205 protein-coding genes, 1 tRNA gene and 1 pseudogene (1 of these 207 only partly in view) are annotated in these 224896 nt (G+C 64.8%); 86 read left to right on the top strand and 121 right to left on the bottom strand.

Annotated elements, in window-relative coordinates; all coding sequences use genetic code 11:
- Both LSQ66_RS18605 and LSQ66_RS18610 read left to right on the top strand, forming a co-directional pair.
- Window positions 1-1276: the 3' portion of an MHYT domain-containing protein gene (locus LSQ66_RS18605; protein ID WP_231766677.1), read on the top strand. Its footprint begins 2090 nt before the window's first position; 1276 of the gene's 3366 nt are visible here — the last part of the coding sequence; its start codon lies off the left edge, out of view; the stop codon is at window positions 1274-1276.
- The gene (locus LSQ66_RS18610) at window positions 1276-2268 is read left to right on the top strand and encodes an HD-GYP domain-containing protein (RefSeq protein WP_231766678.1); all 993 of its coding nucleotides are present in this window, start codon (window positions 1276-1278) and stop codon (window positions 2266-2268) included. Before LSQ66_RS18605 ends, LSQ66_RS18610 begins: the two co-directional genes overlap by 1 nt.
- On the opposite strand, the gene LSQ66_RS18615 is transcribed toward LSQ66_RS18610, so the two are convergent.
- The 6 genes from LSQ66_RS18615 to LSQ66_RS18640 form a co-directional block, all read right to left on the bottom strand.
- Complete coding sequence (locus tag LSQ66_RS18615) at window positions 2265-3380, bottom strand: glycosyltransferase family 4 protein (RefSeq protein ID WP_231766679.1); 1116 nt, start codon at window positions 3378-3380, stop codon at window positions 2265-2267. The genes LSQ66_RS18610 and LSQ66_RS18615 overlap by 4 nt on opposite strands.
- 5 nt (window positions 3381-3385) lie before the next feature.
- Entirely contained in the window at window positions 3386-4510 is a 1125-nt protein-coding gene (locus LSQ66_RS18620) for a glycosyltransferase family 4 protein (RefSeq protein ID WP_231766680.1), read from the bottom strand.
- On the bottom strand, window positions 4507-5439 hold the full coding sequence (locus LSQ66_RS18625) for an NAD-dependent epimerase/dehydratase family protein (protein WP_231766681.1): 933 nt from the start codon (window positions 5437-5439) through the stop codon (window positions 4507-4509). Before LSQ66_RS18625 ends, LSQ66_RS18620 begins: the two co-directional genes overlap by 4 nt.
- A 2-nt stretch (window positions 5440-5441) precedes the next feature.
- Window positions 5442-6485, bottom strand: coding sequence for a GDP-mannose 4,6-dehydratase (gmd, locus tag LSQ66_RS18630; protein ID WP_231766682.1), 1044 nt, complete (start codon window positions 6483-6485; stop codon window positions 5442-5444).
- A 121-nt stretch (window positions 6486-6606) separates the two neighbouring features.
- On the bottom strand, window positions 6607-7062 hold the full coding sequence (locus tag LSQ66_RS18635) for a DUF2214 family protein (protein WP_231766683.1): 456 nt from the start codon (window positions 7060-7062) through the stop codon (window positions 6607-6609).
- 5 nt (window positions 7063-7067) lie between these two features.
- Window positions 7068-9383 carry an NADP-dependent malic enzyme gene (locus LSQ66_RS18640; protein ID WP_269449101.1) on the bottom strand — a complete coding sequence of 772 codons (2316 nt, stop codon included), beginning with the start codon at window positions 9381-9383 and terminating at the stop codon, window positions 7068-7070.
- A 170-nt stretch (window positions 9384-9553) separates the two neighbouring features.
- Here LSQ66_RS18640 and LSQ66_RS18645 point away from each other — a divergent pair, with 170 nt between their 5' ends.
- From LSQ66_RS18645 to thiL, 3 genes are read left to right on the top strand one after another with little or no spacing between them, the layout of a single operon-like run.
- Window positions 9554-10021: a rubrerythrin family protein gene (locus tag LSQ66_RS18645; protein WP_231766684.1), complete on the top strand. Its 468-nt coding sequence runs from the start codon at window positions 9554-9556 to the stop codon at window positions 10019-10021.
- A 1-nt stretch (window position 10022) separates the two neighbouring features.
- A complete protein-coding gene (locus LSQ66_RS18650) occupies window positions 10023-10187 on the top strand; it encodes a rubredoxin (protein ID WP_231766685.1) in 165 nt (54 codons plus the stop codon).
- A 2-nt stretch (window positions 10188-10189) separates the two neighbouring features.
- Window positions 10190-11155, top strand: a complete 966-nt coding sequence (gene thiL / locus LSQ66_RS18655) for a thiamine-phosphate kinase (RefSeq protein ID WP_231766686.1) — start codon at window positions 10190-10192, stop codon at window positions 11153-11155.
- Here thiL and LSQ66_RS18660 read toward each other — a convergent pair whose 3' ends face one another.
- Genes LSQ66_RS18660 through LSQ66_RS18670 form a run of 3 tightly spaced genes read right to left on the bottom strand, consistent with a single transcriptional unit; the run spans window position 11156 to window position 16238 of the window.
- Window positions 11156-13735 carry an EAL domain-containing protein gene (locus LSQ66_RS18660; RefSeq protein WP_231766687.1) on the bottom strand — a complete coding sequence of 860 codons (2580 nt, stop codon included), beginning with the start codon at window positions 13733-13735 and terminating at the stop codon, window positions 11156-11158.
- Window positions 13732-15726: an ATP-binding protein gene (locus LSQ66_RS18665; protein WP_231766688.1), complete on the bottom strand. Its 1995-nt coding sequence runs from the start codon at window positions 15724-15726 to the stop codon at window positions 13732-13734. Before LSQ66_RS18665 ends, LSQ66_RS18660 begins: the two co-directional genes overlap by 4 nt.
- Window positions 15723-16238: a YfiR family protein gene (locus LSQ66_RS18670; RefSeq protein WP_231766689.1), complete on the bottom strand. Its 516-nt coding sequence runs from the start codon at window positions 16236-16238 to the stop codon at window positions 15723-15725. The genes LSQ66_RS18665 and LSQ66_RS18670 overlap by 4 nt, the downstream gene beginning before the upstream one ends.
- Before the next feature lie 195 nt (window positions 16239-16433).
- Between LSQ66_RS18670 and LSQ66_RS18675 the strand changes: the two genes are divergently transcribed.
- The 6 genes from LSQ66_RS18675 to LSQ66_RS18700 all read left to right on the top strand — a co-directional run bounded on the left by LSQ66_RS18675 (window position 16434) and on the right by LSQ66_RS18700 (window position 20558).
- Window positions 16434-16952 carry a CinA family protein gene (locus LSQ66_RS18675; RefSeq protein WP_407659536.1) on the top strand — a complete coding sequence of 173 codons (519 nt, stop codon included), beginning with the start codon at window positions 16434-16436 and terminating at the stop codon, window positions 16950-16952.
- 1 nt (window position 16953) lies between these two features.
- Window positions 16954-17838 carry a metallophosphoesterase family protein gene (locus LSQ66_RS18680; protein ID WP_231766691.1) on the top strand — a complete coding sequence of 295 codons (885 nt, stop codon included), beginning with the start codon at window positions 16954-16956 and terminating at the stop codon, window positions 17836-17838.
- Window positions 17839-17865: 27 nt separating this feature from the next.
- Window positions 17866-18594 carry a P-loop NTPase family protein gene (locus LSQ66_RS18685; protein ID WP_231766692.1) on the top strand — a complete coding sequence of 243 codons (729 nt, stop codon included), beginning with the start codon at window positions 17866-17868 and terminating at the stop codon, window positions 18592-18594.
- Between the two features lie 5 nt (window positions 18595-18599).
- Window positions 18600-19145 carry a hypothetical protein gene (locus tag LSQ66_RS18690; RefSeq protein ID WP_231766693.1) on the top strand — a complete coding sequence of 182 codons (546 nt, stop codon included), beginning with the start codon at window positions 18600-18602 and terminating at the stop codon, window positions 19143-19145.
- A 115-nt stretch (window positions 19146-19260) separates the two neighbouring features.
- On the top strand, window positions 19261-19569 hold the full coding sequence (locus LSQ66_RS18695) for an ArsR/SmtB family transcription factor (RefSeq protein WP_231766694.1): 309 nt from the start codon (window positions 19261-19263) through the stop codon (window positions 19567-19569).
- Window positions 19566-20558 (top strand): cation diffusion facilitator family transporter, encoded by a 993-nt coding sequence (locus LSQ66_RS18700; RefSeq protein WP_231766695.1) that lies wholly within the window; start codon window positions 19566-19568, stop codon window positions 20556-20558. Before LSQ66_RS18695 ends, LSQ66_RS18700 begins: the two co-directional genes overlap by 4 nt.
- On the opposite strand, the gene cysK is transcribed toward LSQ66_RS18700, so the two are convergent.
- Genes cysK through LSQ66_RS18715 form a run of 3 tightly spaced genes read right to left on the bottom strand, consistent with a single transcriptional unit; the run spans window position 20552 to window position 22494 of the window.
- On the bottom strand, window positions 20552-21487 hold the full coding sequence (gene cysK / locus LSQ66_RS18705) for a cysteine synthase A (RefSeq protein WP_231766696.1): 936 nt from the start codon (window positions 21485-21487) through the stop codon (window positions 20552-20554). The genes LSQ66_RS18700 and cysK overlap by 7 nt on opposite strands.
- Before the next feature lie 41 nt (window positions 21488-21528).
- Window positions 21529-22020 (bottom strand): FKBP-type peptidyl-prolyl cis-trans isomerase, encoded by a 492-nt coding sequence (locus LSQ66_RS18710; protein WP_231766697.1) that lies wholly within the window; start codon window positions 22018-22020, stop codon window positions 21529-21531.
- A gap of 9 nt (window positions 22021-22029) precedes the next feature.
- Window positions 22030-22494 (bottom strand): FKBP-type peptidyl-prolyl cis-trans isomerase, encoded by a 465-nt coding sequence (locus LSQ66_RS18715; RefSeq protein ID WP_231766698.1) that lies wholly within the window; start codon window positions 22492-22494, stop codon window positions 22030-22032.
- A gap of 32 nt (window positions 22495-22526) precedes the next feature.
- Here LSQ66_RS18715 and thpR point away from each other — a divergent pair, with 32 nt between their 5' ends.
- A complete protein-coding gene (thpR, locus tag LSQ66_RS18720) occupies window positions 22527-23033 on the top strand; it encodes an RNA 2',3'-cyclic phosphodiesterase (RefSeq protein ID WP_231766699.1) in 507 nt (168 codons plus the stop codon).
- Here thpR and tcdA read toward each other — a convergent pair.
- The gene (gene tcdA / locus LSQ66_RS18725) at window positions 22993-23847 is read right to left on the bottom strand and encodes a tRNA cyclic N6-threonylcarbamoyladenosine(37) synthase TcdA (RefSeq protein WP_231766700.1); all 855 of its coding nucleotides are present in this window, start codon (window positions 23845-23847) and stop codon (window positions 22993-22995) included. The two genes, thpR and tcdA, sit on opposite strands and share 41 nt — an antisense overlap.
- A gap of 76 nt (window positions 23848-23923) precedes the next feature.
- Between tcdA and pdxH the strand changes: the two genes are divergently transcribed.
- The gene (gene pdxH, locus LSQ66_RS18730) at window positions 23924-25114 is read left to right on the top strand and encodes a pyridoxamine 5'-phosphate oxidase (protein ID WP_231766701.1); all 1191 of its coding nucleotides are present in this window, start codon (window positions 23924-23926) and stop codon (window positions 25112-25114) included.
- Between the two features lie 56 nt (window positions 25115-25170).
- Window positions 25171-26373: an SAM-dependent methyltransferase gene (locus LSQ66_RS18735; protein WP_231766702.1), complete on the top strand. Its 1203-nt coding sequence runs from the start codon at window positions 25171-25173 to the stop codon at window positions 26371-26373.
- A 3-nt stretch (window positions 26374-26376) separates the two neighbouring features.
- Here the strand turns inward: LSQ66_RS18735 and msrA are convergent, their stop codons facing one another.
- Window positions 26377-26916 (bottom strand): peptide-methionine (S)-S-oxide reductase MsrA, encoded by a 540-nt coding sequence (gene msrA / locus LSQ66_RS18740; protein WP_231766703.1) that lies wholly within the window; start codon window positions 26914-26916, stop codon window positions 26377-26379.
- Window positions 26917-26971: 55 nt separating this feature from the next.
- Window positions 26972-27895 carry a LysR substrate-binding domain-containing protein gene (locus LSQ66_RS18745; protein ID WP_231766704.1) on the bottom strand — a complete coding sequence of 308 codons (924 nt, stop codon included), beginning with the start codon at window positions 27893-27895 and terminating at the stop codon, window positions 26972-26974.
- 109 nt (window positions 27896-28004) lie between these two features.
- Here LSQ66_RS18745 and LSQ66_RS24740 point away from each other — a divergent pair, with 109 nt between their 5' ends.
- The 3 genes from LSQ66_RS24740 (at window position 28005) to LSQ66_RS18755 (ending at window position 29946) form a co-directional block, all read left to right on the top strand.
- Window positions 28005-28127, top strand: a complete 123-nt coding sequence (locus LSQ66_RS24740; RefSeq protein ID WP_269449102.1) for a hypothetical protein — start codon at window positions 28005-28007, stop codon at window positions 28125-28127.
- A 34-nt stretch (window positions 28128-28161) separates the two neighbouring features.
- Entirely contained in the window at window positions 28162-28665 is a 504-nt protein-coding gene (locus LSQ66_RS18750) for a flavin reductase family protein (RefSeq protein ID WP_231766705.1), read from the top strand.
- A 96-nt stretch (window positions 28666-28761) separates the two neighbouring features.
- Window positions 28762-29946: an acyl-CoA dehydrogenase gene (locus tag LSQ66_RS18755; RefSeq protein ID WP_231766706.1), complete on the top strand. Its 1185-nt coding sequence runs from the start codon at window positions 28762-28764 to the stop codon at window positions 29944-29946.
- A 59-nt stretch (window positions 29947-30005) separates the two neighbouring features.
- Here LSQ66_RS18755 and LSQ66_RS18760 read toward each other — a convergent pair whose 3' ends face one another.
- From LSQ66_RS18760 to LSQ66_RS18810, 11 genes are all read right to left on the bottom strand, one after another.
- Window positions 30006-30686 (bottom strand): OmpW/AlkL family protein, encoded by a 681-nt coding sequence (locus tag LSQ66_RS18760; RefSeq protein WP_231766707.1) that lies wholly within the window; start codon window positions 30684-30686, stop codon window positions 30006-30008.
- Window positions 30687-30719: 33 nt separating this feature from the next.
- Window positions 30720-32102: an SGNH/GDSL hydrolase family protein gene (locus LSQ66_RS18765; protein ID WP_231766708.1), complete on the bottom strand. Its 1383-nt coding sequence runs from the start codon at window positions 32100-32102 to the stop codon at window positions 30720-30722.
- Between the two features lie 143 nt (window positions 32103-32245).
- Window positions 32246-33733: an alpha/beta hydrolase family protein gene (locus LSQ66_RS18770; protein ID WP_231766709.1), complete on the bottom strand. Its 1488-nt coding sequence runs from the start codon at window positions 33731-33733 to the stop codon at window positions 32246-32248.
- A 140-nt stretch (window positions 33734-33873) separates the two neighbouring features.
- On the bottom strand, window positions 33874-34947 hold the full coding sequence (locus tag LSQ66_RS18775) for an L-threonylcarbamoyladenylate synthase (RefSeq protein ID WP_231766710.1): 1074 nt from the start codon (window positions 34945-34947) through the stop codon (window positions 33874-33876).
- A 3-nt stretch (window positions 34948-34950) separates the two neighbouring features.
- Complete coding sequence (locus LSQ66_RS18780; RefSeq protein WP_231766711.1) at window positions 34951-35832, bottom strand: phosphoribosylaminoimidazolesuccinocarboxamide synthase; 882 nt, start codon at window positions 35830-35832, stop codon at window positions 34951-34953.
- 5 nt (window positions 35833-35837) lie between these two features.
- Window positions 35838-36221 (bottom strand): GFA family protein, encoded by a 384-nt coding sequence (locus LSQ66_RS18785; protein ID WP_456085727.1) that lies wholly within the window; start codon window positions 36219-36221, stop codon window positions 35838-35840.
- Window position 36222: 1 nt separating this feature from the next.
- Window positions 36223-37287: a class II fructose-bisphosphate aldolase gene (fba, locus tag LSQ66_RS18790; RefSeq protein ID WP_231766713.1), complete on the bottom strand. Its 1065-nt coding sequence runs from the start codon at window positions 37285-37287 to the stop codon at window positions 36223-36225.
- 84 nt (window positions 37288-37371) lie between these two features.
- Window positions 37372-38820 carry a pyruvate kinase gene (gene pyk, locus LSQ66_RS18795; RefSeq protein ID WP_231766714.1) on the bottom strand — a complete coding sequence of 483 codons (1449 nt, stop codon included), beginning with the start codon at window positions 38818-38820 and terminating at the stop codon, window positions 37372-37374.
- A 67-nt stretch (window positions 38821-38887) separates the two neighbouring features.
- Window positions 38888-40093, bottom strand: a complete 1206-nt coding sequence (locus LSQ66_RS18800) for a phosphoglycerate kinase (protein ID WP_269449103.1) — start codon at window positions 40091-40093, stop codon at window positions 38888-38890.
- A gap of 69 nt (window positions 40094-40162) precedes the next feature.
- The gene (locus tag LSQ66_RS18805) at window positions 40163-40492 is read right to left on the bottom strand and encodes an AzlD domain-containing protein (protein ID WP_231766715.1); all 330 of its coding nucleotides are present in this window, start codon (window positions 40490-40492) and stop codon (window positions 40163-40165) included.
- Window positions 40485-41219, bottom strand: a complete 735-nt coding sequence (locus LSQ66_RS18810; RefSeq protein WP_231766716.1) for an AzlC family ABC transporter permease — start codon at window positions 41217-41219, stop codon at window positions 40485-40487. The genes LSQ66_RS18805 and LSQ66_RS18810 overlap by 8 nt, the downstream gene beginning before the upstream one ends.
- A gap of 134 nt (window positions 41220-41353) precedes the next feature.
- On the opposite strand from LSQ66_RS18810, the gene LSQ66_RS18815 reads away from it, so the two are divergent.
- From LSQ66_RS18815 to LSQ66_RS18830, 4 genes are read left to right on the top strand one after another with little or no spacing between them, the layout of a single operon-like run.
- Entirely contained in the window at window positions 41354-41545 is a 192-nt protein-coding gene (locus tag LSQ66_RS18815; RefSeq protein WP_231766717.1) for a zinc-finger domain-containing protein, read from the top strand.
- A 3-nt stretch (window positions 41546-41548) separates the two neighbouring features.
- Window positions 41549-41968 carry a YybH family protein gene (locus LSQ66_RS18820; protein WP_231766718.1) on the top strand — a complete coding sequence of 140 codons (420 nt, stop codon included), beginning with the start codon at window positions 41549-41551 and terminating at the stop codon, window positions 41966-41968.
- A gap of 31 nt (window positions 41969-41999) precedes the next feature.
- Window positions 42000-42980, top strand: coding sequence for a YheT family hydrolase (locus LSQ66_RS18825; protein ID WP_231766719.1), 981 nt, complete (start codon window positions 42000-42002; stop codon window positions 42978-42980).
- Between the two features lie 3 nt (window positions 42981-42983).
- Window positions 42984-43559 (top strand): DUF2946 family protein, encoded by a 576-nt coding sequence (locus LSQ66_RS18830; RefSeq protein ID WP_231766720.1) that lies wholly within the window; start codon window positions 42984-42986, stop codon window positions 43557-43559.
- A gap of 2 nt (window positions 43560-43561) precedes the next feature.
- Here the strand turns inward: LSQ66_RS18830 and LSQ66_RS18835 are convergent, their stop codons facing one another.
- Entirely contained in the window at window positions 43562-45133 is a 1572-nt protein-coding gene (locus tag LSQ66_RS18835; protein WP_231766721.1) for a M48 family metalloprotease, read from the bottom strand.
- Between the two features lie 53 nt (window positions 45134-45186).
- Here LSQ66_RS18835 and moaC point away from each other — a divergent pair, with 53 nt between their 5' ends.
- Entirely contained in the window at window positions 45187-45666 is a 480-nt protein-coding gene (moaC, locus tag LSQ66_RS18840) for a cyclic pyranopterin monophosphate synthase MoaC (protein ID WP_231766722.1), read from the top strand.
- A 266-nt stretch (window positions 45667-45932) separates the two neighbouring features.
- On the opposite strand, the gene LSQ66_RS18845 is transcribed toward moaC, so the two are convergent.
- Together LSQ66_RS18845 and LSQ66_RS18850 are read right to left on the bottom strand one after the other, a co-directional pair.
- Entirely contained in the window at window positions 45933-47714 is a 1782-nt protein-coding gene (locus tag LSQ66_RS18845) for a retron Ec67 family RNA-directed DNA polymerase/endonuclease (protein ID WP_231766723.1), read from the bottom strand.
- A gap of 457 nt (window positions 47715-48171) precedes the next feature.
- A complete protein-coding gene (locus LSQ66_RS18850; RefSeq protein WP_231766724.1) occupies window positions 48172-48537 on the bottom strand; it encodes a YbaN family protein in 366 nt (121 codons plus the stop codon).
- A 107-nt stretch (window positions 48538-48644) separates the two neighbouring features.
- Between LSQ66_RS18850 and LSQ66_RS18855 the strand changes: the two genes are divergently transcribed.
- The 3 genes from LSQ66_RS18855 to LSQ66_RS18865 are packed head-to-tail and all read left to right on the top strand — an operon-like array spanning window position 48645 to window position 51010.
- The gene (locus LSQ66_RS18855) at window positions 48645-49211 is read left to right on the top strand and encodes a PAAR domain-containing protein (RefSeq protein WP_231766725.1); all 567 of its coding nucleotides are present in this window, start codon (window positions 48645-48647) and stop codon (window positions 49209-49211) included.
- Window positions 49212-49229: 18 nt separating this feature from the next.
- Complete coding sequence (locus LSQ66_RS18860; RefSeq protein ID WP_231766726.1) at window positions 49230-50273, top strand: DUF2515 family protein; 1044 nt, start codon at window positions 49230-49232, stop codon at window positions 50271-50273.
- Complete coding sequence (locus tag LSQ66_RS18865; RefSeq protein WP_231766727.1) at window positions 50270-51010, top strand: hypothetical protein; 741 nt, start codon at window positions 50270-50272, stop codon at window positions 51008-51010. Before LSQ66_RS18860 ends, LSQ66_RS18865 begins: the two co-directional genes overlap by 4 nt.
- Window positions 51011-51064: 54 nt before the next feature.
- On the opposite strand, the gene LSQ66_RS18870 is transcribed toward LSQ66_RS18865, so the two are convergent.
- Window positions 51065-51523, bottom strand: coding sequence for a pilin (locus tag LSQ66_RS18870; protein ID WP_269449104.1), 459 nt, complete (start codon window positions 51521-51523; stop codon window positions 51065-51067).
- Between the two features lie 295 nt (window positions 51524-51818).
- Between LSQ66_RS18870 and LSQ66_RS18880 the strand changes: the two genes are divergently transcribed.
- The gene (locus tag LSQ66_RS18880; RefSeq protein WP_231766728.1) at window positions 51819-54527 is read left to right on the top strand and encodes a PAS domain-containing hybrid sensor histidine kinase/response regulator; all 2709 of its coding nucleotides are present in this window, start codon (window positions 51819-51821) and stop codon (window positions 54525-54527) included.
- Window positions 54528-54536: 9 nt separating this feature from the next.
- Here the strand turns inward: LSQ66_RS18880 and LSQ66_RS18885 are convergent, their stop codons facing one another.
- From LSQ66_RS18885 to recA, 7 genes and pseudogenes are all read right to left on the bottom strand, one after another.
- Window positions 54537-55103, bottom strand: a complete 567-nt coding sequence (locus LSQ66_RS18885; RefSeq protein WP_231766729.1) for an FHA domain-containing protein — start codon at window positions 55101-55103, stop codon at window positions 54537-54539.
- Window positions 55104-55168: 65 nt separating this feature from the next.
- Entirely contained in the window at window positions 55169-56050 is an 882-nt protein-coding gene (gene sucD, locus LSQ66_RS18890) for a succinate--CoA ligase subunit alpha (protein ID WP_179674182.1), read from the bottom strand.
- A gap of 13 nt (window positions 56051-56063) precedes the next feature.
- Entirely contained in the window at window positions 56064-57230 is a 1167-nt protein-coding gene (gene sucC / locus LSQ66_RS18895) for an ADP-forming succinate--CoA ligase subunit beta (protein WP_231766730.1), read from the bottom strand.
- Window positions 57231-57301: 71 nt separating this feature from the next.
- Entirely contained in the window at window positions 57302-57874 is a 573-nt protein-coding gene (locus LSQ66_RS18900) for a DUF2889 domain-containing protein (RefSeq protein ID WP_231766731.1), read from the bottom strand.
- A 195-nt stretch (window positions 57875-58069) separates the two neighbouring features.
- Window positions 58070-59016: pseudogene (locus tag LSQ66_RS18905) on the bottom strand (IS110 family RNA-guided transposase).
- Between the two features lie 292 nt (window positions 59017-59308).
- Complete coding sequence (gene recX, locus LSQ66_RS18910; RefSeq protein ID WP_231766732.1) at window positions 59309-59767, bottom strand: recombination regulator RecX; 459 nt, start codon at window positions 59765-59767, stop codon at window positions 59309-59311.
- A gap of 69 nt (window positions 59768-59836) precedes the next feature.
- On the bottom strand, window positions 59837-60907 hold the full coding sequence (recA, locus tag LSQ66_RS18915) for a recombinase RecA (protein ID WP_231766733.1): 1071 nt from the start codon (window positions 60905-60907) through the stop codon (window positions 59837-59839).
- A 99-nt stretch (window positions 60908-61006) separates the two neighbouring features.
- Between recA and LSQ66_RS18920 the strand changes: the two genes are divergently transcribed.
- The 9 genes from LSQ66_RS18920 (at window position 61007) to LSQ66_RS18960 (ending at window position 73653) form a co-directional block, all read left to right on the top strand.
- Window positions 61007-61699, top strand: a complete 693-nt coding sequence (locus tag LSQ66_RS18920; protein ID WP_231766734.1) for a response regulator — start codon at window positions 61007-61009, stop codon at window positions 61697-61699.
- Window positions 61696-63192: a sensor histidine kinase gene (locus tag LSQ66_RS18925; RefSeq protein WP_231766735.1), complete on the top strand. Its 1497-nt coding sequence runs from the start codon at window positions 61696-61698 to the stop codon at window positions 63190-63192. Before LSQ66_RS18920 ends, LSQ66_RS18925 begins: the two co-directional genes overlap by 4 nt.
- Window positions 63185-63436, top strand: a complete 252-nt coding sequence (locus LSQ66_RS18930; protein ID WP_231766736.1) for a DUF4212 domain-containing protein — start codon at window positions 63185-63187, stop codon at window positions 63434-63436. Before LSQ66_RS18925 ends, LSQ66_RS18930 begins: the two co-directional genes overlap by 8 nt.
- Window positions 63433-65478 (top strand): sodium:solute symporter family protein, encoded by a 2046-nt coding sequence (locus tag LSQ66_RS18935; protein ID WP_231766737.1) that lies wholly within the window; start codon window positions 63433-63435, stop codon window positions 65476-65478. The genes LSQ66_RS18930 and LSQ66_RS18935 overlap by 4 nt, the downstream gene beginning before the upstream one ends.
- A gap of 75 nt (window positions 65479-65553) precedes the next feature.
- On the top strand, window positions 65554-66024 hold the full coding sequence (locus tag LSQ66_RS18940; protein ID WP_231766738.1) for a (2Fe-2S)-binding protein: 471 nt from the start codon (window positions 65554-65556) through the stop codon (window positions 66022-66024).
- Window positions 66021-68216, top strand: a complete 2196-nt coding sequence (locus LSQ66_RS18945; RefSeq protein ID WP_231766739.1) for a xanthine dehydrogenase family protein molybdopterin-binding subunit — start codon at window positions 66021-66023, stop codon at window positions 68214-68216. The genes LSQ66_RS18940 and LSQ66_RS18945 overlap by 4 nt, the downstream gene beginning before the upstream one ends.
- A gap of 78 nt (window positions 68217-68294) precedes the next feature.
- Window positions 68295-70304, top strand: coding sequence for an alpha/beta hydrolase family protein (locus tag LSQ66_RS18950; protein ID WP_231766740.1), 2010 nt, complete (start codon window positions 68295-68297; stop codon window positions 70302-70304).
- Window positions 70305-70382: 78 nt separating this feature from the next.
- Entirely contained in the window at window positions 70383-72398 is a 2016-nt protein-coding gene (locus LSQ66_RS18955) for an alpha/beta hydrolase family protein (protein WP_231766741.1), read from the top strand.
- Window positions 72399-72438: 40 nt separating this feature from the next.
- Window positions 72439-73653, top strand: coding sequence for a 6-phosphofructokinase (locus tag LSQ66_RS18960; protein WP_231766742.1), 1215 nt, complete (start codon window positions 72439-72441; stop codon window positions 73651-73653).
- Between the two features lie 58 nt (window positions 73654-73711).
- Here the strand turns inward: LSQ66_RS18960 and purM are convergent, their stop codons facing one another.
- Window positions 73712-74755 (bottom strand): phosphoribosylformylglycinamidine cyclo-ligase, encoded by a 1044-nt coding sequence (purM, locus tag LSQ66_RS18965; protein WP_231766743.1) that lies wholly within the window; start codon window positions 74753-74755, stop codon window positions 73712-73714.
- Between the two features lie 139 nt (window positions 74756-74894).
- On the opposite strand from purM, the gene LSQ66_RS18970 reads away from it, so the two are divergent.
- From LSQ66_RS18970 to panB, 7 genes are read left to right on the top strand one after another with little or no spacing between them, the layout of a single operon-like run.
- Complete coding sequence (locus LSQ66_RS18970; RefSeq protein WP_231766744.1) at window positions 74895-75977, top strand: AI-2E family transporter; 1083 nt, start codon at window positions 74895-74897, stop codon at window positions 75975-75977.
- A gap of 42 nt (window positions 75978-76019) precedes the next feature.
- Window positions 76020-76691 carry a DnaA regulatory inactivator Hda gene (gene hda / locus LSQ66_RS18975; RefSeq protein WP_231766745.1) on the top strand — a complete coding sequence of 224 codons (672 nt, stop codon included), beginning with the start codon at window positions 76020-76022 and terminating at the stop codon, window positions 76689-76691.
- The gene (locus LSQ66_RS18980; RefSeq protein ID WP_231766746.1) at window positions 76688-77359 is read left to right on the top strand and encodes a histidinol-phosphatase; all 672 of its coding nucleotides are present in this window, start codon (window positions 76688-76690) and stop codon (window positions 77357-77359) included. Before hda ends, LSQ66_RS18980 begins: the two co-directional genes overlap by 4 nt.
- Window positions 77352-78872, top strand: a complete 1521-nt coding sequence (gene pcnB, locus LSQ66_RS18985) for a polynucleotide adenylyltransferase PcnB (protein WP_231766747.1) — start codon at window positions 77352-77354, stop codon at window positions 78870-78872. The genes LSQ66_RS18980 and pcnB overlap by 8 nt, the downstream gene beginning before the upstream one ends.
- The gene (gene folK / locus LSQ66_RS18990; protein ID WP_231766748.1) at window positions 78869-79348 is read left to right on the top strand and encodes a 2-amino-4-hydroxy-6-hydroxymethyldihydropteridine diphosphokinase; all 480 of its coding nucleotides are present in this window, start codon (window positions 78869-78871) and stop codon (window positions 79346-79348) included. The genes pcnB and folK overlap by 4 nt, the downstream gene beginning before the upstream one ends.
- Window position 79349: 1 nt before the next feature.
- Window positions 79350-79685, top strand: a complete 336-nt coding sequence (locus LSQ66_RS18995) for a DMT family protein (protein ID WP_231766749.1) — start codon at window positions 79350-79352, stop codon at window positions 79683-79685.
- 52 nt (window positions 79686-79737) lie between these two features.
- Window positions 79738-80601, top strand: coding sequence for a 3-methyl-2-oxobutanoate hydroxymethyltransferase (gene panB / locus LSQ66_RS19000; protein WP_231766750.1), 864 nt, complete (start codon window positions 79738-79740; stop codon window positions 80599-80601).
- Here the strand turns inward: panB and LSQ66_RS19005 are convergent.
- Complete coding sequence (locus LSQ66_RS19005) at window positions 80598-82082, bottom strand: aldehyde dehydrogenase (RefSeq protein ID WP_231766751.1); 1485 nt, start codon at window positions 82080-82082, stop codon at window positions 80598-80600. The two genes, panB and LSQ66_RS19005, sit on opposite strands and share 4 nt — an antisense overlap.
- A gap of 119 nt (window positions 82083-82201) precedes the next feature.
- Between LSQ66_RS19005 and LSQ66_RS19010 the strand changes: the two genes are divergently transcribed.
- On the top strand, window positions 82202-83662 hold the full coding sequence (locus LSQ66_RS19010) for a sodium:solute symporter family protein (protein WP_231766752.1): 1461 nt from the start codon (window positions 82202-82204) through the stop codon (window positions 83660-83662).
- A gap of 1 nt (window position 83663) precedes the next feature.
- On the opposite strand, the gene LSQ66_RS19015 is transcribed toward LSQ66_RS19010, so the two are convergent.
- The 3 genes from LSQ66_RS19015 to LSQ66_RS19025 form a co-directional block, all read right to left on the bottom strand.
- Window positions 83664-85073, bottom strand: coding sequence for an aspartate aminotransferase family protein (locus tag LSQ66_RS19015; protein ID WP_231766753.1), 1410 nt, complete (start codon window positions 85071-85073; stop codon window positions 83664-83666).
- Between the two features lie 12 nt (window positions 85074-85085).
- Window positions 85086-86456, bottom strand: a complete 1371-nt coding sequence (locus LSQ66_RS19020) for a glutamine synthetase family protein (RefSeq protein ID WP_231766754.1) — start codon at window positions 86454-86456, stop codon at window positions 85086-85088.
- Window positions 86457-86574: 118 nt separating this feature from the next.
- On the bottom strand, window positions 86575-87336 hold the full coding sequence (locus LSQ66_RS19025) for a gamma-glutamyl-gamma-aminobutyrate hydrolase family protein (RefSeq protein WP_231766755.1): 762 nt from the start codon (window positions 87334-87336) through the stop codon (window positions 86575-86577).
- A gap of 457 nt (window positions 87337-87793) precedes the next feature.
- On the opposite strand from LSQ66_RS19025, the gene infA reads away from it, so the two are divergent.
- Window positions 87794-88057 (top strand): translation initiation factor IF-1, encoded by a 264-nt coding sequence (gene infA, locus LSQ66_RS19030; RefSeq protein ID WP_231766756.1) that lies wholly within the window; start codon window positions 87794-87796, stop codon window positions 88055-88057.
- Window position 88058: 1 nt separating this feature from the next.
- On the opposite strand, the gene LSQ66_RS19035 is transcribed toward infA, so the two are convergent.
- From LSQ66_RS19035 to LSQ66_RS19090, 12 genes are all read right to left on the bottom strand, one after another.
- The gene (locus LSQ66_RS19035) at window positions 88059-90743 is read right to left on the bottom strand and encodes a nitrate reductase (protein ID WP_231766757.1); all 2685 of its coding nucleotides are present in this window, start codon (window positions 90741-90743) and stop codon (window positions 88059-88061) included.
- Window positions 90740-91939, bottom strand: a complete 1200-nt coding sequence (locus LSQ66_RS19040) for an NAD(P)/FAD-dependent oxidoreductase (protein WP_231766758.1) — start codon at window positions 91937-91939, stop codon at window positions 90740-90742. Before LSQ66_RS19040 ends, LSQ66_RS19035 begins: the two co-directional genes overlap by 4 nt.
- Window positions 91936-92286, bottom strand: coding sequence for a nitrite reductase small subunit NirD (gene nirD / locus LSQ66_RS19045; protein WP_231766759.1), 351 nt, complete (start codon window positions 92284-92286; stop codon window positions 91936-91938). Before nirD ends, LSQ66_RS19040 begins: the two co-directional genes overlap by 4 nt.
- 10 nt (window positions 92287-92296) lie before the next feature.
- The gene (gene nirB, locus LSQ66_RS19050; protein ID WP_231766760.1) at window positions 92297-94819 is read right to left on the bottom strand and encodes a nitrite reductase large subunit NirB; all 2523 of its coding nucleotides are present in this window, start codon (window positions 94817-94819) and stop codon (window positions 92297-92299) included.
- An 11-nt stretch (window positions 94820-94830) separates the two neighbouring features.
- On the bottom strand, window positions 94831-96135 hold the full coding sequence (locus LSQ66_RS19055) for an MFS transporter (protein WP_231766761.1): 1305 nt from the start codon (window positions 96133-96135) through the stop codon (window positions 94831-94833).
- Window positions 96136-96391: 256 nt separating this feature from the next.
- The gene (locus LSQ66_RS19060; RefSeq protein ID WP_231766762.1) at window positions 96392-97036 is read right to left on the bottom strand and encodes a methyl-accepting chemotaxis protein; all 645 of its coding nucleotides are present in this window, start codon (window positions 97034-97036) and stop codon (window positions 96392-96394) included.
- Window positions 97037-97843, bottom strand: a complete 807-nt coding sequence (locus LSQ66_RS19065; RefSeq protein ID WP_231766763.1) for an ABC transporter ATP-binding protein — start codon at window positions 97841-97843, stop codon at window positions 97037-97039.
- Window positions 97844-97852: 9 nt separating this feature from the next.
- Entirely contained in the window at window positions 97853-98650 is a 798-nt protein-coding gene (gene ntrB / locus LSQ66_RS19070) for a nitrate ABC transporter permease (RefSeq protein WP_407659645.1), read from the bottom strand.
- A 71-nt stretch (window positions 98651-98721) separates the two neighbouring features.
- On the bottom strand, window positions 98722-99981 hold the full coding sequence (locus tag LSQ66_RS19075) for a CmpA/NrtA family ABC transporter substrate-binding protein (protein WP_231766765.1): 1260 nt from the start codon (window positions 99979-99981) through the stop codon (window positions 98722-98724).
- Between the two features lie 271 nt (window positions 99982-100252).
- Window positions 100253-100876, bottom strand: coding sequence for an ANTAR domain-containing response regulator (locus LSQ66_RS19080; protein ID WP_231766766.1), 624 nt, complete (start codon window positions 100874-100876; stop codon window positions 100253-100255).
- A gap of 71 nt (window positions 100877-100947) precedes the next feature.
- Complete coding sequence (locus tag LSQ66_RS19085) at window positions 100948-102390, bottom strand: UdgX family uracil-DNA binding protein (RefSeq protein ID WP_231766767.1); 1443 nt, start codon at window positions 102388-102390, stop codon at window positions 100948-100950.
- Window positions 102390-103619 carry a putative DNA modification/repair radical SAM protein gene (locus LSQ66_RS19090; RefSeq protein WP_231766768.1) on the bottom strand — a complete coding sequence of 410 codons (1230 nt, stop codon included), beginning with the start codon at window positions 103617-103619 and terminating at the stop codon, window positions 102390-102392. Before LSQ66_RS19090 ends, LSQ66_RS19085 begins: the two co-directional genes overlap by 1 nt.
- A 117-nt stretch (window positions 103620-103736) precedes the next feature.
- On the opposite strand from LSQ66_RS19090, the gene xth reads away from it, so the two are divergent.
- The gene (xth, locus tag LSQ66_RS19095; protein ID WP_231766769.1) at window positions 103737-104513 is read left to right on the top strand and encodes an exodeoxyribonuclease III; all 777 of its coding nucleotides are present in this window, start codon (window positions 103737-103739) and stop codon (window positions 104511-104513) included.
- 5 nt (window positions 104514-104518) lie between these two features.
- Here the strand turns inward: xth and LSQ66_RS19100 are convergent, their stop codons facing one another.
- Window positions 104519-105766 (bottom strand): extracellular catalytic domain type 1 short-chain-length polyhydroxyalkanoate depolymerase, encoded by a 1248-nt coding sequence (locus tag LSQ66_RS19100; protein ID WP_231766770.1) that lies wholly within the window; start codon window positions 105764-105766, stop codon window positions 104519-104521.
- A gap of 31 nt (window positions 105767-105797) precedes the next feature.
- Window positions 105798-106205 carry a CopG family transcriptional regulator gene (locus LSQ66_RS19105; RefSeq protein ID WP_231766771.1) on the bottom strand — a complete coding sequence of 136 codons (408 nt, stop codon included), beginning with the start codon at window positions 106203-106205 and terminating at the stop codon, window positions 105798-105800.
- A gap of 256 nt (window positions 106206-106461) precedes the next feature.
- Between LSQ66_RS19105 and LSQ66_RS19110 the strand changes: the two genes are divergently transcribed.
- Complete coding sequence (locus LSQ66_RS19110; RefSeq protein WP_231766772.1) at window positions 106462-107247, top strand: hypothetical protein; 786 nt, start codon at window positions 106462-106464, stop codon at window positions 107245-107247.
- A 35-nt stretch (window positions 107248-107282) separates the two neighbouring features.
- Here the strand turns inward: LSQ66_RS19110 and LSQ66_RS19115 are convergent, their stop codons facing one another.
- On the bottom strand, window positions 107283-108452 hold the full coding sequence (locus tag LSQ66_RS19115) for a sensor histidine kinase (RefSeq protein WP_231766773.1): 1170 nt from the start codon (window positions 108450-108452) through the stop codon (window positions 107283-107285).
- A gap of 180 nt (window positions 108453-108632) precedes the next feature.
- On the opposite strand from LSQ66_RS19115, the gene LSQ66_RS19120 reads away from it, so the two are divergent.
- Entirely contained in the window at window positions 108633-109919 is a 1287-nt protein-coding gene (locus LSQ66_RS19120) for a cation:proton antiporter (RefSeq protein ID WP_231766774.1), read from the top strand.
- A gap of 224 nt (window positions 109920-110143) precedes the next feature.
- Window positions 110144-111412 (top strand): dipeptidase, encoded by a 1269-nt coding sequence (locus LSQ66_RS19125; protein ID WP_231766775.1) that lies wholly within the window; start codon window positions 110144-110146, stop codon window positions 111410-111412.
- On the opposite strand, the gene can is transcribed toward LSQ66_RS19125, so the two are convergent.
- The 7 genes from can to LSQ66_RS19160 all read right to left on the bottom strand — a co-directional run bounded on the left by can (window position 111397) and on the right by LSQ66_RS19160 (window position 120173).
- Window positions 111397-112053, bottom strand: a complete 657-nt coding sequence (gene can / locus LSQ66_RS19130; RefSeq protein ID WP_231766776.1) for a carbonate dehydratase — start codon at window positions 112051-112053, stop codon at window positions 111397-111399. The two genes, LSQ66_RS19125 and can, sit on opposite strands and share 16 nt — an antisense overlap.
- A gap of 85 nt (window positions 112054-112138) precedes the next feature.
- Window positions 112139-113257, bottom strand: a complete 1119-nt coding sequence (gene dnaJ, locus LSQ66_RS19135; RefSeq protein ID WP_231766777.1) for a molecular chaperone DnaJ — start codon at window positions 113255-113257, stop codon at window positions 112139-112141.
- 94 nt (window positions 113258-113351) lie between these two features.
- Complete coding sequence (gene dnaK, locus LSQ66_RS19140) at window positions 113352-115301, bottom strand: molecular chaperone DnaK (RefSeq protein WP_231766778.1); 1950 nt, start codon at window positions 115299-115301, stop codon at window positions 113352-113354.
- A 95-nt stretch (window positions 115302-115396) separates the two neighbouring features.
- Window positions 115397-115942 carry a nucleotide exchange factor GrpE gene (gene grpE / locus LSQ66_RS19145; RefSeq protein ID WP_231766779.1) on the bottom strand — a complete coding sequence of 182 codons (546 nt, stop codon included), beginning with the start codon at window positions 115940-115942 and terminating at the stop codon, window positions 115397-115399.
- A gap of 362 nt (window positions 115943-116304) precedes the next feature.
- Window positions 116305-117414, bottom strand: a complete 1110-nt coding sequence (gene hemH / locus LSQ66_RS19150; RefSeq protein WP_231766780.1) for a ferrochelatase — start codon at window positions 117412-117414, stop codon at window positions 116305-116307.
- A 197-nt stretch (window positions 117415-117611) separates the two neighbouring features.
- A complete protein-coding gene (gene recN, locus LSQ66_RS19155; RefSeq protein WP_231766781.1) occupies window positions 117612-119264 on the bottom strand; it encodes a DNA repair protein RecN in 1653 nt (550 codons plus the stop codon).
- 9 nt (window positions 119265-119273) lie between these two features.
- Window positions 119274-120173: an NAD kinase gene (locus LSQ66_RS19160; protein ID WP_231766782.1), complete on the bottom strand. Its 900-nt coding sequence runs from the start codon at window positions 120171-120173 to the stop codon at window positions 119274-119276.
- A gap of 168 nt (window positions 120174-120341) precedes the next feature.
- Between LSQ66_RS19160 and LSQ66_RS19165 the strand changes: the two genes are divergently transcribed.
- The gene (locus LSQ66_RS19165; RefSeq protein ID WP_231766783.1) at window positions 120342-120707 is read left to right on the top strand and encodes a VOC family protein; all 366 of its coding nucleotides are present in this window, start codon (window positions 120342-120344) and stop codon (window positions 120705-120707) included.
- A gap of 6 nt (window positions 120708-120713) precedes the next feature.
- Here LSQ66_RS19165 and LSQ66_RS19170 read toward each other — a convergent pair whose 3' ends face one another.
- Window positions 120714-121616, bottom strand: coding sequence for a DUF3667 domain-containing protein (locus LSQ66_RS19170; RefSeq protein WP_231766784.1), 903 nt, complete (start codon window positions 121614-121616; stop codon window positions 120714-120716).
- Window positions 121617-121770: 154 nt separating this feature from the next.
- On the opposite strand from LSQ66_RS19170, the gene LSQ66_RS19175 reads away from it, so the two are divergent.
- The 3 genes from LSQ66_RS19175 to gloA are packed head-to-tail and all read left to right on the top strand — an operon-like array spanning window position 121771 to window position 123807.
- The gene (locus LSQ66_RS19175; RefSeq protein ID WP_231766785.1) at window positions 121771-122031 is read left to right on the top strand and encodes a hypothetical protein; all 261 of its coding nucleotides are present in this window, start codon (window positions 121771-121773) and stop codon (window positions 122029-122031) included.
- A 9-nt stretch (window positions 122032-122040) separates the two neighbouring features.
- Window positions 122041-123354: a PQQ-dependent sugar dehydrogenase gene (locus LSQ66_RS19180; RefSeq protein ID WP_231766786.1), complete on the top strand. Its 1314-nt coding sequence runs from the start codon at window positions 122041-122043 to the stop codon at window positions 123352-123354.
- 42 nt (window positions 123355-123396) lie between these two features.
- Complete coding sequence (gloA, locus tag LSQ66_RS19185; RefSeq protein WP_231766787.1) at window positions 123397-123807, top strand: lactoylglutathione lyase; 411 nt, start codon at window positions 123397-123399, stop codon at window positions 123805-123807.
- 48 nt (window positions 123808-123855) lie between these two features.
- On the opposite strand, the gene LSQ66_RS19190 is transcribed toward gloA, so the two are convergent.
- The 5 genes from LSQ66_RS19190 to LSQ66_RS19210 all read right to left on the bottom strand — a co-directional run bounded on the left by LSQ66_RS19190 (window position 123856) and on the right by LSQ66_RS19210 (window position 127807).
- Window positions 123856-124599, bottom strand: a complete 744-nt coding sequence (locus LSQ66_RS19190) for a hypothetical protein (protein ID WP_231766788.1) — start codon at window positions 124597-124599, stop codon at window positions 123856-123858.
- Between the two features lie 32 nt (window positions 124600-124631).
- Window positions 124632-125975 carry a TolC family outer membrane protein gene (locus tag LSQ66_RS19195; RefSeq protein ID WP_231766789.1) on the bottom strand — a complete coding sequence of 448 codons (1344 nt, stop codon included), beginning with the start codon at window positions 125973-125975 and terminating at the stop codon, window positions 124632-124634.
- 66 nt (window positions 125976-126041) lie between these two features.
- A complete protein-coding gene (locus LSQ66_RS19200) occupies window positions 126042-126365 on the bottom strand; it encodes a rhodanese-like domain-containing protein (RefSeq protein ID WP_231766790.1) in 324 nt (107 codons plus the stop codon).
- 11 nt (window positions 126366-126376) lie between these two features.
- Window positions 126377-127030 carry a protein-L-isoaspartate O-methyltransferase family protein gene (locus LSQ66_RS19205; RefSeq protein WP_231766791.1) on the bottom strand — a complete coding sequence of 218 codons (654 nt, stop codon included), beginning with the start codon at window positions 127028-127030 and terminating at the stop codon, window positions 126377-126379.
- A 141-nt stretch (window positions 127031-127171) separates the two neighbouring features.
- Window positions 127172-127807: a TetR/AcrR family transcriptional regulator gene (locus tag LSQ66_RS19210; RefSeq protein ID WP_231766792.1), complete on the bottom strand. Its 636-nt coding sequence runs from the start codon at window positions 127805-127807 to the stop codon at window positions 127172-127174.
- A 282-nt stretch (window positions 127808-128089) separates the two neighbouring features.
- On the opposite strand from LSQ66_RS19210, the gene LSQ66_RS19215 reads away from it, so the two are divergent.
- Window positions 128090-129742, top strand: coding sequence for a methyl-accepting chemotaxis protein (locus tag LSQ66_RS19215; protein ID WP_269449105.1), 1653 nt, complete (start codon window positions 128090-128092; stop codon window positions 129740-129742).
- Here the strand turns inward: LSQ66_RS19215 and LSQ66_RS19220 are convergent.
- The 3 genes from LSQ66_RS19220 to LSQ66_RS19230 form a co-directional block, all read right to left on the bottom strand.
- Window positions 129735-130130, bottom strand: a complete 396-nt coding sequence (locus LSQ66_RS19220) for a VOC family protein (RefSeq protein ID WP_231766793.1) — start codon at window positions 130128-130130, stop codon at window positions 129735-129737. The two genes, LSQ66_RS19215 and LSQ66_RS19220, sit on opposite strands and share 8 nt — an antisense overlap.
- Before the next feature lie 173 nt (window positions 130131-130303).
- The gene (locus tag LSQ66_RS19225) at window positions 130304-131203 is read right to left on the bottom strand and encodes a hypothetical protein (protein ID WP_231766794.1); all 900 of its coding nucleotides are present in this window, start codon (window positions 131201-131203) and stop codon (window positions 130304-130306) included.
- 11 nt (window positions 131204-131214) lie between these two features.
- Window positions 131215-132060: a glycoside hydrolase family 25 protein gene (locus tag LSQ66_RS19230; protein ID WP_231766795.1), complete on the bottom strand. Its 846-nt coding sequence runs from the start codon at window positions 132058-132060 to the stop codon at window positions 131215-131217.
- A 125-nt stretch (window positions 132061-132185) separates the two neighbouring features.
- Here LSQ66_RS19230 and LSQ66_RS19235 point away from each other — a divergent pair, with 125 nt between their 5' ends.
- On the top strand, window positions 132186-132701 hold the full coding sequence (locus tag LSQ66_RS19235) for a hypothetical protein (RefSeq protein WP_231766796.1): 516 nt from the start codon (window positions 132186-132188) through the stop codon (window positions 132699-132701).
- Here LSQ66_RS19235 and LSQ66_RS19240 read toward each other — a convergent pair.
- Both LSQ66_RS19240 and LSQ66_RS19245 read right to left on the bottom strand, forming a co-directional pair.
- A complete protein-coding gene (locus LSQ66_RS19240; RefSeq protein ID WP_231766797.1) occupies window positions 132686-133561 on the bottom strand; it encodes a PhzF family phenazine biosynthesis protein in 876 nt (291 codons plus the stop codon). The two genes, LSQ66_RS19235 and LSQ66_RS19240, sit on opposite strands and share 16 nt — an antisense overlap.
- A 93-nt stretch (window positions 133562-133654) precedes the next feature.
- Complete coding sequence (locus LSQ66_RS19245; RefSeq protein ID WP_231766798.1) at window positions 133655-134539, bottom strand: LysR family transcriptional regulator; 885 nt, start codon at window positions 134537-134539, stop codon at window positions 133655-133657.
- Between the two features lie 96 nt (window positions 134540-134635).
- On the opposite strand from LSQ66_RS19245, the gene LSQ66_RS19250 reads away from it, so the two are divergent.
- Complete coding sequence (locus LSQ66_RS19250) at window positions 134636-135436, top strand: alpha/beta fold hydrolase (protein ID WP_231766799.1); 801 nt, start codon at window positions 134636-134638, stop codon at window positions 135434-135436.
- Between the two features lie 92 nt (window positions 135437-135528).
- On the top strand, window positions 135529-136650 hold the full coding sequence (locus tag LSQ66_RS19255; RefSeq protein ID WP_307730228.1) for an NADH:flavin oxidoreductase: 1122 nt from the start codon (window positions 135529-135531) through the stop codon (window positions 136648-136650).
- On the opposite strand, the gene LSQ66_RS19260 is transcribed toward LSQ66_RS19255, so the two are convergent.
- From LSQ66_RS19260 to LSQ66_RS19275, 4 genes are read right to left on the bottom strand one after another with little or no spacing between them, the layout of a single operon-like run.
- On the bottom strand, window positions 136623-139325 hold the full coding sequence (locus LSQ66_RS19260) for a type II secretion system protein GspD (RefSeq protein ID WP_231766800.1): 2703 nt from the start codon (window positions 139323-139325) through the stop codon (window positions 136623-136625). The genes LSQ66_RS19255 and LSQ66_RS19260 overlap by 28 nt on opposite strands.
- Before the next feature lie 3 nt (window positions 139326-139328).
- Window positions 139329-140987 carry a hypothetical protein gene (locus LSQ66_RS19265; RefSeq protein WP_231766801.1) on the bottom strand — a complete coding sequence of 553 codons (1659 nt, stop codon included), beginning with the start codon at window positions 140985-140987 and terminating at the stop codon, window positions 139329-139331.
- A 21-nt stretch (window positions 140988-141008) separates the two neighbouring features.
- Window positions 141009-142016: a hypothetical protein gene (locus LSQ66_RS19270; protein ID WP_231766802.1), complete on the bottom strand. Its 1008-nt coding sequence runs from the start codon at window positions 142014-142016 to the stop codon at window positions 141009-141011.
- Between the two features lie 12 nt (window positions 142017-142028).
- Window positions 142029-142772 carry a DsbA family protein gene (locus LSQ66_RS19275; protein WP_231766803.1) on the bottom strand — a complete coding sequence of 248 codons (744 nt, stop codon included), beginning with the start codon at window positions 142770-142772 and terminating at the stop codon, window positions 142029-142031.
- Between the two features lie 110 nt (window positions 142773-142882).
- On the opposite strand from LSQ66_RS19275, the gene LSQ66_RS19280 reads away from it, so the two are divergent.
- Window positions 142883-143554: a response regulator gene (locus tag LSQ66_RS19280; RefSeq protein ID WP_231766804.1), complete on the top strand. Its 672-nt coding sequence runs from the start codon at window positions 142883-142885 to the stop codon at window positions 143552-143554.
- Window positions 143555-143556: 2 nt separating this feature from the next.
- Entirely contained in the window at window positions 143557-145494 is a 1938-nt protein-coding gene (locus LSQ66_RS19285; RefSeq protein WP_231766805.1) for a sensor histidine kinase, read from the top strand.
- On the opposite strand, the gene LSQ66_RS19290 is transcribed toward LSQ66_RS19285, so the two are convergent.
- Window positions 145491-147092 (bottom strand): glycoside hydrolase family 43 protein, encoded by a 1602-nt coding sequence (locus LSQ66_RS19290; RefSeq protein ID WP_231766806.1) that lies wholly within the window; start codon window positions 147090-147092, stop codon window positions 145491-145493. The genes LSQ66_RS19285 and LSQ66_RS19290 overlap by 4 nt on opposite strands.
- A gap of 125 nt (window positions 147093-147217) precedes the next feature.
- Between LSQ66_RS19290 and LSQ66_RS19295 the strand changes: the two genes are divergently transcribed.
- From LSQ66_RS19295 to LSQ66_RS19315, 5 genes are all read left to right on the top strand, one after another.
- A complete protein-coding gene (locus LSQ66_RS19295; RefSeq protein ID WP_231766807.1) occupies window positions 147218-148156 on the top strand; it encodes an aspartyl protease family protein in 939 nt (312 codons plus the stop codon).
- An 83-nt stretch (window positions 148157-148239) separates the two neighbouring features.
- Window positions 148240-149478, top strand: a complete 1239-nt coding sequence (locus LSQ66_RS19300) for a DUF445 domain-containing protein (protein WP_231766808.1) — start codon at window positions 148240-148242, stop codon at window positions 149476-149478.
- Window positions 149479-149487: 9 nt separating this feature from the next.
- Window positions 149488-149748: a YkgJ family cysteine cluster protein gene (locus tag LSQ66_RS19305; protein ID WP_231766809.1), complete on the top strand. Its 261-nt coding sequence runs from the start codon at window positions 149488-149490 to the stop codon at window positions 149746-149748.
- 31 nt (window positions 149749-149779) lie between these two features.
- Entirely contained in the window at window positions 149780-151567 is a 1788-nt protein-coding gene (locus LSQ66_RS19310) for a hypothetical protein (protein ID WP_231766810.1), read from the top strand.
- Between the two features lie 25 nt (window positions 151568-151592).
- Window positions 151593-152045: a nuclear transport factor 2 family protein gene (locus tag LSQ66_RS19315; protein WP_231766811.1), complete on the top strand. Its 453-nt coding sequence runs from the start codon at window positions 151593-151595 to the stop codon at window positions 152043-152045.
- On the opposite strand, the gene LSQ66_RS19320 is transcribed toward LSQ66_RS19315, so the two are convergent.
- The 7 genes from LSQ66_RS19320 to LSQ66_RS19350 form a co-directional block, all read right to left on the bottom strand.
- Window positions 152035-152487: a GNAT family N-acetyltransferase gene (locus LSQ66_RS19320; RefSeq protein ID WP_231766812.1), complete on the bottom strand. Its 453-nt coding sequence runs from the start codon at window positions 152485-152487 to the stop codon at window positions 152035-152037. The two genes, LSQ66_RS19315 and LSQ66_RS19320, sit on opposite strands and share 11 nt — an antisense overlap.
- The gene (locus LSQ66_RS19325) at window positions 152484-153284 is read right to left on the bottom strand and encodes a hypothetical protein (RefSeq protein WP_231766813.1); all 801 of its coding nucleotides are present in this window, start codon (window positions 153282-153284) and stop codon (window positions 152484-152486) included. Before LSQ66_RS19325 ends, LSQ66_RS19320 begins: the two co-directional genes overlap by 4 nt.
- 85 nt (window positions 153285-153369) lie before the next feature.
- Window positions 153370-154413: a LacI family DNA-binding transcriptional regulator gene (locus tag LSQ66_RS19330; RefSeq protein WP_231766814.1), complete on the bottom strand. Its 1044-nt coding sequence runs from the start codon at window positions 154411-154413 to the stop codon at window positions 153370-153372.
- A gap of 14 nt (window positions 154414-154427) precedes the next feature.
- Window positions 154428-155753, bottom strand: a complete 1326-nt coding sequence (gene gudD, locus LSQ66_RS19335; protein ID WP_231766815.1) for a glucarate dehydratase — start codon at window positions 155751-155753, stop codon at window positions 154428-154430.
- The gene (locus LSQ66_RS19340; RefSeq protein WP_231766816.1) at window positions 155750-157969 is read right to left on the bottom strand and encodes a glycoside hydrolase family 3 N-terminal domain-containing protein; all 2220 of its coding nucleotides are present in this window, start codon (window positions 157967-157969) and stop codon (window positions 155750-155752) included. The genes gudD and LSQ66_RS19340 overlap by 4 nt, the downstream gene beginning before the upstream one ends.
- Window positions 157966-159801, bottom strand: a complete 1836-nt coding sequence (locus tag LSQ66_RS19345; RefSeq protein ID WP_231766817.1) for a glycoside hydrolase family 2 protein — start codon at window positions 159799-159801, stop codon at window positions 157966-157968. The genes LSQ66_RS19340 and LSQ66_RS19345 overlap by 4 nt, the downstream gene beginning before the upstream one ends.
- Before the next feature lie 91 nt (window positions 159802-159892).
- Window positions 159893-162283, bottom strand: a complete 2391-nt coding sequence (locus LSQ66_RS19350) for a TonB-dependent receptor (RefSeq protein WP_231766818.1) — start codon at window positions 162281-162283, stop codon at window positions 159893-159895.
- Between the two features lie 236 nt (window positions 162284-162519).
- Between LSQ66_RS19350 and LSQ66_RS19355 the strand changes: the two genes are divergently transcribed.
- From LSQ66_RS19355 to recQ, 5 genes are all read left to right on the top strand, one after another.
- Window positions 162520-163341 (top strand): NAD-dependent epimerase/dehydratase family protein, encoded by an 822-nt coding sequence (locus LSQ66_RS19355; RefSeq protein ID WP_231766819.1) that lies wholly within the window; start codon window positions 162520-162522, stop codon window positions 163339-163341.
- 120 nt (window positions 163342-163461) lie between these two features.
- Window positions 163462-165642 (top strand): glycoside hydrolase family 88 protein, encoded by a 2181-nt coding sequence (locus LSQ66_RS19360; protein ID WP_231766820.1) that lies wholly within the window; start codon window positions 163462-163464, stop codon window positions 165640-165642.
- Between the two features lie 87 nt (window positions 165643-165729).
- The gene (locus tag LSQ66_RS19365; RefSeq protein WP_231766821.1) at window positions 165730-168114 is read left to right on the top strand and encodes a TonB-dependent receptor; all 2385 of its coding nucleotides are present in this window, start codon (window positions 165730-165732) and stop codon (window positions 168112-168114) included.
- A gap of 208 nt (window positions 168115-168322) precedes the next feature.
- Window positions 168323-169156 carry an undecaprenyl-diphosphate phosphatase gene (locus tag LSQ66_RS19370; protein ID WP_231766822.1) on the top strand — a complete coding sequence of 278 codons (834 nt, stop codon included), beginning with the start codon at window positions 168323-168325 and terminating at the stop codon, window positions 169154-169156.
- 5 nt (window positions 169157-169161) lie between these two features.
- Entirely contained in the window at window positions 169162-170976 is a 1815-nt protein-coding gene (recQ, locus tag LSQ66_RS19375) for a DNA helicase RecQ (protein WP_231766823.1), read from the top strand.
- Here recQ and LSQ66_RS19380 read toward each other — a convergent pair.
- The gene (locus LSQ66_RS19380; RefSeq protein WP_407659537.1) at window positions 170934-171926 is read right to left on the bottom strand and encodes an AraC family transcriptional regulator; all 993 of its coding nucleotides are present in this window, start codon (window positions 171924-171926) and stop codon (window positions 170934-170936) included. The genes recQ and LSQ66_RS19380 overlap by 43 nt on opposite strands.
- A 101-nt stretch (window positions 171927-172027) precedes the next feature.
- Between LSQ66_RS19380 and LSQ66_RS19385 the strand changes: the two genes are divergently transcribed.
- Entirely contained in the window at window positions 172028-172924 is an 897-nt protein-coding gene (locus LSQ66_RS19385) for a DMT family transporter (protein ID WP_231766824.1), read from the top strand.
- Here LSQ66_RS19385 and LSQ66_RS19390 read toward each other — a convergent pair.
- Entirely contained in the window at window positions 172850-173932 is a 1083-nt protein-coding gene (locus tag LSQ66_RS19390) for a hypothetical protein (RefSeq protein WP_231766825.1), read from the bottom strand. The two genes, LSQ66_RS19385 and LSQ66_RS19390, sit on opposite strands and share 75 nt — an antisense overlap.
- A 135-nt stretch (window positions 173933-174067) precedes the next feature.
- On the opposite strand from LSQ66_RS19390, the gene LSQ66_RS19395 reads away from it, so the two are divergent.
- A complete protein-coding gene (locus tag LSQ66_RS19395; protein WP_231766826.1) occupies window positions 174068-175819 on the top strand; it encodes an amidohydrolase in 1752 nt (583 codons plus the stop codon).
- On the opposite strand, the gene trmB is transcribed toward LSQ66_RS19395, so the two are convergent.
- Window positions 175820-176500, bottom strand: coding sequence for a tRNA (guanosine(46)-N7)-methyltransferase TrmB (trmB, locus tag LSQ66_RS19400; protein ID WP_231770155.1), 681 nt, complete (start codon window positions 176498-176500; stop codon window positions 175820-175822).
- Window positions 176501-176632: 132 nt separating this feature from the next.
- On the opposite strand from trmB, the gene LSQ66_RS19405 reads away from it, so the two are divergent.
- Complete coding sequence (locus LSQ66_RS19405) at window positions 176633-177136, top strand: hypothetical protein (RefSeq protein ID WP_231766827.1); 504 nt, start codon at window positions 176633-176635, stop codon at window positions 177134-177136.
- Here LSQ66_RS19405 and LSQ66_RS19410 read toward each other — a convergent pair.
- The 3 genes from LSQ66_RS19410 to LSQ66_RS19420 all read right to left on the bottom strand — a co-directional run bounded on the left by LSQ66_RS19410 (window position 177103) and on the right by LSQ66_RS19420 (window position 177838).
- Entirely contained in the window at window positions 177103-177402 is a 300-nt protein-coding gene (locus LSQ66_RS19410) for a hypothetical protein (protein ID WP_231766828.1), read from the bottom strand. The genes LSQ66_RS19405 and LSQ66_RS19410 overlap by 34 nt on opposite strands.
- A gap of 93 nt (window positions 177403-177495) precedes the next feature.
- On the bottom strand, window positions 177496-177672 hold the full coding sequence (locus LSQ66_RS19415) for a DUF3606 domain-containing protein (RefSeq protein WP_231766829.1): 177 nt from the start codon (window positions 177670-177672) through the stop codon (window positions 177496-177498).
- Window positions 177673-177764: 92 nt separating this feature from the next.
- Window positions 177765-177838, bottom strand: a tRNA-Gly gene (locus LSQ66_RS19420).
- Between the two features lie 117 nt (window positions 177839-177955).
- Here LSQ66_RS19420 and LSQ66_RS19425 point away from each other — a divergent pair.
- The gene (locus LSQ66_RS19425; protein WP_231766830.1) at window positions 177956-178837 is read left to right on the top strand and encodes a pirin family protein; all 882 of its coding nucleotides are present in this window, start codon (window positions 177956-177958) and stop codon (window positions 178835-178837) included.
- 83 nt (window positions 178838-178920) lie between these two features.
- Window positions 178921-179562 (top strand): hydrolase, encoded by a 642-nt coding sequence (locus LSQ66_RS19430; protein ID WP_231766831.1) that lies wholly within the window; start codon window positions 178921-178923, stop codon window positions 179560-179562.
- Window positions 179563-179572: 10 nt separating this feature from the next.
- Here LSQ66_RS19430 and LSQ66_RS19435 read toward each other — a convergent pair whose 3' ends face one another.
- The gene (locus LSQ66_RS19435; protein WP_231766832.1) at window positions 179573-180565 is read right to left on the bottom strand and encodes a TraB/GumN family protein; all 993 of its coding nucleotides are present in this window, start codon (window positions 180563-180565) and stop codon (window positions 179573-179575) included.
- Window positions 180566-180614: 49 nt separating this feature from the next.
- On the opposite strand from LSQ66_RS19435, the gene LSQ66_RS19440 reads away from it, so the two are divergent.
- On the top strand, window positions 180615-181757 hold the full coding sequence (locus LSQ66_RS19440) for a dienelactone hydrolase family protein (RefSeq protein ID WP_231766833.1): 1143 nt from the start codon (window positions 180615-180617) through the stop codon (window positions 181755-181757).
- On the opposite strand, the gene LSQ66_RS19445 is transcribed toward LSQ66_RS19440, so the two are convergent.
- From LSQ66_RS19445 to leuS, 11 genes are all read right to left on the bottom strand, one after another.
- On the bottom strand, window positions 181754-182578 hold the full coding sequence (locus LSQ66_RS19445) for a flagellin N-terminal helical domain-containing protein (RefSeq protein ID WP_231766834.1): 825 nt from the start codon (window positions 182576-182578) through the stop codon (window positions 181754-181756). The genes LSQ66_RS19440 and LSQ66_RS19445 overlap by 4 nt on opposite strands.
- A gap of 220 nt (window positions 182579-182798) precedes the next feature.
- Window positions 182799-184325, bottom strand: coding sequence for a tetratricopeptide repeat protein (locus tag LSQ66_RS19450; protein ID WP_231766835.1), 1527 nt, complete (start codon window positions 184323-184325; stop codon window positions 182799-182801).
- Between the two features lie 3 nt (window positions 184326-184328).
- On the bottom strand, window positions 184329-186515 hold the full coding sequence (locus tag LSQ66_RS19455) for an EAL domain-containing response regulator (protein ID WP_231766836.1): 2187 nt from the start codon (window positions 186513-186515) through the stop codon (window positions 184329-184331).
- Entirely contained in the window at window positions 186512-188665 is a 2154-nt protein-coding gene (locus tag LSQ66_RS19460; RefSeq protein ID WP_231766837.1) for an HDOD domain-containing protein, read from the bottom strand. Before LSQ66_RS19460 ends, LSQ66_RS19455 begins: the two co-directional genes overlap by 4 nt.
- A gap of 103 nt (window positions 188666-188768) precedes the next feature.
- The gene (locus tag LSQ66_RS19465) at window positions 188769-190082 is read right to left on the bottom strand and encodes a multidrug effflux MFS transporter (RefSeq protein ID WP_231766838.1); all 1314 of its coding nucleotides are present in this window, start codon (window positions 190080-190082) and stop codon (window positions 188769-188771) included.
- Complete coding sequence (locus LSQ66_RS19470) at window positions 190083-191285, bottom strand: THUMP domain-containing class I SAM-dependent RNA methyltransferase (protein WP_407659538.1); 1203 nt, start codon at window positions 191283-191285, stop codon at window positions 190083-190085.
- 89 nt (window positions 191286-191374) lie between these two features.
- Window positions 191375-191806, bottom strand: coding sequence for a CopD family protein (locus LSQ66_RS19475; protein WP_231766839.1), 432 nt, complete (start codon window positions 191804-191806; stop codon window positions 191375-191377).
- A gap of 9 nt (window positions 191807-191815) precedes the next feature.
- Entirely contained in the window at window positions 191816-193111 is a 1296-nt protein-coding gene (locus LSQ66_RS19480; RefSeq protein WP_231766840.1) for a glutamate-5-semialdehyde dehydrogenase, read from the bottom strand.
- Complete coding sequence (gene holA / locus LSQ66_RS19485) at window positions 193108-194130, bottom strand: DNA polymerase III subunit delta (protein WP_231766841.1); 1023 nt, start codon at window positions 194128-194130, stop codon at window positions 193108-193110. Before holA ends, LSQ66_RS19480 begins: the two co-directional genes overlap by 4 nt.
- Before the next feature lie 8 nt (window positions 194131-194138).
- Complete coding sequence (locus tag LSQ66_RS19490) at window positions 194139-194699, bottom strand: LPS-assembly lipoprotein LptE (protein ID WP_231766842.1); 561 nt, start codon at window positions 194697-194699, stop codon at window positions 194139-194141.
- 2 nt (window positions 194700-194701) lie between these two features.
- Window positions 194702-197335, bottom strand: coding sequence for a leucine--tRNA ligase (leuS, locus tag LSQ66_RS19495; RefSeq protein WP_231766843.1), 2634 nt, complete (start codon window positions 197333-197335; stop codon window positions 194702-194704).
- Between the two features lie 54 nt (window positions 197336-197389).
- Here leuS and LSQ66_RS19500 point away from each other — a divergent pair, with 54 nt between their 5' ends.
- From LSQ66_RS19500 to map, 5 genes are all read left to right on the top strand, one after another.
- A complete protein-coding gene (locus LSQ66_RS19500) occupies window positions 197390-198190 on the top strand; it encodes a helix-turn-helix domain-containing protein (RefSeq protein WP_231766844.1) in 801 nt (266 codons plus the stop codon).
- 194 nt (window positions 198191-198384) lie between these two features.
- Entirely contained in the window at window positions 198385-198990 is a 606-nt protein-coding gene (locus LSQ66_RS19505; protein ID WP_231766845.1) for a hypothetical protein, read from the top strand.
- A 74-nt stretch (window positions 198991-199064) separates the two neighbouring features.
- On the top strand, window positions 199065-199430 hold the full coding sequence (locus LSQ66_RS19510; protein WP_231766846.1) for a VOC family protein: 366 nt from the start codon (window positions 199065-199067) through the stop codon (window positions 199428-199430).
- Between the two features lie 54 nt (window positions 199431-199484).
- Window positions 199485-199721, top strand: coding sequence for a ParD-like family protein (locus LSQ66_RS19515; RefSeq protein ID WP_231766847.1), 237 nt, complete (start codon window positions 199485-199487; stop codon window positions 199719-199721).
- Window positions 199714-200505, top strand: coding sequence for a type I methionyl aminopeptidase (map, locus tag LSQ66_RS19520; RefSeq protein ID WP_231766848.1), 792 nt, complete (start codon window positions 199714-199716; stop codon window positions 200503-200505). Before LSQ66_RS19515 ends, map begins: the two co-directional genes overlap by 8 nt.
- Here map and LSQ66_RS19525 read toward each other — a convergent pair.
- The 5 genes from LSQ66_RS19525 to LSQ66_RS19545 are packed head-to-tail and all read right to left on the bottom strand — an operon-like array spanning window position 200502 to window position 203300.
- On the bottom strand, window positions 200502-200825 hold the full coding sequence (locus tag LSQ66_RS19525; RefSeq protein ID WP_231766849.1) for a barstar family protein: 324 nt from the start codon (window positions 200823-200825) through the stop codon (window positions 200502-200504). The genes map and LSQ66_RS19525 overlap by 4 nt on opposite strands.
- Window positions 200825-201244, bottom strand: coding sequence for an ExbD/TolR family protein (locus LSQ66_RS19530; RefSeq protein ID WP_231766850.1), 420 nt, complete (start codon window positions 201242-201244; stop codon window positions 200825-200827). Before LSQ66_RS19530 ends, LSQ66_RS19525 begins: the two co-directional genes overlap by 1 nt.
- A gap of 3 nt (window positions 201245-201247) precedes the next feature.
- On the bottom strand, window positions 201248-201922 hold the full coding sequence (locus LSQ66_RS19535) for a MotA/TolQ/ExbB proton channel family protein (RefSeq protein WP_407659646.1): 675 nt from the start codon (window positions 201920-201922) through the stop codon (window positions 201248-201250).
- Window positions 201919-202725 carry a 4-hydroxy-tetrahydrodipicolinate reductase gene (gene dapB, locus LSQ66_RS19540; RefSeq protein ID WP_231766852.1) on the bottom strand — a complete coding sequence of 269 codons (807 nt, stop codon included), beginning with the start codon at window positions 202723-202725 and terminating at the stop codon, window positions 201919-201921. The genes LSQ66_RS19535 and dapB overlap by 4 nt, the downstream gene beginning before the upstream one ends.
- An 8-nt stretch (window positions 202726-202733) precedes the next feature.
- Window positions 202734-203300: an outer membrane protein assembly factor BamE gene (locus LSQ66_RS19545; RefSeq protein ID WP_231766853.1), complete on the bottom strand. Its 567-nt coding sequence runs from the start codon at window positions 203298-203300 to the stop codon at window positions 202734-202736.
- Between the two features lie 79 nt (window positions 203301-203379).
- Between LSQ66_RS19545 and fur the strand changes: the two genes are divergently transcribed.
- A complete protein-coding gene (fur, locus tag LSQ66_RS19550) occupies window positions 203380-203808 on the top strand; it encodes a ferric iron uptake transcriptional regulator (RefSeq protein WP_231766854.1) in 429 nt (142 codons plus the stop codon).
- A 115-nt stretch (window positions 203809-203923) separates the two neighbouring features.
- Here the strand turns inward: fur and hrcA are convergent, their stop codons facing one another.
- Complete coding sequence (gene hrcA / locus LSQ66_RS19555; protein WP_231766855.1) at window positions 203924-204934, bottom strand: heat-inducible transcriptional repressor HrcA; 1011 nt, start codon at window positions 204932-204934, stop codon at window positions 203924-203926.
- 25 nt (window positions 204935-204959) lie between these two features.
- Entirely contained in the window at window positions 204960-205670 is a 711-nt protein-coding gene (locus LSQ66_RS19560; protein WP_231766856.1) for an HAD family hydrolase, read from the bottom strand.
- A 120-nt stretch (window positions 205671-205790) separates the two neighbouring features.
- Here LSQ66_RS19560 and LSQ66_RS19565 point away from each other — a divergent pair, with 120 nt between their 5' ends.
- Entirely contained in the window at window positions 205791-206378 is a 588-nt protein-coding gene (locus tag LSQ66_RS19565; RefSeq protein WP_231766857.1) for a hypothetical protein, read from the top strand.
- A 20-nt stretch (window positions 206379-206398) separates the two neighbouring features.
- A complete protein-coding gene (locus LSQ66_RS19570; protein WP_231766858.1) occupies window positions 206399-207013 on the top strand; it encodes a hypothetical protein in 615 nt (204 codons plus the stop codon).
- A gap of 212 nt (window positions 207014-207225) precedes the next feature.
- On the opposite strand, the gene rsmA is transcribed toward LSQ66_RS19570, so the two are convergent.
- The 4 genes from rsmA to LSQ66_RS19590 are packed head-to-tail and all read right to left on the bottom strand — an operon-like array spanning window position 207226 to window position 212797.
- Window positions 207226-207993, bottom strand: coding sequence for a 16S rRNA (adenine(1518)-N(6)/adenine(1519)-N(6))-dimethyltransferase RsmA (gene rsmA, locus LSQ66_RS19575; protein WP_231766859.1), 768 nt, complete (start codon window positions 207991-207993; stop codon window positions 207226-207228).
- Window positions 207990-209084 carry a 4-hydroxythreonine-4-phosphate dehydrogenase PdxA gene (gene pdxA, locus LSQ66_RS19580; protein ID WP_231766860.1) on the bottom strand — a complete coding sequence of 365 codons (1095 nt, stop codon included), beginning with the start codon at window positions 209082-209084 and terminating at the stop codon, window positions 207990-207992. The genes rsmA and pdxA overlap by 4 nt, the downstream gene beginning before the upstream one ends.
- Before the next feature lie 16 nt (window positions 209085-209100).
- The gene (locus LSQ66_RS19585) at window positions 209101-210486 is read right to left on the bottom strand and encodes a peptidylprolyl isomerase (RefSeq protein ID WP_231766861.1); all 1386 of its coding nucleotides are present in this window, start codon (window positions 210484-210486) and stop codon (window positions 209101-209103) included.
- A 55-nt stretch (window positions 210487-210541) separates the two neighbouring features.
- Window positions 210542-212797 carry an LPS-assembly protein LptD gene (locus tag LSQ66_RS19590; RefSeq protein WP_231766862.1) on the bottom strand — a complete coding sequence of 752 codons (2256 nt, stop codon included), beginning with the start codon at window positions 212795-212797 and terminating at the stop codon, window positions 210542-210544.
- 99 nt (window positions 212798-212896) lie between these two features.
- Between LSQ66_RS19590 and LSQ66_RS19595 the strand changes: the two genes are divergently transcribed.
- The 4 genes from LSQ66_RS19595 to LSQ66_RS19610 are packed head-to-tail and all read left to right on the top strand — an operon-like array spanning window position 212897 to window position 217119.
- Window positions 212897-213949 (top strand): aminoglycoside phosphotransferase family protein, encoded by a 1053-nt coding sequence (locus tag LSQ66_RS19595; RefSeq protein ID WP_231766863.1) that lies wholly within the window; start codon window positions 212897-212899, stop codon window positions 213947-213949.
- A gap of 10 nt (window positions 213950-213959) precedes the next feature.
- Window positions 213960-214667: an N-acetylmuramate alpha-1-phosphate uridylyltransferase MurU gene (gene murU, locus LSQ66_RS19600; RefSeq protein WP_231766864.1), complete on the top strand. Its 708-nt coding sequence runs from the start codon at window positions 213960-213962 to the stop codon at window positions 214665-214667.
- Window positions 214664-215995 carry a Xaa-Pro aminopeptidase gene (gene pepP / locus LSQ66_RS19605; RefSeq protein WP_231766865.1) on the top strand — a complete coding sequence of 444 codons (1332 nt, stop codon included), beginning with the start codon at window positions 214664-214666 and terminating at the stop codon, window positions 215993-215995. The genes murU and pepP overlap by 4 nt, the downstream gene beginning before the upstream one ends.
- On the top strand, window positions 215992-217119 hold the full coding sequence (locus LSQ66_RS19610; protein WP_231766866.1) for an FAD-dependent monooxygenase: 1128 nt from the start codon (window positions 215992-215994) through the stop codon (window positions 217117-217119). The genes pepP and LSQ66_RS19610 overlap by 4 nt, the downstream gene beginning before the upstream one ends.
- A gap of 88 nt (window positions 217120-217207) precedes the next feature.
- Here LSQ66_RS19610 and fucP read toward each other — a convergent pair whose 3' ends face one another.
- The 5 genes from fucP to LSQ66_RS19635 all read right to left on the bottom strand — a co-directional run bounded on the left by fucP (window position 217208) and on the right by LSQ66_RS19635 (window position 224892).
- Window positions 217208-218494 carry an L-fucose:H+ symporter permease gene (gene fucP, locus LSQ66_RS19615; protein WP_231766867.1) on the bottom strand — a complete coding sequence of 429 codons (1287 nt, stop codon included), beginning with the start codon at window positions 218492-218494 and terminating at the stop codon, window positions 217208-217210.
- A gap of 17 nt (window positions 218495-218511) precedes the next feature.
- Complete coding sequence (locus tag LSQ66_RS19620; RefSeq protein WP_231766868.1) at window positions 218512-221013, bottom strand: glycoside hydrolase family 3 protein; 2502 nt, start codon at window positions 221011-221013, stop codon at window positions 218512-218514.
- Between the two features lie 150 nt (window positions 221014-221163).
- The gene (locus tag LSQ66_RS19625) at window positions 221164-222519 is read right to left on the bottom strand and encodes a GH1 family beta-glucosidase (protein WP_231766869.1); all 1356 of its coding nucleotides are present in this window, start codon (window positions 222517-222519) and stop codon (window positions 221164-221166) included.
- Window positions 222506-223804 (bottom strand): glycoside hydrolase family 5 protein, encoded by a 1299-nt coding sequence (locus LSQ66_RS19630; RefSeq protein WP_231766870.1) that lies wholly within the window; start codon window positions 223802-223804, stop codon window positions 222506-222508. The genes LSQ66_RS19625 and LSQ66_RS19630 overlap by 14 nt, the downstream gene beginning before the upstream one ends.
- A 74-nt stretch (window positions 223805-223878) precedes the next feature.
- Window positions 223879-224892: a LacI family DNA-binding transcriptional regulator gene (locus tag LSQ66_RS19635; RefSeq protein WP_231766871.1), complete on the bottom strand. Its 1014-nt coding sequence runs from the start codon at window positions 224890-224892 to the stop codon at window positions 223879-223881.
- Window positions 224893-224896: the final 4 nt, after the last annotated feature.

Here is a 224896-nt window from a genome sequence, read left to right on the forward strand (position 1 = left end):
TGCGCCGGACCGCCTGGCGGCCATCTTCGAACCGTTCACGCAGGCCGACGCCTCGATGACGCGCCGCTTCGGCGGCACCGGCCTGGGCACCACCATCAGCAAGCAGCTCGTGGAGCTGATGGGCGGCCGCATCTGGGCCGAGAGCGCGCCGGGCGAAGGCACCACCTTCCACATCGAGCTGCCGCTCAAGCCCGCGCTCGCGCCGCGCCAGGCCCACCTGCCGCGCCAGCGCCAGCGCATCGCCTTCGACCTGCCGCCGCTGCGCGTGCTGGCGGCGGACGATGTGGCGCAGAACCTTGAGCTGCTGTCGCTCCTCTTCGGCAAGCATGGCCACACCATGGTGATGGGCCACGATGGCGCCCACGCCGCCGAACTGGCGGCGCAGCAGGACTTCGACGTGATCCTGATGGACGTGCAGATGCCCCATGTGGACGGCCTGGCCGCCACCCGCATGATCCGCGCCGAGGCCGAACGCAGCGGCCGCGCGCGCGTGCCCATCGTCGCCATGACGGCCAGCGTGCTCGATGCGCACCGCCGCGCCAGCGCCGCCGCAGGCATGGACGGCTTCGTGTCGAAGCCGGTGGACTGGTACGCCTTGTCGCACGAGATCGCCCGCGTGCTGGGCCTCGAAGCCGTGGGCCCGGTCAGCGCTCCCGCTGCCGACCGCGGCCCCCAGGTACTGAACCAGAAAGCGGGCCTGCTGCGCTGGGGCGGCAACGCCCTGCCCTATCAGCAGGCGCTGTGCCGCTTCGAAGAGGAATACGGCAGCTGCGCCGAGGCGATGGAAGCCTTGCACCAGCGCGCCGGCTACGCAGCCTTGCAAGCCCTGGCCCACCGCGTGCGGGGCGTCGCCGCCAATCTCGGTTTCGAACAGCTGGCGCCGGCCCTGGCCGAGATCGAGCAGCACGGCGCCTGCCAGGACAGCGACGCGCTGCCTGCCGCGCTGGCCCGGCTGTCGACGCACTTGGCCGATGCGCGCCATGCCCTCGCCGCGCTCGACTGCGCCGAGCAGCTGCCGCCCGCGCCGCCTGCCCTGCCGCAACTGGACGTCTCCGAGTTGAGCGCCGTATCGCGTACGCTGGAGCAGTCGCTGGCGCGCGGCGCGCTGGACGATGCGGCCCTGACCCGCCTTTCCGCCATGCTGCAAGGCCATGTGGCGCCTGCCGCCATGGCCCAGCTGCACCTCGCATTGGACGATTTCGATTTCGCGCTGGCCCGCCAGCGCCTGCAGGCGCTTACCGCGAGCCTGCTCGCCCCCGTACCGGAACCACAGTAATGACAACATTCCAGCAACTGCCGCTTATCCTCGCGGTGGATGACGAAGCCAGCAACCTCCAGCTCCTGCGCCAGATCCTGCAAGACCATTACCGCCTGCTGTTCGCCAAGGACGCCGCGCGCGCTCTCGAACTGGCACGCCAGGAGCAGCCCAACCTGATCCTGCTGGACGTGATGATGCCCGGCATGAGCGGGCACGAGGCCTGCCGCATCCTGAAGGCGGACGAGGCGACTGCCGCCATTCCCGTCATCTTCGTCACGGCCCTGAGCGACCAGGACGACGAGGTGCGCGGCTTCGAAGCCGGCGCCGTGGACTACATCACCAAGCCCGTGAGCCCGCCCATCGTGCGCGCCCGCGTGCGCACCCATCTCTCGCTGGTGCGGCTGGACGAACTGAAGGAAACGCGCCTGCAGATCGTGCAGCGCCTCGGGCTGGCCGCCGAGTACAAGGACAACGAAACGGGAATGCACGTGATCCGCATGAGCCACTACGCGCGCCTGCTGGGCGTGGCCGCGGGCCTGAGCGAGGCGGAGGCGGACGACCTGCTGCACGCGGCGCCCATGCACGACGTGGGCAAGATCGGCATTCCGGACAGGATCCTGCAAAAGCCCGGCAAGCTCGATGCCGAGGAATGGGAAGTGATGCAGCGCCACGCCACCATCGGCGGCGACATCATCGGCGAGCATCCGCACGGCATGCTGCGCCTGGCGCGCAATATCGCGCTGGCCCACCACGAGAAGTATGACGGAACGGGCTACCCGAAAGGGCTGGCAGGTTCGGAGATTCCGCTGGAGGGCCGCATCGTGGCCATTGCGGACGTATTCGACGCGCTCACCTCGGCCCGCCCCTACAAGCCGGCCTGGCCGCTGGAAAAGGCCATCGGCTATCTGGAAGAGCAGCGCGGACGCCACTTCGATCCCGCGCTGGTCGATCTCTTCCTGGCCCAGATGCCCGCCATCCGCGACATCATGGAGCGCTGGGCCGAACGCTAATTCCGGCCGGTGAGCTCGCGGTACAGCGCCGTGTAGTTCTCCGCCATCTGGCGCGCCGTGAACAGCTCCCAGTAGCGCACTTCCGCGCGGCGGCCCATCTCGGCCGCCATCTCAGGCTTGTCCCACAGCTTGCGCATGGCGTCGCCGAAAGCCTCGGAATCGTCCGGCGGCACCACCAGGCCGGTCTCTCCGTCCACATTGATGTAGGTGGTCCCGGTGCCGATCTCGCTCGATATCATCGCCTTGCCGTACATGGCGCCTTCCAGCAGCGATATGCCGAAGGCTTCCGAGCGCAGGTGCGACGGGAACACCATGGCATAGCACAGTTCCAGCAGCGCCACCTTGTCGTGCTCGTCGACCGCGCCCACGAACTGCACATGAGTCAGGCCAAGGCGCCGCGCGTGCTCCTTCAGCTCCTGCTCGATGGGGCCCGCGCCCACGATCACTACCGGATAGTCCAGCTTCGCCATCGCATCCAGAAGGATATGCAGGCCCTTGTAGTAGCGCAGCACACCCACAAAGAGGAAGAAGCGCTCGCCGCAGCGCTCGCGCCACTGCTGCAGCAGCTCCGGGCGCGCCACGGGATAAGTAGATTTGTCCAGGCCAATGGGGATGGAGCGCACCTTGCCGTTATAGCGCTTCAGCACTTCGGACGAGGCGAAGTAGTTGGGCGAGGTGGCCACGATGGCGTCCACACTGCCGAGGAAACGGTGCATCAGGGGCGCGTAGAAGACCATCAGCTTCTTCTGGCGCACGATGTCGGAGTGATAGGTCACCACGCTCGGCTTCTTCACGCGCGCGATGAAGTGCGCCATGTCCATGAAGGGCCAGGGGAAGTGGTAGTGGATGATGTCTGCCTCCTCCGCCAGGCGCGCGAGCTTGCCCAGGGAAGCCCAGGAAAAGGCATTGGATGCAATCTCGAAGTTGTGGGACGCGCGGTGTACCGTGTGCCCTTCGATCACCATTTCCTCCGGGCCGCCGTTGCGCGTGAGGGTCAGCACCTCGTTATGCACGCCAAGGCTGGACGTGCCCACGCACATCTGGCGGATCACCTGTTCGACGCCACCCCAGGAGTCGGGATAGTAGGTCTTGTAGAAATGGAGGACGCGCATGATGCTTACTTCAGAAGTTGCTGGTAGACGGCGGCAGTCCTGCGCGCCGTTTCGCGCCAGGTCAGGTCCACGGCGCGCACTTTCCCCGCCGCGATGCAGCGCTTGCGCAGTGCATCGTCGCGCGCCATTTCCAGCATGGCGGCGCCCAGTTCTGGCGTGGAAAGCGGATCGATTTCGAGAGCCGCGCCGCGCGACACTTCCGGCAGCGAGGTGGTATTGGCCGCAATGACGGGCACGCCGGAGGCGAAGGCCTCCACCACCGGAATGCCGAAGCCTTCGTACAGCGAAGGGAAGACGAACACGCCCGCCCCCGCGTAGAGGTGGCGCAGCTGCTCATGGCTGGTGAGGCTGCTCAGCCACACCACGTTCTCGCCGTTCTGCTGCGCGGCCTTGATGCGCGCCACCGTGCCCTCGGAACGCGCCCCGGCGGCGCCCACGACCAGGAGCTGGCGCTGGGCGCGGATGCTGGCGGGCAGCGCAAGATAGGCTTCCAGCAGGCGGTCCACATTCTTGCGCGGCTGGATGGTGCCTACGAAGAAGAAATAACCGGGCCGCAGTTTGTACTCGGCCAGGGCGGCGGCCACCGCTTCCGGCGCGGGCGCTTCCAGCCATTCATCGTCCACGCCGCAGGGAACGACGCTGATGCGGCTCTCGTCCACGCCGAAGGCCGTCACCAGCTCGGGAATCGTGTAATGCGTGTGCGCGATCACGCGGTCCGCCTTGCGCGCGGCCCTGGCCTGCAGCCAGTTCTTCAGGCCGCGCAGGCGAGGGTTGCACCACTCGGGATGCACGATGGGCAGCGCGTCGTGCAGGGTGGCCACCACGGGCCTGTCCATGCGCACGATGCGGTAGTCGGTGGCGTGGAAGAGATCCACATCCATGTGCTGGCGCCCCGGTGTGACCAGGTCGCGCAGGGTGGCAAGCGGGAAGGACGAAGGCATCGGCTTGCCGACCGTGAGGCTGGCGGCGGGACCGAAGGAGTAAGGCTGTACCGCGCATCCCACCTGCGGCAGGTAGCGCAGCAGCGCGCGGCTGTAGACGCCGATTCCATCGAGGCGGCCGCCGGTCAGCCCGGGTTCAGTCGTCGTCGTGGAAAGGCCGATGCGCGGAATGGCTGCGGCCTGGCTCACGCCTCGTACATCCAGCGCAAAGTTTGTTCGAGCGGCGGCGGCTCGATGGCGCCTACCACGGAGGCCAGGCGGCGGTTGTCGCCCGTCAGGCGCGCCACCTCGTTTGCGCGCACGAAGGCCGGGTTCACGAAGACATCGATCCTGTAGCCCGCGATGCGCTCCATCATTTCCAGCGCCTCGCCAAGGGACCAGGCCTTGCCGGAGCTGATATTGAACACGCGGCCAATGGCCTCGGGAGCTGCCAGCAGGTGGCGGTAGGCGGCGGACACGACGCGCACGTCCGAGAAATCGCGCCATACGTGCAGGTTGCCCAGCTCGATGCGCGCTTCCTTGCGGCGGAAATGGGCAACGATCTTCGGCAGCAGGAAGTTCTCGTGCTGGCCCACGCCCGTGTAGTTGAAAGGCCGCACCATGATGATGGGCAGCTTGTCCATCCACAGCTTCGCCATGTATTCCATGGAGAGTTTGCTCACGGCGTAGTCGTTGGCCGGGGCGGCGGGAACATCCTCGTGGATATTTTCGACGTCCGTATTGCCGTAGATATTGGCGCTCGATGCGAGCAGCACGGCGGAAGGCTTCTTCGGCAGGACCGCCAGCGCTTCCAGCAGGTTGCGGGTGCCCACCACGTTGACGCGGTAGATCTGCTCGATGTCCGAGTGGGCAACGAAGGCGATGGCGGCGAGGTGCACCACCACGTCCGGCTGCACCTGCTGCACGGCAGCCGCCACGGCGGCGCGGTCGGTGAGGTCGACCGCGATCATGTTTTCCGCGTGCGCATGGCCAGGCACCGAAGTGCCGAAGACTTCGTAGCCCGCCAGGCGCAGCTCCCGCGCCACGTAGTCGCCGGTGAAGCCGGCCAGGCCGGTCACGAGGGCGCGTTTGCCTGCGCCTTCACGCGCCGGGGAGAGCAGCTCCAGGCGGCGCGTCATGGTCAGAAGGAGAAGCCTGCGGTGTTGCGGCGGATATCGGCTTCCACCATCATCTGGCACAACTCTTCCAGCGAGGTGTTCGGCTTCCAGCCCAGTTCCTTCATGGCCTTCGAGGGATCGCCGATCAGCAGGTCCACTTCCGCCGGACGGTAGAATTTCGGGCTGATGCGCACCAGCACCTTGCCGCTCTGGGCGTCATGGCCGGTCTCGTTCTCGCCGCTGCCCTGCCACTCGATGGCGATGCCCGCGGCCTTGAAGGCCATGGTCACGAAATCGCGCACGGTCTCGGTGCGGTTGGTGGCCAGCACATAGGTGTCCGGCTTGTCGGCCTGCAGGATGCGCCACATGCCTTCCACGTATTCCTTGGCGAAGCCCCAGTCGCGCTTGGCGTCCAGATTGCCCAGCTCCAGCACGTCCAGCTTGCCCAGCTTGATCTTGGCGACGGAGTCGGTGATCTTGCGGGTCACGAATTCGCGGCCGCGCAGCGGGGACTCGTGGTTGAACAGGATGCCCGAGCTGCCGAAGATGCCGTAGGACTCGCGGTAGTTCACCGTCATCCAGTGGGCGTACAGCTTGGCCACGCCGTAAGGGCTGCGCGGGTAGAAAGGCGTGTCTTCCTTTTGCGGAATGGCCTGCACCTTGCCGAACATCTCGGAAGTGGAGGCCTGGTAGAAGCGGATCTTCGGATTGACGATGCGGATGGCTTCCAGCAGGTTCACCACGCCCACGCCCGTGATTTCGGCGGTGGTTACGGGCTGTTCGAAGGACACGCCCACGAAGCTCTGCGCGGCCAGGTTGTAGATCTCGTCGAAGTTCCCCTGCTGCAGCAGGCGGATGGAGGTGCCAAGGTCGGTCAGGTCGAATTCGACCAGCTTCAGCTTCGGATGGTTCTGGATGCCCAGTTCCTCGATGCGCCAGAAGTTGACGGAGCTGGTGCGGCGGAAGGTGCCGCTGACTTCATAGCCCTTTTCGAGCAGCAGCTGTGCGAGATAGGCGCCATCCTGGCCGGTAATGCCCGTGATCAGGGCGCGCTTGGTCGTTTGCATAGATTCGGTATCCAATGGAACTTTTGACAATATAGCCCGACATTGTAACAGAGGCATCCCGCCCGTTTCACCGTGGCGGGAGGGCATTACAAGAGTTACATCTTGTTACCGGCAGCCCGTGTCAGCCGAGGCCCACGCCCCGCGCCATCATGGCGGCGGCGATGGGGATGAAGGCCGCGATATGGATCTCGATCATGACGAAGCGGCGAACCTGCTGCAGCTCCGCGGCGGGCGGCTGCCAGCCCGCATCGGCCTTCAGGCGCTTCTGCCAGCGCAGGATGCGCACGGTCGGCACGATGGACAGGAGGCCCACCGCCGCGAACAGCGCGATCTTGGTCCAGAAGACGGGATTCTGCAGATAGAACTCCGATCCCTTCGCGCCGTGGAAGACCCGCGCGAAGCCGACGATGATGAGCGCCACGGCCACCAGGCCATACACCGCATCGATCACGCCGAGGCGGCGCAGAGCCACCGGGTTCACCGCGTAGCGCACGAGCATGAGCTCCGCGGTGAGCACGGCGAACAGCCCGAAGGCCAGCAGGTGGTGGACGCTTGCGAGAACCAGGTCGGCCGTCATCCCGCTCAGCCCTTGCGCTGGGCGACGATATCCACCACGCACAGCGCCGTCATGTTGACGATGCGGCGCACGGTGGCCGATGGCGTCAGGATATGCACCGGCGCGGCGCAGCCCAGGAGGATGGGGCCGACCGCGATGCCGTTGCCCGCCGTTTTCACCAGGTTGTAGGCGATGTTGGCCGCCTCGATGTTCGGCATCACCAGCAGGTTGGCGTCGCGCTCCAGGTCGGAGTCCGGCATCAGCTTGCGGCGCAGCTTGGAGTCCAGCGCCGTATCGCCGTGCATTTCGCCGTCCACTTCCAGTTCCGGCGCGCGTTCGCGCACCAGGGCCAGGGCGGCGCGCATCTTCTGCGCCGACTCGCTGTTGGAGGAGCCGAAGTTCGAGTGCGACAGCAGGGCCGCGCTCGGGTGCAGGCCGAAGCGGCGCATCTCCTCGGCCGCCATGATGGTGATCTCGGCCAGCTGGTCCGCCGTCGGATTCTCGTTGACGTGGGTGTCCACCATGGCCACCTGGCGCTCAGGCAGCACCAGCACGTTCATCGCCGCATACACGTTGGCGCCCGCGCGCTTGCCCAGCACCTGGTCGATGTAGTGCAGGTGCAGCTGGGTGGTGCCGAAGGTGCCGCAGATCATGCCGTCCGCGTCGCCCTTCTTGATCATCATGGCGCCGATCAGGCTATGGCGGCGGCGCATTTCCAGCTTCGCATATTCCTCGACCACGCCCTTGCGCTTGGTGAGCTCGTAGTAGGAGGTCCAGTAGTCGCGGTAGCGGTCGTCGTAGTCCGGGTTGATGACGTCGAAGTCCACGCCCTGCTTCAGGCGCAGGCCGAACTTCTGGATGCGGCTTTCCAGCACGGGCGGACGGCCCACGAGGATAGGACGGGCCAGGCGCTCGTCCACCACCACCTGCACGGCGCGCAGCACGCGCTCTTCTTCGCCTTCCGCGTACACAATGCGCTTCAGGTCCGGATGCTGGGCCTTGGCCACCGAGAACAGGGGCTTCATGAAGGAGCCGGAGCGGTACACGAATTCCTGCAGGCTGTCGGCGTAGGCTTCCAGGTTGTTGATCGGGCGCGATGCCACGCCCGATTCCTCGGCCGCCTTGGCCACGGCCGGGGCGATCTTGATCAGCAGGCGCGGGTCGAATGGCATCGGGATCAGGTATTCCGGGCCGAAAGCCAGGTTGGTGAAGCCGTAGGTGGTGGCCACGATGTCCGACTGCTCGGCGTGCGCCAGTTCGGCGATGGCGTGCACCACCGCGATTTCCATTTCGCGCGTGATGGTGGTGGCGCCGCAATCGAGGGCGCCGCGGAAGATGTAGGGGAAGCACAGCACGTTGTTGACCTGGTTCGGATAGTCCGAACGGCCGGTGCAGATCACGGCGTCGCCGCGCACGGCCTTCACTTCTTCCGGCAGGATCTCGGGCGTGGGATTGGCCAGCGCCAGGATCAGCGGGTTCGGGGCCATCTGCTTGACCATGTCCTGCTTCAGCACACCGCCGGCGGAAAGACCGAGGAAGATGTCGGCATCGGCGATCACCTCGCCCAAGGTGCGGGCCGGGGTGTCGCGCGCGAAGCGCTCCTTGTCCGGGTCCATGAGCTCCTTGCGGCCCTTGTAGACCACGCCGGCCAGGTCGGTGACGTAGATGTTCTCGAGCGGGAAGCCCAGGTCCACGATCAGGTCCAGGCAGGCCAGCGCCGCGGCGCCCGCGCCGGAGACCACCAGCTTGCATTCCTTGATGTTCTTGCCCACCAGCTGGATGCCGTTCAGGATGGCGGCGCCCACGATGATGGCGGTGCCGTGCTGGTCGTCGTGGAAGACGGGAATCTTCATCTTCTCGCGCAGCTTGCGCTCGATGTAGAAGCACTCGGGGGCCTTGATGTCTTCCAGGTTCACGCCGCCGAAGGTGGGCTCCAGGGCCGCGATGATGTCGATCAGCTTGTCCGGGTCCTGCTCGTTGATCTCGATGTCGAAGACGTCGATGCCGGCGAACTTCTTGAACAGCACGCCCTTGCCTTCCATGACGGGCTTGGACGCCAGGGCGCCGATATTGCCCAGGCCGAGGACGGCGGTGCCGTTGGAGATGACCGCGACCAGGTTGCCCCGTGCGGTATATTTGTAGGCATTGGCAGGGTCGGCAACGATTTCTTCGCAGGGCGCGGCCACACCGGGAGAATAAGCCAGCGCCAGGTCGCGCTGGTTGGTCAGCTGCTTGGTCGGCGTCACGCTGATCTTGCCGGGACGCGGGCACTCATGATATTCCAGTGCGGCCAGGCGCAGCTGCTGTCTCAGTTCTTCTTTCTTCTCGGGGGAGGAATCCATTACCGTACTGCCTTCCGTGTGTGCTGTCTGAAATCCTTCGATTCTAGCAGAGGGGCGTTATCCACAAAACTAGGTATTTTCACCAAGGGTAACAGCCGAATTAAATTTCTATTAAAATCAACAAAATAATAAAAAATTGCAATAGTTCCTGAAAACGACGGAGTCAGCCGATGTCATCGCCAACCCTGAAGAACCTCGAAGCCGCATTTGCGGGTGAAGCCATGGCGCACGTGAAGTACCGCTATTTCGCCAAACTGGCGCGGGCGGCGGGCGCCCCCGAGGTGGCCCAGCTCTTCGAGGAGACGGCTGAACAGGAGGTGCTGCACGCTTTCGGCCACCTGGACCTGCTCTATCCGCGCGACCGCACCACGCCCGCGCGCGCCCTGGAAATCGCCATCGAGGGCGAAACCTACGAGTTCAGCGAGATGTATCCCCAGTTCCGCCACCTGGCGCTGGAGGAAGGCGAACAGGCGGCGGCCGAGGAGTTCCAGGAGCAGATCGGCGAATCGCAGGAGCATGCCGCGGCCTTCCGCCGCATGCTGGAGGTGGCGGCCAAGCGCTTCGGCGCCCTGTCCAATGTGGAAGAGCGCCACGCAAAGAACTACCGCGCGGCCCTCGCCAAACTGTCGGGAGAATGACGTGAAGACCTTCCAGTGCGTGGTGTGCGGCTTCATCTACGACGAGGCGGCCGGGCTGCCGGACGAAGGCATCGCCCCCGGCACCGCGTGGGCCGACATTCCCGAGGACTGGTCCTGCCCCGACTGCGGCGTGGCCAAGCGCGATTTCGAGATGGTGCAGATCTGACCATGCTCTCCGAATTCGGCCTGATACGGCAGTATTTCGAACGTGCGAAGCCGCAGCGCGCGGTGCTGGGCATCGGCGACGACTGCGCGCTGCTGGCGCCCACGCCGGGCATGCTGACGGCCATCTCCTCGGACATGCTGGTGGAAGGCCGCCACTTCTTCGCGGGCGAGGATCCGCGCCGCCTGGGCCACAAAAGCCTGGCCGTGAATCTCTCCGACCTGGCGGCCATGGGCGCGCGCCCCGTGGCCTTCACGCTGGCCCTGGCCCTGCCGGAGGCGAATCGCGAATGGCTGGAAGGCTTTTCCGCTGGCCTGTTCGAACTGGCCGACCTGCACGGCTGCGAACTGATAGGCGGCGACACCACCAAGGGCCCGCTCAATATCTGCGTCACCGTGTTCGGCGAACTGGAGCCGGGCCGCGCCCTGCGGCGCGACGCGGCGCGGGCCGGTGACGATATCTGGATCTCGGGCACCCTGGGCGACGCGCGGCTTGCACTGGCGGGCTACCGGGGCGAATACGCACTGGACGCGGCGCAGCAGCAGGCGGCTGGCCGGCGCATGCACCTGCCCACGCCGCGCGTGCAGCTCGGCATGGCGCTCGCGCAGCAGGGCATCGCCCACGCCGCCATCGACATCTCGGACGGCCTGGTGGGAGACCTGGGCCACATACTGGAGCGCTCGGGCATGGGAGCCACGCTGGATGTGGACGCCCTGCCCGCCGGGCCGGTGCTCGCCACCCGCGACATGGCCATGCGGCGCGCCTTCACGGCAGCGGGCGGCGACGATTATGAACTGTGCTTCACGGCGCCAGCTTCGGCGCGCGATGCCGTGCTGGCCGCGGGACTGGCCACGGATACGGCCGTGACCCGCGTGGGCCGCATCGAGGCCGAAGCGGGACTGCGCCTGGTGGATGCACAAGGCTCCCCCCTCGACCTGGCGCTCGCCAGCTTCGACCACTTCGCTTCCTGATCAATTTGCCGTTTCGGCATCGCCCGCGCGGCGTTCGCTGCCGTGCATCAGCCAGTAGTGGTTGAAGGCCTGGCGGATATTGTCGCGCAGCTGGGTGTCGTCCCAGGGCTTCGTGTAGAAGCGGTAGATGGCGCCGCGGTTGATGGAATCCAGCATCGCTTCCAGGGCCGTGTAGCCGGAGAGGATGATGCGTATCGTATCCGGATACATGTCCTTCACCTTGCTCAGGAACTCGGTGCCGCTGGTGGTGGGCATGCGCTGGTCGCACATGATCACCTGCACCGGATAAAGCGCCAGCAGCTCGAAGGCCTCGTTGGGCGTGGAGGCGGTGAGAATGCGGTAGCCGTCGCGCCGGAACAGGCGGTGCAGCGAGGAGAGCACGTTCACATCGTCATCGACCAGCAGCAGGGTCTGCGGCGCTTCCTCCGCCTCGGCCGGGTCGGGAGGCAGCCCCGTTCCCGCCTCCACCAGCGCGCCCATGTCCGCCCCGCTGAGGGGACGGCTGAAGTAGTAACCCTGGATCTCGTCGCAGCGGTTGCGCCGCAGGTATTCGAGCTGGGGCCGCGTTTCCACGCCTTCGGCGATCACGCGCAGCTTCAGGCTGTGCGCCATGCTGATGATGGCCAGGGAGATGGCGGCGTCGTTCGGATTGGTGATGATGTCGCGCACGAAGGCGATGTCGATCTTCAGCTTGTCGATGGGGAAGCGCTGCAGGTAAGCCAGCGAGGAATAGCCGGTGCCGAAATCGTCGATCGCGACCTGGATGCCGATCTCCTTCATGCTCTTCAGCACAGCAATGGTGCGGTCGGCATTCGACATCAGGGCGCTTTCCGTCAGCTCCAGCTCCAGCAGCTCCGGCGGCACCCGGTGGCGGGCGAGCGCCTCCTTCACTTCCTTCTCCAGGTCGCCCTCCACCATCTGGCGGCTGGCGACGTTGATGGCCACCTTCACCTGGCCGACGGGTGAGCTGATCCAGGCGGCGATCTGGCGGCAGGCGGCGTCGATGATCCAGGAGCCCACGCGCACGATCAGCCCCGTATCCTCCAGAACACCCACGAATTCGACCGGCATCACGATGCCGTGGCCTGGGCGGTTCCAGCGCAGCAGCGCCTCGGCCCCGCTCACACGGCCGGTATGCAGGTTCACCTTGGGCTGGAAATAGAGTTCGAGCTCGTCCTGCTCCAGGGCGCGGCGCAGGGCGATCTCCATGTCCAGGCGCGCCAGCACCTGGGCATTCATGCCCGCCGTGAAGAAGCGGTAGCAGTCGCGGCCCGCCTCCTTGGCGCGGCCCATCGCCGTGTCGGCGTACTTCACCAGGGTTTCGGGATCGGTGGCGTCGTCCGGATACATGGCGATGCCGATGCTGGCCGTCAGCGTGGCGGGATGGCCGTCCAGGTCGAAGGGCACGCGCAGGGCCTCGCGCACTTCGGTGGCCATGTCCACCGCCTCCTGCTGCCCGCGCGTGATGGCGAGGATCAGGCCGAACTCGTCGCCGCCCAGGCGGCCCACGGTGTCGCGGATGCGGGCGCACTGCACCAGGCGGTTGCTGAACTCGCGCAGCAGTTCGTCGCCCATGGCGCCGCCCAGCGAATCGTTGACGCTCTTGAAGCGGTCCAGCGCAATGAACAGCACCACGATGCGCCACTCCTTGTCGCGCGCCAGGTCCATGGCGTCGGCCAGGGTGCGGTAGAACAGTGTGCGGTTGGGCAGGCCGGTGAGGCTGTCGTAATGGGCCATGTGCAGCAGCTGCTCCTCGGCCACGCGGCGCTCGGTGATGTCGCGCGCCACGCAGATCAGGGTGGGCCGGGCCGCATCGCCGTCCTGCTGCATCTGCCAGTACAGCTCGACCGGCACCAGCGATTCGTCGCGCCGCCGCAGTTCCGCTTCCACCAGCTCGGGGCTGCGCGCCTTGTGCTCCTCATGCCTGTGCGCGCCCGCATAGCGCTGCAGGGCCTCGCCGCTGCCCAGGCCCAGCGCCTCGGGCTGCGCGCCAAGCAGCTCGGAGCGCCGGTAGCCCAGCATGCGGCAGGCTCCGTCGTTCACGTCCACGATGGCCAGGCTGCTGCTGTCGAACAGGAAGATGGCGTCGGCCGTCGCGTCCATCGCGCTGCGGAAGCGCTGCAGCTCGGCCGTGCGTTCGCGCACCGTGTGCTCCAGCAGGGTGTTGTAGTCGCGCGCCTGGCGCTGCATGAGCCGTACTTCCAGCAGGTTGCGGATGCGGGTCAGCACTTCCACCGGATCGAAAGGCTTGCTGACGAAATCGCGCGCGCCCGCGTCCAGGGCGGCCTGCTTCTGGTCCGGCTGGGCCGTCACCACCAGCACCGGCAGATAGCCTTCCGGCTCCAGGGGGCGCAGCGCCTTCATCACTTCGAAGCCGTTCATGCCGGGCATGTGCAAGTCGAGAATGATGATGTCGTAGTTGTGCTGCGCGTGCCAGTCCGCCACCACGCGCGGGTCGTTGGTGGCGCTCACCTGCTGGTAGCCCGAGGAAGACAACAGGTATTCCAGCAGCTGCACGTTGACCTGCTGGTCGTCGACGATCAGGATACGGGCATTCAGCAGGTCTGCCTTCTCGATCATGACGTTTCCTTTCCTTGCTTGCGGGAGGCCAGCCAGGACATGGTGCTGTTGATGGCCTCCGTGAATTCATCGATGTTGATCGGCTTGATCAGGTATCGGAAGAATCCTGCCGCAAGTCCGCGTTCGACGTCGCGCGGCATGGCGTTGGCCGTGAGGGCGATCACGGGAATATGGGCTGTGCGCGAATCGGCGCGCAGCACGCGCAGCGCCTCCAGGCCGCTCATGCCCGGAAGGTTCACGTCCATGAGAATGATGTCGGGCTCGTGGGCGCGCGCCATTTCGAGCCCCAACTGAGCGTCCGGCGCGGTGAGCAGGCGCAGGCCGGGCCGGTAGCTGATGATCTGCTCCACCAGCTTGAGGTTGGCGGGATTGTCCTCCACATAGAGCACAGTGGTGCTGTCCGCGTCGTGCACGGCGGGCATGGCGGGCGGAGGCTCGCTGCCCAGGTGCGCGGCGACGGGGGTGGTGCTCTTCATCTCGATCCAGAACATGCTGCCCACGCCCACGCTGCTGGAGACGCCGATGCTGCCGCCCATCAGCTCGACCAGTCGCTTGGTCACCACCAGGCCGATGCCCGTGCCCTCTTCCGCCCCTGTTTCCTGGCCCAGGCGGTTGAATGGCTGGAACAACATGTTGAGCTGCTCGGGCTTCAGGCCCATGCCGGTGTCCTGCACGGAGAGGCGCAGGCTGCCGGACGAAGGCTCGCTGCAGTCCACCACCACCGCCCCGCCCTCGCGGTTGTATTTAATGGCGTTGGACAGGAGATTCAGCAGGATCTGCTTCAGGCGTGTGCGGTCGGCCTGCACGGCGGTCTGGCAGTGCTCAGGGAAGAGGATGCGGATGCCGCGCTGGGCCGCCAGCGGCTCCATCATGGTGCGGCATTCGGCCAGGATGTCCTGCATCTCCACCGGCTCCATCGACAGCGCCACCGTGCCCGACTCGATCTTGGCCAGGTCGAGGATCTCGTTGATCAGCGCCAGCAGGTGGCGGCCGGACTTGAGGATATGTCCCGCGAACTCCTTCTTCTGCTCCAGTGTGGAGGGCAGCTTGTCCGAGGTAAGGATCTGGGCGAAACCGAGGATGGCGTTGAGGGGCGTGCGCAGCTCGTGGCTCATCGACGAGAGGAAGGCGGACTTGGCCTGGTTGGCGCTGCGGGCCTCCTCCATCGCCATGGCCAGCTCGCCGTTGGCCAGCTCGAGCTGCATGGTCCTTTCGTGCACGCGCTGCTCGAGCTCCGCGTTCAGGCGCAGCACTTCCTGCTGCGCACGCGCCTGTTCCGCATTGGACGATTCCAGCTCGCTGGTGCGGCTCTGGATCTCGGACAACATCTTGTTGAAGGCTTCCGCCAGGTCCGCGATTTCGTCCTTGCCGATGCGGTCCGCGCGGCGCGAGAAGTCGCCCGTCGCCACCACCTCGCGCGCCACGCTGGCCACGCCCATCAGCGGCTGCGTGATGACGTGGCTCAGGCGGCGCAGCACCAGGTACGCCGTGCCCACCGCCAGCACGGCGCCCAGCACGCCGATCACCAGGTAATCGAAGAAGCGGCTCAGCATCTCGTACTCCGCGTCGAGATAAACCGTGCCAAGCAGCTCGCCGTTGTCGTAGATGCGCTTGTACAGCACCAGGCGCCGGCCCGCGAAACTGAAGCCCTCTTCGCTGGCCTGCTGCGGAATGGCCGCCGCGCGTCCCGCCACCACGTAGCTGGCGAAGAGCGCGCCGCGCGCATTGTAGATGGCGCCCGCATACATCTTCGGCCGCAGGCGCAGCAGGCCAAGGTTCTCGCGCGCCAGGCGGGGATCGTCGAAGGCCAGGGCGGGCGAGCTCATATGGCCCAGGAGTTCGGCCTGGGTCTCCATGTCCGCGCGGATGCTCTGGTGGTAGGCATGCAGGTCGTAGGCGATGGTCACGCCGATGGACACGAACAGCGCGGCCAGCGTGGCCACCATTACAATGGCCAGCAGCTTATGGTGGACTGAACGCAAACGTATCATGCGCCCTCCTGCTGCACGCGGTAGGCGACGGCCAGCATGCGCGCGCTCACGCGCAGGCCCGCCGACGCCGCGGCCTTGAGCGAGACTTCGAAGCGCAGGCGCTCCTCGGCCACCACGAAGTTGATCACGCTGCCCATGCCGAACACTTCTTCCCGGTCCGATACGGTGAGCACCGGCTGGCCCTTGTACTGGGCCAGCATGTCCTGGGCCACGGCGCGGTCGGCGCCCAGGAAGAGAATGTGCAGCGGCGCGCGGGGCTCGCCCTTCTTCAGGCGCTGCACCTGGACGGGGCGGCCGTTGATGCTGCGTCCCGCCACCGTGCGTTCCAGCTGTTCGGCCAGGGCGTCGTCGCCCGCGATGCCGATCACCAGGGGGCTGTCGGGGCGGGCGAAGCTGCCCTCGGGCCACTCGATGAAGCCGCTGAACTTGTAGAGATAGGCGGCCTTGACCTGGCGCTCCAGGCCGCCGGACTGCGCAGGGGCGAGCGCCGGCACGATCGCAAGGACCAGCAAAAGCCATGCCCAACGCAAGGGCCGCAAGCAGCTGTGTGCAGTCACCATACCTCGCCAGTCAGCGGCCGGGTGGCGCCACCCGGACCTGGAAAGCATTGTATCGTCCAGCTCGAATCGGGCGCGCGACATTGCGCCCTGCCGGACCCGCAACTTTTTTGCCGTGCGCGTGGCCGCTTGGCGGGCGGGCGCGCTAGAATGGCTCCATCGCAGTCTTTGCCAAAGGAGCCACACGTGAGTACGGACATCAACGAACTGGCGGCCCAGGTGGGCCGCGCCTTGCAGGAAAAAGGCATGCTGCTGGTGACCGCCGAATCGTGCACCGGCGGGGGCGTTGCGCAGGCCATTACAGAAATCGCCGGCTCCACCGGCTGGTTCGACTGTGGCTTCATCACCTATTCCAACGCCTCCAAGACTGAGCTGCTGGATGTCCCTGCTGCCATGATGGCACAATTTGGCAGCGTGAGCGAGGAAGTTGCGGCCGTCATGGCCCAGGGCGCGCTGGGGAACAGCAATGGCCATGTGGCGGTATCCACCACCGGCATCGCCGGTCCAAGCGGCGCGGTGCCTGGCAAACCTGTAGGCACGGTGTGCTTCGGCTGGGCCAATGGCGACACCGTGCACACCGAGCGCCTGGTCTTCTCGGGCGACCGCCATGCGGTGCGCGAGCAGACCGTGATCCACGCCCTGCAAGGCCTGCTCCGCTTCATCAACTGACTTGGGCAGCCGCCTGCGCGCCGCCGCAATCGCCGTCCTGGCGCTGGCCGGCCGCGCGGGAGCGGCGCCCCTGGTGGTGTACGCCGCGGGCGACATCGCCGACTGCCGTTTCAGCCGCCCCGCCCACTCCGGCGCCGCCGCCACGGCGGCCCTCATCGGGCCCGACGCCCAACTGGTGCTCACGCTGGGCGACACCACCTATCCCAATGGCCTGGAGGCCGAATTCCGCGACTGCTACCACCCGTCATGGGGGCGCTTCAAGGCCATCACCCGTCCCGTTCCCGGCAACCACGAGTACTACAGCGGCAAGGCGGACGCCTACTACGCGTATTTTGGTGCGGCGGCCGGTCCGCGCGGGCGCGGATATTACAGTTTCGACCAGGGCGGCTGGCACTTCGTCGCCCTGAACAGCCACCTGCAGAGGGCAGAGGAGGAGGCCCAGCTCCTGTGGCTAAAAGACGACCTGGCGCGCCATCCCGCGCGCTGCACGCTCGCCTATTGGCACGCTCCGCTGTATAGTTCCGGCGGGCACCCGCCAAACCCGCGCATGCGCGAGGCCTGGCGCCTGCTGCATGCGGCGGGGGCGGAACTGGTGCTGTCCGGCCATGACCACGACTACGAGCGCTTTCCGCCCATGGATGCGGACGGCCGGGAAGACGCGGGCGGACCGCGCCAGTTCGTGGCAGGTACGGGCGGCGCCTTCCTCACCCCTTTCCGCCTCGTGCGGCCGCGCAGCGAGGCGCGCAGCAACAGCCATCTCGGGGTATTGCGGCTGGAGCTGAGGGAAGATGGTTACGACTGGGAGTTCCGGACCGTGCCTGCGCGGGGCAATCCGGATGTCCCGGAACAGGAAGCGGGCGATCGCGGCTCGGCCTCCTGTCACTGACAATAAGCGATTCGGGAGTCTTATTCGATGCAAAACACGGTTCACTTCATCCTCCAGGGCAAAGGCGGCATTGGCAAGACGCTGGTCTCCACCATCCTGGCGCAATGGCTCAAGACCCGGGACGGGAGCCCGCTGCGCTGCTACGACACAGACCAGGAAAACCCCACCTTCTCGCGTTACAAATCCCTGAACGTGAAGCACGTGCCGGTGATGACCGAATCGCGCACCATCGATCCCAAGCGCTTCGACTCGCTGATGATCGACATTTTGGAAGAAGACGGCAACTGCGTCATCGACAACGGCGCGAACACCTTCTCGCCGCTGGTGGCCTACCTGATCGAGAACGACTGCTTCTCGCTGCTGGAAGAATCGGGCCGCAAGGTCTACATCCACACCATCGTGGGCGGCGGCGACACCCTGCACGACACGGCCATGGGCTTCGTCTCCACGGCCAAGTCCACCAATGTGCCGCTGGTGCTGTGGCAGAACGAGCATTTCGGCCTGCTGCAATCGGCCTCCGGCAAAGCCTTCCTCGATTCGCAGACCTATGCGGAGAACTCCGGCCGGGTGAAAGGCCACGTGGTGCTCGCCCAGCGCAATGCCGACACCTTCGGCGCGGACCTCAAGAAAATGAACACGGCGCGCCTGACGCTGGACGAAGTGAAGGCCAGCGACAAGTTCAACGTCATGGAAAAGCAGCGCATCAAGGTCATTTTCAAGGACCTGTTCGAGCAGCTGGACAAGGTGGACTGGTAATGGCCATGGACCAGCACAAACTGCGCAGCCTCGTCTTCGAAAAGACCGGCGTCAAGGTCGACGTCGACGATCCCATCTTCGCGCTGGTGGCGCTGAACGAAGCGGTGCTGGCCGACGCGGTCGAGCGCCACATCGCCCAGATCGACGCCGCCTCCCAGGAGCTGACGGCGCTCGCGCGCCAGGCGGGCGGCCTGCCGCAGCCGGGGCGCGGCAGTTCCGAATTCGAAGAAAGCGAGCCGGCGCGTCCGGCAGGCTTCCATCCCGCGCCAGCGGCGACGGTGAAGCCCATCGCCACCCAGCACCCCCTGTTCACGCCGCGCGAGCTGCGGCTGATGGCGGTATCGGCCGGACTCTCGCTGCTGGCCGCCCTGCTGGTGGTCGGCCTGCAGGCCATGTTCTCCAAGCCCGCCCCGGCGCCGGTGGTGCAAACCACGGCCCTGAGCTCCGAGCAGATCGCCGCCATCGCCACGGGCGAAAAATACAACAAGATCCTCCCCCGCCTCGACCCCAAGACCCGCGCCGCCCTCCAGGCCGAAATGGCCAAGCCCTGAATTTCTTAAAGGGGACAGACCCCTTTAAGCAACACCCTGAGTTTCCTAAAGGGGTCTGTCCCCTTTAAGAAATGTGCTAACATTTGAATAGGTATTCAAATGTTGAAGATGAGTTATGTCTCCCGATAACGCCTCGGTCGCCCAGCTGGCCGATCTGTTCCACCTGCTTGGCGACCCGACCCGCCTGCGCATCGTCCTGGCCTGCGTGGCGGCGCCGATTGCGGTGGGGGATATCGCCGCCGCCCTGGATCTGAGCCCTTCCCTCGTCAGCCACCACCTGCGCCTGCTGCGCGCGGCCCGCATCGTGAAGTCGGAGCGCCAGGGCAAGCAGGTGTTTTATTCCGCCGCCGATGCGCATATCAGCGGCGTCCTCCACGATATGCTGGAACATATCGCCGAACCCTCCACCGGAAGCGAAGCATGAGCGGCCATCACCATCATCACGGACATGGCCACGACCATGGACATCACCACCACGGCGATCCCGCCGACCATGGCCGCGCCTTCGCCATCGCCATCACGCTGAACGCGATTTTCGTGGCCGTGGAATTCGGCTATGGCTTCGTCGCCAATTCGACCGCGCTCATGGCCGATGCGGGCCACAACCTCTCCGACGTTCTGGGCCTGATGCTGGCCTGGGGCGCAGCCATCCTCGGCAAGCGCCAGCCCACGGGCCGCTATACCTACGGCCTGCGCGGCAGCTCGATGCTGGCCGCACTCTTCAACAGTATGCTGCTGATGCTGGCCTGCGGCGCCATCGCGTGGGAGGCCGTGCAGCTGCTGCTCGACCCGGCGCCAGTGCAGGGCGCCACGGTGTCCATCGTGGCCGCCGTGGGCATCGCCGTGAACGGCATCTCGGCCTGGCTGTTCATGGCGGGCAGCAAGCATGACCTCAATATCCGCGGCGCCTACCTGCACCTGGCCGCCGATGCGGCCATCTCGCTCGGCGTGCTGGTCTCGGGCCTGGTGGTGATGTATACGAACTGGGTGTGGCTCGACCCGCTGGTGAGCCTGGCCATCGTGTTCATGATTTTGCTGGGCACCTGGTCCCTGCTCAAGGAGTCGCTGCGCATGGTGATGGCGGCCGTGCCAGCGAATGTGGACGCGGGCGAAGTCGAGGCCTTCCTGCGCCGCTGCAAGGGCGTGACGGAAGTGCATGACCTGCATATCTGGCCCATGAGCACCACCGAAACGGCGCTCACGGCCCATCTCGTCGTGCCGTCAGGCTATCCCGGCGACCGCGCCATCGACGAGATCGCGCGGCAGCTCAAGGAGAAGTTCGCCATTCACCATACGACCTTGCAGACCGAGGAAGGCACCACCGAGCATGCCTGCTGCCTGCAGGAGCCGGCGGAGCAGCACGGCCACGACCACGACCATGATCATCACGATCATGGCCACCATCATCACTGATCCGCGAGTCCCGCGAACAGCTGCGTCGACAGGTAGCGTTCGCCGAACGAAGGAATGATGACGACGATCGTCTGTCCTTCGTTCTCGGGCCTGCAGGCCACCTGCAGCGCCGCCCACAGCGCCGCGCCGGACGATATGCCGACCAGCAGGCCTTCTTCCCGCGCCGCGCGCCGTGCATATTCGAAGGCGTCTTCGTTCTTCACGCAGATGATCTCGTCGTAAATGTGCGTGTTCAGCACCTTGGGCACGAAGCCCGCGCCGATACCCTGTATGGGGTGCGGCCCTTTCACGCCTTTCGACAGGATGGGCGAGGCTTCCGGCTCGACCGCGATGCAGCGGAAGGACGGTTTGCGCTCCTTGATCACTTCTCCCACGCCGGTAATGGTGCCGCCCGTACCCACGCCAGCGACGAGGATGTCGGCCTGGCCGTCCGTGTCGCGCCAGATCTCTTCGGCCGTGGTGCGGCGGTGCACTTCAGGATTGGCGGGGTTGTTGAACTGCTGCGGCATGAGATAGCGCGGATCGGATGCCGCAATCTCCTCGGCCTTGCGGATGGCGCCCGCCATGCCTTCGCTGCCGGGCGTGAGTATCAGTTCTGCGCCGTAGGCGCGCAGCAGCATGCGCCTTTCGCGGCTCATGGTCTCGGGCATGACCAGCGTGCAGCGGTAGCCGCGCGCCGCGCACACCATGGCGAGGGCGATGCCCGTGTTGCCGCTCGTGGGTTCGATAACGATGGTGTCGGAACGGATCTGGCCCGCCTGTTCGGCCGCCTGGATCATGGAGAGCCCGATGCGGTCTTTCACGCTATGGGCCGGATTGTAGAACTCCAGCTTGGCCAGCACCTGCGCCTTCGCGCCGGCGGCCATGCGGTTGATGCGGACCAGCGGCGTATTGCCGACCAGTCCCGTGACGTCGTTTGCAATATTCATGGCGTGGTCTCCGCACGGTGTGTGGGGAGACCAGTGTACGCCTATTTCGCGCTGACCAGGCTGACGTCGAAGATGAGGGTCGAATTGGCGGGAATGAGGCCGTTACCCATGTCGCGCGCGCCATAGGCCAGCTCGGGCGGAATGATCAGGGTGCGCTTGCCGCCCACCTTCATGCCCGCGATGCCCTGCTCCCAGCCCTTGATGACGCGGCCCGCACCAAGCTTGAATTCGATGGCCACGCCGCGCTCGAGCGAGGTGTCGAACTTCTTGCCCTTGCCGTCCTTCGCCTCGGGCTTGTACAGCCAGCCCGTGTAGTGCACGCGCACGGTGTCGCCGCTCACGGCTTCGCGGCCCTTGCCGACCTGGGTGTCCTTGACGATCAGCTGCGGCGCGGCAGGTTCGGCTACCGGTGCAGGTTGTGCAGGTTCGGCCTGCGCGGACTGGGCCCCCGCTTCAGGCTGGGGCGGCGTCTGGGTCTGCGCCTGGGCAGCCGCGCCGACGAGCAGCGCGAAGATCAGTGCTGGTGTTTTCATTGGCTTGCCTTATTTGATGGTGACCAGCTCCACTTCGAAGGTCAGTGCCGAATTCGGCGGGATATTGCCCTGGCCGCGCGGGCCGTAAGCCAGGTCCGACGGAATGATGAGGGTGCGCTTGCCGCCTTCCTTCATGCCGATCAGGCCCTGGTCCCAGCCCTTGATGACCATGCCGCGGCCGACCTTCACTTCCAGCGGCTCGCCGCGCGGAATGGAAGAGTCGAACTGCATGCCGCGCATATTGCGCGCCAGCGGGCGGTAGAGCCAGCCCGAGTAATGCACGAGCACCGTGTCGCCGCTGGCGACGGGACGGCCTTTGCCTTCCACGACATCGGTGATGATCAGCTGGTCCGCCGCGGGGCCCGGCGCGGCGGAGCCGACAACGACAGGCGCCGGAGCGGCCGGTGCAGGCGCCTGGGCCTGGGCGGCGGCAGCGGTGCAAAGGAAAGCGAGCAATACGGAGAATCGGGTCATGATATCTTTCTTCTGATTTCTGAGGCGGCATCATGATAGCAAATCACAGCCCCAAACTATTTTTTGCGCTCTGGCCGGACGATGCGGTACGCAGCGCGCTGGCGAAGCTGCAGGCGCCCGTGCAGGGCCGCCTGATTCCGCCGGAGAAGCTGCATCTCACGCTGGCCTTCCTCGGCCACCAGCCCGCCGAACGGCTGCCCGTGCTGCGGGGGATTCTGGAGAGCCTGTCCGTGCCGCCTTTGCGGCTGGAGATCGACTGCTACGGATATTTTACGAAGCCGCGCATTGCCTGGGCAGGCATGTCGCGCATTCCTCCGGAGCTGAACATGCTCTACGAGGACCTGATGGCGAAGCTCGGCGAAGAAGGTTTCGCGCCCGCCACGCACGGCGCCTTCCGCCCCCATATCACGCTGGCCCGCGAGGCGAAGGCGGCGCCGCCCAGGCAGCCTTTCGAAGCGGTGATATGGGAAGTGCGCGAAGCCGCGCTGGTGGAGTCGGTTATGGCGACGGGACAGTATCTGCCGCTGGCTCCGCGCTGAGCGGCGCCTGCTCCACTTCGGCCGCGAGCTTGCGCAGCAGGTGGCCGGCCGCCACCATGCCGAAGGTGGCCGTCACCACCATGGCCGAGCCGAAGCCGGCGCAGTTGATGCCCGTGAGGCCGCCCTGCTGCGGCGCCTTGTCGTCGCCGTCCACGCTGCACACCTCGCCCGTTTCCGGGAACTTCAGCGGCTCCATGGAAAACACGGCGTCCACGTTCAGCTTGTTCTTCGAGTTGGGCGGGTAGTTGTACTGGCTGCGCAGCCTGCGCCGCACCTTCTTCAGCAGCGGCTCCTGCTCCGTCTTCGCCAGGTCGCGCACTTCGATGCGGGTAGGGTCCGTCTGGCCGCCCGCACTGCCGATCACGATCAGGGGAATGGCCCTGCTGCGGCAATAGTGCACGAGCGCGGTCTTGACCTTGGCGCTGTCCATGGCGTCGATCACGTAGTCGTAGCCGCGCGAGCCGATCATCTCGTCCAGGTTGTCGGCCGTGAGGAAGTCCTCGATCTGCGTCACTTCGCAGTAGGGATTGATCTGGGCCACGCGTTCGGCCAAGGCCGTCACCTTGGCCATGCCCAGAGTGCCGCTCAGGGCCTGGATCTGGCGGTTGATGTTCGATTCGGCCACGTTGTCCAGGTCAATCAGGGTCAGGCGGCCGACGGCGCTGCGCGCCAGCGCCTCCACGATCCAGGAGCCCACGCCGCCGACACCGATCACGCAGATGTGGGCGCTGCGGAAGCGGGCCAGCGCTGCCTCGCCGTAAAGCCGGGCGATGCCGCCGAAGCGGCGCTCGAAGTCGATGTCGTGTTCAGTCATCCCGCCATTTTACCGGACGCTGGCGCAGCGCTTCGTCTACAATGATTTCCTTGGCAAGCCAATAACAGTACCCACCATGACTTCTCTCCTGCCCGATTCCGCGCCCGGCTTCGACCAGCCGATCGCCGTCCTGAAACACTGCCACGACAAGATCCGCAAGCAGCTCAATACCCTGAACAGCCTGCTCACCCACCTGCCCGTGCATGGCACCGACGCGGCCGCCCGGCAGGCCGCCCAGGCCGTGCAGAAATACTTCAACCAGGCCGCGCCCCTGCACCATGCGGACGAGGAGCAGGACCTGCTGCCCATGCTGGCCGCGAGCACCGGCGGCAGCGATGCCGAGACCCTGCGCCGCCTGGCGCCGGAGATCCTTGCACAGCACGAGCAGATGGATTTGGATTGGCATATAATCAATTCACAACTGGACAAGATTGCCAACGGCTCAAGCGCCTACCTGTCCTCTGCCGACGTGGCGCGCTTCTGCGCGGCCTACCAGGCCCATATGGAGAGCGAAGAGGGCGTGATCGCCCCGATGGCGAAACGGATTTTCAGCCAGGCCCAGATGCAGCTCCTGGGCGAGGCCATGAAGCGGCGCCGCAATATCGGGCCCGCGGCAGCGCAGGCAGGCGGCATTGCACTGGCCGACCTGCGCCTGGATTACGGCCGGGCCAGCCTGTCGGAGGAAGACACGCTGGGCGAGCCGGTCGCGCAGTTTGCCAAGTGGTTCAGCGAAGCCATGAAGGCGCAGGTGAACGAGCCGAACGCGATGAGCGTGGCCACCGTCGGCAATGACGGGCGCCCCAGTTCGCGCATCGTGCTGATCAAGCAGTACGACGAAAGCGGCTTCACCTGGTACACCAATTACGAGAGCCAGAAAGGCCGCCAGCTCGCGCAGAACCCCTATGCAGCCCTGCTGTTCTTCTGGCCGGAGCTGGAGCGCCAGGTGCGCATCGAGGGCCGCGTGGAGCGCACCGCGCCCGAGGAGAGCGACAAGTACTACTACAGCCGTCCGGTGAAAAGCCAATTGGCCGCGATCGCCTCGCGCCAGAGCCAGCCGATCGCCAGCCGGGCCGAGATGGAAGCGAATTATGCGGCCGTGGAAGCGGCCAGCGGCGGCAAGCCGCAGCGTCCGGCGCACTGGGGCGGCTACCGCCTGAAGCCGGAACGGGTGGAATTCTGGCAGGGGCGCCAATCGCGCTTCCATGACCGGATCGTGTATACGCTGCAAGCGGACGGCAGCTGGCGCAAGGAGCGCATCCAGCCCTGACCCCGCCCAGCCATGCAGCGCAGTCGATTTGTTCGCAGTACTTACCGGAGGCTATCTTGTTCGTACAAAACCGACTCAGCGCCTGGATGGCAGGCGTCACCAACCAGATGAAACTGCCCCTGCGGGTGGAATTGTGGAACGGCCAGAAACTGGACTTTTCCAACGAGGCGCCGCGCGTCACGATCCGCCTGCCGCAGGCTTCGGCCGCGCGCTACCTGCTCACGCCTTCCCTGTCCAACCTGGGCACGGCCTATGTGGAAGGCGCGATCGAGGTGCGCGGCGCGGCCAAGGACATGATCAACGTCGTCAACGCCCTGGCCCGCTCCTCCCTGAAGGCGGACGGCAAGCTCTCCCGTATCGTGCGCAGCTTCCGCCATGACCGCAAGCGCGACGCCGAGGCCATCCGCTACCACTACGACGTGTCCAACGAGTTCTACCAGCAGTTCCTGGACCCGAACATGGTGTACTCCTGCGCCTACTTCGAGAACGGCGACGAGGACCTGGCCACGGCCCAGCTCAAGAAGATCGACCACATCCTCACCAAGATCCGCCTTCAGCCGGGCCAGACCCTGCTCGACATCGGCTGCGGCTGGGGCGCCCTGGTGATCCGCGCCGCGCAGAAGTTCGGGGCGAAATGCGTAGGCATCACCCTCTCCGAGAATCAGTACGCCCTGGCGCGGGAAAGGGTGAAGGCGGCAGGCCTGGAAGACCGCGTCGAGATCCGCCTGCAGGACTACCGCGACGTGCGCGGCAGCTTCGACCGCATCACCAGCGTGGGCATGTTCGAGCACGTGGGCGTGCGCCACCTGCCGGACTACTTCGGCATCATCAACCGCCTGCTGGCCGAGGACGGGGTGTGCATGAACCACGGCATCACCTCCACCGACCCGAACAACGGCGAGACCCCTTACGGGGGCGGCGAGTTCATCGAGAAATATGTGTTCCCGCACGGCGAGCTGGCCCACGTGGGCGAGGTGCTGAAGGCGATGCAGCAGGGGAACCTGGAGGCCTACGACATCGAGAACCTGCGCCGCCACTACGCGCGCACCTGCGCCATCTGGACCGACAATTTCGAGGAGAAGGCGGACAAGGTGAAAGCCCTGGCGGGCGAGAAGCGCTTCCGGATCTGGCACGTCTACCTGGCGGGCTGCAGCTACGCCTTCGACCAGGACTGGATCAGCCTGTACCAGATCGTGTGCGGCAAGGCCGGCCGCCACCCGCGCGCCCTGCCCTGGTCGCGCAACTACATATACAGCTGAGCCTTACTTCAGGAAGCGGGTCTGGGTCTTGCGGAACTTGGCGACCTTGGGCTCGACCACGAAGGCGCAGTAGCCCTGCAGGGGGTGCTGGGCGAAGTAGTTCTGGTGGTAGTCCTCGGCCTTGTAGTAAGGCTGGGCCGGGGACAGCTCGGTGACGATGGGCGCGTCCCACACGTGCGCCATTTCGGCGATGACCTGGCGCGCCGTCGCTTCCTGCTCGGGCGACTGGTAGTAGATCACGGAGCGGTACTGCGTGCCGACGTCGTTGCCCTGGCGGTTGAGGGTGGTGGGGTCGTGGATGGTGAAGAAGATTTCGAGGATCTCGCGGTAGCTGATCACCGAGGGGTCGAATTCCAGGCGCACCACTTCAGCGTGGCCGGTCGTGCCGCTGCACACCTGCTCGTAGGTGGGGTTGGGCTGCTGGCCCCCCGTGTAGCCGGATTCGACTTTGGCCACGCCCTTCACTTCCAGGTACACGGCCTCCGTGCACCAGAAACATCCGCCGCCCAGTACGGCGACTTCGGTGGTCGCATTTGTCGTCATACCGCCCCCTTGTCGATGATTCCTAATGTAACGCAAACTTGATGCCAGCGCATTCCTATAGGGTGCCGGCCTGTGCGGCGGCAAGCGCCTGCTGCATTTCCTGCATCTCGCCCGTGATCCAGTCGCGGAAACGGGCCACCTTGGGCAGGCAGGCCTTGCTGCTGGCCACCACGAAGCGGTAGCCCCGGCCGTTCGGCTCGCTGCGCACAGGCAGGCGCTTCAGCACCCCGCTCTGGATATCGTCGTGCACCACCAGGTAGCCCGCCAGCGCAATGCCGTGCCCCGCCACCGCCGCCTGCACCAGCACGCCCTGATGGCTGAAGCCGCGGGAGAAGTCGTAGCGGCCGTCGAGCGCGTCATTTTCGCGCAGCAGGGCAATCCATGTCTCGGGACTATCGTCATATAGCAGGGGAAAACGCTTCAGGTCGGCAATCTCCAGCGCCTCCTGTCCCGGCGCAAGCAGGCTCGGGCTGTAGACCACGACATTGCTGTCGCGGAAGAGGACATTTGTCCTGCCCTCCAGGGGACCTGCGCGCAGGGCCACGTCCACGCTCCCGTCCTCCACGTCCACCAGGCGGTCGCCCGCGTTCATCTGGATGTCGAGCTCGGGATAGAGCTTGGTGAAGCGGCCCAGGCGCGGCGCCAGCCACTTGAAGGCCAGGGAGTGGGTGGTGGTAATGCGCAGCACGTTCTCCTCGCTGCTGTCCTGCAGGCTGGCCACCTGCACCCGCAGCTCGCGCAGCATGCGCGATACGGCAATGGACAGGGCCTGCCCCTTCTCGGTGAGGGAAATATGGCGGGGATGGCGCACGAAAAGGGGGAAGCCCAGGGCCTCCTCCAGCTGCTTGACCTGGAGGCTGACGGCCGCCGGAGTCTTGTGCAGCTCCTGGGCGGCCAGCTTGAAGCTGCCCCAGCGGGCGGTGCTGTCGAAATCCATCAGGCCGGAGAGGGAGCGCAGGGGCCGGGTCGGGTCATGCATAAGTTTTCCTTGTTCATCGGCTCAGTATTTCTCGTTTGCCAATCGTTTTTCTGAGGATAACAATATAAGCCAGATTTAGAAAAACTTTCTTCAGAAAGGATGTCTTATCATGCTCAGCTCCGCCCTTCCCACTACCTCCACCTGCCCTTCTTCGGCCATCGGCAACGGTTTCGGCGCGGCCGTCCTGGCCCGCCTGCTCGGCATGTTCGCGGAGCTGGCCCACAAGGCTTAAGTCCGCGGCCGATTCTTTGGCATAATGGGGGACCATGAATACGAGTTCCCCCCGCGCGGAAGCGCCCGGCTTCGACAGCCTGCACTTCCGCCAAGCGCTTTCCCAGTTCGCGACCGGCGTCACCGTCATCACGACACGGCTGGCCGACGGCAGCTACCGCGGCCTGACGGCGAGCTCCTTCAATTCCGTATCGCTGAGCCCGCCGCTCGTGCTGTGGAGCCTGGGCACGGGCGCCAACAGCCTGCCCATCTTCACCGGCAACTCGCATTACGTGATCAATGTGCTGAGCGCCGACCAGGCCCACCTGGCCCGGCTGTTTTCCACCCGCAGCGCCGACCCCTGGGGCACTGTGGAGTTCGAGCTCTCGCGCACCGGCCAGCCCGTGCTCAAGGGCTGCACGGCCTGGTTCGAATGCCATAACCGCAGCCGCTATCCGGAAGGCGACCATGTGATCTTCGTGGGCGAAGTGGAGCACTGCGAAATCTCTCCTCAGCCGCCCCTGGTCTTCCACGGCGGCCAGTTCCGCACCCTGGGCTGAAAACGCAAAATTGGTGTCGCCATTTGGAAAGCCGCCATGGCGTCCGGGGCATAGAATGGCAGGATCGAATATTCCTACCAGAGACAAGGACACACAATGAGCCAAGCCCGCGCCGCTTTCCACTGGGACGACCCGCTGCTGCTGAACGACCAGCTGACCGACGACGAGCGCATGGTGCGCGATGCCGCTGCCGCCTACTGCCAGGACAAGCTGGCGCCGCGCATCCTGGAAGCCTTCCGCCACGAGCGCATGGACACGTCCATCTTCCGCGAAATGGGCGAACTCGGCCTGCTGGGCCCCACCATTCCGGAACAGTACGGCGGCCCCGGCCTGAACTACGTGGCCTACGGCCTGATCGCGCGCGAAGTGGAGCGCATCGACTCCGGCTACCGCTCCATGATGAGCGTGCAGTCCTCCCTGGTCATGGTGCCCATCTATGAGTTCGGCACCGAAGAGCAGCGCCGCAAATACCTGCCCAAGCTGGCGACCGGCGAATGGATCGGCTGCTTCGGCCTGACTGAGCCGAACCACGGTTCCGACCCGGGCTCGATGATTACGCGCGCCAGGAAAGTGGCGGGCGGCTACTCCCTGACCGGCTCGAAGATGTGGATCACCAACTCCCCGGTGGCCGACGTCTTCGTGGTGTGGGCGAAGGACGAGGAAGGCGCGATCCGCGGCTTCATCCTGGAAAAAGGCATGCAGGGCCTGAGCGCCCCGGCCATCCACGGCAAGTTCGGCCTGCGCGCTTCCGTGACGGGCGAGATCGTGATGGACAATGTGTTCTGCCCGGAAGAGAACGCCTTCCCGGACGTGCGCGGCCTGAAGGGCCCGTTCACCTGCCTGAACTCGGCGCGCTACGGCATCGCCTGGGGCGCCCTGGGCGCGGCCGAGAGCTGCTGGCACACGGCGCGCCAGTACGTGCTCGACCGCAAGCAGTTCGGCCGCCCCCTGGCCGCCAACCAGCTGGTGCAGAAGAAGCTGGCCGACATGCAGACCGAGATCACCCTGGGCCTGCAAGGCTGCCTGCAGCTGGGCCGCATGAAGGATGCGGGCACGGCCGCCGTCGAGATCACCTCCATGATGAAGCGCAATTCCTGCGGCAAGTCGCTGGACATCGCCCGCACGGCGCGCGACATGCTGGGCGGTAACGGCATTTCGGACGAGTTCGGCATCATCCGCCACATGGTGAACCTGGAGGTGGTGAACACTTACGAAGGCACGCACGACATCCACGCCCTGATCCTGGGCCGCGCGCAGACGGGCATCCAGGCCTTCCAGTAAATCGGACGGGCATAAAAAAAACCCCGCAGCGATGCGGGGTTTTTTATTGGCCGTGGCGCTTAGAACTTGTAGCTGACGCCCAGGTTCACTGCCACCGGGTCCAGCTTGAGCGACTGGGTCTGGCCCGTCGAATAGCTGGCCGTCGTCTTCAGCTTGGTCTTGATCACGCCGCCATCGATCGACCAGTGGTCGTTGATGCGCACGCTCGCGCCGATCTGGGCGCTGACGGCGAACTTGGCTTCCATCGAGAACGTCGCCCCCGTGCCGCCGGTGTTCAGCAGCGCGTTCAGCTGGGTCGAACCGCGCTCGCGGCGGAAGTAGGCATAGGTCAGGCCCACGCCCACGTACGGACGGATGAAGGTGTTCGGCTGGAAGAAATGGTACTGCAGGAAGGCCGTCGGCGGCAGTACATCCGCCGTACCCAGCTTGCCCGTGCCTTCGATCGCGCCGGCGCCGTACACGTCATGACGGTAGGGAATACCCAGATCCAGCTCGGCAGCCCAGTTGTCGGTGATGTAGTAGCCGATGTTCAGGATGGGCTTGGTGTCCGTGCCCACGTCGGCCTTGGTGTTCGGCAGGGCCGGAGCGCTGACGTTGCCGCTCTCCACTTTCGGGGTGATCTTGTTGACGCCGACCTTGACGACCCAGTCGCCCTTGGCTTGCGCCATGGCGCCGCTGGAAGCGCACAGGGCGGCAGCCAGCGCCAGCATTTTGACCGCGGTATTCATATTTTTCTTCATCTTATCTCCTGTTTCTTTAGTCAACGGCGCTGATTACAGCCAGCCGCGGGTCACCATGGCTTTGGACACATAACGCGCCAGCAACAGGTAGTTGAACGGGGTTGGGTGCAGGTCGTCCGCGAAGGAGTAGTGGCTCACGTCGCCGGCCTTCAGGTTGGACGCGGTGCACACCACCGACTGGCCCAGCGGATTCTTGGCCGGGGTCAGGTCGCAGGCGGTATCGGTGACGTTGGTCAGGCCATATGGACCAGGGTTCACGATCTGGTCGTGGCTCACGGTGTACACGTCCACCAGCAGGGCCTTGGTTTCGCTGGCCAGGCCGGTGGCCAGGGCGGCGTTGAAGGCTTTCGCCATGTTGTCGATCAGGCCGCGGGTATTGGCATCCTTCGACGCGGCCGACGGCGTGGTGGCCACATCAGGGATATTCATCACCACGACGTAGTTGGCGCCATTGCCGATCAGCTTGGTTTTCACCATGTTGGCCAGTTCGGTGCCGAGGGCGCCCATTGCGGCAACCTGGGCAGGACCCTGGGCAGCGGCGTAGTCGGCGCCAGCCTTGGCGCCGGCGGTGGCGGCATCAGCCTGGGCTTTGGCGACCATGGGGCCATAGACGGCCGGAGAACCGGCGGCAGTATTGCCTGCCATGACAGCGGCGGTCACGCCGGCCGTCACCACGGTCTGGTCGGTGCTGCCCGGCTTGGCCGCTTCCGTGGCCATGGCGAGGCCGATGGCCTGCGCGGCGGTGGCCGGGTTGGTGGCGCCGGCAGCCAGCTGAGTCGCCAGGCTGGTGGCGAAGGCCTGCTTGCCTGCGGCGGTGCCGGCGGCGGTCGCGTTGAGCTGCAGCGAGCCCAGCAGGCCCAGGATGTCGTTGGCGCCGGCCATCATGAAGACGACTTCGTCGCCCTTGAACTTGCCGCCTACCTTCGCCAGGTGGTTGTCGATCTGCTTGCTGACCGGGTAGGTCAGGGCGCCGAAGGCGCTGCCGGTGGCCTTGTGGCCGCTGCCCACGGGGTTGCTCACGCGGGCGCCGCCCTGCGCGTAGCCGAAGCAGCTGGCGTTGGTGGTGACTGGCACGCTGAAGCCCTTGGTCGCGTCGCCATCCAGGCCGGTGACGGCGGGGCAAGGCGCGGGCAGGCCGAACTGGGCTGCCATCAGCTCGGTCCAGTTCTTGCCGGTCAGGTCAGGATTGATCGAGGTGTTGTTGCCGTTGATGGTCCACTTGCCGCCGTTGAGCGCCTTGACGGTGCCGACGGCATAGGTGCCCACGTCGGACAGGCTGTCGCCGAACGATACCTGCGAAGCGAATTTCACGCGTTGCTGGGAATTGTCGCCGGCCTTCGGGGCGCCGGAGCCGCCGCCGCAAGCGGCGAGCACGGCCGCGGTCATAGCCGCCAAAGCAAGTTTGGTGTAACGCATTGTGTCTCCTTAAAGTGTTCTTGTTCTAAACGAACGGACGTGCTATTCGCAACACAACTAATATGCCAGCGTTTTCATGTGTTACACAAGCGAATTTTGTAAAAACAACAGGTCTGTCGAAGTTGCATCGCAACAAACTTGACCTACGGCAAAGAAGCCTTGAAAAAATCGCGCGCGGCCATGAGGCAGAACGGCGCAACGAGTCCGGCATGGTAGCCGTCCGCCATGGCTTGGGAAACGGATTGGCCTTTCGATACCGCGTCCGCCTTCAGGGCCAGCTTGGCGGCGGCGAAACCGGCGCGCTCCACCAGCCAGCGGTCGTTCAGGCCGTTGGCCGTGTCGAGGTCGAGCACCGTGGGGCTTGCGCCCGCTGCCTGGAAGTAGGCGGCGGCCGACTGGGTATTCGCGTAAGGCACGGTGGGGTCCTCGTTGCCGCCACAGAGCAGCAGGGGCTGGGCTGGGCGGTAGCTGCGCAGGTCGTTGCGCACCATCCATTTGCGCAGGGCGTTCTGCGGTGCACAGCTCAGAGGCGACGCGCTGCTGGCGCCGCAGGCGTTCGCGGCGGCATCGGCCATATAGCTGTTGCGGTAGGCCGTGCGCACCAGATTGTGCGGGCCGAAATACGCAGGAGCGCCCTGCGGCAGCGAGGCCGACGCGAAGAGCGCCGTTTCCGGCAGCTTGCCCTGCTTCACCAGCTCGCTGCTGCTCAGGGTGCCGGGCAGCAGGTTCTCCACGCCAGCCGCATATTCGGCCTCGTACATCTCGCCCGGCGCCGTGTAGACGGCGCCGCCGTTGCGCTGGGCAGCCGTCGTCATCATGGGCAGGAAGGCCGTGATGCCCTGGCCGGGATTGCCCGCGAAGACATTGTCCGAGAACTGCGCCAGCGCGTAAGGGCCGGACAGGCCCGCGACGGACGTCACGCTGAACTCGCCCGCCAGGCCCTGCATGGCCTTCTGCGTGGCCAGGGCCACATAGGCGCCCTGCGAATAGCCCGCGATGAAGAGGCGCGTCGACTGGTTGGCGCCGATGGCGGGGAAGGACGCGCGGGCGGCGCGCAGGGCGTCGATCATGTCTGCCGACTGCAGCTCGCCGTCCAGATAGGGGTGGTAGCCCAGGTTGGATCCGGCGTAGCCCTGGTAATTGGGGGCGACGACGATGAAGCCCTGGGCGGCGAACATGGCGGCGATCAGCTGGGACTCGCCGCTCAGCCTGGCCATGCTGTAAGTCTTGTCGAGGCTGGTGCCATGGGCGTAGAGCAGCACGGGCCGCGCGCCGGTACAGTTCGGGTCGCTGCCGCTGGGCACCATGATGGCCGCGCCCGCATCGCTCAGCGCGTTCAGCGGCGCGGCGGTCCGATATTGCACGGAATAGGCGGTGACGGTGCAGCGCGGGGTGCTGGTGATGGCGGTGAGGCCGTCCTGCACGCTGTCCAGGGCGGCCTTCATGACGCCGGGCTCGATGGCGGCAAGTTTCGTGGCTGGCGTCACGATGCTGCCGCGGGCGGGCGCGGGCGAGGCGACCGGTCCCGAGGGCAGGCTCACACCGCCGGGGCCGCTGCCTCCCTCTCCTCCACCGCAGGCGGACAACAGAAGAATCGAAGCAGGCAAGGCAAGGCGGGACAGGCGAAACACGATGAACTCCGGACTAGGCCGGTGCACAGCGCGACCGGCAAACTGCCGATCATATCAGCGACCTCATCCGTTTTGCGCCGCCGCATCGCCGCTGTCGCGCCCCGTCCACACAAACTGGCAAACCCGCCAATATTGCGTCCTCAGGCGAGGAGGCGGGGGATGATGCCGGTGGCGCCGTGGGCGGCGCGGCGCAGGCGGTCGTTGATGCCGTGCCAGGGCTCCGTCTGCGGCGGGGCTTCGACGACAATGAGGTCGACATCCGCCCGGTCCATCGCGCGCAGGGCCGAGTACAGGCCGAAGGCGTAGCCCGCCGGCTCGCCCGGCAGGGCGACCGAGGGCGCGGGACGGGCCGTTGCCGCGCCCCCTGCCGCCGCCGCTGCCGCAAGCATGGCGCCCGCGGGCGCGTCGGAGTAGCGGATCAGCGCGACACGCTTCCCTTTGGCCGCCAGCGCCGCCAGCGTGGCGACGATCCTGTCGCCTTCGAGCAGGGCCACCGGCGCCTTGGGGGCGTAGTGGGATTCGAGCGTGCCCGAGGCGCGCGGCGCGGCCTGGTCGGGCGCCGAAGGCGTCACGCCGATCACGTCGGCGATCTGGCGCGCCGTGATGTGGCCGGGACGCAGCAGCACCGGGCCGTGCGTGGCCAGCCGGGAAAGGTCGAGGATGGTCGATTCGATGCCGACCTGGCTCGAGCCGCCATCGAGCACGGCGCCCAGCTGCGGGTCGCTGCCGAATTCGTCGCGCACGTGGTGGGCCGTGGTGGGGCTGACGTTGCCGAACTTGTTGGCCGAAGGCGCGGCCACGCCGCCTTTCCCGCCCTTGAAGGCGCCCAGCAGCGCCATCGCCACCGGGTGCGAGGGGCAGCGGATGCCTACCGTGTCCTGCCCGCCCGATACGGCGTCCGGAATGTGGGCGTGGCGCTTCATGATCAGGGTCAGGGGGCCGGGCCAGAAGGCGGCAATGAGCTTGCGCGCTTCGGCCGGCACATCGCTCACCCAGTAATCGATATCGGCGCCGGGGGCCACGTGCACGATCACGGGGTGGTCGCTGGGCCGCCCTTTCGCCGCGTAGATGCGCGCGACAGCCGCCGGGTTCTCGGCGTCCGCGCCCAGGCCGTACACGGTCTCGGTGGGAAAGGCGACCAGGCCGCCGGATTCGAGAATCGCGGCGGCATGGGCGATGTCCGCCGCGGAGGCGGCGTGCTCGGCTTGCGTCATGGCTTACTTGGTCAGCAGGCGCAGCGCTTCCGCGTACTTGGCGGAGGTCTGGTCCAGCACGTCCTGCGGCACGCGCGGCGCGGGCGCTTTCTTGTTCCAGGGCTGGGCTTCCAGCCAGTTGCGCACGAACTGCTTGTCGAAGGATTCCGGCGAGCTGCCCACCTTGTAGCTGGCCATGGGCCAGAAGCGGGAGGAGTCGGGCGTGAGGATTTCGTCGATCAGGTGCACCACGCCCTGCTCGTCCAGGCCGAACTCGAACTTCGTATCGGCGATGATGATGCCGCGCGTGGCCGCGTATTCCGCCGCCTGCGTGTAGAGCTTGATCGCCATGTCCTTCACCTGGCGCGCCACATCCGCGCCCACGATCTTCTCGGCTTCTTCGAAGGAGATGTTCTCGTCGTGCGCACCGGCCGGGGCCTTGGTGGACGGGGTGAACAGCACTTCGGGCAGCTTCTGCGCTTCCTGCATGCCCGCAGGGAGCGGAATGCCGCAGACAGCGCCGGTCTGCTGGTAGTCCTTCCAGCCGGAGCCGATCAGGTAGCCGCGCACGATGGCTTCGATGCCCAGCGGCTTGAATTTCTTGACGACGATGGCGCGGCCCTCGACCTGCGCGCGCTCTTCCGGCGCCACCACGCTCAGCGGGTCGATGCCGGTTTCGTGGTTCGGCATGAGGTTGCCGAATTTGCGGAACCAGAAGTTCGACATCTCGGTCAGGATCTTGCCCTTGTTCGGGATCGGGTCGTCGAGGATCACGTCGAACGCCGACAGGCGGTCGGTCTGGATCACGAGCAGCTTGTCGTCGCCGACAGCGTAGATATCGCGCACTTTGCCGCGATGCAGGAAGGGCAGCGACTTGATCGAGGTTTGCAGAACTCCGGACATCATATTTCCTAGTTTTTTGAGAATAGCTGTGTGCCCGGCACCCAGCCGGGCTTGTGTTCAGGGAACAATTCGTGGTCCACGGGCCCGTCGTACGGCGGGTTCATGGTGCCCAGGGAGACCGCGATGCGGTCGGGGCGTTCGGTGCTGCGCCAGGTGAGCGAGGAGCCGCACACCCGGCAGAAGCCGCGCCGTGCCGTGGCGGAGGAGGCGAATTCCGTCACCAGCTCCGCGCCTTTGTCGTAGCGGAAGTCGGCGCTGGCGACGTTGGCATAGCTGCCGGCCGCCGCCCCGTGCTGCCGCTGGCACATGGTGCAGTAGCAGTGGCTGGCGTAGGCCACCGGGCCCTCGACCCGGTAGTGCACGCCTTCGCAGAGACAGCGGCCCGTCAGCATCTTACTTGACGATCTGGGCCAGCTCGCCCGCCTTGTAGCGCTCGGCCATCTTTTCCAGCGGGATCGGCTTGATCTGGCCGGCGCGGCCTTCGCAGCCGAAGGCCAGGAAGCGGGCCTTGCAGATCTCTTCCGCCGCCGCGCGGGCAGGCTTCAGGAAATCGCGCGGGTCGAACTTGGAAGGATTCTCGAACATGTACTTGCGCACGGCAGCCGTCATCGCCAGGCGGATGTCGGTGTCGATGTTGATCTTGCGCACGCCATGGCGGATGCCTTCCTGGATCTCTTCGACCGGCACGCCGTAGGTTTCCTTCATGTCGCCGCCGAATTCGCGGATGATGGCCAGCAGGTCCTGCGGCACCGAGGAAGAGCCGTGCATCACCAGGTGGGTGTTGGGGATGCGGGCGTGGATTTCCTTGATGCGGTCGATGGCCAGGATATCGCCGGTGGGCTTGCGGGTGAACTTGTAGGCGCCGTGCGAGGTGCCGATGGCGATGGCCAGGGCGTCGCACTGGGTCTTCTCGACGAAGTCGGCGGCCTGGGCCACGTCCGTCAGCAGCTGCTCGCGGGTCATGGTGCCTTCCGCGCCGTGGCCGTCTTCCTTGTCGCCCTTCATGGTTTCCAGGGAGCCGAGCACGCCCAGTTCCGCTTCCACCGTCACGCCGATGGCGTGGGAGAACTTGACCACCTCGCGCGACACTTCCACGTTGTACTCATAGGAGGCGACAGACTTGCCATCGGCCATCAGCGAGCCGTCCATCATCACCGAGCTGAAGCCCGAGCGGATGGCGGCCATGCAGACCGCGGGCGACTGGCCGTGGTCCTGGTGCATGACGACCGGGATGTGCGGATAGGCCTCGATGGCCGCGTCGATCAGGTGGCGCAGGAAGGCTTCGCCGGCATATTTGCGGGCGCCTGCCGAGGCCTGCATGATGACCGGGCTGTTGACGGCGTCGGCGGCAGCCATGATGGCCTGCACCTGTTCCAGGTTGTTGACGTTGAATGCCGGCAGGCCATAGCCGTGTTCGGCGGCATGGTCCAGCAGTTGACGCATGGATACGAGAGACATGGTAGTACTCCAATCAAATGAAAACCTGTGCGGCCGCCGCACCGCGCTCGTGGCGCAGCGGACGGCCTGAATCCTTGCGGCCGCTTACGAAAACTCGCCCACCTTCACGATCTTCAGCGCATTGGTGCCACCGACCTGGCCCATCGGCTCGCCCCAGGTCACGACGATCATGTCGCCCTTCTTGGCGACGCCGTACTCGACCAGCAGCTCCTCGGCCTGCTTCAGCACTTCGCCGCTGCTGCCTTCCTGCAGCAGATAGTGGGCGCGTACGTTACGGTACAACGAAGCCTTGCGCTGGGTGGTGACGCTTGGCGTCAACGCGAAGATCGGGGTGTCGATATTGTGGCGGCTCATCCACAGCGGGGTGGAGCCCGACTCGGTCAGGGCCACGATGGCCTTCACGCGCAGATGGTGCGCGGTGAACAGGGCGCCGTAGGCGATGGACTGGTCGATGCGGGTGAAGCGCACGTTGAGGAAGTCGGCGTCCAGCTTGTTGTACTCGGACTGTTCCGCTTCCACGCAGACGGCGGCCATCATTTCCACGGTCTCGACCGGGTAGCGGCCGGAGGCGGTCTCGGCCGAGGCCATCACGGCATCCGTGCCGTCCAGCACGGCGTTCGCCACGTCCGACACCTCGGCGCGGGTCGGCACGGCGTTGAAGATCATGGATTCCATCATCTGGGTGGCGGTGATGGCCAGCTTGTTCGATTCGCGCGCCATGCGGATCATGCGCTTCTGCAGCGCGGGCACGGCGGCATTGCCCACTTCCACGGCCAGGTCGCCGCGCGCCACCATGATGCCGTCCGAGGCGTTCAGGATTTCCTGCAGGCAGGGAATGGCTTCCGCGCGCTCGATTTTGGCGATCATCATCGGCTTGTGGCCGAAGGGTTCGCCCGCGATATTGGCCAGCTGGCGCGCCATTTCCATGTCGGTCGCGTTTTTCGGGAAGGAGATAGCCAGATAATCGGCCTGGAAGCTCATGGCCACCTTGATATCTTCCATATCCTTGGCGGTCAGGGCGGGCGCGGTCAGGCCGCCGCCCTGGCGGTTGATGCCCTTGTTGTTGGACAGCTCGCCGCCGATCTTCACCGTGGTGTAGATCTCGTGGTTCACGATGCGGTCCACCACCAGCACGATCAGGCCGTCGTTCAGCAGCAGCACGTCGCCCGCGCGCAGGTCGTTCGGCAGGTTCTTGTAGTCCAGGCCCACGCGCTCCTGGTTGCCCAGCTCGCCGTTCTCGCCCCACTTCGCATCCAGGATGAACTTGTCGCCGTTGGCCAGGTCGATCTTGTTGCCCTCGAACTTGCCCACGCGGATCTTCGGCCCCTGCATGTCGGCCATGATCGCCACTTCCCGTCCGCACTCGGCCGCTGCCTGGCGCACCAGCTTGGCACGGTCGATATGGTCCTGCGCCTTGCCGTGCGAGAAGTTCAGCCGCACCACATCCACGCCCGCGCGGATCATCTTGATCAGGACATTCAGGTCGGTGGAAGCTGGGCCGATGGTTGCGACGATTTTGGTGCCACGGGACATTGAGGATTCCTTGAAACGTTAGCGTTGTAGATGACGAAAAAGGCGCAGCTTGCGCTGCGCCTCGGGCTTACTTCTGGCTGCGTTGCGCCAGGATGTCGACTGCTGGCAGGGTCTTGCCTTCAAGGAATTCCAGGAAGGCGCCGCCGCCGGTGGAGATATAGCCAATTTTATCGGTAATGGCGTATTTTGCAATCGCCGCCAGGGTATCGCCGCCGCCCGCAATCGAGAAGCCTTTCGAGTTCGCGATGGCCATGGCCAGGGTCTTCGTGCCTTCGCCGAACTGGTCGAACTCGAACACCCCGACCGGGCCGTTCCAGACGATGGTGCCCGCCGCCGCGATCTGGTCCGCCAGTTGCCTGGCCGTCTTCGGGCCGATGTCCAGGATCATGTCGTCGTCCGCCACGTCGGCCACGTCCTTGACGGTGGCGGCGGCGGTGGGCGAGAACTCCTTGGCGCACACCACGTCCACGGGAATCGGCACCTGGGCGCCGCGCGCCGCCATCTTTTCGATGATGGCCTTGGCGTCCTTCACCAGGTCCGGCTCGGCCAGGGACTTGCCGATCTTCAGCCCGGCGGCCAGCATGAAGGTGTTGGCGATGCCGCCGCCCACGATCAGGTTGTCCACCTTGTCGGCCAGGGATTCGAGGATGGAGAGCTTGGTGGACACCTTGGAACCGGCCACGATGGCCAGCAGCGGGCGGGCCGGTGCGCCCAGGGCCTTGCCCAGGGCATCCAGCTCGGCGGCCAGCAGGGGACCGGCGCAGGCCACGGGCGCGAACTTGGCGATGCCGTGGGTGGAGGCTTCCGCGCGGTGGGCGGTGCCGAAGGCGTCGTTCACGTACACGTCGCACAGCTTGGCCATCTTCTGGGCCAGCTCGTCCGAATTTTTCTTTTCGCCCTTGTTGACGCGCACATTCTCCAGCAGCACCACCTGGCCGTTCTGCAGGTTTTCCAGGCCCGCGCCGTCCACCCAGTTCTGCTTCAGTTCGACCGGCTGGCCCAGCAGCTCGGCCATGCGCTTGGCGATGGGCGCCAGGCTGTCTTCCGGCTTGAATTCGCCTTCGGTGGGACGGCCCAGGTGGGAGGTCACCATGACCTTGGCGCCTGCGGCCACGGCGGCCTTGATGGCGGGCACGGAAGCGCGGATGCGCGTATCTTCGGTGATGTTGCCCGCATCATCCTGCGGTACGTTCAGGTCGGCGCGGATGAATACCCGCTTGCCTTGCAGCGCATTTTGCGCGATCAGATCCTGCAGACGAATGAAGTTCAGCATGGCCTTCCAAAAGGATGGGTGAGGAAAAGACCAGTATTTTACCGCAAGCTCACTTTGGAATTTCGCTAATTAAAACAAATGCAATAAACGCAGCGCGGTGAAGAGGAGCATGCCGAAGACGATGGTTTCCAGCATGTTGCGGCGGAACAGATACCAGCCGATGGAGGCCACGCCCGCCACCAGCTTGGGATTGAGCACCGTGAGCTGGGTGGTGGACGGATCGAGCAGCAGGTCCGGCCCCACGATGGCGGCCAGGGCGCAGGACGGGGCATAGCGCAGCATCTCGTGCACGCGCGGCGGAATGTTCACGCGGTGCCCCACCAGCCAGAAGCCGCTGCGGGTGATGCCTGTGGCCACGGCCAGGGCGATGATGGTGATCCAGATTTCGAGGTCAGACATTTTTCGCTTTCCGGCCGCCGATTTCTTCCACGGCCATGGCGGTCGCCATGCCCACCACCACGGCGGCCAGCAGGCCGAGCTTGTAAGGCATGCCCGCCGCGAGCACCGCCACCACGCCCGCCACCAGCACGCCGCACAGGGCGGGCTTGCTGGCCACCATGGGCACCAGGATGCAGATGATGGCCAGCGTGCCCGCGAAGCCCAGGCCCCAGTCGGCGGGCACCTGGTTGCCGAGGAAGATGCCCGCGATGGAGCCGCCCTGCCAGGCCAGCCAGTTCGGATGCAGCAGGCCTTTCAGGAAGGACACCTTGCCCGCCTCCGGCCGCACGTCCGGATAGCGTTGCAGGAAGAGTGCGACGGTGAGGTCACCCGCCGTGTAGCCCAGCGCCAGTCGCCGGTACCAGGGCAGGCTGGCGAAATGCGGGGCGAGCAGGGCGGAGAAGATCAGGAAACGCAGGTTGACCACCAGGGCGGTGGCGAAGATGACCCAGATGGGCGCGGCGGCGGCGATCAGCGGCAGGGAGGCCAGCTGGGCGGAACCGGCAAAGACCAGGAGCGTCATGCCCAGGGCCTGCGGCACGGTGAGGCCGGACTTGATCATGGCCACCCCCACCACCACGCCCCAGGCAGCGATGCCGAACAGGGTCGGCATGCCAACCCGGATGCCTTCGCGCCACGAAGCCTCGTGGTGGGCGGCGATATCGGGCTGGCGGTCGGTGTCGTTCATGTGGTCGGATTGCCACACATTGAAAATCGATCGCTGGCGGCCTTGGCACTCGGAGACCGACATTTTACCGATGAATCCTTTTGCCTGCCCGAATCCGTTAAAATCGTGCTTTTTGATCCACGGAGCACGAAGAAATGAGCAATGCCACCGCCCCAGTCGAACTCGACGGCAAAGACCTCCCGGCCCACTGCCCTAATCCGGCCATGCCGCTGTGGTCCTCGCATCCGCGCGTGTTCCTGGATTTCAACGCCCACGGCGACGCGAAATGCCCTTACTGCGGCACGCAGTACCGCCTGAAGCCGGGCACTGTGGCGTCGCACCACTAAGCGATGGCCAAAAAACAGCTCAATGGCAGCGCCGCCGAATGCGAGGCGGCCTTCTACGACGCCCTCAACCGCGCCGACGTGGACGCGTTGATGGCCCTTTGGGCTGACGACGACGAGATCGTCTGCGTGCATCCCGGCGGCGGGCGCCTGATCGGCCACGGCGCCATCCGTGCCTCCTGGAGCACCATCCTGGAGCACGGCGGCCTGCATATCGTGCCCACCCAGCTGCACGAAACGCACAACCTGATGAGCTCCGTGCACACCGTGATCGAAGGTGTTGCGGCCGCTGCGGGCGAACCCGCCCATTTGATCGCGACCAATGTGTACGTAAAAACACCGAAAGGCTGGCGGATTGTGTTGCATCATGCATCGGTAGCCGCCGGCCCGGCCCCCGCCGATCCGCGCGCAGCCGTCCTGCACTAGTGCACCGGGGCCCGTCCCCGTTTTGATCGCCATGGACTATCGAGCACCTTTCTGGCTTCCGAACGGCCATTTCCAGACCATCTATCCGGCCACGCTGATGGCCAAGCCGGAGGTGGCCTTCCGCCGCGAGCGCTGGAACACGCCGGACGGCGACTTCATCGATGTCGATTTCGTGGATGGCGAAGTGGGACAGCCCTTCGTGCTGCTCTTCCACGGCCTGGAAGGCTCCTCCAACAGCCACTACTGCCGCGCCATGATGGCCGAGCTGCGCGCGCGCGGCTGGTCCGGCGCCGTGCCCCACTTCCGCACCTGCTCCGGCGAAGAGAACCTGGCGCCCCGCTTCTACCACTCGGGCGACGCGCAGGAGGTGGACTGGATCATCCGCAAGCTGCGCCCCCGCGCACAAGGCAAGTTCTACGCCTGCGGCGTGTCCCTGGGCGGCAATGTGCTGCTGCGCTGGCTGGGCGAGTCCCAGCACCAGGCGGAGATCGTGGATGCGGCCGTGTCCGTATCCGCCCCGCTGGACCTGGCGCGCGGCGGCGAGGCCCTGTCGCGCGGCTTCAACCGCCTGTACCAGCGCATGTTCCTGCAGACCCTGAAGCCCAAGTGCGTGGCCAAGCACCGCCAGTTCCCCGGCCTGTTCGACCTGGAAGCCATGCTGGCCGCGAACGACCTGTACAGCTTCGACAATGTCGTCACCGCTCCCCTGCACGGCTACCGCAACACGGAAGACTACTGGGACCGCGCGAGCGCGAAGCATGTGCTGGGCGACATCACGGTGTCCACCCTGGTGCTGAACGCGCAGAACGACCCCTTCCTGCCCGGCCGCCACCTGCCGCGCCATGCCTCCTCGCATGTAGTGCTGGACTACCCGGCGCATGGCGGCCACGTGGGCTTCGCCAGCGGACGCCTGCCGGGAAGCCTGCAATGGCTGCCGCAGCGCATGCTCCATTTCCTCGAAGGCGGACGCCCCATCAGCGCGCCCGCGCCCACCCAACTGTGCGAAGCTTGAAGCATGGATGATATCGTCAAGCAGGCCATGGCCAAGTGGCCGAACGTTCCGCATTGCTACGGCTGGCTGCTGCTCGATGCGCGCGGCAACTGGCGCATGCGCGACGAGCGCGCCCAGCACCTGAACCTCCCCGGCGACAAGCTGGCCAACCGCGCGCTGACCGGTTTTATCGAGCGCAATTACCTGCACGACGAGCACGGCAACTGGTACTTCCAGAACGGACCGCAGCGCGTCTACCTCAATCTCGAAGCCACGCCCTATATCGCGCGCACCGATCCGGCGCAGGGCTTCATGCTGCACACCCAGCAGCCGCTGGGCGCCGTCGACAAGGTCTTCCTCACCGAGGCGGGTGAACTGATCCTGCAAAGCGGGGACGTGGTGGCGCAGCTGGATGACCGCGATGTGGCGCAGGTGCTGGCCCGGCTCCGGCTGGACGGCAAGCCCGCGGACGATGAAGTCCTGCTGTCGTGGATGACGCGGCCTGCGGGCACGCTGACGCTCGATGGTGTTGCGGTGGAGCGTTTGGAGCACGGCCGCGTGCCCGAGCAGTTCGGCTTCCGCCGCCTGCCCGCCCCTTAAGCTCAGTCCTTCTTCTTGTCGCCCATGGCTTCGCGCCTGCGCGCCTGCCATTCGCGCTCGCGCGCATCGATCACGGAGTGATCGTAGTAGGAGGCATCGGGCGCCTTGCGCGCCAGCGCCAGCTGGTCGAGGGCGGCCATGGTGCCGCCCAGTAGCGAATACGATTCCGCCAGCGCGATGTGCTGCAGGGCGATCTTGCCCAGTTTCGAATAGGCCTGCGCCAGCAGGTCCTGCAGCTCCGGCTCGCTGCGATAGAGCTGCAGCTGGTCGCGCAGGAAGCGTTCGGCGTCCTGCGAGCGGCCGCCCTTGATGAGGGCATCCGCGTACTGCCACACCACGCCGCGCGACAGGGGGAAGCGCTTCTGCGCCTCGTCCGCCTCCGCGATGGCCTTGGCGATCACTTCCTTGTTGTCTTCCTGATCGAGCTTGATGTCGATGGACTGGAAGGCCATCATGGTCTCGGCTATTCCCTTCGGCAGCGGCGAACTGAACGCGCCCTTCGCCGCGGGAGCGTCGATGGTGGCGCGCGCCTTGTCCAGCCATTCCTGTGCGGCCGCGTAGTCCTTGCGCTTCTGCGAGAGCATGGACATGCCGTACTGGCCGGACGCAATCGCCTGGCGGCTCTGCTGCGCCATGAGCATGCGGAAGAACTGTTCCGTCTCCGCCTGGCCCTTGGTGGTCTGGTCCTGCAGCACGCGCGCGCGGGCACGGGCGAGATAAAAGTCGAGGGCATCCACGCGCTGGCGGTACGGCTGCTCGCGGATGCGCGCCTGGATGTCGGCGATGCGCTCCGTCGTGAGCGGGTGCGTGAGCAGGTAGGACGGCACCACGTCGCTGTAGTTGCGCGTGGCCGTCTGCATGCGCTGGAAGAAGCCCACCATGCCGCTGGTGTCGTAGCCTGCCGCGCCCATGATCTGGAAGCCGATGCGGTCCGCCTCGCGCTCGGCGTCGCGGCCGAAATTAAGCTGGCGCTGGATGGCGAGGCCCTGCCCGCCCAACATCACGCCCATCGCCGCATCCGGATTCGATTTCGCGGCAAGGGCGGCGAGCACCATGGCCGCCAGCGGAATCAGCGCATCCGTTTTCTGCTCGCCCAGCTGGCGGGCAATGTGGCGCTGCGTCACGTGGCCGATTTCGTGCGACAGCACGGAAGCGAGTTCGGACTCCGACTGCGCCGCCAGCAGCAGCGCCGAGTGCACGCCGATGAAACCTCCGGGCAGCGCGAAGGCGTTCAGCATGGGATCGCGCACCACGAAGAAGAAGTAGTCGTAGTTTGCCTCGCCGCGCGCGCCGGGACGGGCGCTCACCAGGGTGTTGCCGAGATTGTTCAGGTATTCGAGGATGGGCGGATCGTCGAGATAATCGCGGTCGAAGCGGATATCGCGCATGATCTCCTCGCCCAGCTTGCGCTCGGTGACTGGCGAAAGCGCCTCGCGCGAGGTATCTCCCAACGACGGCAGGTTCGGCACATTGGACGGCGCCAGCGCGGATTGCGCCTGGCCCAGCGGCGCGGCGCAGGCCAGCGAGACCGCAGCGGCAGTCAGCAGACGACGGGGAAAACGGGTGGCATTCACGGTGCTATCATACCTGTCATTTCTGAAACCGGGCTTATGCCCTCCTCCGCCTTATGACCGACCAGACGCTGACCCATTTCGACTCCACCGGACAGGCCCACCTGGTCGATGTCGGCGCCAAGGCCGAAACCCACCGCATCGCCGTAGCGACGGGGAGCATCCGCATGAAGCCCGAAACGCTGGCCATTATTCTATCGGGAAGCGCCAAGAAGGGGGATGTTCTGGGCATTGCCCGCATCGCCGCCATCATGGGCGCCAAGCGCACCAGCGACCTGGTGCCGCTCTGCCATCCCCTGGCGCTGACGCGCGTGGCGGTGGACTTCGAAACCGACGAAGCCGCGTCTGCGGTCCACTGCCGCGCACAGGTCGAAACCTACGGCAAAACCGGCGTGGAGATGGAGGCGCTGACCGCCGTGCAAGTGGGCCTGCTCACCGTCTACGACATGTGCAAGGCGGTGGACCGGGGCATGGTGATGAGCGATATCCGCGTGCGCGAGAAGCATGGCGGAAAGTCCGGCGACTGGTCAGGCTGAACTCAGCGCATACGCGCGCATATCGGCAAATATTGGCTCAAATTGTCAGGTGGCCATAGTATCCGCCTACTTTTCCTCTAGTTACTTTCATGTCGCTGGGATATTGCATCGCCGTCTAGATCATTGCTGGAACAATCTGAGCGCTACCACTTCCGGCGAGGCATCGAAGCCGCTTCGAACTCCAGCGCTGAAAGCTCCGTCACGACACCGATGAAAGCCCCTCGAACTGCCCGGGGCCACAGTGCAACCTAAACCTCAAGAGAACCCTAGGCAACACGCGGATGTTTCTTATAGAAGTCTTCAATGACCGCAGTAATATTTATGAGTAGAGGATCAAACCCAGAAAAATCAATGTGATCAGCATTCGGTCTAACTATTTTGTGGGCAAAAACCGTTTTACCAAAGTGCCTACCGTTATCTGCCTTGTTCTTTCTGCAAAAAGTCTTCCCGTCTAAGGATTCGTCCAGCACATTCTGACCGAAGAGGTCTTCTATCATTGACTCTTCTTTTCCCAGAAGCGGAGTAGGAACGAGGTACAAGTTTCCCATCACAAAAATATAGGGCGCCGTTCTATCGATGTCTACACCCTTCTTTCGCAGAACCTCCAGAGGCCGTCCACCGCCTATAGCTCCAGCATCATTATCGATCAATATTATGAAAGGATGTTGCTGTTTCGGCCGAACGAAACGATGAAGCTCTGATAGATAATTCTTGATCAGCTTACCCAAATCGCCAGTACCACCACTCCCAAGACCGAGCATCCTGCCACTGTTTGTCTTCACATACTTATACAAACGCGGAGTAATCGTTATTTCGTTCGTCTCCGAAACCTTCGCCAGCATAGGAAAATCGGCAGCCCTACTCCGTATAGCATGGATCAAATAGACGTTATCAGTCTCGCCTTCACAAAGAATTACCGGGCAAGGTGCCGCAAAAAATTCTTTATACAATAAAAAGCGACGATATAAATTGTCCTTGCCAGTACTTGCAGTTAGTCGCTTCTCATCTACACCTGTTTTTTCGCCTTCTTTTCTCTTCCCCCCTTTCTTCAGTGGCAGGGAAGAATTGTATTTGTCTACGCTTTCAATAAAGCCAAGCATTCCATGCAGTTCTTCAGCCGTGCCTGCAACATCGGCCAGAACCCACTCACCGGCGTTATTTTTGACCCTTCTCTTACGCTCGAAATGCCCCACGGTGAGCAATCTATTTACCATTGCTCTCACAGTGCGTCTGTATTCCTTCTTAACGTTTATTTTCCGATTAACAATAAGCCCAGTTACATCTTGACGGGAGTCCTTGAATTGCATCCGTGTTTTCTTAATGTTAACGGCGAACCCAGAGCTTTCGATTAGACATTGCAGCTCATTCCCTATATGCCAGACTCTAGAATCCTCAACATCACAAATGGCGATCGCGGAGGGGAATTGGGGATCGTTTGTCGAAAAGGTGATATCATCAGCGTAGCGGGTGTACCGGCATCCAACGCGTGCCGCAAGCTTAGCCAAGTGGACATCGAGAATATGTCCAATCAAATTAGAAATAACCGGTGAGCAAGGACTTCCTTGTGGAAGTGAATTCCCAGAGCAAGCGATTTGCGCAAGAATTGTTGCTATGCTAGGGGCAAGCTCAAATTGCCGGTCTCTGATGAAATAGCCGCGAACGCGGCCAAAGTTAATGGCCGTAAAGAAGTTTTCTAGATCAATATTAAACACCCATCGCTTTGCACGATGATTACTTGCATTTGTGAATATCGATTTATTTTTACGAAACGCATGTGAAGATTGATATCTATACTGATGGACCGCATTCAGTTCATCGAGACAATGATCCAGTACATTCGCCAGTTTCTTCTGCAAGGCCTTAACTTTGTCGATAGGAGCCTTGATTTCACGTACACCACCGCTACGTTTAGGTATGGAAAACGACGTATATTTATTTTCGTCTGAGATTTGATACAAGATATACGCCAATGCAGCGGGCTTATAGCCCAATAGGTCGGCCACATCGTTTAAAGAGCTTGCTTTTTTTAACGCAGCCAACTGTGTCATATGCTTTTCTATGGCGAAGGAGAGACCTGCGGAAACTCTTTGGCGGCGCACGGCTCACCATGACTACTTCTGCTAGGATATCGATAGGAAGCATAGCCCCCCACAATTGATACACGTATCGCGAATCGCGACACAAGGTCTGACCGCAGGTCTCGGCAATACAATAGCATGCGACCAAAACTATAATCAATACCAATTTCGAGCGCGGCTTATCTTGTAAAGAGATAACTATTATCGTCGCCACTTGTCGTTCACGGTACTTCCAGCGTCTGCGAGAAGTTGAAATCCTCCGCCGTTTAGGACTGAAATGAGCGAGTAAATGAGAGAGTAAAGACCTTGTCGGGATGACTCTGCTCGCAACCGACGCATTGCTGCAGGTAAGGGACATAGGAGCGTGGAAATGTTGGCGTCTGCGGAGTAGTGGACGTCCAATGACTGCCCAGCGTGAGTTCTGTCGTTATTGCTCCCGCATCGTGGGCACGTAGCGCAGCAGGAAAAGCGTGACGGCGGCGCCGATCAGGGCAAGCATGGCGATCAGCACCGGTTTGCCTGTCTTGACCATCGAGTAGCCCAGCGATACCCACATCAGCAGCAGGATCACGACCTTGCCACGCAAGGGGAGCCCTCGCCCCTCCTCGTAGTCTCGCAGATATTTCCCGAACACTGGGTTCGTGCGCAGCCAGTTGTGCAGGCGGGTCGAGCCGCGCGCAAAGCAGGCTGAAGCCAGCAGCAGGAAGGGCGTGGTCGGCAGCAGCGGCAGGAAAATGCCGAGCACGCCAAGCGCCACCGCAAGCACGCCGATCAGGTTGAGCACGAGTTTCATCGGCGCATCCTACCACCAGTCTGCCCTTCTGCATCTCTTGCGTTGCGTCAAGATAGCGGCCTCGTCCTTGACTAGATTGAGCATTCCACCAATCGAAAAGGGATGCCATGGTCAGCAGATATCACATCACCGTCGGTGCGAGCACGACGGCGGGCGGCAAGGTCATTTCCGCCAATTCGTTCAGGTCGATCAACGGCGCCACGGTCGCCTATGCCGGCGACCAGGTTTCCTGCCCCGCGTGCAACTCGGTCGGCGTGATCCAGCCTGACGGCCCGCGGCTCAGCGACGTCTTCAATGGCAAGCAGGTAGCGCTGAGCGACGATCTCTGCATCTGCAAGTGCGTCCCGCCGCCACGTCTCATCGCCAACCAGGGCTTCTCATACCAGACCATCGAGGCCAATTCGCACACGATAGCGGCGGCACGAGCTGCGGCTGCCGAGACAGCGGCAAACCTCAATGCCGCTGGCAGCAGCATCCCCACCACCGACGCCATTCCCCTCCTTCTGCTGGACCGCGACACCGAACAGCCTTTCAAACATTGCCGCTACCGCCTGGAGCTCGCGGACAAGGTCATCGACGGGACGACAGACCATCATGGTGCGACACGGCCGCTGACGGCCAAAGAGCGGGCGTCCTTCATCAGGTGGTACGTCGAAGAGACGGATGCGGCATGAGGCGATGGGAAGCATGCCATGTCCAACTCCTACTTCCCCAAGCACAAGTACCACGGCATTGCGGTAGGCCAGAACCTCCAGCCTATCGAGGACTGCAAGGTGCATCATTTTGTCGGGCCTGCTGCGACGGTGGAAAAAGGCATCGCCAGCTTTCAGCTGACGCCCGAACATTTGTGGATGACCTTCCAGAAGGAAGCCGAAGACCTGATCAAGGTGAACGGCAGGTTCATCGAGGACATCGATGAACGGAACCGCCGTATCAACGCTGCCTACGCGAAGCTCTGGCTGGCGGACAAGCGCTTTCAGTGGGCAGGGCTGGCAGCGTTCGCGTCCAAACAGGTTGGCTGCGGCCTGCTGCATGCGCGGACGTTGTCGGAAAGGAACCGGCAAGAACTCGAAGCTGCCCGGCGTTGGGCCGGCAGCAGCGCCGAGGCGGCGGCAATGGAGGCGATGCCGATGATGATCCGGAGCGGCGCGGACTTCGTACATGACCGCCTGGGGTTCGGGAACATGCACTTGTTCCTCGACATCTACCCGCTTCATCGCTTCTACATGGAGCGCGGCCTGGCTGAATTGGATGCTTACTTACCCAACCGGCAGAACATCGCCGCGAAGGTTGAATGGAGGGCGAAGAATTATTTGAAGTTCGGCGTCCCTTTCCAAGAGATCCGAAGAGGATTCAAACGAATCGAGGAAGGAGATCTCTCGGAAGAAGTAAAGGCGCTCGCCTGGCATGAGCAAGTGAACATTTTGCAGGCGATCCTCTACAACGATCCTCACATGCAAGATGCACTGGCCAAAAACCAGCTCGCCTGGGCAATGAACTTCCCATCCGGTGTGTATTTGGAGATTCAGTTGACTCTCTCCGCGCAGTGCAAAGCAAAGGATGGCTGGACCTCGTACTTCCCAAAACTGCGTGGAGCAAAGCTCTGGGTGGTTGACGAGCGAATGCAATTCGTCGCCAGAGCCGCTGCGCGCTTTGACGAGTTGTTGAAAGGCGCACAGCGGCCCTATGTTGAGGAATCACTGCGCAAGATCGCAGCAGGGGGAGGTGTAGAGTGAAGCGATATAGCGTGGCGATCTTGCTTGGGGTCGCGGTGCCCTCTATCGGGATCGGTATTTGGCAATACGCTTCTGTTCCAATCAAGGCGCCGACCGTTCTGGCGTTCCGGGTTGGCCAGCCTTTTGAAGAAGTTGTCGAGGCCTCCACTTATCCAGTGCTGGAACGCTCAAACGCTCCAAGCAACGATCTGCACATTCAGTCTGGAGAAACCTTCGTCACCGAACCTGCCGTGGTGCTCTGCTTTAATGACCCGCAACACGGATTTGTTCTCCCCCCCACGAAGTTCGCTCTCGTAGGCTACATGCACAATGTGGTAGACACAGTCTCCACATCACCCATGCTGGAAAAACTGTCCTTTGACCAGGCAGTAGTCGTGCTGGAAGATCTGCAGAAGCAATTCAAGGCAGGGGGCTGGGAGCCGTGGGAAAAGGATGGCAGCAAGTGGTTCGACTTGAGCCCGGAAGGCAAGAAGCGGCTGTACAGAAGGATGTTCGAGCCAGGCTATAGCCAGTCGGCTGAACTGCGCGTCCCGAAAAAGTACGAAATGACTTTTCGGCTCAAATGTACCGACGGCTGCTGGCCGGGGGAGGCGCCGCCTTACCTGTTCCTGGTGGATGTTGGCGTTGGCGCCGATACCGTGGGAAGCGAGCCGGGCGACCCCGAAGTGTGGGAGGAAACATATCCCGGCAGGGTGGTGTCCACCGCTAACGCGCGGTTCAAGTGCCCAGCAGGATAGCCCCGGAAAAGAAAATGGCCGCTTGCGCGGCCATTTTCAGATCATGCCAGGTGCTTAGACCTTCGGACGGTATTTTTCGTCCAGGGTGCTGGTAGCGTCGATGGTGGTTTTGCAGCCAACGCCGGGAGCGCAGGTCAGTTTGTAGACCACGGTCTTGTCTTCGATGGTGCTGTTGCCGGTCAGGACGGCGGTCACGGTGCCGACGGTGTCGGAAGTGCCAGCGGCAGTCACGGACTTCACGTAAGCGCTCTTGATGTTGGCAGCAGCTTCCAGACCCAGGGTGGCATTGGTGGTGCTGGCGGACAGGGTACCTTCATTGAAGGCCTGGCCGATAGCGAGGCGGGCCGGAGCGGTGATCGAGTTCACTTCGCTGGCTTTGGCTTTCATGGTGTAGTCGGAGTAGGCGGGGATTGCCACGGCGGCCAGAATGCCGATAATCGCCACGACGATCATCAGTTCGATCAGGGTAAAGCCGGCTTGTGCTTGTTGCTTCATCATTTTCATGGATTTCATTTTGCGACTCCTCAGGTTTTGAACACGGTGTTGGGTACCACACTTGAGGTAGAGCAATCGGCGTGCCAGCCCAATTAGGGGCCTAAAACCGGCAAAACATGATCGCTTCGATAACAATCGTTGACAGAATTTGTCAAAATGGCGCGCCAGGATTGTCACATCGCCGCCAGAAACTGACAGATTGACGAAATTTGTCAGTCCCCCCAGCCAACAGGAACGCGTCTTTCGCGGCGACCGGCGCATACATTCCACAATGTAGCGCTCCTGCTATCCTTTCGCGGAGGAATGTGTGTGAATGAATAGTTCCAACCGTTCCCATACGCTGAGGCCGGATTTCGAACTGCTGTTCGAGTCGACACCAGTGCCCTATCTCCTGCTGCGGCCCGATCTCACCATCCTTGCGGTCAATGAGGCCTATCTGCAGGCGACGAAGGCGACGCGGGAGATGCTTCTGGACCGCGGCCTGTTCGAGGCCTTCCCGGACAATCCTGCGGCCCCCGCGGCCACCGGGGTAAGAAACCTGAGCGCTTCCCTGAGCCGGGTGCTGCGCAACAAGGCGCCCGACAAGATGCCGGTCCAGAAATACGATATTCCGGTGCGCGGCTCGGAGAGCGGAGAATTCGAGGAACGGTACTGGGATCCCGTGAATACGCCGGTGCTGGATCGCGCCGGGGATGTGGTCTGCATCCTGCACAGCGTGGTCGAAGTGACCGAGCAGGTGCGCAAGCAGCAGGCGGTGGAGAGCAGCGAGGCGCATTTCCGCCAGATTGCCGATGCCATTCCCCAGATCGTCTGGTCCACCCTGCCCGACGGCTTCCACGATTACTTCAACAAGCAGTGGTACGAGTTCGTCGGCCGTTCCGCCGATTCGGCGATGGGAGACGAATGGACCAAGGTGTTTCATCCGGACGATATCGAGGGCGCCTGGAAACGCTGGCAGCACAGCCTGGCCACGGGCGCCCCCTATGAAGCCGAGTTCCGCCTGTGCCACCGTTCGGGCAAGTACCGGTGGGTGCTTGGCCGGGCTTTGCCGGTGCGTAACGAGGCGGGCGAGATCGTGCGCTGGATGGGCACCAGCACCGACATCCATGACTGGAAGCAGACCCAGGAGGAACTGCGCGATGCCCAGTACCGTCTGGAGGCCGCGCTGACAGCGGCCGAAATCGGCACCTGGAACTGGGACCTGAAGCAGGACAGGATCTACGCCGACCGCAATTTCGCCCGCCTGTTCCAGGTGTCCGAGGAGGAGGCGCACGGCGGCCCGGTCAGCGCCTATTTGCGCCAGGTCCATCCGGACGACGTGGCCTCCGTGGAGGCCGAAATCGCGAAGGCGCTGGAAACGGGCTCGCCCTTCCAGCATGTGCACCGCCTGCGCAACGCGCGCGGGGAAATCCGCTATATCCACGCGCGCGCCAAAGTCCACCACGACCGCCAGGGCAGTCCCACCTGGATGCCGGGCGTGGTGATCGACATTACGGATCAGAAGCTGGCGGAGGAGGCGATGAAGGAAAGCGAAGCGACCTTCCGCACCCTGGCCGAGAACATTCCCCAACTGGCATGGATGGCCGACAGCGGTGGCTTCATCTTCTGGTACAACAACCGCTGGTTCGCCTATACGGGAACCACCCTGGAACAGATGAAGGGCTACGGCTGGGAGAAGGTGCATCATCCCGACCATGTGCAGCGCGTGGTGGCCAAATACCGCGAAGCCATTGTGGAAAAGCAGGTAGTCTGGGAAGACACCTTCCCGCTGCGCGGCGCGGACGGCAGCTACCGCTGGTTCCTGTCGCGCGCCATGCCGATCCGCGGCGCTGATGGCAAGGTGGTGCGCTGGCTGGGCACCAATACCGATATCACCGCCCAGCGCGAAGCGGAGGAGGCGCTGGAGCATGCCAACCGCCGCAAGGACGATTTCCTTGCCATGCTGGCGCATGAGCTGCGCAATCCCCTTGCCCCCATCAGCACGGCCGCCCAGCTGCTCAAGCTGCCGGGCCAGAACGAGAACATGGTACGCCGCTCCAGCGATATCATCTCGCGCCAGGTGAAGCATCTCACCGAGCTGGTGGACGACCTGCTCGATGTGTCGCGCGTGACGCGCGGCCTCGTGTCCATCGACCGGAACGAAGTGGATGTGAAGGCTGTGCTGAACAGCGCGATCGAGCAATCGATGCCGCTCATCGAATCGCGCCGCCACGTGCTCACGACGCGCCTGGCCTCGTCCCATCCCCTGGTGCTGGGCGACCGTACGCGCCTGGTGCAGGTGGTCACGAACCTCCTGAATAACTCCGCCAAGTACACGCCCCAGGGCGGCGAGATCCGCCTGGCGATGGACGTGGACGACGGGCACGTGCGCATCAGCGTGAGCGACAACGGCATCGGCATCGACGCGGCGCTGCTGCCCCATGTGTTCGAGCTGTTCACACAGGCGGAGCGCACGCCGGACCGCTCGCAGGGCGGGCTGGGTCTCGGCCTGGCCCTGGTGCGCAGCATCGCGGGCCTGCATGGCGGCGAAGTGACGGCAAAGAGCGATGGTCCCGGCAAGGGCAGCACTTTCGAGCTCACGCTGCCCGTTCTCTCCAAGGCAGGCAGCGTGGAAGAGACGGAAACCGCGGACGGCCATGGCCACGGCGCCGCATCGCCCTTGCAGATCCTGCTGGTGGACGACAACGCCGATGCCGCGCAGTCCCTTGCCACCCTGCTGCGCTCGCAGGGCCACCATGTGGCGGTGGAGGCGGATGCACGCGGTGCGCTGGAGCACGCGCCCGAGATGCATCCCGACGTCTTCATCCTCGATATCGGCCTGCCGGACCTGGATGGCTACGAGCTCTCGCGCCAGTTCCATGCGCGCCCGGAGCACAAGGATGCGATGTATATCGCGGTGAGCGGCTACGGCCAGGCGCAGGACAAGGTGCTGGCGAAGGCCGCCGGTTTCGACCAGTATTTCGTGAAGCCGGTGGATGTGGCATCGCTGCAGAAGGCGCTGCAGCCGGGGAACCGCATGTAGGGGGCTGTGCTAGCCGCGGAAGACCATCTGTGTGCCGCCGAGATCGAGCACATCGCCATCGGCCAGGCGCTGCGGCTCGCGCGACAGCGGCTTGCCGTTGAGGGTTGGGGCCTCGCTGCCCTCTGTGTGCGCGGCCGAGTAGCCCTGCGGCGTGCGGGCGATCACCACCACCTGGACGCCGGGCCGCCCCAGGCTGGTCAGGGCCTTGGAGAGCGCCAGCTGCTTTCCCGCGCTCCTTCCGTTCAGCACTTCGATACGCGCCGCTGCCGCCGGCGCGGCGGGGCGGATGCCATCCGCCACGAAGGCGATCTTGTACTTGGCCAGGGTGATCACGTCCTTGTCCTGCAGGATGTGCTTGGCCACACGCTGGCCGTTGACGAAAGTGCCGTTGGTGCTGTGCAGGTCTTCGAGGAAGGAGTCGTCGAGGATGGTGGTGACGACGGCGTGCTCGCCGCTCACGGTGGGATGGTCCAGAACGATGTCGTTGTGGCGGCGGCGGCCGACCGTCATGCGCTCCTTCGTGAGCTGCACGGTCTGCTCCACATTGCCCTCGCGCGAGATGATCAGTTTCGCCAAACGCATCCTCCAATGAAAAACGGGGAGCCGAAGCTCCCCGCCATTATGACCAAACTGCGAAAGGATTACAGCATTGCTTTCAGCAGACGCGCCATTTCGGACGGGTTCTTGGTCACTTTGATGCCGCAGGCTTCCATGATTTCCAGCTTGGCCTGTGCCGTATCGGCGCCGCCGGAGATCAGCGCGCCGGCGTGGCCCATGCGCTTGCCCGGAGGCGCGGTCACGCCAGCGATGAAGCCGACCACCGGCTTCTTCATGTTGTCCTTGATCCAGCGGGCGGCATTGGCTTCGTCCGGACCGCCAATTTCGCCGATCATGATGACGGCGTCGGTATCGGGATCGTCGTTGAACATCTTCATGACGTCGATGTGCTTCAGGCCGTTGATCGGGTCGCCGCCGATGCCCACTGCCGAAGACTGGCCCAGGCCCAGCGCGGTCAGCTGGCCCACGGCTTCATAGGTCAGGGTGCCCGAACGGGACACGACGCCGATGCGGCCTTTCTTGTGGATGTGGCCCGGCATGATGCCGATCTTGATTTCGTCAGGGGTGATCAGGCCTGGGCAGTTCGGGCCCAGCAGCAGGGTCTTGGAACCGGCCTTGGCCATGCGGTCCTTCACTTCCATCATGTCGCGGACGGGAATGCCTTCGGTGATGCAGATGGCCAGGTCCAGTTCGGCTTCCACGGCTTCCCAGATCGCGGCGGCAGCGCCTGCGGGCGGCACGTAGATCACGGAAACGGTCGCGCCGGTTTCGGAAGCGGCTTCCTTCACGGAACCGAAGATGGGAATCCCTTCGAAGTCTTCGCCGGCCTTCTTCGGGTTCACGCCAGCCACGAAGGCGTTCTTGCCGTTCGCGTAGTCGCGGCACATGCGGGTGTGGAACTGGCCGGTCTTGCCGGTGATGCCCTGGGTGATGACTTTGGTGTCTTTGTTGATCAGAATAGACATGTTGGTTCCTTAATTATTTACCTGCTGCAGCGGCGACAACGCTCTTGGCTGCGTCTTCCATGGTGTCGGCGGAGATGATCGGCAGGCCGGATTCGGCCAGCATCTTCTTGCCCAGATCTTCGTTGGTGCCCTTCATGCGGACGACCAGCGGCACTTGCAGGGACACGGCCTTCGATGCGGTGATCACGCCTTCGGCGATCACGTCGCAGCGCATGATGCCGCCGAAGATGTTCACCAGGATGGCTTTCAGGCCCGGGTTCTTCAGCATGATCTTGAACGCTTCGGTCACTTTCTCGGCCGTTGCGCCGCCGCCCACGTCCAGGAAGTTGGCAGGCTCGCCGCCGAACAGCTTGATGGTGTCCATGGTGGCCATGGCCAGGCCGGCGCCGTTCACCAGGCAGCCGATATTGCCGTCCAGGGAGATGTAGGCCAGGTCGAACTTGGAGGCTTCCACTTCGGCCGGATCTTCTTCGTCCAGGTCGCGGTAGGCCACGATTTCAGGATGGCGGAACAGGGCGTTGGAGTCGAAGTTGAACTTCGCGTCCAGGGCGATCACCTTGCCCGAACCGGTCAGGATCAGCGGGTTGATTTCGGCCAGGGATGCGTCGGTCTCCCAGTAGGCTTTGTACAGGCCTTTCAGGTTGGTGACGGCGTCGGCGATGGAGCCTTCCGGCACGCCGATCTTGGCGGCGATGGACGCTGCGTCGGCGTCGGTCAGGCCCACGGCCGGGTCGATGGCGATGGAGTGGATCTTCTCAGGGTGGCTCTCTGCCACTTCTTCGATGTCCATGCCGCCTTCGGAGGAGGCCATCAGCACCACGCGCTGGGTAACGCGGTCGGTCACCAGGGAGACATACAGTTCCTTCTTGATGTCCGCGCCTTCTTCGATCAGCAGGCGGCGCACTTTCTGGCCTTCAGGGCCGGTCTGGTGGGTGACCAGCTGCATGCCCATGATCTGGTTGGAGTATTCCTTGACCTGTTCCAGGGACTTGGCCACTTTCACGCCGCCGCCTTTACCGCGGCCGCCAGCATGGATCTGCGCCTTCACGACCCACACCGGGCCGCCCAGGGTTTCGGCAGCTTTCACTGCTTCATCGACGGACATGCACGGAATGCCGCGCGGAACCGTCACTCCGAACTTTCGGAGGATCTCTTTGCCTTGATACTCATGGATTTTCATGCTGGCTTCCCTTCTGATACTGATTTAAATAATCGGGTTAATACTGCTAAAAGTGACAGGTATAACAGCACCTATGCTGCATCGGCTTTTTTGGCCACCCACGCGGGGTAGAACTGGGCAACTGCGCCGCCATCGGTGCGGAGGGCGTGGCATTTATCCAGCTGGAACGGTTTCTCCCTGGACTGGGCGGCAGTGGCCTTGTCGTAGGTCGGCCACACGTCATTGGCGAAAGCCTGGACGGCAGCCGTGGGCAGGACCTGGGCCAGTTCCGTCAGATGGGTACAGCCGGCGATACCGGCCAGGCGCTCTTTCACTTGTTGGCGAAAGCCCTTCATCAGGTTCAGGCCGATCAATGCCTTGTAGGCCGGGCCAATGGTGTTGCAAAAGCCGGGGTAAGGTACAGCGTCGGAGACGGCTTCGGCATCGACGATGGTCAATTGCTTGTCCACGGTGATGCGCAGCCAGAGATCGTGCAGGGGCTGTCCGCCTTGGCGCAAGCCGGAAGCCAGCAGGGTGTCGTTGACTTTGATGTCGGTGATATGGGCGTCAAGGTCCCACAGGCCATCCTCGCGCGCGAACGCCTGGATGTCTATGGCGCGCGTGTGGCGGAGCTCACGGCGGGAGACTGGAGTTGACAGGGACATAAGACCGATGCCACTTTCGTGGCCAAATTAGTAAGCAGCCATGTACAGAAAAGTACGTTGCCGCAGCTTCTACGGACAACCACCGCACCCGCGGTGCTGCATCAAACTACAAAAGTGTAGCACACCGGACGGGGGCTGAGGAAAAATGCGGCCTGACCAAAGGGTAGCGCAGGGGACAGCAACTGTCTTGATTAATTAATCGAGGGTTGCTGCCCACCTCTCGTTGTTATGCAACATGGCGTTCATGGTGACGAGCAGCTTGCGCATGCAAGCCACGATGGCTACTTTCTTGAGTTTTCCTGCCGCGAGCAGCCGGGCGTAGGCGCTTTTGAGGACGGGATTGTGTCGGATGGCGACCAAGGTGGCCATGTAGAGGACCGCCCGTACCGATGCCCTGCCACCCCAAATTCTTCGCTTCCCCCGCATCTTGCCGCTGTCACGGCTGTATGGGCAGACGCCAACCAGCGCACCGATTTCGCGCCGATTGAGCGTGCCAAGCTCGGGTAACTGCGCCAGCAGGGTTGCGACGGTGATGGAGCCTACGCCGGGGATGGATGAGAGCAGGTCGGCTTTAGCGTGCCATAGCGGACTTTCCTTGATAGCCCGCCCCAGATCACCATTGGTGCCCTTGATACGCTGCTCGAGCCATTCAATATGCTCATTGATCTCTTTGCAATGAGAGCGGTCGCCTGCAGCTTTCGGTTCTTCTCAGCTGTGAGCATATCGACCAACTGGCGTCTTCGAGTCAGAACGTCCTCCAGATGGCGTAGCTCACCGTCTTTAATTGGACGCAGTGCCGGTTTGACCGCTTGCCCGAAGCGGGCCAGAACAATGGCATCGACCTGGTCAGTTTTCGCAAGCACGCCAATGGCCTTGGCGAAATCCCTGGCCTGTTTGGGATTGATGACCGCCACTGGCAACCCCGCAGTTGCCAGTACGCTGACCAATTCCATTTCGAGACCGCCGCTCGCCTCCACCACGATCCATCGCGGCTGTAGCTGCAACAACCTGGCTTTCAGGTTCTGATGACCACCCGCGTCATTGGGGAACTGCGCCCGATGTGACAGCGGAAGACTATCGACGTCCAGACTCTTCTTGCTGACATCGATCCCGACGTACAACCCATCGTCTGCGTTCTGCATGATTCTTTCTCCCATTCTTACTGATCCGGGGTTCGCCCCCTGACAACTGTTCGGGCTACAAAGAATCGAGCATGCCGTCATTGGCTGTCCCACGGGATTTGCTCCCACAGACCTATCAGACTGGCATGCCCGCAGACATAATTTAGCGTATGTTGAAGATATAAGACCCCGGATGGGGTCTGTCCCCGAAAACCCGGTCCGCCACCGAACACGGTTGGCGGACTGTGTTCGGTGGTCGACTTGGACACCGGGGACAGACCCCAATTAAATTAATTGGGGTCCGTCCCCTCTGCTAACAATCTTCATCCGGGGCGGTGCCCTGCATGGCGACGCGGATGGCTTTCTGGGAAAAGCCGCGCTGCATGAGGAAGCGCATCTGCTTGCTGCGCCCCTCGGCATCGGCCGCCACTTCGCCGAATTTGCGCTGCCACACCTCCACGCAGCGGGCCGTTTCGTCCTCGGCCAGCCCGGCCCGCGCCTCCTGCAGGGCTTCGCCGCTGATGCCGTGGCTCTGCAGCTCGGCCAGGATGCGGCTGTTGCCGTAGCGCGCCGCGCGGCGGTGCACCAGGGATTCGGAAAAACGGGGATCGGACAGCCAGTTGTTCTTTTCCAGGAAGTCCAGCAGGGCTTCCACGTCGTCCCCCTCCTCCGCATGGCGTTCCAGCTTGCGGCGCAGGTCCACCCGGCTGTGCTCGCGCGTCGAGAGCAGGCGCAGGGCGCGGGCTTTCAGGCTGAGGGGAGGCTGGGGCATGGCGGGTCCTTGAAATGCAATCGCCACCGTGCCGCAGTGCGGGACGGTGGCGACAGGTCTGGCTAAGGCTTACTCCACTGCCTTCAGCTTGGGCGCCGGAGCTTCGGCCGCCGATGGCGGCAGCTCGCGCACGCCCAGGGAGGCGCGGACCTTGTTCTCGATCTCGCGCGCCAGTTCCGGACGTTCTTTCAGGAAGGTGCGCGCATTGTCCTTGCCCTGGCCGATGCGGTCGCCGTTGTAGCTGTACCAGGAGCCGGACTTCTCCACGATCTTGGCTTCCACGCCCAGGTCGATGATTTCGCCTTCGCGCGAGGTGCCTTCGCCATACAGGATGTCGAAGTGGGCTTCCTTGAACGGCGGCGCAATCTTGTTCTTGACGACCTTGACCTTGGTTTCGTTGCCGATCACCTCGTCGCCGGACTTGATGGAGCCGGTGCGGCGGATGTCCAGGCGCACGGAGGCGTAGAACTTCAGCGCATTGCCGCCGGTAGTGGTTTCCGGGCTGCCGAACATCACGCCGATCTTCATGCGGATCTGGTTGATGAAGATGACCAGGGTGTTGGTGCGGTTGATGGTGCCGGTGAGCTTGCGCAAGGCCTGGGACATCAGGCGGGCCTGCAGGCCTGGCAGCGCATCGCCCATGTCGCCTTCGATTTCGGCGCGCGGGGTCAGGGCCGCCACCGAGTCCACCACGATCAGGTCCACGGAGCCGGAGCGCACCAGCGCGTCGCAGATTTCCAGGGCCTGTTCGCCGGTGTCCGGCTGGGAGATCAGCAGCTCGTGCAGGTTCACGCCCAGCTTCTGGGCATAGGTCACGTCCAGCGCGTGTTCCGCGTCGATGAAGGCGCAGGTGCCGCCCAGCTTCTGCATCTCGGCGATGGTCTGCAGGGTCAGCGTGGTTTTGCCCGAGGACTCGGGACCGTAGATTTCGACCACCCGGCCGCGCGGCAGGCCGCCGACGCCCAGCGCAATATCCAGGCCTAGGGAGCCGGTGGACACGGTCTGCACTTCCTCGATCGGGGCGCTGGCGTCCATGCGCATCACGGAGCCCTTGCCGAACTGCTTCTCAATCTGGGCCAGTGCCGCCGCCAGTGCCTTGGCTTTTTCGGAGGCCGGTACTACAGCTTTTTTGTCGTCCATGGTGGTCTTTCAGGCAAAGTTGTTCGGTACAGGTGATACTGTATAGGTATCCAGTATTTTTTGCAAGTACTGTATGAGGGTTTGTGATATATATCAGGGATGCGTATTTTACTTGCCGAAGACGACAGCGTTCTGGCCGACGGACTCACGCGCTCCCTGCGCCAGTCCGGCTACGCCATCGACTGCGTAAAAAACGGGCAGGAAGCGGATACCGCGCTCTCCACGCAGGAATTCGACCTGCTGATCCTGGACCTGGGCCTGCCGAAGATGTCCGGCCTGGAAGTGCTGCGCCGCCTGCGCGCCCGCTCTTCCCTGCTGCCCGTGCTGATCCTGACGGCGGCCGACTCGGTGGAGCAGCGCGTCAACGGCCTGGATCTGGGCGCGGACGACTATATGGCCAAGCCCTTCGCCCTGTCCGAACTGGAGGCAAGGGTGCGCGCCCTCACGCGGCGCGGCCAGGGCGGCGGCTCCACCGTCATCAAGCACGGGCCCCTGAGCTACGACCAGGTGGGCCGCAGCGCCTATATCAATGAGCAGATGCTGGACCTCTCGGCGCGCGAACTGGGCCTGCTGGAGATCCTGCTGGCGCGCACGGGGCGGCTGGTGTCCAAGGAACAGCTGGTGGACCACCTCTGCGAATGGGGCGAGGAAGTGAGCAACAACGCCATCGAAGTCTATGTGCACCGCCTGCGCAAGAAGATCGAGGTGGGCGGCGTGCGCATCGCCACCGTGCGCGGACTGGGCTACTGCCTGGAGAAATACTCCAGCGCCAGCGCCGCCGAAGCCAAGTGAACCAGCAGGCTGCCCCCGCCGCAGGGGAAGAGGTCGAGATCCAGCACTCGCTGTTCGGCGAGATCCTGGACTGGATGCTCGCTCCCCTGCTGCTGCTGTGGCCCATGAGTATCGCGATCACCTACCTGGTCGCCAAGTCCATCGCCAACCAGCCTTTCGACCACGCGCTCGAAGACAGCGTCACCGTGCTGGCGCAGCAGGTGCGCGAAGTGAACGGGAAGCTGGTGCAGCGCCTGCCCGGCTCGGCGCGCGACATCCTGCGGGCGGACGATGTGGACAACGTCTATTTCCAGATCATGGGGCCGGAAGGCCGCTACGTGGACGGCGACCGCGACCTGCCCCAGCCCGAGGCCCGCGCCGAGGAGGATACCCTGCGCGTGGGCGCGGTCCACTTCCGCAACGACAATATGCACGGCACCCCGATCCGCGTGGCCTACTCCTTCGTCAACCTGGAAGAGGACAGCAAGCGCGATCCGCGCCTGGCCCTGGTGCAGGTGGCGGAAACGCTGGAAAAGCGCGCCAAGCTGGCCAACGAAATCATCAAGGGCGTGATCCTGCCCCAGTTCATCATCCTGCCCGTGGTGCTGGCGCTGGTGTGGTTCGCCCTCTCGCGCGGGCTGCTGCCGCTGGCCGAACTGCAGGAACGCATCCGCGCCCGCAGCTCGGACGATCTCAGTCCCATCGCCCCCAACCAGGTGCCGGAAGAAATCACGCCGCTGGTGCGTTCCCTGAACGAGATGCTGGCGCGGCTCTCCCAGTCCATCGAAATGCAGAAGCGCTTCATCGCGGACGCGGCGCACCAGATGAAAACGCCGCTCGCGGGCATGCGCATGCAGTCCGAGCTCGCACTACGCCAGACGGACCACGACGAGATCCACCGCTCGCTGGAACAGCTGGCCAAGAGCTCGGAGGCGGCAACGCGCCTCGTGAACCAGCTGCTCGCGCTGGCCCGCGCCGAGAACCAGCCGCAGGCCGGCGCCGTGCACGAGCCGCTGGACCTCACGGACCTGGCGCGCAGCGTGGTGCGCGACTGGGTTCAGGCTTCCTTCAATTACCGCATCGACCTCGGTTTCGAGGAGCAGCAGGAAGACACCATCATCAACGGCAATGCCGTGATGCTGCGCGAGATGCTCTCCAACCTGATCGACAATGCCCTGCGCTACACGCCCGCCGGCGGCAGCGTCACCGTGCGCGTTCGCCGCAGCGGCAAGGAGGCCGTGCTGGAGGTGGAGGACACGGGGCCTGGCATTCCGCCCGCCGAACGCCAGCACGTTTTCGAGCGCTTCTACCGCATCCTCGGCAGCAGCGCCGCTGGCAGCGGGCTGGGTCTCGCCATTGTGCGCGAGATCGCGCAGCAGCACGGCGCGGAAGTGGACCTGTTCAGCAACCCGCGCGCGCAGTCGCCGAAGTATCCCGGCGCGCTGTTCCGCCTGTCCTTCCCGCTGCTGGAAGCCGAACCCGAAGCGGAAGAGGAGCCGCCTTACTATGGCTGATGCACGCGAACGCCACTGGCTGCGCACCCGCAAGATGACCTTGTGGCTCCTGGGCGTGTGGCTGACCACCAGCTTCTGCGCCGTGTTCTTCGCGCGCGAACTGACCGGCCTTTCCATCTTCGGCTGGCCCGTATCCTTCTATCTCGCGGCGCAGGGCGCCTCGCTGGTCTACCTTGCCATCATCGGCCTGTATGCCTGGCGCATGCGCCGCATCGACAGCGCGGCGCTGGAGGAGAATTCTTGAAGCGCAGCCTCTTCGCGCGCCTGTCGCGCTACTACCTCCTGTTCGCGCTGGGCTTCGCCTGCTTCCTGGTGGCGCTCGCGGTGCTGGAAAAGGAAGGCATGCCGCGGGTGTGGATCGGCTACATGTTCATGTTCGCCACCATCGTGCTGTACGCATCCATCGGGGTGCTGAGCCGCACTTCGAACGTGGCGGAGTACTACGTGGCCGGGCGCCGTGTGCCTGCCCTCTACAACGGCATGGCGACTGCGGCGGACTGGATTTCGGCGGCGAGCTTCATCAGCCTTGCGGGCGGCCTCTACCTGCACGGTTTCGACGGCCTGGCCTACATCATGGGCTGGACGGGCGGCTACTGCCTGGTGGCGCTGCTCATCGCTCCCTACCTGCGGCGCTTCGGGCAGTACACGATCCCGGATTTCCTGGCAGCGCGCTACGGGGGCGAGCGCCATGGCCGCACCGTGCGGCTGATGGCGGTTGCCGCCACCATCATCGTATCCTTCACCTATGTGGTGGCGCAGATCTATGCGGTAGGCCTTATCGCCTCGCGCTTCACAGGCGTGGATTTCTCGGTCGGCATCTTCCTCGGCCTGGCCAGCATTCTGGTGTGCTCCTTCCTGGGCGGCATGCGCGCCATCACCTGGACGCAGGTGGCGCAATACATCATCATCCTCGTCGCCTTCCTGATTCCGGCCATGTGGCTGTCGGCGAAACACAGCGACAACCCCGTGCCGCAGGTCGCCTACGGCAAGCTGCTGCCGAAGCTGGGCGAACGCGAGGCTGTGCTCCTGGCCGATCCGCGGGAAAAGGAAGTGCGCGACATCTACCGCCAGCGCGCTACCGAGTTCCAGGCGCGCCTGGATGGCTTGCCCGCTTCCTGGGAAGCCGGCCGCTCGCAGGTGCAGCACGACCTGGAGCGGGTACGCCTGCGCAATGCCTCGCTGCTGGAGATCCGCAAGGCGGAGCGCGCCCTCATCGCCTATCCCAAGAACGCGGAGGATGCGGAAACCGTGTGGGCCGAGCAGCGCGACTTCAACCTGGCGCGCGCCCGCCAGCTTTCGCCGCACGCCGTTCCCTTCCCCGGCAAGGACAGGCAGCAGTCCGATATCAAGCGCAACAACTTCCTGGCGCTGGTGTTCTGCCTGATGATCGGCACGGCGGCGCTGCCGCATATTCTCATGCGCTCCTATACAACGCCGTCCGTGCACGAAACGCGGGTCTCGGTGTTCTGGACGCTGTTCTTCATCCTGCTGATCTACCTGACGATTCCCGCGCTGGCCGTGCTCGTGAAGTACGACATCTACAGCGCCCTGGCAGGGACGGATTTCTCGCGGCTGCCAACCTGGGTGTCCTACTGGGCGAACGTGGACAAGGCCAATCCCCTCATCAGCATCACGGACGTGAACGGGGACGGCATTGTGCAGCTGGCGGAAATCGCCATCGACGGCGACGTTCTGGTGCTGGCCACGCCGGAAATCGCGGGCTTGCCCTATGTGATCTCCGGCCTGGTTGCCGCGGGCGGGCTGGCGGCGGCCCTCTCCACGGCGGACGGCCTGCTGCTGGCCATCTCCAACGCGCTGTCGCACGATATCTACTACAAGCTGGTGGACCCGCGCGCCTCCACCCAGAAGCGGGTGACGATCTCCAAGCTCCTGCTGCTCGGTGTGGCCTTCATCGCCGCCTATGCGGCCTCCACCAAGCCGGGCGACATTCTCTCCCTTGTCGGCGCCGCCTTCTCGCTGGCCGCATCCACCATGTTCCCGGCGCTGGTGCTCGGCGTGTTCTGGCGGCGCGCCAACAGGCAGGGCGCAGTGGCGGGCATGGTGGCAGGATTCCTCGTTTGCCTGTTCTATATGCTGCGCACCAATCCCATTCTCGGTGGCGGCGCTGCGGGACAGTGGTTCAACATCGCCCCCATCTCTGCGGGCGTATTCGGCGTTCCGGCGGGGATGCTCGCGCTGGTCCTCGTCAGCTGGTTTACTCCGCCGCCGGAGAGCGATGCCGAGGCCTTGATCGACACCATCCGCTCCCCCGAAAACCGGGCCTGACGGCGCTACAAATTTGCGACAGATCGCCGCAAGCCCTCACTTGCATAATGGATGTTTTCAGGGGAGGGCTAATCAATGCCACTGCAGCTGAATATCAACCGCAAGACCGTAGGAATCGACGCTGACCCGGACATGCCCCTTCTGTGGGTGCTGCGGGACATGCTCGGCATGACTGGAACAAAGTTCGGCTGCGGCGCTGGCCTGTGCGGCGCCTGCACCGTGATCGTGGGCGGCGAGGCTGTGCGCTCCTGCAGCACCACCGTGGGCTCGGTGGCGGGCAAGCCGATCCGCACCATCGAAGGCCTGGCCGATGCCAGAACCAGCAAGCTGCATCCCGTGCAGCAGGCCTGGAAGGACTGCAATGTGGCGCAGTGCGGCTACTGCCAGTCCGGCCAGATCATGAGTGCCGTGGCGCTGCTGGAAAAGCATCCCAAGCCGAGTGCGGCGCAGATCGCCGAAGGCATGGAAGGAAACCTGTGCCGCTGCGGCACCTATCCGCGCATGCGGCAGGCCATCCAGATGGCGGCCGGGAAGGGCAAGGCATGAGCACCTCCCGCCGCGACTTTCTCAAACTGAGCGCCCTGGCGGGCGGCGGCCTGCTGATGCAGGGCTGGCTCCCCGCGCAGGCCGCGTCCGATACCGGCAGCGAAGTAGGCTACTTCGTGCGCATCCTGCCGTCCAATACGCTCGAATTCTGGCTTACCCATCACGAAATGGGCCAGGGCGTGGGCACCGGCATGGCCATGATCTTTGCCCAGGAACTGGGCGCGGACATGGCCCAGATCCGCGTGCTTCCCGTGCCGGACACCGCCGACACCCGCTATGTACTGAGCGGCACCGGCGGCAGCAACTGCATCAAGGACAACTACCTGCACCTGCGCCGCGGCGCAGCGCTGGCGCGGGCTGCGCTGCTGTCGGCCGCCGCGAAGCGCTGGAGGTGCGCACCGGAGCAATGCAGGACGGCGCGCGGCTTCGTGACCGGTCCGCAGGCAAGGCAGCGCCTTGCGTTCGGCGCGCTCGCCGCCGACGCGGCAGCACTCGGCAGTCCGGCCAACCGCGACGAGTTCCGCAAGCTGCAGCCCACGCTCTCCGAACGGGTTTCAGGAGATGTGGTCGGCAAGCAGCAGGTGAACGTCTTCGCGGACGCCATCGTGCGCGGCAAGCAGAATTACGGCATCGATTTCTCCGTTCCGGGCATGCTCTTCGCCAGCCTGGAACGCGCGCCCCAGCTGCGCGGCCGCGTGCTGCGCTTCGATCCCTCGGCGGCGCTGAAAGTGCCCGGCGTGCGCGCCGTGGTGAAGATCGAGGCGCACGAGGAGCCCACCAACAACCTGGCCGCTCCGGCGCTGTTCTTCTCGTCGAAGGAATCGGTCGCTGTTATCGCCACCTCCACCTGGGCAGCGATGCAGGGACGCAAGGCGCTGGTGGTGGAGTGGGAAAAACCGGCTGGCGTCCTGCACTCTAACGCGAGCTGGGAAGCGCACGCCGCCCAGGCGCTCGACCGCGAACTCGCTGTCGTGAAGGAGACCGGCAGCGCCCCGGCGGACCGCGCCAACGTGCTCGCCGCCGAATACGTGTATCCCTTCCAGGCCCACGCCTGCATGGAACCGATGAACTGCGTCGCCCACCACAAGGGCAGCCGCGCGGAGGTCTGGGTCGGTACGCAGGGCGCCATCGGCTGGCGCAACCAACTGGCGAAGATCTTCAAGCTGCCCGAAAGCGAAGTGGTCGTCACGCCGCAGTTCTCGGGCGGCGCCTTCGGGCGGCGCTTCTACATGGACACCGCCATCGAGGCGCTGCGCGTTTCAGCGGCAGCGGGTAATGTTCCCGTCAAGGTGGTGTGGACGCGCGAGGACGACCTGCGCCACGACCATTACCATCCCTATTCGCAAAGCCGCCTGCGGGCTGCCCTCAATCCGGACGGTTCGCTGGCGTCCTACGAGCACGACGAAGCGCGCGCCTACTTCGGCAATCCGCGCGGCGAGCATCCTTGGTTCGTGTACGACTCGCCGCATGTGCGCTATGCCTTCGCCAGCCTGCAGGGCGCCAGCCCGCTGCAGGGCGGCGCCTGGCGCTCCGTGGTGGCGAATCACTGGGCCTTCGGCCAGGAATGCTTCATCGACGAACTGGCCCAGGCTGCGCGCAAGGACCCGGTGCAGTTCCGCCTTGACCTCATGCGCAGCGGCGAAGACAAGCCCTCGGGCGACCGCTACAAGGTCAGCCAGGCCCGCATGCGCAAGGTCGTCGAGAAGGCTGCCGAGCTTTCAGGCTGGGGCAAGTTGCTGCCGTCAGAACCGGGCGTCCAGCGCGGACGCGGCTTCGCGGCCTATCCCTACATGCACGGCAACAGCTACTGCGCCATGGTGGCGGACGTGGAAGTGCGCGGCGGGCAGCTGAGCATCACGCGTGTGGTGGCGGTGGTGGACTGCGGCCTTGTCATCAACCCGGACGGCGCAAGGCAGCAGGTGGAAGGCGGCATCATGTGGGGTCTGTCGGCCGCCCTGCACGGCGGCGTGCGGCTGGCCGATGGCGCCGTCACCAACACAAACTTCCACGATACGCCCTTCTGCCGCAACGGCGAAACGCCGCACAGGATCGAGGTCCACTTCGTGGAGGAGCCGGGCGCCGCGCCAACGGGGCTGGGCGAGATTGCCCCGCCCTTGATCGCGCCGGCGCTGTGCAACGCCTTGTTCGCAGCCACCGGCAAGCGCATCCGCCGCCTGCCGCTAGAGCTGTAGCTCCAATGTGAGAATTGGCGACATTTCCAAGGGAACCGTATGGTATGTTGGCGGGCCTATAAACTACAACAGCATGCCATGCGTCCCTGCCGTTTCTTACTCCACTTGTGCTTTGCAGCCGGTATCCTGCTGGCCCTCCCTTCGGTTCAGGCGCAGGCCGATGCCAAGCCTCCGGTAGAGGCATTCTTCGATAACCCGTCCTTCAGCGCGGCGTCGCTGTCCCCGAGCGGCAAATATGTCGCAGCACGCGTGGGAGGAAAGGGGACACGCGAACGGCTTGCGGTCTACGAGATCGCCACCGGCAAAGCTCAAGCGGTTGCGCAGTTCGATGACGCGGACGTCAACCGCTTCCAATGGGTGAGCGACGACCGTCTGCTGTTCGATTCCGCCGACCGTGACCTCGGTCAAGGCCAAATCCGTTCTGCCCCCGGCCTTTTTGCGGTCAACCGCGACGGCAGCAAGTTCAAGCGCCTGGCCGAACGGCGCGGCAGCTTCGTGCGCAATGGCGGCGGTGAAGTACTGCTGCCCTGGCACACTTACATGATGCCGCAAACCGGCAAGCAGGACTCCGAGTTCGCCTATGTGGCGAGCCGGGAGTATGCAGGCATCAACGAAATTGCGCATGTCAGCCTGCTGCGCCTGAATACCCTGACCGGCCGCGTGTCCGGTTACGCCGGGCCGCACAACGTCAAGCAGTGGCTCATGGACTACAACGGGGAGCCGCGCCTGGCCATGGTGAGCGTGGACGGCAAGGCATCGATCCACTACCGCGACCCCAAGCGCAATAATGAATGGCGCCAGCTGGCGGAGTTCAAGCGCTACCTCGGCGGCGAAGGCGCCTTCACGCCCATGGCTTTCGGGCCGGACGGCACGCTTTACGTGCGAAGCAATGCAGGCCGGGACAAGTATGCCGTTTTCAGCTACGACCTCGACGCCGGGAAGCTGAGCGACAAGCCCGTGGTGCTCCAGGAAGACTACGATTTCTCGGGCCGCCTGCTGTTCTCCGAGCGTGGGCTGCAGGGCGTGCGTTTCGTCAGCGACGCGGAGGGCACGCAGTGGCTGGACAAGGATATGCAGGCGTTGCAGGATTCCATCGACGCCATGCTTCCCTCCACCGTCAATATCGTCACGCCCCCAACGCACCCCACCACCCGCAACCTGATGGTCAAGGCATATTCGGATACCCAGGCGGCGATCTACTTCATTTACAACGGCGAGACCGGCAAGCTTGTGCGCCTTGGTGAAACCCGTCCCCAGATCAAGCCATCCATGGTGGGCCAGCGCGAACTTGTGCGCTACCAGGCGCGCGACGGCCTCACCATCCCCGCATGGCTCACCGTGCCCCGCGGCGGGAAGAAGAACCTGCCCATGGTCGTTCTGGTACACGGCGGCCCGTGGGTGCGCGGCGATACCTGGGAGTTCAACGACGAGGCGCAGTTCCTGGCCTCGCGCGGCTATGTGGTCCTGCAACCGGAATTCCGGGGCAGCCTGGGATACGGCAAGAAGCTCTTCCACGCGGGATGGAAGCAATGGGGCTTGAAAATGCAGGACGATGTGGCGGACGGCACGCGCTGGGCCATCGCGCAGGGCTATGCGGACCCGAAGCGGATCTGCATCGCGGGGGCCAGCTACGGCGGTTATGCGACGCTCATGGGCCTCGTGAACGATCCGGACCTGTACCGCTGCGGCGTCAATTGGGCCGGAGTGACCGACATTGAGCTGATGTACAAAGGTTCCTGGTTCACGCCGTCGGACCTCACGGACTCCTGGAAGGACTACGGAATGCCCAGCATGATCGGCGACCGCGAGAAGGACGCCGAACAGCTGAAGCGCACATCGCCCCTGCAGCAGGCCGCGCGCATCCAGCAGCCACTGCTGCTGGCCTACGGCGGCGCGGACCTGCGGGTGCCCATCTACCACGGCAAGCGCTTCTACGACGCGGTGAAGGCGACGAACCAGAACGTGGAATGGATCGAATATCCGGAGGAAGGCCACGGCTGGGCCGTGCCGAAGAACCGCTTCGACTTCTGGAAGCGCGTCGAAAAGTTCCTTGACCAGAATATCGGCGCTGGCGCGAAAACAGAGTGAGCCAAGCGTGAGAATGTGAGGATTTTTTGCCGGTGGGCCTGTGCTATCGTCGCTGCATTAAAACGACAACACAAGTCCATGCGCTTTATCTCCTCCCTGATCAGCATTCTCCTCGTTGCGGGCGCTGCCGGCGCCCAGCAGGTTTCCAGTCCGGCGGCACTGGCGCCGCCGCCAGTGGAAGCGTTCTTCGACAATCCTCAATTCAGTGCCGCCGCGATCTCGCCCAGCGGGAAGTACGTGGCGGCCCGCGTATCCGGCAACGGCGCACGCCAGCGGCTCGCCGTCTTCGAGGTTGCGACGGGCAAGGTCAACGTGGTCGCACAATTCCGCGACGCCGACGTCCGCAACTTCCAATGGGTGAACGACGAACGGCTGATCTACGATTCCGAAGACCTTCAGAAAGCGGACGGCAAGGCATTCTTTGCGCCGGGTCTGTTCGCCGTGAACCGCGACGGTACGGAACCCCGTCCCCTGGCTCACCGGAACTACCGTTTCGTCGAGGAGACCGGTATCGACAGGCAGCTGCCCTGGAATACCTTCATGATTCCGCACACTGCCCGCCGCGATTCGAGCTTCGTCTACGTCCAGAGCGTGGAGTTCGAGGGCGACCATGATTTCACCATCCGCCACAAACGCCTCATCCGGCTCGATACCCGTACCGGACGCGCCATCAATTTCATCGGACCGCGCACCGTCAAGCGCTGGCTGCTGGACTACGCAGGCGAACCCCGGCTGGCGCTCGCTTCGGACGAAGGCACATCCACCGTGCTCTATCGCGACCCGAAGCGTGGCAACGAATGGCGCCCGCTGGCCGAGTTCCACCGCTACCTGGACAGCGACGATTCGTTCGAGCCCCTCGGTTTTGGCCCGGACGGCACACTCTATGTGAACAGCAGCCGTGGCCGCGACAAGTCCGCGGTGTACACCTACGACATCGAAACGGGCAAACTGGGCGATCAGCCTGTAGTGCAGCTGGAAGACTACGACTTCGCCGGCAGGCTGGCCTTCTCGCCGGCCGGTCTGCAGGGCTTTACGGTGGTCGCCGACGGTTTGAGCACGCAATGGCTCGACGCGAAAATGCAGGCGCTGCAGAACACCATCGACAAGCTGCTGCCAGCCACCATCAACGTCGTGATGCCTCCCTCCGATCCCACCGTCAACAACGTGGTGGTCGCGGCATACTCTGACGTGCAGCCCCTCGTCTACCTGGTCTACAACGCCGATACCGGCAAGCTGATTCGGCTCGGGGATGCGCTGCCGCAGATCGATTCGACGAAGATGTCCCGGCGCGCGCTCGTCAACTACAAGGCACGCGACGGCCTCAGTATTCCCGCCTGGATCACCCTGCCGCACGGCGGCCGCAAGAACCTGCCGATGGTGGTGCTGGTGCACGGCGGCCCCTGGGTACGCGGTGATACGTGGGCCTTCAACGAGGAGGCCCAGTTCCTCGCCTCGCGCGGCTACGTGGTGCTGCAGCCGGAGTTCCGGGGCAGCACGGGCTATGGCAAGGCGCTGTACCAGGCAGGCATCAAGCAGTGGGGCCTGAAAATGCAGGACGACATCGCGGACGGAGCGCGCTGGGCGATTGCACAGGGCTATGCGGATCCGAAGCGCATCTGCATCGCGGGCTCCAGCTATGGCGGCTATTCCACCCTGATGGGTCTTATCAATGACGCCGACCTTTTCCGCTGCGGCGTCAACTGGGCCGGCGTGACGGACATCGAACTGATGTACAAGGGCAGCTGGACCCTGCCCTCGGACATGAGCGATGCCTGGAAAAAGTACGGCATGCCGCAACTTGTCGGCGATCCCGGGAAGGACGCAGAGCAGTTGAAGCGCACTTCGCCACTGCTGCTGGCGGCAAAGATCAAACAACCGCTGCTGCTGGCCTATGGCAGCTCCGACCTGCGCGTGCCGCTCTATCACGGCAAACGCTTCTACGATGCGGTGAAGCCCACCAACCAGAAGGTCGAGTGGATCGAGTACGAGCATGAGGGGCACGGCTGGGCGCTGCCGGAGAACCGCTTCGACTTCTGGAAGCGCGTGGAGAAGTTCCTCGACCAGAATATCGGCGCGAGCGCAAAAACGGAGTAAGCTGGCGGCTCCGATTCCTTATTGATGGAGGAGACTGGCTATGGGTTCCGGCAAGATTCTGGTAGCGCAGGGCGGCGGACCGACCGCCGTGATCAATCAGTCGCTGGTGGGCGTGGCGCTGGAGGCGCGGCGCTTCCGCGAGGTGACGAAGGTGTACGGCGCCCTGCACGGCGTGCGCGGCATCATCGACGAGAACTTTGTCGACCTGACCCAGGAAACCAGCCATAACCTGGAGCTGGTGGCGGCCACGCCTTCCTCCGCTCTCGGTTCCACGCGCGACAAGCCGGACCTCAAATACTGCGCCGAGATCTTCAATGTGCTGCGCGCCCATGAGATCGAGCACTTCTTCTACATCGGCGGCAACGATTCATCGGACACGGTGCGCATCGTCAGCGAGCAGGCGCGCGCCGCGGGCTATCCGCTGCGCGCCATCCACATCCCCAAAACCATCGACAACGACCTGGTCGGCAGCGACCATACGCCCGGCTTCCCCTCGGCCGCACGCTTCGTGGCGCAGGCCTTCGCGGGCGCGAACCTGGACAACGCTTCCCTGCCTGGCGTGTACGTGGGCGTGGTGATGGGCCGCCATGCCGGCTTCCTGACGGCGGCGGCAGCGCTGGGCAAGAAATTCCCGGACGACGGGCCGCACCTGATTTACCTGCCGGAGCGCGTGTTCTCGATCGAGCGCTTCCTGGCGGACGTGAAGTCCACCTACGAGCGCTATGGCCGCTGCGTGATCGCCGTATCCGAAGGCATTCACGATGCCAGCGGCGAGCCCATTGCCACGCTGCTGGCGAAGGAAGTGGAGCGCGACGCACACGGCAATGTGCAGCTCTCCGGCACCGGCGCGCTGGCGGACCTGCTGTGCGACGAAATCAAGGCCAAGCTGGGGATCAAGCGCGTGCGCGGCGACACCTTCGGCTACCTGCAGCGCTCCTTCATCGGCTGCGTGTCGGACGTGGACCAGCGCGAGGCGCGCGAAGTGGGGGAAAAGGCGGTGCAGTACGCCATGTGGGGCGACCGCGACGGTTCGGTCGCCATCAAGCGCACCGGCTTCTATTCGGCGGACTACGAGCTGCTGCCCCTGGAAACGGTGGCGGGCAAGACGCGCACCATGGAGGACGAATTCATCGCCGCCAGCGGCACCGACGTCACCGACGCCTTCCGCCTGTACCTGAGGCCTTTGCTGGGCTCCGGCATGCCGGACGCCTACCGCCTGCGCCCGGCACCGGTGGCCAAGATTCTGAAGCGCTAACCGCAGAGCCCGTGTCCACTTCTGGGGTCTGACCCCAAGGTGGACACGGGCTGAGCTGTTAGATTACGATGGTCTGGTGCTCGCCTTCCTTGCGGGCGCGGATGGTGCCGATGCGGCTGACGGTTTCGCCGGCCGCCGTCAGCTGGGCCACCGCCGCATCCGCGTTCTCGGCGGAGACGATCACCGTCATGCCGATGCCGCAGTTGAAGACGCGGTGCATTTCGGCGTCGGCCACGCCGCCGTGCTGCTGCAGCCATTTGAACAGCGGGGGCATGGTCCAGGACTTGCCATCCAGTTCGGCCGTCAGGTTGTCGGCCAGCACGCGCGGAATGTTTTCGACCAGGCCGCCGCCCGTGATGTGCACCAGGCCTTTGACTTCCATCGATGCCATCAGCGCCAGCAGGGGCTTGACGTAGATGCGGGTCGGCTCCATCAGCACGTCCGCCAGCTTGCGGCCGTGGAAGTCGGCGTTCAGGTCCGGCTTGGCCACTTCGATGATCTTGCGCACCAGCGAGTAGCCGTTGGAGTGCGCGCCCGAGGAGGCAAGGCCCAGCACCACGTCGCCCGGCACGATCTTGGAGCCGTCGATCAGGTTCGACTTCTCCACCGCGCCCACGGCGAAACCTGCCAGGTCGTATTCGCCGGCGGGGTACATGCTGGGCATTTCGGCCGTTTCGCCGCCGATCAGGGCGCAGCCGGAGATTTCGCAGCCCTTGGCGATGCCCTTGATGACGTCCGTCGCCGTCGGCACATCGAGTTTGCCGCAGGCGAAGTAGTCGAGGAAGAACAGGGGCTCGGCGCCCTGCACCAGGATGTCGTTCACGCTCATGGCCACCAGGTCGATGCCCACGGTGTCGTGGCGATTGAGTTCGAAGGCCAGTTTCAGCTTGGTGCCCACGCCGTCCGTGCCAGAAACCAGCACCGGTTCCTTGTATTTTTTGCCAATCTCGAACAGGGCGCCGAAGCCGCCGATGCCGCCCATTACGCCCTCGCGCATCGTGCGCTTGGCGAATGGCTTGATCGCTTCAACTAGAGCGTCGCCTGCATCGATATCGACGCCGGCGTCACGGTAGGACAGGGAAACATTCGAAGGTTGGCTCATGGTGTATTTCGCAGCAGAGGCGGTAAAATAGAAGGCGGACACCGCAATGTTGCAACAAGTGGTCGCAAATCCGGCAAGTCCGCTATTTTATCAAAATGCCTCGCCAACCAGCCCTTTTTCGCTGAAAAACGCCCTTCACATGCCATTTCCCCTGAGCGCAGAACAAAAACAAACCGCTTTCTGGATGGCTGTGTGGCTCGGTTTCCTCTTTCTGCTGGTCCTGCTCGGTCCCGTACTGACGCCCTTCCTGGCCGCCGCCATCTTCGCCTATTGCCTGAATCCCGGCGTGGACCGCCTGGACCGGGTGCGCCTGGGCCGCTTCCCTATGCCGCGCGCCGTGTCGGTGACCATCGTGATCCTGCTATTCTTCGCAGCCATCCTCGCCCTGGTACTGATCGTGGTGCCCGTGCTGCGCAAGGAAATTCCCCTGCTGCAGGCCGCCATTCCGGCCTTCCTGGCCAAGCTCAATGACACCCTGAGCCCCCGCCTGCAGGAGCTGGGCGTGCAGCTGCGCTTCGACTCGGCGGGCATCCGCAGCATGGTCGAGGAGCAGATGGCGACGAGCGGGGACCAGATCTGGGCCGCCATCCTGAATTCGGCCCGCGTGGGCGGCACGGCGGTGCTGGGCTGGCTGGCCACCCTGACCCTGATTCCCGTTGTGCTGTTCTATCTTCTGCTCGACTGGCACCAGCTGCTGGCGCGCATCGCGGGCGCCGTACCGCGCCGCTACATCGCCTACACGGTGGAGATGGCGCGCGAGTCGGACGCTCTGCTGGCCCAGTACCTGCGCGGCCAGCTGCTGGTGATGCTGGCGCTCTCCATCTACTACTCGGCCGCGCTGGCGATTGCCGGTTTCGATGTGGCCCTGCCGGTGGGCATTCTCAGCGGCGTGCTGGTCTTCATTCCCTATCTCGGCTTCGGCCTGGGCCTCTTCCTGGCCCTGATCGGCGCCGTGCTCCAGTTCAGCGACTGGAGCGGCATTCTCGCCGTGGCCGTGATCTATGGCCTGGGCCAGGTGATCGAGGGCTTTATCCTCACACCCCGCCTGGTGGGGGAGCGCATCGGCCTCAATCCCCTGGCCGTCATCTTCGCCCTGCTGGCTTTCGGCCAGCTGTTCGGCTTTGTGGGCGTGCTGCTCGCCTTGCCCGCCTCCGCCCTGCTGATGGTGGCTTTCCGCCACCTGCGCCGTCACTACCTGCGCAGCAGCTTTTATAATGGCTGATGCGATGGACAAAAAAGTTATGCAAATGACATCGGGGCAGGCATGAAGCAGCTGGTGCTGGACCTCGGCGCGGAACCGGTGCTGACCCTCGATTCCTTCGAGGTGGGCCGCAATGCGGAAGCGGCGGCGCTCATGCGCCAGTTCGCTGGCCGCAGCTCGCGCGAGCATTTCGCCTACCTGTGGGGCGAGGTGGGCTCGGGCAAGTCGCACCTGCTGAAGGCGCTGGGCGCCACCGAGCGCGCCCGCTATATCTCGCCCTTCTCCATCGAGTCCGAATTCGTGTATTCGCCGGAGGTGGACCTGTACCTGCTGGACGACTGCGAGAAACTCTCGCCCGTGGCCCAGATCGACGCCTTCGCCCTCTTCAACGAGATCCGCGCCAACAACGCCTTCATGGTGTGCAGCGGCGCCGTGGCGCCCGCCGTGCTGCCGGTGCGCGAGGACCTGCGCACGCGCATGGGCTGGGGCCTTATCTACCAGCTGCACGGCCTCACGGACGACGAGAAGGTGGCCGCCCTGAGCCAGGCCGCCGCGGCCCGCGGCTTGACGCTGTCGCCCGGCGTGTTACCCTATTTGCTGTCCCATTTTCAGCGCGACATGCGTTCGCTGTCCGCGATGCTGGACTCGCTCGACCAATATTCCCTGGAAACCCAACGCCCGATCACCTTGCCGCTGCTGCGCGAGTGGTTGCAGGCGGAAGCGAAAGAAGAATGAACCTCGCCCTGTTTGACCTCGACCACACGCTCCTGCCCATCGATTCGGACTACGAATGGGGCCAGTTCCTCTGCCGCCTGGGCGCGGTCGACCCGGTCGAATTCGCCCGCCGCAACGACGCCTTCTTTGCCCAGTACCAGGCAGGCACCCTGGACCCGGTGGAATACCTCGAATTCTCGCTCGGCACCCTGTCCGGCTTCGATCCGGTGAAGCTGGCGGCGCTGCAGCAGCAGTTCATGGACGAAGTCATCGTGCCGAACATCCGCCCTGCCGCGCGCGCACTGCTGCAAAAGCACAAGGACGCGGGCGACCTGGTGGCCATCGTCACCGCCACCAACCATTTCGTGACGGCGCCCATCGCCAGGGCCTTCGGCGTGGAGCACCTGATCGCGGCCATGCCGGAAGTGAGCGAGGACGGGCGCATCACCGGCAGGCTGCTCGGCACGCCCACCCAGGGCCCGGGCAAGATCGAGCACACCAAGGCCTGGCTGGAGAAGATGGGCAAGACGCTGGACCATTTCGATGCGGTCTACTTCTACAGCGATTCGCACAACGACCTGCCGCTCATGTCCATCGTCAGCCATCCAATCGCGACCAATCCCAACGCCAAGCTCTCTTCCCATGCTTCCGCGCAAGGCTGGCCTTTAATCCATCTGTTCAATGATTAAGAAATTCATCCGCAAGATCCTTGGCGTCAAGGGACGCACGAACCACGAACCGGATATCCTGGGCCCGGACCAGCATGGCATCGACCCGAAGATGGTGTCGTCCAATGCCGTGCGCGTGACCAGCACCTTGCAGGAAGCGGGCTTCGAAGCCTTTGTGGTGGGCGGCGCCGTGCGCGACCTGCTGCTGGGCGTGAAGCCGAAGGATTTCGACATCGCCACCAACGCCACGCCGGAGCAGGTGAAGCGCCTCTTCCGCCGCGCCTTCATCATCGGCCGCCGCTTCCAGATCGTGCACGTGATGTTCGGCCAGGACCTGCTGGAGGTGACCACCTTCCGCGGCACCACCACGGACAACGCGCCGAAGGACGAGCATGGCCGCGTGCTGCGCGATAACACCTTCGGCAGCCAGGCCGAAGACGCCGAGCGCCGCGACTTCACCGTCAACGCCATGTACTACAACCCGGCCACGCAGCAGGTGCTGGACTACCACGGCGGCATCGGCGACATCCGCTCGAAGACCCTGCGCATCATCGGCCAGCCGGAAGCGCGCTACCGCGAAGACCCGGTGCGCATGCTGCGCGTCGTGCGTTTCGCGGCCAAGCTGAAGTTCGACATCGAGCCCTCCACCGCCGCGCCGATCAAGGTGATGGCGCCGCTGATCAACAACGTGCCCGCCGCCCGCGTGTTCGACGAGATGCTCAAGCTGCTCATGAGCGGCCAGGCCCTGGCCTGCCTGCAGCAGCTGCGCAAGGAAGGCCTGCATCACGGCCTGCTGCCGCTGCTGGACGTGGTGCTGGAACAGCCCCTGGGCTTCAAGTTCGTGACCCTGGCGCTGGATGCGACGGACCGCCGCATCATGGCCGGGAAAACCGTGTCGCCGGGCTTCCTGTTCGCCTCCCTGCTGTGGCACCAGGTGCTGGAGAAGTGGAACGCCTACCAGGCTGCGGGCGAGTTCCCGATTCCCGCCCTGCACCTGGCGGCGGACGAAGTGCTCGAATCGCAGACCGAAAAGCTGGCCCTGCAGCGCAAGATCGGTTCGGACATGCGCGACATCTGGGCCATGCAGCCGCGCTTCGAGCGCCGCAACGGCAAGAACCCGTACAAGCTGCTGGAGCACCTGCGCTTCCGCGCAGGCTACGACTTCCTGCTGCTGCGTTGCGCCTCGGGTGAAATCGATCCCGAGCTGGGCGACTGGTGGACGGCCTTCTGGGAGGCCGATGAAGTCATCCGCGCCGAGATGGTGTCCGCCGTGAGCAGCGGCGCAGGCAGCAAGCGCAAGCGCCCGCCGCGCCGCGGCCAGCGCCACAAGGAAGGCGAGGAAGGCGGCGCCGATGCCGAAGCCGAAGCGGCAGACGACGCGCAGGCCGACGAAGCGGACGATTTCGATAGCGCGCCGCCCGACAGCAACGGCGCTCCGCCCAAGCGCCGCCGGCGCCGCGGCCCGCGCCGCAACCGCCGCGGCGGCGGCGAAGGCGGCAACGGCCCCGCCGGGGACGCAGCCAGCGGCCAATGACCACTGCCTACATCGGCATCGGCGCCAACCTGGGCGACGCACGCGCGAACGTGCTGGACGCCATCGAGCGCCTGCGCCGCGCCCCGGGCTGCACGCTGGAAGCTGCGTCGAGCCTCTACCACACGGCCCCCATCGATTCCAGCGGCGGCGACTACATCAACGCCGTCGCCCGCATCGGCACCGCGCTCGACGCACAAAGCCTGCTGGAAGCCCTGCAGGCCATCGAGCAGGCCCACGGCCGCGAACGCCCCTACCGCAACGCGCCGCGCACACTGGACCTCGACGTGCTGCTCTACGGCGAGGAGCAGATTGCCACCGCCACGCTCACCGTACCGCACCCGCGCATGACCGAACGCGCTTTCGTGCTGGCACCCCTGCTGGAAATCGCCCCTGGCGTGCACGTGCCGGGCCATGGCCCCGCCGCCGCATTCCTGCCGCTGGTGCAGGACCAGCCCATCGCGAAACTGGACACTTGAAATGCAGACCCTCCTCCTCCTCGCCGCCTCCAATATCTTCATGACTATCGCCTGGTACTGGCACCTCAAGGGCGGCATGAACAAGCCGCTCTTCACGGTGATCCTCATCAGCTGGATCATCGCCTTCGTGGAGTATTGCCTCGCAGTACCGGCAAACCGCATCGGCTTTGCCAGCGGCTGGAGCGCGGGCCAGCTCAAGGTGGTGCAGGAAGCCATTGCGCTCATCGTATTCGGCATTTTCGCCGTGGCCGTGCTGGGCGAGCCGCTCAGCTGGCGCCACCTTGGGGCCTTCCTCAGCATCATGGCGGCCGTCGCCTTCCTCTTCGTCGGCAAATAGCCCGCGCCCGCAGTAGAATACGCGCCGAAACATCTTTATTGAGGGATTTCCCATGTCCGGATATTTGCAAGGAAAAGAGATGGGCGGCGCGGCCCCAGTGCCGGCGCCGGCCAGGACGGTGCAGAGCAAGGCCGTCACCATTCCCACCCTGAACGCCCTGCGCGCTTCCGGCGAGAAGATCAGCATGCTCACCTGCTACGACGCGAGCTTCGCCTCGCTCATGGAGCGCAACGGCGTGGAAGTGCTGCTGATCGGGGATTCGCTGGGCATGGTCTGCAACGGCCACACCTCCACCCTGCCGGTGACGGTGCAGGAAGTGGCCTATCACACGGCCGCCGTGGCGCGCGGCGCGAAGTCCGCGATGATCGTGGCGGACATGCCATTCGGCAGCTATGGCACGCCGGAGGCGGCCTTCAACAACGCCGTGCAGCTGATGCAGGCGGGGGCGCACATGGTGAAGATCGAAGGCGGCGCGTGGGTGGCCGATACAGTCCGCTTCCTGGTGGAGCGCGCGGTGCCGGTGTGCGCGCACGTCGGGCTCACGCCGCAGTCCGTACACCAGCTGGGCGGCTACAAGGTGCAGGGCAAGACGACCGAGAGCGCCGAAACGCTGAAGTCCGATGCGCTGAAGCTGCAGGCCGCCGGCGCTTCCATGGTGGTGCTGGAGGCGATTCCCTCGGCGCTGGGCAAGGAAGTGACGGACATGCTGGCGATGCCGACCATCGGTATCGGCGCGGGTCCGGACTGCTCGGGACAGGTGCTGGTGATGCATGACCTGCTGGGCGTATTCCCGGGGCGGAAAGCGCGCTTCGTGAAGAACTTCATGGATGGCCAGACCAGCATCGATGCGGCCATTTCGGCATATGTGGCGGCCGTGAAGGACGGGTCCTTCCCGGCCCTGGAGCACTGTTTCTAAACCTGGATCCAGGTGGTTTTCAGCTCCGTGTACTTGTCCAGCGCGTGCAGCGATTTGTCGCGGCCGTTGCCAGACTGCTTGTAGCCGCCGAAAGGTACCGTGATGTCGTCGTTGTCGTACTGGTTGACGTGCACGGTGCCTGCCCGCAGGGCGCGTGAGGTGCGGATCGCCTTGCTCAGGTCCGAAGTCCACACCGCCGCGTGCAGGCCGTATTGCGTGGCATTGGCCTGCTTCACCGCCTCCTCCAGACTCGTGAAACTCAGCACCGACAGCACGGGCCCGAAAATCTCCTCGCGTGCGATGCTCATGCCGCTGTCCACCCGGTCGAAAATGGTCGGCGCCACATAGTAGCCGCCGCTCTCCGTGCGCACACGTTCTCCGCCCGCCAGCAGGCGCGCGCCAGCCGCCCTGCCCTGCTCGATATAACCCATCACCGTGCGCAGCTGGATATCGTCGACGATGGCGCCCATCACGGTGTTCTCGTCCAGCGGATCGCCCGGCGCGAAATCCGGCACCATGGCCAGCGCCTTCTCGATGAAGCGCTCGCGTATCGATTCCTCCACAAACAGGCGCGAAGGCGCATTGCAGCTCTCGCCCTGGTTGAAGAAGATGGAGCCGATGGCCGAAGACACCGCCGCATCCAGGTCCGGACAGTCCGCGCAGACGATGTTGGCGGATTTCCCGCCCAGTTCCGTCCATGCCCGTTTCAGGTTCGACTGCCCCGCCATCTGCATGATCTGCTTGCCCACGCGCGTGGAGCCTGTGAAGGCGATGCAGTCCACGTCCATGTGCAGGGCGAGCGCGCTGCCCGCCTCCTGGCCGAAGCCGGGCAGCACATTGAACACGCCCGCCGGAACGCCCGCCTCCAGCGCCAGCTCCGCCAGGCGCAGCGCCGTCAGCGGGGACTTCTCGGATGGCTTGAGCACCACGCTGTTGCCTGCCGCGAGCGCGGGGGCGATCTTCCACGAGGCCATGAGCATGGGGTAGTTCCAGGGCACGATGGCGCCCACCACGCCCACCGGCTCGCGCGTGATCAGCGCCAGGCTGTTTGAAGGCGCGGGTGCAATCTCGCCATACACCTTGTCGATGGCCTCGCCGTACCAGCGGATGCAGTTGGCGGCGCCCGCCACGTCCACCGACTGGCTGTATTTGATCGGTTTGCCCATGTCCAGCGTTTCGAGCAGGGCCAGTTCGGCGGCATTCTTCTGCATCAGGTCCGCGAACTTGATGAGAATGCGCTTGCGTTTCGCGGGCGCGAAACCGGCCCAGCGCCCGTCTTCGAAGGCAGCGCGGGATGCGGCGACGGCCGTGTCGACATCCGCGGCATCGCAGCGCACCACTTCCGCCAGTTTGCGGCCGTCGATGGGCGAAATGCAGTCGAAACGCTGGCCGGAGCGGGCTTCCACCCGGTCTCCGCCGATCACCGCGCGGCCGTCGATGGTCAGGGCGGCCGCCCTTTCGTGCCAAGCTGTTGTTGCCATGTCAGTTTCCCTCCTCTTGAAGGACAAATACTAGCAAAGTTGGTCCAACCGTCAGGTTCTGGCTTTATAATCGCGGATTTTCCGCCTGATAACTTTTTCGCCCTCCCGGAGCGCGCCTTATGAACACCACTTTGATCGTTTTCGTCGTGCTCTACCTGCTGGGCACCCTGGCCCTCGGCATGTGGGCGGGCACGCGGATCAAAAATACCAGCGACTTCGCCGTGGCAGGCCGCAGCCTGCCCCTGATCATGGTCATTACGACCACCTTCGCCACCTGGTTCGGCGCCGAAACCGTGATGGGCGTGCCCGCCAAGTTCGTGCAGGGCGGCCTGAATGCCGTGATCGAAGACCCCTTCGGCGCGGGCACCTGCCTGATCCTCGTCGGCCTCTTCTTCGCCTCCAAGCTGTACAAACTCAACCTGCTCACCATCGGCGACTACTACCGCCAGCGCTACGGCAAGGGCATCGAAGTGTTCTGCTCCGTCGCCATCATCCTGAGCTACCTGGGCTGGGTGGCGGCCCAGATCACGGCCCTGGGCCTGGTGTTCTCCGTGCTGACCAACGGCGCCATGGCCCCGGCCACCGGCATGGTGATCGGCACCCTGGCGGTGCTGATCTATGTGGTGGTGGGCGGCTTCCTGGCCGTGGCCATCACGGACTTCATCCAGATGATCGTGCTGGTGGTGGGCATGACGGTGATTGCTTTCTTCGCCGCCGACCTGGCGGGCGGCGCAGGCAATGTGCTGAACATGGCGCAGAAGGCCGACCTGTGGCGCCTGCTGCCCGAGCCGAGCTTCACGGACATCGTCTTCTTCATCGGCGCGGCCATCACCATGATGTTCGGCAGCATTCCGCAGCAGGACGTGTTCCAGCGCGTGATGTCGGCCAAGAACGCACCCACCGCGCGCAACGGCGCCGTAATCGGCGGCGCCAGCTATATCCTCTTCGGCTTCGTGCCCATGTTCATCGTGGCCGCCGCGGTGGTGGTGATGGGCGACAGCGCCATGGATATCGCCAAGAACGACTACCAGCGCCTGCTGCCCACTTTCGTGATGACGAAGATGCCGCTCGTGATGCAGATCCTCTTCTTCGGCGCCCTGCTCTCGGCCATCAAGAGCACTTCCTCCGCCACGCTGCTGGCGCCTTCCACCAGCTTCGTCGAGAACATCCTGAAGAACCTGCGCCCGCACATGAAGGACAAGGAGCAGCTGTTCGCCATGCGCGCCACCATCGTGATCTTCGCGGCGCTGGTGCTCGCCTATGCCATCGCCATGCAGGGCACCTCGATCTACGAACTGGTGTCGAGTGCCTACCAGGTGACGCTGGTGGGGGCCTTTGTGCCGCTGGTGATGGGCCTGTACTGGAAGCGCGCCACGACGCAGGGCGCCATCGTCTCCATCGCAGCGGGCATCGCCGTGTGGATTCTTTTCTTCCCCCAGGTGTCCGACCTGGGAACGGCCTTCCCCGGCCAGCTTGCAGGCCTGCTGGCGGCTTTCGCGGGCATGTTCGCAGGTTCGCTGGCGCCGCAGGTGCTGAAGAACCGCCATGAGCCGCATCACGCGGCCGGCGCCCAGGCCTGATTCAGCCCAGCCAGCCGCGCCGGGTGAGATCGTCGAGGGTGAGGTCCAGGCAGTAGCGGATCTTCTGCATCATCTCGTCGATCTGGGCGTGCGTCATGATGAGGGGCGGCGCAATGATCATGCGGTCGCCAACGGCGCGCATGATCATGCCGTTCTCGAACATGTGGCCGCGGCAGATCATGCCTACAGCCAGCGTGGGATCGAAGCGCGCCTGGTGGTGTACGCGCGCCGCCTTGCGCCGCACCAGGTCCAGCCCCGCCACAAAGCCATGGCTCTCGGCCGAACCCACAAGCGGATGGGCCGCCAGGCTGGCAAAGCGCTGCTTCAGGTAAGGTCCCGTGTCGTGCGCCACGCGCTCCACCAGGCCTTCTTCTTCGATGATGCGGATGTTCTCCATCGCCGCCGCACAGGCCACCGGGTGGCCAGAATAAGTGAAGCCGTGATTGAAGTCGCCGCCCGCAACCAGTACCTGCGCGATGCGGTCGCTCACCAGAACGCCGCCCATGGGCACATAGCCTGACGTGACGCCCTTGGCGAAGGTGATGAGGTCAGGCCGCATGCCGAAGGCCTCGGAAGCGAACCAGCTGCCCAGGCGCCCGAAGCCTGTGATGACTTCGTCCGCGATCAGCAGCACATCGTATTTGTCGCAGATGCGGCGTATCTCGGGCCAGTAGGTCGATGGCGGAATGATCACGCCGCCCGCGCCCTGTATCGGCTCGCCGATGAAGGCGGCCACCTTGTCCGGCCCCAGCTCCTTGATGCGTTCTTCCAGCCAGGAGGCGGCGACGATGCCGAATTCCTCCGGCGTCATGCCCTCGCCGTGCGCCGTGTAGCTGGGCTGCTCGATATGCACGATGCCGGGAATCGGCAGGCCGCCCTGCACGTGCATGCCGCTCATGCCCCCCAGCGATGCGCCCGCCATGGTGCTGCCGTGGTAGGCGTTCTGGCGGCTGATGACGACCTGGCGGCCGGGCTGGCCCATCAGGTCCCAGTAGCGGCGCACCATGCGCACATTGGTGTCGTTCGCTTCCGAGCCGGAGCCTGCATAGAACACATGGCTGAACCCTGGCGGCGCCAGCGAGGAAAGCTTCGCCGCCAGCTGCACCGCCGGGATATTGGTGGTGTTGAAGAAGCTGTTGTAGAAAGGCAGCGTGTCCATCTGCTTTGCCACCGCCTGCGTGATGCTGTTGCGGCCGTAGCCCACGTTCACGCACCACAGCCCGGACATCCCGTCCAGCATCTTCCGCCCTTCCGAATCCCACAGGTAGATGCCGTCGCCGCGCACCACGACGCGCGCGCCTTTTTCGGCCAGGGCCTTATGGTCGGTAAAGGGGTGGAGATAGTGCGCAGCGTCGAGCCGCTGCAGCGCCTGCGTGTCCGGCAGTTCCGGCGCCACGGGATTGGTGGTCATGATGGACTCCTCTCATACGTGCAGCAGCAGATGCTCGCGTTCCCACGGGCTGATCACGGTCATGAATTCCTGGTGTTCCAGGTCCTTGATCGCGGCGTAAACGTCGATGAAGCGCTCGCCCAGCACGGTGCGCAGCTTTTCTTCCGCGCGCAGCGCTGCCAGTGCTTCAGGGAGTCCTTGCGGCAGCTCGTACTTCATATCATACGCGCTCCCGGTGGTAATGGGTGTGGGTTCCAGCTGCTCCGTCATGCCGAGGTAGCCGCATGCGAGAGTCACGGCGAGGGCCAGGTAGGGATTGGCGTCCGATCCGATGATGCGGTTCTCCACGCGGCGGTCCTGCACACCCGATTCGGGCACGCGGAAGCCGACCGTGCGGTTGTCCACGCCCCACTGTATGTTGATGGGCGCGGCCGTGTGCTTCACCAGGCGCCGGTAGGAGTTCACGTAGGGCGCCACGATGGCCAGAGCGGAAGGCATGTAGCGCTGCAGGCCGCCGATGTAATACTTGAAAGCTTGCGAAGGCGAGCCGTCCTCATTGCTGAAAATGTTCCAGCCGGTCTTCGAATCGGTCACGCTCTGGTGGATGTGCATTGCCGATCCGGGTTCGCCCGCCATGGGCTTGGCCATGAAGGTGGCGTACATGGAGTGCTTGAGCGCCGCCTCGCGCAGGGTGCGCTTGAAGAAGAACACCTTGTCCGCCAGGTCCAGCGGCTCGCCGTGCAGGAAGTTGATCTCCATCTGTCCGGCGCCGATTTCATGGATCAGGGTATCGACATCGAGGCCCATCATGTCGCAGTAGTCGTAAATATCCTCGAACAGCGGGTCGAATTCGTTCACCGCGTCGATGCTGTAGACCTGGCGCGAGGTTTCGGCACGGCCGCTGCGGCCGATGGGCGCCTTGAGCGGCAGGTCGGGGTCGGAGATCTTGTCCGTGAGGTAGAACTCCAGTTCCGGCGCCACCACGGGGTTCCAGCCCTTCTCCTCATACAGCTTGATGACCCGGCGCAGCACGGAGCGAGGCGCGAAATCGACCAGGCGGCCGTCGGCGAAGTAGCAGTCGTGGATCACCTGCGCCGTGGGGTCGGTGGCCCAGGGCACCATGGTGATGGTGGTGGGGTCGGCCTTCAGGATCATGTCGCGGTCCGTGGCCGAGATGGCACGGTCGTAGGCCGGATCGTCCGTGGGCGAATTGCCCGTCACGGTCATGCCCAGCACCGCTTCCGGGATGCGCATGCCGCGTTCCTCGGTGAATTTGGCGCGCGGCAGGATCTTGCCGCGCGCAACGCCGGTCAGGTCCGGCACCAGGCATTCGATCTCGGTGACCCGTTTTGCATTGAGCCACTCATCCATATCGGTGTAGGTAAAGTTTTCTCGGATAGCCATTTCTCACTCCCATAAGTCCTTGTTCGCGCCGCGGAAGAACTGCATGCGGCGCACTGATTGCACAGACTTGGCGAGAACAGCTACGGAATGCCGCCGGCCCAGGCTTCGTAGGTGAACATCATGCACGCTCCTTGCTGTCGCAGTAGTCGCGGCACGCCTTGCCGAAAGCAAGGAACATCTTCATCGAATCCGGGTTTTCCGTGATATGCCACTCGGGATGCCACTGCACGGCCAGCGTGAAGCCGGACGCGGTACTGACGGTATAGGCCTCCACGAGGCCATCATCGGCTACGGCTTCCACCGTGATGCCGGGGGCGAGCTTGTCCACGCCCTGTCCATGCAGCGAATTGACCATGATCTCGGCCGGGTTGCCCAGCATTTCCGCGAACTTGCCGCCTGGGGTCAAGAGCACGCGGTGCGCCGGGCCATACTGCACTTCCAGAGAGTCATCTTCCTTGTCGCGGTGATCCATCATGCCCGGCAGTTCCTGCACCGCCTGGTGCAGCGTGCCGCCCAGGGCCACGTTCATTTCCTGGAAGCCGCGGCAGATGCCCAGCACCGGCATGCCGCGCCCGATGGCGGCACGGATCAGCGGCAGGGTGGTGGCGTCGCGCGCGGCGTCGAGCGGCAAGGCCGGGTTATGGATGGCCTGGCCGTACAGGTCCGCATGCACATTGGATGCGGAGCCGGTGAGCATGACGCCATCCGCCACGGCGAGCACGGCCTCCAGGTCCGCGAGGTCGCCCAGCGCAGGCAGAATCAGAGGCATGCAGCGCGCGCCAAGAACGACGGCGTTGACATACTTGTTCTGCGCAGCGTGATTGGGGAACAGGCCAATCTGCCGCGTACAAGCCGGGACGAGTACGATGGGTCGGCGCATGACAGTTCAGCTCCGCGAAGAGCGCTTCGATGACTGATGACCTAATTTAGCACAATTCAACGATGCCATCCTTGCGCCTGCGCCAATCGGAATCCGTGGTTCCGCTTGTTTTGTGCGCCGCACAAAAACTGTGCTATACTCCGTTTGTGCCTGAGGTTTGACCTTCGGCACGCCCGCCACGGACCCTCGCACGACGCTTGTGTAATGCGACAGCGAGATCCGGTTCCGGCGGTTTGTAGTTCCGGATACATTGGCCCGGTTACACGACGGAGGCACTACGCAGATAGCATAGGCGCCCGCCGCGTGAGCACCATGCAGATAGCATGGGCAAGCGCTCCGGCCAAGGCATTGGTTACACATTTGAAACGAAGCCCGCAGTGACGCGGGCTTTTTTTTCTTCAGCACCGCGCGCTTTGCGCTTCATCCTGTCCCGCCAGGGACGCTTCCGGAAATTGAATTGGCCAAAGAAGAACTGATCGAAATGAACGGACAAGTGTCCGAAATCCTCCCCGATTCGCGCTTCCGCGTGGATCTCGAAAATGGCCACAAACTGATCGCCTACACGGCCGGCCGCATGAAGAAGAATCACATCCGCATTCTGGCTGGCGACAAGGTCACGCTGGAACTCTCGCCCTATGACCTGAGCAAGGGCCGCATCATCTTCCGCCATATCGAAAAACGCGGGGCGCCAGCGCCGCAAGGCTTCCAGCGCCGCCGCTGATTCAGGCCGCGCTGCTCGCGGTGGCGAGGAGCTGCCGCAGCTCCGGCACGCAGGAGCCGCAGTTGCCGCCCGCCTTCACGCAGGCCGTGACCTCCGCCGCCGTCTTCAGCCCGTGCTCGCGGATCGCCTCGCAGATGGTGTTGCGGCCTACGCCGAAGCAGGAGCACACCGTCGGTCCCGCATCGGCGCCCTGCTGCAGCGGGCGGCCCGCCAGCACGCCCGCGCGTTCGGCGTCGCCCAGCTTTTCGAGCGCGAACAGGCTGGCGAGCCAGGTGCGCGCGGGAAGGTCCGGCGTGCGGGAGACGAAGATGCACTGCTCCACGCGGTCGTCCACGAGGTGCACGGCGCGGTAGACGCCTGCGCCGCGGTCCGTGTATTCGAGCCAGTCCGCATCCGCGTCGTCCATGCCCAGCAGGCCACGCGCCCAGCCGCCGAAATCGACGATCCTGTTGCGCCCTGCCAGTTCGTAGCGGGCGAATTCCTTGCCCTGCACTCTTGTCCAGTAGGCCACGCTGTCCAGGTCCAGGGCGCTGCGGCTGAGCACAAAGCCGTACCAGGCCACGGGGAAGCGGTCCACGCTCACGGGCGTGTGCTTGAATTCCGGCTCGCCCGATACGGGATCGACCGCGGGATTGACGACGGCGCCCACGCGGCCGTCCGAAGCATTCTGCGCGTTCCAGTGGATGGGAATGAAGACGCTGCCACGCGCAATGCCCCCGCCATGCCTGACGCGCGCCACCATGGAACCCCAGCGCGAGTTCACGCGCGCCAGTTCTCCTTCCTTGATACCGCAAAGCAGCGCGTCCTGCGGGTGCACGTCGACGAAGGATTCGGCCGTATGCTCTGCAAGCTTGGGCGCCTTGCCCGTGCGCGTCATGGTGTGCCACTGGTCGCGCACGCGGCCCGTGTTGAGCACCAACGGGTATTCGCTGTCCGTGCCGTTCACGGGTGCACGCGGTGCGGTGGGCACGAACTTCGCGCGCCCGCCCGGATGGGAGAAGCGGCCGTCCGCGAATACCCGGCCACGGGAACCGCGAATGGCCGCGGGCCATTGCAGGGGTTTCATCGCGTCGTACCCGCTGCGGTCCATGCCTGCCAGCGCGCCGATGTCGAAGATGCGGGGAAGCTCCTGCGGCGTGTTGCGCCAGGCGCTGAGGCGCGCGTGCTCGTCGAAGACCTGCTCGGGGCCCGTGTAATCAAAGCCCTCGTAGCCCATGCGCTGGGCGAACTGCGCGAGGATCTGCCAGTCGGCGCGCGCCTCGCCCGGCGCGGGCAGGAAGGCGCGCTGGCGCGAGATGCGCCGTTCGGAATTGGTGACAGTGCCATCCTTCTCGCCCCAGCCCAGGGCAGGCAGCAGCACGTGGGCATAGCTGTTCGTATCCGTGTCCTGCATGATGTCCGAGGACACCACCAGCTCGCAGCGCTCCAGGGCGCGGCGCACCTGGTCGGCGTCCGGCAGGCTGACGACTGGGTTAGTGGCGATGACCCAGACCGCCTTGACCTTTCCCGCTTCGATGGCCTGGAACAAGTCCACGGCTTTCAGGCCAGGCTTCTCTGCTATGCGTGGCGAGTCCCAGAAGGTCTGCACGGCGGAACGATGCTCGGCCTTGTCCAGGTCCAGGTGCGCGGCCAGCATGTTGGCAAGGCCGCCCACTTCGCGGCCGCCCATCGCGTTGGGCTGGCCGGTCACCGAGAACGGCCCCATACCCGGCTTGCCGATGCGGCCGCCGATCAGGTGGCAGTTCAGGATGCTGTTCACCTTGTCGGTTCCCGCGGAGGACTGGTTCACGCCCTGCGAGAACACCGTGACGGTTTTCGCCGTGGCGGCGAAGGATTCATAGAAGGCCGCCACGTCCGCCAGCGAAAGGCGGCATGCAGCAGCCACCGCTTCCGGAGTGATCGCCGCCGCTTCCAGCGTGGCCTGCAGGCCGTCCGTATGCAGGGCGATGAAATCTTCGTCCATCGCGCCGATGCTGGCGAGATAGGTCAGCAGGCCGTTGAAAAGCCATACATCCGTGCCGGGCTTGATGGGCAGGTGCAGGTCGGCCAGCTCGCAGGTGGCCGTGTGGCGCGGATCTATCACCACCACCTTCAGCTCCGGCCGCATCTCCTTGGCGCGCGTGATGCGCTGGAACAGGATGGGGTGGCACCAGGCGAGGTTGGAACCTACCAGCACAATGAGATCGGCCAGTTCCAGGTCGTTGTAATCCACGGGCACCACGTCTTCGCCGAAAGCGCGCTTGTGCCCCGCCACGGCGGAGGACATGCAGAGGCGGGAGTTGGTGTCGATATTGGCGCTGCCGACATAGCCTTTCATCAGCTTGTTGGCAACGTAGTAGTCCTCGGTGAGCAGCTGGCCCGATACGTAGAGGGCCACGGCATCCGGCCCATGCTCGCCGATGATGGCGCGCCATTTGTCCGCGACGCGGCCCAGCGCATCGTCCCAGCTTACCTGGCGCAGCACGCCGTTCTCGCGCACCTTGGGATGCAGCAGGCGGCCTTCCAGCGACAGGGTTTCGTTGAGGGCCGAGCCCTTCACGCACAGCCTTCCGCCGTTGGCGGGGTGCTCGGGGTCGCCCACGATCTGCGCCGCGGCCGCTCCCTGCGGCGTGGCCTTCACGCCGCAGCCTACGCCGCAATAAGGGCAGGTGCTGCGGATGGGCAGGTGTTCCTGATTCAAGTTCATGCAGCTTTCCCGAACAGCAGTTGGTGGCGGATCGCCGAAATGTCGGCGCCCTTCTGGATCATGTCGAAGTACCACGGGCCGTCCTGCACGTCCCCGTAGAGAACGGCGCCAGCGATGCGGCCGCCGTCGAGCACCAGGCGCTTGTAGACGCCCCGCCGCGCGTCGCGCAGCACGAGGTCTTCGGTTTCCCCGTCCCCGATGATGTCGCCGACCGAATAGAGTTCGATGCCGGTGACCTTCAGGCGGGTCGCCGTAGCCTGCTGGATGTAGCGGCGGTGGCCCGCACCGGACAGGTGCGCCGCGCAGACGCGCGCCTGCTCCCAGATCGGGGCAACGAGGCCGAAGGTGGCGCGGCGGTGCTGCACGCATTCGCCCACGGCGTAGATGCGGGGATCGTAGGTCTGCAGCGTGTCGTCCACCACGATGGCGCGTTCGCAGTGCAGGCCCGCACTCTGGGCCAGCGCGATATTGGGACGCACGCCTGCGGTCATCACCACCAGGTCCGCCGGAATCTCCGTGCCGTCCTTCAGGCGCACCGCCGTCACGCGCTCCTCGCCAACGATTTCGCTGGTGTGCGCTTCCAGCATGAAGCGCAGGCCCTTGCGTTCCAGCGCTGCCTGCAGCAGCTGGGCAGCGGGCTTGTCGAGCTGCTGGTTCATCAGCGCGTCCGTCACGTGCAGCACAGTCACGTCCATGCCCTGGCGCGACAGGCCGTTGGCCGCTTCGAGCCCCAGCAGCCCGCCGCCGATGACCACGGCCCGCTTGTGCGTGCGCGCGGCGGACAGCATGGCTTCCACGTCCTTGATGTCGCGGAAGGCGACGACGCCCGGCAGGGTGTGCCCCGGCACGGGAATGATGAAAGGCTGTGAGCCGGTGGCCAGCAGCAGGCGGTCGTAGCGTACTTCCAGGCCGGAGCGGGCGCGCACGACGCGGCGCTTGCGGTCGATCTTCTGCACCGGGTCGCCCGCGTGCAGGGTGATGCCGTTCTGCTCATACCACTCGCGGGTATTGAGCATGATGTCGTCCACCGTCTTCTCGCCCGCCAGCAGGGGCGAGAGCAGGATGCGGTTGTAGTTGCCGTGAGGCTCCGCGCCGAAGACGGTGATGTCGTACATGTCCGGCGCGAGCTTGAGCAGTTCCTCGACGGTGCGCATGCCCGCCATGCCGTTGCCGACGACGACCAGCGCGGGTTTCATGCCCCGACCCAGACCTTTCCGCCTTCGATGCGCGCGGGCCAGGTGGCTACCGAATGTTCGGGCGCCTCCAGGCATTCGCCGGTCTGCAGGTCGAAGTGATGCTTGTACAGCGGGGACGCCACGACGATGCGCTCGCCGAGATTACCCACCAGGCCGCGCGAGAGCACGGAGGCATTGGCGTTGGGGTCGAAATTGGCGATGGCGAATAAGCGCTGCTCCGTGCCGTCGTTCAGGCGGAACACGGCCACCTGGTCCTCGCCCAGCAGGGCGCAGACGCCGGTGTTGGGAACGATGTCGTCCAGTTGGCAGATGGCGGTCCAGCTGCCTGCTTCGTTTTCACGTTTCATGTCGCTCTCCTTACGCTACCTTGATGGGAATACGCTTGCGCTCTTCGACGGTGGCCGGACGGATCTGGCCGCGCTCCTCCATGAACACCACATTGTTGTCGCCCGCCTCGCTGTTGACGAAATGGCGGAAGCGCTTGCGGGTCTCGGGATTGTTGACGGCCTCCTTCCATTCGCAGGCGTAGGTGTCGACCACGCGCTGCATGTCCGCTTCCAGTTCGGCGGCGATGCCGAGCTTGTCGCCGATGACGACCTGCTTGAGGTAATCCAGGCCGCCTTCCAGGTTTTCGCGCCAGGTGCTGGTGCGCTGCAGGCGGTCCGCCGTGCGGCTGTAGAACATGAGGAAGCGGTCGATGTAGCTCACCAGGGTGGCCTTGTCGAGGTCCGACGCAAGCAGCTCGGCGTGGCGCGGCTTCATGCCGCCGTTGCCGCACACGTAGAGGTTCCAGCCCTTGTCCGTGGCGATGATGCCCACGTCCTTGCCCTGGGCTTCGGCGCACTCGCGGGTGCAGCCGGATACGCCGAACTTGATCTTGTGCGGTGTGCGCAGGCCCTTGTAGCGGTTTTCCAGCTCGATGGCGAGGCCAACGCTGTCGTCCACCCCGTAGCGGCACCAGGTGGAGCCCACGCAGGACTTCACCGTGCGCAGGGACTTGCCGTAGGCGTGGCCGGTCTCGAAGCCTGCCTCGATCAGCTCTTCCCAGATGGCGGGCAGCTGTTCGACGCGTGCGCCGAACAGGTCCACGCGCTGGCCGCCCGTGATCTTGGTGTACAGGCCGTGCTTCTTGGCCACCTGGCCGACGGCGATCAGACCGTCCGGCGTCACCTCGCCGCCCGGCATGCGCGGCACCACGGAGTAGGTGCCGTCCTTCTGGATATTGCCGAGGAAGTAGTCGTTCGAATCCTGCAGGCTGGCGTGCTCCTTCTTCAGCACGAAGTCGTTCCAGCAGGTGGCGAGGATACTGGCCGCCAGCGGCTTGCACACGTCGCAGCCCAGGCCCTTGCCATGCTGTGCCAGCAGCTCGCCGAAGGTCTTGATGCCTCCCACGCGGATCAGGTGGAACAGCTCCTGGCGCGAGTGCGGGAAGTGTTCGCAGACATGATTGTTCACGTCCATGCCGAGCTTCTTCATCTCGGCCTTCATGATCTGGGTGACGAGGGGCACGCAGCCGCCGCAGGTGGTGCCCGCGCCCGTGCACTTCTTCAGCGCGCCGATGCTCGTTGCGCCGCCGCGGACCGCCTCGCAGATGGCGCCCTTCGACACGTCGTTGCAGGAGCAGATCTGCGCGCCAGCGGGCAGCGCCTCGACGCCGATGCCCGGCTTCGCCCCGCCTTCGGACTGCGGCAGGATCAGGAACTCCGGCGATTCCGGCAGCTCGATCCGGTTCAGCATCATCTGCAACAGGGTGCCGTACTCGCCCGCATCGCCCACCATGACGCCGCCCAGCAGGTACTTGCCGCAGTCGGACACCACGATCTTCTTGTAGACCTGCTTGCGCTCGTCCGTGAACTGGTAGCTGCGCGCGCCTTCGGCCCTGGCGTGCGGGTCGCCGATGCTGGCCACGTCCACGCCCATCAGTTTCAGCTTGGTGCTCATGTCGGCGCCGGTGAACTCGGCGGCCTGGCCCAGCATATGTTTCGCCGCCACGCGGGCCATGTCGTAACCCGGCGCCACCAGGCCATACACCATGCCGTTCCAGAGAGCGCACTCGCCGATGGCGTACACGTTCGGGTCGGAGGTGAGGCAGCTGTTGTCGATCTGGATGCCGCCGCGCGGCCCCACCGCCAGGCCGCACTCGCGCGCCAGCTGGTCGCGCGGGCGGATACCGGCCGAGAACACAATCATGTCCGCATCCAGGTGGCTGCCGTCCGCGAACTGCATCCGGTGGGCGCCCTCCTCGCCATCCACGATGGCGACGGTATTCTTGCCGGTGTGGACGGTCACGCCCAGCTCTTCGATCTTGTTGCGCAGGATGCGGCCGCCGCCATCATCCACCTGCACGGCCATCAGGCGCGGCGAGAATTCGACGACGTGCGTCGCCAGGTTCATGTCGCGCAGGGCCTTCGCGCATTCCAGGCCCAGCAGGCCGCCGCCGATCACAACGCCGCTGCGCGCGCGGCTGCCGCATTCGAGCATGGCCTCCAGGTCTTCGATGGTGCGGTAGACGAAGCAGTCCTTGCGGTCCCTGCCTTCCAGCGGGGGAACGAAGGGGAAGGAGCCGGTGGCCAGCACCAGCTTGTCGTAATCCAGCACTTCGCCGGTGCTCGCCGTGACCTTGCGCGCGGCGAGGTCGATGGCGGTGGCGCGGGCGTTCAGCTTCAGCACATAGCCGCTGTTCTCGAAGAAGCCGTCCTTGACCAGCGAGAGCTGTTCGGCGCTTTTCCCGGAGAAGAATTCGGAGAGGTGGACGCGGTCGTAGGCCGGACGAGGCTCTTCGCACAGCACCGTCACTTCGAGGCCGGAAGCGCCGCTGTCGGCCAGGCTTTCGAGGAATTTGTGGCCCACCATACCGTGGCCGATCACCAGGACTTTCATGCTTTTGCTCCTTATGCTGCTGCCGTGGGGCTGATTGCGTGTTCTGCTGCCGTGGCCGCGCTGAAGCGCACGGCGATCGCGCATAGCGCGGATACAGCCACGAAGAAACCGAGATAGGACAGCGTCTGCTGCGTGTTGCCGACGCCCTTCATCAGGAAGCCCGCCGCCACCGCGCCCACGTTGCCGCCAGCGCCGATGATCCCGGCGACACCGCCCAGGGCGCGGCGGTCGATGAAGGGCACCAGGGCATAGGTGGCGCCGCAGGCCATGTGGGTGCACAGGCCGAAGCTCAGCATGGCCACAAGGGCGAGCGCCACGCTGTCCGCATGGGCGAACCAGATAAGGCCTGCACCTTCCCCCAGCATGAGCACGAAGAGCAGCGTCACGCGGCTGTTCAGGGTGCCGCGCCTTGCGGCCTTGTCCGAGATCCAGCCGCCCAGGGCGCGGGCGAACAGCGCCAGCAGGCCGAAGCTGCCCGCCGCCATGCCAGCCTGGCCCAATGACAGATCGAACCGGTCGACGTAATAGATGGCCGCCACATTGTGGATAAAGAGTTCGATGCCGAAGCAGGCCCCGTAGGTCACGAACAGCATCCACACGCGGTAGTTGGCGGCGGCCAGCTTGAAGCTCTCCCAGCCGCCCTTCTTGCCGCCTTCGACTTCGATGCCCGCGGCGCGCAGCTCTTCGTAGTTACCTTGCGGGCAGTCCTGCGTGAGGCGGTAGTACAGCAGGCCCACGACGATCATCAGCACGCCCGGCACGATCAGCGCCACGCGCCAGCCCATGGATTCGCTCACGCCCAGCATGAGCAGCGCTGACAGCAGCAGCGGCATGGTGGCCTGGGTGACGCCGCCGCCCGAATTGCCCCAGCCTGCGGCAGCGGCATTGGCCGTGCCGACGATGCGCGGCGCGAACATCACGGTGGTGTGATACTGGGTGATGACGAAGCTGGCGCCGATGGCGCCGATCAGCAGGCGGAAGAAGAGGAAGCTCTCGTAGCTCTGCGAAGCGGCCACGCCGAACACGGGAATGGAGCCCAGAAGCAGCAGGCCGGTGTGCGCCTTGCGCGGGCCATAGCGGTCGCACAGGGGGCCGATGACCAGGCGGACCAGGATGGTAATGGCGACGGCGGCGATGTTGATGTTCGCGATCTGCGCCGGCGTGAGGCCGAATTCCCCTTTGATGACAGGCATGAGCGGCGCGCAAGCGAACCAGGCGAAGAAGCAGGCGAAGAACGCCATCCACGCCATGTGGAAGGCCCGCATCTGCGGGGTGCTGAAGGAGAAGAGCTTGATGCTGTCAGCTTTGCTGGCCATTTTCGAATCCCGTCTGAAAACAAAAAAGGCGCCCGTGCTGCGCGGCCTGTGTTGGCCGGACTGCACGGACGCCGTTGTCCTTTTCCGCAGCTCCGTCGTTGGAGCTGCGCTCACTATTTGGGAAGATCGCCGTTGACCCTCACCCTATGCTTTGCAAGAGCCGTGCCAGGCCTTCGCAGAGGGATGGACAGGGGGGAAGCCGGCCCGAATTGCGATATCGCGGTGCGGCACTGCACAAGATTGGTGCGCAAAGCCCTCACACCGATGTGCTAAGGGCGGAGCTCACCATGTCGTCGATTTCGCTCGTGATATTCGAGAGCACACCCGCCACCACGGCGAACTCCCGCCCTGCATGCCCGGCGCGGGCGGCCACGATGCGCGCATTGAAGGCCACCATGCGTGCCTGTTTGGCAATGGTCTCGATATCCGTGATCACGCCGCGCAGTTGCTTCTTCATCAGGGTAGCGTGCAGTTTCGACTGCTCTTCATAGATGGCGGTGATCTGGTGCAGCACGGTGAGCGTGGGCGTGGTGATGCGCACGAGCTCCGCCAGCAGCGCTTCCGCCTGCGCGCTGGCCTGCTCCATTGCCCCAAGCGTCCTTTCGGCGAGCTCCATGAAATGGACGATCTGCCGGTCGCCCTGCTGCTTCCCGAAATAGGCCTCCTGCAATTCGGCGCAGAAAACGCCCGGCAAGCCGTCCTTGTCGCTGAGCAGCGCAGTATGCGCGCCGCGAAAAAGTTCCAGGGCCTCGCGCGCAATGCCGATGGCGTCCTCCTGGCCCTGGGCAGCCAGCACGGCGTACAGCACCAGTCTTTGCGAGGTGAAGCGGCGGCGCCCTGAAAGATTAATCAGGGCGCCGAAGATTTCGCCCGCCAGCGGCTTGCCGGTATGTGCTGCCATCTACGCGGCCTCCTTGGCAGGATGCGCCTGTTTCCGGTACAGGAATTCCAGCACGGCGCTGCGGCACGCCACATAGCGTGCGTCCTGCGCCAGCGCCACGCGGTCGCGCGGGCGCTCCAGCGGCACTTCCAGTATCTCGCCGATGGTCGCCGCCGGCCCGTTGGTGAGCATGACGATACGGTCCGACAGCAGCACCGCTTCGTCCACATCGTGCGTCACCATGACCACAGTGGAGCTGGTGGCCGCCACGATCTTCAGCAGTTCGTCCTGCAGATGGGCGCGCGTGAGCGCATCGAGTGCGCCGAAAGGCTCGTCCATCAGCAGCACCTTGGGTTCCATGGCGAGTGCGCGGGCGATACCCACGCGCTGCTTCATGCCGCCGGATATTTCATGCGGACGTTTGTTCTCCGCTGCCGTCAGGCCCACCAGCGCCAGCGCCTGCATCGTGCGCTCGCGCAGCTGGGCGCGCGTTTCGCTGCGGCCGAACACGCGCTCCACGCCGAGGTGGATGTTCTCGGCGCAGGTAAGCCAGGGCAGGAGTGAATGGTTCTGGAACACCACCGAGCGCTCCGGCGAAGGGCCGGCGATTTCGCGGTTGGCGCACAGCAGCGTTCCTTCGCTGGGCTTGAGCAGTCCGGCGACAAGATTCAGCAGCGTGGACTTGCCGCAGCCGGAGTGGCCGATCAGGGTGACGAATTCCCCCTGCCTCACCTTCAGGTCGATGCCATGCAGGGCGTGGAAGCAGCCCTTCTTGGTGTGGAACACCATCTCCACGCCGTCGATCTCGATAAATTTCGGATTCATCATGAACTCCTTTCAGGTCTGCTCGTAGCTGAACGCCTTGGCCAGCGCCATCAGCAGCTGTTCCAGCACGAGACCCACCACGCCGATGGCGAGAATCGCTATCAGGATGTGCGGCACGTTCAGGTTGTTCCATTCGTCCCACAGCCAGAAGCCGATGCCGACGCCGCCCGTCAGCATCTCCGCCGCCACGATCACCAGCCACGCCGTGCCGATGGAGAGCCGCACACCGGTGAGGATGTAGGGCAGCGCCGACGGCAGCAGGATCGTGGTGAGCACCTTCCATTCGGAGAGGTTCAGCACCCGCGCCACGTTCATGTAGTCCTGCGGCACACGCTGCACGCCCACCGCCGTGTTGATGATCATGGGCCAGATGGAGCAGATGAAGATGGACCAGATTGCGGCGGGATTGGCCGACTTGAAGACCAGCAGGCCGATCGGCAGCCAGGCCAGCGGCGACACCGGCTTGAGCAGGCTGATGATGGGCCCGAACATGGCGCCGAAGAAGGGCACGCGGCCGATCAGGAAACCCAGGGGAATGCCCAGCAGCGCCGCCATGCCGAAGCCCATGGCCACGCGCTGCAGCGACGCCAGCACGTTCCAGCCTATGCCCTGGTCGTTCGGGCTGTTGCGGTAGAAGGGATCGGACAGCATCTTCACCATCTCCTGCAAGGTGGCCAGGGGCGTGGGGAAGCTGCCGTTGTTCATCGACAGCAGCTGCCAGATCAGCACCGCCAGTGCAATCCCCAGCAGCGGAGGAACCACCAGCATGAAAGCCGCCGATACGGGCTGCCTGCCGCGCGGCGCAGGCATGGGCTTGGGCTTGGCAGCCGCCGCAGCGGCGGCCACCTCCTTGTTTTCGGATGTATGCGAGGCGCTCATGATCAGGCCTTGATCTTGAAGGAGGCCGCGTAGGCCTTGGGATTCTTGCCGTCCCATACCGTGCCGTCCATGAGCTTCGAGCTGCGCATGGGGCTCTTGGGCAGGGGCGTCTTCGTCATGGCCGCGGCATCCTTGAACAGGTCGATCTGGTTCACGGACTGCGCCACCGCCATATAGTCCGGATCCTCCTTCAGCAGGCCCCAGCGCCGGTGCTGGGTAAGGAACCACATGCCGTCGGACAGGTAGGGGAAGTTGACCGCGCCGTCGTTATAGAACTTCATGTAGTTCGGGTCGTCCCAGGTTTTGCCAAGACCGTTCTGGTAGCGGCCCATGATGCGCTGGTCGATGGCGTCCTTGCTGGTGTTGACGTAGGACTTGTCGGCAATGACTTCGGCCATCCTGTTCTTGTTGATCAGCGAAGCGTCGATCCATTTGCCCGCTTCGAGAATCGCCGCCATCATGGCGCGGCAGGTGTTCGGATACTTCTTCGCGAAATCCAGCGTGCAGCCCAGCACCTTCTCCGGATGGTCGCGCCATATATCCTGGGTGGTGGTGGCCGTGATGCCCACGCCGTCCATGATGGCCCGGTGGCCCCAGGGCTCGCCCACGCAGAAGCCGTCCATATTCCCCACCCGCATATTGGCCACCATCTGCGGCGGCGGCACGGTGATGACTTTCGCATCCTTCATGGGATTGATGCCGTTCGCCGCCAGCCAGTAGTACAGCCACATGGCGTGGGTGCCGGTGGGGAAGGTCTGCGCGAAGGTGTACTCGCGCTGCTCGCCGCGCATCAGCTTCGCTAGGGAAGGGCCATCCACGGCGCCCTTGTCGGACCGTTTCTTCGACAGCGTAATGGCCTGGCCGTTGTTGTTCAGGCCCATGAGAACGGCCATGTCCTTCTTCTGGCCGCCGACGCCCATCTGCACGCCGTACAGGAGGCCATACAGCACATGGGCCGCATCGAGATCGCCGTTCGCGAGCTTGTCGCGCACGCCCGCCCAGGAAGCCTCCTTGCTCAGCACGAACTTCACGCCATATTTCTTGTCCAGGCCCAGGACGGACGCCATCACCACCGACGCGCAGTCGGTGAGCGGAATGAAGCCGATCCTGATTTCTTCCTTCTCCGGCTTGTCCGAGCCCGCAGCCCACGCTCCTCCTGTCGACAGTCCCAACACGCTTCCTCCCGCTACCAATGCTGCGCCATGCAAAATCGTCCTGCGTGTGGCATCGACTTTCTCTCCCTGAAGCTCTTTGAATTCCATGGCATTTCCTCGTTGGACCGGCACGCCGGTCGGCCAAAAAAAAAGCCTGCCCCTCCCTGAGCGAACCCACGGATGGCAGACGTCGTTGTCTGATGCAACCTGCCGCCGTTGGCCGGTAACACCGGGCGCCCGATGGCGCCTGATAGCCTATAAGCAACCGCCGTGCCAATGCAGTTCTCACTATGAGGAAGGGGAAAGGGGGCAGGACAGCGCGCCACGCGGTGGCGCACGGCGGCGCACTGGGATTGTGCACCGCATCATTCTGGACAGCTCAGCCCAGGTAGTCTTCGACGTCCAGGATGCGCTGCGCGACTTCGGAAAGCTTGAGGTTCTTGCTCATGGCCATGCCGCGCAGCTTGCGGTAGGCCTGCTCTTCGCTGCAGTGCTGGCGCTCCATCAGCAGGCCTTTCGCGCGCTCGATCACCTTGCGCTCGGCCAGTTTGCTCTTCGTGTCGGAAAGCTCGTCCAGCAGCTTCTGCTCGCGCCGGAAGCGGGCCAGAGCGACGTTCAGCACCGGCTTGATACGCTCCGCCTGCAGGCCCGCCACGATGTAGGCCGAAACACCTGCCGCCACCGCCGCCTCCATGGTTTCCGTATCCTCGCTCTCGGTGAACATGACGATGGGGCGGCGCTCGTCCCGCGTGGCGATGACGATGTGTTCCAGCACGTCGCGCGCATCGGATTCGGCGTCGACGATGATCATGTCCGGCTGGAGCTTGGCGATGTGCTCGGGCAGGTACATGTCCGCCGGGAGGGAAGCGACGATGTCCAGCCCAGCCTCCAGCAGGCCGATACGCAGGATGCGCCCGCGCTCGGCCTGGGCGCGCAGGGATTCGTCATCCTCCTCGCCAGGGGAAATGGTCGGATTGACAACAACGATACGGAGGTTACGCATCACATTAGGGCAAAATGACGTACATGCTGCCCTAGCAAGCAAGAATCGCACCAGTATCGGGCGTTGTTCTCTCAGGCGGCCATGGGATCTTCCGGCGGTCCGCCTTCGGAAAGGCGCTTCGCCGTGCGCAGCGCCTCCACGATCGCCGCCAGGGCCTCGGCGCGCGCCTCGGAGCTGGGCACGCGCAATGCGTAGGAAGGGTGGTAGGTGGCCACGACCCAGCGGCCTTCATGCTGGAAGGGTTTGCCGAAATGGTCCTTCAGCGCCACGCTCCCGCTCTGCATGATGGACTTGAGCGCCGTGCTGCCAAGCGCCACCAGCACGTCCGGCCCGATGGCTTCGAGCTCGGTCTCCAGCCAGTAGTGGCAGGCCATCACTTCGCGCTGGCCGGGCGTCTTGTGCAGGCGGCGCTTGCCGCGCGGCTCCCATTTGAAGTGCTTCACGGCGTTGGTGATGTAGACCTTGCGGCGGTCCATCCCCGCCTGGTCCATCGCCCGGTCCAGCAGCTCGCCCGCCGGTCCCACGAAGGGCTTGCCTGCCAGGTCTTCCTGGTCGCCCGGCTGCTCGCCCACCAGCATCACCTTCGCGCGGCGCGCGCCCTGCCCGCCCACGGCCTGGGTGGCGTTCTGCCACAGGTCGCAGCGGCGGCATTCGTCCAGGGTGCTGGGCTGCTGCCGCTCGGGCTGCGCATCCTCCGGCGCAATGGGGATCGTGGCGCCCTTGCGCTTGCCCACCGTATCGAGCTGGCCGACCTTGCGCGCGCCGGCGGCGGCCTGCGACACCATCTGCGGCACCACAGCCGCTTCCGGCAGATTCTTCCAGAAGCGGGAGCGGATATGGCTGTGCATGATGTCCGCATTCAGGCGCGCGGGATTGAAGATGCTGCGGTAGTAGGTGAGCCACATCGCCTCGCCGGGATCGTCGATGTCGGCGGCGCTGCGCATCAGCGGGCCTGTGCTGTGCAGGGTGCTGCCGTCCCACAGCACGGAGGCTTCGGGTGTGGCGATCAGCCAGCTGTTGCGGCCCATGCGTTTTGCAAAATGCAGCGCGACTTCGTGCAGCACATCGTGCGCGGGTTCGAACCAGGCCACATAGCGCGGCGCGCCAGCCGATTCGGGGCGTTCGCGGAAGCGCAGGTAGGCGTGCATGTCGTGCACCTCGTGGTGCACGGCTTTCACCATGTGCTGCAAACGCCCGCCATCTTCGTCCGCCATCGAAAGAATCTCCTGTTCGCCATGGTGCCAGCGCCACAGCACGCGGTACAGGAAGGCCCAGCGGCCGGGATCGCGGTAGCAGGCCGCGCTTTGCAGCATTTCCATGAGCTGGCGCGGCACGCGCGGCGCCACGTCCGGCTGTTGCGAGGCTTGCGGCGGCAGCTCCGGCATGGCGCCGCTGAGCAGGTCCCCGCCTTCTTCCTGTCCGGTCCATTGTACGGATTCAGGAGGCGCACGGCGCACGATCAGCTGTCGCGCCGCTGCGCGCCACTCATCGAAGGAACGGACGAGCAACAACATTACGCAGCCTGCAGCTCCGGCCACAGCGGCATCTGTTCCGGCGCGTCCGCCATGGCGCGGCGCAGGGTTTCCGATGGCGTGGTGTCGCGCGCGGGCGAGTAGTCCGCCGTGATGATGAAGGGCGCGATCTTCTTCATGCTGCAGCGCAGCCGCGAAAGGTCGGCGTAGCGCACCTGGCGCATGCGGCGCAGCTCCACGATACGCTTGGCGTTGCGCAGGCCGATGCCGGGAACGCGCGCGATCATCGCCAGCTCCGCGCGGTTCAGGTCCATGGGGAAATGCTCGCGGTTGGCGAGGGCCCAGGCGAGCTTGGGATCGATGTCGAGAGCCAGATTGCCGGAGGCGGGCAACAGCTCCTTCACCTGGAAGCCATAGCCGCGCAGGAGAAAGTCCGCCTGATAGAGCCGGTGTTCGCGCAGCAGGGGCGGCGGCGCGAGCGGCACGCTTTTCGGGCTTTGCGGAATGGGGCTGAAGGCGGAGTAATAGACACGTTTCAGCTTGTAGCTGCCGTACAGGGTTTCGGCCGTGCTGAGAATGCGCTGGTCGTCGCTCGCATCCGCGCCCACGATCATCTGCGTGCTCTGGCCCGCCGGTGCGAAGACAGGCGCCTTCGGCTCCGCTTCCTTCTCGTCCAGCTTCAGGCGGATATTGCCCATGGCGAGCTTGATGGTATGCACGCTCTTCTCAGGCGCCAGCTGCTCGATGCTGTTCTGCGTTGGCAGCTCGATGTTGACGCTCAGGCGGTCGGCGTAGCGGCCCGCCGCCTCGATCAGCGCGGCATCCGCATCGGGAATGGTCTTCAGGTGGATATAGCCGCGAAACTGGTGCACCTCGCGCAGCTCGCGCGCCACGGCCACCAGCTGCTCCATCGTATAGTCGGCGGAGCGGATGATGCCCGAGCTGAGGAAGAGGCCATCGATATAATTGCGCAGGTAGAAATCGACCGTGAGCTTGACCACTTCCTGCACGGAGAAGCGGGCGCGCGGCACGTTCGAGCTGCGCCGGTTCACGCAGTACTGGCAGTCGTAGGCGCAGAAGTTGGTAAGCAGGATCTTGAGCAGGGATACGCAGCGGCCGTCCGGCGTATAGCTGTGGCAGATGCCCATGCCGTTCGTGGCGCCGATACCGTCGCGGCCTTCGGAGGAACGCTTCGGCGCGCCGCTGCTGGCGCAGGACGCATCGTACTTCGCGGCGTCCGCCAGGATTTCCAGCTTGTCGATCGTTTCCATGCCTGCTTCAATACTGTATAGACATACAGTCTATCATTTTCTGTCCAAGACAGGACATCGGTGCGGCAATCGTGTCGCACTCCGTGCACAATAGCGAAAACTTGAGAGAACCGGACCATGCTGATCGCCACCTTCAACGTCAACGGAATCACCAGCCGCCTGCCCGCCCTGCTGCAATGGCTCGAAGAGAAGCAGCCGGACGTAGCCTGCCTCCAGGAGCTGAAGGCGCCGCAGGAGAAATTCCCCGAGCAGGCCATCCGCGACGCGGGCTACTGCCCCATCTGGCACGGTCAGAAAAGCTGGAATGGCGTTGCCATCCTGGCGCGCGGCGTGGAGCCGCAGGAGATCGGGCGCGGCCTGCAGGGCGACCCCGAGGACGCGCAGAGCCGCTATATCGAGGCGGTGGTGAACGGCATCGTGATCTGCTGCCTCTATCTGCCCAACGGGAACCCGGCGCCGGGGCCCAAGTTCGACTACAAACTCAAATGGTTCGAGCGCCTCATCAAGCGCGGCGAGGAGCTGCTGGCGACAGGCGCGCCGGTGGTGATGGCCGGCGACTTCAACGTGATGCCCACGGAGCTTGACGTCTACAAGCCGGAACGCTGGGTGGACGATGCGCTCTTCCGCCCCGAGACCCGCGAGGCCTTCCACCGCCTGGTGGCGCAAGGCTGGACCGATTCCCTGCGCGCCATGCATCCCGGCAAAAAGATCTACACCTTCTGGGATTACTTCCGCAATGCCTTCGGCCGCGACGCAGGCCTGCGCATCGACCACCTGCTGCTCAGCCCCGCGCTGGCGGACAAACTGGTGGCGGCTGGCGTGGACCGCGAAGTGCGCGGCCGCGAAAAACCCAGCGACCACGCGCCGACGTGGATCGAGCTGGACCTGGGCTGACCCGGCTAGCTGCTCCCCTCCCGACGCGGCAGCAGGCCGAAGAATTGCAGCATGGCGCGGCTCGCATCCGGGCCTGCGCAGTCCGTATAAGTCCCGTCCGCGCTGCCGCCGGCCCAGGCGTGCCCGGCTCCATGCAGCACCCAGTGCTCGGCAATCACCTGGCCATTCCCGTCCTGATACCTGGACCGGGTATAGCGCCGCCCGCCCGGCGCCTTCCCGGTTTGGGACACCGGCGCGCTGCCGCTGTGCGAAGCGGCCGCTGCGGCCACGATATGCTGCCCGTTCGCGGGATGGACTGTTGCGTCCCGGTCCCCATGCATGACGATGACTTTCGGACCGCTTCCATGCCGGTGCGTCCCGGAAGCGCCCGTGCGCATGGACTGCAAGGCGGAAGGCAGATCGTGTGCCGCGCCAAAGGGCAGGCCGGAATGCACGCCCACAGCATGGAAAACTTCCGGATACAATGCGCCGACCACTGCCGCCATCGCGCCGCCGGCCGACAGGCCGGCGATACAGATGCGCGCGGAGTCCACCGGATGGTTCGCCATAACCTGGCGGACAATCCCCACAATCAGTGCGGGTTCGCCCTTGCCGCGCTGCTGGTCCGCTGCGCTGAACCAGTTCCAGCAGCGCGAGCTGTTGGCCTGCTGCGACTGCTCCGGCCAGACCACCAGACAGGCGGCCTCCTCCGCCAGGCGATTCATCCTGGTCCCGGCAGCGAAATCGTCGGCGTCCTGCGTACAGCCATGCAGCATCACCAGCAGCGCTGCCGGCTGTCCCGTGCAGGTACTGGGGATATACAGCTTGTAGTTGCGCTGGCCAGCCGGTCCTTCGTACGAGAGCGCCACATAGCGTGCGCCATCCGGCAGCGGCGGCGCCCGGAGGGGAGCGCGCCGCCGTCCGGCCGCAGCTTCCGCCACACTCTTAGGCAGGGTAATGCCATGTTGCGCCACCAGCGCGGCGATGTCCGGCAATCCGGCCGCCGCCATCGCCTTGAGCCCCTGCACTGCGCTGGCCATCGGCGCCTCTTCCGCTTCCGGCCCCGCTGCCGCAGACGACCCTGTCCATGCAGGTGCGGCGTTCAAGTCCTTCATCTCTGGCGTGGCCACGCTACGGCTCGTGTCCTGTACGCTGTCCGGATTGTGCTGCGCGAGCGCTTCCCTGATCGAAGCGGTCGCAGCGAGCGGCCCATCCTTCATCAGCTGCAGCGTCGCTTCCCGCAGACGCGCCATCAATACCATATCGGGTTTCATAAGGGCTTTCGTGTTGTGCTGCGTGGGAAGATCAGGCGATGCGGCCCGCGAGCACCGCACGGACCGCCGGACTGGCATGCAAGGCGCCAAGGACGGTAGCCGAACGAATGGTCGCTGCCGCAAGCGCAGGCGGTACGTCGTCCGCAATGGTGAGCAGACCAAGGACGCGCAGGGACAGCATCTCTCCGCGTGCCTGTACGGCTTCGAGCTCAGCACGGCTGCAAGAAAGCAATCCGAGCACGAGTTCGTCACGCTCCACAGTGCGGCGCACTGCCTCGGCGTGCTGGCTCAACTGATTACGCACGGCTGTGCGGATCAGGTCAGTGCGGTTGGAATAAAAGCCCTGCTGCACCAGCAGATCAATCTGGCCAAGGTCGACGGGCATGAGGTTCACCGTGATCTTTTCAGACTCGGCGAGCCGTGGTTTCAATTCGGGCATTGGCGCCTCCGGGTGGTGATTCGCCATACTAGCACCATCCAAGTGGATGTATTTTTTTATTTTGAGGCGAAAATATCCTTTCCGGCGGCGTTGCGGCACGGCGCAGCTTTGTCCCACACGGTGAAGGCGCGATTCCCTACATGGTCCGGCCGGCTTGGGCCTATGATCGTAGTCAGCTCCCCCCTACCGCGGGCGGCCAGCGAATGCATGGACCGCCGCGGCTCGCTTGCGCTCATGATGAAAAACCGGAGGTTCCATGGCCATTCCATATCGATCGACAGCGCCGCCGAAGACCAAGACCAAGGACTTGCTGAATGAAGAGTTTAACGATGCCCGCGCCGGCATTTGGTTTGACGGGCGACAGTTCTGCTTTCGCGAGTACCACTACGATCAGGTGGGCGATGCGCGGCGGTATGCAGCACTGGTGCGCATGCGTCCTGAATCCCGCATGCCCGCGACCCGTGCCCCTTCGCGTTCGCCCCTGAAAGACCCGACGCCAGGCGAGGAAGTCGTAATGCTCCAGCTCGGAATCAGGTTTGACGGACGTTACTATACTGCCGGGCCCTATCGCTACGATCGCTTCCTCGATGCGGCACAGTATGTCCTGAGCCACCCGCTGCCCGGCCGCCCGGCCAGCGTGGCAGTACAAGCGGGGACCCCGACTGAACCGAGCCATATCGACAGGCTGCTGGACGCCGCCCTGGAAGCCACTTTCCCGGCAAGCGATCCGGTGTCGGCCCTATCCTCCGGCGGTGTTCGGGCAGGCCAGGCACGGGACAGGAGAACTCGTATGGAAACCAGCTTACTTAAAAATATGCAAGTGACCGGGAAAGAAATTGCTGCTGCGTTCACCGGCGAAATAGATCCCGAGGCGGCAATGCGCATCGCCGACCGCCTGCTGTCGATGATGAACGACACTTCAGCTATTGACAACGAGATGGGATCGCGGCTGATGATCCTGGGCGCCCTGTCGGCACTGGGCCAGGCGGAAACAGCAGATGCCGTATTCGAACAGATGCCGCTCGCGGCCACCCCTGCCTAGCGCTCTCCCGCCGGCCCGGCTGGCCGCGACTCTCCCTAAGGATCGGTGGAGCGAAGCCCCGTCTTCTGTTTCCTCGGAAGGGTCACCGTGAACGTCGTGCCGTCTGTGATGTTCGACTGCACCTCGACCGAGCCCCCGTGGGCATGGACAATTTCCCGCGCGATGAAAAGCCCTATCCCCAGGCTCATCCGATCTCGCGGCGCAGAGTCCCGGGCGCCCGAAAGACGCACCAGTGGATCGAAGATGCTGGCCGTCTTCTCTGGCGGAATTACCGGCCCATGATTATTCACCGCAAGGAAAACATCGTCGTCATTGCCCGCCACATCGATCCTCACCGGCGCATCGCTGCTGCCGTACTGGAGAGCGTTGCCGATCAGATTCGACAGCACCTGAGCGATCCGGCTGGCATCAAAAAAGGAGCTCAACGACGGCGGAGCATTCAGTTCAAGCACGCGGTCCGGATGAAAAGTGCGCAATTCATTCACCACCTGCTCGCAAACGGCGCCCAGATTTTCGGTACGCGGACTGATTGGTATCCCCCGTCCCAGATGCGTACGCGTAAAGTCGACCAGGTCATTGACCAGTTTGTCCATGCGCTTGGCGCTGTTGAACATTCGGGTCGCGACCAGCACGTATTTCGGCAGGAGGTCGAGCCCTTGCATGATAAAGGTAGAGCCCATGATCAGCGTGCCCAGCGGGTTGCGCAGATCATGTCCAAGGATCGCAAGGAACATATTTTGCGATTGCTTGACCAAACGCTCGTAGCGGGCCACCGATTCCGCCACCGCCTGATCCACTGCCTCATTGAAACGGGTGATGTCTGCGAGGTCCATACTCGCATTGCGGCCCTGCGCTTGGGCACTCCACAGCATCAGAACGCTGGCGCGAAGAGCGCGGTATTCCGATATGAGCTGCACAACGGTATAGCCGGATCTAAGCCGTTGCTGAGCGTGGATTTCTGCTGGGGTGTCCTGATGGCTACGCCTCGCCAGCCCTTTCGATTTCGCAATGCGCTCTTCGTCCGACTGGGCGGTGCGGATGTCGTCGGCAAACGCCCCCAGCATCAGACGGGCGTGGTCGCGCAGATCCGCGTCGTTCATCGTCAGCGCGGGCGGTTCAATCGTGCGCGCAAAATCGTCCCAGGCGAGCAGGATCGGCTCAATGTTGGCTGAGATGAAGTCGGGGAGCCGGCGGTTGGTGTCCATGATCAGTCTCCAGTCAGCTGCAGCCCATGGGTCGAAGCGCTGTGATCATAGCACTGGACCTGGGCCCGCACGGGACAATTCGGCAAAATGACGAAAAGCGGCGGGCACTGGAGATGGGCCCGGTGCAGGCTCGGCGAACATCTTCCCAGTCAGAATGTCACCAGGTCATAAGGCGGTCCGATGTCAATGACGTACTGGATACTGTTCGCCGGAGTGCTGCTCATCGGCATGGCGCTGGCAGGCACTCTGCTGGAGCGCCTTCCCCTCAGCGGGGCCATGATCTATCTGGGCATCGGATTCCTTCTCGGGCCTGCCTTGGCCGACCTGCTGGCCCCCGACCCTTTCCGCTTCGCTGCCGGGCTGGAGCTGCTCGCCCAAGGGGCGCTCCTGATTTCGCTGTTCGCCGTAGGCATCAAACTGGAAGTGCCACTGCGTGACCGCCGCTGGGCAGCTCCGCTGCGCCTTGCTTTCGTATCGATGGCCATTACGGTCGCCCTGATCGCCGCCCTTGGCGTCTTCGGACTGGGCCTCCCACTCGGCGCGGCAGTTCTGCTGGGCGGCATTCTGGCGCCCACCGATCCCGTGCTGGCCTCAGGCGTGCAGCCGGAGGCAGGAGGCGCCCCCGACCCTGTCCGCTTCAGTCTCGCAGGCGAAGGTGCGCTGAACGACGGCTCCGCTTTTCCCTTCGTGCTGCTGGGACTGGGCCTGATGGGCGAACACGAGCTTGGCCGCTTCGGCTGGCATTGGCTGGCGGTGGACGTCGCCTGGGCATTGCTGGGCGGGATGCTCATCGGCGCGCTCACCTGCATCCTGATTGGTTCGCTGGTCGTATTCCTTCGCACGCACCATGACGAGGCGCTGGGCTTGAACGAGTTTGTCTCGCTCGGCACTATCGCGGTTTGCTTCGGGCTGGCGCAGCTGTGCCATGCATCAGGTTTTCTCGCCGTGTTCGCGGCCGGCCTCGCACTGCGCCGGATGCCTGGAGGCGTGCGGCTGGCGTCCTTCCGCATCTGGCCTCCCCTTGCGGCGCAGCGGCACGAAGCGACGGGAGCGACAATGCAGCGGAAGATTCAAGCATTCATCGAGCAGATGGAAAAGCTGGCCGAGCCCGTGCTCGTCATCGTAACAGGGGCGATGCTGCCCTTTATGGACATGGTCCCCGGCCTATGGTGGTTTACAGCCGTGCTTCTGGTTGCCGTACGGCCCGTGGCTGTCTTTATCGGCCTGGGTCATGCAGCGGTGTCACTGCGGCGTTCCAGCCTGATCGCGTGGTTCGGCATCCGCGGAATCGGTTCGATGTACTACCTGATGTATGCACTCAACCATGGCGTATCCGAAATGCTGGCGCAGCAGCTGGTAGCATTCACGTTGGCAGCGGTCACTACGTCCATCCTCCTGCACGGAATAACCGCCAGCCCGCTCATGAGATGGTACGCTCGGGACGATATGGGGCGGAGCCCGCGATGAGTGGGCTGCCGCCTGGCGCTTTTCGGGCCTCATGCGCACAGTGCTCGGAATGCTCCGGGTGCGCCAAGGATTCGCGCCGGCCCTCGCTGCTTGGGAGCCGGCCGGAACGTCCACAGCACGCCTCCGTGCTTACCTTAGGTCCGGTCTCCCGCTGCGGCCGAGGTGCCCGGACGAGCCCGGGCACGCTACAATGCTCGCGCCCCTCAACTTGCCATGAGTACGACATGACCTATCGCGTTACCCTGATCGCCTCGCTCCTCGCCAGCCTGATTGCCCTGCCCGTCCAAGCCGAATCGCCATCGCTGCAGCGAGCCAACAAGCTGCTGGCGTCCACGCCCCTGATCGACGGCCATAACGACCTGCCCTACATCATCGCCAGCTACGGCAAGCCGCATCACGATATCGATGCCTATGACCTGAACCACGCAATGCCGCACGAAACGGACATCGCGCGCATGCGCAAGGGCCACCTGACCGGCCAGTTCTGGGCTGTGTATGTGCCGGGCGAGCTGAAGTCGGGCTGGATGAAAGTGGGCATGGAACAGCTGGAACTGACGCGCCGCATGATCGCGAAGTATCCAGAGGCGCTGCAGCCCGCGTATAGCGCAAACGATATCGAGCGCGCCTTCAGGCAGAAACGCGTGGCCTCGCTGCTCGGGCTCGAAGGCGGCCATATGATCGAGAACAGCCTGGGCGCCCTGCGCGCCTATTACATGCTAGGCGCGCGCTACCTGACGCTCACCCATAACGTGACGCTGGACTGGGCCGATGCCGCGCTGGACGAACCGAAACACAAAGGACTGACGCCCTTTGGCAAGGAAGTGGTGCGCGAGATGAACCGCCTCGGCATGCTGGTGGACCTGAGCCATGTGAGCGCGGATGTCATGCGCGATGCCATCGCCACTTCGGAAGCGCCGGTGATCTTCTCGCACTCTTCCGCCCGCGCGGTCACGGACCATCCGCGCAATGTGCCGGACGACGTGCTGGCAAGCGTGCCGAAGAACGGCGGCGTGGTGATGATCACCTATGTGCCCGCCTTCGTGTCCACGGAAGCGATGAACTGGGTGAAGGGCCTCCTGGCGGCCAAAGCGGCAGCTGGCAGCGATTCTGAAGCGGTGAAAGCTGCCCAGGCAGCCTATATCGCCGCGCACGGCAAAGCGCCCCAAGCCACGCTCAAGCAGGTGGCCGACCATATCGATCATGTGGCAAAGGTGGCCGGCAAAGACCATGTGGGCCTGGCGGCCGACTACGGCGGCGCGACGGTACCGCCGATGCCCAAGGGGCTGGAGGATGTGTCGACGTACCCGAACCTGTTCGCGGAACTGATGGACCGGGGATGGAGCGATGCGGACCTGAAGAAGCTGGCGGGCCTCAACCTGATCCGCACCTTCCGCGAAGCGGAGAAAGTGGCGGCGCGCCTTCAGAAGACGCGCGCCCCGTCCATCGCCACCATCGAGGAGCTGGACGGCAGGATGACTCAGGCCGCCGAGTAGGTTTCGAGGCGGCGCGCCAGCACCGGCTGCAGTTCGGCGGCCGAGCTGACGTTCATGTTCAGGTCCTGCAGCTGGCCGTCGCGCAGGCCGTAGACCCAGCCGTGCACCGTCACCGGCTGGCCGCGGTCCCAGGCGTCCTGCACGATGGTGGTCGAGCACACGTTCACCACCTGCTCCACCACATTCAGCTCGCACAGCTTCTCGCTGCGCACGCGCTCTTCCAGCACCGAACCCAGATAACGCTCGTGCTTCTGGCTCACGTCCTGCACGTGGCGCAGCCAGTTGTCCACCAGGCCCACGCGGGTGTTGGTCAGCGCGGCATGCACGCCCTTGCAGCCGTAGTGGCCTACAATGATCACGTGCTTCACCTTCAGCACTTCAATGGCGAACTGCAGCACCGAGAGGCAGTTCAGGTCCGAGTGCACCACCACGTTGGCGATGTTACGGTGAACGAAGACTTCGCCCGGCGGCAGGCCAAGCAGCTCGTTTGCAGGCACGCGGCTGTCCGAGCAGCCGATCCAGAGATAATCCGGCGAGGCCTGCTGGGCGAGCCGGTTGAAATAGTCCGGGTCTTTCTGGGTCATCGAAGCCGCCCAGCGCTTGTTGTTGTCGAGGAGGTGCTGCAGTTTGGTGTCGCTCATGATGCTCCCGTCATATGTGGCGAGGCCGCCGGTCTGCGTGTCCGCAGAGCGGCGGCCGATTGAAATCAGGCCGTAGTTTACCCGATTACTCGAAGAAGTCTTTTACCTTATCCATCCAGGTCTTGGACTGCGGGCTGTGCTTGGAGCCGCCTTCCACGGTGGAGCGGTCGAACTCGCGCAGCAGTTCCTTCTGCTTGTCCGTCAGCTTCACCGGGGTTTCCACGGCCACGTGGCAGAACAGGTCGCCCGGATAACCCGAGCGTACGCCCTTGATGCCCTTGCCCTTCAGGCGGAAGGTCTTGCCCGACTGGGTTCCTTCCGGCACGGTGAAGGACACCTTGCCCGACAGGGTAGGCACTTCGATCTCGCCGCCCAGCGCCGCCTTGGCGAAGGAGATCGGCATTTCGCAATGCAGGTCGTCGCCTTCGCGCTGGAACACCGGGTGCGGCTTGATGTGGATTTCCACATACAGGTCGCCCGGCGGCCCGCCGTTGGTGCCCGGTTCGCCGTTGCCCGTGGAGCGGATGCGCATGCCGTTGTCGATGCCGACCGGGATCTTCACTTCCAGGGTCTTGTTGCGCTTGATGCGGCCCTGGCCCGAGCACGATGGGCAGGGCTCCGGAATGATCTTGCCCGTGCCGTGGCACTTGGGGCAGGTCTGCTGGATGCTGAAGAAGCCCTGCTGCATGCGCACCTGGCCGTGGCCGCCGCAAGTGGAGCAGGTGACGGGCGAGGTGCCCGGCTTGGCGCCGGAACCGTGGCAGGTGTCGCACTTGTCCCAGGAAGGCACGCGGATCGTGGTGTCGAAGCCGTGCGCCGCCTGTTCCAGCGTGATCTCCAGGTTGTAGCGCAGGTCGGCCCCGCGGTAGACCTGGGGGCCGGAGCTGCGGCGGCCGCCGCCGAAGATATCGCCGAAGATGTCGCCGAACGCGTCGCCAAAGCCGCCGGCGCCGAAGCCCCCGCCGCCGCCCATGCTCGGGTCCACGCCGGCGTGACCATAGCGGTCGTACGCATCGCGCTTCTCCGGATTGGTCAGCATCTCGTAGGCTTCCTTGACCTCCTTGAACTTCTCTTCCGCCTCTTTGTTGTCCGGGTTGCGGTCCGGGTGGTATTTCATCGCGAGCTTGCGGTAGGCCTTCTTGATCTCGTCTTCCGACGAATTCTTGGCGACCCCAAGGATCTCGTAATAATCACGCTTTGCCATCTTGTGTGTCCGATTATGCGAAAAAGCCGAGCGAGCCCCGTTGTTACGGCCGCCCGCTCGGCAGGTCAGAGTTTAACCGACCGGTGTGGACCGCTTACTTGCTGTCCTTGACTTCCTTGAAGTCGGCATCGACCACGTCGTCCTGCTGGGGACGCGACTCCGAAGCGCCGCCTTGCGGGCCACCCGCTTCCGCGCCGCCCGCCGCGCCAGCCTGCTGCGCCTGCATGTCGGCGTACATCTTCTCGCCCAGCTTCTGCGACGCGGTGGACAGGGCCGCCACTTTCGCATCGATATCGGCCTTGTCGCCGGTCTTCAGCGTGGATTCCAGATCGGCGATGGCAGCCTCGATCTTCTCCTTCTCGCTGGCGTCCAGCTTGTCGCCGTACTCGGTCAGGGACTTGCGGGTGGAGTGCACCAGCGCGTCGGCCTGGTTGCGCGACTCGGCCAGTTCCTTCAGCTTCTTGTCTTCCGCCGCATTCAGCTCGGCGTCTTTCACCATCTTCTGGATCTCGTCCTCGGACAGGCCGGAGTTCGCCTTGATGGTGATCTTGTTTTCCTTGCCGGTGGCCTTGTCCTTCGCGCCCACGTGCAGGATGCCGTTGGCGTCGATGTCGAAGGTCACTTCGATCTGCGGCGTGCCGCGCGGTGCGGGCGGAATGCCTTCCAGATTGAACTCGCCCAGCGCCTTGTTACCGGCGGCGATCTCGCGCTCGCCCTGGTAGACCTTGATGGTCACGGCGGGCTGGTTGTCGTCCGCGGTGGAGAACACCTGCGAGAACTTGGTCGGGATCGTGGTGTTCTTCTGGATCATCTTGGTCATCACGCCGCCCAGGGTTTCGATACCCAGGGACAGAGGCGTCACGTCCAGCAGCAGCAGGTCCTTGCGGTCGCCCGACAGCACGGCGCCCTGGATGGCGGCGCCCACGGCCACGGCTTCGTCAGGGTTCACGTCCTTGCGCGGATCCTTGCCGAAGAACTCCTTCACCTTCTCCTGTACTTTCGGCATGCGGGTCATGCCGCCCACCAGGATGATGTCGTCGATGTCGGACACTTTCACGCCAGCGTCCTTGATCGCGATGCGGCAAGGCTCGATGGTCTTGGCGATCAGCTCTTCCACCAGCGATTCCAGCTTGGCGCGGGTGATCTTCAGGTTCAGGTGGACCGGCGCGCCGTTCGCCATGGCGATGTACGGCTCGTTGATCTCGGTCTGGGCGGAAGACGACAGCTCGATCTTCGCGCGCTCGGCCGAAGCCTTGATGCGCTGCAGGGCGATCGGGTCCTTCTTCAGGTCCAGGCCATTGATCTTCTTGAATTCGTCGATGATGTAGTCGATCACGCGCTGGTCGAAGTCTTCGCCGCCCAGGAAGGTGTCGCCGTTGGTCGACAGCACTTCGAACTGCTTCTCGCCGTCCACGTCCGCGATCTCGATGATCGAGATGTCGAAGGTGCCGCCGCCCAGGTCATACACGGCGATCTTGCGGTCGCCCTTGTCGGTCTTGTCCAGGCCGAAGGCCAGGGCCGCCGCGGTCGGCTCGTTGATGATGCGCTTCACGTCCAGGCCCGCGATGCGGCCGGCGTCCTTGGTCGCCTGGCGCTGCGAGTCGTTGAAGTAGGCGGGCACGGTGATGACGGCCTCGGTCACTTCCTCGCCCAGGTAGTCCTCGGCGGTCTTCTTCATCTTGCGCAGCACTTCGGCCGAGATCTGGGGCGGGGCCAGTTTCTTGTCGCGCACGCCGATCCAGGCGTCGCCGTTGTCGGCCTTGGTGATCTCGTAAGGCATCAGGGAGATGTCCTTCTGCACTTCCTTCTCTTCGTATTTGCGGCCGATCAGGCGCTTGACCGCGAACAGGGTGTTCTTCGGATTGGTGACCGCCTGGCGCTTGGCGGGCGCGCCGACGAGGATCTCGCCGTCGTCCTGGTAAGCGATGATGGATGGGGTGGTACGAGCGCCTTCGGCGTTCTCGATGACCTTCGGCTGGCCATTTTCCATGATGGCGACGCAGGAGTTGGTCGTGCCCAGGTCAATACCGATCATTTTGCCCATGATTTGTTCTTCCTTTAATGTACTTTGAATAAGTTCAGATGGTTTCTTATATGGTGAAAAGCGGGTTTGTTTTCAAGAGCCTACGGCAACAAACCTTATTTCGGCTGGGCAGCCGTCACGATGGCGGGACGCAGCAGGCGGTCCGCAATCATGTACCCCTTTTGCAACACAGCAACAACGGTATTCGCTTCCTGGTCGGCCGGCACCACGGCCACGGCCTGGTGCTTGTTCGGGTCCAGCTTCTCGCCCTGGGCGGGCATGATCTCGACCAGGCGGTTCTTCTCGAAGGCGGCATTGAGCTGCTTGAGCGTCATTTCCACGCCTTCCTTCAGGTTCTCCACGGAAGGCGCTTCCACCTTCAGGGCCATTTCCAGGCTGTCCTTCACGGGCACCATGGCCTCGGCGAAGCTTTCGACGGCGAATTTGTGGGCTTTGGCCACATCTTCCTGGGCGCGGCGGCGGATATTGTCCGCTTCGGCCTTGGCGCGCATGAAGGCGTCGTGCATTTCAGCGAGTTTCGCCTCGGTGGCGCTCAGCTGAACTTCCAGGCTGGGAATGGCAGGGTCGGCGGGAGTCGAAGGCTGGGCGGAGGCCAGGTCCTCCTCGGGATTAGGTGCTGCCTGATTTTCCTGATCTTGCATCTATGACTCCTACAAATCGTGTTTTATGTTGTGAAACGAACGGCACGGGCCGAATATGGGAATAGCCCCTGGCATTTCAAGGGTTATTCACCCGGCAGCCTGAAACAGACGGTAACAAACTCGCTGGAAAACTTACTTTTCAGGAGAAGTGCGCGCAGGTCCGGCGGGCTACACTGAGGAGACCTCGTCCGGGAGCGCATCATGAAATTACCGCTGATAACCGCCTCCATCGTCGTCTGGGTGATCGTGGCGACCGCATGGATATGCCTGAGCGAATTCCTTCGCTGACCGGCTATTTTAGCAGGCTGGCACTCGCCGCCCGCAAGTGCTGATTATCGGCATCTCCTGCCAACTATGCAAGATTACTGCGCAGCGCCCTGCGCCAGCGCACGATCGCGCTGCTCGCCTGCCTGTTTTTTCAGCAGTTCGCGCTGGGCGGGCGTCGTCAGGGTCGGCCAGCCGATCATGTTCTGCTCGGCAATTTCCGCCAGGGCGGCGATCCAGGCCGGGCTGTCGTTCAGGCAGGGGATATAGTGGAAATCCTGGCCGCCGGCGGCCATGAAATCGTGGCGCACCTCCATATTGATCTCCTCCAGGGTTTCCAGGCAGTCGCTGGTGAAACCGGGGCAGATCACGTCCACGCGGCGCACGCCCTCGCGGGCCAGCCGCTGCACCGTGGGGGCAGTGTACGGCTGCAGCCACTCCGCCTTGCCGAAGCGGGACTGGAAGGTGACGACATAGTCGCTCTCGGCGAGCTTGAGGCGGGCGGCCAGCAGGCGGGCCGTCTTGTGGCATTCGCAGTGATAGGGGTCGCCCAGCAGGAGCGTGCGCTTGGGCACGCCGTGGAAGCTCATCACCAGCTTGCCGGGGCGGCCGTGGGCATCCCAGTGCGCGAGCACGGACTGGCGCAGGGCCTCGATATAGGCGTCATGATCATGGTAGCTGCGCACCAGGCGCAGCTCGGGCACATTGCGCACGCGTTTGTAGTGGGCGAAGACGGCATCCCAGATGGAGGCCGTGGTGGTGCCGGAATACTGGGGATAAGCGGGCAGGATGGCGATGCGGTCGCAGCCGTCCTGCTTCAGGCGGTCCAGCACCTCGGGCAGCGAGGGCGAGCCGTAGCGCATGGCCATGGCCACGACGATTTCCGAGTGTCCCCGCTCGCCGAGGGCGCCGCGCAGGAGCATGGCCTGGGCCTGGGTATGGATCTTGAGAGGCGAGCCCTCGCGGGTCCAGATCGACGCGTACTTCTGGGCGGACTGGCCGGAGCGGAAGGGCAGGATGATGGCGTGCAGGATGAACCACCAGAGCGCGCGGGGAATCTCCACCACGCGCGGATCGGACAGGAACTGCTTCAGGTAGCGGCGGACGGCGGAGCGCGTCGGCGCCTCCGGCGTGCCCAGGTTAACGAGCACCACCGCGCTGCGGCTGGGAGCGCCGTGCTCGAACTGCGGTTCCTTCGCAAAAGCCATATTCTTCTTATCGATCCGAGAGAGACCCGCATTATAAGCGCCAATCCCCTACCGCCGAGTTCGTGTCCACTTCTGGTGCCAGGGAAGATTTTTGGACACGAGCTCGTGCGTAGTGGCGCCAGCGCTGAGCCCGTGTCCACTTTTCTTCCCTGGCACCAGAAGTGGACACGAGCTCAGTCGTACCGGTCGTATCGCGGTTAGGAGGCGAGGAGTTCGCGGGCGTGCTTGCGGGTGGTGGCGGTGATTTCGAGGCCGCCCAGCATGCGGGCGATTTCTTCGACCCGGGCTTTGCTGTCGAGGATGTCAATGCGGGAGGCCGTCTTGCCGCTGTCCAGCGTGCTCTTGGCGACCTGGAAGTGGCTGCCTGCCTGGCTCGCCACCTGCGGCAGGTGCGTCACGCACAGTACCTGCCGCTCCTGGCCCAGGCGCTTCAACAGCCGCCCCACCACTTCGGCCACCCCGCCGCCAATGCCGCTGTCCACTTCGTCGAAGATGAGGGTCGGCACCGTGGTGGCGTTCGAGGCGATGACGGAGATCGCCAGCGAGATCCGGGCCAGTTCGCCGCCCGAGGCTACCTTGGCCAGCGGCCGCGGCGCCACGCCGGCATGGCCCGCCACCAGGAATTCCACCTGCTCCAGGCCCTTCGCACCCGGCTCGCCTGGATGCAGGGCGATTTCGAAGCGCCCGCCCGTCATGTTCAGGTCCTGCATGGCGTGCGTGACGGCTTCGCCCAGCGCCTTCGCGGCCGCCGCGCGCACCTTGCTCAGCTTGCCCGCGGCGGCCATGTAGTCTGCCTTGAGCTTTGCTTCCTGCTGGCGCAGGCCCTCGATGTCGCTGGCGTCCGCCAGCTGCGCAAGCTTGTCCGACAGGCGCGCATGCTCGGCCGGGAGTTCTTCCGGGTCGACGCGGAATTTGCGCGCCGTGGAGTGCAGCGCTTCCATGCGCCCTTCCACCTGGCGCAGGCGTTCGGGGTCGAGTTCCACCTTGTCCAGATAGGAGCTCAGCGCATAAGCCGATTCCTGCAGCTGGATGCGCGCCGATTCGATCAGGTCCACCACCGGCTGGAGCTCGGCATCCACCGACACCAGCTTGCCCAGCTTGCCGTTCAGGGCCGAGAGCTGCGAAACGATGGGATGGTCGTCCGATTCGGAAATGGCCGACAGCGCCTCCTGCGCGCCTTCCATCAGGCTGGCCGCATGGGACAGGCGGCTGTGCTCATTGCCGATCTCGGTCCATTCGCCCGCCTTCGGCGCCAGCTTGTCCAGCTCTCCCACCTGCCATTCGAGGCGTTCGCGTTCGAGCAGCACGTTGGCCGCATTGGTCTCGAACTCTTCCAGTTGCTTCGCCAGCGCGCGCCAGGCCTTGTAGGCCGCGCCCACTTCCTTCACGCTGGCGCCGGCGCCAGCCTGGCTGTCCAGCAGCTCGCGCTGCGAATCCGTTTTGAGCAGGGACTGGTGGGCGTGCTGGCCGTGGATATCGACCAGCATGTCGCCCAGTTCGCGCAGCTGCGACGCCGTCGCCGCCACGCCGTTGATGAAGGCTTTGGAGCGGCCTGCGTTGTCGATCACGCGGCGCAGCAGGGCGCCGCCTTCGTCCACCGCGAATTCATTCGCGGCCAGCCAGGCCTCGGCCTGCGGGGTGAGCGCGAAATCGGCCGTAATGTCGGCCTTGGCCGCCCCCTCGCGCACCACGCTCGCGTCGCCCCGCCCGCCCAGCGCGAGGGTGAGCGCGTCGATCAGGATGGATTTGCCGGCGCCCGTTTCGCCCGTGAAGACGGTGAAGCCAGCGGAGAATTCGAGTTCAATGGTGTCGACAATGACGAAATCGCGGATGGACAGTGTGCGCAGCATGTTTGAAGTTCAGATCTTTCCGTCGCCTGATGGGTATTCGTTCCAGTGCAGTTTTTCGCGCAGGGTGTTGTAGTAGCTCCAGCCTTCCGGGTGCAGGAAGGTGATGGTGTGCGGCGAGCGCTGGATATGGATGCGGTCTTGCGGCATGAGGCTGGCGAAGGTCTGCATGTCGAAGTTGAGCGTGATGTCGCGCCCGCGCTTGATCTCGATGACGATCTCGCTCGAATCGGGCAGCACGATAGGCCGGTTCGACAGGGCATGCGGCGCAATGGGCACCAGCACAATGCCGCCCAGCGTGGGATGCAGCAGCGGCCCGCCCGCCGACAGCGCATAGGCCGTGGAGCCGGTAGGCGTGGCCACGATCAAACCGTCCGAGCGCTGGTTGTACATGAAGTGGTCGTCCACATCCACGCGCAGTTCGGCCATGCCGGCGCCGGCGCCGCGCGACACCACCACGTCGTTCACGGCCATGCCTACGTGGATGACTTTCCCGTCCCGCAGCACGCGCCCTTCCAGCAGGGTGCGGCGCTCGGCCTTGTGCGCGCCGCGCAGGATCTTGTCGAGCACGGGCAGCATGCTCTCCTGCGGAATGTCGGTCATGAAGCCGAGCCGGCCCTGGTTGATGCCGATGAGAGGCACTTCGAAAGGCGCCAGCTGGCGCGCGATGCCGAGCATGGTGCCGTCGCCGCCCATCACCACCGCCACATCGCATTTCTCGCCGATGCCCTGGGGGCTCATGGCGGGCACGTCCGGCATGTTCAGGTGGGCCGCCGTTTCGGTCTCGAACACCACGCTGTGGCCCGCCCCGCGCAGGAAATCGAGCACGCTCTGCACGGAGTCCTCGATGCCCGCCGTGTTCGGCCGGACAACCAGCGCGATCGTCTTGTACATGGCATGCGTGGCGGACATAGGAATCTCGTCAGGTGTTTGGGGGGTAGCGACACGCCGAAGGGTAACCCATAATGCGGCGTATTGCTACGCGCTCGCCACTGGGCAGTACGCCGCAATCACTGTATGTTTACACAGTATAATACCGCTCAGGCAAGGGTGCAAGAGCGGCAACCTCAGGGAGGCAACATGGCAAAGGTATTGGGACTGGGCGGCATCTTCTTCAAATCGAAAGACCCGAAGGCGCTGATGCGCTGGTATAGCGAACACCTCGGCCTGCCCGGCGAGGACTACGTGGCCTTCGAGCCCTCCGCCATGCCGCCCGGCGGCAGCACCGTGTTCAGCGCCTTCAAGGACGACACGGACTACTTCGCGCCCTCCTCCCAGCCCTTCATGTTCAACCTGGTGGTGGACGATCTGGACGGCGCCCTGAAGCAGGTGCAGGCAGGCGGCGCCGAACTGCTCGGCGCCCGCGAAGACTACGACTACGGCAGCTTCGGCCGCTTCCTCGACCCGGACGGCAACAAGGTCGAGCTCTGGCAGCCGAAGAGCTGAACGCGCTTAGTGCGCCAGGGCGACGCCCATGCCCAGGGCGCCCAGAACACCGAAGCCAAGCGACAGCGTGTGCAGCAGCGCCAGCACCAGCCAGCGCCAGATGGTGCCGAACCAGCGCTTCTGGTACACGCGCCGCATGGCCCAGGGCAGATAGCCCAGCAGCCAGAACACCAGCACGGTCTTCACCAGTCCGTCCGGCACGTAGAGGAATGAGCCGAACATGATGAAGGCGAAGGAGTTGGTGTGCAGCGCGAACAGCAGATGCTCGCCGTAGCGGCGGCCCGTGCCCAGGTAGAGCAGCTTGAGATAGACCGCAAATAGCGGCATCAGCAGGAACATCGCATAGGGTGCGTAGCGGAAGAAGCCGTCCTTCAGCACCTGGGTCTTGGCGTCCGGGCTCAGGTTGTCGAAGCGGTCGATGGCCTCGCCCAGACCCTCCATATACTGGCCGCCCGGCACCGAGGATTTGAACTCCTGCAGGTTCTTGTGCTTGCGTTCGGCCCGCTCCTTCTCGTCCTCAGTCTGCACGGAGGCGGCCACCTTCACGTCCACATCCTTTTCCCCCACATGCACCGGCGCCGTGCCGCTGAACTTGAACAGAGCGAAGAACAGGATGCTCAGCGTGAGATAGAGCCGCAGCGGCTCGACGAAACGGCGGCGCCGTCCCGCCAGGTATTCATTGGTGAGCGCGCCCGGCCGGAACAGCAGGCGGCCGATGGTGCCCCACAGCCTTCCCTCCAGCGCCACATAGTGGCCCACGAACTCGTGCAGGAATTCGCCGAAGCTCGGCGCATGCAGGCGGGTCTCCTGCCCACAGTTGTGGCAGTAGTTGCCCCCTGCGGTGGCGTTGCAGTTGCGGCAGATGGTAACGATCGGCTCTACGGCCGTTTCGACGATGGCAGGTTTCAATTTTCGTTCCCAGAGAAATCGATCCGCCATGCTAACCATTTCATGCCAGAAATGCACTATGACAATGGCGACAATCCAACAGTCCAAGCGGGCGACCGGCCGGAGCTCCCTTGGATATGATGTGTTTCAGATAAGTTTTTGGGAGGACCGCATCATGGCAACCAACGAGAAGGACCGCCGGGTCAACACGAACGCCCCGGTCAACCGCACCGGCGGCAAGCGCCTGCCGCATGAACGCGACGAATCGCCGGAAGGGCTGCAGCACCAGAAGCCGCGCAGCGTGATCCGCCAGGCGGCGGAAGATATCGAACAAGGCCTGGTCGATACCGACCTGCGCGAAACCCCGGGCATTCAGAAAGCGCCGCCTGGCAACCACGCAGAAGCCAATCCCCTGCCGAATACCAAACGCGACTGAGAGACCGCCATGAAAGCTGCCACCGCCTTTGCCATCCTGTTCGCCAGCGGCACCGTGCTCGCCCAGACCGCCACCTCGCAGTACGCGGTGGGCTTCGGCCCCAATCCCGTGCTGCCCGCGCCGGACAAGAAGATGATCCCCACCGTGAACGTGGCGCCCACCGCTCCGTTCAAGGCCGAGGAAAAGCCGGCGGCGGCGGCAGGCTTCCTGGTTGAGGCGATGGCGCGCAACCTCGACCACCCGCGCTGGCTCTACGTGCTGCCGAACGGCGACGTGCTGGTGGCCGAAACCAATGCGCCGCCCAAGCCGGAAGACAGCAAGGGCATCAAGGGCGCGATCATGAAGCACCAGATGAAGAAGGCGGGCGCCGTCACGCCGTCCGCCAACCGCATTACGCTGCTGCGCGATATCGACGCGAACGGCATGGCGAAAACGAAGACCGTCTTCCTCAAGAACCTCAACTCGCCCTTCGGCATGGTGCTGATCGACAAGGACCTGTATATCGCCAACACGGATTCGGTGATGCGCTTCCCCTACCAGGAAGGCCAGACCTCGATCACGGCAGCAGGCGTGAAGGTGATGGACCTGCCCGCGGGCCCCCTGAACCACCACTGGACCAAGAACATCACCGCCAGCCCGGACGGGAAATTCCTCTACATGACGGTGGGCTCGAACAGCAATGTGGGCGAGAACGGCATGGAGAAGGAGGAAGGCCGCGCCGCCATCTGGGAGCTGGAGCGCGCCACCGGCAAGTCGCGTCTGTTCGCAACGGGCCTGCGCAACCCCAACGGCATGGCATGGGAACCGAAAACGAAAACGCTGTGGACGGTGGTGAACGAGCGCGATGAACTGGGCAACGACCTGGTGCCGGACTATCTCACCTCCGTGAAAGACGGCGGCTTCTACGGCTGGCCCTACAGCTACTTCGGCCAGCACGTGGACAAGCGCCCCGAACCTGGGCGTCCCGATCTCGTCGCCAAAGCCATCGTCCCCGATTACGCTCTGGGTGCGCACACTGCTTCTCTCGGCCTTGCCTTCTACGACGGCAAGCTGTTTGCCACTTCCTATCACGGCGGCGCCTTCATCGGCCAGCACGGCTCCTGGAACCGCAAGCCGCACAGCGGCTACAAGGTGATCTTCGTCCCCTTCGCGGACGGCAAACCGTCTGGTCCCCCGCAGGACATCCTGAGCGGCTTCCTCACTCAGGACGGCAAAGCCAAGGGACGTCCCGTGGGCGTTGCGGTGGCCAAGGACGGCGCGCTACTGGTGGCGGACGACGTGGGCAATGCCATCTGGCGCGTGACGCCAGCGAACCGGCAGTAAGTCGCATACAATCGCGTCTTCAGCCCAACGAAAGACACGAACATGCGCATCCTGCACACGATGCTGCGGGTGGGGAACCTGCAGCGCTCCATCGACTTCTATACCAAGGTGCTCGGCATGAAGCTGCTGCGCACCTCGGACAATCCCGAATACAAATACACCCTCGCCTTCCTCGGCTACGGCAGCAATCCCGATCATGCGGAGCTGGAGCTGACCTACAACTACGGCGTGGAAAGCTACGAGATGGGCACGGCCTACGGCCACATCGCCATCTCCACCGAAAACATCGTTGAGACCTGCGCTTCGGTGAAGACCAACGGCGGCAACGTGACACGCGAACCGGGCCCCGTCAAAGGCGGCACGACGGTCATCGCCTTCATCACCGACCCGGACGGCTACAAAGTGGAACTGATCGAGCGCTCCTTCGGCGGCGAAGGCAGCGGCCTACGCTAACCCGTCGTTCCCGCGAGACGGCGGTCCCCGATGGAATCGAATCGCCGCTCAGGGTTTTAGAAGATCAGGTCTTTCCTTCTCGATGAACCGAGCGACCCTTTCATGTGCCACGAGCAGCGCTTCCGGGTTGGTTTCATCGAATTCGTGGAAACCGAACACTTCCACACTTCCATCTGGCGCCTTGATTGACTGCGTCATATTTTTCAAGGCTAGTCCGTTGTTGGGAAGCAGGAAGGGAATAGCCACCAGCTTGTAGTCCCTTAATTCCAGTTTATGGGAGCGCAGCATCTTCTCGGGCCAGTTGATGTGATTCCCGAAGGCCTTGTTCATCCATGCGGGAGTGACCCACGCCAGTCCCGGACCATTACCCAAGGATTTCAGGAGCTCGGGATTCGCATGTGTAATGAAGGCCCACATCCCGATCCACGCTGTAGTGCCTTTGGCGTTGATGAGATATTGAGGTTCGATCGCCGCACCCGTGTAAATCGCCGAACGTGCGTTGATCGAAGACAGCAAACCGCTCATTAACTCCTGCGACAGATCGATTTCACCCGGTTTTTTCTTGGTGACGGCGATGAAATACATTCCTCTCCATGCTGTCGCAGAGGAAAAGTTGGTCGGCTGAGAATGCTCTCGTTGGGAATGTGTGTCCATGCCGGCAGCCTGGGTGAGACCAGAAATAAAAGCCAGAGTGAAAAGCAAAGCTAGACGTTTAATCACAAATTGTCCCGGCATGTATTTGTCGAACTTGGAGAATGATGAGCGGCTGGCTTGGCCAATAGCGGCCAGCAATAAAAAACGCCGGCTCGGGGCCGGCGTTTTGCTTAGTTGGACAGCAGCGCGTTGACTGGCGCCAGGTCCGCTTCCTTCAGCGTACCGGCCGCCGCCTTCAGGCGCAGGCCGTTCATGATGGTGTCGTAGCGCGCCTTGGACAGGTCCTTCTGCGTCGCGTACAGCTGGCGCTGCGCGTTCAGCACGTCGATGTTGATACGCACGCCCACCTGGTAGCCCAGCTTGTTCGAATCGAGCGCGGATTTGCTCGATACTTCCGCCGCTTCCAGCGCCTTCACTTGCGAGAGGCCGGTGTTCACGCCGAGGAAGGCGGTGCGTGCCGTCTGCGCCGCGGCGCGCTTCTGCGCTTCCAGGTCGTTGCGCGCTTTCTCTTCCAGGGCGATGGACTCGCGCACCTTGCTGGTGATCTGGAAGCCGTTGAAGATCGGCACACTCCAGCTCACGCCGATGGCGTTGTTCTTGGTGGTGCCAACGGTGTTGATGGCGTTGCGCTGCTTCTGCGCCACCAGGTCCAGCGTGGGCATGTGGCCCGCGCGGTTGCGCGAGATTTCGCGCTTGGCGATTTCCACCGCCAGCTTCTGCACGGTGACGCCGTAGTTCTGGTCTTCGGCCGCGCTGATCCACGGTTCGATGTTGGCTGGCTCCGGCGGCGCAATGGTCACGCCGGTGCGCAGGCCTGCCAGGCCGGCAGGCGCCTGGCCGATGATCTGGCGCAGTGCGTTGCGCTTCACTTCGAGATCGTTGATGGCGGCGAACTCCTGCGCCACAACCAGGTCATATGCCGCCTGGGCTTCGTGCGTGTCGGTGATGGTCTGCGTGCCGACTTCGAAATTGCGCTTGGCCGATGCCAGCTGCTCGGTGGTGGCGGACTTCTGCGCCTGGGTCGCGGTCAGGTTGTCCTGCGCGGTCAGCACATCGAAGTAGGCCTGGGCGACGCGCAGGATCAGGTCCTGCTGGGCCGCCGCGAACTGCGCTTCGGCCTGGGCCTGGGACAGTTTGCTCTGCTCATACTGCTGGTAGTTCGCCCAGCGGAACAGGGGCTGCGTCAGCGCCAGGGTGTACTGGTTGGTGTGGTTGTCCTGGTCGCGCACGCCCACGACGCCGATGCCGCCGTCGCCGATCACCACTTCGCCCACGTTAAAGGGCGTCATCTCGCCGTAGTTGCGCAGGTTCTGGCCGGAGAGGGTCACGGTGGGCAGCAGCAGAGAACGGCCCTGGGTGATGCGTTCCTGGCCAGCCGTCAGCGCGTTGCGCGCGCTGGCAAAGGTTGCGTCGTTCGCCTGCGCCTGCTGGTATACCTGGAGCAGGTCGGCCGCCTGTGCGTTGAGCGAAAACAGGGCGCTGGCAACCAGCACGGCGATAAGGGGTCTCTGCATTGCTATCTCCATTGGAGTCGTCAAAAAGTTTTCAGGATCTTCTTCTACTTCTAAAACTTGTTCCGCCTAGTAGCGCGGCATGGTGTCGTCCACCTGCTGCGCCCAGGCATGCACGCCGCCTGTGAGGTTGCTCACCTTGCCGAAGCCATGCCGCTCCAGGAAGGCCGCCACCTGCAGGCTGCGCGCGCCGTGATGGCAGATGCAGACAATCTCCGCATCTTCATCCAGGTCGTCGATGCGGGCCGGAATGGTCTGCATCGGCATCAGCTGGGCGCCCGCGATATGGCAGGTGTCGAACTCCCACGGTTCGCGCACGTCCAGCAGGAAAGGCTTGGCGCGGCTGTCGTCGCCCAGCCAGGCTGCCAGTTCCGGGGCGGTAAGGTGCTGCATTCCCGTCCGCCTCAGAAGGTGAAGTGCGAGGGCGTAACTGCCGCGCTCAGCTGCTTCACATCGGTTTCAAACAGCTTCTTCGTGTCGTAGCCCTTGTCGCCCGTGCGGGTGATGAGGTGCGCGGACATGACCGGCGACTCGCCGATGATGGCCAGGATGCGCCCGCCCGTCTTCACCTGCGACAGCACGCCTTCCGGCAGCACCGGCAGCGCACCGGCAAACACGATCACGTCGAAGGGCGCGCCCTTGGTCCAGCCCTGGGCGCCGTTGCCCTGCTCCACCGTCACATTGCTCACGCCATTGGCCGCCAGGTTCGCTTCCGCCATGGTCTTCAGCTCGGGCGAAATCTCCACGGCGGTCACGTGGCGGGCGCGGTAGGCCAGCAGCGCGGCCAGGTAGCCCGTACCGGCGCCCACCAGCAGCACGTTTTCGTGCTTCTTGACTTGCACGTCCTGCACGATGCGCGCTTCCAGCTTTGGCGTCATCATCGATTCGCCGCCCGGCAGGGGGATTTCGGTGTCGACAAAGGCCAGATTCTTGTACGCGGCAGGCACAAAATTCTCACGTTTCACGACCAGCAACAGATCGAGGACGTCCTTGTCCAGCACATCCCAGGGACGGATCTGCTGTTCGATCATGTTGAAACGGGCTTGTTCGATATTCATCTTTTAAGACTCAGTGAAGGATTGGGAATCCGTCATTTTATCGTTGAACTGGTCAGGACGGCATATTAACGATAATGACTGGACATAGAGGAAAATTGCGACAGTCTGCAGTTTAAAGGGGCTGAACTACGTAAAAAGCGGCTAATCGGGGGCCTTCAGGCCGCGCTGGATCATGGACAGGAAGTGGTCCATGAAGCGGTCCGGGTCCACTTCCTGGTGGTTGCACGGGAAGAAGCTGTGCGTCCACATGGTCAGCATGACAACAGGGGCGCACAGCACCATCGTCATCACCTGCGGGTCGTGCGGCACGAATTCGCCCCGCTCGATGCCGCGCGCCAGCACACCGCCGATCAGCCTGTGGGCCCGGCCAATGACCTCGTCGCCATAGAACTGGGCCAGTTCGGGGAAATTGCCCGATTCGGCCATGATCAGCTTGTCCAGCCCCGCGGCGCTGGTGGCCCCGAACTCGCGCCACCAGCGGGTGAGCAGGGTGCGCAGCTGCTCGGCGCTGCTGACATTGGTGGCGGTGGCGAACTCGTCCTCCGTATTGCCGATGATCTGCACGATATTCTCGCGCACCACGGCCTTGAACAGCTCCTGCTTGTTTTCAAAGTACAGATATAAGGTGCCCTTGGAGACCCCGGCGCGGCGCGCCACATCCTCCAGACGGGTGGCGGCGAAGCCGCGGTCCACGAAGAGCTCCAGCGCGGCGGCCAGCAATTCCTGGGGCCGTGCGTCCTTGCGGCGCTCCCAGCGCGGCTTGGTTTCGGATTGCATAAAAATCGAATACTAGTAACTTACTTGTCAGTCATTAATGATAAGCCTGCATTGCAGCAAGGTCAAGCAACGCTACCGGGCGTCAACACAACAGAAAAACAATCTGTTGTGGATTTTGGTGATTTTTCGTGAGAAACTGAATTTAACGAATAAAACGAAATAACCAAATAATTTATTTCGTTGGACCTAGCACCTATCCCCTGTGCCAACCATCCAATCTGATCCTCCGCGGCCCACCAGGCGTGCGCAGGCAACAGGCGAGATTAAAACTAGGAGAACATCGTGAATAAACTGTCTGTACGTGCTCAGCTTACCGTCGCCTTCGGCGGCATCGTGGCCTTGCTGGCAGGAATCGCCGTCCTGGCGATTACCGGCATTTCCAGGCAAGCAGCGAACTTCGAGAACTATGTGGAGGGCATCCGCGCCCGTTCCGAGGAAGCGCATTCCATGCTGGAGGCGGTCGGCATGCGGGGAGTCGCGGCACGGAATCTCGTGCTTGTGACCACGCCGGCGGATCGCGATTTGGAGAAGAAGATCGTCCTCCAGGCGCAGGATGACGTGGTGTCCCATCTGCGCAAGCTCAAGGAGCTGGCCAGGCATCCCTCCGCAACCGATGAAGTGCGGCGCATGATCGACAGGATTGAAGAGATCGAAAAGCGGTATTCGCCCGTCGCGCTGGCCATTGTGGACCTTGCCCTCCAGGGCAGGAAGGATGAGGCGGTGCTCAAGATGAACAACGAGTGCCGTCCCCTCCTCGCGGCATTGGTGGCCGCATCGAACGAGTATGCGCAAGCTACCGCCCAGCGCTCCGCAACGATGATCAAGGAAGCCGAGGAGAACTCCGCCGCAGACAGGAACATGCTTATCCTCCTCAGCGCCCTCGCCACCGCGCTGGCCGTAGCCGCCGGAGTCCTGATCTCGCGCAGCCTGCTGAAGGCCCTGGGCGCAGAACCGATGGTACTGTGCGAGGCCGTGGCCAAGGTTGCCAGCGGCGACCTGACCGGCGAACTCAATGTGCAGCCGAACGATACGCGCAGCATTCTGGCGGCGGTGGAGCGCATGCAGTCCTCGCTGTCCGGCGTGGTCTCGTCCGTCCGGCACGACTCGGAAACGGTGTCCACCGCGGCATCCGAAATCTCCTCCGGTAACAGCGATCTTTCGAGCAGGACCGAACAGCAGGCGAGCGCCCTGGAGGAGACTGCGTCCTCCATGGAGGAACTGACGTCCACCGTGCGTCAGAATGCCGAGAATGCACGCCAGGCCAACGAACTGGCCATCACCGCTTCCGACATCGCGGCCAAGGGCGGGGCCGTTGTCTCGCAGGTGGTGGGCACCATGGACTCCATCAGCGAAGCGTCTCGCAAGATCGTCGACATCATCGGCGTCATCGACGGCATCGCCTTCCAGACGAATATCCTCGCGCTCAATGCCGCGGTGGAAGCGGCGCGGGCAGGAGAACAGGGACGTGGCTTTGCCGTGGTGGCGGCCGAAGTGCGCAATCTCGCCCAGCGCAGCGCCAGCGCGGCGAAGGAAATCAAGGCCCTGATCGACAATTCGGTGGAGCGCGTGGGCCTGGGCGCGAAACTCGCAAGCGATGCGGGAGCCACCATGTCCGAAGTCGTGAACAGCGTGAAGCGCGTTACCGATGTCATTGGCGAGATCGTGAGCGCGAGCCAGGAGCAGTCCGCAGGTATCGAACAGATCAACCGGGCGATCAGCGAAATGGACAATGTCACGCAGCAGAACGCCTCGCTGGTGGAGGAAGCGGCGGCAGCAGCCGAATCGCTGCGCGATCAGGCGGGGAACCTGGTACGCGCCGTGAGCGTGTTCCAGATCCGTGCGGAGGGTTCGGCGCCGAACTTCGCGCGTAAAACGCATGCAGCGGCCACCCCAAGGCCGCCGCTGCATGCGGGCCATCTGCGCGCCGTCAGCTGACAGGAACCTCCACGGACCAGTGCACGCCGAAGCGGTCGATCACTTTGCCGAAGGGGTCGGCCAGCATCGTTTTACGCAGGGGGAACTGCACTGTTCCACCATCGGCAAGCGCCTGCATGGCGCGCTCCGCTTCTCCGTGATCGGCCACGTTCAGGGCCAGGGAAAAGCCCTGGAACGCAGCGGGCGCGGCATGATGGCCTTCGGAGAGATAGATCACGCCTTCGCCGATGCGCATGGCGGCACGGATGATCTTCGGTTCGGCGCCTGGATTCTGGCTGTCCGGGCCGGCTGTCAGCTGCGACAGGAGTTGCGCGCCAATGGCGTTACGGTAGAACGAGATGGCAGCGGCACAGCTGCCGGGCAGATAAATGGTTGGTATGAATTGCATTGAGTCGCCTCGGTTGATTGAGATTGCCCCCCGAGCGCCCCGACGTCTTCAACATTCAGGAATCAGGGCTCGTGGTTTTCCCGGCGGGAGTTAGTAATCACGATGTCCTCCTTTCCTGTGTTTGAACGGTAGCGGCGAGTCTAGCGCAGCCGAGCCCAGATAGCCAGCCCTCCCTATTTTGGCCAGAGCCGGCGGATCACCTGCAGGGCGAGGGCCGACAGGGCGTAGAGCAGCCCAAGCGGCACCAGCACATATTCCGCGACCGCCCCGACGATGTGGCGGGCGGTAACGTCCGAGAGCAGTCCCGCGCTCCTTGGCAGCGAGGACTGCTGATAGTAGGTGATGCTTTTCTTGACCTGGCTGTTCAGATTGGATGGCGCGTCCGGCTGCGGCAGCAGCGCCTGCACGGAAGCGAAGCGCTGGTAGACCTCATTCTTCCGAGGCTGGAAAACGTGCTGGCTTGCGACGGCCGTACCGTAAATGGACAGCGGCACGAGGCCATGCACCAGCACCACAGCAAAGAGCAGGGAACCCGCCGCTCCCGAGAAAGCCGAAGCGGCAGCGGGGAACCGGCTGCGCAGGCCGTACCACAAGCCCGTGCAGCAGAAGAACAGCATGAGGACGGGAGCCATCGATATCCTGCTGACGTCCAGCAGCAGGTCCAGGATCTTGGTTGCGGCCAGCGAGGCCAGGGTGAACATCCAGGCATAGTTCACCGTTTCGTAGATGGCGCTCAGCGACTGGCCCAGTTGCACTTCGATGTCGATGAAGAAGGAAATACCCCCCTTGCTGCTGGTAAGGATAGCCAGCGCGACCTTCGCGGCGCTGAGCACTTCCAGGAGCTGCGTGGTGCTGCGGTCGGCCGCTTGCAGGTATTGGCGGTTGACCTGCTCGATATGGCTGCCAACCGCGCCATCGAGAATGCTGGTGAATACGCCCTTGAAGGCCATGAAGGCCAGCAGCGCCAGCACACCCAGGACCAGCAAGTGGCGCGTGCGGCTCGCCCGCAGCCCGGGCGCCGCCTCTTCCATGTCCGGCGCGTGCAGGTCCGCTTCCGTCTTCGCAAGTTCCATGTGTGGCCCCTTCATTTCACGTGGGATTTTTCGACAAATGCCCGCAGGTCGGCCAGAGTGCCCTGGAACTTGTCCAGGTCCACTTCGCCCGTGATGCCTGCCACGCTTCCGCTGTCCTCGTACTGCCAGAACTGCCAGCCGCGCTTTTCCCATGGATTGGGAACGCCGCTGACCGAGCCTGCGTAATCCGCGATCCAGAAGGGGTAGCGGGCAAAGCGCGGATCGGTAAGCACCTTGTCGGCGAAGCCATTGTCGGTGTAAACGACCGGCGTGCGGCCAGTGCTCTTCTCCACCGTCTGCAGCCACACGAGGGCGCGTTCCTGCAGGGTCTCGATGTCGGTATCGTCATCCGTTTCGACGTCGAGCATCGGCGGCAGATCCTTGCGGCGCAGCTTGCCAATAGTCTTGATGAACTGCTCGGCCTGCACCTTGGGATCGTCCCCGGCGAGGAAGAAATGGTAGGCCCCGCGGTACAGGCCCGCTTCGCGCATCGATTGCCAGTTGCGGCTGAACGCGGGATCGACAAAGCTGCTCCCGCCGGTCGCCTTGGCATAGGCGAAAACGACTCCCGCACCAGCAACCTTGCTCCAGTCGATGTTCTGCTGGTAGTGCGACACATCGATGCCCTTCAGCGTATCCACGCCAGCATTCGCAGGAACCGGTTCGACCGTCTTCACCGGCGAGGCGATGCGCGCAAGGTCCTGCTTGATGTCGCGGACCGATGCCGCCGCCGCATTGGCTGCGACTCCCTTGTACTGCATGGCCCAGAGAACAACCGGCGTCACAAGGCCGATGAGGAGAATGGCCTTGAGCACGCGGTACAGCCACTCAGGCATATCGTCTAGTTTTGCAAGCATGCTGCCCCTTTTATGTTCAGATATACCAAAAGTCGCTGCGAAAATTGTAGAACAGTCGATGGGAAAGTTGCAAATAGTTAAAGGCTGCCGTTGTGCGCCACGAGAGCTGCGGGTATCCTGCGGCCATGAACACGCCGTCCGACATCCTGACCGCTTTGCGTGAAGAGCTTGCGTCGCTGCGCGCCACATCGTGCCGCCTGGTACATGAACGGGTGGTGATCGATGCGCACGGCATCCGGCGGCGCGGCGAGGAGGCGGAGAATGTTCCCGATATCGTGAGGGTGGGCTTGTGCTCGAAGGCAGTGCGTGAGGGGCAGCTCTCCTGCGCGCATACGCGGGCGCGCAGCCGGCTGGGAAGGGTGATCGCAGAATCCGAACGCGAGGGGGCCCTGTCAGCGCAGGAAGCGGTGCAGTTGCAGGCGGATCTGGCGCGTATCGATCTCGCCATTCACGCCACAGACTGGGAAAAGAATCAGGCGGAGGTGCGCTACGCCCTGCTGATCGAGCAAGGCGAGCTCGCCGGATCAAGGAAAGAGCAGAATCTTCTGGACGCCCTCGTCGCACGCCATGAGGAGCTGAACGCCGAACTGGGCGCAATGCATCGCTTGCTGCTCGAACGGCTGGATCACAGCGCCAGGTAGCCGTCCACGCAAGTCACCGCATTGCCGCCCACGTGGATCGCGTCGGGCGAGATGGAGAGCCGCAGCACGCCTGCGCGTCCAAGCTTCTGGCCCTGGGTGGCCAGGAAAACGCTTTCGAACTCCGCCTGCGCGGTATGCCGCAGGTAGGCTGCAACCGCGCCATTGCCGCTTCCGCACACCGGATCTTCATTGATGCCATGGGCCGGAGCGAAGGCCCGCACTTCGATCAGCGCCTGCTTGTCCGGGCCATGCCTGCCGAAGATCACCACGCCCGTGTGCCTGCCCTTCTGGTCCGCCAGCTTCATCCGGTTCAGGTCCGGCTCTGCATCCAGAACCGCCCGGGCGGTCGGCAGGCGCGCAATCACCCAGCGGGCGCCGACGTCTATCAGGCAAGGCGCCGAGCCGCGTTCGAGCGGTGCGCCGAGAATCGCCTCCAGTTCCTGCCGCTGCTCCCCATCGAGAGGCGTGATCTTCGGCGCTGGAAGCTCGAACGAGATCCATTGCCTTCCATCGTTCCCCTGCTCGATCTTCAGCTTCACGAGCCCCGTTCCGCACTCCTGGACCACGACGCCGCCCTTCGGCCGGATCACGCCGGCCTCCAGCAGCGCATGCGCCGTGCCGACAGTGGGATGGCCCGCGAACGGCAGTTCCGCGCCGGGCGTGAAGATGCGTAAGCGGTAGTCCGCACCCGCCACCGTCGGCGGGATGACGAAGGTTGTCTCGGACAGGTTGGTCCAGCGCGCGATCTGCTGCATCTGTTCCGCCGAGAGGCCGCGCGCGTCCAGCACCACCGCAACGGGGTTGCCCTTGAACGGCACGGAAGTGAAAACGTCGATTGTCTTGAATGGCAGGCGTGTCATGGCTCCAGTGTATCTCCGCTGCGGTATCGCCGACCGCTACAGTTTGCCGGTTTTTGGACGGTACAGTACTGCCGCCGCCGGATATACAGCGGTTCAGGCGCGGCGGTCCTGGATATGATTCCACAGCGCCTGCGCGACAGGGCCATGCGGCAGATCGGCGCGGCGCGCGGCGACGAGGTCCTCCACGCTGCCGGGAAAATGCTTTCCGGCGAGGGAAACCAGACTCCCGGCGCGCAACTCCTCTTCCACAAGAAACCCGGGCAGATGGCCCCAGGCCAGTCCCTGGAGAATCACTTCCTTCTTGGTGGAGTGGTCCGGCACCGTGCACTGGTGCGCGCCTTCGACCAGGAAGTGCTCCTGCGGCGCCGAATGGCGCGCCGTGTCGCGGATAACCGCCTGCGTGCGGGAGCGCAGCTGTTCCGGGCGGAGCTTGGTGTGGACCTTCGGCACAAGGCCGGGCGCCGCCACCGGCACAAAGCGGACCTTGCCCAGGTCGATCCATTCGAGTGCCGGATCGCGCTTGTTGATGCCGTGGATGATCAAATCCGCTTCGCCATCCAGCAGGCGCTCCACGGGTCCGCCCACCGCCTCCAGCGACAGATGCAGCCGCGTTTCGGGATACCGGGCGAAAAAGTTACTGAGCATGCCCAGCACCGGCCGGGGTGGGCAGAAATCCCCGATCACGACACGCAACTCGCTTTCCTGCCCAAGCGCCAGTTGCGCTGCAAAACGGCGCAAGCTCCGCATCTCCTGCAGCAGCGTGCGGGCCCTGGCATGGAAAGCGCGGCCTTCGTCCGTAAGCCGCACGCGGTATCCGGTGCGGTCGAAGAGGCCGATGCCCAGCCGGCGCTCCAGCTTCGCGACGGCCGCAAACACTGCGGGATGCGTACGGTGCAAGGCCTGTGCCGCCGCCTCGAAACCGCCATGGGTGGCCACGGCGTCGAAACACTGGAGCTCCTGCAGGGTGAAGTCGTGCATGTTCATTCTTCTTACAATGACGATCTAAACATTGTAATTTCATTCCTCCGCGGGCGCTCGTACGATGGGCTCTCCTATCAAGCACCGGAGAATTCCATGACCACCACACTCTTGCTCGGCGACGGAACACGATTGGCTTACCGCCTGGACGGCGATCCGGCGAAACCGCCGCTGATTCTCTCGAACTCGATTGCCACGGACCACACCATGTGGGACGACAACCTCGATGAACTCACCCGGCATTTCTACCTTGTGCGCTACGACACGCGCGGCCATGGCGGCTCCGATGCGCCACCCGGCGCCTACTCGGTCGAACGCCTGGGGCTCGATGTGCTTGCGCTGATGGACTACCTGGGAATCGCCCGGGCCCACTTCCTGGGCCTGTCCCTGGGCGGCTTCATCGGCGAATGGCTCGGCGTGCACGCGCCGGAACGCATCGATCGCCTTGTCCTCAGTAACACGGCGCCGCATCTGAGCCCGGCCTCGTTCTTCGACGCGCGGATCGCCGGGCTGGGTCAGGAAAACGCCATGGTGGCGGCCGCGGAAAGCTTCCTGGCGAACTGGTTTCCCGCTGCGATGCGGGAGGAAAACGGCGCCACGATACAGCGCTTCCGCTCGATGATCCTGCGTACCCCGCCGCGGGGACTGGCCGGATCCTTTGCCGCCGTGCGCGATGCCGACTTGCGCAACATCCTTTGTCTCATCCGGCGCCCGACGCTGGTGATCGGCGGAGACTACGACACGGTCACGCTGCCGGAGCACAGCAGGGAAATCGCCGCAGCGATACCGGGCGCGGAACTGGTGATGCTGCCAACCGTCCACCTCCCGAACGTGGAGTCCCCGCGTGAGTACATGGAGCATGTTCTCCGCTTCCTCAGCGCGGAGCGAAAGGATTAGTTTTTCTCATCCGGGAAGTGAGTATTCATCGTTTGTGGCGCGAACGACGGCTCCCCATAATGGTTTTCATGAACTCACTCATAAAGGAAAGCATGATGGAGCCAGGGATCCTGTTCTCGCCCACCGGCATCAAGCAGCTCGGGCTGCGCAACCGCCTCGCCGTCGCACCGATGACCCGTGTCAGCGCGACGGAAGATGGCCATGCCACCGAACGCATGGCACGCTACTACCGCCGCTTCGCTGAAGGCGGTTTCGGCCTGGTCATCACGGAAGGGATGTACACGGACCAGGCATATTCGCAGGGCTATCTGTTCCAGCCGGGGATCAGCAGCGCTGAGCAAGCGGAATCCTGGCGCCCAGTGGTCGATGCCGTGCACGCGGCGGGCGGTAAGATCGTCGCCCAATTGATGCACGCTGGCGCACTGGCTCAGGGCAACCGCTTCCGCGGCCACACCGCGGGGCCTTCAGCCGTGCAGCCGAAAGGCGAGCAGATGAAGTTCTATCGCGGCAGCGGCCCGTACCCGGTGCCGCGCGAGATGAGGCAGGAGGACATCGAGGAAGCCGCCGCAGGCTTTGCGCATTCCGCCCAGCGGGCAATGGATGCGGGTTTCGATGGCGTCGAGATACACGGCGCCAACGGCTATCTCCTGGACCAGTTCCTCACCCGGCACACGAACCTGCGCGAGGACCAGTGGGGCGGCAACACGGAGAACCGTATCCGACTACACACACTGGTCCTCGGCGCCGTGCGCGAAGCCCTTGGGCATCGGGCTCCGGTAGGAATCCGCATTTCGCAGGCGAAGGTGAACGATTTTTCACATAAATGGGCAGGGGAAGAGGACGACGCGAGGATCGTCTTCAGCGCACTCGCCGCCGCGGGCGCCGACTATATCCACGTTACGGAATTCGAAGCCTGGAAACCGGCGTTCGGCACGGATGGCCCGAGTCTCCTGGAGCTCGCACGGCGATATGCGCCTGGCGTCGCGCTCATAGCCAACGGCAGCCTGCACGAGAGCTGCCGCGGCGCGGAGGCAATTGCCGCAGGCGCGGACCTTGTCGCCATGGGCCGCAGCGCTCTCGCCAATCCCGGCCTGCCTGCCCTGCTGTCCGGCGGCGCCGCGCTCGCGGCCTTCGATTCCGGGCTTCTGTCGCCGATTGCGGATATCAAGGATATCGAGATCGGCGGTCAGGGGAAGGAGACGCCGTCCAGGTAGGGCTTGAGTTCCGGCCTGCGCAGCGCCGTATCCAGTTCGCGGATCATGCGCTCGTGTTCTTCGATGAAGTAAGGATAGAAGAACTCGCCGATGAAGAAGTTGCGGGCAACCGAGCCTTCCAGCGCCTGCTCCCAGCTTGGCTGCGCGCGCTGGATCTGCACCATGCGGCCGGGCTGGAAGTTGTGGAAGGTGATGCCGGGCTCCTTGCCGTTCACCATGATGGTGTTCTTCAGGGCGATGGCCAGCCGCACCCGCGCCAGGTCGCTTTCATCCTGAATCAGGATGGTGAAGCGCGTGCCGGAAGACGGGTGGTTCAGCTCCCACAGCTTGCGCCGCCAGGTTTCCCTGTCCGGGCAGTCGATCAGGCTGATCTCGGGAACCGGCTCTGCGAACATGTCCGCCACATCCGTTCCCGCAATGGGACGGAAGGTCAGCGCCAGCGCCTTGCCCTTGTTCTTCGCGAAGAAACTCATGGGATCGCGGCCGTCGCCCATGGCCGCCATCAGGCCGCCCAGCGACTGGGGATGGAAATCGGAGCCGCGCAGGCCTTCGAAGAAGATCAGCCGGTTGATATCCAGGTTTTCGCCCGCCTCCTTGTGGCGCATGAGCAGCCGGTCGATCAGCCCGGACACGAAGATGAACTCACCCGGCACCCTGTCGTTGACAAAGGCGGAGAACGGCGCCTGCTGCGCCAGGCCTGGCTGGCGGCGTACCACCTGCGTGACGGCGTCGCGGTAATGCGCGAAACGCGGATTCCCGAGAATGAACTGCGCGTCCACCATGTCCTCAGCCTGGATGCGGAAATGCTCGCGCATCAGGTTCGTGTCCGACAGGTCGAAGCGGTCGTCGTCCTTTGGGTACTGCGCCTTGGTCTGGTGAATGTCTTCCGTGACAACGGATGGCGTGAGCACCACCACCACCTCGCGCCGGTTGTCGATGGTGCCTTCGTGGCCGAACAGCTTCCCGAGCACCGGCACCTCGCCCACGCCGGGCACCTTGTCGGAACTGAGGCTGTTGTTGCGGCTCACCAGCCCACCGATAATGAGGGGCATATTGTCGCGGATACGCGCGTAGGTCTGCACGCGCCGCGTGGAAATCGTAGGCGCCGAGGCCAGCACCGCATTGGTTTCTGAGTCCAGCACCTTCAGGTCCTGGTTTGGAACGGAGGCCGACACCGTGGCGTCGATCAGCATGCTCACTTCGCTGCCGTTCTCGTTGATGCGGGGCCGCACGTTCAGCAGGATGCCCGTGGGGATGTACTGGAAGCTGAAGGAGACGCGCCCGCCGCCGCTGCCATTGCCCGAGTCGATGCTGGTGGCGATGGGAATATCGGTGCCGATGCGGATTGTGGCCTGCCGGTTGTCGATGGTCATGACGCTGGGCCGCGAGAGCACTTCCGCCTTGTTGGCCTGCACCAGGGCGTTGATGCGGTTCAGAACCTCAATGGGGTTCACATTCTGCAGCGAGTTCTGGGTGGCCGTGAGGGCCGAGCCGCCGTTACCCAGGGGCGTGAGCGTGCCGAGGCTCAGACCGTACTTGCCCCGCTTGCCGGACCACTGCACGCCGAGGTCGCGCAGCGAGTCGCTGTTGATTTCGAGGACAAGGCCTTCGATATAGACCTGGCGCGCAGGCCGGTCGATGGTGGTTTCTATCAGGTGGCGCAGGCGCTGGAACTGTTCGGGCGAATCGGGGTGATAGAGCACCAGCAGCTCGTTGATGCCGTTGGCCACAGTCTGCGACAAGTCGGATGCGGCATTGGGCAGGATGTTCGTCATGCCCAGCTGATCGCGCGAAGCCTGGTTGTTGGCGCCCTCCACGGCGCCAACCAGGCCGGTTTCCTTGCGCTCGGGATTCGGCATGCGGATCACCAGCGGCAACTTGTCCATGCCTATGCTTTTCGGCAGGTTCTTCAGCGGCTTGAATTTCGAGGAGGCCTGGTCGTTGCCGGGATACTGGCCATAGCCACCGCCGCCATAGGAGGTCACGCCGTTCGTGGCAGGCGCCGCGCCGACGGAATTGGGATAGGAGGTATTGCCACCGCCCATGGCGTACTGCGAACCGCCTGCTGGCGCATAGGACGGCACCTCCACCATGTCCGGACTGGATACGTCGTCGGCCAGCGGCGAGCTGTCATCCGTGATGGCCGAATAGCCCATGGCGCGCAAGGCAAAGAGCGCGTCGTCCGCATCGATGTAGCTCAGGTGGATGATCTGGGATTCGAGTTCGCGCAGGCGCAGGTTCGAGCGTGTTTGCGAGCGCTCGTCCAGCACGCGGCGCAGTGCGTCCTCGAACTGCATGGCGGCCGAACCTTCGATCCACAGCTGCGGTATGCGGCGCGGCATGATCACGTAGCCGATGCGCAGCGCCGCCACGCCCGGCTCGCGGTCGTAGCCGAGATTGACCAGCCCCTTCACCTTGTCCGGCAGGGGCGTCGCGTTAGCGGGCGCGCCGCCGATGCGGTACAGGTCCTGCGTCGCTTCGAGGTAGTTCACCAGATCCGCGATCAGCTCGCGGATCTGGGTTTCGGGAATGCGCGACAGCGGGATGAGGCGTCCCGTCGCACCCAGGGCCGGGCCGTGCGCCGCAGGCGCCGGAGCTCCCGCAGGCGCGGCTGGCGGAGACTGCGCCAGCACGGGCAGGACGATCAGCGACAGCAGGAACAGGGCACGGCGCATCGTTCAACGGCAGCCGACGATGGTGCGGATGGCGCCAACGACCTTGCCGAAGAAGCCGGGCTTGGCGGGCTTGGTGCTGATGAAGTCCCACACGTAGCCGCGGTCGTCGAACATGGTGGTTCCCGAGCGGATCACGAGGTTGGTGTCGCTTTGCAGGTGCACATAGTAAGGGCCCTGCGGCTGCTCCGGCGCGTTGCAGCCGATGAAGCCCTTGTTGTTGGCCGGACTCGTTCCCTTGTAGGTGCACAGGCGTCCGTCGCCCTGCATGGTGACGAAGAAGCTGTCCTTGTTTTCGTTGCTGACGAAGCCGGAGTGGTGGCCTGCGTAATTGCCTGCGTTGACGCTCTTGATATTGGGAGCGCGGTACACCGCGAAGTCGGCATTCGTCTGCATCACGGCGATGGATTTCCCGTCGCGCGAGATGAGGAACTCATTCACGCCCAGCCAGTCTCCAGCGCGCATCAGCTCTTTGCCGTTCGCGGATTGTGGCGGACCGAATGGCATGTTGTTCGGCTTCCAGCCGTTCGCCGCGCCTTTGAGGATGTAGTGCTCGGCCAGCGCCGTCACGTTCATCAGCGGACCGTTGGCCCGGTCGCAGCCGTTCGGCGCCCCTTTCGGGATGACCAGGTTCGGATCGGCGCACACGGACGGATTCTTGCGGAAGTAGTAGTCCGCATCGAAGTAGGCCAGGCGCGGGTCGGCGAACAGGCCGCCGTCCGGGAAGCGCGTGTCGGCCGGATCGGCGTTGAAGCGCGAGCGGCCGCCTGCCGCCACATAGTGGTTGATGTAGCCCGCATTGTCGTCGCCATAGGTCTCCACCAGGTAGGGATAGCGCATCTTCAGCGCACTGATGCTCACGTTGGCGTTCGGGTCGCGGCCTTCGCGCATGCCGTGGCGCTGGTAGTGCTCCCACAGGCGGTTGCGGTCAAGGCCGAAGGCTTCCTGCAGGTCCGGATACTTGAGCGAATAGAAGGCCGGATCGAACTCGGCCTGCAGCGCCGCAGGCGTGGCCTGCAGCATGACGAGATAGTCCTCGCCTTCCTTGCCGGGGAAGAGCAACGGGCGGCCTTCCGTCTGGCGCAGGTTGAGTGTAACACCCCGGTAGCGCACCGCCACGGCCACCTTCTTCACCTTGCCCGGCACCGGATCGTTGCCGAAGAAGGCGTTCATATCGGGCGGAATGTAGACGTAGCCGTTCAGGAGGCCGCGCTTGATCTTGTCCGCTATCGCAGGCGCGGAGGACTGCTGCCCGCCTTCCAGTCCATACCAGGCGCCCAGCACTTCCACCGGTGAATCGACCGGGGCTGGCAGATAGGTCTTGCCGGGCGTGCCGGGGAAGACCAGGTCCGTGCCTTCGTTCTGGCGCAGGTTGACGAGCTGGCCGTTCTGCATGACCTGCACCGCCAGCACCTTCTTCACGCCGGGATAGGGATCGCCGCCAAAGAACACGTTCATGTTCGACGGCACCATGAGCGTGCCGTTGACGACGGCGTTGCGCAGCTTGTCCATGATGGGGGCGCCGTTCACGACGGCGGTCTGCTGGCCGCCTTCGACGCCGTACCAGGCCGCCGTGACCTGCAGGTTGTTCTGCGCCAGGCCTGCGCCGCTGGCTGCCAGCAGCAGGACCATGAGCGTTGCGCGCATGCGGGATAAATACTTCATGTCGGTCTCCAATCGTCCGGCTTACTGGGTCTGCACCTTGTCGCAGGTGGGATAGGTGAACTGCGCGGCCACGCCCGTCAGCCCGGATGGGTCCAGCAGGGCGGCCAGGCGCAGGGTGGCCTGGGCGATCTCCTCGGGGGTGACTGCCCGGATCAGCTGGTCCGTGGCCTGGTTCGTGGTGTAGCCCGCATCGGCGGCGCGCAGCGCCGTGTCGATCATCTCCTTGTGGCGCGCCACGGCTTCCTTCATCTCGTTGATCAGCTGCTGCAGCTTGGTCGCTTCGGCGCTGTTTGCCGCCGTCGAGGAGCCGGAAAGGCCCGCCGTTGCGATCAGGCCCGCCACCTTGACCACGGAACTGCCCACGGAAACGACCTGGCTGATGGCGACCGAGCCGCATTTGCTCGCGCTGGTGGCGCAACCCATGCCGCAATCGGTCCAGCCGCTTGGGCAAGTGCCCCAGCATACGGGGCCGATGCCGGAGTAGTTAGGCTTGCACTTCGGGTAGCACAGGCCCGCGTTGTTCTCCTTGCCGTCCGAGCACACGGATGGCGCCAGGCCGATGCCGCGGTCATACACCTCGCGCGACAGGTCCAGGCCGGAACCGGCCGGCCCCACCACGGCGGGCTTGTAGCCGGGCGGCACGGGTGGCGTGTTCAGGCCGCACAGCAGGCCCACGTTGGTGTAGCCGCTCGGGCAGGAGGACGAGAAATTGCAGACATCGACCTTGGCCCCCACCAGCAGGGGCTTGTCGATGTGGCAGGTGAAGCCCGTGTTCACATAGCCGGAGGGGCATTGGCGCAGGCACATGGTCACTGCGCCGTCGTAGCCCGGCTTGCAGGGGGTGTAGCACATGCCCACTTCCTTGTTGCGGCCACCGGCGCAGCCGACTGGAATGGTGCCCACGCCGCGCCCATAGGTGCTCTTCCAGCAGAATTCGAGCTTCTGCGCCGACGCCGTCACGGGCGTCAGGGAAAGGATGGTCAGCGCCAGCAAGGGGCTGCAGACGAGGAATATCAAACGCTTCAACATTGCTGCCTCCGGTTACTTCGCTGCGTTGCGCCGCGCGGCGGCGATCATCTGCTGCATGCCGTTCAGGTCCAGCGCGCCCGGCGCCACGCTGTCGCCGATGACGAAGCCGGGCGTGCCGTTGATGCCCAGGGGCGCGGCCATGGCCAGATTCTTTTCCAGTTCCTCGGTAACGGAGGTGCTGAACATGTCGGTGCGCAGGCGGTCGAGATCCAGGCCCTGGGCGGCGGCCAGCCCGAAGAGAGCCTTCTCGTCCAGCGATTCGGCGCTGAACAGGGCATCGTGCAGGGGCTGGTATTTGTTCTGGCGCTCGGCGGCCAGCGCCATGCGCGCGGCGAGGATGGAATCGGGACCGAGAATCGGCAGCTGCTTGTAGACCACGCGCACGCGCGGATCGCTGGCCAGCACTTCCTTCAGCACCGGGGCGGCGCGTTTGCAGTAGCCGCAGTGGTAGTCGAAGAATTCGACGATGGTCACGTCACCGTCCGGATTGCCCGCCACGGGCGACGAGGCCTGCGCGAACAGTTCCTTGTGCAGGGCGCCGACGGCGACTTTCGCCTTGGCTTCGGCGGCCGCGGCCTCCTGGCGCTGCAGCACCGCGAAGGCTTCGCGCAGTACCGATGGATTTTTCAGCAGATAGTTGTGAACGATGGCTTCGGTCTTCGCAACATCCGGTTCACTCTTCGATGGTTTGGCCGGCGCGGCGGCCGCAGCCGCGCACAGGCCCAGCAGCATGCCGGCCAGAAGTCCCTGCTTCATGTCTATCCCCTTGGTTAATATTGCCGGGATAGTATTTTTGTTGGGAAAGTTTGTCTGTAGCACGAATGTGCTACAGACTGCTGCGTCCGGCAGCGTAGAATGGGCCGATCATGCTGAACTCCGCCCCTCCGTCCCCCATTCACGTCGCCATCGTCGAGGACGACCTGCGCTTCAGCGCCGAGCTGGCGCAGGTGCTGCAGGAGGCGCCGGACCTGCGCCTGGCGGGCAGCGCCGAGACTCTTGCGGAGGGCCTCGCCCTGCTGGAGCGCCCGCCCGCCGACGTGCTGCTGGTGGACCTGGGCCTTCCCGACGGCTCGGGCATCGAAATGATCCGCAGCGCCGCCGTGAAGTGGCCCAGCTGCAGCATCATGGTCAGCACGAATTTCGGCGACGAGACCCACGTAATGCGCTCCATCGAAGCGGGCGCCTCCGGCTACCTGCTGAAGGACAGCTCGCCCAGCCGCATCACCGAGGAGATCCGCAGCCTGGCGAGCGGAGGAAGCCCCATCAGCCCCATCATCGCGCGCCAGGTGCTGGCGCGCTTCCGCCAGCGCAGCGCCGCCGCGCCCCAGCCGGAAGAAACCTCTCCCCTCTCCGCGCGCGAGAAGGAAGTGCTGGATTTGATCACCAAGGGCTACACCGCGCAGGAGATTGCGCGCCTGATGCAGCTCTCGCATTTCACGGTGCGCACCTTCGTGCGCCGCATCTACGGGAAGCTGAAAGTGACCTCGAAGGCTGAAGCCATCTTCGAAGCGCGCAGCCAGGGATTGCTCCCGGATTGAACATGGGTTCCCGTACCGCCTCGCTTTTTACTTATCTGCTGCTGCCCCTTTCGCTGGCCCTGCTTGCCGCGGCAGGCGCTGCCTACCTTGGTGCGGATAATCGCCCCTCCGCCAGCCTGCGCCTGGAACAGGCGGACTGGCAGAACGTGACCGTTCCCGCCTTCAGCGATGCGCCGCAAATGCAGGACGCTGCCGCCCTCCCCCGGAACTGGCAGCGTGTGGAATTGCCGCTGGCGCCGCCCGTCGCCCTCCTGCGCCAGGCCCGCCCGCCGGGCGAACGGCCCGCAGTGATCGTGACCTGGCTGCGCCTGCGACCCGGCACGCTGCCGTTGACGGCGCACCCGCTGGCCCTGTATGGCGCGCGCATCAAGACCGATGGCACCATTGCCGTCTACATCGACGGCCAGCTCGCCTATCGCGACCAGCAGGATGGGTTGCGCTGGAACAGCAGCCGTACCCCGCTCTGGTTCACCCTCGATTCCGGCAAGGAGCCGCGCGAGATTCTCCTGCGCCTGGAGCATTCGGAGCGATCCCGGGTGGCCGCGAGTTCCTTCTGGCTGGGACCTGTGGACGCGCTGCGTCCGCGCTACCTGGTGCGGCAATGGCTGCAGCAGGAGCTGCCCTCGATGCTGAGCGCGGCCTTCCTCGCGGTGGGCCTGTTCGCCCTCTTCGTGTGGCTGCGGCGGCGGGATGAAACGGGTTACCTGCTCTTTTTCTGCCTCGGCGCCACCGCCTTTTTCCGCACGCTGCATTTCTACTCATCGCTGCCCATCCGGAACGACTGGTTCGCCTGGCTCACGGTCAACTCCCTGTTCTGGCTCGTGCTGGTGGTGCACATCTTCCTGCTGCAGCTGCATGGCCGTCCGCAGCGCGCGTTCACCGGCTTCCTTGTGGCACTGACAGTTTCCGTCGCCCTGCTCACGCAGCCGCTGCTGCCGCTCCTGCACAACACGCCCAAGGTTACGCCACTGATCTACGTTGTGGCGGCGCTCATGGGCGCGGCGGTGTGCGCCGCAGGCATTGCCGCGTCGTGGCGGCGGTCCGGCGAAGGCATGCCTGTGGCCTGCGGCATCGGCATCTGCGTCCTGCTCGGGATAAGCGACTGGCTGCTGCAGAATAATTTCGTCAGTCCGGAAGGCTGGTATCTCGGCGCCTACACCAACGCAATCTGCTTCGCCACCTTCGGTTCGCTGATGTACCGGCGCTACCTGAGCGCCATCGAGGAGGCCGAACAGCTCAACGCGAGCCTGGCGCACAGGCTGCGCGCACGCGAGGCGGAATTGGAAGAAAGCCACCGCCGCCTGCGCGACATCGAGCTGCGCCAGACCATCAGCGAAGAGCGGCAGCGCCTGATGCAGGACATGCACGACGGCTTCGGCTCCTCGCTGATCGGCGCCATCCGCTCCGTGGAACATGGCAGGATCACCGACGCGCAAGTGTCGCGCATCCTCAAGGACTGCCTGGACGACCTGAAGCTCACCATCGACTCGATGGAACCTGTGGAATCCGACTTGCTTCTGCTGCTGGCCACGCTGCGCTTCCGCCTCGAACCGCGCCTTGAAGGCAGCAACATCGGCCTGCGCTGGGAAGTGCAGGAAGTGCCAGCGCTGCCTTGGCTGGACCCTTCGCGCGCCCTGCATGTGCTGCGCATTCTCCAGGAGTGCGTGGCCAATATCCTGCGCCATACCCGCGCCACGGAAATCCGCGTTCGCACGGCAGCGTCCAGCGACGGAGTGCAGGTCAGTATCGAGGACAACGGCCAGGGCTTCGATCCAGACCGCGCCCTCGCTGCGGGCAGCGGCCGCGGCCTCCAGAACCAGCGCCGCCGCGCCGCCGTCCTTGGCGGCACGGTGCGCTGGGAGAGCGGGCCCGAAGGAACACGCTTCACCCTCTGGCTTCCGCTGTGCGCGCCCGGCCAGAAGGCCGCCGAAGCAGCCTAGCGGGGCGTTACGCGGAAATAGTCCGCTTCCAGATAGCCCTTTCCTGGCGCGTCGCCGGCGCTGAAGAGCCCCATTTGCGCGCCAACCCACCGCCCTTTCGACACTGCGAACGCCGGGCCGGCGCCGGTGAAGGACTGGCCGTCCACGCTGTAGGAGAAGATGGCGCGGCTGTCCGCAGTCACCTGCATGCGCAGGTACAGGGATGCAGGAGCATCCTCCCGGAGCAATGCCGCCTGCTCCCGGCAAGGCGGCGCGGCGGAAGCACAGGTGGCGTACACCAGCTGGAGGCGCCCGCCGCGCTGCCGCAGTCCGATCCACGCGTAGCTCAAGCCGTTCATGATGAGCCCAGCACGGTCGCCTTCTCCCGCGCCATGCAGCGCGATGCGCGTATCGACGACAAAGGCGGGCCCCGGCAGTTTCTGTGTCAGGAGATTTGGCGCCATGCGTACCGAGTCGGGAGCTGCGGCTTGTGTAGTCAGCCGCAGCCAGCCTTCACGCGCTGTCAGCGAACTCCACCCAGCCTGGGGATTCGCATTCCACTGCCATTGCGCGCCGAGCTGCGTGCCATTGAATTCGTCGCTCGCAGCCGGGGCCTGCGCGGTTTGCCCCAGCACCGGCTTGCGCCACTCGGCGACGGGATTGCCCGTGCCCGGCTTGGGACCGGGCTGGCCGATGAGCGGCCAGCCGTCCTGCCACTGCATGGGCTGGAGGTGGACGATGCGGCCGAAGGCCTGCTTGTCCTGGAAGTGGAAGAACCAGTCGCTGCCATCCTGCGCGCTGACCCAGGCGCCCTGGTGGGGCCCGTTCACCGGCGTTCCGCCCTGCTCCATCACGATGCGCGCTTCATACGGTCCCCTGATGCTGCGCGAACGGAAGACGCTTTGCCAGCCCACCTCCACGCCACCGGCGGGCGCAAACACGTAGTACCAGCCATTGTGCTTGTACAGCTTGGGGCCTTCCAATGTGCGGTAGCCGGGCAACTGGTTGCCGTCGATGACCACCTCGCCCTGTTCGTCCAGCAGGCGCTTCGCGTCCGGCGACATGGCACGCAGGGTCAGCACGTTGTTGAAGCCCGCACGGCTCTTGGCCCACGCATGCAGCAGCCACGCCTTGCCGTCGTCATCCCACAGCGGCGTGGGGTCGATGATGCCTTTCCCCGCCAGCAGCAGGCGGGGCTCGCTCCATGGTCCCGCGAAGTTCTCGGCGGTGATGACGTAGACGCCGAAGTCGGGGTCCGGATAGAAGATCCAGAACTTGCCGTCGTGGTAGCGCAGGCAGGGCGCCCACACTCCATCGCCATAGCGCGGCTGGGAGAAATGCGTCTGCGGCACAAGGCGCGGCAGCGCGTGCCCGGCCAGGCTCCAGTTGACCATGTCCTTCGAAGTGAGGAGCGGCAGCCCGGGAACGCTGTTGAAGCTCGACGCCGTCATGTAATAGGTGTCGCCGACGCGGATCACGTCCGGGTCGGAATAGTCGGCATGCAGGATGGGATTGCGGTAGCGCCCATTACCCAGGTCGGCGGACCATTCCGGCTCAACGGCAAGCGCCTGGAGGGACGCCACCAGCAGAACTCCCGCAAAAATCGTGGACTTCATCATCCCTCCGTTTTTGGCATGACCAGATAGTAATTTGGTCCGGCCAATTTGACAAGCGTGAGAATGCGATAGTTTTGAAAGCGCGCCAGTACAGCATAATGTCGCGGTCTTCGATTTCCTTCAGTCCCATGAAACCCTTCCGCCTTTGCCTGCTGCTCCCACTGCTCCTGCAGCTTCCCGTCCACGCCCAATCGGAATGCAAATATTCCGAGCTGCTGACTCTTCCCGTTGCAAAGATGAAGACGGCGGCAGCGCTCTCGGTATCCGGCCAGATCAACGGCGAAGCCGCCGACATGCTGCTTGATACAGGCGCCGAGAAAACCTTCCTTGTGCGCCGCGAAATGGAGAAACGCAAGGTAGTAATGGAGGGCGTGCCCGAGATGGTGCGGGGGGTTGGCGGCGTACAGACCGTGTTTGCCGCCAAGCCGCGCGAGGTAGGGGTTGGCCCCATCCTCACGCGCAACAAGCGCTTCCCTGTCGTGGATTCGCTGGCGAACCTGAACGTGGCCGCCGTTCTCGGCTCCGACTTCCTGCTGCAGACCGATATGGAGCTGAATCTGCGTGAGGGCAGCGTCAAGTTCTTCCAGGCGAAAGGCTGCGCGGACCGCGGGCTCTCCTATTGGGATCCGGACGCAATGAGCGTGCCGCTGGTCGAGATGCAGAAAGGCGGCCGTCCGATTGTGGAGGTGATGCTGAATGGCGTAAAGGGCCGCGCGCTGATCGACACGGGGGCGTCACGTTCCATCGTTAAAAAGCACTTCGCGGAGAAAGCCGGTTTTTCCGCCGACAAGGCAGCTCCGCCGGTCCGCATGGCCGGTAACGGCATCGGCACCGAGGCGAACGATTTCTGGAGCGCGGATTTCGACAGCTTTGCCGTCGGCAGCGAAACCATCCGCAAGCCCCAGCTCCAGGTGATCTCCCTGCCGCGCCATGGCGATGACACACACGACATGATTCTGGGCCTGGACTTCCTGTGGGCGCACCGCCTGCTGATCTCCGTGAGCCAGGAGCGGATGTACTTCAGCTATCTCGGCGGCGATGTATTTTCCAGCCTGAAACGCTGGTAGGCGCGCTTATGTGAGATCGCGGCTATATGGCCGGGCGTGCGGACGGGATAATGGCACTCATCCCGTCCGTCCGGAGCACCTTCATGGCAGAACGCGATCCGCTCGAAAGGCTGCGCCGCATGCGCAGGCTGGCCACCGGCCTGCTGCTGGCGATGAGCGCCCTGTTTGTCGCCGCGCGGCTGCTGCAGCACCGCGCGCCGTGGCTGGCTTTCGCCGCGGCGTTTGCGGAAGCGGCCATGGTGGGCGCGCTGGCGGACTGGTTCGCCGTCACCGCCCTGTTCCGCCATCCCCTCGGCCTGCCCATTCCGCACACGGCCATCATCCCTCGCAACAAGGACCGCATTGGCGCGAATATCGCGCAATTCCTGGAACATAACTTCATTACCCACGAAGTGCTGCGCAGCGAACTGGCGCAGGTGGACTTCGCGGGCGGAGCCGCGCGCTGGCTGGCGCGCGAAGAGAACAGCAAGGCTGTCGCCGAACGCCTCGCTGGTGCAGTGCCCGCCCTGCTGAAAATGGTTGAAGACCGCGACGCGGGCGAGTTCGTGCGCAAGGCCATGGCTTCCGCCCTGCAGGACGTGCGCCTCGCGCCAATGCTGGGCCAGATACTTTCCGTGCTCGTGGCGGGCCGCCAGCATGTGCGCCTGCTGCAGCGCGTGCTGGCCATGGTCGCGCGCACGCTGGAAGAGAACCGCGACTACCTGCGCCAGAAGGTCCACGAGCATAGCCCGCGCTGGATGCCGCGCATGATCGACGACAAATTCTTCGAACGCCTGATGGACGGCCTGCAAAGCATCCTCGACGATCTGGGCGACGAAGATAGCGAATGGCGCGCCCGTTTCCAGGCCGCGCTGGAAGACCTGATCGAACAGCTCGCGCATTCGCCGGAATACGAAGAGAAGCTGCGCGGCATGCTCGCGCGCGGCCTCGCACACCCGGTGTTTCGCGAATACGTGGGCGACGTGTGGCAGGACATCCGCGAACGCCTGCAAGCGGACGCCGACCTGCCGGAGTCGCGCACTACGGGCTACCTGCAAAGAGGACTGGCCGCCTTCGCGCGCACGCTGGCGGAAAACGACACCATCCGCGAACGGCTGAACGGCTGGCTGCGCGAGTTCGTTGCGGATGCGGTGGTGGAGCGGCGGGGCCTGATCGTGGCAGTCGTCCAGCGCGTGATCGACAAGTGGGACGCCGAAACCATTGCGCGCAAGCTGGAACTGCAGGTGGGTAGCGACCTGCAATTCATCCGCATCAATGGCACGCTGGTGGGCGGGGTGGTGGGACTGCTGCTTTACTGCGCCTCCCTGCTCCTCAGCCGCTAAAATAGCGCCATGAACTGCCGCGACAACTGCGGGGCGTGCTGCACCGCCCCTTCCATCACCAGCCCGATACCCGGCATGCCGGAGGGGAAACCTGCGGGCGTACGATGCATTCAGCTCGGAGAGGACAACCGCTGCCGCATCTTCGGCAAGCCGGAACGGCCCGCGTTCTGCGGCGGCCTGCAGCCCTCCGAGGAGATGTGCGGAACAAGCCGCGAGCAGGCGATCCGCTGGCTGACGGACCTGGAACTGGCAACCGCTCCCGCTTGTTGACACTTGCGCAAGCGCGGCGCATGATGACATCATGCCAACGCAAGCGGACAAACATCACAGGAATGCTCCGGCCCCTGCGCGGGAGCGAAAGCACAGCACTTCTACATTCCAGCTTGCGGACAAGCGTCCTGCCGGCACGCGGATGCAGGCCTTGCAGGACATGGTGGCCAACAGCCCGCGCGCTGTCGCTCAAAGGAAGACTACCCGGAGCCTTTTCGGAGACGACCTTCTGTCGCGGGGCAGGCAGGGGAAGCTGAAGGAAGGCGAGGTCCAGCTCAAGCGCGTCCCCGACATTGGCTCGGTGAGCATCCCCCATCTCGAACAATCCCTGAAACCGGTCGGCAATTCTTCCTCGACGCCGGTGGCGGATGCACTGGCGTCCAAGGCCGCCAGCATCGGCAATGGCCAAGTCCAGATGAAGGGCATCGAGGGCTCATCGGATCCTCTGTCGCTTGCCCGGCAGGTCGGCCAGCTTCGGCCCAAAGACACTCGCATCCAGCAATCCTCCGATGGCCGTTTCGAGCTCCAGGCAAAGCTCAACCCCTGGGTTTCCGTCGTCACCGGGAGATCGCTCCCCGAACTGCCGGCGCCACAGGAGGAGGCGGCCGACAATGAAGCAGAAGAACACAAGGAGGAGCCGAAGCTGAAGGTCAAGGACGGCGAAAAGCACCCCACCCAGCCAGGCGTGGTATGGAGGGATGTGGCGCCGGACGACAAGCCCTTACAAGCGTACGGCAAGAAAGATACCTATGCGGCATTCATGCAGGTGCTTGCAGACGTCGATCGTTCTGAAAAGATGGGCCCAGAAGAAAAGCAGGCCCTGAAAACGCGCCTGCTTTCGGAATTTCACCATCACCTGAAAAACCTGCCCATCGACGAGATATACCATTTTGGGCAGATGCTTGAGCGAGATATCCAGCAGCACGAGGCGAAGGACTCGCTGGAAAAGGCATTCGGCGAAAGCCGGGCTATCTATCGGTCCTGGCATCCGCCAAAGCGCATTTCCCAGTCAACGGAGTTGGGAGCAATGGTGGAGGGGGATGAACTTGTCGGCGCGGATACACTCAATGTAGCGCTGAATCCAACCAGGTTCAAGAACTACAAAGCCGCGAGCAAAGCATCGAAACTCCCTCCCATTGGCGCCGTCCCCTCCTCCTTGCTCTATCCCGAAGAGGAAAAGAACACGGTCTTCCTGAAAGACCGCGGTACAGCAACCGCTCTCCTGCCCGAAAACCTGTACGCTGGGTTCAGCGCTTACAATGAGACTGTCAAGTCGCTGCTTCGCGGAAAAGACCCCGAGCAATTCGACCATGGCGAGAAAGCGATTCACGCCCATGTGAAGGACATGCGTGCCTCTGTAACCAGGCCCGTTTTCTATGACAAGGAAGATATCCAGTCATCCACGGGCGCTTTCAATCACCCGGACAAACCCGGCGGTCCGCACATACGCAAGATCCACGCGGCCCTGGACTACAACCACAACCCGCTCAAGGAAAGCCTCGATTTGAAATTGGCTGACCGGCTTCATTCCAACGCTATCTTCTACCAGACTTTCACTCAACATTCGAAAGCCGATTCCTATGCAGATGAGTGGAATGAAATGGTGGTCAAGTACAGGTCCACCGGACACATGGCAGGCCTGCATAAAAACATTCAGGAGTGGGTTCCAGGATTGCAGCCCAATCCGGCTATCAACGACAACCTGGAAGACAGCGGGAAGTTCAGCGAGTCCTATGCCCAGGATACGGCCAAATGGGCGAAGACCGTTCTCAAGGGCGAAGACTACGACGACAAGAAGAAGAAAAAGACCAAGAAATAGCGCGTAACCCATAAGGAACAGTCACATGTACCACGCCATCGTCCGCCGTAAAATCACCAATGCTTTCGCAGGCTTGAGCGCAGGGCGCATCGAGGCCATAACGGGCGAACTGGCGCCGAACGCGGTTCACTACTTTGTGGGCACGCATGCGCTGTCGGGCACGCGCAGGACGCCGGAGGCCATCCGCGCCTGGTACGAGAGGCTCCTCCGCCTGCTCCAGGGTATCAGCTTCACGCTGCATGAAGTCAGGGTGTCGGACTGGCCTTGGCGAACGCAGGTCGAAGCAATATGGACCGAGACAAACCATGGCACCGACGGAGTGAAGACCTCCGCAGAAGGGGTGAACCTTATCGAGGTGCGCTGGGGCCGCGTGACCAGTGTCCGCATTTATCCGGATACGGCAGCCCTGGCGAAGACCCTGATGCGTATTGCCGCGAAGGGCACGGTGGAGGCGCTCGCCCCGCCAATCACGTCGTGATGGCCTTGCGCAGGAAGATGATGGCTTCCGGGTTGTCGTTGTAACGCCCGCAGGCCGTGTAGCCGCGCTTCTTGTAGAGGTGGATGGCGGCGTCGAGACCGGCCTTGCTGTCCAGGTACACCCAGCGGCGGGCGCCCGCTGCGGCATGCGCTTCCATGGCGTCGAGCAGGGCTTCGGCGATGCCGAGGCCGCGATGGCCCGGGCGCACATAGAGCCGCTTGCATTCGGCAGCGCCTTCGATCTGCGGCAGCGGGCGCAAAGCCACGCAGCCCGCAACGTCATCCCCCACATACGCCAGCCACAATGCGTGATCCGGCTCGCCGAGGAAGGCCTTTACGCCCTCCCGCGTATCGCGCACGACCACATCGATGGCTTCGAAGTACTCGTTCAACAGAGCGTGGGTCTGTTCCAGCTGGTCGAGGGTCGCGCGGATGATCTTCATAGTGGAGCCAGTGTAGCAGCCCTCGCGGGTCTGCGCACCGGCTCGGCCGGCTGGCCGTGGGTGGCAAGATCGATTCTGGACATGGCGTCCGCGCATTCCATCGCCAGCGTTGCAGCAGCGCCAGGCTCCATCTGCTGGCGGTAGCGCTCCAGCGCTTCGCGGATCGCAAAGCCGTACACCATGGGCCACTGCTCGGGGGCGGAGCAGAACTTCATCACCGTGGGATGGAAGGCCGTCCAGTGCGTGCGCAGGTAAAGGAAGGGCAGGTCGCGCGGCGCACGCGGCCCGGCGCTGCGCGGCTTGCCGAAAGCCGGAGTACCCACCGTGCTGTCGACATGGCGGAAGATCTCGCGGATGTCCGGCAATAGCTCGAAACGCAAGGTGCGCGCGCTTTCGCTGATGAGGGGCCAGAGCCCGTTCGGTGTTCCATCAAGCAGCGCATGCAGGGCATTGCCGCTGTAGTAGGTGTGGCCGTCCGCGCCGCGTTCCGCCGTGAGCAGGCTGGCCGGGGCGACGCCGCGCGCCGTCGCCTGTGCGCGCACTGCCGCCTGGCAGGCGTAGCCGCCCAGGGCGCCAAGGGCGCAGAACAGGGATTCGGCGTGCACGCCCTGGTCCTGGGTGAAGATATTACCGAGGCGGCGCAGCAGTTCCCTGGCGGCGACGCGTGCTCCAATCAGCGGATCCTGGGCGCGCGCCTCAACGACCTGCTTGAGCAGGGCGTCTTCAATCGGATTGCCACGCGCGCGCGGCGGCGCAGCACCTGCGCCCGTAAACGAGGTGAGAAATTTTCTTAGCATGTAGGAAGTGTTGCTTTTATATTTTGCCCAAGTATAGCCGAGCATCTGTAACAGATGCTCACGCTTTCTCACTTCGGGAAAATATTTAACTGCTGTGTCTTTCGACGATGGTGAAGCCCACGTCGCAGACCGGGTCCACCACCGGCTTTCCTTCCGTACGCTGGATGATGTAGCGGGCGGCGGTCTGGCCGATCAATGTGCCGTCCACGCGCACGGTGGTGAGCGCGGGATGCAGGTCGCGTGAAAGCGCCAGGTCGCCCAGTCCGACCACGGCGAGCTGGCGCGGCACCTCGATGCCCTGCGCCTGCGCTTCGATCAGCACGCCCAGGGCCACCATATCCGAACTGCAGAAGATCGCATCCACGCCAGGATGGCGCTTCAGCAGCGCGCGGAGGCCTTCGCGGCCGCTGACCACGGCGCTCGGCGCGGGAACGACATGGGCCGGAACCTCGCCGCCGCTGCCGCCGATGCCCAGTTGCAGGGCGCGTTCCGAGTAGGCCTTGTTGCGGCGCGCCGCCCGCTCATCGTCCGCACTGATGGCGGCGAGATGGCGGCGCCCCCGGCGGTGCAGGTATTCGGCGACGGCTGCGCCGAGCTTTTCGTGCGAGAAGCCCACCAGCATATCCACGGGCGTCGGGGTCAGGTCCCAGGTTTCCACGACAGGAATGCCGCTGGCGATGAGGCGGCGGCGCGCGAGCGGAGAGCGCATGATGCCGGTGAGGACAACACCATCCGGACGGCGGCCGATGATCGCTTCCAGCAGCGCATCCTCGCGCGACTCTGCGTAACCGGCCTGGCCAAGCATCATCTGGTAGCCGGAGGCAGCCAGGGTGGAAGTCAGCGCCTGTACGGTCTCGAGGAAGACGGAGCCAGTGATGGTGGGCACCAGCGCAGCCACCAGGCGGCTCTTGCGCGAGGCAAGGCCGCCAGCCAGCAGGTTGGGCACGTAGCCGGTGCGCTCCACCGCCTCGCGCACGCGCTCCAGTATCTTGTCCGACACGGCTTCCGGCGTGTTCAGGGCTCGCGACGCAGTGATCGGCGCCACGCCCGCCATCCGGGCGACGTCGCGCAGCGTGAGGCTGTTGCCCTTGCTGCGCTTGCGGCGTACGGGTTTGTCTTCTTCGCTCATGGTGCGCGATTCTATCAGCGCACGAGGCAGGGACGCTTGCTGTCGAAGGTCCAGCCGGGAACCAGGTACTGCATGGCCATGGCGTCGTTGCGCGCGCCAAGGCCCATGCCGAGGTAGCGCTGGTGCGCCGCTTCCACTTCCGCCATATCGAGCTCGATGCCCAGGCCCGGCTTGCGCGGCACATCCACCATGCCGCCAACGATTTGCAGGGGCGCCTTCGTGAGGCGCTGGCCATCCTGCCAGATCCAGTGGGTGTCGATGGCGGTGATCTGCCCCGGAGCCGCTGCGGCCACGTGGGTGAACATGGCCAGCGACACGTCGAAATGGTTGTTGGAGTGGGAACCCCAGGTCAGGCCCCACTCATGGCACAGCTGCGCCACACGCACGGAACCCTGCATGGTCCAGAAGTGCGGATCGGCCAGCGGAATCGTCACCGATTGCAGCTGGATGGCGTGTCCCAGCTCGCGCCAGTCGGTGGCGATCATGTTCGTTGCGGTCGGCAGGCCGGTGGCGCGGCGGAATTCCGCCATCACCTCGCGCCCGGAATAGCCGTTCTCGGCGCCACATGGGTCCTCGGCGTAGGCCAGCACGTCGCCTTTGTCGCGGCACAGGCGGATGGCGTCTTTCAGCAGCCAGCCGCCGTTCGGGTCCAGGGTGATGCGCGCCTCGGGGAAGCGCTCGGCCAGCGCGGTGACGGCTTCCATCTCTTCCTCGCCGCGCAGCACGCCGCCCTTCAGCTTGAAGTCGCGGAAGCCGTAGCGCTTGTAGGCCGCTTCGGCCAGGGCGACGACGGCCTTGGCATTCATCGCTTCCTGGTGGCGCAGGCGGCACCAGTCGTCTTCCGCGTTCTCGCCATTTTCGTAAGGCAGATCGGTGCGCTGGCGGTCGCCAATGTAGAACAGGTAACCCAGCATCGGCACCTTGTCGCGCTGCTGGCCGTCACCCAGCAGGGCCGCGAGCGGCACCTCCATGAACTGGCCCACCAGGTCGAGGAGCGCGCACTCGATGGCCGTGACGGCGTGGATGGCAATGCGCAGGTCGAAGGTTTGCAGCCCGCGCCCGCCCGCATCGCGGCTCGCGAAGGCTGTGCGCACGGCGTTCAGCATGGCGTTGTACTGGCCGATGGGCTGACCCACCAGCAGCGCTTCCGCATCCTGCAGGGTCTGGCGGATAGCCTCGCCGCCGGGCACTTCTCCGACGCCCTGGCGTCCGGAACTGTCGGTGAGGATCAGCAGGTTGCGGGTGAAGAACGGCGCATGCGCCCCGCTCAGGTTGAGGAGCATGCTGTCGCGGCCCGCCACGGGAATGACGCGCAGGGAGGTGATCTTTGGAGTGTTCATTTTTCGAGTAGGCGGAGCGGGAGTTCGGCGCGGATGTCGTCGGACGCACTGCCGACCATCAGCTTGAAATTACCCGGCTCGGCGCCCCATTTCAGTTGCTGGTTGAAGAAGGAAAGCGTGTCGCGGTCGATAGTGAAGCTCACGCGGCGCAGCTCGCCAGGCTGCAGGCGCACCTGCTGGAAGCCCTTGAGCTCCTTGAGCGGGCGCACCAAGGAGGACACCAGGTCGCGCAGGTAAAGCTGCACGGTTTCTGTGCCCGCGGCTTTGCCGGTATTCGCCACGTCCACCGTCAGCGTTACTTTCTGGCCGGGCGACATCGTTGCGCTGCTCAGCGCCGCGCCGGAGTATTTGAAGGTCGTGTAGCTCAGGCCATGGCCGAAGGCATAGCGCGGCGTGTTGACGGAGTCGATATAGGCCGATTTGTAGACGACGTTCTTCTCGTCCAGCACCGGGCGGCCCGTGTTGTACTGCGCGTAGGACAGGGGAATCTGACCCATGTTGCGAGGGAATGTGACGGGCAGCTTGCCGGACGGGTTGTAGTCGCCGAACAGCACGTCCGCCACGGCGTTGCCGCCTTCGGTTCCCGGGAACCAGGCGTAGACAATGGCGTTCGCCTTGTCCGCAACCTCATTGAAGATCAGCGGGCGGCCGGCCAGCATCACAACAACCACCGGCTTGCCCGTGGCCTTGAGAGCTTCGAACAGGGCAGTTTGCTGGCCCGGCAGGCCAATGTCCGTGCGCGACTTGGCCTCGCCGCTCATGTCCCACGTTTCGCCGACGGCCAGTACGACGACGTCCGCCTGCGCGGCGGCTGCGAGGGCTGCATCCAGCTTGTCCAGCGTGGCGCAGCCGGGCGCGCATGCGGCGGCGTGGGTGACCTGTGCCGAGCTCCCTGCGCGGCGGCGGATGCCCTCCACAATGCTCACGACTTCGGCGCGTTCGCCCTGCACTACCCAGCCGCCTTCCAGGTCGCGGCGGGAATCCGCCAGGGGGCCGATCACCGCAATGCGCCTGGCGGCAGCAGCCAGCGGCAAAACGCCGCCTTCGTTCTTCAGCAGCACCATGGACTTGCGCGCCACGTCGCGCGCGATCTCGCGGTGCCTCGGATCGTTCAGCGCCGCCTTCTCCCGCTCCGCATTGGAGAAGCGGTAGGGATCGTCGAAGAGGCCAAGCTCGTACTTCTTCACCAGCACGCGGCGCACGGCATCGTCCAGCAGCTTCTGCGGCACTTTACCGCTGCGTACCGCCGCTGCCAGGTGTGCAGTATAGGCATAGCCCTCCATGTCGATATCGCTGCCCGCGTTCAGCGCCTTCGCGGCAGCATCGGCGAGATCGGAGGCGTAACCGTGGGGCACCATTTCCTTGATCGACGCCCAGTCGCTCACGACGAGCCCCTTGAAGCCCCATGCGCCTTTCAGGATGTCGCGCTGCAGGTAGGCGCTGCCCGTGGCAGGCACGCCGTTCAGCGTGTTGAAGGAATTCATGAAGGTGGCAGCGCCTGCGTCCAGCGCCGCCTTGAAGGGCGGCAGGTAGACCTCATGCAGCTGCTGCTCGCTCATGTCCACCGCGTTGTAGTCGCGGCCCGCGATGGCTGCGCCGTAAGCGGCAAAGTGCTTGGCTGTAGCCATCACGGCATCCGTGCCGCCCAGCTTCGCCGTCTGGAAACCCTTGACGCGGGCGGCGGCGATGCGGGAGCCAAGCCAGGTGTCCTCGCCCGCGCCTTCCATGATCCGGCCCCAGCGCGGGTCGCGCGCCACGTCCATCATGGGTGCGAAGGTCCAGTGGATGCCGGAAGCCGCGGCTTCGATGGCCGCAACGCGGGCGCCCTGCTCTATCGCCTCCATGTCCCATGACGCCGCCTCGCCCAGCGGCACGGGGAAGACCGTTTTGTAGCCGTGGATGACGTCAAGGCTGAACAGAAGCGGAATCTTCAGGCGCGACTGCATGGCCAGCGCCTGGATTTCGCGGGTTTCGGCCACGCCCTTCACATTCAGCATGGAGCCCACCTTGCCAGCGCGGATATCGGCCAGCTTGTCCGCGTACTTGCTGCTTTCCGGCCCCGTGAACTGGCGGCCGGAAAGCTGGTGCAGCTGGCCCACCTTCTCTTCCAGGGTCATCCTCTTCAGCAGTTCGTCCACCTTGCGCGCTACCTGCGCGTCCTGCGCGAAGGCCAGGACTGGGAGGAGCGCTGCCGCTGCGAGTGCGCGCCGCTTCATGGGTTCTCCTTTGCGTACTGCTGCTGTTTCTGCTCGTAGTAGGCCTTCAGGGTATGGAAGGCCTGTTTGCGTTTGCCGGTTTCGCTGATCAGGCCCTTGCGGTTCCAGTAGTCCTGGAAGTAGGGATGCGGACGGCGCGGCGAGCGGAAGTCCACCAGCACCCACGGCGTCATGCCGCGCAGGCCGGGAATGGCGTCGAGCATGCGGAACTGGTTCTTGTACAGCTGGTCCTGGTACTCCTCGCTCCAGCGCGTATCCGAGTCGCCGTGGAAGCCGCCCAGGGCGTCCGCGCCGAACTCCGTGATCAGCACCGGCTTGTTGTAGGGGATGTTGAAGTGGAAGTTCAGCATGTCCTTGTTGCTGGCCCAGTACCAGCCCGCATACTCGTTGAAGCTGGCCAGGTCCAGCTTGTCCGCCAGCGGGTCTTCCACCGTCACTTCCGCGCCCTTGCGGTGCACTTCGAGTGCGGCGCCGATCAGGCGGGTGCCGTCCAGCGAGCGCGCCGCATCCGCCAGCTTGCCCATGAAGACGTTGCGCGGTTCGCTGACCGGCGTTTCGTTACCGATGGACCAGATCACCACGCTCGCGCGATTCTTGTCGCGCACGATCAGGTCCGTGAGCTGGCGGTTGGCATTGGCGTAGGTGTCGGGGTTCTGCCAGGAGATGGTCCAGTACACGGGCACTTCGGCCCATACCATCAGGCCCATTTCGTCGGCCAGCCGGATCATCTCCTCGCTGTGCGGGTAGTGCGCCAGGCGGACGTAATTGCAGTTCATCTCGCGCGCCCATTGCAGCAGCATGCGCATGTCGCCCGCGCCGCGCAGGCGGCCGGGGATCAGCGGGTTTTCGTCGTGCACGGATACGCCACGCAGGAAGATGGATTTCCCGTTCAGCAGAATGTCCTTGCCGCGGGTCTCGATGGTGCGGAAGCCGATGCGGTCCGCAATGCGATCCGTCGCGCCGGTGATGGTGACGTCGTAAAGCTTCGGCGCCTCGGGCGACCAGTAGCGCAGCGAACGTACCGGAATACTGATTGCGGCCCGGCCGTTCGCATCGGTGCGCACGGTGCTGCGGATTCCCGCCTCGGGAATGGCTACCACGATTTCCTGCTCGCGCTGCGCGCCTGCCAGCTGCACATAGCCCTCGATGCGTTTCAGGTCGCCCTTGGCCAGCTGCACCTTGTAGTCAGCGATATAGGTGGCAGGCGTTTCGGCCAGCAGCACGTCGCGCGTGATGCCGCCGTAGTTCCACCAGTCGGTGCTCACGGTGGGAATCTCGTCCTGGCGGCGCACATTGTCCGCCTTCACGACGACGACGTTTTCGCCCTGTTTCAGCTTGCCGCTCACCTCGAACTGGAAGGGAGTGAAACCGCCCTTATGGCTGCCCAGCTTCTTCCCGTTCAGGTAGACGTGCGCCTCGTAGTTCACTGCGCCGAAGTAGAGGAAATAGCGCTTGCCCTCCTTCGGGGCCGCATTGAAGCGCTGGCGCAGCCATACCGTGCCTTCGTAGAATTCCAGCTTCGCGTTCTGCGAGTTCCAGTCGCCCGGTATCGCCATGGTGGGCGAGAGGTCGAAGCTGTACTCGATGGTTTCGCCCTTGTCTTTCTGCCTGCGGTCGTCGTAGAAGCCGCCGGCGCCGGTTTCCGACTGGTCGAAGGGCTTGCGCCGGTAGTCGTAATAGCCGGTTTCATAGGGATCGATGATGTAGTTCCAGCGGCCATTCAGGCTCTGGTGCTCGCGTCCGTAGATGTTCTGCAGCGCCGCTTCCTGGGCGCCAGCCAGCGCGCTGGCCAGCCAGAGGCAGGCCGCCAGCCATTTGATCGTTCTCGTCACCGCCATTTCTCCTTATTTTTGGTAGCGCTACCAATTCTAACTAAAAAAACTGCCGTGGCGCGCAAAACGGCACGGCAGAAAGCAGAGGGAATCAGAATTTCACGTCGAGGCGGCCGCCGAAGTAGCGGAAAGCGTCGCGTGCGGGCACCCAGCTGGTGGTTGTTACCGTCACCACCGGATTCGGTGCGCGCGAGCTCCAGCTGCCGCCGCCGCCCAGGCCCGCATTCGCGTAGCGATGGTCGAACAGGTTGTTCACGAAGAGGGTGAACTTGTACTTGTCCTTCTTGTCGCGCACGCCGATGCCCACATTCGTCAGGGCGTAGCCCGGCACGCGGTTGCCCGGGTCCTGGTTCAGGTTCGTGATCACTTCAGAGGTATAGCGGGTGTTGAAGGTCATGAAGCCGTTGAAGCTGCGGTTCGGCAGGCGCAGGTCGTACTGCCCGCCGATGTTGATCTTGTACTTCGGCGCATTCGGCATCTGGCCGCCGGAGATGTCCTGGGTATTCTGGCCGCCGTACAGGGGGTTCTTCAGCACGCAGGCCGCGTTGAAGCCGCCGTTCGGGCTGCCGGACACGCTGTAGCACGGCGCATTCTTGAAGTCCGTGATCGAGGCGCGGGTGTAGGCCAGGTTCGCGTTGAGCACCAGGTCTTCCATCACCAGGGCCGACACGTCCAGTTCGAGGCCTTTGGTCTGCACGCCGCCCACGCTGTTCAGGCGCGTGACGTAGGTAGTGGTGCCTGGCAGGTAGCTGCCCGAGTTCTGCTGGTAGTCCTTGAACTTGCTGAAGAAGGCCGCGAGGTTCACGGTAAGGCGGTTGTTCAGGAAATTGCCCTTCAGGCCAGCTTCCACCGTTTTCGCGGTTTCCGAAGGCACCGGCTGTTCGGCCGCCGTGACGGCGTTCAGGCTGGAGGTGAGGTCGTAGGCCATGCCCTTGTAGCCGGTTGCGCCCATCACGTAGCCCATCACGCCTGGCGTGAACTGCTTCTGCAGGCTGAGTTTTCCGGTGATGGAATTCTCCGAGTTGCCCAGGCTGGAGAACACGGCGCTCGGCACGAACGGTCCTGGAGGCGGCAGGCCGGTGGCGAAGACGTAGCCGGAGGTTTCGCGGTTGTAGCGCAGGCCTGCCAGCAGGCTGTAGGTCGGCGCGAAGTCCCAGGTCAGCTGGCCGAAGACGGCGCGGTTCTTGTTATAGGTGCTGGTGTCGTAGGCCGCGGGCGTGGAGAGAACCACGTCGCGGTAGCCGCGCACGAACTGGCGGGCGATGGTGTTCTTGGCGTACCACAGGCCCGCCACATAGCGCAGCGTGCCGCTGTCCGGCGAGATCAGGCGCAGTTCCTGGGAGCGCGAGCCAACGTCGAAGACGCCATACTGCACGTAGCCCTGGTTGGCGCCCGCGGGCTTGCCGTTCGAGAGCGGATAGTACAGGAGGGTTGGGGCATCCACAAAGTCCTGGTCGCGCGAGTCGTTCGCCGTGTAGTGCGACACGGAGGTGATGGAGGCCAGCGTGCCGCCGTTCGGCATGGACCACGTCACTTTCAGGCCAGCGCCACGGTCCACGGAGTCCTGGCCGGTGCGGTCGTTGTTGCGGATGTTGACGTTGTCCTTGCTCGGCGTGATACCGGCCAGCAGCTGGCTCGCGGGGAGCTGGGCGATGTTGCTGAGAAGGCCGCCGGTGGCAGGCGTCATGCTGGTGAGCGCGATGGCGCAGCAGGTGCGCTCGGAACGGTTGATGCGCGGCGAGAAGTCGATGTCGATATCGTCTGTCAGGCGATAGGTCAGCTTGAGCATCAGGGACTTGTCGCCCGTGCCGTTGGCGTGGCGGCCGGTGGTCAGGTTGTACAGCAGGCCGGGGAAGCGCTCGTTGCTGGCGGAGATGCGGAAGCCGAAACGGTCGGTCATCATGCCGCCCACGCTGGCGCTCAGGCGCCATTCACCGTCTTCGGTGTACAGGGCGCTGGCCTTGCCGCCCAGGGGTCCCGAGATGGGTTTGGTGGTGATGTTGATGGCGCCTGCGATGGCGGCCTTGCCGAACAGGGTGCTCTGCGGACCCTTCAGGATTTCGACACGCTGCAGTTCGGCCAGGTTCTGGAAGGCCTTCACCTGCATGCCCATGGGGATATCGTCCAGAATCACCGACACGTCGGCTTCCACGCCGATGCCAATGGAGGTGGTGCCGATGCCGCGCATGTTGATGCCGTTGTTGGCGGGCGTGGTGCCGTAGGTGACGCTCAGCGCGGGCGACAGGTTGATCACATCCTCGATGTCGCGCACATTGTTATTCTGGATGACGCTCTCGCTCAGCACCGAGATGGCCATCGGCACATGCTCCAGCTTTTCGACGCGCTTGTTCGCGGTCACCACCACGGTATCCAGGCCGCCCGCCGGCGCCTGCTGGCCCCACGCCAGCGCGGGGAGCGACATCGCCACCGCGAAAGCCATTGGCGTCAGCCGGCTGTTGATCCTTGCTTTTGCTTGTTGCATCTGGGGTCTCCTTGTTCACTTCGTCTAGTCGTTTTCTCATGTCGTGGAAAACGTTTAACTCGATAGTAGTCGAATTTTTTTTCGAGAACAAGCAACTCGTTGAAAAAAAGTGTAGGCCCGTGGATTCATCGCGACATATGACCGCACCCGTTGGTTGGCGAAGGCTGGCGATTGACTCGGCCCGGAAAAGCGTTATACTGAGTTAAACGTTTTCTTGAAAACCTTTCCAATACACCATGAATCAGACCAAAAGCAGCAAACCTTTCAAACGCCTGTTGTTAACCGGTGCCGGCGGCGGCCTGGGGCAGGTTCTGCGCGACCGCATCAAGCCATGGGCCGATGTGGTGCGCGTGAGCGACATCAAGGATCTCGGCCCCGCACGTGAAGGCGAAGAGGTCATGCTGTGCGACCTGGCCGACCGCGGCGCCGTCATGAAGCTGGTGGAAGGCGTCGACGCGATCCTCCACTTCGGCGGCATTTCGGTGGAAGACCGCTTCGAGCCGATCATGCAGGCCAACATCCTTGGCCTGCACTATCTGTATGAGGCAGTGCACAAGCATGGCGTGAAGCGCGTGGTCTACGCGAGCTCCAGCCACACGGTAGGCTTCTACAAGACCACCGACATCGTGGACGCCGACATGCCGCTCCGTCCGGACGGCTTCTATGGCCTGAGCAAGTGCTTCGGCGAGGCCCTGTCGCGCTACTACTACGACCGTTTCGGCACCGAGACCGTGTGCATCCGCATCGGCTCCTCCTTCCCCGAGCCGCGCAACCCGCGCATGATGGTCACCTATCTCGATTACGACGACCTGGTGGAGCTGCTGCGCTGCTCCCTGTTCACGCCGCGCGTGGGCCACACCATCACCTTCGGCACATCGGACAACGCAACGCGCTGGTGGGACAACCGCAAGGCTTCCCACCTGGGCTATGTGCCCAAGTCCAGCTCCAGCCGCTTCGCCGCGAACTTCCCGGACACGGCGGAACGCCCAGCGCCCGACGACCTGCCCACCATTTACCAGGGCGGTCCCTTCGTCACGGCAGGACCGATGTACGAGTGAGCTGACTGGAAGGGCTGCGGTGCAGCCCTTCCATTGAGCTTAAAAATGGTAGCGGTGTCATATATTTTTTAAAGAAGAATGGAAAGCTTTCCAGCATTTCCGGCACAAAGGAGACAGAACATGAAACATCCGAAGCTCGCAGGTCTTGTGCTCGCCGTCGCGCTCTGCCACGGCGCCCCGCTTTTCGCCCAGGATGCCCTGGCGCCCATCGCAGCCCAGGTTTCGGCCGCCGTCGCCCCGAAGACCGTGCTGTCGGCGATGGAGAAGGTGGCGGACTGGCAGCTGGCCAACCCAAGCCGCCATCGCCCGGACGACTGGACTCAGGCCGTTGGCTACACCGGCATGATGGCGCTGGCCAATATCTCGGGCGACCGCAAGTACCGCGACGCGATGGTGGCCATGGGCGAGAAGAACGGCTGGAAACTGGGCCCCAACCACTACCACGCGGACGACCATATCGTGGGCCAGACCTACGCCGAGCTGTATCTCCAGCTGCGCGAGCCGAAGATGATCGACGCCATGCGCGCGCACTTCGACGATATTCTCGCCAACCCGCGCGAAGGCACGCTGGAATTCACGGTCAAAGGCAACCAGGACCGCTGGTCCTGGTGCGACGCCCTGTTCATGGCGCCTCCCGCCTGGCTGCGGCTCTGGGCCGCCACCGGCGACCAGCGCTATTTCGACCTCGCGGTCAATCACTGGTGGCGCACCTCGGACTACCTGTACGACAAGGAGGAACACCTCTACTACCGCGACAGCAACTACTTCGGCCGCAAGGAAGCCAACGGCAGGAAGGTGTTCTGGAGCCGCGGCAACGGCTGGGTGATGGGCGGGCTCGTTCGCATGCTCCAGTACATCCCGGCTGGCCATCCGGCGCGCGCGCGCTTCGAACAGCAGTACCGCGAGATGTCCGCCCGTATCCTGGAACTGCAGCAGGAGGACGGCCTGTGGCGCGCCAGCCTGCTGGATCCGGCCACCTATCCCATGAAGGAGTCCAGCGGCTCCGGTCTCTACACCTACGCGCTGGCCTGGGGCGTCAACCAGGGTTTGCTGGACCGTGCGCAGTATGAGCCCGCGGTACGCAAGGCCTGGAGCGCGCTGGTGGCAAACGTGGATGCCGACGGCAAGCTGACCCACGTGCAGCCCATCGGCCTCGCGCCCAAGGTTTTCGACAGCAGCCTGACAGAAGTCTATGGCGTGGGCGCCTTCCTTCTGGCCGGGAGCGAGATGTACCGCATGGCGGTGCTGGAAAAGGCAAAGCCGCAGGAGATCCGCGTGAGCAACCGCAGCCCGGCCCTGCGCGGCGATGAGCTGGCGGAAGCGAAGCTCCAGCGCGGTGTAGCCACGCCAGTGGTGATGGATGCCGCGACATCCGCCATCCTCAACTCGCAGGTGATCGGCGACCGCATCCTCTTCCCCGTCAACCTGGCGGCAGGCGAAACTCACCGCTACCTCGTGCTGTCCGCCGACCGCCTGGCAGCCATGCCGCGGGCCGACGTGAGGACTCATGCCCGCTTCGTGCCCGAGCGCCTGGACGATTTCGCATGGGAGAGCGACCGCATTGCGCACCGTACCTACGGCCCCGCCATCATCAAGGACCCGAAGGAGCAGCTGGTAAGCAGCGGCATCGACGTGTGGGTGAAGCGCGTGCGTACGCCCGTTCTCGACAAGTGGTACGCCGCCGGGAACTATCACAAGGATAACGGGGAAGGCATGGACTACTACCACGTCGGCAGTACGCGCGGCTGCGGCGGAAGCACCATCTATAAGGACGGCAAGTTCCACAGCTCGCGCAACTTCGAAAGCTGGAAAGTGCTTGCCGACGGCCCGCTGCGTTCCGTCTTCGAGCTGCGCTTCCCGGCCTGGGATGCGGCAGGCCGCAAGGTATCGGAAATCAAGCGCATGTCCATCGACGCTGGATCGAACTTCACCCGCGTCGAGAGCCGCTTCACCGCCAGCGGCAAGGCGGCACTGCCTGTGGCCGTGGGCATCGTGCAGCGCCAGGGCGAAGGCCAGTATGCCAGCGATGCGGCTGCAGGCTGGATGAGCTACTGGGAGCCGCAGCACGGCGAGGACGGGGCCACCGGCTGTGCCGTGATCCTGCCGAAAGGCGCGGTCTTCGCCAACGCCGAACAGCACTACCTCGCGCTTGGCCACGCCGCGCCGGGCAAACCCTTCATCTACTACTTCGGCGCCGCCTGGAGCAAGGGCGGCGACTACGCGGACGGCGCAGCGTGGGAAAAGGGCGTGCGTGCATTCGCCGAACGCCTGAAAACGCCGCTGGCCGTCGAAACCCCATAAGCGAAAGGAGAACTGCCCGAACATTCCGCACCACCTGAAGCACAGGGCCGCAAGGGCGGCTCATCGAATAATAATCAGGAGATAAACATGCAATCTGTGAAACAGCAGCCGGGCCTTCGCCCCCTGCCCCTCGCTATCGCTGCCGCGCTGCTCTGCGCAGGCGCAGCCCAGGCCCAGGAAGCGGCTGATAGCGGCAAACTGGAATCGGTCGTGGTGACGGCCAACAAGCGCGCCCAGAACCTGCAGGACGTTCCCGCATCGATCACGGTGCTGGGCGACCAGCTGCTGCAGCGCGCGAACGTGCGTGAACTGGACGATATTCCCAACCTCTCGCCCGCGCTCACCCTGTCCTACGGCACGCAGCCCGGCAACTTCAGCATCAATATGCGCGGCGTGGGCACCTTCTCGCTGGGTATCGGCGTCGAGGCCGATGTAGCGGTGATTGTCGACGATATTCCGCTCGGCATGCAGGCCAACGCCTTCAAGGACCTGGCGGACGTGAACCGCATCGAAGTGCTGAAAGGGCCGCAAAGCACCCTGTTCGGCAAGAGCTCCATTGCCGGTGCGCTCAATATCACCACGAAGCCTATCGGTGGACCGGTGAAGGTGAACACCACGGCCCTCGTAACGGAAGACGATGAGTGGCGCGCGGGCGTGAGCGTTTCGGGCGCCGTGTCCGATACCTTCCGCATGCGCGTCGCGGCCAGCAAAACGAGCTACAAGGGCACCCTGAACAACCTCACCAGCGGCGGCAAGCTCAATGGCAGCAAGGGCGAGAACCTGAACGCGAAGTTCGAATGGCGCCCGACGGAGGACCTTACTTTCACCCTCGCGCCGCGCTACAACCGCACCGAGAAGTTCTGCTGCACCAATGCCTTCTCCTCGATGACGCCCGGCGGCCTGTATCGCAACGCGCCGCAGCTGCCGCAATCGGTGGTCCTGCGCGACATCAATATCAATCCGGAGAACCGCGATATCCGCAACGACTATCCCACCGGCGGCAAGTTCCACGACTGGGGCGCGGGACTGAAAATCGAGTATGCGCTGGGCGGCGGGCATACGCTCAGCTCCATCTCGTCCTACAGCAAGTACCACATGGACGACTACCAGGACAACGACGATACCGATATCGACATCCTGCAGTACCTCACCCTGCCCGACGGCTCGCCGACGAAGATGCACGGGGGGCTGTACCAGTACGGCGTATTCAACGTGAAGTCCACCACCCAGGAATTCCGCCTCACTTCGCCGGACAAGGGTGCGCTGCGCTATGTGGTGGGCCTCTGGTACGGCAAGAATGACCTGAACCGCGAGCTGACCAAGGCGCCGCTGATCTTCAACTACGGCACCAGCTACGGCGCGGATGCGTGGAACGTGAACAAGGCCATCTACGGCCAGGGCAACTGGGACTTCCGCCCCGATACCAGCCTTATCGCAGGTGCCCGCTTCAACGACGAAGACACCGGCTACAACTTCCGCCGCTACACCGTGCCGCCGCAAACCTTCGCCCAGACGGAGTTCTACACGAAATCCGACAGCAACAGCAGCCACACCTGGAAGCTGGGCCTGGAGCACCGCCTGAACCGCGACGCAATGGTCTACGGCACGGTCTCCACCGGCCACAAAGGCGTGGCCTACGACCTGACCTCCGGCTTTACCGCGGCGCTGGCGAAGAAGGACGCCGTTCCGGCCGAATCGGCGCGCAGCTATGAGCTGGGCTGGAAGCAGAGCCTGTGGGACAACCGGGCCATGTTCAGCATGGCCCTGTTCCGCACCAACTTCCGCAACTTCCAGCAGTCGGCGGGCTTCTTCGACTACGACGGCATCTTCCGCACGGCCCTGAACAGCCTGGGCGGCCTGCGCACGCAAGGCGTGGAAGTCGAAGGATCGGTGCGCGTGACGCGCGAACTGCAGCTCAATGGCAGCTTCGCCTACACGGAAGCCACCATCACCGAGTTCGAGAACGGCCCCTGCTACAACGTGCTGAACGACGCGGGCACCGGTTCCACCCCGGGGCCGGGCTGCTTCAAGAGCCCCAAGTTCAACAACACCAATGTGCAGAACCTGGCGGGCAAAACGCTGCCGAACGCGCCGAAGGTGAAGATCAACCTGGGCGGCCAGTACGACATTCCACTGGCCACGCAGGGCTTCAACGCCTTTGTGGCGGGCAGCACGCGCTTCCAGAGCCGCACGCAGTTCTCCCTGAACCAGGACCCGATGACGCTGCAGGGCGCCTACAGCATCACCAACCTGAGTTTCGGCCTGAGCGACAAGAAGGGCCGCTACAAGGCTTCCCTGTTCGTCAACAACCTGTTCGACAAGCACTATGCGGCTGGCCTGAACAACAGCATCGCCAACGGCACGTGGAGCCCGAAAGCGCCGAATGTGCCGCGCGCCGTCAACACCACCTCCTGGCTGCCGCCGCGCGACTTCGCCCGCTACTTCGGCGCCCGCCTGGACATGACGTTCTGAGTTCTGCTCCCCGGCATGGTCATGCCGGAGTCTCTCTTGCGCCGCCCACGGCCTCCGTGGCGGCGTTTTTTTAAGGCTGCATCAAAACCCTCTCTTTTTACCTGTGCCAGACTCCTAGCGGGTGCGGCTGGGAGAGCGCTCGTGGTAAGCTTCGTGCCCGCGCCATGCGGGCTGCACGCCTCTCTCCCGACCTTTTATAAAAAACACAATGGATATCATTCTTGCGTTGAAGGCCCTGATCATGGGCCTGGTAGAAGGATTCACCGAGTTCCTGCCGATTTCCTCTACCGGCCACCTGATTCTGGCCGGCAGCCTGCTCAATTTCACCGGCGAGAAGGTCAAAGTGTTCGAGATTGCGATTCAGGCCGGCGCCATGCTGGCAGTGATCTGGGAGTACCGCGCCAGGATCGGGGCGGTACTGGCGGGGATCTTCAGCGACCGCAAGGCGCAGCGCTTCGCCCTGAACGTGGCCATTGCCTTCGTTCCGGCGGCGATCCTTGGCTTCATTTTCGGGAACAGCATCAAGGCTGTGCTCTTTGCTCCCCTGCCCGTGGCGCTGGCCTTCATCATTGGCGGCCTGGTCATCCTGTGGGTGGAGCGCCGCGCCCGGACGCAGCCGGTCTCCGTGCGTGTGCAGTCCGTGGACGACATGAGCGCGCTCGATGCATTGAAAGTGGGCTTCGCCCAGGCATTCGCCCTCATTCCGGGCACCAGCCGCTCCGGCGCCACCATTATCGGCGGCATGCTGTTCGGTCTCTCGCGCAAGGCCGCCACCGAATTCTCCTTCTTCCTCGCCATTCCGACCCTGCTCGCGGCGACCTTCTATTCCCTGTACAAGGAACGCGCCCTGCTCTCCGCGGCCGACCTGCCGATGTTCGGCGTGGGCACCGTGGCCGCCTTTCTATCGGCCTTCCTCTGCGTGCGCTGGCTCCTGCGCTATATCGCAACCCATGACTTCACGGTGTTCGCCTGGTACCGGATCGTATTCGGCCTGGTGGTGATCGCCTCTGCTTACTCCGGCCTGGTGACGTGGGCCGACTAGAAACAATGAACGAAACCAGCGAACGCGCCCTCCACCTGCTTCAAACGATCTTCGGCTATCCCGCCTTCCGCGGGCAGCAGGGAGAAATCGTCGAACACGTGGGCAACGGCGGCGACGCGCTGGTGCTGATGCCGACCGGCGGCGGCAAGTCGCTGTGCTACCAGATTCCGGCGATGCTGCGCGACGGCGTCGGCGTCGTGGTATCCCCCCTGATAGCGCTGATGCAGGACCAGGTGGATGCGCTGGCCGAAGTGGGCGTGCGCGCCGCCTTCCTGAATTCGACCCAGACCTGGGAAGAAGCCGCGCGCATCGAACGCCTGGTGCGCACCGGCCAGCTCGACCTGGTCTACGTGGCGCCGGAGCGCCTGATGACGCAGCGCTGCTTCGACCTGTTCCAGGACTCGAAGATCGCCCTCTTCGCCATCGACGAGGCCCACTGCGTATCGCAATGGGGCCACGACTTCCGGCCGGAGTACATCAAGCTCTCCGTATTGCACGAGTACTTCCCGGACGTGCCGCGCATTGCGCTCACCGCCACGGCGGACCAGCAGACCCGCGCCGAGATCGTACACCGCCTGAAGCTGGAAGATGCGGCGCAGTTCGTGTCTTCCTTCGACCGTCCGAACATCCGCTACCAGATCGTGGAAAAGGCCAATGGCCGCAAGCAGCTGCTGGACTTCATCACCACGGAGCATGCGGGCGATTCGGGCATCGTGTACTGCCTGTCGCGCAAGAAGGTGGAGGAAACGGCGGACTTCCTGAACGAGAACGGCATTCGCGCCCTGCCCTATCACGCAGGCATGGATCACGCGAAGCGCGCGGACAACCAGGCCCGCTTCCTGCGCGAGGAGAACATTGTGATGGTCGCCACCATCGCCTTCGGCATGGGGATCGACAAGCCGGACGTGCGCTTCGTGGCCCACCTGGACCTGCCCAAGAGCATAGAAGGCTACTACCAGGAAACCGGCCGCGCAGGCCGCGACGGCTTGCCCGCCAGCGCGTGGATGGCCTACGGCCTGCAGGACGTGGTGCTCCAGCGCCGCATGATCGACGAATCGGAAGCGGACGAAGGCTTCAAGCGCGTCCTCGGCACCAAGCTCGATTCCATGCTCGGCCTGTGCGAAACCCTGAGCTGCCGCCGCGTGCGCCTTCTGGACTACTTTGGCGAACCCTCCACGCCCTGCGGCAACTGCGACACCTGCCTGCTGCCGCCCGTCTCCTTTGACGGCACGGTGCCTGTGCAGAAGCTGCTCTCCGCCATCTACCGCGTGGACCAGCGCTTCGCCGCGGGCCACGTGATCGAGGTGCTGCGCGGAATCGAGACGGAGCGCATCAAGACCTGGCACCACGATTCCCTCTCCGTCTTCGGCATCGGCGCAGACCGCAGCGAACAGGAATGGCGCGCCATCCTGCGCCAGGTAATTGCGCTGGGCCTCGTCACCGTCGATCATGAACAATACAGCTCCCTCAAGCTCACCGACGCAGCCCGTCCCGTGCTGAAGGGCGGCCAGAAGGTGCAGCTGCGCCAGTACCAGAAGCCGGTCAAGCAGAAGCGCGCTGCTGCGCCCAAGGGCTACACCGAGACGGACCTGGATGGGGAGGAGCAGAAGATCTTCGACAGGCTGCGCTCGTGGCGCATGGGGACGGCCCGCGAGCATAATGTGCCCGCCTACGTCATCTTCGTGGACGCCACGCTGCGCGAGATCGCCAAGGCCAAGCCACAGTCGCTGGACGACCTGCGCGGCGTATCGGGCGTGGGCGAGAAGAAGCTCGCTTCCTACGGCGAGGAGATCGTACGGCTGCTGGCCGACATGACCTGACGGAAGCGGCTGGGCGAAGCGCCCAGCGCATCGCGGAAGCGGTGGCCGAAGTGGCTCAGGTCCGCGTAGCCGCAGGCGTCGGCGATCTGCTGCAAAGGCAGCTCGCCTTCCTTCAGCAGCCTGCGCGCGCGTTCGATGCGGCGCGCCGCGATCCAGCTCGATGGCGGCATGCCGAAGCTCACGCGGAACATGCGCGCCAGATGAAACTCCGACAAGCTTGCCAATTCCGCCAGCATTCCCAGGGTGATCGGCTGGTGCAGGTTCGCTTCGATGTATTCCGACAGGCGGCGGCGCAGGTGCGACGCGAGCCCGCCGCGCACGCGCAGCGAAGGCTTCACCATCGACTGCGAGTGCAGCAGTTCGCTGAGCGCCTCGTGGGTCAGCTCGTTGGCACGCAGGAGCTGGTCGGAGTCCTCCCAGGGCGTAACCAGGAGATCCTCGAAGATCTGCACGATACGCGGATTCTCGAAATACGTCCGGTCCTGCAGCGTGAGCTCGCGCGGCTCGCGGTCCAGCTCCGCCACGGCGCGGCGGGTGAAGTGCTCCGGCATGAAGTAGATGTGCATGAGGCGCAGCGAATCGCGCACCACCCATTCCGATTCGTGCCAGTCCGGCAGTGAGCACAGGCGGCCGGGAGCCCCGTACTGCCCCGGCGCGCCCTCGCGTTCGACGCGGTAGCCACCGCCCAGATAGCAGGACAGGGTGTGATGGCCCGGCTGGGCATAACTCGTGAGCTGTTCATCCGTGCTGCGGCTCCAGACGGCAGCCGCCAGGCCGTCGCCGAGCCAGGCGAAGCGTTCGAGCACCGCATCGGTGCCGGACATGGTCTGGAACACCGCATGCGCCATCGCATCGCGCGGCGCCTCGGCCAGCGCCGACTGCGCCGCAGGCGAAGCGCGGTTCGCGGCGGCGGGAAACAGCTCGGCAAAGGACGGCGCGCAGGAACCCATGCCGAAAAGTCTAGCACGCAGCCGCCATCGCTGCTGGACAGCCCCGAAAAATGCGCAAGAACAGACAAGCGCCCGCCCCCCCGCCCCAGCAGACTGGCGGCATGAATACCTTCCTCTACCTGCTGACAGTCCTGATCTGGGGCACCACCTGGATCGCCATCAAATTCCAGCTCGGCGTCGTTGCCGCCCCGGTGTCCATCGCCATCCGCTTCTGGATGGCGACCGCCGTGATGTTTGTCCTGCTCTTCCTGCTGCGCAAACCCGTCTGGCCGCCGCGCCGTGCATGGCGCTATCTCTTCGCGCAGGGCCTGGCCCTCTTCTGCCTCAACTTCCTGTGCTTCTACTACGCCAGCCAATGGATGCAGAGCGGCCTGGTGGCCGTGGTGTTCTCCACCGCGCCGATCTGGAACGCGATCAACGGCCGCATCTTCCTGAAGAAGGCCATCCGCCCCCAGGTGCTGGCGGGCGCCCTGCTGGGCCTCTGCGGCATCAGCCTGCTCTTCCTGCCGCAGATGCGCGGCCACTGGACCGACAGCGGCATGCTGGTCGGCCTGGGTCTCGCCCTGCTTGGCACCCTGTGCTTCTCCGCCGGGAACCTGCTCTCCAGCCGCATGCAGGCGCTGGGCCTTACACCCTGGACCACCAATACCTGGGCCATGCTGATCGGCAGCACCGTGCTCACCCTCGGCTCGCTGGCCGCGGGCATGGAGTTCGCGTTCGAGCCGACGGCGCGCTATATCGGTTCCCTGCTCTATCTTGCGATTCCCGGCTCGGTGATCGGCTTCACGGCCTACCTCATGCTGGTGGGCCGCATCGGGGCGGACCGCGCAGCCTACTGCACGGTGCTCTTCCCCATCGTCGCGCTGACGGTGTCCACGGTGTTCGAAGGCTATGTGTGGACGGCGACGGCCTTCGGCGGCCTGCTACTGGTTCTCGGCGGGAACCTGCTGGCCTTCCTGCCCGCCGGGCGACTGCCGCTTCTGGCGGCGCGGCAGTAGTAGCAGGCCGGCCAGCATCAGCATGAATTGGTGGGGTTCCGGCACCGGCGTCACCTCGAAGGGGCTCAGCAATACGCCAAAATAGTCGTTGGTGAGCGGATCACGCAGCGAGGCTGAGATCTGCCCCTGGTCATTGATGTCGTACAGATCGTCGAGCTGGTAGCCAAGGTATTTCTGCTCGTCGATGAGCGTGGCCAGATCGATGGATCGGCCATCCTGCCAAAGATAGTGGCGGTCGCCGGACCAGATTGCCGCACCGTTGTTGTTGATTGCCCGTAACCAGCCGTGGCCGAGATCGATCATCTGACCGTTCTCCCACACGACGGCGTGCAGGCCTCCCTGGCTGTCGATGCTGTAGCCGCCAACCATTCCCTGGTCGTTCACGAACAGGGCCCTGCTGGCGACGCTGGGGGAGTTCAGCACTTGCAGCACGCCGTTGCGCCAGATTACCCCCTGCTCGCCTTCGCCATTGTCTGCCCAGCCAACAATCTCTCCGGCATTATTGATATCCGACGCGCCCGAGCGGGCGAAGCCGCCGCTGTCGAGCATGTTCATGACCCCATCCTGCCAGCGAAAGCCCCGCACCACCGCGTTCCCGCCAAAACCTGTGTGCATTCCGCCCACCACGACGTTGCTGTCGTTGAGGCTGCGCCCACTGTTTGTAATGATTGTGCTGGCGGGCAGCGGGATGAGCGTGCGCCGCCCGTCCTGATACCACAGGCCCAGGCCTTGCGTGTTGCCGAAATAGGTGATCAGCGCCGTTCCGCTTTCGTTAAACCCGTTTACTTCACCGAAGAAGCCCGGTATGGCAAATTTTGTTTTCGTGCCATCGGCATCGAGGCGGACGCCCCATTGCTGGCCTCCGACCCATATGCCGCCCGCCGCCTGCCTCTGTTCATTGAGCAGCACGTCCACGGATGGCGACCAGAACCGATACACCTGGTATTGTTGGGCTTGCGCGGCGCCGGTACAGAAAAGGGCCGCGAGCAGGAATAGACGGGAAATCATGGACGCCTCCAAGGATTGGGAAAAGCCATTCTCCCGAAACCGCGGCAGTCCTGCCGGGATATGTCAGCCGCGCGCCACGCTTGCCATCCGCAAGTGTGGCGTATCATTTCCTAAACGCACAAACAGGACAGGACCATGCGACGGATCTTCTGCTGCGCAGCCATGGCGCTTCTCTACGGCGCCGCCAGCGCCGCCCCCACGGCGGACATGGTGCTTCGAAACGGCGCCGTAGTAACGCTCGACGCACAGAACACCGTGCTGCAGGCGCTCGCTGTCACGGACGGGCACATCGTCTACACCGGCAACGACAACGACGTGCGCCCCTACATCGGCCCGAACACCCGGGTGATCGACCTGCAAGGCCGCATGCTGATGCCGGGCCTGATCGACGCCCACATGCATCCGCAATCCGGCGGCGCGCGCCTCCTGAACTGCAACCTGAATTACGAGAAGCTCACCGTTCCCCAGTTCCAGGCGCGCATCCAGGCCTGCATCGACAAGGACGGAGAGCGCGATCCCAAACGCTGGCTCGTCGTGGTCAACTGGTTCCAGCAGGGTATGCAGCCGGACGGCGTGGCCATGAGCCATGCGATGCTGGACGCGCTGCGCACGCGCCGCCCCGTGCTGGTGCGCTCCTCCTTCGGCCATTCGGTGCTGCTGAACACGCGCGCCATGCAGCTGGCCGGAGTGCGCGACAACACGCCCGATCCGCACGGCGGCAAGATCGCGCGCGACGCGGCAGGCAAGGCCACCGGCCTGCTGGAGGACGCCGCGCAGGATATGGCCATGAACCTGCTGCCGCCGCTCACGCCTGCCGAGAATCTCGCCGCATCGGCGCGTGCGCTGGATGCGATGCGCAGGCAGGGCGTAACCACCTTCCTGGACGCCTATACCGACCCCGAAACGCTCACCGCCTTCGCTGCCCTCCAGCGCCAGCACAAGCTCACTGCACGTGCCCATTTCGCCGTGCTGGTGGAGCCGAAGGACAGTCCGAAGAAAGCCGTAGCCTCCATCCGCCAGCTCGCACGGCGCTTCGACCAGGGGCCGGCGCGCGCGGAGCCGTCGATGCAGGTGCGCCACGCGAAGCTGTTCATGGATGGTGTGATCGCCGCCCCGGCGCTCACGGGCGCCATGCTCGCGCCGTATTACAGCGAATCGAGAGGCGAATGGGCGCCCGGCAGCAGCGCGGGTCCGGACAGCTACTTCACCCAGCCCGCACTGCGCGCCATGCTCGCCGCCCTCGCCGCCGCCCGCATCGACCCGCATATCCACGTGGACGGCGACCGTGCCGTGCGCGACACCCTCGATGCAGTGGAAGCCCTGCGCGCAACGCCACATGGCAAAGCTGCGCGGCCGGCGCTGGCGCACAACGAGATCGTGGACCCGGTGGACTACTCGCGCTTCGCGCAGCTGGACGCCACGGCCGTCCTCTCCTTCCAGTGGGCCAAGCCCGCACCGGACACCGTCGGCGCCCTCAAGCCGTATATGGGCCCGCTGCGCTACGATCTCGTGGAACCACAGGAGCTGCTGCGCCAGGCAGGCGCCCGCATCGCCTTCGGCAGCGACTGGCCCGTGGACCCGCTCGACCAGTGGTTTGCATTGAAGGTCGCCGTCACGCGCACAGCGGCGCCGGATGCGGGCGAGGAGTACGCGGGAAGGCTGGGCACCCAGCCCGGCATGCCGCGGCTGGCGGCGCTGCGCGCTATCACCATCGATGCGGCCTATGTGCTGCGGCAGGAGAAGGACACCGGCTCGCTCGAAGTGGGCAAGCTGGCGGACATGATCGTTCTGGACCGCGATTACTTCACGGTGCCGGAAGAGGAGATCGCCCGCATCAAGGTGCTGCGGACGATCGTCGGAGGAAAAACGGTGTACGAAGCGGAGTGATTACTTCTTCGTGAACACGAGGTCCCACACGCCGTGGCCCAGCTTCAGGCCGCGGTTCTCGAACTTGGTGAGTGGACGGTAGGACGGCTTCTCAGCATAGCCTTCGGCCGTATTCTGCAGGCCCGGTTCGGCGCTCAGCACCTCCAGCATCTGCACCGCATAATCTTCCCAGTCCGTCGCCAGGTGCAGGTAGCCGCCCGGCGCCAGATGCGACACGAGCTTCTGCACGAAAGGCGCCTGGATCAGGCGGCGCTTGTTGTGGCGCGCCTTGTGCCAGGGGTCGGGGAAATACACATGCACGCCCGCCAGTGAATTGGCCGGGATCATGTGGTTCAGCACCTCCACCGCGTCGTGCTGGATGAGGCGCAGGTTCGACAGCTCCTGCTCGCCGATCAGCTTGAGCAGGCTGCCCACGCCAGGGGTGTGCACTTCCACGCCGATGAAATCCTTGGCCGGATCGTTCTTCGCGATATAGGCCGTGGTATCGCCCATGCCGAAGCCGATCTCCAGCACCACGGGCGCCTTGCGGCCGAACACCTGCTCGAAGTCGAGCGGCGCCTTGGCGTAAGGGATCATGAAGCGCGGACCCAGCTCGTTCAGCGCGCGTTCCTGCGCGGTGGAGAGGCGGCCTGCGCGCGTGACGAAACTGCGGATCCGGTGTTCGGTCGGGTCGTACAGCATGGTCCGTGCGGGACCGTTCGTTGGCGTATCGGAGGACATGAAAGGCGACAGCAAAAGGGAACGATTATAGCATTCGCGCCAGGCGCGCCCGCCTGCGATAATAGCGCTTTTGCCAACCCGCCCCTGCTCCCCATGGCTGAAGCCCTGAATCTCGCAATCATCGTCGTCGCACTGCTCGCCCTGTACTTTCTGCTGAAGGGGCGGCCGAAAGCCGCGCCCTTCCGGCCCGAACATCCCGCCGGAGGCTCGTATACGCCGATGCCCGAGGGCGCGCCGGCCCGCCACTGGAGCGACGGCGGCCGTTTCGAACTGGAAGTGCTGGGCGAATCGCGCTACCGCGACACCATCCGCCGCCTGGCGGGCGACCACGGCGACGCCAAGGCCGATGCCCGCCACACGGCCCTGCTGCTGCCGGACGATCACAATCCCTACGAGGACAAGGCGGTGGCCGTCTTCCTGAGCGGCGAAATGGTGGGCTATCTGGCGCCGAAGGACGCCCTCGCCTTCCGCCAGCGGTTGAAACGCGAGGAGCTGGAAGGCCGCCTCACGTCCTGCGACGCGGCGGTGCGCGGCGGCGGCCTGTGGGAAGGCAAGCGCCTGGCCTACTCGGTGTGGCTGGATATCGGCCCGGCCTGATTGCCGGAACCGTTCGGCGGAGGGGGCTGCAAGCGGGCCTCCATTGCGCCGCTGTCGATGAGCTCACGCGCCAGGGCGCGCGCCTCGATCTCGGCCGCGTGTTCGCGTTTGAACAGGGCGGGGGTTTCGATCACGACGGGCGGTTCGAAGCTCCGTCCCGAATACCGGTGCGATTTCACCAGAATCTGGCCGCGAAAACGCCCCTCGTCCTGCTGGACGACGTTCACGCAATACACGAAGCCCTTGACCCAAATATCTTCTGTCATACAGCGCTGAAAAAGGCCGCATGCTAGCACGGTGGGCGTGCCCGCCTGCGCACGTTTGCCACCGGAAATCCGGAGTCTTTCCTCCTTGCAGCTTTACTTGCCGAGGTGCTGGCGCACGGCGCTCACGCTCGGCCCGGCAGCCTGCACTGCGCGGATCAGTTCTTCCTTGCTCAAACCCAGTTCCTGGGTCCAGTAGCGCACTTCCCATTCCTCGTTCACGTTGATACGGCTGCGGTCCTGCGGGCCGCGCTGCTGCAGATTGTCGGACATGGCATTCTCCCCGATGCACGGCACATGCCGTGGTCCAAGGATGGCGTCTTCGGAAAGAATGGTCGGTTAGCTCGCGAACGGAGCGGGGGAATTGGAGCGGGTGATGGGAATCGAACCCACGCTATCTGCTTGGGAAGCAGAAGTTCTACCATTGAACTACACCCGCGTAACCGGCATTCTATGCGGGAATGTAGGCGTTCTGCAAATATGCCAATTTATTCGCGCCGTCCGCATTGCGGGACTATGATGCAGCTACACCTCACACCTTCGCGCGGAGACCGGGATGAACAAGAACGTCGTAGGCCGCTATGGCAACAACCGTGGACACTGGGTCGGCGACGGTTTCCCCGTCCGCACGCTTTTTTCGTACGACAGCCTCGGCGAGCGCGCCAGTCCCTTCCTGCTGCTGGACTATGCCGGTCCCTACGACTTCGAGGCCACGACCCAGCGGCGCGGTGTGGGCCAGCACCCGCACCGGGGTTTCGAGACGGTTACCGTGGTCTACGACGGCCAGGTCGAGCACAAGGATTCCGCCGGGAATGGCGGGCTCATCGGCCCCGGCGACGTGCAATGGATGACAGCCGGCGCGGGCATCCTGCATGAGGAGTATCACGCGCCCGCGTTCGCCAGATCTGGAGGCCGGTTCCGCATGATCCAGCTGTGGGTGAACTTGCCCTCCAGGGACAAGATGGCGCCAGCCCGCTACCAGGGAATTGTCGCGGCGGATATTCCCGTGATCGACCTGCCCCAGGGCGGCGGCAAGGCTCGGGTGATTGCCGGGGAACTGCTCGGAGCGAAAGGTCCGGCACAAACGTTCATCCCCATCAACATGTGGGACCTGCAGCTCGCCCGCAATGCCGACTTCACCCTCAGCCTTCCGGAAGGGCACACTGCCATGCTGGTCGTGCTGGCGGGCCGCGTCACCGTCAACGGGGACGAACAGGCGGGCGAGGCGGAGATGATCCTGCTGAGCCGCGAGGGCAAGGATATTGCCCTGCGAACCGGAGAAGAAGCCACGCTGCTCATGCTGACAGGCGAGCCGATAGACGAGCCCATCGTTGGCCGCGGCCCCTTCGTCATGAACACGGAGGCCGAGATCCAGCAGGCCTTCGACGACTTCAGGAACGGGCGTTTCGGCAAGGCCGCCACGGCGCGAACGGCCTGAGCATTTCTGGATGGGACCGCGAACGCGTCCGCGCCGTCCTGTCCGCGCGATCGAAACGGGCGCACCCAGGTAACGAGAACATCATGACCAGCGAAACCATGCGTGACCCCAGGGCGGACCAGTTGCTGACGCCGCAGAACGCGGCTTTTGTCATCATCGACTACCAGCCCGTGCAAGTGAACTCCATTGCCTCGATGGACAGGCAGCTGCTGCTGAATAACATCGTCGGCTGCGCGAAGGCGGCGGTGACCTACGGCTTGCCGGTGGTTCACTCCACCGTCAACGTGAAGACCGGACTCAACAAGCCTCCCGTGCCCCACATCCGCAAGGCCCTGGAAGGCTATCCCACCTACGACCGCACCTCCATCAACAGCTGGGAAGATGTGGAGTTCAAGAAGGCAGTGCGGGAGGCCGGGCGCAAAAAGCTGGTCATGACGGCGCTCTGGACGGAAGCGTGCCTCACCTTCCCCGCCCTCGATGCGCTCGCCGAAGGCTACGAAGTCTATGTGCCCGTCGATGCGGTAGGCGGCACCTCGGTGGCCGCGCATGAGGCGGCGCTGCGCCGCGTGGAGCAGGCGGGCGCCAGGCTGATCTCGACAGTGCAGCTGTTCTGCGAGCTTCAGCGGGACTGGACGCGCAGTGAAACCGTGCCCGCCTTCCTCAATCTCTTCATCGAAACAGGCGGCACGCCGGGCATCCAGTTCTCCTACGACCGCGCGGAGTAGAACACCCCGCTCATTCGGGCTTCTCGACCGTATAGCCCTTCTCAGCCAGCAGCGCCAGGTAGCTGCGGTCGCCAAGGATATCCTTCAGCGGCAGGGTGGAAAAGGTGCTGGCGTTGGCCGCCAGCGCCTTCTCGGCTGCGGCGATCCAGGCATCGCGCATGCGGATGTCGAGCGACTGGAGGCCGGGCTGGCTCTTCATGAATGTGCTGTTGAAGACAGCGTCCTGGCAGCTCTTGTCGCGGCCTGCGAAATCCATCTTTTCGATGACCTCGATATCGCCGATGGCCCAGGCGTTGGCGCGCTGGCGCATGGCGTCGATATCGCCTTCAAGGCCGTCCAGGGTCTTGGTGAAGCAGGCCACGTCGTCGAGCTGCGACTGCTTGAAATTGCTGAGGGCCTTGCCCGGATCGTCCAGCTCCAGCTTCACTTCGGCCAGCGTGGTCTTGATCTTGTATTTCTTGAGCAGGCCGTCGATGGTGCTGCGCACCTGGCGTCCGTCGCCCAGACCCGACTTCGCAAGTCCCTTGCGGAACAGGGTGTCGGCCACGAACATGGGCCGCTCGCGCTCGATGCTGCCGTCGTCGCCAATGTATTTCGCCTTTGCCGCCAGCCAGCGCTCGTAGACGTCCGAAGGCAGCACGTCGCGCAGCTCCTTGCCGTCGGGGTTCTTGCGGATGCCGATCAGGCGTGGCAGCAGCGTCACCGAGCGGAAGAAGCTGAAGTCCGCGCGGGCGCCCGGCGAATGGATGTATTCCTGCGACTGCGCGAGAATGGCCTCGACTTCGTGCGAGCGCCAGTCCATCCCGGCAGGCAGGGGCGAATAGCTGCCGAACACCCACAGCACGTGGCCGTCCCTGCTCACCTTCCACAGGCCGGGACCAGGACGCTGCCCGGTAACGACAACCTGCTCCGGCGCTTCGGCGGGAGCCTCCTGCGCGCTGGCGGCGCAGGCATAAAGGGAAAGGGCAGCGAGGGCGCAGCGCGCAATGGATGAGATCTTCATGCGCCCAATTCTATATTGGCCGGTATGATAAAGGCCGGAGGAATTTTGTATGCAATCGTTACATGGCGTGATACTCGCCGCGGGCCTGTTGGCGGCAGCCGCGCAGGCGCAGGACTACCAGCGCGAAGGCGTGAAGGACGGCCTGCCCGTCTACGAGAAGGCGCTGAAGGCGCGGCTCACCTTCCCCATGGCCTGGACGCAGGACGTGGCCGACCTTCCGGCGTGGCGCGCTGCGGGCCGCGCAAAAGTCTGGGACCTCACCTTGCAACCCAGGGACAGCACGCCCTTCGCGCCGCAAGTCATCGCGGAGCAGGATCGGGGCAGCTATGTGGCGCGGCAGGTCGTCTTCAACCTGAACGCGGACAACCGCGTGCGTGCGCTGCTGCTAATGCCCAAGGCGGCAGGGCCGCATCCGGCCGCGCTCATGCTGCACGATCACGGCGCCCGCTTCGATATCGGCAAGGAGAAGATGATTGCGCCCTGGGCCGATCCCGCGCGGGAAGCCGCGTCGCAGGCCTGGGCCGACAAGCACTTCTCGGGCCGCCATCCCGGCGACGCGCTGGCGAAGCGCGGCTACGTCGTGCTGGCGGTGGACGCACTGGGCTGGGGCGACCGCGGCCCGATGACGGGCGAGACACAGCAGGCGCTGGCCGCGAACATGTTCAACCTGGGCAGCTCGATGGCGGGCGCCATGGCGGCGGAAGACGTGCGGGCGGCGGCCTTCCTGGCGTCGCTGCCAGAAGTCGATGCGCGGCGCGTGGCCGCCATCGGCTTTTCCATGGGCGCCTTCCGCGCCTGGCAGGTGGCCGCGCTGTCGGACGATATCAAGGCCGTGGTGGCCGCGAGTTGGATGGCGACGACGGAGGGGCTCATGGTCCCGGGGAACAACCAGCTGCGCGGCTCCTCCGCCTTCCAGATGCTGCACCCCGGCCTACTGCGCCATCTCGATTTCCCGGACGTGGCCAGCCTCGCCGCGCCCAAGCCCGCGCTCTTCTTCACCGGCGCGCAGGACAAGCTCTTTCCCCTCGCCTCCGCCGAACAGGCCTTCGGCAAGATGAGGCGCGTGTGGCAGGCATGGGATGCGGGCGGGCGATTCGAAGCGCGCGTGCTGCCCGGCGGGCACGCCTTCCCGGCCGACGCGCAGGATGCGGCCTTCGACTGGCTGGCGCGCCAGCTGCCGGCGGCGCGTTAGAGGCGGCGCAGCAACTGCAGGATCAGGCTCGGTCCCGAATTGGCCTGGGCCAGCATGGCCATGGCAGCCTGCTGCAGGATCTGGCTGCGCGTGAGGCGCGCCGTTTCGGCGGCGAAGTCTGTATCGGCGATGGCCGAACGCGAGGCCGCCAGGTTCTCCATCATCGTCGCGTTATTGCTGCTGGCGTAGCCAAGGCGGCTCTGCATCGCGCCCAGGCGCGCGCGCACCATATCGATCTGCAGTATCTGCGCATCGATGAAGCCCAGCGCCTTGGTGGCATCGGCATGGCTGGTAAGCTGGATATCGCCGATGCTGTAGCCATCCGGTTCGATGCGGAAGATGAAGGGAATCCCGAGCAGCAGTACATCCTCGTCGCGGGGCCCGATCTGCAGGTTGCTGCTGAAGCTTCCATCGAGCAGATTGATGCCGTTGAAACGGCTCTCGCGCACGGCGCGCTGCGCCTCCACGATCAGCGACCAGGCCTCCAGCTGGATGGAGGCGCGGTCCTGCGCATTGTTCGTATCGCTCGCCGCCTGCACGGCCAGCTCGCGCACGCGCTGGAAGATTTCGGTGATACTGCCCAGCGCTCCCTCGGCGGTCTGCACGAGGGAGATGCCGTCGCTGATATTACGGTTGGCCTGATCGAGGCCGCGCAGCTGGCTCTTCATGCGCTCGCTGATGGCAAACCCCGCCGCATCGTCGCGGGCGGCGTTCAAGCGCAGGCCGCTCGACAGCCTGCGCAGGCTCGATGCCACGTCCATCCCATGGCGCTCCAGGGCGCGTTGGGCGAACAGCGATTGTGGGTTCGTGTTGAGTTGCATGCCATGTCCGTGAAGGGCGGACATTTTTGCCGCTCTACCGCATTAACGGCAGATTTAACGCAAACTTAATCACCAATTATCACCACCACTCACAGCCCAGCCCGTGTCCAACTCTGGTGCCAGGGAAGATTCTTGGACACGGCCTCTGCTGTAGATGCACTACCGACGAGCTCGTGTCCACTTTTCTTCCCTGGCACCAGAAGTGGACACGGGCTCGGCGTTAGGCTTGGGGGAGGTAGCGGGCGGCGCTGGGGATGCCCTGGGACTGGGCCAGGGAGAGCCAGTGGCGGGCCTGGGCGGCGTCGGGAGCGACGCCCTGGCCGGAGAGGAACATGAGGCCCGTGTTCAGCTGGGCGCGCGCGTGGCCTTGCTCGGCGGCGCGCAAATACCAGTGGAAGGCTTGTGCGAAATCGCGCGCCATGCCCAGGCCGCAGTCGCAGCGCAGCGCCAGCGTGAACTGGGCGAGGGTGTGTCCGTTCTCCGCCGCTTTCCGATACCAGTGGTTGGCGCGCACGACGTTCGGCGCGGGGCCGTCGTCGCGGTCGTAGAGCTGGGCCAGCATGTACTGGGCGGGGGCGTAGTCCTGCTCGCCCGCGCGGGAGTACCAGGAGAGGGCCTTGCGCAGGTCGCGCGCCACGCCGCGCCCGTTTTCGTAGCGCAGGCCAAGGTCGGACTGGGCGCGCGCATGGCCTTGCTCGGCCGCCTGGGTGCACCAGTGCAGGGCCTGCTCGTCGTCCTGCGGCAGGCCTTCGCCCGCTTCGTATAACTGGCCCAGGTGGTATTGGGCGGCGGGGAAGCCTTGTTCGGCGGCTTTCTGGTACCAGTGGGCGGCGCGCTGGGCGTCCGCGGGCAGGTCCTGCCCGTGCTGGTAGCGCAGGCCGAGGTTGTTCTGGGCCGCGGCATGTCCCAGTTCGGCGGCGCAGCGGTAGCATTCCACGGCGCGCTCGGCGTCGCGCGGGACGCCCACGCCGTTGTCGTAAATGAGGGCGAGGTTGAAGTGGGAGCTGGCGTGGCCCTGGGCCGCCGCCTTGCGGTACCAGTGGATGGCCTGGCGCGCGTCGTGCGGCACGCCATCACCCTTGTCGTAGCGCAGGGCGAGGTTGAACTGGGCGGGCGCATAGCCCTGCCCCGCCGCCTTGCGGTACCAGGCGATGGCTTCCTCGGGGTCGGCATCGATGCCGTGGCCGTTGTCGTAGCGCAGGGCAAGGCTGAACTGGGCGCGCGCATAGCCTTGCTCGGCCGCCTTGCGGTACCAGTACAGGGCCTGGCCGTAGTCCTGGGGCACGCCCTTGCCCGTGTCGTACATCATGGCGAGGTTGTTCTGCGCGCCCGCGTCGCCCTGTTCGGCGGCCTTGCTGAACCAGTGGCGAGCCTGTTCCGTGTCCTGCGCCACGCCATGGCCTTTCGCGTACAGCCAACCCAGGTTGTATTGGGCGGCGGCGTAACCCTGTTCGGCGGCCTGGCGGTACCAGCGCGCCGCCTCGGCCAGATCGGCGTCCACGCCCTGCCCTTTCTGGTACATGACGCCCAGGTTGTATTGCGCATGCTCCAGGCCCGCGTTGGCGGCCTGGCGGTACCAGGCCACAGCCAGTTCCTCGTTGCGCGCCACGCCTTCGCCGTGGAAGTACATGAAGCCCAGGCTGTGCTGGGCGTTCGCGTTGCCCCGCTCGGCCAGGCCTTTCACGCGCAGGAATTCGGCGCTGTAGCTGGCTTCGGCGGTCTTCACGGGAGCGAGGACGGCGGCCATGCGTTATGCCTGCAGGGCCTGCGGCGCGGGCGGCGGCAGGGTGATGCGCTTTTGCTCCGCCAGCACGCCCATGAAACTTGCCAGCGGAATGGGACGGTGGAAGAAGTAGCCCTGCATGGTGCTGCAGCCGTTGGCTTGCAGGTAGCGCGCCTGCACCTCGGTCTCCACCCCTTCGGCCACCAGGTGCAGGCCCAGGCCGCGCGCGATGGAGATGATGGCGAGGATCACGGGATAGTGCCCGCTCTCGTCGTGGATCTCCTTGATGAAGCTCTGGTCGATCTTGATGGTGTGGATGGGGAAGCGGTGCAGGTAGGACAGCGAGGAATAGCCCGTGCCGAAATCGTCGATGGCGACGGACACGCCCAGCTGGCAAAGCTTGTTCAGCTGCTCGATGGCGTACTGCGGATTGCGGATGCAGATGTTCTCCGTGATCTCCACTTCGATCTGCGCGGGCGAGATGCCGCAGCGCGTGAGCGCGCCTCGCATCTTCTCGAAGAAGTCGCCCCGGTCCAGGTATTGCGGCGAGAGGTTCAGCGAGAGGCGCACGTTGTCCGCGCCCGCCACGTTCCACTGCTGCAGGTCGTGGCACAGGGCGCCGATCATCCAGTCGGAAATGGGCAGCATCAGGCCGTTCTCTTCGGCGAACGGCAGGAACTCGCCCGCCGAGAGCACGCCGCGCTGCGGATGGTTCCAGCGCATCAGGCCTTCGGCGCCGATGATGCGGCCCGTGGCCACGTCCACCTGCGGCTGGTAGTACATTTCCAGCTCGCCGTGCTCCAGGGCCTTGCGCAGGGCTTGTTCCAGCACGATCTTCTGGTGCGAGACGTCCTGCATGGAGGCGTGGTAGAAGCTGTGGCCGTTCTTGCCCAGGGCCTTGACCTGGTACATGGCGATGTCGGCATGGCGCAGCAGCTCGTCGATGCTCTCGCCGTCGCTCGGGTAGACAGCGATGCCGATGGAGGCCGAGATATGCACCACGTGGCCGTCCAGGTCGAAGGGCTTCTGCAGCGTTTCCAGGAATTTTTCCGCAATGAGCTTGGCGTCGTTGCGGTCGCGCAGCTCGGGCAGCACGATGGTGAATTCGTCGCCGCCCTGGCGCGCCAGCGTGTCGCCCTTGCGCAGGCAGGCCTTCAGGCGCGCCGCGGCCAGCTTGAGCAGCTCGTCGCCCTTCACGTGGCCCAGGGTATCGTTCACCAGCTTGAAGCGGTCCAGGTCGATGAACATCACGGCCAGCTCGGAGAGCTTGCGCTTGGCCTGGATGACGGCCAGGCCGAGGCGGTCCTTGAACAGCACGCGGTTGGGCAGGTCGGTCAGGATGTCGTGGTAGGCCTGGTAGGAGATGGTCTCCTCGGCGCGCTTGCGGTCCGTGATGTCGCGCGCCACGCCATAGGTGCCGAAGAATTCCTGCTTGCGCGCCGCGTTGTCCGGCACGTGCATGCCGATGGCGTTCAGGGAGATCGTCATCAGCGTGTTGCTGAAAGTGCGCTCGGCGCCCCCGTGCGTGGTATTGCACTTCAGGCGCAGCTCCACGTTGCGCGAGGCGCGTTGGTCGACCCTCCGTTCGTTGAAGGCGTAGCGGGCGCGCTCCTGGTCTTCGTCGTGCACCAGCACGGAGTAGTGCTTGCCCAGCAGCTCCTCGCGCTCATAGCCCAGGAGCTGGCTGGCGCGGTCATTGATGAAGGTGAATTCGCCTGCGTGGTTCAGGGTGTAGATGATGTCCGGCGAGCTGTCCACCAGGTAGCGGTACATCTTCTCCGAGTTTTCCAGGCGCTGGGCGATGGTGTGGTTGTCCACGGCCAGGCGGCGCTGCTGCAGCGCGTTCTCCACCGTCTTGATCAGCTCTTCCGGGCTGTAGGGCTTGCGCAGGTAGTCGTAGGCGCCGCGCTTCAGCGCGCCGATGGCGGCCTCGATGCCCACGTCGCCGCTCATCACGATCACGTCGCAGTCCATCTCGCGCGCGTTGATCACGTCCATGATCTCGTGGCCGCTCATGTCGGGCAGGCGCAGGTCCAGCAGCACCAGATCGAAGGCCAGCTTGTCCAGCTGGGCCAGGGCTTCGCTGCCGCAGGTGGCGGTGACGAGATGGTAGCCGCGGTCCTGCAGCAGGGCGTGCAGGGAAGACAGAAGGCGCGGTTCGTCGTCGACGAGGAGCAGGCGGGGAGAGAAGGCGTCGCTATGGGCTGCGGTCATGACTGGCCTTGGACGGAATCGAGCAGGCGGGGCGCGCCGCCGGCGGGATTGGCGCTGCGCGCGGGCAGCAGCAGTTCGAAGCTGGTGCCGCCCTTGCCGCTGCGGCAGGCGATGGCGCCGCCCAGCTTGTGCACCAGGCTGTGGACGATGGACAGCCCCAGGCCGCGGTGCGTGCCGCCCTTGCTGCTGGCGACCGGCGCGAACAGGTTGGCCAGCACGGCGGGTGGCAGGCCGGGGCCGTTGTCGCTCACGGCCAGCTCCACATAGAGGCGGCGCTCGCGGTTCACCAGGCCCTTGTGCGCGACCTCGATGCGCCCGCCCTCGGGCAGGGCTTCGATGGCGTTCTTCAGGAGGTTGAGCAGGATCTGCTTGAGCATGTCCGGGTCGCCCTCAACGTCGTGGTGCTCGTCCTGCATGCGCACGAGCAGCTGCACGGAGGCGGGCACGAAGGCCGTGCTGCGGAAGAGGCGCAGCACCTCGTCCACCACCTTGCCCACGTGGGCGCCGCGCGCGCCTTCGGCGGCCGGGGTCTCGGCCATGCCCTGGATCAGCTGGCCCACCCGGTCGATCTCCTCGTGCAGCACGGAGAGTTCGCCCACCACGGGCTCGCGCCGCGCCAGCTTGTTGTCCAGCACCGAGAGGTAGTTCTTGATGATGGACAGGGGATTGTTCACTTCGTGCAGCAGGCGGCGCGAGGCTTCGCGGTATTCGTCGGCCACCTGGGCCAGCTGGCGCCGCGCGTGCCCGCGCTCGGAGAGCGCCGTTTCCAGGGCCCCCCCGGCCTGGTGGCCGAAGGCCTGCAGGAAGCGTGCGCGCTGCTGGCAGGCGGGCAGCTGCCAGGCTGCCACGCCGCCCACCAGCACGCCCAGGCAGCGCTGGCTCGCCGTCAGGGGCAGGCAGACCATGGCTTCGCTGCCCAGCATGCGGAAGAGCTGTTCCTCGGCCAGGGTCAGGGCGCCGCCCTCGCGCTGCGCGAGCGTGAGCTGGCGTTCGGCGGCGGCCTGCGCCACCGCTCCGCCCTGGTCCAGGGGCAGGGAGAATTCGGCCAGGCGCTGCGGCTGTTCGCTGCCGCCCGCGCCCACCAGGCCCTGGCCCGTGGGGCTTTCCAGCAGCAGCAGGGCCGAGTCGAAATCGAAGAGGATGCGCGCCGAGCGCGTCATCGCGTCCAGCATGGCGCTGTCGCCTTCCTGGCGGGCGAAGGTCTGGCCCATTTCGGAGACCAGCACCATGTCGCGCACTTCCTGCTGCAGGCGCTGCTGCACGGGGTCCACCGGCGCAGGCAGGGCGGCGGGCGGGGCGACGATATCGTCCACGCCCGTGAGGTCGATGCCCAGGTAGTCGGCCGACTGCTGCACCTGGCGCGCGGCCGCCTTCAGCACCCCGGCCAGGGCCGCGGGCTCCAGGCCGCACAGCACGGCCGCCTCCTCCACCGCCTCTTCCTCGTCCTCGTGGCAGACCAGGAGGTGGGCCAGGCGCACCAGGCGGATCAGGGGATGGGCGGAGGACAGGCGCTCCACCGGCTCGTGGTGGTAGAGCACGGAGTCCGCCAGGAAGGAGTCCAGGCGCCAGCGCTCCACCAGCCAGGCGCCCGCCTCGGTGTGGGTGATCTGCAGGGTGCGCTGTTCGACGGCGCACAGGGCCTCGTCGTCCTTCGCCAGGAAGTTGGCGGCGTATTCCTTGGGCGCCGTGGCCAGCAGGGCCAGGCGGCCGACATTGTGCAGCAGGCCGGCCAGGTAGGCCTCTTCCGGCTGCGGATAGTCCATGAGGCGGGCGACGTCGCGCGCCACCACGGCGGCGGCCAGCGACTGCTTCCAGAAGCCGCGCAGGTCGGTGCTGGCGGAATGGGGGAAGCTGCTGAAGGTCTGGTAGACGGATTCGCTGATGACCAGCGTCTTGATCATGTCCGTGCCCAGGGAGACCAGGGACTGCTCCAGGCTCACCTGGCGCCCGGCCCGGTGGTAGGCCGAGCTGTTGGCCACGCCCAGGATCTTGCTGGCCATGCCCGCGTCCTGGCCGATGAGGGCCGCCAGCTCGGGCATGCCGGCCTCGTCCGTCTGCAGCAGCTCGATCAGCTTGATCAGGATCTGCGGCATGGCCGGCAGCCTTGCGATCAGCAATCGGTTGCGGATGTCGTGGTCAGGTTGGTGCATGTGCTCGCGATGCCGTCAGTGGACGTTCCCATGGCCCGGCGCGCGGACCGTTGACGATCTTAGCATAAAGGTACGCTAGCTTAAGGGAAAGACAAATTTCCGGCTAAACTTTTTCGATTTTAGCGCCGTTAATGTTGTTTCGCCGCCCGCCGGCCAGGCGCCGGCGGTACAGGCGGCTGGCCAGCCACAGTCCCAGCCCGCCTGCGGCGAAGGCCAGCTGGCCCAGGGCCAGGGCCAGCAGGGAGTGCGACAGGGCCGGCGCCAGCATGCCCGCCACTACGGCCCCGATCAGGGTGGTGGCGAAGGACTGGCAGGAGGCCACCGTGCCCCGAATCTGGGGAAAGAGGTCCAGGGTCAGCAGGGTGGCGGCCGGGGCCACCATCGACATGCCGAAGGTGTAGACGAAGATGGGCAGCATGCTCCAGGGCAGGGCCGGGGCATGCAGCAGGTGGAAGGCCGTGTTGGCGAAGGCGGCCGCCAGCAGGAAGGCGTAGCCGATGCCGATCTGGCGCGCGAAGCTGATCTTGCCCGCGTAGCGGTTGGCCACCAGGGCGCCCAGGAAGATGCCCGCCACGGAGGGGATGAAGAGCCAGCCGAAGTCGCCCGGACCCAGGTGCAGCTGCTCCGGCAGGGTCACGGGGGCGGCTGTGATGAAGAGGAAGAGCCCCGCAAAATTGAAGGCCACCACCCCGGACTTCAGGTGGAACAGGGGCGAGGCCAGGATCATGCGGTAATTGCGCCACAGGTGGCCGGGATTGAAGGGCTGGCGCTTGTGCGGCGGCAGGGTCTCGGGCAGGCGCAGCCAGCACACCGCGAACAGGATCACGCTGAACGCCACCAGGGCCAGGAAAATGCTGCGCCAGTCCGCCACCTGCACGATGGCCCCGCCCAGGATGGGGGCCACGGCGGGCGCGATCGAGAAGATCATGGTCACCAGCGAGAGCAGGCGGGCCGCCTCGGCGTCGTGATACAGGTCGCGGATGATGGCGCGCCCCACCACCAGCCCGGCCCCGGCCGACACGCCCTGCAGCACGCGGAAGAGCCACAGGTAATGCACCGTGTGGGCCGCGGCGCAGCCCACCGTGCCGATGGTGAAGGCAACCAGGGATACAAGGATGACATTGCGCCGCCCGAAGGCGTCCGACAGGGCGCCGTGCCACAGCACCATGGCGGCGAAGGCCAGCAGATAGGCCGTCAGGCTTTGCTGGAGTTCCAGCGGGCTGGCCCCGAGGTCGGCCTGGATCTGCGGGAAGGCGGGCAGGTAGGCGTCGATGCAGAAGGGGCCGAACATGGACAGCGCGGCCAGCACCACCGCCAGGCCGCGCCGGCCCAGGGGACGGGGGCCCGGCTTGCGCTGGGGAGGGGGCGGCGGGACGGGATCGGCGTCGGGCAGGCTGGCTGGCGTTTCGGGGAACATTTACTCGCTTTTCGGCTTGGCCTCTTCGCGGCGGTTGAAACCGGCCACCATGTCGAAGCGGAACAGGCGGCATTCCAGGGCCCCGTTGAAGAAGGGCGTCTTGCGCGATTCCTTCAGGCGCAGCAGCTTGGGCAGGCCCAGGTCGGCCGTGAACAGGTACACCGTCCAGCCGGCGAAGCGCTGCTTCAGGGTGCTGGAGAGGTCCGCGTAGAAGGACTTCGCCAGCTCGTCGTCGCCCAGGCTCGAGTCGCCGCGCACCCCGATCCGCTCGCCATACGGCGGGTTGGTGAGCAGGATGCCCGGCTGCGCGGTGGGCGGCTGCACCTGCTGCGCCTCGATCTGCTTCAGGGGAATCTCGAACAGGATACCGGCGTTGCGCAGGTTGTGGCGCGTCATTGCCACCATGTCGCCCGAGATGTCGGAGCCGAAGATGGTGGGCTCGGACGGCAGGGGGTTCGGCTTGATGGCCGCCTTCATCTCCTGCCACGGGCCGGGATCGAAGTCGTGGAACTTCTCGAAGGCGAACTTGCGGCGCGCGCCGGGCGGCACGCCCTGCACCATCTGGGCCGCTTCGCACAGGATGGTGCCCGAGCCGCACATGGGGTCGAACAGCGGCATGCCCGGCTTCCAGCCCGCCACGCGCAGGAGTCCCGCCGCCAAGTTCTCGCGCAGGGGCGCGTCGCCCGTCTCGGTGCGCCAGCCACGCTTGAAGAGGGCCTCGCCCGAGGTGTCGAGATAGATGATGAACTGGCGCTGGTCCAGGAAGCCCGCGATGCGCATGTCCGGCTCGCGCGTGTTGACCGACGGACGCTTGCCGTACATGTCGCGGAAGCGGTCGCAGACGGCGTCCTTGATTTTCAGCGTGGTGAACTCCAGCGACTTGAGCGGCGACTTGATGGCCGTGACGTCCACGCGGATGGTGTGGTGCACGCCGAACCACTCCTCCCAGGGCTGGGCCAGCACCAGGTCGTAGATGTCGTTCTCGTTCTGGTAATGGCACACGCCCATGCGCATGAGCACGCGCGAAGCGATGCGGCTGTGCAGGTTGATGCGGTAGGCGTCATACAGGTCGCCCGAGCAGTGCACGCCGCCCGGCACCTGGTTATGCACCTTGAGCGTGGGGCTGTGCTGGGCGATCTCCGCCAGCTCCTCGGCCAGCGGCCCCTCCATGCCGCGCGGGCAGGGGCAGAAATAGGAAGTCATAGGTGTACCCTTTATCCGTAGAAATATTTCTTAATTGGGGACAGACCCCTTTATTAAATTTCTTAAAGGGGTCTGTCCCCTTTAAGAAATTAGAATGGCTTGACGACGACGAGCAGGACGATGGCCAGCAGCAGGAGCACGGGGGCTTCGTTGAACCAGCGGTAGAAGACGTGGCTGCGCGTATTCACGCCGCGCTCGAATTTTTTCAGCAGGCTGCCGCAGGCGTGGTGGTAGCCCAGCACCAGGGCCACCAGCACCAGCTTGGCATGCAACCAGCCGGGAATGCGCATGCCCCCTTCCTGCCCGCCATATTGCATCCACATGAGCCACAGGCCCAGCGCCACGGCGGGCACGGCCAGCATCGTCATGAAGCGGTAGAGCTTGCGCGCCATCAGCAGCAGCCGCTCGCGCGCCGCAGGCGCCGTTTCCAGCGCCAGGTTGACGTAGATGCGCGGCAGGTAGAACAGGCCCGCGAACCAGCTGGCGATGAAGACGATGTGCAGCGCTTTGATCCAGAGCATGCGTTTCCTTTACTGGCGGATTTCGCCGTGGCCGAAGACCACGTATTTCAGGGAGGTGAGCCCTTCCAGGCCCACCGGGCCGCGCGCGTGCAGCTTGTCGTTGCTGATGCCGATCTCGGCGCCCAGGCCGTATTCGAAGCCGTCCGCAAAGCGCGTGGAGGCGTTCACCATGACGCTGGCCGAATCGACTTCGCGCAGGAAGCGCATGGCGGCGCTGTGGTCTTCCGTGACGATGGCTTCCGTGTGCTTGGAGGACCAGCGGTGGATGTGCTCCATCGCGGCGTCCATGCCATCCACCACGCGCACGGCGAGGATGGGGGCCAGGTATTCCGTGGCCCAGTCTTCTTCCGTGGCGTGCGCCAGGTGGGCGTAGCCCGCCGCCGCCAGGATGGCGTAGGCCTCTTCGTCCGCGCGCAGTTCGACCTGCTGCGCCGCGTAGCGCTCGGCCAGGGGCGGCAGCACGGCGGCGGCGATATCGCGCGCCACGAGCAGCGTTTCCATGGTGTTGCAGGTGCCGTAGCGGTGGCATTTGGCGTTGTAGGCGATGTCCAGCGCCTTGCCCATGTCGGCCTTGCCGTCGAGGTAGACGTGGCAGATGCCGTCCAGGTGCTTGATCATGGGCACCGTGGCCTCGGCCATCAGGCGCGCGATCAGGCTCTTGCCGCCGCGCGGGACGATGACGTCCACGTATTCCGGCATGGTGATGAGGGCGCCCACGGCGGCGCGGTCGGTGGTGTCGACCACCTGCACGCCGTCTTCCGGCAGGCCGGCCGCCGCCAGGCCCGCCTTCACCAGCGCCGCCAGGGCGCGGTTGCAGTGGATGGCTTCGGAGCCGCCGCGCAGAATGGTGGCGTTGCCGCTCTTGATGCACAGGCCGGCCGCGTCCACCGTGACGTTGGGCCGGGCTTCGTAGATGATGCCGATCACGCCCAGGGGCACGCGCATCTGCCCCACCTGGATGCCGCTGGGGCGGAATTTGAGGCCGCTGATTTCGCCGATGGGGTCGGGCAGGGCCGCGATCTGGCGCAGGCCTTCGACCATGGTGGCAATGGCCTTGTCCGACAGGGCCAGGCGGTCGAGCATGGCCGGGGCCAGGCCGCTGGCGCGGGCCGCGTCCAGGTCCTGCTGGTTGGCCGCGCGCAGCAGGGCGGCGTCGCGCTCGATGGCTTCGGCGATCAGCAGGAGGGCCCGGTTGCGCGTGGCGCTGTCGGCGCGCGCCATGGCGCGCGAGGCGGCGCGGGCGCGCCGGCCCAGCTCCTGCATGTACTGCGCCACGTCGGGCGCCTTGTCCTGCGGGGTGTTCATGTTTGTCCTTTTGCCACTTTGAGCGCCAGCTGCAGCATGGCGTCCCACGCGTCGCCCGCAAAAGCGCGGGCGCGCAGTCCCTTGACCATCTTGTCGACCTGGGCGGCCTGCTGCAGGGCCGCTTCCAGCGCGCCCTGCGAGAGGCGGCGCAGGGCCGGTTCCATCATGCGTTCGCGCGGGCCCCAGATGCGGTGTTCCTTGAGCAGGGCGCTTAAGGGGCGGCCCTGGGCCATCCCGGCCTTCAATTTTAGCAGCGTGCGCAGTTCTTCACTCACGGCCCACAGCACGAGCGGCAGGGCCTCGCCCTCCCCTTTCAGGCCTTCGAGCATGCGCACGAGGCGCGCGGGGTCGCCCGCCAGCATCGCCTCGCTCAGCTTGAACACATCGTAGCGGGCCACATTGAGCACGGCGTCCTGCACCTGCTCGTGACTGAGCTTGCCCGGCGGGTGCAAGAGGCCCAGTTTCTGGATCTCCTGGTGGGCCGCCAGCAGGTTGCCTTCCACCCGGTCGGCGATGAAGTCCAGGCTCGCCCGCTCGGCGCTCTGCTCCTGGGCTGCCAGGCGCAGGGCGATCCAGTTGGGGAGCTGGGCCCGTTCCACATTGGGGATCTCGATGTAGACGGCGGCCTGCTGCAGGGCGCCCACCCAGGCCGCCTTGGCGGTCTGCCAGTCCAGCTTGGGCAGGGTGATGAGGGTGAGGTTGTCCGGGCCCAGGTCCTTCACATAGCTTTGCAGGGCGGCGCCGCCGTCCTTGCCCGGCTTGCCGGTGGGGATGCGCAGCTCGATCAGCTTCTTGTCGCCGAAGAGGGACAGGGCCTGGTTGGCGGCCAGCAGTTCGCCCCACTTGAAGCTGCGCTCCACGGTGAGCACCTCGCGCTCCGTGTAGCCCTGGACGCGGGCGGCGCGCCGGATCCTGTCGGCCGCCTCCAGGGCGAGCAGGTGCTCGTCGCTGGTGATGACGTAGAGCGGCGACAGGGGTTTGGCCAGGTGGCCGTCCAGCGCTTCGGCCCGCAGCTGCATGGCGCGCCTTACTGCTGCGCCGCCGCGGGCGCGGGGGCGGTGGTGGGCGCCGCTGCCAGCTTGATGGCGGCCATGCGGCGCATCATCTGCTGCACCAGGTCGGTCTGCATGTCCTTGTACAGCAGGGCCTCTTCCTGCTCCTTGGCCAGGAGCTGGGTTTCGTTGAAGGTGATGGGGCGGGTCAGCACGATCTGGGTCGGGGCCAGGAGCTCGTTGCCCGCCTTGTCCTTGACGCGGAAGACGATGTTGTAGCTCAGGAGGTATTCGCGCACCCGGCCATTGCTGTTCAGGGACAGGATGGACTTGCTGCGTGTTTTCTCGGGATCGGTGATCACCTCCACCACCCCGTCCGCGTATTTCGGGTCGCTCACCACGGCGGTGTGGCCGTTGACGCGGATATTGCGTTTCAGGTCGATGGCCAGGGGCGAGGATTCGGGCAGGCCGATGTACATGGCCTGGAACGGCAGCGTGTAGTTGCCGCCCGAGCCGCGCAGGTGGAAGCCGCAGCCCGCCACGCTGCCCGCGAGGGCGGCGCATAGGAGCAGGCGGGCGGGGAGGGAAGTTTTCATGATCACACCACGATGTTAACCAGCTTGCCGGGAACGACGATGATCTTCTTCGGCGCGCCTTCCATGAACTTCTGCACGCTCTCTTCGGCCAGGGCGGCGGCCTCGATGGCGGCCTTGTCGGCGCCCTTGGCCACTTTCACCGAGCCGCGCAGCTTGCCGTTCACCTGGATCATGAGCTCGATCTCGCTCTGCTCCAGCGCGGCCGGGTCGACCTGCGGCCAGGGCGCGTCCAGGATGTCGCCCGCATAGCCCAGCTCCTGCCACAGCACGTGGGTGATGTGGGGCGCCACGGGGTTCAGCAGGCGCAGGAAGATGGCGAAGCCTTCGGACAGCACGGCGGACGATTCGGCGCTCTCGTCCAGCTTGGCCGATTCGAGCGTGTTGAGCATCTTCATGCAGGCCGAAACGACGGTGTTGTACTGGATGCGCTTCAGGTCATAGTCGGCCTGCTGCAGCACCTTGTGCAGCTCGCGGCGCAGCGTCCTGGCCGCGTCGGCGGAAGCGGACGACGTCAGCGCGGCGCCCGCGGCGGCGATGCGTTCGCGCTGGGCATAGCCGAAGGCCCACACGCGGCGCAGGAAGCGGTTGGCGCCTTCCACGCCGCTGCCGGACCATTCCAGGGTCTGCTCGGGCGGCGAGGCGAACATGGTGAACAGGCGGGCCGTGTCGGCGCCGTACTGCTCGATCTGGGCCTGCGGGTCGATGCCGTTGTTCTTGGACTTGGACATCTTCTCCGTGCCGCCGATGTGCACCGGCTGGCCGTCGTCCTTCAAGACGGCGGAGACGGGGCGGCCGCGGTCGTCCGTGGTCAGCTCCACGTCGACCGGGTTGAACCAGGTCTTCTTGCCCGCCGCGTCCTCGCGGTAGTAGGTTTCATTCAGCACCATGCCCTGGGTCAGCAGGTTCACGAAGGGCTCGTCGAACTTTACCAGGCCGAAGTCGCGCATCACGCGCGTCCAGAAGCGTGCGTACAGGAGGTGCAGCACGGCGTGCTCGATGCCGCCGATGTACTGATCCATCGGCATCCAGTAGTCGTTGCGGCTGTCCACCATGGCCTCGTTCGAGCCGGGCGAGGTGTAGCGCATGTAGTACCAGGACGAGTCCACGAAGGTGTCCATGGTGTCGGTCTCGCGGCGCGCGGGCTTGCCGCACTTGGGGCAGTCGCACTTGAGGAAGGCCTCGTGCTTGTTCAGGGGGTTGCCGCTGCCGTCCGGCACGCAGTCCTCCGGCAGCACCACGGGCAGGTCTTTCTCCGGCACGGGCACCGAGCCGCAGTGGGCGCAGTTGATCATGGGGATGGGCGTGCCCCAGTAGCGCTGGCGCGAAATGCCCCAGTCGCGCAGGCGGAAGGTGACCTTCTTCTCGCCCAGGCCCTTGGCCGCCAGGTCGGCCGCCACCGCGTCCACCGCCTCGGCGTAGCGCAGCCCGTCGTACTTGCCGGAGTTGACCACGACGGCGATGTCCTTGTCGCCATACCATTCCTGCCAGGCGTCCGTGCTGAAATCCTTGCCTTCGGCGGTGATGACCTGCTTGATCGGCAGATCGTATTTCTTGGCGAAGGCGAAGTCGCGCTCGTCGTGCGCCGGTACGCCCATCACGGCGCCGTCGCCGTAGGTGATCAGCACATAGTTGCCGACCCAGACTTCCACCTGCGCGCCCGTCAGCGGATGCGTCACGAACAGGCCCGTGGGCATGCCCTTCTTCTCCATGGTGGCCATGTCGGCCTCGATCACGGAACCCTGCTTGCATTCGGCGATGAAGGCCTGCAGCGCGGGATTGTTCTGCGCCGCGTGCGTGGCCAGGGGGTGCTCGGCCGCCACGGCGCAGAAGGTCACGCCCATGATGGTGTCGGGACGGGTGGTGAACACATACATCCTGCCGCCGCCGATCGGCTGGCCGTCTTCGCCCTTGATGTCATGGGTGAAGGCGAAGCGCACGCCGGTGGACTTGCCGATCCAGTTCGACTGCATGATGCGCACGCGCTCGGGCCAGCCGGGCAGCTTGTGGTCCACGTAGTCCAGCAGGTCTTCCGCATAGTCGGTGATGCGCGCGTAGTACATGGGGATCTCGCGCTTCTCGATCAGCGCGCCCGAACGCCAGCCGCGCCCGTCCACCACCTGCTCGTTGGCCAGCACGGTCTGGTCGACCGGGTCCCAGTTCACGGTGCCCGTCTTCTTGTAGATGATGCCCTTCTCCAGCATCTTCAGGAACATCCACTGGTTCCACTTGTAGTACTCCGGCTTACAGGCCGTCATTTCGCGCGACCAGTCGATGGCCAGGCCCATCATCTCCATCTGCTGGCGCATGTGGGCGATGTTCGAATAGGTCCACTGCGCGGGCGGCACATTGTTGGCCATGGCCGCGTTCTCGGCGGGCATGCCGAACGCGTCCCAACCCATGGGCATGAGCACGTTGTAGCCGTTCATCCGCAGGTAGCGGTACATCACATCGTTGATCGTATAGTTGCGCACGTGGCCCATGTGCAGCTTGCCCGACGGGTAGGGCAGCATCGAGCAGGCGTAGTACTTCCCTTTCGGGAAACGCGGGTCGTTTTCCACGGCCTTGTAGGCATCGATGGCCTTCCAGTGGGCCTGGGCAGCTTTTTCAACGTCGGCGGGACTATATTTGTCTTGCATGATGGGATGCTGGGTTGGATTGGATATGAACCGAACATTATACTGGTTCGTGCCATGATGCTCTATCGAGAATATCCGCCCTCCCCGGCCCTGGCCCCGCATGTGGCCTGCCTCTGGACCGCCCACGTCCGCCCCGCCCCCGGCGCCTTGCCTTTCCGGCATCGCGTTTTGCCGGATAACTGCGTCGATATTCTCTGGCAGGATACGGGCGCGCCAGCCTTCGCCGTGGGCATGATGAGCAGCGCCGTCATCGTGCCCAGCGCAGGTCCCGTGCGGACCGTGGCGGTGCGCTTCCGGCCTGGTTCGGCAGGACGCTTCCTCGGCATCCCCCTCGATGGCCTGAGCGACCAGCGCGCCGCCCTGCCCGAGCTTTGGGGCGCCTCGGCGGCGGACCGCCTGCACGACGCCTTGTGGGAGCGCGAGCTTTCAGACCTCCAGCGCCTCGCTCTCATCGAAAACGCCCTGCTCTCCTTCCCGCAGCATTGGGAACGCCGCGCCAGCGCTGCCCGGCGGCGCGCGGCCCGTTCGCAGGAGGGCGGGCTGGCGCTTGCCGCCGTGCGCGCCATCGAAGCGGCCGGCGGCGCGCTGGCGGTCGAACCGCTGGCCGCGCGGCTGGGAGTCTCGCGCCAGCATCTCTCCCGGCAGTTTGGCCAGCAGGTGGGATTGACGCCCAAGCTCTTCGCCCGCATCACGCGCTTCCGCCGCGCCGCCGACGCCGTGCGCGGCCGCCGCCACCCCGACTGGGCCGCCGTCGCCGCCGAATGCGGCTACTTCGACCAGTCCCACCTCATCCGCGACTTCCACGACTTCGCCGCCCTCACGCCCGAGCAATTCTTGCTGCCGCTGGGGGATTGAGGGTGCCGGTTTTCTTCCCAGCCCCCTATGGGAAACGTGGGGAAAACGACTGGTCTTTTCAGGTCTTTTCTGGTCTTTTTTGGTACTTTTGAACTTTCGCGGCTCCCTCTTGTCCAAACACGAGAAGTACCGGAAAAGACCAAAAAAGATCCAAAAAGACCACGAAAGACCAGAAAAAAACGGAGGTTTTCCCCATGTTTCCCATAGCGAGTCTGGCAGTAAACCCCGACACCCTATTCCACCTGATGAGCCACCTGCGCGATACGCGCAGCGCCCTGAACCCCGCCGAGGCTGCCGAGCTGGCCTTGCAGGACTGGCTCACTGCGCAGCGGACGGCGAACTCCGGTGCCGGCACACCGCGCGGATACCGCTGGAAGCAGCTGTTTCTGCCTGAAGGCAGCAAGCTTCGCATCTGGCTGCATCACGAACACAGTTATGCGGAGGTCGTGGGCGACGAGCTGATCTACCAAGGTTGCCCGACTTCGCCGAACCGATTCATCAGCTGCTGCGAGAGCACGCATCGCAATGCATGGGAGCTCATCGGCGTTTTACTGCCGGGGGAACGCGTATGGAAGCCTGCTGTCGTGCTGCGCCGGCAGGCCGCACGGGAAGCGAAAGCGGCGGCGGAACAAACCACCGAGGCCGCCCCGCCCCCAAAGCCTGTTCCGCAAACACCCGTCCAGGCGACGGTGGAGTGGGCTGCGCCACAACAGCAGTGCTGGGGCGAACGGCGGGCCTGGCATGTTCCGGGCCGCCGGGTCGGCGACATGATGCCGGGTGAGGCCTGCCTGGACGGCTGACCGCTTTCCATTTTTCCAATGCAGGCCGCCCGGCGCGTGAGAAGATGCGGCATCTGCCAAACAAGGAGAAGAACATGATCAATGGCCTGCGCACCGCGCTCTATCCCGTGAACGACCTGCCCGCCGCGAAAGCCTGGTTTGCCCGGGTCTTCGGGGTGGAGCCCTATTTCGACCAGCCCTTCTACGTGGGCTTCAACGTGGCCGGCTTCGAGCTGGGCCTGGTGCCGGACGGCGAGCCGGGCAAGGCCGGAACGAAGGTCTACTGGGGCGTGGAGAATATCGAAGAGGAAGTCCGGCGCATCCTCGCGCTGGGAGCGAGCACTCACTCGGACATCCAGGACGTGGGCGAAGGCATCAAGGTGGCGGAGCTGGCCGATCCCTTCGGCAATGTGCTGGGCCTCATCCATAACCCCCACTTCGACCCGAAAGCGGTGCGCTGAGCGCCAAACGTGCTAATATACGGTTCGTATATAAACCGTATAAAGGCACCTCGAATGGGTATCGTCAAGATCTCCGACCAGATGCACGAGAACCTGCGCATTGCGAGCGGCGCCCTGAGCCGCTCGATCAACGCCCAGGCCGAGCACTGGCTCCGCATCGGCCTGCTGGCCGAAACCAATCCCGACCTGCGCTACAGCGAGATCTGCCAGCTGCTCCTGCGCGGCGGCGACAGCGCGGGAGGGCCGCTGCGGCTCGGGACGGTCGAGGTGGAGGCGCTGCAGAATGCGTAAGCGGAACAGCAATGCCATCCTGATCAAGTCGCCCGAGCAGGTCGAGCTCTCGCGCGTGGCCGCCCAGCTGGCCTCGCGCGTGCTGGACATGATCGGCCCCCACGTGCAGCCCGGCGTCAGCACCGAATACCTGGACAAGCTGTGCAACGACTTCATCGTCAAGGAGCTGCAGGTCATTCCCGCCAACGTGGGCTACGGCGGCTTCACGAAGACGGTGTGCACCTCGGTCAACGAGGTGGTCTGCCACGGCATTCCCAGCCCGAAGAAGATCCTGAAGGACGGGGACATCATCAACATCGACGTGGCCGTGATCAAGGACGGCTGGTTCGGTGACACGAGCCGCATGTACTACGTGGGCAATGTGGGCAAGGCCGCGCGCCGCCTGTGCGAGGTGACCTACGACGCCATGTGGGCGGGCATCCGCGCCGTGAAGCCGGGCGCCACCCTGGGCGACGTGGGCCACGCCATCCAGATGCTGGCCGAGAACGCGGGCTACAGCGTGGTGCGCGACTACTGCGGCCACGGCATCGGCATGGTCTACCACGAGGATCCGCAGGTGCTGCACTACGGCCGTCCGGGCCAGGGCCTGACCCTGCAGCCGGGCATGATCTTCACCATCGAGCCCATGATCAACGCGGGCAAGCACCACACGCGCGCCCTGCCCGACGGCTGGACCGTCGTGACCCAGGACCGCTCGCTGTCGGCGCAATGGGAGCATATGGTGGCCGTCACGGCCACCGGCTTCGAGGTGCTGACCCTCGCGCCGGGCGAGAAGGCGGCCTAGCGCAGCACGAGCTTCAAGGCCGGCTTCTCGCCGTAGTCCTCGTAGCGCTCGTTGATGCCGCCCACGCAGAACGCGACTTCCTCCAGCAGCTCGGGCACGGCGGCGCGCATCGCGTCCGCGTGCTCGATCACGATCTCCAGCACCTCATTGGGCTTGAGGCGGAACTTCGTCATGCCCTCCGTATCGCGCAGATAGCTCAGGGCGTCGATCCAGCTGTCGATGCTGGTCACGTATTCGGGCAGTTCCAGGGCCGCGCGGCTGGCGGCGAAGAAGGTGGCTTCGTCGCGGATTGCGGCGCCGTCGATCGTTACGCTGGCCATTATTTTTCCTTCGGATCGGTGACGAACACCAGGCGGGTGAGGCCGTGCTGCTGCGCTGCCGCCATCAGCCGGGCCACCGCCTCGTAGCGCGTGGCGCGGTCGGCGCGCAGCTGCAGCTCGGGCTGGGGCTCGCGCTTCGCGGCCGCCGCCAGGCGTTCTTCCAGTTCGCCCGCCTGCAGCGGGCTGTTGTTCCAGTACAGGGTGCCCGCCGCGTCCAGCGCCAGCGCGATGCTGTCCGGCTGCTGGGGCGCCGCGCCCGCCTGCGCGCGCGGCAGCTCCAGCTGCACGGCGTTGGTGAACATGGGCGCGCTGATAATGAAGATCACCAGCAGCACCAGCATCACGTCCACCATGGGCGTGACGTTGATGTCGGCCATGGCCTCCTTCTGCCGGTGGTGGTTGAAGGCGCCGAATGCCATGCTTCAGTCCTCGCGCGTCAGGTAGGCGTGCAGGTCGTGGGCGAAGGCATCGAGCTCGCTCAGGGTGAGGCGGTTGATGCGGTTGAAGCCGTTGTAGGCTAGCACCGCGGGAATGGCCACCATGAGGCCCACGCCCGTCATGATGAGGGCCTCGCCCACGGGGCCGGCCACCTTGTCGATCTGCACCGTGCCCGAGGAGGAGACGGCCGCCAGCGCATGGTAGATGCCCCATACGGTGCCCAGCAGGCCGACGAAGGGGGCGGTGGAGGCGATGGAGGCCAGCAGGGTCAGGCCGCTTTCCAGGCGCGTGGTGGAGCGGTGGATGGCATCGCGCAGCAGGCGCGTGGCCTGTTCGGCGCGGCCCACGGCGGCGCCCAGGCTGGCACGCCCGCCGGCGGCCGACGCCCCGTCCGCGTGCGCGGCGGCCTGCTGCGCCAGCGCGGTGTAGATGCCTTCCGGGTCGCCCGCGGCCACCGCGGCCACGCCGTCCGGCAGGGTGGGCGCGTCCCAGAAGGCGGCCACCACGCGCGCGCTACGGCGCACGCGCCAGGCCGTGAAGCCCTTGGCCAGGATGCAGAACCAGCTCGCCAGCGACATCGCCAGCAGCAGCCAGGCCACGGCGTGGCTGATCGCGTCGCCGCGCTCCCAGTAGCTGGCGAAGCTGAAGTGCTCCATCAGGCGTTCAGCCCCAGCACGTCGTACATGTCGTACAGGCCGTTCGGCTTGTCCGCCAGGTAGCGCGCCGCGCGCAGCGAGCCGTGGGCATAGGTCACGCGGCTGCCGGATTTGTGGCTGATCTCGATGCGCTCGCCCGTGCCCGCGAAGAGCACCGTGTGGTCGCCCACGATGTCGCCGCCGCGCACGGTGGCAAAGCCGATGGAGGACGGGTCGCGCTCGCCCGTCACGCCTTCGCGCGCGTACACGGCGCAGTCGTCCAGATTGCGGCCCAGGGCCCCGGCGATCACCTCGCCCATCTTGAGCGCCGTGCCCGAGGGCGCGTCCACCTTGTGCCGGTGGTGGGCCTCGATGATCTCGATGTCGTAGCCCGTGGCCAGGCTTTTCGCGGCGAATTCCAGCAGTTTCAGCGTCACGTTCACGCCCACGCTCATGTTCGGCGCGAAGACGATGGCCGTCTTCTGCGCCGCCGCGCCGATGGCGGCCTTGCCCGCCGGGTCGAAGCCCGTGGTGCCGATCACCATCTTCACGCCGTGCTCGGCGCAAAACGCCAGGTGCTCCAGCGTGCCCTCGGGGCGGGTGAAGTCGATCAGCACGTCCGCGCCCTGCAGGCCTTCGGCCAGGTCGGCGGCGATGCGCACGCCGGCCGACTTGCCCAGGAAGGCCCCGGCGTCGCTGCCGATAGTAGGGCTGCCCGGGCGGTCCAGGGCGCCGGACAGGCGCAGCGCGCCGTCCGCCAGCACCGCCTCGATCAGCATGCGCCCCATGCGCCCGCTGGCGCCCGCGATTGCGATATTGAGTGCCATGGGCGTCCTTACTGCTTGATGGGAGGCGTGACCTCCACCGGACGGGCGGCCGCGTTGTCGGTGCCGGCCGGCAGCGGCGCCTTGGTCGCGCCAGTGGTGCCTTCGGCCGCCCGCTTCTGCTCCTTGGCGAACTGCTTCACGGGGCCGGCGATGCGGGCGATGTATTCCTGCTCCGTGGGCAGGTTGCCGCCTTCCCAGCGCGCCACCTTGCCCTCCTTGTCGAAGAACACCACCACATTGGACACGGTCAGCTCGCCGTTGCCCTTGGCCATGCGGAAGGGGTAGTCCCAGCGCTCGGCGTGGAAGATGTCGGCCAGGAGCGGCGTGCCCAGGGTGAAGGCGACCTGCTCGCGCGTCATGCCCTCCTTGAGCTTGGCCAGCATTTCCTGGGACACGAAATTGCCCTGCTGGATGTCGGGGCGGTAGGGCGAGAAGAACCACATGAACTTCTGCAGCTGGGTCACGGTGGTGGTCTGCACGCCCTGGGCCGGGTCGACGGGGGCGGCCGCCTGGGTGGGGCCGCGGCTGGCGCAGCCGGCCAGGACCAGCAGGGAAAGCAAAACGGTGGAGCGCATAAAAGACCTCAATTCGGATTGAGCAGAAGTGCCAAAACGCTATATCATAAAGCACTCCAGCCCAAACCGACTACCAAACATGAGTAACAGCCCCACCGACCTGAAGGCCAGCGGCCTGAAGGCCACCCTGCCGCGCCTGAAGATCCTCGACATTTTCCAGAGCAGCCCGGTGCGCCACCTGACGGCCGAAGACGTCTACAAGATCCTCCTGGCCGACAATATGGACGTGGGCCTGGCCACCGTCTACCGCGTGCTCACCCAGTTCGAGCAGGCGGGCCTCCTGAACCGCAACCACTTCGAGAGCGGCAAGGCGATCTTCGAATTGAACGAAGGCTCCCACCACGACCACCTGGTGTGCCTGGACTGCGGGCGGGTGGAGGAATTCATCGACGAGGACATCGAGCAGCGCCAGCAGCGCATCGCCAGCGAGCGCGGCTTCAAGATCGCCGAACACGCCCTCGCCATCTACGGCAACTGCATCAAGACCAACTGCCCGCACCGCCATTAATAATGAGGGGACGGACCCCTTTAAGAAATTTTTTTGTAACCTGCGGGGACGGACCCCAATTAAGAAACTTTTTCCGCAGAAAAAAGTTTCTTAATTGGGGTCCGTCCCCGCAGGTCTAGCCCTGGCTTAGCGCATTCGACAAGAGCCGCGAGGTGATGTCCACAATGGGAATCACCCGCTCGTAGGCCATGCGGGTGGGCCCGATCACCCCCAGGGTGCCCACGATGCGCCCGTTCTGGGTATAGGGCGCCGTGACCACGCTCATCTCGTCCATCGGCACCAGGGTGGACTCGCCCCCGATATAGATCTGCACCCCCGAGGCCTTGCTCGACACGTCGAGCAGCTGCATGAGCCCCGTCTTCTGCTCGAAGAGGTCGAACATGGCGCGCAGCGAGCTCATGTTCGAGGACAGCTCGTTTACCGACAGCAGGTTGCGCTCGCCCGCGATCACCACATCCTCCGCGCTCTCGGCCATGGCCGCGCTGCCCGCCTCCACCGCCGCCTGCATCAGGCGGCCCATGTCGTCGCGCAGCTGGGCCAGTTCGCTCTGCAGGCGCCCGCGCACCTGCTCGAAGGACAGGCCGCTGTAGTGCTGGTTGATGAAATTGGCCGACTGCTGCAGCTGGGCCGGCGTGTAGTCCACGTCCGTGAGCAGCAGGCGGTTCTGCACATCGCCTCCGGGCGCCACGATGACGAGCAGGATGCGCTTCTCGCCCAGGCGCAGGAACTCGATCTGCTGGAAGGCCGACTCGTGGCGCGGCGCCATCACCACCCCCGCGAACTGGGACAGGGAGGACAGCATCTGCGCCGCGTTGGCGATCAGCTTCTGCGGCGCCTGCGGCTGCAGGCGGGCCTCCACGGCGCGCTCGTCCAGCGGCTGCACCGTCAGCAGGGTGTCGACGAAGATGCGGTAGCCGCGCGGCGTGGGCACGCGGCCGGCCGAGGTGTGGGGGCTGGCCACATAGCCCAGCTCCTCGAGGTCGGCCATGATGTTGCGGATGGTGGCCGGCGACAGGTCCAGGCCGGAAATCTTGGACAGGGCGCGCGAGCCCACGGGCTGGCCGTCCGCGATATAGCGCTCTACCAGCGCTTTGAGCAATGTTTGGGCACGTGTATCGAGTTGCATGATGGGATCCTGCGGTTGACGCCTATTATGCACCCCCGGGGCCGTCCGCGGCCAACTCCTCTTCCAGCCAGGCAATCAGTTCGCTGAAACTGGCCACCACCGCCTCCGGCGCCAGGCCGGGCGGCAGGGGCGCGCCCGTGCGGTTCATCCACACGGCGCGCAGGCCCGCCTGCTGGGCGCCCCGCACGTCCAGCTCCGGGTCGTCGCCCACGTAGACGGCCGCGGCCGGGGCCACCCCGAGGGCGTCGCAGGCGGCCAGGAAGATGGCCGGATCGGGCTTGCCGCGGCCGAAGCGGGCGGCCGCCAGGGATACCGCAAAATGGTGGGCGAGGCCCACGACTTCAAGGTCGGCATTGCCGTTGGAGATGGTGCCCAGGCGCAGGGACTGGCCCAGGTGCAGCAGGCCGGGCAGCACGTCGTCGTAAGGCTGGACGGCGTTGCGGGCGGCCAGGAAATGGCGCATGGCCCCCTCGATGTGGGCCGCGTCCTCGCCCGCCTCGGCGAAGGCGTGCTCCAGGCCGCGCCGCCGCAGGCTGGCCAGGTCGTGCGCCAGCTCGGGCGCCTGCGCCAGCAGGGCCTGGCGGCGCGCGCGCAGGGTGGCGATGTCGAAGGCCTGCGCCACCCGGGGCGCGTGGGCGGCCAGCCAGGCGTGCAGGCTGAGCTCGGCCGCCGCGATCACGGGCGCGATGGGCCACAAGGTATCGTCCAGGTCGAAGAGGATGGCTTGCGGGCGCATGCCCCATTGTCGCACGGTCACAAGCTGTTACAAGGATTTATCGGCCCGCAACTTGCCAAATGCACTAAAATAGGCGCCGATTCGGGCCGCGCGGCGGCCCAGACTGGGAGAAATGGCGATATGAAGAGTAAGTATGTGCGTGCGGGCGCAGGCCTCTTGTGCGCGGCCCTGCTGGCCGCCTGCGGCGGCGGCGGCAATGACAACCTGCTGCTGAGCGGCTCGGTCAGCGGCCTGACCAAGCCCGGCCTGGTGCTGCAGAACGGCGACCAGACGACGACCGTGGGCGCGGGCGCCACCAGCTTCTATTTCCCCAACCTGATCGCCCCGGACAGCCAGTTCGACGTCAAGATCAAGACCGACGCCACGGCCAGCACCTGCACCGTGCACAACGGCAGCGGCAAGGCCAACTACTACAACACGCAAAGCCAGGTGAGCGTGACCTGCGTGACCGACAGCTACCAGCTGGGCGGCACCGTGACGGGCCTGGACGTGAACGGCCTGGTGCTGGCCAACGGCTCGGCCACCGTGCCCCTGACGGCGGGCCAGACCAGCTTCACCTTCAGCACCAAGGTCTTCGACGGCGCCAACTACGGCGTCACCGTGCTGGCCCAGCCGCCCGGCCGCGTCTGCACCGTGAGCAACGGCGTGGGCACCATGCCCTCGGGCGATGTGCTCAACGTTGCCGTCAGCTGCCAGCCTGCCGCCTGAGCGGCCCCTTTGGAGAATTCATGAAAGCCAAGATCCTCATCGCGGCCGCCGCCCTGGGCGCGGCCCTCGTCCTGACCGCCTGCGGCGGCAAGGAAAGCTTCACCGTCGGCGGCGTCTTCGTCACCTATCCCGTGCGCGTGCAGACCTCCGTGCCCAATCCCGGCCTGGTGCTGGCCAACGGCAGCGACACCGTCACGGTGCCGGCCGGCGCCACCAGCTTCAGCTTCCCGAACACCATTTCCTACGGCTCGGAATACCACGTCACCATCAAGAGCCAGCCGCAGCACATGACCTGCACCCCCCTGGACGGGACGGAAAACGGCGCGGCGGGCCACACCCAGACCATCGTCGTGCAGATCAACTGCAACCAGAACACCTACGCCCTGTCGGGCACGGTGACCGGCCTGACGGCGGACGGCCTGACCATCATCAACGGCAGCAACGGCTCGGGCGCCAGCATTCCCAAGGACGCCACCGGCTTCACCTACACCGAGCGCATTCCCGTGGGCGTAGCCTACGGCCTGACGGTGCTGACCCAGCCCACGGGCCTGCAGTGCAGCATCACCAACGGCACGGGCGTGATGGGCGACGCCGACCGCGCCAACATCAGCATCGCCTGCGTGCCCAAGACCTGATATTCACGAAGGGAATGACAGGAATCCGCAGAATAAATTAGACGCATATGCGGCCATGCCGCATACTGCACCTGTCTCCTCCACTTCTGTCAAAGGAAATGGATTCAGCCGGCTCCCAGAGCCGGCTTTTTTTTTGCCTGAGTTTCTTAAAGGGGACAGACGGGGACGCCGAGTCCCCTTTAAGAAAGTTTCTTAAAAGGGTCTGTCCCTAATTAGGAAATATTGGCCAGGGCGACGTAGGCTTCGACGGGGACGGTTTCGGGGCGGGCGCCGGGGTCGATGCCCGCTTCGCGCAGCTGCGCTTCGGTGAACATGCCCGCCAGGCAGTTGCGGATGACCTTGCGGCGCTGGGAGAAGGCCTGCTGCACCACCGCCTCCAGCCGCTTGCCGTCGCAGGCCAGGGGCTGCTCGATCGGGATCATGCGCACGATGGCCGAATCGACCTTGGGCGGCGGGTCGAAGGCGTCCGGCGGCACCACGAACATCAGGGCCATGCGGTAGCGCCACTGCAGCATCACCGACAGGCGGCCGTAGGCCTTGCTGCCCGGCTCGGCCACCATGCGCTCCACCACTTCCTTCTGCAGCATGAAATGCTGGTCCTGCACCAGGGGCGCAATCTCCGCCAGGTGGAACAGCAATGGGCTGGAGATGTTGTAGGGCAGGTTGCCCACCACGCGCAGCTTCTGCCCCGCCGGAACGGGAATGCTGGCGAAATCGAACTTCAGCGCGTCGGCCGAATGGATCGTCAGGCGTTCGCGCGGATAGCGCTTCTCCAGGCGCGCCACCAGGTCGCGGTCCAGCTCCACCACGTGCATCTGCTTCACCGTCTGCAGCAGCAGGTCCGTCATGGCCGCCAGGCCGGGGCCGATTTCCACCATGGCGTCGTCCGGCGCGGGAGCGATGGCGGCGATGATGTCGTGCAGGACGCGCTCGTCCTGGAGGAAGTTCTGGCCGAAGCGTTTGCGGGCGATGTGTTTCATGCGTCTTTCTGTGGTGTGTTGCGGGCCGCATCGGCCATGCGCAGCGCGGCGGCGATGGCCTCTTCCATGCTGCGGCTGTCCGCCAGGCCCAGGCCGCGCGCGGCCAGGTCGAGGGCCGTGCCGTGATCGACCGAGGTGCGGATCAGGGGCAGGCCCAGGGTGATGTTGACGCCCTGGCCGAAGGTGGCGTGTTTCAGCACTGGCAGGCCCTGGTCGTGGTACATGGCCAGCACGCAGTCGGCCTCGCGCAGGTATTTGGGCTGGAAGAGCGTGTCCGCCGGATAGGGGCCGCGCGCATCGATGCCGCGTTCGCGCGCGGCCGCCAGCGCCGGTTCGATCACGTCGATCTCTTCCCGGCCCAGGTAGCCGTTCTCGCCCGCGTGCGGGTTCAGGCCGGCCACCAGGATGCGCGGCGCGGCGATGCCGAATTTGCCGCGCAGGTCGCGCGCGATGATGTCGAGGATCTCGCCCAGGCTCTCGCGCGTGATCGCGGCCGCCACGTCCTTCAGCGGCAGGTGGGTGGTGGCGAGGGCGACGCGCAGCGGCGGCGCGTCCTCCGGGGCGTGCGGCTGGCCTGCCAGCATCATCACCACACGCGGCGTGCCGGTGCGGCCGGCGAAGTATTCGGTGTGGCCGGAGAAGGGAACGCCCGCGTCGTTGATGGTGCTCTTCTGCAGGGGCGCCGTGGCCACGGCCTCGAACCAGCCGGCCTGCACGCCTTCGATGGCGGCGTCCAGGGTGGCCAGCACGGCGCGGCCGTTCTCTTTATTCAGCTGCCCCGGCACCACGTGGGCGGCGAGGGGGATGTCGATGACGCACAGGCGCTCGGGCCCGAAGTGCGGCAGGCCGCCATTGCGCACAGCCTGCAGGGACAGGGCGCTGACGCGGATGGCGGGATCGATCTGCTGGGCCGTCATGGCCAGGAAGGCGGCGTCGCCCAGCAGCACCGCGTTGACCTCGGCGCGGCGCGCCCAGGCCGCGCGCAGGGCGATCTCCGGACCGATGCCGGCCGGCTCGCCCGTGGTGACGGCGATGGTGGGGCGCGTTGCGGGGCGCGCTCCAGGGCGCCGTGCTTGCAGATTGGCGCTCATGAAGCCCGCTCCCGCCTTATTTCAGGTCTTCGCCGCGGTATTCGACGTAGGCGCGGTCGCGCGTCTCGCGCTGGAATTCCTCGGCCGCTTCCACCATCTTGCGCTCGCGCAGGGCCAGGCGGGCCTCGTTACGCTTCTTCTCCTTGGACATGTCGTCGCTCTTGCGCTCCAGGACCTGGATCAGGTGGTAGCCGAAGCTGGTTTCGACGACGCCGCTCACCTGGCCCGGCTGCAGGGCGTTCATCGCCTCCTCGAATTCCGGCAGGGCGTCGCCCGGATACAGCCAGCCCAGGTCACCGCCCTTGGCGGCCGAACCGTCCTGGGAATTCAGGCGGGCCAGCTCCTCGAAGGTGGCGCTCTTGTTGTCCAGGCGCTCCTTGAGTTCGGCCAGGCGGCGCTTGGCGTCGGCCGCAGTCTGGGTCGGCGTCACGCGCAGCAGGATGTGGCGGGCGTGGGTCTGCTGCACGGCGGCCGTGGCCTGGGCTTCGGCCAGGCTGCGCTTGTCCACCAGCTTCAGGATGTAGAAGCCGCCCACGGTCTTCATGGCGGGCGTGGTCTGCCCCGGTTTCAGCTTGCCCAGCGCGTCCGCGAACAGCGGCGGCAGGCGGTCGCTCGGGCGCCAGCCCACGGCGCCGCCCTGCAGCGCGTCCTGGGCGTCGGAATAGGTGGCGGCCATCTTGGCGAAGTCGGCGCCGGTGCGCAGCTGGCGCATGACTTCGTCGGCGCGGGCCTGGCGCTGGGCGATGACTTCGGGCGTCGCGTTCTCTGGAATGCGGATGAAGATCTGCGAGATATTCAGTTCGAACTGCTCCTGCGCCGCCGCTTCCTGGGCCGCCAGGAAGCTGTCCACTTCCCCTTCCGAGATCTGGATCTTGCTGTCCACCTGGCTCTCGCGCAGGCGCTGCATGATGATCTCCTCGCGGATCTCCTCGCGGAAGGCGGCGAAGGTGGTGCCTTCCTTCTCCAGCTGGTTGCGCAGCTGCTGCACATTCATCTTCTGCTGCTCGGCGATGCGGGCGATGGCGCGGTCCAGGATGGTGTCGTCGGCGCGGATGCCCATCTCCTTGGCCAGCTGCAGCTGCGCGCGTTCCACGATCATGCGCTCCAGGATCTGGCGCTGCAGGTCGGAGGCCGAGGGCAGCTGCACCTGCTGCTGCTGCATGCGGCGCACCACCGTGGTGACGCGGTCGCGCAGTTCGCGGCGCGTGATCACATCATCGTTGACCACCACGGCGATCGAGTCGATCTCCTGGTTGGCCGACTGGCCCGGCGGCGTGAAGCCGCCCGCGGTCTGGGGAGCGGCCGCCGGCTGCGCGTTCTGGGCCCAGCTGGCGCTGCCCGCGCCCAGGGCGCACAGCAGGAGGACGGCGAGTTTGATGGAGTGCATACGGGTATTGCGCATATCGGGGACGCTCATGTGTCGGGTGAAAAAGCGAAAGGCGTAGTGTAGCGCGGAATCAGCGGCGGTAGCCCTCGTTCAGGCGCTGATAGCCAGGAATACTGTTTTTCATCACTTCCAGCGCGTTGCCGAAGCCGAAACCGGACAGGCCGTTCAGCTCGAGCTGGACGAAGAACTGGGTGGAAGTCTTGTTCGCGGTGGTGACGAAGCGCTGGGCGCCCATGCGGAACACCCAGCAGTCGCAGTTGTATTCGAGGCCCACCAGGCTTTCCAGCACGCGGTGGTCCTTCAGCGAATAACTGAGGCGGCCCACGCCGAACCAGCGCTGGGACAGCGGCCACTGGGTGGAGAAGTCCGCGTTCTTGAAGCTGTCGCGCACGTAGCGGTAGCCGGCGTTGAAGACCTTCTTCGGGCCCGGCTGGTACTGCATGGTGAGGTTTGAGCTCACCACGCGGCTCTCGCCGGGGCTGTACTGCACGGCGCTGTCCACCGCCCACGTTTCCGAGATGCGGCCCGTTGCCGCCAGCAGGAGGTCGGACTTGCTGTTGCTGACCTTCGCTTTCGGGTCCAGCTGCACGCGCTGGTCGTGGAAGTAGAAGCGCTGGCCGAAGGCCAGGCGCAGGCGCTCGGCGCCCGAGGCTTCCAGGAAGCGCGACACGACGGCGGCCGTGACCTGGTTGGCGTCGCTGATGCGGTCCGAGCCCACGAAGCGGTTCTCGCTGAAGATCTGCGAGAAGTTGAAGGTCGATTCGGCCGTGTCGAAGTTCGGGAAGTCCTTCTGCTCGCGGTAGGGCGTGTACACGTAGAACAGGCGCGGCTCCAGCGTCTGCGTCATGGCGCGGCCGAAGAGCTTCGCCTCGCGCTCGAACTCCAGGCCGGAATCGAGGGAGAAAGTGGGCACGGCGCGGCGCAGGGACTTCGACTCGTCCACGGCGGGCGTGTCGGGGTTGTCGTCCAGCTGGTAGGCGCTGGCGTTGAGCATCAGCTTGGGCGTGACGAAGAAGCTCGGGCCGATGATGGGATAGCTCAGCTGCGGCACGGCCACGAGGCGGTTGCCGCGCGTGAGGTCCGGATGCCAGAAGCGCGTCAATTCGCTGTCCACCTGCCAGTCGAAGCCGCCCACGTCGTAGCGCGCGGCGTGGAAGTTGATGGCGGGCAGGCGGTCGTAGGGGCGCGTCACGAACAGGCTCGGATCGGTGACCGAGTCCGGGTCCTGCAGCACCTGGTACTTCTGCACGCGCGCCGTCAGGCTCCAGTACTCGCCGCGGTAGTCCGTGCGCAGCTCGCGCAGCAGCTGGCGTTCGGCGCTGCTGGCCACCGTTTTCGAGAAGTCGTTCGGGTAGTTGTTGTCCGACGCGGCGCGCAGGTTCCAGCCGTAGCTCCAGTCCTTGGCCAGGGCCTGGGTGTGCGTGGACGTAAGCTGCCAGCGGTCGGTGCCCGTCTTGCGGTCGTGCGCCAGGTACTCGATGAAGCTGCGGCCTTCATAGTAGTTGCCCTCGTCCGTCTCGCCGATGTAGCGGCCCACGGCGCCCACCTGCAGGCCGCGGCGCGAGATGTAGCGCGGCGACACGGTGAGGTCGCGGTTGGGCGCGATATTGAAATAGTAAGGCACCGTCAGCTCCGCGCCGCCGCGCGAGCTGTAGCCCGGCAACGCGGGCAGCCAGCCCGAGCGCCGCGCGCCCGACAGCGAGAAGGACAGCGCGGGCGTGCCGATCAGGGGCACGTCCTTGAAATAGACCACGGTGCCCCCGGCGATGCCCACATCGCGGCCCGTGTCCAGGTTCAGGGTGCTGGAGCGCAGATACCAGTCCGGGTTCGGGCCCTGGCAGGTGCTGTAGGTGCCCTCCACCACGACGGCCTGCTCTTCGCTCAGGAAATCGATGCGCTGCGCCTTGCCTTGCGCATTATTCAATTCCAGCTTGTAGGTGGGGTGCAGCATAAAACCCACACCCGTTTCCGTATTCAGGCGGAACTCGTCGGCCGTGTAATAGTCGCCAAAACGCCAGACGCGCACATTGTTCTTCGCCTCGATTTCCGCTTCCACATTGCGGTAGCAGGCCGATTCGGCGGTGACGCGCATCTTGTCGCGCACGATCTCGACGTCGCGCTCCAGTATCAGTTCGCGCTCCGGGCGGCCGCTGATTTCCTCGGCCTGGATGGTCACCGGCGCCTCCGGGTCCTCGACGCGGGCGGCGGGTTTCTGGGGTCCGGCGGGAAGCTGCTGGGCGTGCGAGGGCACCGCCGAAGCGGCGACCAGTGCGGTCAAGGCGTAAGCCCAGTGCTGCTTGTGTTGGGAGGCCAAAAACCAGCTCATGAAAAGAACGCGTAAAACACCATTGAAGGCGAATTTTTAATTGGAATCCCTTATTATATGGGAATTGTCTCCATCAACCGGATTTCGCAGGCCGTTTTCATGTCTTTATTGTCTAATTTGCCAGCAGGCGCCGCCGATGTTCGCCTGGTCCAGTTGAAAGAATGGCTGCAGAGCACGGGCCTGGTGCAGGCCGACTCCGCCCGCCCCGCCTCGGCCGACGCCAGCTTCCGCCGCTATTTCCGCATCGATGTGCTGCCCGAGCACCAGGCCGCACACGGCCCCACGCTCATCGCCATGGACGCGCCGCCCGAGCGCGAGAACGTGCCTGCCTTCGTGAAGGTGGACGGCATCCTCTCCGCGGCCGGCGTTTCCGTGCCCAAGATCGTGGCCGACGACGTGCCGCGCGGCTTCCTGCTGCTGTCCGACCTGGGCACCACCACCTATCTGCAGGCGCTCAACCACGACAACGCCTCCGCCCTGTACGCCGAGGCCCTGTCGGCCCTGGTGAAGATCCAGCAGCACAGCCAGCCCGGCCAGCTGCCGGAGTTCGACCGCGCCTTCATGCTGCGCGAGCTGAATATCTTCCCCGAGTGGTATATCGCCAAGCACCTCAACACCACGCTGACGGAGGCCCAGTCGGCGGAGCTGAACAAGGTGTTCGACACCATCATCGCCAATTGCCTGGCGCAGCCCCAGGTGACCATGCACCGCGACTACCACTCGCGCAACCTGATGTGGATGGACGAGAACAACCCCGGCATCCTGGACTTCCAGGACGCGGTCTATGGCCCCATCACCTACGACGCGGCCTCCCTGCTGCGCGACGCCTATGTGTCCTGGGACGAGGAGCTGGTGCTGGACTGGGTGATCCGCTACTGGCAGCATGCCAGATCCGTGGGCCTGCCCGTACACAAGGACTTCGACGACTTCTACAAGGACTTCGAATACATGGCCCTGCAGCGCCACCTGAAGATCCTGGGCATCTTCTGCCGCCTGAACTACCGCGACAACAAGCCAATGTACCTGGGCGACCTGCCGACCGTGATGGAGTACGTGCGCAAGACGGCGGGCCGCTACCGCGACCTCAAGCCCCTCCTCAAGCTGCTCGACACGCTGGAGAACGTCCAGCCCCAGGTCGGCTACACCTTCTGAGGACGCCAGCATGAAAGCCATGATTCTCGCCGCCGGCCGCGGCGAACGCATGCGTCCCCTGACGGACAGCTGCCCCAAGCCCCTGCTCAAGGTGCGCGGTCGCCCGCTCATCGAATGGCATGTGCTCAACCTCGTGCGCGCGGGCCTGAAGGACATCGTCATCAACCACGCCCACCTTGGCCACATGATCGAGGAGTACCTGGGCGACGGCAGCCGCTTCGGCGCTTCCATCGCCTATTCCGCCGAGAAGGAAGCCCTGGAAACGGCGGGCGGCATCGCCAACGCCATGCATCTGCTGGGCGATGAGCCCTTCCTCGTGCTCTCCGGCGACATCTACTGCCCGCATTTCGATTTCAGCGAAGCGGTGGGCGTCCTGCACGACAAGGACATGTGGGGCAATGCCTATGCGGCCGACCAGCGCGACATCGCCTGGATCTGGCTCACGCCCAATCCCTGGCACAACCCCAAGGGCGACTTCGCGCTGAACATGTACACCGTGTCCGGCCAGGGCGAGCCCAAATGGAACTTCTCCAACATCGGCGTCTACCGCCCCGAGATGTTCGACGGGATCACGCCGGGCCAGAAGGCGGGCCTGGGCAAGCTCCTATTCGAGTATGCGGACAAGGGCCTGATCGGGGGCGAGATGTACGAAGGCGAATGGGTCAACGTGGGCACCGTGCAGCAGCTCGAACAGCTGAACGCGGCCATGAACGCATGAAGCCATATGCCGAGCGGCGCGCCCGCCTGCTGGCGCAGATGGAGAGAGGCAGCGTTGCCGTCCTCCCCACCGCACCCGAAGTGCTGCGCAACGGCGACAGCGACTACCCCTACCGCTTCGACAGCAGCTTTCATTACCTGAGCGGCTTCGGGGAACCGGAAGCGGTGCTGGTGCTGGTGGCCGAACGCGGCGACGCGCCTGCGCACAGTATCCTCTTCTGCCGCGAAAAGAACGAAGAACGCGAAATCTGGGACGGCTTCCGGCATGGTCCGGATGCGGCGCGCGAAGCCTTCGGCTTCGACATCGCCCATCCCATCGCCGCGCTGGACGAGCAGATGGCGCAGCTGCTGGCCAACGCCACCACCCTCTACTGCCCCATGGGCCGCAACGCCGCCCAGGACGCGCAGGTGCGCGGCTGGCTGGAGAGCGTGCGCAAGCAGGCCCGCAGCGGCGTTGTGCCGCCCTCCTCCCTGCGCGATGTGCTGCCCATGATCGAGGAAATGCGCCTGCTGAAGGACGCCACCGAGCAGGCCATCATGCTGCGCGCGGGCCAGATTTCCGGCGCGGCCCATGCACGCGCCATGCGCGCCACGCGGCCCGGAAAATTCGAATACGAGATCGAAGCCGAGCTGCTTTACGAATTCCGCCGCAACGGTGCCCAGTTCCCGGCCTACACGCCCATCGTGGCCTCGGGCGCCAACAGCTGCATCCTGCACTACAACGCCAACAACCGCCGCATGCAGGATGGCGAACTGGTTCTGATCGACGCAGGCTGCGAGCTCGATGGCTACGCATCCGACATCACGCGCACCTTCCCCGTCAACGGCCGCTTCAGCGGACCGCAACGCGACCTGTACGAACTGGTGCTGGCAGCGCAGAAGGCGGCGCTGGACGCCATCCAGCCCGGCAAGCCCTACTCCGCCATGCACGACGCGGCCTTGCGCGTGCTGGCCCAGGGCATGCTCGACTTCGGCCTGGTCGACCGCAATCTCTCGGCCACGGTGGACGACGTCATCACCAACAAGCGACACCTGCGCTTCTACATGCACGGCACCGGCCACTGGCTGGGCATGGACGTGCATGACACGGGCGCCTACCGCGACGTGACGCAGGCCGAGCGCCCATCGCGCCCCCTGCAGCCAGGCATGGCCGTCACGGTGGAGCCGGGCATCTATGTTCGTCCGGCGGAAGGCGTGCCTGAGGCGTTCTGGAACATCGGCATCCGCATCGAAGACGACATCGTCGTTGCGCCGGACGGCTATCAGCTGCTCACCGGTTCCGCCCCGAAAACGGTAGCCGATATCGAAGCGCTGATGCGCGAAGCATGATGCCCGATTACGACATCGCCATCTGCGGCGCCGGACCGGCCGGCATGGCGCTGGCGGCGCTGCTGGCGCGGCGCGGCGTGAAGCCCGGGCGCATTGTGCTCATCGATGCACGCACCCTGGAACAGGCCAGCGCCGATCCGCGCACCCTGGCCCTGTCCTATGGCAGCCAGCAGATCCTCGAACAGATCGGCGCCTGGCCCCTGCCATCCACGAGCATCCACGAGATCCACGTATCGCGGCGCGGCCAGTTTGGACGCAGCATGATCACGCGCGAGGACGAAGGCGTCCCCGCGCTGGGCCATGTGGCGCGCTACGGCGGCATCGTCACGGCGCTGGGCCGCGTCTGCGAACAGCTGGGAGTGCGCTCGCTCCGGCCCGCACGCGTCAGCGGCATCGAAGAGCAGCAGGACCATGTGCAGCTCACGCTCGAAGGCCAGCCTCCCATCACGGCCGCGATTGCGGTGCAGGCCGAAGGAGGCCTGTTCGGCGAGCAGGGCGCAAAGGCAGTGCAGCGCGACTACCGCCAGACGGCGATCATCGCCCAGGTGACCTCCAGCGCCCCGGTGGCGCACCGCGCCTACGAACGCTTCACGCACGAAGGCCCATTGGCCCTGCTGCCGCAGGACGAAGGCTATTCGATGGTGTGGTGCATGCGCCCCGCCACGGCGGACGCGGTACTCGCACTGGACGACGAAGAATTCCTCAACCGCCTGGAAGAAACGTTCGGCGGACGCGTAGGCCGCTTCACCTCCGCCTCGCGCCGCCTTGCCTTCCCGCTCGGCCTGAATGCAGGCGTGACGGACAGCGCGCGGATCACGGCCATCGGCAATGCCGCGCAAACCCTGCACCCCGTGGCGGGCCAGGGCCTGAATCTCGGCCTGCGCGACGCGGTGGTGCTGGCGCGCCTGCTGGCGCAGGATGCCACGCCCGGGCGCCTGGCCGAATACCAGACCCTGCGCCGCCGCGACCGCGACATGACGGTGCGCCTGACGGACACCATGGCGCGCATCTTCGCCAACGACAGTCCCGTGCAAGGCCTGCTCGGCCTCACCCTCGCCGCCATCGACCTCGCCAGCCCCGCCCGCAGCCTGCTGGCCGAGCTGATGATGTACGGCCGCCGATAAAAATTACTTAAATGGGGACAGACCCCTTTAAGAAATATTTCGCCCTACGAAGTATTTCTTAAAGGGGTCTGTCCCCTATTAAGCAATTTTATTGCTTGTGAAGGTTGGCGTACTTCAGGCCGAAGTAGAGGATGAAGGCGTAGCAGGCGGCCGGAACGAAGAAGGACACCTGCAGGCCGATGCTGTCGGCCAGCGCTCCCTGCACGAAGGGCACCAGTGCGCCGCCCACGATTGCCATGCACAGCAGGCCGGAGGCCTGGCCCGTCTGGCGCCCCAGCCCATGCAGCGACATGCTGAAGATAGTCGGGAACATGATGGAGTTGCACAGGCCGACGGCGAGAATCGCCCACATGGCCACATGCCCGCTGCCGAAGACCGCAACCAGGATCAGCGCAATGCTGCATGCGGCGTTGAAGGCCAGCGCCTTGCCCGGGCTGACCGTGCGCATGACGGCGAAACCGATGAAGCGGCCCACCATCGCGCCACCCCAGTAGAGGCTCACGTAGTGCGCCGCGTCCGCAGCGGCGAGACCGGCGATGTGGGCCTCGCCCATGTAGTTGATCAGGAAGCTGCCGATGCTTACCTCGCCGCCAACGTAGACGAAGATGCCGATCGTGCCCAGTACCAGGTGCTTGTGGCGGAACAGTGCGCCGAAGGATTCGCCGCTGGAGCTCCCGTCCGCGCTGGCGCCGCTCAGTTTCGGCAGGCGCGCCATGGCGAAGAGAACGGCCAGCAGCAGAAGGGCTCCGGCCAGCGCCAGGTACGGCCCCTGGACGCTCGCCGCTTGCGCCGCGCGATAGCCTTCCTGCTGTGCCGCCGTCATGGCCGCCAGTTCGTCCGCGCCGCGCATGGCGCCTGCGAGGATCAGCATGCCGCCTACCGCAGGTGCGATCGTGGTGCCGAGGGAGTTGAAGGCCTGTGTCAGCGTCAGACGGCTGGATGCCGTGCGCGGGTCGCCCAGCACCGTCACATAGGGGTTTGCAGCCACCTGCAGGATGGTGATGCCCGCCGCCAGCACGAAGAAGGCGAAGAGGAAGAGGCCATAGCCTGCCTGCGCCGCCGGGTAGAACATGGCGCAGCCGAAGGCGGCAATGACGAGGCCCGTCACGGCGCCCATCTGGTAGCCGATGCGGCGGATCAGCATGCCCGCCGGGATCGATACGATGAAGTAGGCGCCGAAGAAGCAGAACTGCACGAGCATCGCCTGCACATAGCTCAGGGTGTAGATGGCCTTCAGGTGCGGAATCAGCACGTCATTCAGCGCCGTGAGCGCGCCCCACATGAAGAAGAGGATGGTGATGATGACCAGCGGCCCGGTATTGGACTGTCCAGCCACGCCCTGCGGCATGGCGTTCGCCTGCGAGTAGTGTTCCATGTCTCTCTTCCTCTTCTTTAGTTATTGCAGCTCAGCGTGTCTTTGTCGCCCGCCACGCCGCCCGTCACCTGGATGTTGGCGAATGCCGCCACCAGGCCGCCCTGTGCGCTCACCTTGAACGGGGTATCGATCTTTTTCAGGTCCGCGCCCTTCGCGATGAAGCAGGAGAGCGGAATCTTGACGGTTTTCTTGCCCTGCCCCGCCAGTCGCGCGAACTCGCTCGACATGTCGATGGACGCAGGCCCCATCGCCACCTCTACCGGGCCTTGCGGCGCCGCGGTCACGATGGTGTCGAAGGATAGCACGCCGTCCTTCGCCGCATACGCGGGAATGGCATAGGCCTTCTTGCCGTGCGCCTCGATGCTCCCCGCGCCGGTCCAGGTCACGCGCTTGGCGTCCTGCTGGGTATTGACCTGGGCCGTTTCCACTTTTATCGTCGGCAGGGTGTGCACCGTGTTCAGGTCGGAGCCCAACGCGCGGCGCTCGCCGCCGCTGTTCACGTAAAGCGGGAAGGTGGCGCGGTCGGACTGGTTGTGCAGAGGGTAGGAGGTGGTGTTGCCGCAGCCCGCAGTCTGCGTGTCCACCGGCAGCTGGCCGACTTTGCTGGCCTTGCCGTAGCCGAGGCCATAGCCATAGGCGAACAGCGGCGCGTAGTTCCTGTCGCCGACATTGAGCGGCGTCTGGCAGGGCTCCTTCGGCCAGGAGAAGGAGAGCTTGCCGTGGAAGGGCGCGTTGACCTTGCCGTTCGCCGCTCGTACCAGCACATCGGCCACGCCCTTGCCTTCCGAGCCAGGGAGCCATGCGGCCACGAAGCTGTCCGACAGGTTGAGCAGATCGTTGGTGTAGAGGGGTCGGCCGGAGAGGAACACCGTCACCACCGGCTTGCCTTTTCCAGCCACGGCCTGCAGCACGGCCAAGTCGTCCGGGTAGCGCGTGCTGTGGCGCAGGTTGCCCGCCGGGCCGATGTCGCCGTCGCCTTCCGCATAGGGGTGCTCACCGATCACCGCGACCACGGCGTCGTATTTGCTCACGTCCACGCCTGCCGCGTCGGCACTGAAGTTCACGTTGGCTTCGCCCAGCGCGTCGCGCAGGCCCGCCAAAATGGTGTCTCCGTTCGGGAAGTCCTTGTTGGTGTTGGCGGTGCCTTGCCACGTCAGCGTCCAGCCGCCCGTCTGGTCCATCATGCTGTTGGCGCTCTTGCCGACCACGAGGACCTTCCTGCCGCGCGCCAGCGGCAGCGTGTTGGCGTCGTTCTTCAGCAGCACCAGCGATTCCTGCACCAGCTTGCGCGCCAGCGCGCGCGACTGCATCGCTTCCATCTTGCCCGCGTAGGCCGAGTCGGAAGGCTTCTTCATGTTGGCGCGCAGCTTGACGCGGATGATTCGGGTCACGGCATCGTCGATGCGTGCCATGGGAATCTGTCCGGATTTCACCTGCGCGATGGTGTTGGCGATGAAGCCTTTCCAGTCGTCCGGCACCATCACCATGTCGATGCCCGCGTTGATGGCCTGGGCGCAGCTGTCCTTGGCGCAGCCGGGCACTTCTTCAATGGCGTTCCAGTCGGAGACCACGAAGCCGTCGAAGCCCATCTTCTCCTTCAGCGCGGACGTCAGCAGCGCATGGCTGCCGTGCATCTTGCCGAAGCTGGTGCCTGCCTTGGGGTCGGTGACGCTGCTGAAGGAGGCCATCACGGTCTGGGCGCCCGCTTCGAGCGCCGGGTAGTAGCCCGCGCCGTGCATGTTGATCAGGTCTTTCAGCGTGCCGGTGGTGCTGCCGCGGTCCTTGCCTTCAGCCGTGCCGCCATCGCCCAGCCAGTGCTTGGCCGTGGCGACCACGGTGGCGTCGTCCTTCAGGTTGCCCTGCAGGCCCTTCACATAGACTGCCGCGTAGTCGGCCACGATGGAGGGGTCTTCGGAGAAGCTCTCGTAGGTGCGCCCCCAGCGATCGTCCCTCACCACGGCCAGCGTGGGCGCGAACACCCAGTTGATGCCAGTGGCGCGCACCGCCTTCGCAACGGCTTCCGCCATCTGGCCCACGCCCGCGCGGTCGCGCGCGGCGCCAAGGCCGATGTTGTGCGGGAAGAGCGTGGCGCCGTACACATTGCTGTTGCCGTGCATGGCGTCGATGCCCCAGATGACGGGCACCTTGTGCTTCATGTCCGTGGACATGGACGCTTCGTAGTAGCGGTCCGCCAGCGCCACCCAGTCCTGCGGTGATGCATACTTATTGTTGTTCGGCCAGCTGCCCCCGCCATTCAGCACGGAGCCGAGGTAGTACTTGCGCACGTCGTCCGGCGTGGCGGCCTTGATTTCGGGCTGGGTCATCTGCCCGATCTTCTGCTCCAGCGTCATGCTGGCAACGATTTCCTTGACGCGCGCCTCGAGCGCGGCGTCTTGCTTCACCGCGCTCGTAATGTGTGGCCAGTCGTTGAGGGGCGCTTTCGCTGGGGCGGCGAAAGCGCTTGCGGCGCAGAGCAGCTGGACTGCGGCTGCGAGAGCGGTGAGGGGGCGGCGGGTCAAGGTCGTGTCTCCGACTGTGGTTGGTGGTCGACTGGGTTTCCGGGGACAGACGGGGGCGCCGAGCCACCGTGCGGGGTCTGTCCCCTCTGTTCTCAAAATTGGAAACGTTACCAATTTTGATCGCCATTATTTGGCGGGACGATTTTTTTGTCAACGAGTTCCTTTGAGGAGGGCGCGATACCATTGGCCGCTCTGCTTCAGGGTGCGTTGCTGGGTGGCGAAGTCCACGTAGGCCAGGCCGAAACGGCGGATATAGCCTTCGGCCCACTCGAAGTTGTCCAGCAGGCTCCAGGCGAAATAGCCTTTTACCGGCACGCCCTGCCGCATGGCTTCACGCATCGCCGCAAGGTGGCGCTGGAGATAGGACAGGCGCTGCGGGTCCTGCACCGTGCCGTCCGGTCCTGGCACGTCTTCGTAGCTGGATCCATTCTCGGTAACATAGACCTCCTGGGCGCCGTAGTCGCGGCGGATGCGCACCAGCAGGTCCGTCAGGCCTTCCGGCGCCACCTGCCAGCCGAAAGCCGTGCGCTCGACACCTTCCGGATGCACGATGCGGCCGTGCAGCGGCCCGTGGCCTGGCGCGTCCGCGATCACTTCGGGGAAGTAGTAGTTCAGGCCCACGAAGTCGGTCTTGCGGGCGATGGCTTCCAGGTCGCCGGCTTCCATTTTCGGCGCGTCGGCGCCCATCAGCGCCAGCGTGTCGGCGGGATAGCCTTTGCCGTACAGGGGGTCCAGGTACCAGCGGTTGCGCAGGCCGTCGTGGCGCTGCGCGGCGGCCTTGTCTTCCGCGCTGTCCGACGCGGCGTAGGTCGGGTGCAGGCTTAGTGCGATGCCTACGCGCGCATCGGGCACGTTGCGGCGGATGATGGGCAGGGCCAGGCCGTGCGACGCCAGCACATTGTGGCTGCACTGCACGGCGGTGCGGAAGTCCTTCATGCCTGGGGCATGCATGCCGTCCCAGTAGCCGTGCATGGCCGTGCACCATGGTTCGTTGTGCGTGATCCAGTGCCTGACGCGGCTGCCGAGGCGGCGCGTCATGAGGTCCACGTATTCGAGATAGGCGTTGACCGTGCTGCGCACGGCCCAGCCGCCCTGCTCCTGCAGCACCTGCGGCAGGTCCCAGTGGTAGAGCGTGATCCACGGTTCGATGCCGCGCTCCAGCAGGCCGTCCACCAGCTTCTCGTAGAAGGCGATGCCTTCCTCATTGGGCGTTTTGCCGTCGCCATAGATGCGCGGCCAGGCGATGGAGAAGCGGTAGGCGTTGGCGCCCATGTCCTTCAGCATGTCCAGGTCCTGCGGCCAGCGGTGGTAGTGGTCGCAGGCTACGGCGCCGCTGGAGCCGTCGCGGATCTTGCCGGGCTGGGTGCAGAAGCGGTCCCAGATCGATTCCACCCGCCCGCCTTCGTGGACGGCGCCTTCGATCTGGTAGGACGAGGTGGCGCAGCCCCAGAGGAAGTCCGCACCGAAATCGCTGCGCTGGAGGTCTTGGTCTTTATTGGATGTCATTGATGTTCCGTGGAGAAGTGCTGGTGAGCCAGCGTTGCAGCGGCTCGTGGATTTCGTATTGCTGGGTGCCGAAGGAACGGAACAGGGTTTCGATATCTGCCAGCGGTGCGGTCGTGAAATCGATTTCCGGTACAGGCGCAATAGGAGCGTTGGTGACCATGCCCCAGATGCCTTCGCCATGCCCGCCCTTCCGGGTGACGACTTTCCAGGACCATGCGGTGGCCGCCCAGCCAAGCTTCGCGTAGGTGTCGAAGGAAGCGCGCGCCACCTGCCCGCCGCGCTCCAGCCCGAGGAAGGCATAGGGCTGCATCTCGCCCACGAAGAAGGCGGTGTCGAGGCGCTTCAGGCGTTCGTCCCAGGCGCAGACCGTGTCGCCGCCGCTGGCATCGCAGGTGAGCCACTTGCGGTGTACTTCCACGCCCGGCTTGGCCCAGCCGAAGTGCCCCGGATAAGGGTGCATTTCGAAGGCGACGTTGCGCATGCCGTAGTCCGAAGGCTTGCCGTAAGCGTCGATGCCCTTCACATGGCCCGGCAGGATGATGACGTGGTTCGGGTCGGCCGCGCGCACGGCCGCATACAGCTTGCGCATCACGGCGGCCATGTTCTCGGGCGTGGTGCCCCAGGGTTCGTTCAGGATGCTGTATCCCGCCACCGTGCCGCGGTCCTTGTAGCGCGTGGCCACCTGCTGCCACAGCCACTCGGTGCGCGACTGGTAGTCCGCATTGGTCCAGTACTCATTCCGGTTGGCGCAGCCGCTGTGGTGTTCATGCCCCTGGCTGCCCACGGCGCCGTGCAGGTCGAGAATGACGTACATGCCGCGCGCCTCGGCCTGCGCAATCGCCCAGTCCAGGTAGTGCCAGGCGTCGGCACGCAGCTGGCGCGGGCGGTATTCGTCCTCCACCACGCTGTAGATGAAGGGCAGGCGCACCACGTTCAGGCCATGCTGTTTCATCAGGTCCCAATCGCGGCTGGTGATCCAGTTATCGCGGAAGAGCTTCATCAGCCGTTCGCGTTCGGCGTGGCCGAAGCGCTTGTCCAGCACCGCCTCCAGCTTGCACTGGTCGTCGATGCCCGCCGAACCCTGCTCCATCATCCAGAACTCATTGAGCAGCCAGTTGCCGAGATTGACGCCGCGCAGGGTAACGGGCTGCTGCTGCGCATTCAGCCAGCGCGTGCCTTCCGTATGGATCATCGAAAGGCCTTGCGGCGCGGGCTCGCGCACCGACGCACAGGCCGCGAGCACCGGAAGCGCGGCGAAGAGCATCAGGCGTATCAATCTGTGCATTTCCATCTCCTTTTTGGAAAGCTTTCCATATACGGCATTTATAAAGGCATGCCGAAAACGCATGCCTTGTTTTCTTACTTGCGCGCTGCTTCGGCCAGCGAGGCGCGGTGCGTCACGCTGACAGGGTACTGCCTCGATACCGGCCGCTCCCCGCCGTAGCAGCGGTTCAGCAGCGAATTCAGTCCGCTCAGCGTCACGTCGCGCCAGGGCACATGCACGGAGGTCAGGCGCGGCGCGGTGAATTCCGCGCTCGGCGTATCGTCGTAGCCCAGTACCGATACCTGCTGCGGCACGGCGATGCCCGCCTGCTGGAAGTACGACAGCGCACCCACCGCCATTTCGTCGTTGGCGCACCAGACGGCCGTGAATTCATAGCCCGATTTGTGCAGCTCCTCGGCGCAGGCCCAGCCGCCTTCGGGCGAGAAGTCGCTCTCCGCGATCCAAAGCACCTTGGGATCGATGCCGCAGCGCTGGAGTTCGGCCATGAAGCCGCTGATGCGGTCCACGTTGTCCGGCGCGCTGGAAGGACCGGCGATCACGGCGATCTTGCTGTGCTTGTGCGCCAGCAGGGCAGCCGCGGCCAGCGCCCCGCCCTGGCGGTGGTCCACATAGAAGCACTGTTCGCTCTGGCCGTTGGCGTTGTGGTTCACCGCCACCATTTTCCAGCCGCGCGCCGTGAATGCTTCGATATCGCTGTTCAGGAGCGCGGTGCTCATGGTGATGATGCCGTCGCAGCCGCGCTGCATGAGGAATTCGATGCCTTCGATGGCCTGGCCGCGCGCGTCGCCCTGGCCGGAGCCGAAAGCCACCACCATGTGCATGCCGTTGGCGCGCAGTTCGGCGTCCACCAGCTGCAGAATGGGGGTATAGAAGGTGCCTTTCAGGATGGGGATGTACACGCCGATCATCTGCGTGGTGCCCGACAGCAGGGAGCGCGCCGCATGCGAAGGCCGGAAGTCGAGCTCCTCGATCGCCTTGCGCACCTTGGCCAGCGTGGCCGGGGAGACCGCGCCTTTGCCGCTGACGACGCGCGAAGCGGTGCCGAGGCCTACGCCAGCCAGTCGGGCCACATCTTTGATGGTTGCCAAGGTT

The organism is Massilia endophytica, assembly GCF_021165955.1.
In the GTDB taxonomy this organism is placed as follows: Bacteria; Pseudomonadota; Gammaproteobacteria; order Burkholderiales; family Burkholderiaceae_D; genus Rugamonas; species Rugamonas endophytica.

What these genes read in the sequence shown, in the direction of transcription:
- LSQ66_RS18610 (WP_231766678.1), top strand. Translation starts at nt 1,276, where the DNA reads ATGACAACATTCCAGCAACTGCCGCTTATCCTCGCGGTGGATGACGAA.
- LSQ66_RS18615 (WP_231766679.1), bottom strand. Translation starts at nt 3,380, where the DNA reads ATGCGCGTCCTCCATTTCTACAAGACCTACTATCCCGACTCCTGGGGT.
- LSQ66_RS18625 (WP_231766681.1), bottom strand. Translation starts at nt 5,439, where the DNA reads ATGACGCGCCGCCTGGAGCTGCTCTCCCCGGCGCGTGAAGGCGCAGGC.
- gmd (WP_231766682.1), bottom strand. Translation starts at nt 6,485, where the DNA reads ATGCAAACGACCAAGCGCGCCCTGATCACGGGCATTACCGGCCAGGAT.
- LSQ66_RS18635 (WP_231766683.1), bottom strand. Translation starts at nt 7,062, where the DNA reads ATGACGGCCGACCTGGTTCTCGCAAGCGTCCACCACCTGCTGGCCTTC.
- LSQ66_RS18640 (WP_269449101.1), bottom strand. Translation starts at nt 9,383, where the DNA reads ATGGATTCCTCCCCCGAGAAGAAAGAAGAACTGAGACAGCAGCTGCGC.
- LSQ66_RS18645 (WP_231766684.1), top strand. Translation starts at nt 9,554, where the DNA reads ATGTCATCGCCAACCCTGAAGAACCTCGAAGCCGCATTTGCGGGTGAA.
- thiL (WP_231766686.1), top strand. Translation starts at nt 10,190, where the DNA reads ATGCTCTCCGAATTCGGCCTGATACGGCAGTATTTCGAACGTGCGAAG.
- LSQ66_RS18660 (WP_231766687.1), bottom strand. Translation starts at nt 13,735, where the DNA reads ATGATCGAGAAGGCAGACCTGCTGAATGCCCGTATCCTGATCGTCGAC.
- LSQ66_RS18665 (WP_231766688.1), bottom strand. Translation starts at nt 15,726, where the DNA reads ATGATACGTTTGCGTTCAGTCCACCATAAGCTGCTGGCCATTGTAATG.
- LSQ66_RS18675 (WP_407659536.1), top strand. Translation starts at nt 16,434, where the DNA reads ATGGCTCCATCGCAGTCTTTGCCAAAGGAGCCACACGTGAGTACGGAC.
- LSQ66_RS18685 (WP_231766692.1), top strand. Translation starts at nt 17,866, where the DNA reads ATGCAAAACACGGTTCACTTCATCCTCCAGGGCAAAGGCGGCATTGGC.
- LSQ66_RS18690 (WP_231766693.1), top strand. Translation starts at nt 18,600, where the DNA reads ATGGACCAGCACAAACTGCGCAGCCTCGTCTTCGAAAAGACCGGCGTC.
- LSQ66_RS18695 (WP_231766694.1), top strand. Translation starts at nt 19,261, where the DNA reads ATGTCTCCCGATAACGCCTCGGTCGCCCAGCTGGCCGATCTGTTCCAC.
- LSQ66_RS18700 (WP_231766695.1), top strand. Translation starts at nt 19,566, where the DNA reads ATGAGCGGCCATCACCATCATCACGGACATGGCCACGACCATGGACAT.
- cysK (WP_231766696.1), bottom strand. Translation starts at nt 21,487, where the DNA reads ATGAATATTGCAAACGACGTCACGGGACTGGTCGGCAATACGCCGCTG.
- LSQ66_RS18710 (WP_231766697.1), bottom strand. Translation starts at nt 22,020, where the DNA reads ATGAAAACACCAGCACTGATCTTCGCGCTGCTCGTCGGCGCGGCTGCC.
- LSQ66_RS18715 (WP_231766698.1), bottom strand. Translation starts at nt 22,494, where the DNA reads ATGACCCGATTCTCCGTATTGCTCGCTTTCCTTTGCACCGCTGCCGCC.
- thpR (WP_231766699.1), top strand. Translation starts at nt 22,527, where the DNA reads ATGATAGCAAATCACAGCCCCAAACTATTTTTTGCGCTCTGGCCGGAC.
- tcdA (WP_231766700.1), bottom strand. Translation starts at nt 23,847, where the DNA reads ATGACTGAACACGACATCGACTTCGAGCGCCGCTTCGGCGGCATCGCC.
- pdxH (WP_231766701.1), top strand. Translation starts at nt 23,924, where the DNA reads ATGACTTCTCTCCTGCCCGATTCCGCGCCCGGCTTCGACCAGCCGATC.
- msrA (WP_231766703.1), bottom strand. Translation starts at nt 26,916, where the DNA reads ATGACGACAAATGCGACCACCGAAGTCGCCGTACTGGGCGGCGGATGT.
- LSQ66_RS18745 (WP_231766704.1), bottom strand. Translation starts at nt 27,895, where the DNA reads ATGCATGACCCGACCCGGCCCCTGCGCTCCCTCTCCGGCCTGATGGAT.
- LSQ66_RS24740 (WP_269449102.1), top strand. Translation starts at nt 28,005, where the DNA reads ATGCTCAGCTCCGCCCTTCCCACTACCTCCACCTGCCCTTCTTCGGCC.
- LSQ66_RS18750 (WP_231766705.1), top strand. Translation starts at nt 28,162, where the DNA reads ATGAATACGAGTTCCCCCCGCGCGGAAGCGCCCGGCTTCGACAGCCTG.
- LSQ66_RS18755 (WP_231766706.1), top strand. Translation starts at nt 28,762, where the DNA reads ATGAGCCAAGCCCGCGCCGCTTTCCACTGGGACGACCCGCTGCTGCTG.
- LSQ66_RS18760 (WP_231766707.1), bottom strand. Translation starts at nt 30,686, where the DNA reads ATGAAGAAAAATATGAATACCGCGGTCAAAATGCTGGCGCTGGCTGCC.
- LSQ66_RS18765 (WP_231766708.1), bottom strand. Translation starts at nt 32,102, where the DNA reads ATGCGTTACACCAAACTTGCTTTGGCGGCTATGACCGCGGCCGTGCTC.
- LSQ66_RS18775 (WP_231766710.1), bottom strand. Translation starts at nt 34,947, where the DNA reads ATGACGCAAGCCGAGCACGCCGCCTCCGCGGCGGACATCGCCCATGCC.
- LSQ66_RS18780 (WP_231766711.1), bottom strand. Translation starts at nt 35,832, where the DNA reads ATGATGTCCGGAGTTCTGCAAACCTCGATCAAGTCGCTGCCCTTCCTG.
- LSQ66_RS18785 (WP_456085727.1), bottom strand. Translation starts at nt 36,221, where the DNA reads ATGCTGACGGGCCGCTGTCTCTGCGAAGGCGTGCACTACCGGGTCGAG.
- fba (WP_231766713.1), bottom strand. Translation starts at nt 37,287, where the DNA reads ATGTCTCTCGTATCCATGCGTCAACTGCTGGACCATGCCGCCGAACAC.
- pyk (WP_231766714.1), bottom strand. Translation starts at nt 38,820, where the DNA reads ATGTCCCGTGGCACCAAAATCGTCGCAACCATCGGCCCAGCTTCCACC.
- LSQ66_RS18800 (WP_269449103.1), bottom strand. Translation starts at nt 40,093, where the DNA reads ATGCTGAACTTCATTCGTCTGCAGGATCTGATCGCGCAAAATGCGCTG.
- LSQ66_RS18805 (WP_231766715.1), bottom strand. Translation starts at nt 40,492, where the DNA reads ATGTCTGACCTCGAAATCTGGATCACCATCATCGCCCTGGCCGTGGCC.
- LSQ66_RS18810 (WP_231766716.1), bottom strand. Translation starts at nt 41,219, where the DNA reads ATGAACGACACCGACCGCCAGCCCGATATCGCCGCCCACCACGAGGCT.
- LSQ66_RS18815 (WP_231766717.1), top strand. Translation starts at nt 41,354, where the DNA reads ATGAGCAATGCCACCGCCCCAGTCGAACTCGACGGCAAAGACCTCCCG.
- LSQ66_RS18820 (WP_231766718.1), top strand. Translation starts at nt 41,549, where the DNA reads ATGGCCAAAAAACAGCTCAATGGCAGCGCCGCCGAATGCGAGGCGGCC.
- LSQ66_RS18825 (WP_231766719.1), top strand. Translation starts at nt 42,000, where the DNA reads ATGGACTATCGAGCACCTTTCTGGCTTCCGAACGGCCATTTCCAGACC.
- LSQ66_RS18830 (WP_231766720.1), top strand. Translation starts at nt 42,984, where the DNA reads ATGGATGATATCGTCAAGCAGGCCATGGCCAAGTGGCCGAACGTTCCG.
- moaC (WP_231766722.1), top strand. Translation starts at nt 45,187, where the DNA reads ATGACCGACCAGACGCTGACCCATTTCGACTCCACCGGACAGGCCCAC.
- LSQ66_RS18845 (WP_231766723.1), bottom strand. Translation starts at nt 47,714, where the DNA reads ATGACACAGTTGGCTGCGTTAAAAAAAGCAAGCTCTTTAAACGATGTG.
- LSQ66_RS18850 (WP_231766724.1), bottom strand. Translation starts at nt 48,537, where the DNA reads ATGAAACTCGTGCTCAACCTGATCGGCGTGCTTGCGGTGGCGCTTGGC.
- LSQ66_RS18855 (WP_231766725.1), top strand. Translation starts at nt 48,645, where the DNA reads ATGGTCAGCAGATATCACATCACCGTCGGTGCGAGCACGACGGCGGGC.
- LSQ66_RS18860 (WP_231766726.1), top strand. Translation starts at nt 49,230, where the DNA reads ATGTCCAACTCCTACTTCCCCAAGCACAAGTACCACGGCATTGCGGTA.
- LSQ66_RS18870 (WP_269449104.1), bottom strand. Translation starts at nt 51,523, where the DNA reads ATGAAATCCATGAAAATGATGAAGCAACAAGCACAAGCCGGCTTTACC.
- LSQ66_RS18880 (WP_231766728.1), top strand. Translation starts at nt 51,819, where the DNA reads ATGAATAGTTCCAACCGTTCCCATACGCTGAGGCCGGATTTCGAACTG.
- sucD (WP_179674182.1), bottom strand. Translation starts at nt 56,050, where the DNA reads ATGTCTATTCTGATCAACAAAGACACCAAAGTCATCACCCAGGGCATC.
- sucC (WP_231766730.1), bottom strand. Translation starts at nt 57,230, where the DNA reads ATGAAAATCCATGAGTATCAAGGCAAAGAGATCCTCCGAAAGTTCGGA.
- LSQ66_RS18900 (WP_231766731.1), bottom strand. Translation starts at nt 57,874, where the DNA reads ATGTCCCTGTCAACTCCAGTCTCCCGCCGTGAGCTCCGCCACACGCGC.
- recX (WP_231766732.1), bottom strand. Translation starts at nt 59,767, where the DNA reads ATGCCCCAGCCTCCCCTCAGCCTGAAAGCCCGCGCCCTGCGCCTGCTC.
- recA (WP_231766733.1), bottom strand. Translation starts at nt 60,907, where the DNA reads ATGGACGACAAAAAAGCTGTAGTACCGGCCTCCGAAAAAGCCAAGGCA.
- LSQ66_RS18920 (WP_231766734.1), top strand. Translation starts at nt 61,007, where the DNA reads ATGCGTATTTTACTTGCCGAAGACGACAGCGTTCTGGCCGACGGACTC.
- LSQ66_RS18930 (WP_231766736.1), top strand. Translation starts at nt 63,185, where the DNA reads ATGGCTGATGCACGCGAACGCCACTGGCTGCGCACCCGCAAGATGACC.
- LSQ66_RS18940 (WP_231766738.1), top strand. Translation starts at nt 65,554, where the DNA reads ATGCCACTGCAGCTGAATATCAACCGCAAGACCGTAGGAATCGACGCT.
- LSQ66_RS18945 (WP_231766739.1), top strand. Translation starts at nt 66,021, where the DNA reads ATGAGCACCTCCCGCCGCGACTTTCTCAAACTGAGCGCCCTGGCGGGC.
- LSQ66_RS18950 (WP_231766740.1), top strand. Translation starts at nt 68,295, where the DNA reads ATGCGTCCCTGCCGTTTCTTACTCCACTTGTGCTTTGCAGCCGGTATC.
- LSQ66_RS18955 (WP_231766741.1), top strand. Translation starts at nt 70,383, where the DNA reads ATGCGCTTTATCTCCTCCCTGATCAGCATTCTCCTCGTTGCGGGCGCT.
- LSQ66_RS18960 (WP_231766742.1), top strand. Translation starts at nt 72,439, where the DNA reads ATGGGTTCCGGCAAGATTCTGGTAGCGCAGGGCGGCGGACCGACCGCC.
- purM (WP_231766743.1), bottom strand. Translation starts at nt 74,755, where the DNA reads ATGAGCCAACCTTCGAATGTTTCCCTGTCCTACCGTGACGCCGGCGTC.
- LSQ66_RS18970 (WP_231766744.1), top strand. Translation starts at nt 74,895, where the DNA reads ATGCCATTTCCCCTGAGCGCAGAACAAAAACAAACCGCTTTCTGGATG.
- hda (WP_231766745.1), top strand. Translation starts at nt 76,020, where the DNA reads ATGAAGCAGCTGGTGCTGGACCTCGGCGCGGAACCGGTGCTGACCCTC.
- LSQ66_RS18980 (WP_231766746.1), top strand. Translation starts at nt 76,688, where the DNA reads ATGAACCTCGCCCTGTTTGACCTCGACCACACGCTCCTGCCCATCGAT.
- pcnB (WP_231766747.1), top strand. Translation starts at nt 77,352, where the DNA reads ATGATTAAGAAATTCATCCGCAAGATCCTTGGCGTCAAGGGACGCACG.
- folK (WP_231766748.1), top strand. Translation starts at nt 78,869, where the DNA reads ATGACCACTGCCTACATCGGCATCGGCGCCAACCTGGGCGACGCACGC.
- LSQ66_RS18995 (WP_231766749.1), top strand. Translation starts at nt 79,350, where the DNA reads ATGCAGACCCTCCTCCTCCTCGCCGCCTCCAATATCTTCATGACTATC.
- panB (WP_231766750.1), top strand. Translation starts at nt 79,738, where the DNA reads ATGTCCGGATATTTGCAAGGAAAAGAGATGGGCGGCGCGGCCCCAGTG.
- LSQ66_RS19005 (WP_231766751.1), bottom strand. Translation starts at nt 82,082, where the DNA reads ATGGCAACAACAGCTTGGCACGAAAGGGCGGCCGCCCTGACCATCGAC.
- LSQ66_RS19010 (WP_231766752.1), top strand. Translation starts at nt 82,202, where the DNA reads ATGAACACCACTTTGATCGTTTTCGTCGTGCTCTACCTGCTGGGCACC.
- LSQ66_RS19015 (WP_231766753.1), bottom strand. Translation starts at nt 85,073, where the DNA reads ATGACCACCAATCCCGTGGCGCCGGAACTGCCGGACACGCAGGCGCTG.
- LSQ66_RS19020 (WP_231766754.1), bottom strand. Translation starts at nt 86,456, where the DNA reads ATGGCTATCCGAGAAAACTTTACCTACACCGATATGGATGAGTGGCTC.
- LSQ66_RS19025 (WP_231766755.1), bottom strand. Translation starts at nt 87,336, where the DNA reads ATGCGCCGACCCATCGTACTCGTCCCGGCTTGTACGCGGCAGATTGGC.
- LSQ66_RS19035 (WP_231766757.1), bottom strand. Translation starts at nt 90,743, where the DNA reads ATGAACTTGAATCAGGAACACCTGCCCATCCGCAGCACCTGCCCTTAT.
- LSQ66_RS19040 (WP_231766758.1), bottom strand. Translation starts at nt 91,939, where the DNA reads ATGAAACCCGCGCTGGTCGTCGTCGGCAACGGCATGGCGGGCATGCGC.
- nirD (WP_231766759.1), bottom strand. Translation starts at nt 92,286, where the DNA reads ATGAAACGTGAAAACGAAGCAGGCAGCTGGACCGCCATCTGCCAACTG.
- nirB (WP_231766760.1), bottom strand. Translation starts at nt 94,819, where the DNA reads ATGAAAGTCCTGGTGATCGGCCACGGTATGGTGGGCCACAAATTCCTC.
- LSQ66_RS19055 (WP_231766761.1), bottom strand. Translation starts at nt 96,135, where the DNA reads ATGGCCAGCAAAGCTGACAGCATCAAGCTCTTCTCCTTCAGCACCCCG.
- LSQ66_RS19060 (WP_231766762.1), bottom strand. Translation starts at nt 97,036, where the DNA reads ATGGCAGCACATACCGGCAAGCCGCTGGCGGGCGAAATCTTCGGCGCC.
- LSQ66_RS19065 (WP_231766763.1), bottom strand. Translation starts at nt 97,843, where the DNA reads ATGATGAATCCGAAATTTATCGAGATCGACGGCGTGGAGATGGTGTTC.
- ntrB (WP_407659645.1), bottom strand. Translation starts at nt 98,650, where the DNA reads ATGCCTGCGCCGCGCGGCAGGCAGCCCGTATCGGCGGCTTTCATGCTG.
- LSQ66_RS19075 (WP_231766765.1), bottom strand. Translation starts at nt 99,981, where the DNA reads ATGGAATTCAAAGAGCTTCAGGGAGAGAAAGTCGATGCCACACGCAGG.
- LSQ66_RS19080 (WP_231766766.1), bottom strand. Translation starts at nt 100,876, where the DNA reads ATGCGTAACCTCCGTATCGTTGTTGTCAATCCGACCATTTCCCCTGGC.
- LSQ66_RS19085 (WP_231766767.1), bottom strand. Translation starts at nt 102,390, where the DNA reads ATGTTGTTGCTCGTCCGTTCCTTCGATGAGTGGCGCGCAGCGGCGCGA.
- LSQ66_RS19090 (WP_231766768.1), bottom strand. Translation starts at nt 103,619, where the DNA reads ATGGAAACGATCGACAAGCTGGAAATCCTGGCGGACGCCGCGAAGTAC.
- xth (WP_231766769.1), top strand. Translation starts at nt 103,737, where the DNA reads ATGCTGATCGCCACCTTCAACGTCAACGGAATCACCAGCCGCCTGCCC.
- LSQ66_RS19100 (WP_231766770.1), bottom strand. Translation starts at nt 105,766, where the DNA reads ATGAAACCCGATATGGTATTGATGGCGCGTCTGCGGGAAGCGACGCTG.
- LSQ66_RS19105 (WP_231766771.1), bottom strand. Translation starts at nt 106,205, where the DNA reads ATGCCCGAATTGAAACCACGGCTCGCCGAGTCTGAAAAGATCACGGTG.
- LSQ66_RS19110 (WP_231766772.1), top strand. Translation starts at nt 106,462, where the DNA reads ATGGCCATTCCATATCGATCGACAGCGCCGCCGAAGACCAAGACCAAG.
- LSQ66_RS19115 (WP_231766773.1), bottom strand. Translation starts at nt 108,452, where the DNA reads ATGGACACCAACCGCCGGCTCCCCGACTTCATCTCAGCCAACATTGAG.
- LSQ66_RS19120 (WP_231766774.1), top strand. Translation starts at nt 108,633, where the DNA reads ATGTCAATGACGTACTGGATACTGTTCGCCGGAGTGCTGCTCATCGGC.
- LSQ66_RS19125 (WP_231766775.1), top strand. Translation starts at nt 110,144, where the DNA reads ATGACCTATCGCGTTACCCTGATCGCCTCGCTCCTCGCCAGCCTGATT.
- can (WP_231766776.1), bottom strand. Translation starts at nt 112,053, where the DNA reads ATGAGCGACACCAAACTGCAGCACCTCCTCGACAACAACAAGCGCTGG.
- dnaJ (WP_231766777.1), bottom strand. Translation starts at nt 113,257, where the DNA reads ATGGCAAAGCGTGATTATTACGAGATCCTTGGGGTCGCCAAGAATTCG.
- dnaK (WP_231766778.1), bottom strand. Translation starts at nt 115,301, where the DNA reads ATGGGCAAAATGATCGGTATTGACCTGGGCACGACCAACTCCTGCGTC.
- grpE (WP_231766779.1), bottom strand. Translation starts at nt 115,942, where the DNA reads ATGCAAGATCAGGAAAATCAGGCAGCACCTAATCCCGAGGAGGACCTG.
- hemH (WP_231766780.1), bottom strand. Translation starts at nt 117,414, where the DNA reads ATGGCTTTTGCGAAGGAACCGCAGTTCGAGCACGGCGCTCCCAGCCGC.
- recN (WP_231766781.1), bottom strand. Translation starts at nt 119,264, where the DNA reads ATGCTGCGCACACTGTCCATCCGCGATTTCGTCATTGTCGACACCATT.
- LSQ66_RS19160 (WP_231766782.1), bottom strand. Translation starts at nt 120,173, where the DNA reads ATGTCCGCCACGCATGCCATGTACAAGACGATCGCGCTGGTTGTCCGG.
- LSQ66_RS19165 (WP_231766783.1), top strand. Translation starts at nt 120,342, where the DNA reads ATGGCAAAGGTATTGGGACTGGGCGGCATCTTCTTCAAATCGAAAGAC.
- LSQ66_RS19175 (WP_231766785.1), top strand. Translation starts at nt 121,771, where the DNA reads ATGGCAACCAACGAGAAGGACCGCCGGGTCAACACGAACGCCCCGGTC.
- LSQ66_RS19180 (WP_231766786.1), top strand. Translation starts at nt 122,041, where the DNA reads ATGAAAGCTGCCACCGCCTTTGCCATCCTGTTCGCCAGCGGCACCGTG.
- gloA (WP_231766787.1), top strand. Translation starts at nt 123,397, where the DNA reads ATGCGCATCCTGCACACGATGCTGCGGGTGGGGAACCTGCAGCGCTCC.
- LSQ66_RS19195 (WP_231766789.1), bottom strand. Translation starts at nt 125,975, where the DNA reads ATGCAGAGACCCCTTATCGCCGTGCTGGTTGCCAGCGCCCTGTTTTCG.
- LSQ66_RS19200 (WP_231766790.1), bottom strand. Translation starts at nt 126,365, where the DNA reads ATGCAGCACCTTACCGCCCCGGAACTGGCAGCCTGGCTGGGCGACGAC.
- LSQ66_RS19205 (WP_231766791.1), bottom strand. Translation starts at nt 127,030, where the DNA reads ATGAATATCGAACAAGCCCGTTTCAACATGATCGAACAGCAGATCCGT.
- LSQ66_RS19210 (WP_231766792.1), bottom strand. Translation starts at nt 127,807, where the DNA reads ATGCAATCCGAAACCAAGCCGCGCTGGGAGCGCCGCAAGGACGCACGG.
- LSQ66_RS19220 (WP_231766793.1), bottom strand. Translation starts at nt 130,130, where the DNA reads ATGCAATTCATACCAACCATTTATCTGCCCGGCAGCTGTGCCGCTGCC.
- LSQ66_RS19225 (WP_231766794.1), bottom strand. Translation starts at nt 131,203, where the DNA reads ATGGAACTTGCGAAGACGGAAGCGGACCTGCACGCGCCGGACATGGAA.
- LSQ66_RS19230 (WP_231766795.1), bottom strand. Translation starts at nt 132,060, where the DNA reads ATGCTTGCAAAACTAGACGATATGCCTGAGTGGCTGTACCGCGTGCTC.
- LSQ66_RS19235 (WP_231766796.1), top strand. Translation starts at nt 132,186, where the DNA reads ATGAACACGCCGTCCGACATCCTGACCGCTTTGCGTGAAGAGCTTGCG.
- LSQ66_RS19240 (WP_231766797.1), bottom strand. Translation starts at nt 133,561, where the DNA reads ATGACACGCCTGCCATTCAAGACAATCGACGTTTTCACTTCCGTGCCG.
- LSQ66_RS19245 (WP_231766798.1), bottom strand. Translation starts at nt 134,539, where the DNA reads ATGCACGACTTCACCCTGCAGGAGCTCCAGTGTTTCGACGCCGTGGCC.
- LSQ66_RS19250 (WP_231766799.1), top strand. Translation starts at nt 134,636, where the DNA reads ATGACCACCACACTCTTGCTCGGCGACGGAACACGATTGGCTTACCGC.
- LSQ66_RS19255 (WP_307730228.1), top strand. Translation starts at nt 135,529, where the DNA reads ATGATGGAGCCAGGGATCCTGTTCTCGCCCACCGGCATCAAGCAGCTC.
- LSQ66_RS19260 (WP_231766800.1), bottom strand. Translation starts at nt 139,325, where the DNA reads ATGCGCCGTGCCCTGTTCCTGCTGTCGCTGATCGTCCTGCCCGTGCTG.
- LSQ66_RS19265 (WP_231766801.1), bottom strand. Translation starts at nt 140,987, where the DNA reads ATGAAGTATTTATCCCGCATGCGCGCAACGCTCATGGTCCTGCTGCTG.
- LSQ66_RS19270 (WP_231766802.1), bottom strand. Translation starts at nt 142,016, where the DNA reads ATGTTGAAGCGTTTGATATTCCTCGTCTGCAGCCCCTTGCTGGCGCTG.
- LSQ66_RS19275 (WP_231766803.1), bottom strand. Translation starts at nt 142,772, where the DNA reads ATGAAGCAGGGACTTCTGGCCGGCATGCTGCTGGGCCTGTGCGCGGCT.
- LSQ66_RS19280 (WP_231766804.1), top strand. Translation starts at nt 142,883, where the DNA reads ATGCTGAACTCCGCCCCTCCGTCCCCCATTCACGTCGCCATCGTCGAG.
- LSQ66_RS19285 (WP_231766805.1), top strand. Translation starts at nt 143,557, where the DNA reads ATGGGTTCCCGTACCGCCTCGCTTTTTACTTATCTGCTGCTGCCCCTT.
- LSQ66_RS19290 (WP_231766806.1), bottom strand. Translation starts at nt 147,092, where the DNA reads ATGATGAAGTCCACGATTTTTGCGGGAGTTCTGCTGGTGGCGTCCCTC.
- LSQ66_RS19295 (WP_231766807.1), top strand. Translation starts at nt 147,218, where the DNA reads ATGAAACCCTTCCGCCTTTGCCTGCTGCTCCCACTGCTCCTGCAGCTT.
- LSQ66_RS19300 (WP_231766808.1), top strand. Translation starts at nt 148,240, where the DNA reads ATGGCAGAACGCGATCCGCTCGAAAGGCTGCGCCGCATGCGCAGGCTG.
- LSQ66_RS19305 (WP_231766809.1), top strand. Translation starts at nt 149,488, where the DNA reads ATGAACTGCCGCGACAACTGCGGGGCGTGCTGCACCGCCCCTTCCATC.
- LSQ66_RS19310 (WP_231766810.1), top strand. Translation starts at nt 149,780, where the DNA reads ATGCCAACGCAAGCGGACAAACATCACAGGAATGCTCCGGCCCCTGCG.
- LSQ66_RS19315 (WP_231766811.1), top strand. Translation starts at nt 151,593, where the DNA reads ATGTACCACGCCATCGTCCGCCGTAAAATCACCAATGCTTTCGCAGGC.
- LSQ66_RS19320 (WP_231766812.1), bottom strand. Translation starts at nt 152,487, where the DNA reads ATGAAGATCATCCGCGCGACCCTCGACCAGCTGGAACAGACCCACGCT.
- LSQ66_RS19325 (WP_231766813.1), bottom strand. Translation starts at nt 153,284, where the DNA reads ATGCTAAGAAAATTTCTCACCTCGTTTACGGGCGCAGGTGCTGCGCCG.
- LSQ66_RS19330 (WP_231766814.1), bottom strand. Translation starts at nt 154,413, where the DNA reads ATGAGCGAAGAAGACAAACCCGTACGCCGCAAGCGCAGCAAGGGCAAC.
- gudD (WP_231766815.1), bottom strand. Translation starts at nt 155,753, where the DNA reads ATGAACACTCCAAAGATCACCTCCCTGCGCGTCATTCCCGTGGCGGGC.
- LSQ66_RS19340 (WP_231766816.1), bottom strand. Translation starts at nt 157,969, where the DNA reads ATGAAGCGGCGCGCACTCGCAGCGGCAGCGCTCCTCCCAGTCCTGGCC.
- LSQ66_RS19350 (WP_231766818.1), bottom strand. Translation starts at nt 162,283, where the DNA reads ATGCAACAAGCAAAAGCAAGGATCAACAGCCGGCTGACGCCAATGGCT.
- LSQ66_RS19355 (WP_231766819.1), top strand. Translation starts at nt 162,520, where the DNA reads ATGAATCAGACCAAAAGCAGCAAACCTTTCAAACGCCTGTTGTTAACC.
- LSQ66_RS19360 (WP_231766820.1), top strand. Translation starts at nt 163,462, where the DNA reads ATGAAACATCCGAAGCTCGCAGGTCTTGTGCTCGCCGTCGCGCTCTGC.
- LSQ66_RS19365 (WP_231766821.1), top strand. Translation starts at nt 165,730, where the DNA reads ATGCAATCTGTGAAACAGCAGCCGGGCCTTCGCCCCCTGCCCCTCGCT.
- LSQ66_RS19370 (WP_231766822.1), top strand. Translation starts at nt 168,323, where the DNA reads ATGGATATCATTCTTGCGTTGAAGGCCCTGATCATGGGCCTGGTAGAA.
- recQ (WP_231766823.1), top strand. Translation starts at nt 169,162, where the DNA reads ATGAACGAAACCAGCGAACGCGCCCTCCACCTGCTTCAAACGATCTTC.
- LSQ66_RS19380 (WP_407659537.1), bottom strand. Translation starts at nt 171,926, where the DNA reads ATGGGTTCCTGCGCGCCGTCCTTTGCCGAGCTGTTTCCCGCCGCCGCG.
- LSQ66_RS19385 (WP_231766824.1), top strand. Translation starts at nt 172,028, where the DNA reads ATGAATACCTTCCTCTACCTGCTGACAGTCCTGATCTGGGGCACCACC.
- LSQ66_RS19390 (WP_231766825.1), bottom strand. Translation starts at nt 173,932, where the DNA reads ATGATTTCCCGTCTATTCCTGCTCGCGGCCCTTTTCTGTACCGGCGCC.
- LSQ66_RS19395 (WP_231766826.1), top strand. Translation starts at nt 174,068, where the DNA reads ATGCGACGGATCTTCTGCTGCGCAGCCATGGCGCTTCTCTACGGCGCC.
- trmB (WP_231770155.1), bottom strand. Translation starts at nt 176,500, where the DNA reads ATGCTGTACGACCCGACCGAACACCGGATCCGCAGTTTCGTCACGCGC.
- LSQ66_RS19405 (WP_231766827.1), top strand. Translation starts at nt 176,633, where the DNA reads ATGGCTGAAGCCCTGAATCTCGCAATCATCGTCGTCGCACTGCTCGCC.
- LSQ66_RS19410 (WP_231766828.1), bottom strand. Translation starts at nt 177,402, where the DNA reads ATGACAGAAGATATTTGGGTCAAGGGCTTCGTGTATTGCGTGAACGTC.
- LSQ66_RS19415 (WP_231766829.1), bottom strand. Translation starts at nt 177,672, where the DNA reads ATGTCCGACAATCTGCAGCAGCGCGGCCCGCAGGACCGCAGCCGTATC.
- LSQ66_RS19425 (WP_231766830.1), top strand. Translation starts at nt 177,956, where the DNA reads ATGAACAAGAACGTCGTAGGCCGCTATGGCAACAACCGTGGACACTGG.
- LSQ66_RS19430 (WP_231766831.1), top strand. Translation starts at nt 178,921, where the DNA reads ATGACCAGCGAAACCATGCGTGACCCCAGGGCGGACCAGTTGCTGACG.
- LSQ66_RS19435 (WP_231766832.1), bottom strand. Translation starts at nt 180,565, where the DNA reads ATGAAGATCTCATCCATTGCGCGCTGCGCCCTCGCTGCCCTTTCCCTT.
- LSQ66_RS19440 (WP_231766833.1), top strand. Translation starts at nt 180,615, where the DNA reads ATGCAATCGTTACATGGCGTGATACTCGCCGCGGGCCTGTTGGCGGCA.
- LSQ66_RS19445 (WP_231766834.1), bottom strand. Translation starts at nt 182,578, where the DNA reads ATGCAACTCAACACGAACCCACAATCGCTGTTCGCCCAACGCGCCCTG.
- LSQ66_RS19450 (WP_231766835.1), bottom strand. Translation starts at nt 184,325, where the DNA reads ATGGCCGCCGTCCTCGCTCCCGTGAAGACCGCCGAAGCCAGCTACAGC.
- LSQ66_RS19455 (WP_231766836.1), bottom strand. Translation starts at nt 186,515, where the DNA reads ATGACCGCAGCCCATAGCGACGCCTTCTCTCCCCGCCTGCTCCTCGTC.
- LSQ66_RS19460 (WP_231766837.1), bottom strand. Translation starts at nt 188,665, where the DNA reads ATGCACCAACCTGACCACGACATCCGCAACCGATTGCTGATCGCAAGG.
- LSQ66_RS19465 (WP_231766838.1), bottom strand. Translation starts at nt 190,082, where the DNA reads ATGTTCCCCGAAACGCCAGCCAGCCTGCCCGACGCCGATCCCGTCCCG.
- LSQ66_RS19470 (WP_407659538.1), bottom strand. Translation starts at nt 191,285, where the DNA reads ATGACTTCCTATTTCTGCCCCTGCCCGCGCGGCATGGAGGGGCCGCTG.
- LSQ66_RS19475 (WP_231766839.1), bottom strand. Translation starts at nt 191,806, where the DNA reads ATGCTCTGGATCAAAGCGCTGCACATCGTCTTCATCGCCAGCTGGTTC.
- LSQ66_RS19480 (WP_231766840.1), bottom strand. Translation starts at nt 193,111, where the DNA reads ATGAACACCCCGCAGGACAAGGCGCCCGACGTGGCGCAGTACATGCAG.
- holA (WP_231766841.1), bottom strand. Translation starts at nt 194,130, where the DNA reads ATGCAGCTGCGGGCCGAAGCGCTGGACGGCCACCTGGCCAAACCCCTG.
- LSQ66_RS19490 (WP_231766842.1), bottom strand. Translation starts at nt 194,699, where the DNA reads ATGAAAACTTCCCTCCCCGCCCGCCTGCTCCTATGCGCCGCCCTCGCG.
- leuS (WP_231766843.1), bottom strand. Translation starts at nt 197,335, where the DNA reads ATGCAAGACAAATATAGTCCCGCCGACGTTGAAAAAGCTGCCCAGGCC.
- LSQ66_RS19500 (WP_231766844.1), top strand. Translation starts at nt 197,390, where the DNA reads ATGATGCTCTATCGAGAATATCCGCCCTCCCCGGCCCTGGCCCCGCAT.
- LSQ66_RS19505 (WP_231766845.1), top strand. Translation starts at nt 198,385, where the DNA reads ATGTTTCCCATAGCGAGTCTGGCAGTAAACCCCGACACCCTATTCCAC.
- LSQ66_RS19510 (WP_231766846.1), top strand. Translation starts at nt 199,065, where the DNA reads ATGATCAATGGCCTGCGCACCGCGCTCTATCCCGTGAACGACCTGCCC.
- LSQ66_RS19515 (WP_231766847.1), top strand. Translation starts at nt 199,485, where the DNA reads ATGGGTATCGTCAAGATCTCCGACCAGATGCACGAGAACCTGCGCATT.
- map (WP_231766848.1), top strand. Translation starts at nt 199,714, where the DNA reads ATGCGTAAGCGGAACAGCAATGCCATCCTGATCAAGTCGCCCGAGCAG.
- LSQ66_RS19525 (WP_231766849.1), bottom strand. Translation starts at nt 200,825, where the DNA reads ATGGCCAGCGTAACGATCGACGGCGCCGCAATCCGCGACGAAGCCACC.
- LSQ66_RS19530 (WP_231766850.1), bottom strand. Translation starts at nt 201,244, where the DNA reads ATGGCATTCGGCGCCTTCAACCACCACCGGCAGAAGGAGGCCATGGCC.
- dapB (WP_231766852.1), bottom strand. Translation starts at nt 202,725, where the DNA reads ATGGCACTCAATATCGCAATCGCGGGCGCCAGCGGGCGCATGGGGCGC.
- LSQ66_RS19545 (WP_231766853.1), bottom strand. Translation starts at nt 203,300, where the DNA reads ATGCGCTCCACCGTTTTGCTTTCCCTGCTGGTCCTGGCCGGCTGCGCC.
- fur (WP_231766854.1), top strand. Translation starts at nt 203,380, where the DNA reads ATGAGTAACAGCCCCACCGACCTGAAGGCCAGCGGCCTGAAGGCCACC.
- hrcA (WP_231766855.1), bottom strand. Translation starts at nt 204,934, where the DNA reads ATGCAACTCGATACACGTGCCCAAACATTGCTCAAAGCGCTGGTAGAG.
- LSQ66_RS19560 (WP_231766856.1), bottom strand. Translation starts at nt 205,670, where the DNA reads ATGCGCCCGCAAGCCATCCTCTTCGACCTGGACGATACCTTGTGGCCC.
- LSQ66_RS19565 (WP_231766857.1), top strand. Translation starts at nt 205,791, where the DNA reads ATGAAGAGTAAGTATGTGCGTGCGGGCGCAGGCCTCTTGTGCGCGGCC.
- LSQ66_RS19570 (WP_231766858.1), top strand. Translation starts at nt 206,399, where the DNA reads ATGAAAGCCAAGATCCTCATCGCGGCCGCCGCCCTGGGCGCGGCCCTC.
- rsmA (WP_231766859.1), bottom strand. Translation starts at nt 207,993, where the DNA reads ATGAAACACATCGCCCGCAAACGCTTCGGCCAGAACTTCCTCCAGGAC.
- pdxA (WP_231766860.1), bottom strand. Translation starts at nt 209,084, where the DNA reads ATGAGCGCCAATCTGCAAGCACGGCGCCCTGGAGCGCGCCCCGCAACG.
- LSQ66_RS19585 (WP_231766861.1), bottom strand. Translation starts at nt 210,486, where the DNA reads ATGCGCAATACCCGTATGCACTCCATCAAACTCGCCGTCCTCCTGCTG.
- LSQ66_RS19590 (WP_231766862.1), bottom strand. Translation starts at nt 212,797, where the DNA reads ATGAGCTGGTTTTTGGCCTCCCAACACAAGCAGCACTGGGCTTACGCC.
- LSQ66_RS19595 (WP_231766863.1), top strand. Translation starts at nt 212,897, where the DNA reads ATGTCTTTATTGTCTAATTTGCCAGCAGGCGCCGCCGATGTTCGCCTG.
- murU (WP_231766864.1), top strand. Translation starts at nt 213,960, where the DNA reads ATGAAAGCCATGATTCTCGCCGCCGGCCGCGGCGAACGCATGCGTCCC.
- pepP (WP_231766865.1), top strand. Translation starts at nt 214,664, where the DNA reads ATGAAGCCATATGCCGAGCGGCGCGCCCGCCTGCTGGCGCAGATGGAG.
- LSQ66_RS19610 (WP_231766866.1), top strand. Translation starts at nt 215,992, where the DNA reads ATGATGCCCGATTACGACATCGCCATCTGCGGCGCCGGACCGGCCGGC.
- fucP (WP_231766867.1), bottom strand. Translation starts at nt 218,494, where the DNA reads ATGGAACACTACTCGCAGGCGAACGCCATGCCGCAGGGCGTGGCTGGA.
- LSQ66_RS19625 (WP_231766869.1), bottom strand. Translation starts at nt 222,519, where the DNA reads ATGACATCCAATAAAGACCAAGACCTCCAGCGCAGCGATTTCGGTGCG.
- LSQ66_RS19630 (WP_231766870.1), bottom strand. Translation starts at nt 223,804, where the DNA reads ATGCACAGATTGATACGCCTGATGCTCTTCGCCGCGCTTCCGGTGCTC.